Raw genomic sequence first — 230,686 nt, 5'->3', positions numbered from 1 at the left:
TAAAAAAGGATTAACATATGAAATTTCTCAGCAGCAGTAAAACGCTACTGGGTATGGCTATAATCTCATCTTGTATGAGTGCGTCTATAGCTAATGCTTCAGCTATTATAAAATACGGCGATACCTATTTAGGCGTCAATAATGAAGGCCACTTAAACGTGAGGCCTTCTGAAGTAGATGGCTTGCCTGATGAATTCTTGGCAGAATTTGGTACTCAACCCGTTGGTTTATGGAGAGATGGTCTAGGTGATGCAACTTCACCAGGTTGTCTATGCGAAGGGTGGGGCGTAGCGGCTACCACATCCGATAACAGGGTATCTGGCTGGGCTAGTGTCGCCAATGGCGGAATTGGCGGCTTAACTGGAGGCACGTTCGGAGCAACTGATTTTGCGATTACGTCGTCGGTTGACTTAAGCGCTGCAGCCGTCAGTGTGCAGCATGCATATGGCCGTTCTCTTGCGCAAGGCGTATTTCAAGCGTCGGTCACGATTACAAACAATACGGGCAGTGTGTTGAACGATGTGGTATATCGTCGAGCAATGGATTGGGATATACCACCCACTGAATTTAGCGAATACGTTACTCATGTTGGTGTTGAAGCGAATTTAGAATCAAACGGCGGCAACGTGCGGTATGCTAGTGATAATGGCTTTGCAAATGTTAACCCTCTAGTAAGCGCAGGCGCACAGAATTCAAGCACCATAAATGTAGATTTTGAAGACAATGGCCCTTCTGACCACGGTTCCGTATTTGATTTCGCTTTTGGTGAAATTGAAGCGGGTGGGGCACGAACCTTTAATATATTTTATGGAAGTGCGGCCGGCGAAGATGCTGCTATCGCTGCATTAGATCTTTTGAATGCCGATGTATATTCATTGGGCCAACAAGCAGGATCTCCTGGAGATGGCTTACCTGCAACATTTTTATTTGGCTTCGGCGGGGTTGGTGGAATAGAACCAGGCAGTAGTGAGGACAATCCGGTATTACCGTTTGTACCAGCTCCCGGTGAGTTTGTTTTTACTTCTCCAGAACCTGGTCGCTGGTTCGATCCACCGTACGCTTATGGTTTCGAATATGCATTGGCTGGAGGCGCAACGTTTACTAGTCTTCAAGCGCCAAGTGCATCATTGGGGTTTGGTGATATCGAACTTGTAATTGGTGGTAGTGTTGTAGAGGTTTTGAGTCCCGGAGAGTTGTTTGATTTTTCTTCGTTAGGGTTTACTGTTTCTGAATTTAGCCTTGTAGGCTTAGATCGGTTCCTTGATGTTGAAGATCCTGATTTCGCCACTGCGTTTCCACTGTTCTTAGACTGGGACGGTGATGCCACCGAATTACTGATGACCGCATTGACAGTAGACTCTCTGCCACCAACTGGAGTCGATGAACCGCAGGTGTTAGTTTTATTTTTAATATCTGGGTTCTTCTTGGTTCGTAGAAGAGTATTGGCGCGTAAATAAGGCGTTGATTAGGTAGTAATAGCCGTCGATATTTATCGACGGCTTGTTCATGAAAGGGATTTAATATGAAGCGTTGTGCCATAATTTTGTTACTTTTCTCGTTCTCTGCCGGGTCTTTCGCTATAGACAAAAATGGAAAGTTCGCAGTGAAAGGCGTTGGTAATGCCTCTTGTGAAACTTTTCGAAAGGCAATCGAAAATAACGAGTCTCAGAAATATTTGTTCGCTGGTTGGCTCAATGGCTACATCACGGGTCAAAACCAGCATTGGCCAGAAACGTTTGATGTTTCATCATGGGAAACGGTTGAAACACTGTCAAATTACATCTATCACTACTGTGGAAAAAACCAAAAGTTGAGCTATTTCCAAGCATCAACACAAATGCTTAACGAGCTTTTTGAAAATCGCATAAGCGAATTTGTTGGCGCAGAAGAGGTGTACGTAAATGGTGCTGCTGTAAATGTATACAAGCAAGTAGTCATTGATGTTCAAGAAGCCCTTACTGAGTTGGGGTTGTTTAAAGGACCCGTAGATGGAAGTTTATCGGAAGAGCTCTACCAAGCATTAATGACTTTCAACAGAAAAAATAGCATAAGCTCTGAAAGTTACTTCGACCAACGCACCTTACACAAACTTTTACGTCGATAGATTTTTGTAATCATTTTAATCAATAATACCTGACTAATTTACTGGGTCTTATACTTGACCAATTTAGTCGGGTATGTGAAAATTCCCGCACTACAAAACGGCGGGAGAATCCAATGAAACTCACTTCTAAAGGGCGCTATGCGGTAACCGCAATGCTTGATGTCGCTTTGCATTCAAAGCGTGGTCCAGTGCCTCTTGCCGACATTTCAGAACGACAAGAAATTTCTTTATCTTACCTTGAACAGCTTTTTTCTCGATTGCGTAAAGAGCAATTGGTAGACAGCGTCCGCGGGCCTGGCGGCGGCTATTTATTAGGCCGTGAAGCAAGCAAAATTGCGATAGGCGAAGTTATTCGCGCCGTTGACGAGTCCATAGATGCGACACGTTGCCAAGGACAAGCAGACTGCCAAGGAGGCGATCGCTGCCTAACGCACAGCTTGTGGCAAGACCTAAGTGATCGCATTGCGGCGTTTTTAAATTCAATTACGTTGGGCGAGTTAATGGCAAAGCGTGATGTGCAAGAGGTAGCCGACCGTCAAGACGGTAATGCCTCACTTCGTCATATCACCAAAGATATTGAAGTTAGTATCCAACTTTAAATTGGTATTGAGTAACGCATGGCTTTATCAACACCCATTTATTTAGATTACGCAGCAACAACACCAGTAGACCCAAGTGTGGCCGAGGCAATGGCAAAATGCCTAACGCTGGATGGCAACTTTGGTAATCCAGCTTCTCGTAGCTATCGCTTCGGCTGGATGGCAGAAGAAGCGGTTGATGTTGCTAGAAATCAAATCAGCGACGCGCTTAATTGCGACCCTAGGGAAATTGTTTTTACTTCGGGGGCCACTGAATCGAACAATCTTGCTATAAAAGGCGTCGCCAAAGGTTATGCCAATAAAGGCAAACATATCATTACCGTTAACACCGAACATAAAGCGGTGTTGGATACCTGTGAGTACTTGCAAAGCCAAGGCTTTGAGGTTACCTATCTTGAAGTATCACCAAACGGTTTAATTGATTTAAAAGATCTCGAAAACGCGTTGCGCGACGACACTATTTTGGTGTCGGTGATGCATGTGAACAATGAACTCGGCGTTATCCAAGACATTCAAGCTATTGGCCAGCTTTGTCGTGACAAAGGCGTTCTTTTTCATGTTGATGGTGCGCAAAGTGTGGGCAAAATTGCCATTGATTTAGCTGAGCTTCCGGTAGATTTGCTGTCTATTTCGGCGCATAAGATATACGGCCCGAAAGGTATGGGGGCGCTATATGTGCGTCGCCGTCCCAAAATCAATCTGGTGGCACAAATTCATGGCGGTGGCCACGAACGCGGCATGCGGTCGGGTACATTAGCCACCCATCAAATTGTTGGAATGGGTGAAGCCATCGCGCTAGCCTCCTCAAAATTGGAAGAGGACAGTGCGCGCATATTAGCGCTGCGTGAATCGCTTTGGAAGGGCCTTCAACAGCTCGACGATATCTATTTAAACGGCCACGCAACACAGCGTATCCCGGGCATTCTAAATGTAAGTTTTGCTAATGTAGACGGCGAAAGCTTGATGATGGGCTTAAATGACATTGCCGTATCTTCAGGGTCGGCATGTACGTCAGCGAGTTTAGAGCCTTCGTATGTGTTAAAAGCGATTGGCCGCAGCAACGAATTGGCGCATGCAGGGATTAGATTCAGCGTGGGGCGCTTTACGACCCAAGAAGACATCGATTACGTAATACAAAAAGTAGTCGATGTAACCACAAGACTACGCCAAGCGGTTTCAGCATAAACGCCTATACCGTCGTCTAGTTAGGCGACTGGCTGAACGCGCAGAACAGAGAGATTAAGCCATAGTGCTTTATTCATAGCTAAACGTAGTGGCCGAATAAGCATTGTAACAGTGGTTTGAGCGCGCGTTTTTGTATTAGGCAAAGCGTAGGTTGTGTTAGTGCATTCCTTTTATTTTAGTGAATGTGGAAGAAAATTAATGCGCGTTTGAAGGAAATTGACCTTTAAGCAGCGCTTAAAACGCGTAAGTAGCCATAAATTAATGGCTGAATATTTGAGTGAAATAGTCGGGTATTATATACTACGGCACCAAAATTTTAGGCTGTCCGCAATGTAACTGGCAGTTTCGACAATGCTTTTGGGGAATTACCCAAGTAAATTAAGTTGTTGAAGTTGAAAGTCTATATAAATTACCAAGACCGTGGGGTGATTTATTTGCCAGTTAAGTAGAAAGGTTAGTGGCAGCAAATGCAGGCAAACAAGTGAGATCCCAACATGAGTGAACAGATCGAACAGGCGTTAGAAAGAAAGTACGATGCGGGTTTCTATTCAGAAATCGAATCGGAAACGTTTGAAAGCGGCCTGGACGAGTCGGTTATCCGCCGCATATCAGCAATGAAAAACGAGCCTGAATGGATGCTTGAATGGCGTTTGAAGTCTTATCATGCATGGCTAGAAATGGAAGAGCCAGATTGGGCGCATGTCGACTATCCGAAAATCGATTATCAGGCCATTTCTTATTACTCGGCACCAAAGAGTATGAAAGATAAGCCTAAGTCGCTAGATGAAGTTGATCCTGAGCTACTTCGCACCTATGAAAAGCTGGGCATTCCTCTACACGAGCAGGAAATGCTGGCAGGTGTTGCGGTAGATGCGGTATTCGACTCGGTATCGGTTGTTACGACGTTCCGCGATAAGCTTGAAGAAGCGGGCGTGATCTTTTGCCCAATTTCTGAAGCGCTTCAGAAGTACCCAGACCTTGTAAAGAAATACATTGGTTCGGTAGTGCCGCGCACAGATAACTACTTTGCTGCGCTTAACAGCGCTGTATTTACTGACGGTTCATTTGTTTATATTCCAAAAGGCACACGTTGCCCAATGGAGCTTTCTACTTATTTCCGTATTAACGAAATGAACACCGGTCAGTTCGAGCGCACCTTGATTGTTGCTGATGAAGGCAGCTATGTAAGCTACCTTGAAGGTTGTACCGCTCCACAGCGCGATGAAAACCAGCTGCATGCGGCAGTGGTTGAGCTAGTGGCAATGGACGATGCGCAAATTAAATACTCAACGGTACAGAACTGGTACCCAGGTGACGAGAACGGTAAAGGCGGTATCTACAACTTCGTGACAAAACGTGGTGTAGCGCATACTAATGCCAAAATCTCGTGGACGCAGGTTGAAACGGGCTCTGCGGTTACGTGGAAGTACCCAAGCTGTGTACTTAAAGGCGACAATAGTGTAGGTGAATTCTACTCAGTAGCGCTAACTCGCGGTCGCCAGCAGGCTGATACCGGTACTAAGATGATCCATGTGGGTAAAAACACCAAGTCGACCATCATCTCTAAAGGTATCTCAGCGGGTCACAGCAATAACGCCTATCGCGGGCTGGTTCAAATGGGCCCTCGCGCAGACGGTGCACGTAACTTCACCGAGTGTGACTCGCTACTTATCGGTGACAAATGTGGCGCGCACACGTTCCCGTATATCGAAAGCCGCAACCCTTCTGCGATTGTTGAACACGAAGCAACAACATCGAAGGTGAGCGACGAACAATTATTCCTGTGTCAGCAGCGTGGCTTAGACACAGAGAAGGCCGTTTCTATGATTGTTAACGGTTTCTGTAAAGAAGTATTCAAAGAGCTGCCAATGGAATTTGCCGTAGAAGCCGGCAAGCTGCTCGAAATTAGTCTTGAAGGTTCAGTGGGGTAATCAATGCTTAGTATCAAGAATTTACATGCCAGCGTGGAAGAGAAGAACATCATTAAAGGTCTTAACCTTGAAGTTAAACCTGGTGAAGTACACGCTATCATGGGCCCCAACGGTGCCGGTAAAAGTACACTAGGCTACGTCCTATCTGGTCGTGATGGTTACGAAGTAAGCGAAGGCGAAGCAACGCTTAACGGTAAAGATCTACTAGAGCTTGAAGTAGAAGAGCGTGCCCGCGAAGGCCTTTTCCTTGCGTTCCAATACCCCGTTGAGATTCCTGGCGTAAGCAATATGGAATTCATGAAAGAGTCAGTTAACGCTATGCGCGAACAGCGCGGCGAAGCGCCATTAACTGCTGCCGAGTTTTTAAAGAAAGCAAAAGAAGCGTGTAAGCAAGTACAGCTTCCATTAGATTTCTTGAAGCGCGGTGTAAACGAAGGTTTCTCTGGTGGTGAGAAGAAGCGTAACGAAATCATGCAAATGATTTTGCTAGAGCCGAAACTTTGTATTCTTGATGAATCAGACTCTGGCCTTGACGTTGACGCACTTCAGGTTGTTGCCGATGGAGTTAACAGCCAGCGCGACGGTGAGCGTAGCTTCATTGTTGTTACCCACTACCAGCGTCTTCTAGACTACATCAAGCCTGACTTTGTTCACATTCTTGCCGATGGCAAAATCGTGAAAAGCGGTGACGCGTCACTTGCGCTAGAAGTCGAGAAGAGCGGATACGCATTCCTAGGTAAAGCGTACGAGGAGGCTGAAGCATGAGTCAATGGCTAGAACAGGTCATTGATGCGGCGCAAATCTCCGATTACCTAGCGCCCGTGCGTCAGCAGGCCTTAGAAAAGTTAAAAGCCGATGGTTGGCCAGCCCGTAGAAACGAAAGCTGGCGTTTTACGCCGCTAACACCCGTTGAAAAGCGTGAAGCTAAGCAAGCGGTTCAGGCAGACAGTTTACCGGTACCTGCTATCGATAACCTAAATGCTATCGACCTTGTATTTGTAGACGGTGTCTTGGTCACGCAGGTTAACACGCTAAATGTGCCAGCGGGCATGAGCATCACGTCACTTAATAATGATGATACTGCCACGCAGCAAGCAATCAGCAGTGTATACGGTCAGGTTAAACCAACCCGTCATATGTTTGGCCTAGTTAACGATGCGCTGTGCCAACACGGTATATTTATTAATGTTGAAGCAGGCGTGAAAATCGACACGCCAGTGCGCATTGTGAACATGGCGTCGCAAAATGTTGATGCTCATACGCGTGTGGTGGTGAAGGTCGCTGAAGGCGCGAGCGCCACGGTTATCGAGCAAGGTTTTGGCGATACGGAAAGCTTAACCACAGCGTTTGCTGAATATGACCTAGCTGATGATGCACATCTAGAACACTATCGTTTTGCTATGTTTACTGGCAAAGCTAAGCAATTAGGCGGCAGCCACTTCAAACTTCATAACCGCACCACGCTTAACAGCACCATGGTGGGCTATGGAAGTGAGCTTTCCCGTTTAGATGTAGACATTCATCACGCCGGCGAATTTGCCGATGCAAAAATGAACGCCATTTATCTTCTGGCGGAAGGCGAGTTATTTGACCTTCACTCTACCATTGAGCATGCCATGCCTAACGGCACAACAGAAGAAAACGCGCGTGGGATTGTAGGCGATAAAGCACGTGCCGTGTTTAATGGTCGCATTCATATTCATCGTGACGCGCAAAAGACATTGGCTGAACTTAACAACCGCAACTTGTTGCTATCTCGCCGCGGCGTTATCAACACCAAGCCTGAGCTTGAAATTTATGCTGATGACGTAAAATGTGCTCACGGTGCAACGGTTGCTGAAATTGAAGAAGAAGCCTTGTATTACATGCTTACCCGCGGCGTTTCTCGCAGTAAAGCACTGGTAATGCTCAACTTTGGCTTCATTCAAGAGCTTATAAATGACGTGCCTAATGCGGCAATCCGTGAATGGCTAGCACCAATTTTAAGTGAGCGCTTCGCCCAAATGGAGGTGAAATGAGCTTAGACGTTGCAGCACTTCGTGCCCAGTTTCCTATTTTATCTAAAACGGTAGACGGCAAGCCGCTGGTCTACCTAGATAATGCGGCAACAACACAAAAACCTCAGGCCGTTATCGACGCCTTAGTAGATTTTTACACGGGGACGAATGCTAACGTGCACCGCGGTGCGCACCATTTATCGGATGAAGCCACGCGCCGTTACGAAAATGCACGTACCAGCGTTGCAAAGTTCATTAACGCGAAAGCGCGTGAAGAAGTTATCTGGACATCCGGCACCACAGAAGCCATCAATATAGTCGCCAATGGTCTTGGACAGCTACTAAGCGAAGGTGACGAAGTGATGGTGACTGAGCTTGAGCACCACGCAAACTTGGTGACCTGGCAACAAGCGTGTCGCCGTTCTGGTGCAACGCTAAATGTTGTACCTATTTTCGACAGCGGAGAGTTAGACGTAGACGCTTTCGATAGGCTGCTGTCTGAAAACACTAAGCTGGTGGCGTTTCCTCACGTATCGAATGCACTAGGTACGGTGAACCCAATTAAACTGCTTACTGAAAAAGCGAAAGCGGTAGGCGCATGGGTGCTGGTTGATGGCGCACAAGGCATTGCTCACGGCGGTGTTGACGTACAAGACATTGGCTGTGATTTTTACGCATTCTCGGGACACAAGCTATTCGGTCCAACAGGCATTGGCTGTCTGTGGGGCAAAAAAGAGGTGCTAGAAACCTGGCCTGTTTGGCAGGTAGGCGGCGAGATGATTAAAGACGTGACCTACCATGAAGCTACATGGGGTGCATTGCCAAATCGTTTAGAAGCCGGTACGCCAAACATCGCAGGTGCCATTGGTATGGGCGCTGCAGTAGATTGGTTTAGTGCCCTTGATGTCAATGCTTTGCATGAACATGAACAAAAGCTGCTTGCCTATGCTACCGAGCAGGCCGAAGCGTTTGACGGTATGCGGATAATCGGTACAGCACCTGAAAAGGTAGGCGTGCTGAGCTTTCTATTGGAAGGCGCGCACCCGGCGGACGTGGGCTTCATTCTAGATAGACAAGGCGTTGCGATCCGTACCGGTGATAACTGTGCACAGCCGCTAATGAAGCGCTTTGGCATTCCGGGTACTGCCCGAGCGTCGTTCTCAATTTACAATACGCTTGAAGAAGTCGACAGCCTATTTGCTGCGCTTAAAAAAGCAAAAATGATGTTGGCCTAAGGAGGCATTATGAGTGTTGAAACTTTCGTACCTAGTACAAAACTCATTTCGCTAACTGACAGTGCCGTTAAGCATTTCGAAAGTAAGCTTAAAGACAAGCCTGGTCAGTTAATTCGTTTATCGACAAAAGTAAGCGGCTGTACAGGTTACGCCTACGTGCTTGATTTCGCAGATAGCGCGCAAGCCGATGACGAAATTGTTGAAATTTCGCCACTACTTAACGTAGCCGTGGCTGCAGATGCCACCGACCTACTGCGTAATACTGAAATTGATTACGTTACAGAAGGTGTTAACGGCGTCATTAAATACAACAACCCCAATGTGGTTGATGAGTGCGGATGCGGTGAAAGCTTTAACGTAGGCTAATTGCCACGTCAAAGGCCATCAGTGTTAGAACAAAGAGTACTAAGTAGTTTATGAAGCAAAAAATGGTGACCACCGAGCGCGATTGTAAAGCGCGCTTAGTTCCCGCGGGCAATCCAACCGTGATCCCAGAAGGTGAATTTGTGAATATCACCCAAGAGCTCGGTGGTAACTATACGGTAACGTGGCGCGGCAACATGTACCGCATCGACGGTACTGATGCAGGTGCTATTGGCCGTAAGGCGATGACATTAAGCTTTGACGCGCCAGAAGATGGCAACATTAGCGAACAGCAAGTGTGGGATGCGTTAGAAACTATCTTTGACCCTGAGATCCCTATCAACCTTGTATCCCTTGGTCTTATCTACAAAGTTGAAATTGACCAAGGCACAGGCAGCGTTAATATTGATATGACCCTCACCGCACCAGGCTGTGGCATGGGCCCAGTATTGGTTGGTGATGTTGAATACCGCGTTGCCATGGTTCCCCATGTTAAAAACGTTAACGTAGAGCTTGTATTCGACCCTGCATGGTCCCGTGATATGATGAGTGAAGAAGCACAGCTTGAAGCGGGTCTGTTCTTCTAGTCATTCACGCAGTGAAATTTAATCACACAATTTTTCAAACAAATTAAGCGGAAATAGCAATGCAACTACCTAGCAGTGACGAAATTATTGATGATTTAGCGTTCTTCGACGATTGGGAACAGCGTTATCAGTACATCATTGATTTAGGAAAATCTATTCCGGGCTTGCCTGAAGATGCTAAAACCCCCGAGCGTTTGGTCAAAGGGTGTCAGAGCAGCGTTTGGCTGGTGGAGTCTTACGACGGCAACAAAATCAACTTTGACGTAGACAGCGATGCAGTTATCGTTCAAGGACTGCTTGCGTTAGTACTTGCCGCTTATAATGACAAAACGCCAAAAGATATTTTGGCGTTTGATATTGACGGATATTTTGAAGCACTAGACCTAGAGCGTCATATAACGCCAACCCGCGGTAATGGCTTACGCGCCATCGTGGGTAAAATTCAAGAATTAGCAAAAGCCAACGCTTAACTTTTTAAGCGTTGGTTTCTTTAAGCCGTTTTAGGGTTTCATAGTAAAGGCAGTGGGGCAGGTGAGTCCTCGATATTTAGTTCTGTGCAAAATAATCTGTACGCTGTCATCATATTGTCATCGCCAACAGGCTAACCTTTCTCTACATTTGCGCATAAAAACAGTACTTTATATCTGATTTGATAAAGGCTCTGGTCAAGCTGCTATTTATTGCCTATAATTCGCGGCCAAAATTTTAAAGATACACACACTATTTGTTTGGAGAGAGAACATGGCTCTTGAGCGTACTTTTTCGATTATCAAGCCTGATGCGGTAGCTAAAAACGTAATCGGTGCAATTTACAACCGTTTCGAATCTGCAGGTCTTCGCATCGTGGCATCTAAGATGATCCACATGAGCAAAGAGCAAGCAGAAGGCTTCTATGCAGAACACAAAGAGCGTCCTTTCTTCGGCGCACTTGTAGACTTCATGACGTCTGGCCCTGTTATGGTTCAAGTACTAGAAGGCGAAAACGCAGTTCTAGCTAACCGTGAAATCATGGGCGCAACTAACCCAGCTGATGCAGCTGCAGGTACACTACGTTCAGACTACGCTGCGTCAATCGACGAAAACGCAGTTCACGGTTCTGACGCACCTGAGTCAGCAGCACGTGAAATTGCTTACTTCTTCTCTGAAGAAGAAATCTGCCCACGTACTCGCTAAGATTCCGTAGGTAGATAAACGGGGCTATAAGCCCCGTTTTTTGTTTCTGAGCGCCTGAACACGCTTTATGCTGCTTTGCTCGGCGCTCATTTAGGCAAGCTAAACCACGCTTCTCGCGCATTGCCAAACTTAACGTTTCTCTGCGTTAAATCGGCTTTTTCTCAAATCTCATCTGTGGTAAAATCCGCGCAAATTTTAATCAGCCTGAGTTTGTCGCTCAAGACATATTCGAATCGCTGGTTTTTACACCATATTCAGCAGTTAGAGGGGCATCCCTCGAAGGTAAAAGGGTCATCTTATTCATGGCAAAAACTAACTTATTAAACTTAAATCGCGAAGGCTTGCGCAATTTCTTTAAAGAAATGGGCGAGAAACCGTTTCGTGCCGATCAGGTGATGAAATGGATTTACCAGCACGGTATTAGCGATTTCGAGGAAATGAGTAACCTCAATAAAAACCTTCGCGCGATGCTCATTGAAAATTGCGAAATTAAAGCGCCTGAAATTGCATACTTTCAAGAAGCGAGCGACGGCACTATTAAGTTTGCACTTACCCTTGAAGGTGGTCAGGAAGTTGAATCTGTTTGGATCCCAGAAACTGACCGTGCAACGCTATGCGTGTCATCACAGGTAGGTTGCGCCCTAGAGTGTACTTTCTGTTCAACGGCGCAACAGGGTTTTAACCGTAACTTAAGCGTGAGTGAAATTATAGGTCAGGTATGGCGTGTAGCTACTTTCCTTGGTTTGTCAAAAGACTCAAGCAAACGTCCTATCACCAATGTAGTAATGATGGGCATGGGCGAGCCTTTGCTTAACCTTAAAAACGTTGTACCAGCAATGGATATTATGTTGGACGATTTTGGTTTCGGTCTGTCTAAGCGCCGCGTTACGCTAAGTACATCGGGCGTGGTTCCAGCGCTAGATATGTTGGGTGACCAAATAGACGTAGCATTAGCTATTTCATTGCACGCTCCTACCGATGAATTGCGTAACGAGATTGTGCCTATCAATAAGAAATACAATATCGAAGCCTTCTTGGCGGGAGTCCGTCGCTATCTGGCTAAGTCTAAAGCGAACCAAGGCCGTGTGACGGTAGAGTACGTTATGCTTTCAAATATCAACGACAGCACTGAGCAAGCGCACCAGTTGGCAAAGGTATTGAAAGACACACCTAGTAAAATAAACTTAATACCATTTAATCCATACCCGGGTTCGCCTTATACATGTTCAAGCAATTCGCGTATCGATAGATTCGCAAAAGTGCTTATGGAATATGGATTTACCACTGTTGTACGTAAAACACGAGGCGATGATATTGACGCAGCGTGCGGCCAATTAGTGGGTGATGTGGTAGATAGAACGAAAAGAATGTTAAAAAAACAGGTGAAGGGCGAAGCAATTTCAGTAAAAATGGCCCAATAATCATTAAGATATTAGGGTAAGACTATGGTTGCAGGATTGCGAGCCTCACTGAGAATTGGTTTATTAAGTGCGGTTATTTTAACATCGGGCTGTGTGAGTAATAATCAGCCAGGAATGTATGGCGGTAACTTTGATCACGAAGAAGCCGCTAGGACACGCATGTCTCTTGGTCTTACCTATCTTCAAAATAACAATTACACGCAGGCTAAAAAGAACCTCGACAAAGCGCTCGAGTTCAACCCTCGCTCTGCAGATGTTCAGTTCGCGATGGCATATTACTATCAGCTGGTTGGGGATAACCTTCGAGCGGAAGAGTACTATGAAACTGCTATCGACCTTGCGCCTAACAATGGCGATATTGCCAACAGTTATGGCGCGTTTAAGTGCCAGAACGGCGAATATGAAAAAGCTAAAGCGTATTTCTTTGATGCCATTAACAACCGACTTTACGCTAACGCAGCGCAAACCTATGAGAACCTTGCTTTGTGCGCGCAAAGCCAAGGCAAGCTAGATGAAGCCATTGGTTATTTTCAGGACGCCTTGAAACATCAACCTGCCCGCGGAAAGAGCTTATTTCTATTAAGTGAACTATACACGGTTTCAGAGCAGTGGGAGCTAGCTGAGTCTACGTTACGAAAATACGAACGTGTTGCCAAAGTTACGCCAGATTCATTGTGGTTAGCTTATGAAATAGCCAAGGGGAAAGGGGATTTAGAGACTGCAAAGGGTTATGGCGAAATGATGTTGTCATTGTTCCCTGAAAGTGAGCTTACCAATCGTTACTTAGTGCAACGTGAAAGTATGCAAAACAGAGTAGTAAAAACTGTTAAATCATCTAAGACGTTTGAACCTGAAAATCACAATAACGCAAGCAATTCCAATAATAACGAGGTTGCGAAAGGCACATCAACTGGAAATGTAAGCGAGAAATCGGTAAATCAAGATGGCAAGGTTCAAGGTGAGTTGCAGAGCAATAATGTTAACAATACTACTAAGGTTGCATCCAACACGGCAGATAAAAAGCAAAATACTGAATTATCTGAGCAAAGTGCTAAATTCCATGTAGTAAAAGAGGGTGAAAACTTATATCGTATTTCTTTATTGCACAATATCAAAATGGCAACACTGCGAGAGTGGAATAATCTAAGTAATACTGGCGCTATTATTGCTGGTCAGACGCTTTGGTTAGTACCACCGAGTATGCAGGAGGAATAAGGTTTAATGGTGTCGGAAGAAAAAGCGAATCAAGAAGTAACTTCGCAACAACAAGAAAACACGCCAAGTCCAGGGGCAATGCTTAAAGCGCGCCGTGAAACGCTAGGTTTGTCTCAACAAGATATTGCTGATAAATTGTTTTTGAAAGCTAAACAAATCAATGATTTAGAGAATGACATCATTGATGAAAAGTCTTCAGTAACTTTTACAAAAGGATACGTGAGAAATTATGCCAAGCAATTAGGAATGAATTCTCAAGAAGTAATAGAAGCATTTGAGCGTTTTCACAATCAAACTTCAGTACCGTCTTCTGAGAAGCTGCAAAGTTTTTCAAAGCGTGTCGCAAAACAGACACACGATGACAGATGGATGATGGTAACGTACGTTATTTTGCTTTTAATTATCGCTGCGGTTGTTGTGTGGTGGTACCAGCAACCAAGTGACGACACGGTCGCCGAGTTGCCATTAAGCGAAGCAGTTAAGCGAGAGGCGGCAAATACGCCTATCCCATCAGCTAGTAATGGTTCAGACACCTCTGTTACTAATAGTCGCTCAGACGAAGAAGATACAATTGGAAGCAATCAGTCTAGTGAGTTCGAGAACAATAGTACAAGCTCAGTCTCTGCTGGCGAATTCAATGATCAAGACACAGGTTTTAATCAAGATGGCAGCTTGAATGATGGTGCAATCTCAGCACCCGATACAGAGGTAAATGATAGCAATAACCTTACCGCTCTGGTTAATTCTGCGAGTAGTAACGAACCCCAACCCAACCTTAATGTGAATAATCAGTCTGATTCAGCGCCAATTGCTATGGTTTTCACTTTCGACGATGACTGTTGGGTTAACATAAAAGACGCGTCTGGAGAAGCCATTGCTTATGGGGTAAAGCAAAAAGGACGGGTTATGGAAATTCAAGGCGTTCCTCCTGTTGAAGTTACGCTCGGTGCACCGGATAATGTGCGCATATCAGTTAACGGCGAGTCTGTTGATATTTCTTCATTCCAAAACGGTAAAACAGCTCGTTTCGCACTTCCTTTATAGGTAATTAGATGTTTGCAGAAAGCCCTATTAAACGCAGAAAGTCTACGCGTATTAATGTAGGTAACGTCCCCATTGGTGATGGCGCTCCCATTGCTGTTCAATCTATGACGAATACGCGCACCACAGATGTGGCTGCCACTGTCGATCAAATAAACCGTATTGTTGCTGTAGGTGGTGAGATCGTTCGTGTATCTGTACCTACCATGGAAGCGGCTGAAGCATTTAAAGAGATTAAAAAACAGGTGAGTGTGCCACTAGTGGCCGACATTCATTTTGACTACCGCATTGCACTTAAGGTTGCAGAATACGGCGTGGATTGCCTGCGCATCAACCCAGGTAATATCGGTAATATGGAGCGTGTGCGTTCTGTCGTTGATTGTGCAAAAGACAAAAACATTCCTATTCGTATTGGTGTTAACGGCGGGTCGTTAGAAAAAGATTTACAAGAAAAGTACGGTGAGCCAACGCCAGAAGCCCTTGTGGAATCTGCTATGCGCCACGTCGACATTCTTGACAAACTCAACTTTGACCAGTTTAAGGTTAGCGTAAAAGCGTCAGATGTGTTCTTAGCCGTTGGCGCCTATCGTTTATTAGCACAAAAGATAGATCAACCGCTTCACTTAGGTATTACCGAAGCTGGTGGTCAGCGCGCAGGCGCCGTAAAGAGTGCAGTTGGCTTAGGTATGCTATTAGCTGAAGGTATTGGTGATACGTTGCGCGTATCGTTAGCCGCAGACCCAGTGGAAGAAATCAAGGTAGGCTTTGATATTTTGAAGTCACTGCGTATTCGTTCGCGCGGTATAAACTTTATTGCTTGCCCGAGTTGTTCACGACAAGAGTTCGATGTAATCGGCACGGTGAATGCCCTTGAACAGCGATTGGAAGATATACTCACGCCAATGGATGTCTCTATTATCGGTTGCGTGGTTAACGGTCCAGGCGAAGCAGAAGTGTCTGATTTAGGCCTTACTGGCGCACGTAATATGAGTGGTCTATATGAAGATGGCAAACGCGTTAAAGAGCGTCTGCCTAACGATGATCTTGTCGATAAGCTTGAAGCAAAAATTCGCGCCAAAGCATCGCGTATGAGTGAACAAAATAAAATTCAGGTATCAGTTAAAGACTAAGACATTTTTTGTTCATTGTTGTTTACTTCCAAAGCCCCTATAATGCGGGGCTTTTCACTATTTAGCAGTATGAGAATTTCACGTGGCTAAGACTATTCAGGCAATTCGAGGCATGAATGACTGCCTACCGGAGATTTCCGGTACATGGCAAAAGGTAGAATCTGTACTTCGTCAGGTTGTGGCGAGTTATGGTTACCAAGAAATACGTACTCCCATTGTTGAAAGCACAGACTTATTTAAACGCTCTATCGGTGAGGTTACCGATATCGTTGAAAAAGAAATGTATACCTTCGAAGATAGAAATGGCGACAGCCTAACGCTGCGTCCGGAAGGTACGGCAAGTTGTGTGCGTGCGGGTAACGAACACGGTTTATTGTACAACCAGCAACAACGGCTGTGGTACATGGGGCCGATGTTCCGTCATGAACGTCCACAAAAAGGGCGCTATCGTCAGTTCCACCAGTTCGGTGTAGAGACCTACGGTATGGACGGCCCTGACATCGACTTAGAAGTGATTCTCCTTAGTGCACGTTTTTGGAAGGCTTTCGGTATCCAGCAGCACGTAAAACTTCAAATCAACACCTTAGGTTCAAACGAAGCTCGCGCTGCATATCGCGATACGCTAGTTGAATTCTTAAAAGAGCGTGCGGACCAGCTAGACGAAGATTCACTGCGCCGTCTTGAAACAAATCCACTTCGTGTACTCGATTCAAAGAATCCTGATGTACAAGCTGCTATTGCCGATGCGCCAGCCCTTATCGATCACCTTGACGAAGAATCTAAAGTACACTTTGAAACCTTATGCGCACGCTTAACGCAAGCAGGCATTGAGTTTGAAATAAATCCTCGTTTAGTGCGCGGATTAGATTACTACAACCGCACAGTGTTCGAGTGGGTCACAGATAGCCTGGGAGCCCAAGGTACAGTTTGTGCTGGAGGCCGTTACGATGGCTTGGTAGAGCAGCTGGGTGGCAAAGCAACGCCAGCAGTTGGTTTTGCTATGGGCATTGAACGTCTGGTACTGTTGCTAACTACATTAACTGAAGAAGGTCAGGACCTGAGCTTCGCTGACGTATACGTCACAGCGATGGGCGATGAGGCACAGTCTTACGCTATTGAAGTAGCTGAACACCTTCGAAATACGCTTCCTAATACACGCATAATGATGCACTGTGGCGGTGGCAACTTTAAAAAACAACTAAAGCGTGCAGATAAAACAGGTGCACGTTTAGCGCTGCTTTTAGGTAATGACGAAATGCAGTCTCGTGAAGTAGGTGTTAAACCACTACGCGATGGTCAAGAACAAGTTACAGTCAGCTTCGATACCTTATCTGGTAAGGTTGCAGAGATGCTGAGCGCAAAATAAAAAGAGGACATCATGGAACAGTTCGCAACAGAAGAACAACAAGTAGAAGCGATTAAACGTTTTTGGAAAGAGCACGGTACGGCGATCATCGTGGGTGCAGCACTTGGTCTAGGTGGACTTTGGGGCTGGAGAGCGTATTCAGAAGCGCAAATTGAAAGTAAAGAAGCGGCATCTGTTGCTTATCAAAATGCCGTAGAGACTTTTGGTACCGAAGGCAGTGACGCAAAAGTTAAGGCTTTCATCGAAGAAAATAAAGATAGTGGTTATGCAAGCATCGCTAGTCTTCTTGCTGCCAAGCAAGCGGTAGATACGGGTGATTTAGATGCGGCAGCGTCACACCTTAATCACGTTGTTACCTTTGCCGAAAATGATGAATTAAAAGTACTTGCTTCACTTCGTTTGTCTCGTGTGCAAATTGAAATGAACCAGCTGGACGCGGCGTTGTCTACGCTTAGCAACGTAACAAATGACGCATTTTCAGCAGAAGTTTCTGAATTAAAAGGCGATGTGTATCAAAAACAAGGCAAGTTTGACGATGCTCGCTTAGCTTATTCAAATGCGTTAGAAAAAAATGCCAATAATCCGCTTTTACAAATGAAGCTAGATAACCTTTCGGTATCTGCTGCGCAGTAAGCGATGGCCTTTGGGCTGGTATAAATAATAAAGAGGTACGCAATTTGTTTCACAACACGTGTGGCCGTAAAGGTCGATTTGCTCGCACGATAGGTATGGCACTCGCGGTGTCTATCACAATGTCAGGCTGTTCTACTATTTCAGACTGGTTTGCTGATGAAGAAGAGTTGGAAATTCGCCATCTCAAACCAATTGAAGCTAAGTTCTCCCCACAACTTGTGTGGGAACGAGACATTGGTGACGGTGTTAACCATTATTTTTCTCGCCTCCGCCCAGTTTATGCCTATGACAAGCTCTATGCTGCTGACCGCCATGGAGCTGTTGTCGCAATGGATCCTGAAACGGGAAAAGTGTTGTGGGAGAAAGATTTCGCACAGTTTCGTTCAGAGGGCATGCTGAGCTCGGTCACTAATTTATGGCGTAGTGGTGAGACTGCACGTATTGGCGGAATCGCAGTAGCAGACAGACATGTATTTATTGGTACTGAAAACGGTTATGTAGCTGCAATGGACGCGGAAACTGGTGAGCTTGTTTGGGATGCATCTGTTCCAGGTGAGATTTTAGCGGCTCCGGCTGCTGATGAAGGTATCTTAGTGGTTAACACGGGCGCTGGTAGCTTGTTTGGCTTTAGTACACGTACCGGAGAGCAGCTGTGGAGACACGAAGGCGATACACCTCCACTAACACTACGTGGCATCTCTGGCCCAATTGCATCAAACGGTGGTGCTATCATCGGCACACCAACAGGTAAGATTCAGGTTAATCTTATCGAAACGGGCGTACTTGCGTGGGAAACCGTCATCGCCACGCCTTCTGGTGCAACAGAACTTGAACGTATTGTAGATATTGATACCACACCCGTTTTATTTGGTGGAACGGTTTATACAGTTTCTTATAACGGAACACTGGCTGCTGTGGAGCTGCGCTCAGGTCGTGTTATCTGGAAGCGTGAATATGCATCATTTCGCAATTTGAATATCGACGGCAACAAAATTTTTGTTGTAGATAACAACTCCAACGTTTATGCCCTTGATAGACGAAACGGTGTAGAGCTTTGGTCTCAGGGTTCACTTAAGCATCGTTCATTAACAGCGGCAACACCGGTAGGTGAACACGTTGTTGTTGGTGACAATTGGGGCTTTTTGCACTGGATTGAGCAAGAAACAGGTAAAGTCGTTGCTCGCTTAGATGTAGGCGGCGATGATGAAGATGATTCAATCTTTGCTGCGCCATTAAAAGTAGAAGAGAGCATTATTGCGGTAACTCGAAACGGTGTAGTTGCCTCGGTGCGAGTTCCTAAATAGCCACAAGTTGTAGATAACTACTGAATATCAAAGGCATTTCAAGTTTGACTTGAGATGCCTTTTTTACATCAACTAATTTTCGCAGTGCCCGGATACATCCTTTTTCAACAGGCAAAGCCTTCTTCATCCTTGTTATTGAACGCCATTGGTATTAGGTAGTGAACAAGGTATAATGCGCCCATTCTTAAAAGCCTCATAGTAATCCACCAATCGTTAGAGACTACTTCTCCCAAACGTTACTTGTAATGGGTGGCATATGTGGCTTGTGCTTATTAGCTTTCATGACCCTTAGGATCTGAATAAATGTTACCCGTTGTTGCTTTGGTTGGCCGCCCTAATGTTGGTAAATCAACCTTGTTTAATCGCCTTACAAATACCCGTGATGCACTTGTTGCTGACTACCCGGGGTTAACTCGCGACCGTAAGTACGGCCAAGCGAAATTTGAAAAGCGCCAGTTCATCGTAGTGGATACCGGCGGTATTACAGGCGATGAGGAGGGCATTGATGCTGAAATGGCGCAGCAATCTTTGTTGGCTATTGAAGAAGCAGATGTAGTTTTATTCTTGGTTGATGCTCGAGCAGGTATGCTTCCTGCTGACCAAGGGATTGCTGACCACCTTCGACGCATAAACAAAAAAGTGTTTGTTGTGGCGAACAAGGTTGACGGAATCGACGGCGATAGCGAAAGTGCGGAATTCTACTCGTTAGGCTTAGGTGATATTAAGCAAATTGCTGCTGCACACGGTCGCGGTGTAAGCCAATTGTTGCAGGACGCCTTAAAGCCACTTGAATCCGACTTCCCAGACATGGAAATTGTTGATGAAGAGCCTGAAGAAGAAGAGGATGCTGAAACCCAGCGTCAGCGCTTACAAGAGTTGCCTATCAAACTTGCTATCGTAGGTAAGCCCAACGTTGGCAAGTCGACACTGACAAATCGCATCTTAGGTGAAGAGCGCGTAGTAGTATTCGACATGCCTGGCACCACCCGTGATAGTGTGTACATTCCAATGGAAAGGGATGAGCGAGAATACATTCTAATTGACACTGCGGGCGTAAGAAAGCGCAAAAAAATCAGCGAAGCCGTAGAGAAGTTCTCTATTGTAAAAACCCTTCAGGCTATTGAAGAAGCTAACGTAGTGTTATTGGTCATTGATGCCAGAGAAGGTATTACCGACCAAGATCTTAGCTTATTAGGCTTTGTACTTAATTCAGGGCGTTCTTTAGTGGTTGCTGTGAACAAGTGGGACGGTTTAAGCACAGATGTTAAAGATGACATAAAGCGCGAAATGGACCGCCGCCTAGGCTTTATTGATTTCGCGAGAATTCACTTTATCTCTGCACTTCATGGCTCAGGTGTGGGTAACTTATTTGAGTCTGTACAAGAAGCATATATGAGCGCGACCAAGCGTATTAATACCGCGTTGCTTACACAAATTATGGAAATGGCGCAGGATGACCATCAACCTCCACTCGTACGCGGCCGCCGAGTTAAAATGAAGTATGCTCACGCAGGTGGTTACAACCCGCCAGTTATCGTGATTCACGGTAACCAAGTTGATGACTTACCCAGTTCGTATAAGCGCTTTTTGATGAATTACTTTAGAAAAGCGCTAGAAATTATGGGCACGCCCATCAAGATAGAATTCAGAGAGGGTAATAACCCATTTGAAGGTAAGAAAACTAATTTGACCTTGGCGCAGCAGCGCAAGCGCCGTCGGATGATGTCTTATTACAAAGATAAGAAATAGCACACCGAAGACCAGCGCTACGTATAAAAGCGTAGCGTTTTTGTTAATGAGTCAAGCTGGCTAAGCTCAATTGTGCTTCGAAATTACATCTTTTTATTACTGATATTTCAAGCTACCACTTGCCCAATTTCGGAAAGTTTTCTCACAATCTGTTCTTCCTGATTATGTACTGTTGTGGCAAAACGAACACTTCGCAGCATTCATTGCATCGTTTGTTTAGCATCGCTTGTGCCAATAAGTAACGGATCAGTCATAATTACAACTAAAGTGTAATATTTTCCGAGTTTAAAAAAATTTTAATTTTTGCTTAAAAATTAAAAATTCAACCAACCCAGACTGCATGCGGTATTGCGCATAAAACAATCTATGGTTCTGTTCTTGCAAATAACGATTGCCCCTTCGGCCGTTGGGGTAATTCTAACTCTATGATCAGGATGAATTTATGAAGAAGCGAATTATTGCCGCTGCCATCGTTGCAGCGACTACAATGCCAATAAAAGCCGCAATTATTACGCAAGAAGTATCCTTTGGTGAACAAGGAAGTCCTTTCGATGTGGCTGATGTCTCGCCCCTATCTGAAAGCGTGTTTATTGATGCATTCGATCAAACACTGGGTACATTGAATGCTGTTAACATAATGGTCTATGGACAGATAGACAGCGAAGGGCGATCAGTCAATGGAAGTTCAGAGCCAGGGCGAACAGATGTTAATATCTTTCTCGCATCAAATTGGCAAGTTTCCAGTAGCGTAGCTGATACGTTTATATTTGAACCAGCAAACTTTATAAATCCTCTTGTCTCAGCGCAAAGTTCGCCTGAGGGGACATTTACAATGATCCCAGGAGAAGACTCCGCTGAGTTCGAATTCGACGTTACAACAGGCGAACGTTCAGGAATGTTATCTAACGTTGACTTGTCAGCATTTTTGGCAGGAACACCCATTGAGTTTTTATTTTCTACTGATGCTAGAACAAACGTGTTTAACCAAGTTGAAGGTGGCTCAGGTAGTTTTACCAACGAGTTCTCCACAGGTTCTTGGGGTAAAGTGTTCGTAGAATTTGATTACTCGCCGACTGCTACAAGTGTCTCAGAGCCAGCAGCATTTAGCTTGTTCGGTGCAGGTCTATTTTTCCTTCTTTCAAATAGAAGAAAAGCACTGAAGAAGTGAGTGTGACGGTTTTCGTAGCTTAGAAGACGACCGTATTTAATCCACGTTAAGGAAGAGTAATGTCAGTGGAAAAATTGCACTCAGTATCACAACCGCTTCAAAAAGACCAAGTTTATAACTGGTTTGACAGATACAAACCCAAAGAACAGGCGAAAGTTCACTTTCTAAGTAGTAACGTGAAGCGTAAGTCGAACAGTCTTATGAAGCGCTTTATCGAAAAATAAAGTCAGGGACGGTTCGCTCGGTACAGTGGTTCTTAGCTAAGAAAGGGTCTAGACCTTTTCAGCATTAAACCATCAATACTTGCTTTCTAAGAGCAATGAGCGGACCTTTTTCATCATATTCGACTCTTCGGGCACTTCAACATTAACAATTAACTGATTGACGATGTTGTCTGAAAAGTCGGGGGGGAAGGTTGTAGACACTTTCACGATTTTATCTTGCTGTCTGAAAACGTAAGTCGTAGCGTAAATTGTCGGTGAAGTGTCTGACGTCGCGCTTAGTCCCAACTTCCATCCAACCAGTGAGCCATTTACCTCGTAACGGGAAGCTGGACTCACCTGAGACAAGTTTAGATGTTGTAAGTTGGCCGCAGTGTTAGCTTTCTGAAGGTCACTTTCTAACTGCTTCGGTAACAACTCACTCTCTTCTTGCGATAGTTGAGCTAAAAACGGATACACAGTTACGTCAACTAAGGCATCCTCATAATCCGGATGAGTATAACGAGTAATCGAACCGCTAAACGGGTCGGCAAAAAGTTGTGTATCTAATTTAGTAAACTCGCCTACTGTTTCTGGCACGCGTAAACCAATTTCATAATTACTGGCTTCTAGGGCAGTAAACAAAAACTGACTGGTAAATAACCCAGTATGTTTGGCGTATTGGAGCCAGCGATTAATTAGCGATTGAACTTGCTGGTTATCAATACTCGTTTGTTCGGCTTTTTCATCGCTGTTATCTATATCAGAATCAAATGAAGAAGAATCTATTTCTATTCCACGCCACTGAAGAGTGAACTCCGCGAACTGCTTTGAATGGCCTAGATGTATACTTGGCGCTGAACCAACGTTCGCAATCAGTAGCTCGTAATCGTTACCTTCGCCATAAGGAAGCAGGTTACTAAATTCTCCGGATTCACGAAGAACCTTGATGAAGCTATCAGGTGAGATAGCATCTTCAAAGCAGTGTTCGGCGATAGCGGTTGAGTTGATATCTGATTCGTTCAATTTTTGTTGCGCGTCACAAGCCTTGATTAAGGTTTCGCTAGGGTAGGTAGAGAACACTGAGACAGGCTGGTTTACCATAGATGCAAAAGATAAGTTAGGTACAAGCGCCAAAATGCACACACATAAAGGTGACATAATCTTTGCGATTACTAATTGGCGCGATATTAGGCCCCAGATTGCATTGGCCCGCCGGCGAAAACTGAAAATTGAAAATGCGTTTACATGAACGAGCATTATACTAAAGGCTACCTATTGACGCTGAATACCTGTCACTGTACTGGTTATTTCACCGTCAGTCACTCGAGATTTAATCTCATCGCCTACATTTACTTTATTCACACTGTTTATGGCTGTTTGGTCGGTAAATGTGATGCTGTAACCGCGGGCTAACGTTGAAAGAGGACTTACAGACTGTAAGAGGCTGACCTTAGCGCCAAGTTCACTTTTTTTACTTTTAATAAGCGCATTCATACTTGATAAAAGCTTTGTTCTAGCATAGTTCAATTTGTCTTGTGCTCGTGCCACACCTGCCGATGGTGACTGTTGGTTTAGCCTGTACTCAAGAGCATGTAGTTGCTTCTCTGCTTTCGCTAAATCGCTTTGCATCTTATGCGCTAAACGAAGTTGTAGCCTGTCTAATGTTTGCCACTGTGACTGAATGCGACTTTGTGGATGCAATGCATTTAGCCGTTGTTTCTTTAAAACAAGCTGCTGCTTGCTGGTTTGAAGGTACTGATGAATTGCCCTCGCTAAACGCTGTTTTTGTTGACTTAACGTATGGTAAAGGGCTGCAGAATCCTGGCTTAAAATTTCAGCCGCAGCGGATGGGGTGGGGGCGCGAACATCAGCGACGAAGTCACTTATCGTGAAATCCACTTCATGGCCCACGGCGCTAACAATAGGCAGATTACTTGCGGCGATTTCTCTTGCCAAGCTCTCATCATTAAAACACCACAAGTCTTCCAACGAACCCCCGCCTCGCGTAAGTAATAGCACATCCACTTCTGCGCGGCTGTTAGCCGTTTTCAATGCATTAATTAACTGTAAAGGGGCGGTCTCACCTTGAACCATCGACGGATAAACAATGATTTCAGTTTGCGGGCTTCGTCGCTTTAATACACTTAATACATCGTGCAGCGCTGCGCCGCTTGATGAAGTTATTACGCCTATGCGATTAATACGTTCAGGTAAAGGGCGCTTTTTGGTAGCGTCGAAGAAACCTTCGTTATTGAGTTTGAACTTCAGCGCTTCGAATGCTTGCTTAAGCGCACCTTCACCATCACTTTCCATGTGTTCAACGACGAGTTGATAGTCACCGCGCGCTTCATATAGGCCTACTGATGCTCGCACTAAAATTTTATCGCCTTCTTTCGGGCGAATGCGAACATTGCGGTTTGAGCCTTTGAACATAGCCGCGCGCACCTGAGCTTTGTTGTCTTTTAAGGTGAAATACCAATGGCCTGATGCTGCCGCCACAAAGTTAGATATTTCAGCCGATAGCCAAACAAGGCCAATTTCGCCCTCCAACACGGTTCTGGCTAAGCGATTTAGCTTGGTAACTGTTAAAATTTGTCGAGACGTAGATGGCGAATTTGTAAACATAAAAAAAATCACTGGGTTTAATACATTTAGAGTTTACCTGAAAACTAAAAAACACTACAATTGCGCCGCAATTAACCCTCAACTGAATAGGTGTTGTTGCATGCTACGTATCATCCAAGAAGCCCTGACGTTCGACGATGTGTTGCTGGTTCCCGGCCACTCGACCGTCCTCCCTCACACAGCAAACTTACAAACGCGTCTTACCCGTGGTGTAACGTTAAATATTCCAATGGTGTCTGCTGCCATGGACACGGTTTCTGAAGCCCGCCTAGCTATTGCGCTAGCCCAAGAGGGTGGTATTGGTTTCATTCATAAAAACATGAAACCTGAAGAGCAAGCCAAACACGTACGTGAAGTTAAGAAATACGAAAGTGGTGTGGTATCTGACCCAGTAACGGTGGAAGAAAATGCGACCATCGGCGAAGTTATCACGCTGTCTAAACGTCTAGGCTATTCTGGCTTCCCGGTAACTGACAAAGACAATAACCTAATCGGTATTGTGACAGGCCGTGACCTTCGTTTTGAAAAGCGTTTAAACCTTCCTATTAGTAACGTTATGACCGGCAAGGATGATCTGGTAACTGTTAAAGAAGGTGCAAGTTCTGAAGTTGTGTTAGACCTTATGCACGAACACCGCATTGAAAAAATTCTTGTGGTTGACGATGCGTTTAAGCTTACGGGCCTTATCACCGTTAAAGACTTCCAAAAAGCAGAAAATAAGCCAAATGCATGTAAAGACTCGCTTGGTCGTCTTCGCGTTGGTGCAGCGGTAAGCGTCGGTCCAGGTACTGACGAACGTATTGCACTACTTGTAGATGCAGGCGTTGACGTTCTACTTATCGATACCTCTCACGGTCACTCACAGGGCGTTATTGACCGCGTTAAGAAAGTGCGTGCTGACTACCCTGATGTACAAATTATTGCGGGTAATGTTGCGACGGGCGATGGCGCGAAAGCTCTTGCCGAAGCTGGTGTAGATGCTGTTAAAGTAGGTATTGGCCCTGGTTCAATTTGTACTACCCGTATCGTAACCGGTTGCGGTGTGCCTCAAATTACTGCGGTATCAGATGCAGTAGAAGCGCTGAAAGATACTGACATTCCAGTTATCGCTGACGGCGGTATACGTTTCTCGGGTGACATTGCTAAGGCGTTGGCCGCTGGCGCAAGCTGCGTAATGGTTGGCAGCATGTTAGCAGGTACTGAAGAAGCGCCAGGGGAAGTGGAACTTTTCCAAGGCCGTTATTACAAGTCATATCGCGGTATGGGTTCACTAGGCGCTATGGATCAAAGCCACGGTTCGTCAGACCGTTACTTCCAAGATTCTGATAACGCTGAGAAATTAGTACCAGAAGGTATTGAAGGCCGCGTAGCGTACAAAGGTCCAATTGCTAATATTATCCATCAGCAAATGGGCGGCTTGCGCTCAGCCATGGGCTTAACGGGCTGCGCAACGATTGAAGAGCTCAATACCAAGGCACAATTTGTGCGCGTAACTTCAGCCGGAATGGGCGAGAGCCACGTTCACGATGTAAGCATTACCAAAGAAGCGCCAAACTACCGTTTAGGTTAAGGCGACCGACGACTGCGAGGCTGGTACTACACCAGCCTTTGTTCTTTTATTTAACGGGTAAAAATAAAACATGACCACAAATATCCACGACCAACGCATACTTATTTTGGATTTTGGCTCGCAATACACGCAGTTGATAGCACGTCGTGTTCGCGAAATTGGCGTTTACTGTGAGCTTTGGGCTTGGGATGTAACCGAAGAGCAAATTCGCGAATTTAATCCACAAGGGATTATTCTGTCAGGTGGCCCAGAGTCAGTCACCGAAGAAGGCTCGCCACGCGCGCCCGAGTACGTATTTGAAGCTGGCGTGCCAGTGCTAGGCGTATGCTATGGCATGCAAACCATGGCACAACAGCTAGGTGGTGGCGTACTGGGTTCTGACAAGCGTGAATTTGGTTATGCGCAAGTGGAAGTGATAAAGCCAAGTCCGCTGCTAGATAAAATTGAAGATGCCATTGGCGATAACGGCGCGGCGCTGCTTGACGTATGGATGAGCCACGGCGATAAAGTGGCGGCTATTCCTGAAGGTTTTGAAACCATCGCGCAAACCGCTTCATGTCCGCATGCTGCAATGTACAACGCAGAGAAGCAATTCTATGGTGTGCAGTTCCACCCTGAAGTGACTCACACTCGTCAAGGTATGCGTCTATTGACTCACTTTGTAATGGACATCTGTAAATGTGAAAAGCTGTGGACAGCTGGCGCAATTATCGACGATGCCATTGAACGCATAAAAGAAAAAGTGGGCGATGAGGAAGTTATCCTTGGCCTTTCAGGCGGCGTAGACTCGTCAGTAACAGCAATGCTGCTTCACCGCGCAATCGGTGACAAACTTACCTGTGTGTTTGTAGACAATGGCCTGCTTCGTTTAAATGAAGCTGATCAGGTTATGGAAATGTTTGGTGACCACTTTGGCCTAAACATCATCCGTGTAGACGCTGAAGAGCGCTTTCTTGATCGCCTAAAAGGCATTGAAGACCCTGAGCTGAAACGTAAAGCTATTGGTAATGAGTTCGTTCGTGTATTTGACGAAGAAGCGGGCAAGCGTGAAAACGCGAAGTGGTTAGCGCAAGGTACCATTTACCCAGACGTTATCGAATCAGCGGGTTCTGCAACGGGTAAAGCGCACGTGATCAAATCGCATCACAACGTAGGTGGTCTTCCAGAAGATATGGAGCTAGGTCTTGTTGAGCCACTGCGTGAACTCTTTAAAGACGAAGTACGCAAAATCGGCCTTGAGCTAGGTTTACCGTACGACATGCTTTACCGTCACCCGTTCCCTGGTCCAGGTCTAGGTGTTCGTGTACTTGGTGAAATTAAGAAAGAATATTGCGACTTACTACGTCGTGCAGACGCTATCTTTATTGAAGAGCTATATGCAGCTGATTTGTATCAAAAAGTAAGCCAAGCGTTCACCGTATTTCTTCCTGTGCGCTCAGTCGGCGTAATGGGTGATGCGCGTAAATACGACTGGGTTGTAAGCCTTCGTGCAGTAGAGACCATCGACTTCATGACAGCTCACTGGGCACACTTGCCATACGACTTCCTAGGTAAAGTGTCTAATCGCATTATCAATGAAATCGACGGCATTAGCCGTGTAGTTTACGATATTTCTGGTAAGCCGCCTGCTACGATTGAGTGGGAGTAATACTTAGATAACAAAAAAACCGGCAAATTGCCGGTTTTTTGTTTCAAGCCAGCCCCCTTTATCCCGCTTAATATTTTTGTTGAAAAAATGTACATTTCGTAATACTTTGGTTGTTAAATGAGCTGTTCAAGGTGTCAGCTTCAGGATTAGTTCTGGTTATTATCATAACGGGTTGTTTTTAATGCCATAAAACAATTCTCAGAGGAACTATGAAAAATACACATGGAAATGGCTGTACAATCAACTCTCCTTTAGTTATAGGTGGCGTGGGAGGTAGCGGAACCCGCGTTGTAGCTGAAATAATGATGCTGGCTGGTATTCATCTTGGCTATAGCTTGAATCCAGCAAGCGATAATCTCTCTTTCACACTAATTTTCAAACGCAATAAGTGGCTTTTTAAAGTTCTAAAAAACGGACTTCCCCTAGACCGTTACATTGCGTTGCATGAAGCTCTTCTGTTAAATAAACCGCTTTCGCTAAGCGAAAAGACAACGTTATTGAAAGTGTTGTTTTCTTGGGCTCAAAGGGGGGAGACGACGCTAGGTCTTGGTAGACATTGGGCTCGACGTTTTGTAACCGAACAATTAATGGCTCAAACTAAAAAGCCAGAAGTATCTGGGCGATGGGGATGGAAGGAGCCTAACAGCCATATTCTCCTTCACCAGTTGTTCGATTACTACCCAGAGATGAAGTATGTTCACACTATACGACATGGTCTCGACATGTCTTTAAGTGAAAACCAACAACAACTACTAAATTGGGGAGCGATGTGGGGGGTTGAAACAAGGTGCTCACCAAGTGAAATAAGACAACGGTCATTGGAATATTGGTTAATCGCTAATGAAAGGGTGGTGGAATTTCAAAAGCTATATGGCCAAGACAGGGTACTTATAATCAATTACGATGAATTATGTAGTGACCCTGTTGAGCCAATAAAAAACCTTTTAGCGTTCGCGGACGTCGACGTGTCTGATGGCTGCTTCGCATCGATGGTAACGCTACCTAAAGCCCCTTCTTCATTAGGGCGTTACAAAAGTACAGATTTGAGTTCGTATGATAACGATTCGTTGAAACGTGTTCGTCAGCTCGGTTTTCAAATTTGAATTTTATTAGCTAGCGGTTATGTCTTAATTATCCTTGTCTAAAGAGAGCAAGACAATTCTCTTTAGACAAGCCATTCACTACAATTCCAACCGAGTTCTTTTTCTAAACCTTTAATCCCATCAGCATAGACCGCCTGTAAATACGCTCTGTCATCTTCTGAAATCTTGGATTCATATGTTCTTGAGTGCACGTCCCTTTTCTGAACATTATCTAGGTGTGAAACGCCGATAAAATCGCAAACTTTATTCAATGTTTCCTGTGGAAAGTTTTTGAGGTCTTCGTTTTTCAATACAAGTATATTTTCCCGTGGAAATAGGCTCCACAGTCTTTCCAGTTGTTCTAAATAATGTCCTCGGTCTACGTAAGAGTATCGTCTACTATCCTCCGACTTTTTATCTTTACAGCGTGCTTCTTCGCATTCTATAGCTTCTCTAAATGATAGTGGTTCCTGACCTCTATTGCGTGTCATATTCCAATGAGAATAAGCCCTATCGACAGGGTTTCTAAGCACGACGATTAACTTCATCTGGGAGTTGTATTCATGTATGCGTTCAGGAGCATTGTCCCAATACATGTAAATAGGTGTAGCTTCGCCCAAAACCTTGTGGTGCTTCTTTGGAGAAAAAAATGCGTGATAGTGCGAATAATCGGGCAATTCTACCTTGTCAAAAAAGTGGACCTCTTTTCTCTTGGCCATGCAGATTTCATGATGTTCACTTAAATACTCTGCAAGCGCTGTAGTACCTCCCTTCTGGGTACCGCACACTAAAAAGTTTACTTTACGTGAAAAAAACAAGCGATCCCTGATTATATAATAACTATTCTTTAACAAGCTTTTCATTACTCGATTCCGTGTAGACTTAAATTTCAAACTCACCTGAGTAGTTTATTTTCATAGGCATAAGAAGCCCGAAGTAAGTTACTAGACCAGACCAAATTTAACAAGTTTCCCTATCATTAATTGCAGGTAAAGAGTCAATGAGGTCAGCTTAATGGTTTTATAAAACGTCGAATTCACCGTTAAAGAACGCTATTTCCAATCTTCAACATCAGTAAAATAGTGGAAGTTTCAATAAACCAGCTACGACAGTGCCATTGTGTATCTATCAATTTAATTTAAACTCTCCAGACAGAAAAAACATTACGTATTTGCTCAATGTAACCGTAGCGTCATAAAAATATCATTTAATGGCGCCGTCCTTCTTTTTATTTTTACTAAAGGTTAAATCGTGTTCAATTACACAAGCATCAGCCGTTTGGTGATGACGCCTGTTCTAGCCAGCTTTTTAATTCTTGTACTGTTAAACGGTGCGTCAATTTTAAAATCCTTCTCTTTGCTGAATTCATTCGATGAGCTAGAGAACACGCTTGTTCAGTCTGAACGAGACGTTAACAACACGCTTAGTGCGTTTAAAACCCAGGTGCAAGAGTGGAAAAATGTGCTATTGCGCGGTCACAAGAGGGAAGATAGAGAGAAATACTGGGAGCGATTCCAACAGCGAGAAGCGGATATCACTCGTCAGTTTGACCAGATGCTATCAAGTAATGTGATAAGTGAAAGCGTAAAGTCTGATATTAGGCAATTTCAAAAAGCCCACGCGCTAATGGCTGAGAAGTACCGCGAAGGTTACGACGCATTCGTTAAGTCAGGGTTTGACCCAAAGGTTGGGGATAGCTTTGTTCGAGGTATAGATAGAGAGCCTGCTAAGCTCCTTTCAGGAATCGCTTCACAAATCGCAGCGGATTCAGCGAATGCGATTACTGAACTTAAAGCTAATACGCGAACTATGTTGTGGATTATTCTATTAGCAGCGATTTCACTGTCTGTGGCTTCCGTCGTATATGTGATTGCTCGTTTGCGCTCTCAAGTTATTAAACCAACAAAGCAGGTTGCAGCGTGTATAGCAAATCTAGCTAATAGCCGCTACGACTACAATTTGACCTATGCCAGTGACCATGAGCTAGGCATGCTTGCAGATTCCGCACGAGCATTACAGTACAAATTAAAGGACTCGGTTGCACAACTGCAACAAGCAGAGAGAGAAATGGAGAAGGCATTTGGTACCTTAGGTAATGTAAGCCAATCCATTATGGAAGGAGCAAATGGTCAACGAGATGCGTCACGCTCTCTTGATAGCAGCACAGATAAGCTAAAGGAAATTGTACAGAACTTAGTGGCTATTACCGATCAAGTTGCTGTGGCGACCAATAACTCTGAAAAGAACGTAGCGAGTTGCTACGCCACGTTCGAAAGCGCCAATGCAGGTTTTAAGCAGTTAGCTAAAACAGTGACGGAATCAAGTAATATTGTGTCTGAACTGCAAAGCCGAAGTACTAATATTCTGAAAGTGGTAAACGTGATCAATGAGATTGCTGATCAGACTAACCTGCTGGCACTCAATGCAGCAATCGAAGCCGCTAGAGCGGGCGAGCATGGCCGAGGCTTTGCTGTGGTTGCTGATGAGGTTCGGGCACTTGCCGCTAAAACTCAACAGTCTACAAAGGAAATCAACGATATCTTGAGTAGTTTCGAATCTGAAGCAAAAGGTGCAGTAGCAGCAATGTCGTCAGGCAAACAGTTATCAGACACTAATGCGGCCGAAGCGGCGACAGCGCTTGAAACACTTAATAACGTGGTTAGGGATATTCAAGAAACAGCCAGTGTAGTTGTAGCGCTTAACGAAGCTGCAGATGAACAAGAGGCTGTACTACAGCAGGTAGAAGCAATTATTAGCAATGTGGTTACATCTTCTGAAAAATACCATCAGCTTGCACAGCGTGATGATATGTCGCGCTCGATGAAAAGTATGTCAGAAAACGTTGAAAAAGTAGTGAACAGTTTGACCCGCTAACAGTGCTTTGTCAGTATTAGAATGAAGCAGGGGAGGGAGTGTGTGAGTAATATGCAGACTCCTTTTTCTTTTGCTGTTCTAGACGTATATTTCTGATAATTAGTACTGATAAGAATGACAACACCACTCGTATTCCACCCCATTTATAGCCAGTTAGATCTACCTGAGCGGCACCGATTCCCCATTGAAAAGTATGTGGGTATTCGAGATGAGCTTATAAATCGGGGGGTGGAAAAAGCGCGATTTGTTAGCCCGTCAGCGGTTGATTTATCTCTTCTAAGAACCTATTACGACTCGGATTATGTCGAGGCACTTACCACTGGAGCGCTTGATAAAAAAGCCATGCGTCGAATTGGTTTTCCGTGGTCGGAACAATTGATTAAGCGCACGCGTACCGCTGTTGCCGGGACTTGCTTAACCGCCAAGCTTGCATTAGAGCATGGCAAAGCCCTGAATTTAACCGGGGGGTATCATCATGCATTTGCGGATTTTGGTTCAGGCTTTTGCTTGTTTAACGATTTATATCTGGCAGCAAAAACCATGCTTCAAACCTCCTCCATTGAAAATGTGCTTATTGTCGATTTAGACGTGCATCAAGGCGATGGTACAGCCAAACTCGCCGAAAATGACCGCGATATATTTACCTTATCTATTCATGGTGAAAAGAACTTTCCTCACAGGAAGCAGCGTTCCGATATTGATATTGGGCTCGATAAAGGCACTGAAGACGATGAATATTTAACTACGCTTGAGCAAGCGCTAACGATGGTAATGAGGCAGTTTCAGCCCGATGCAATTATCTATGACGCAGGCGTTGATGTGCATGTAAATGACGATTTAGGCCACTTACACATATCTACACAAGGCGTATATGAAAGGGATAAACAAGTGTTTGCTCTAGCTGAGCGTTTAGGCGTTCCAATTGCTGCCGTTATCGGTGGAGGCTATCAAAGAGATATAGCAGCACTGGTAGATGTGCATATTCAGCTTTATCGCGCCGCTGGCGTGATTAACTAATAAGAGAACGGGGATAACGTTAAAGTAGTCCCCGATTTCGTATTGAAATGGCTTGAACCTAAAAACAGGTGCTACAGGGTTATAAGAACAATAGCTGGAAGCCGATACCAATACGTTCCTGTGAACGGTTATAATCGATTAGTGAGTCGCCATAGCCGTTAAAATACTGCAGTAATACTTCATAACGGTCAGAGATAGGGTAGGTGAAGTCCAACTGAATACTGCCTCGGTTCTCATCTAAATCAAGGTTGTTTCGCAAAAGCGCCAACACCTTAAAAGCACCAATTTTTCTGCCATAACCAAATTCCATTCTACCGAAATAGTCTAGTATATCTGGGTTATCGTCACCGGTAGGATCAAGTGGGTTTGTTTTCTCGTCTTCAGGAATACGGTACCAGGTTTTTAGGTAGTAGATATCGTCGTCGTCGCTAAAAACAATCGATGCAAATATGCGGTTCCAGCTTCGAGAGCGTAGTCCACTTTGACCATTGGACATATGATTGAAACCCACCTGAAAGGTATTAAACTTGTAGCCAAGTACAGAGTAATCCGCAGTCTCTTGCCAAAAGACTTCTGGTTCATAGTTGGTTTCGCGAAAAGGTTTAGATGCTTCGTTATTGTAGAGTTGCCAAAAAGAAGTCAGGGTAAAACCAAAATAAATACCATCGAATCCTGTATCTTCCAAATACAGAGGAAGCTTTGCACTCACTTGGAATTTTGCTTCTTTATTATCAACGTTTTCGTTCGTTAATTCCTCACTGGCGACAGTGCTAGGGTTGGAAACGTAGGTAATTGGAAGTAGGTAATTTTGTCTATGCTGAGTGATAGCGAAAACGTTATCTAACGCTTCTTTATCACCTTCTAAGCGATTATCAAGCGCACTTTCGGTGATAGTGTCACGTTTGATGATATCAATAACTTCAATGCCTTCTTCATTTTGTGACGTTTGATTTTCTTCACTTTTAGTCGCGGTTGCTTGTTCGCTACTTTCAACAGTTTGTGATTGTTCGTTTACCACTTCTGACGACTGTTGTGCGCACACAGGCGTGCAGGCAGCAAATAGTGCTGCCAAAAATACAAAAGGCTTTAACACAGACACCTTTAATTCTCCGTAACGTGGGGTTATTGTTATGCTTAACTGAAGTCCAGTGCTTGGCCTTCTGAAGATGCAAATAATTGTAAATTAGACTCTGCCACTGTGACATATTCATTACAATGGTCTACGACATCATCTATATCGCTATCGGTGCGTTCTGGATCATGACTATACAGAGCTAATTTTTTAGCATTACATGCCATAGCTAGTTTTACAGCCTCTTCTGCCACCGAATGCCCCCATCCGTTCTTCGCTGGCATATCAGATAACATGTACTGTGCATCATGAATGAGCAAGTCTGCATTTTGCGCAAATTTTGCGAAGTCGATAAAGTCGGTTTCTTTTTTATAAGGGGGGTAAAGCTCATTGTCAGTGATATAGGCAACTTTTGCACCATCAGCTTCAATGCAATAAGCACTTCCATGGCCAGGATGATTCATCGCTAGACGCGTAATAGTTGCGCTGCCGATTGAAAAGCGGTTTGTGGATTTGGGAATATCAACAAGGGAGATGTTTGCTTTCAGCGCGCTGCGAGGCACTGGAAATAAAGACCCTTCCATTTGCTTTAAAATTTGGTCAGGCTCATCAAGAAGAGTTTGACCAGGATAAATATTAATTTCGCGCGATGCTTGGTAAATCGGAGCGAAAAAAGGAAAACCTTGAATATGATCCCAATGATTATGGCTTAATAGAAGGTGGATTGGCGTGTCTTTCTGAACGAGGCGCTCGCCGAGTAAGCGAATTCCTGTGCCTGAGTCGAGGATGATATCGGTACCATCCTCAAGCTCAATATGAACGCATGCAGTATTGCCACCATAGCGGACGAAAGCTGCTCCCGGGGTAGGGATTGACCCTCTTACGCCATAAAATGTTAACCGCATACGCCCTCTTTTCTTATCTATTAGACGAGTTTAGGCATTAGAGAGCGGCTACAAAATCCTTTGCTGCGCTAAGATCCAACAACTGCTTCTCGCCAGTACGTCTGTTTTTATACTCAACCTGTTGATTATCTAGGTTTCTTTCACCGATGACAATGCTATGAGGTATACCAATTAATTCCATATCATTGAACATGACACCTGGGCGCTCTTTCCTGTCATCAAATAGAACTTCAACGCCAAGCGCTACTAGCTCTTCGTAAAGCGCTTCTGCTGCTTCTTTGATACGATGAGACTTGTGCATATTCATTGGTATTAATGCAATTTTAAACGGTGCAATAGGATCTGGCCACTTTATGCCAAATTTATCGTGGTTTTGCTCGATAGCCGCTGCAACAATACGAGACACCCCGATGCCGTAGCAACCCATAGTAAGGGTTTGGTGTTTGCCTGACTCGCTTAGAACGCCACAATTCATGGCTTCTGAATATTTGCTACCAAGCTGGAAAATATGACCCACTTCGATGCCGCGTTTAATATCTAGCGTGCCTTTCCCGTCAGGAGATGCATCGCCAGCTACTACATTGCGAATATCAACACCGATTGTGCCTTCTGGCCAATTTACGTTGATATTTACCTTACCGCCTGCGCCTGCGCCAGTGGTGAAGTCAGCAAGGGCTGCAGCACTGGCGTCAATAAACACTGGAACAGGTAGGTTGGTTGCGTCAGCAAACAAAGGTGACACACCTAGAATATCTTTTGCTTGTTCAAACGAAGCCTCTACAAGCGGGCTTGCAACACCGTCTAATTTCTCAGCTTTAACATCATTTAGTTCATGATCAGCACGAAGTACAAGGGCTACCCATTTGTCAGCAACCACTTCTTCGCCTTTACTATCTACTTCGTTAGCGGCTTTAACTAATACTACTTTAACGGCGTTTGATGCTTCTGCTTCTACGCTTTTTAGAATGGCATTAAAATCTTTGCCCTTGGCATCTTTAGTTTCTACCGCTGCACCCGAGGCGACAGCCTTTTCAGGAGCCACAGCTTCAGCCATTTCAACGTTTGCTGCGTAATCACTTTCATTTGAGAAAGCGATGTCGTCTTCACCTGATGCTGCAAGTACATGGAATTCGTGAGAATGATTACCACCGATAGAACCTGAATCGGCAATGACTGCTCTGAAATCTAGGTCCATACGCGAGAAAATAGCGCAGTAAGCGTCATACATTTTCTGATACGTTTCTTCTAAACAGCTGTCTTCTAAGTGAAAGCTGTACGCATCTTTCATGGTAAATTCGCGACCACGCATAATGCCAAAACGAGGGCGTACTTCGTCGCGAAACTTAGTCTGAATTTGGTACAGGTTCAGTGGAAGCTGTTTGTAGCTGCTAATTTCGTTACGCACTAGCGCAGTAATCACTTCTTCGTGTGTTGGGCCTAATACGAAATCACGCTGGTGGCGGTCTTTAATGCGAAGCAGCTCTGGTCCATATTCTTCCCAACGTCCAGATTCTTCCCACAAGTCGGCGGGCTGTACAACTGGCATTAGCACTTCAATAGCGCCTGCTTTGTTCATTTCTTCACGAACAATATTGGCTACTTTATTAAGTACACGAAGACCAGAAGGCAACCAAGTGTAAAGACCCGAGGCTAGCTTTCTGATCATACCAGCTCTTAGCATAAGCTGATGGCTGATAACCTCTGCATCGGCAGGTGTTTCTTTCTGCGTGGCAAGCAAATATTGACTAGTGCGCATGTAAAGCAGGTTTCCTGTTATAAATGTATTTATGACTATGGGTGTGATGGCCTCTGATAAGCTGAACGTCACGTTACTCTGACAGGTTCATATACAGTGGCAGGTTGTCACACGCTTTGGCGTATTCTAATTAACTGTGAGGCATTTCGCCACAGACTGTTGACACTATTAGTGTAATTATCCTATTTGAACCAGTTCGGTGACCCGAACAGCGGCGTCTTTTATTTCAAAACCCACATCTATGTCGTAAAGGGTAACGCGATAAGTTTTTTCGTCGTTATCAAGTTGCTGCTTATAAGCAGGGCGGGGGTCTTGCGCTAATACAGCCTTTACCAAGGCAGAAAAGTCGTGATGCCTTTTTTCTATTTCCTCAAGTATAGGCTTGAGCCTGTCTGCAAATAACACTTCACGATTGGGAATAGGACTAATTTCATTAAGCTTATCGGTGGCATTAGTAATGCTGTCTGCATAAGAAATATAGGGCTTAATATCGATAAGTGGTGTGCCGTTTACTAAATCTACACCTTCCACCACTAACTGCGCCTTACCATTTTTGCTGATTATGCCTTTATTTTCTACTACCGACATGCCGATTCCATTTGGCCTGTGCGTGCTGCGGCTTGCCAACACCCCCATAGTAGCGTTTCCACCTAGGCGAGGCGCTTTTACCGTATTTTTCCAACCGCGTTCAATGTTCTGGTGAAAGATAAAAAGTAGCCACAGGTGGCTGTAATTCTCTATCCCTTTAAGCATGTGAATATCGTCGAAACCTTCTTCGAAGGTGATCACTCCTTGCGCTTTAGCTAAATTGGGCTGTCTTGGAATGGCAAACTTTTGTTTGAAGGGCGTAGCGACGGTTGCAATCGCCGAAATAGAAAAAGAATGATGGGTATTCACGCGATAACCTTAACGTATTCGAAAATATCTGAAGTTGTCATATTACTCACATAATCAGCAGGTAAAGTATCAACTCAAGTGAAAGCTTGAGCCAAATTAAACATTCTGTTTGTCGTGAGCAAAATGTTTGTTTGGGTTCCCTGGAGCAATCCATTTCTTGGGGCCCGCCTAATTCATATGTATAATTTTTTCTACTTCAGGTGTTTAAACTTAACAGAAAAAAGAAAATTACATGTGTTTTATCGAGTGGGCTTATCTTTTTTAATCGCTTCCAATGCGTCCTGAAAATAAGGGCAACCAAGGGCCTGTGCTTTTTCTATATTGTGACTGAATATCTTTTCAGCATCTTCTTCATTTTTCATATAACGCGTAATATCAGCTTCACGAATTAGATGTAAAAGCGGGTAGGGTGAGCGATTGGTATAGTTTTCGGCGTCGTCTACGTCGCTGCCGTCAAACACGTAGTCAGGGTGGAAACTCGCTAGCTGATAAGCACCACTAAATCCCCAGTCGTGTAACATACTATCGCTAATAGCCAACACATCAAGATACTCCTCAAAATCAGCGATAGCTGGGTGAGTAAGCGCAATTAGTGTTGTAGCAGTAGAATCATTCTCCTCTAAGTGGCGCAATTCATCATAAAGGGATTGAATGACTTCACCTGCATCGCCTGTAATTACCACACATCTTATTTGGTTGGGCGTTCGGACATAGCGAGCAAATGGGCAAAAGTTGTGTTTTATTACAATGTCGTCAACCCAGTTAAGCGTTGCATCAATAACGTGCTTTTCGCACAACAGGGATTTAGAGTCTGCCATAAAGGTGTTGGTCAATTTGAATCAGCATTTAATGTTGGAGGCAGTATAAAGCAAAAAGGCAGAGTTTTAATTTCTGCCTTTAAAATTAGGTTGGGCTTTGGTGCTTTAAGAGTGATATTTTACGTATGCTTCAAGTGTATTTTCGATCAAGCTTGCTACCGTCATTGGGCCAACCCCACCTGGTACAGGCGTTATCCATCCTGCGCGCTCTTTCGCCTTTTCGAAATCTACATCACCTACTAATGAACCATCGTTCAGACGATTAATGCCAACATCAATGACAATCGCGCCTTTTTTTACCCAGTCGCCAGGGATAAAATTAGGCTTACCCACTGCAACTACCAGTAAATCTGCGCGTTGCACATGGCTTTTAAGATCTTGAGTGAACTTGTGGCAGGTAGTAACAGTGCAGCCTGCTAATAATAGCTCAAGACTCATAGGGCGACCCACAATATTCGACGCACCTACAATAACCGCGTCCAAGCCTTTAACAGGGCGCTTAGTAGACTCGATCATGGTCATAATGCCTTTTGGCGTACAAGGGCGTAGCGCAGGAATACGCTGGGCAAGACGGCCGATGTTATAGGGATGGAATCCATCAACATCTTTATGAGGGTGAATACGCTCAAGCACCTTCTCTGCATTCAAGCCCGCAGGCAAGGGAAGCTGAACCAATATTCCATCTATTTCTTTATCTTCGTTTAGCTCATCTACTAAATTTAACAAGGTTTCTTCTGTGGTATCAGAAGGAAGGTCGAAAGAGCGAGAGACAAAACCAACCTCTTCGCATGCTTTACGCTTATTAGAAACGTAAACTTGAGAGGCTGCGTCGCTGCCGACAAGAACAACGGCAAGACCTGGTTGCCTTTTACCTGCTTGTGTCAGTGATTCAACATAGGATGTTACGTGTTGGCGAACTTGTTTGGCAATTAATTTGCCGTCAATAAGATGAGCGGTCATAGTCTTGTACGATTCTTATATGGTTGGGTGGTCAACAAGTGCCCTATATTGTTTCATAAAATAGGAGTAATACTCTAGCAATTATTAGAGCCTGTTAATCTTTAAGTGATCGAACATTGTTGAAACGCCCTTTGTTCTTAATTTAAGACAATAAACAACGTGTCCCTTTTAGTAACCCAAGCCCATTGATGAATGTTTAGTGAATTATCCTATTGAGGATGTAACTGTTGTTGAATGTTCATAGGGCTAAAGTGTGCAGTTATAAACGTGCTAGATATCTAACTTCGATGCCCAAAAGTATGACTCAAGTCAGGTGAAATCTAACTCAATTGGTTAAAAAAACGTGAGAATGGATGCTTTGTGAGCGGTTGATGATTTTATTTGAAAAAGTGTTTGACGAGGTGGGGGGATGTCAGTAATATTCGCACCCCGTAACGGCACAGAGGCTAACGCTTTTAGGTCGGTACATCAGTCGGTGAGTGGCGCAGCTTGGTAGCGCACTTGTTTTGGGTACAAGGGGTCGCAGGTTCAAATCCTGTCTCACCGACCATTTTTGCAGCGAAGATTCGCCAAGCGCCCGTAGCTCAGCTGGATAGAGCAACGGCCTTCTAAGCCGTGGGTCGCAGGTTCGAATCCTGCCGGGCGCGCCATGCGAGTCAGGTAGGTCCTGATAGCAAGGCTGAATTTTTACATTTACACTGCTAAAATAAAGCGTGTAAATTGCAAACACACCTATGGTGGGCGTAGCTCAGTTGGTAGAGCCCCGGATTGTGATTCCGGTTGTCGTGGGTTCAAGTCCCATCGTCCACCCCACTTTTAGCGGAAGTGGTGGAATTGGTAGACACGCTGGATTTAGGTTCCAGTGCTTCACGGCGTGAGAGTTCAAGTCTCTCCTTCCGCACCATATTTTCAAGCTTTATTAAAAGCTTAGTATAAGCATTCCTGTCGGTGAGTGGCGCAGCTTGGTAGCGCACTTGTTTTGGGTACAAGGGGTCGCAGGTTCAAATCCTGTCTCACCGACCATTTATGCTTTTTTTCGATTTGGCGATTATCCCTAGTTCAGCGATTTAATGTCTTGAACTTGCTGCTCGCGAATTGAAATAAAGAGCACTATCGAGCGTCCCAGTTAGGTCCTGACAGCTCGATATGCGTTTATGTGTTTATCAATTCACACATAAACATATTCAGGACTACAGTGGTGGGCGTAGCTCAGTTGGTAGAGCCCCGGATTGTGATTCCGGTTGTCGTGGGTTCAAGTCCCATCGTCCACCCCACTTTTAGCGGAAGTGGTGGAATTGGTAGACACGCTGGATTTAGGTTCCAGTGCTTCACGGCGTGAGAGTTCAAGTCTCTCCTTCCGCACCATATTTTCAAGCTTAATAAAGCTTATCAAAAAGATATCTCTGTCGGTGAGTGGCGCAGCTTGGTAGCGCACTTGTTTTGGGTACAAGGGGTCGCAGGTTCAAATCCTGTCTCACCGACCATTATCTTTCTTTTCACTTTCTTTTCTCTGTTCGATAAATTCACTAAAAATCCCTCTTTTTCATTATTTAGGCCAATAGTTATGTTATTTGGTCAAAATGCGTTCAAATGGATGTTACAAACTTGTGTTTGCCTCTCGACTCTTGTGGTATGCGGCTGTATACTACCGCGTCTTTTTTTAACCAGTACGTTTGTTTCGGGTTGGCTTTTTGACACAGTTTCGTGTCCTAACTTTGATTTTATAAACGTCGAATAACGACCTCTACCCCGGAGTGAAATGCAACTATTGCATGGCGGGAGAGGGGATTGAGAACAAAACGCCTGTAAAGGCGTATAGTTGAGGTAACATAATGCAAGTTTCAGTCGAGACGACCCAGGGTTTAGAACGCCGTCTTACTATCACCGTTCCAGCTGACACGGTTGATTCAGCAGTTAAGTCACGTCTACAGCAATTGGCGAAAACACAACGCATCAACGGCTTCCGTCCAGGTAAAGTTCCTGTAAACGTAATCAAAAAGCGTTTCGGCCAAGCTGTTCGCCAAGAAGTTGCTGGCGATGTTATGCAGCAAAACTTCTACCAAGCAGTGATTCAAGAAAAAATTCAGCCTGCTGGTATGCCGAAGTTTGAACTGACTAAAGACGAAGATGGTCAGGACCTAGAATTCACAGCATCTTTCGAAGTATACCCAGAAGTAGAAGTGAAAGGTGTTAGCGATATCGAAATCGAAAAGCCAGTAGTTGAAATTACTGACAAAGATCTTGATAACATGATGGAAACGCTTCAGAAGCAGCACGCAACTTGGAAAGAAGTTAAGCGTAAAGCGAAGAAAGACGACAAAGTTATCATTGACTTCGTTGGTTCTATCGACGGTGAAGAGTTCGAAGGCGGTAAAGCAGAAGATTTCGCACTTGAGCTTGGTAAAGAGCGCATGATCCCTGGTTTCGAAAAGCCACTAGTTGGCGCGAAAGCGGGTGAAGAAGTTACTATTGAAGTAACTTTCCCAGAAGATTACCACGCTGAAAACCTAAAAGGTAAAGATGCAGTTTTCCAAACTACAGTTAAGAAAGTAGAAGGCTTAGACCTTCCAAAAGTTGACGACGAGTTTGCTAAGCTATTCGGTGTTGAGGAAGGTGGTGTAGAAGCGCTTAAAGCAGAAGTTCGCAAGAACATGCAGCGTGAACTAAACCAAACGCTTAAAGCACAAGTTAAAGAAGACGTAATTGCTAAGCTAGTTGCTGCTAACGAGATTGATATTCCTCAAGCGCTTATCGATCAAGAAGTAAACGCACTACGCGAGCAAGCTAAACAGCGTTTCAGCCAACAAGGTGGTGGTCAGAACCTTCCAGACCTACCTGCTGAATTGTTTACTGACAACGCTAAACGTCGCGTATCTATTGGTCTTCTTCTAGGTGAAGTGATCAAGCAGAACGAACTTAAAGCAGACGAAGCGAAAGTTAACGAGATGATCGAAACTGCTGCTTCAGCGTATGAAGATCCGCAAGAAGTTATTGATTACTACAACAATAACCAAGAGCTTATGCAGCAAATGCAAAACGTTGCACTAGAAGAACAAGCTATTGAGTGGGTTCTTGAGCAAGCAAAAGTTACAGAAGTAACTAAGGCTTTTGACGAGGTTATGAACAAACAGGCGTAATTTTTTTACTGTCTGATTGACATTACTTGTCAGCAACTGCTTAAATGCTCGGAGCCTTCCGAGCATTTTTGTTTTTAACGCTAGATAATCAAGGTAGCTATGACTAATACCCCGTTTGACCCAATGAATGCACTTGTTCCTATGGTTGTTGAGCAAACCTCTAAAGGTGAGCGCTCATACGACATCTATTCTCGCCTATTGAAAGAAAACGTAATTTTCTTAGTAGGACAAGTTGAAGATCACATGGCCAACCTCATCGTTGCTCAAATGTTGTTCTTAGAAGCTGAAAACCCAGAGAAAGATATTTTCCTATACATAAACTCACCTGGCGGTTCCGTAACTGCTGGAATGGCAATTTACGATACGATGAAGTTTATCAAGCCAGACGTGAGCACAGTATGTATGGGCCAAGCTGCAAGCATGGGCGCATTTTTACTATCTGCAGGAGCAAAAGGTAAGCGTTATTGTCTACCTAACTCGCGCGTAATGATTCACCAACCGCTTGGTGGTTTCCAAGGTCAGGCCTCTGATTTTGAAATACATGCGAAAGAGATTCTGTCTATTAAAGAGAAATTGAATCGTCTTATGGCAGACCATACCGGTCAAGACTATGAAAAAGTCGCGCGTGACACAGACCGTGATAACTTCTTGAGCGCAACTGAGGCAAAAGAATACGGCCTTGTTGACCAAGTTTTAGCAAATCGATCTGACGTAGCCGCAACTAAGTAGTATAGTTATAGTAGACCTGAGCCAGTGCATAGCACGTTTTGGTTTTCGGCTCAGGCAAGGCAGAGGCAAAAGTAATGAGTGATAAGCAAAGCGGTGACGGTGATAATAAGCTACTGTACTGTTCGTTTTGTGGCAAAAGCCAACACGAAGTAAGAAAATTAATAGCAGGCCCGTCGGTATTTATTTGCGACGAGTGTGTTGAGTTATGTAACGATATCATTCGCGAAGAAATTAAGGAAATCGCGCCAAAGCAAAAGCAGGACGCTTTACCTAAACCAAGTGAAATTCATGCTCATTTAGACGATTACGTTATCGGGCAAGAACATGCAAAGAAGGTATTATCTGTAGCGGTATATAACCACTATAAGCGTTTGCGCAATGGCGACGTTCACGAAGGCGTAGAGCTTGGCAAAAGTAATATTCTGCTAATTGGTCCTACAGGTAGTGGTAAAACATTGCTTGCAGAAACACTAGCGCGATTACTTGATGTGCCATTTACCATGGCTGACGCAACCACGCTAACAGAAGCGGGTTATGTAGGTGAAGATGTTGAAAACATCATTCAAAAACTACTGCAGAAGTGTGACTACGACGTTGAGAAAGCGCAGCGCGGAATTGTTTACATAGACGAAATCGATAAGATTTCTCGTAAGTCTGACAATCCATCTATTACTCGAGATGTATCGGGTGAAGGTGTACAGCAGGCGCTTCTAAAATTAATCGAAGGTACGGTTGCGTCTGTTCCTCCGCAGGGTGGACGTAAACATCCACAGCAGGAATTCTTACAGGTTGATACTTCTAAGATTCTATTTATCTGTGGCGGAGCGTTTGCGGGTCTTGATAAAGTTATCGAGCAGCGAGCACAAAAAGATACCGGTATCGGATTTGGTGCTACTGTTAAGTCAAAAGATAACAGCAAGAAAATAAGTGAACTGTTTAAGCAAGTTGAACCTGAAGATTTAGTGAAATATGGTTTGATACCAGAATTCATCGGTCGTCTTCCGGTTGTAACAAGTCTTGAAGAGTTGAACGAAGAAGCACTAATTCAAATTCTACGTGAGCCTAAGAATGCAATCACCAAACAATATGGTGCATTATTCTCGATGGAAGATGTAGAGCTTGAATTCCGCGACGATGCACTTAACGCGATCGCCAAAAAGGCAATGGATCGTAAAACAGGCGCTCGTGGTCTTCGTTCAATTGTAGAAGCGGTTCTACTTGATACTATGTACGACCTTCCTTCAATGGAAAATGTTAGCAAAGTTGTTATTGATGAAACCGTCATTCGCGGTGAATCAAAGCCAATTTTGATTTACGACAGCAACGAAAAAAAAGCTGCGTCTGAATAGACGCTGATTTATAAAAAAGAAAAGGTCCTTCGGGGCCTTTTTTGTTTTTATTCCTCCCAAAAATTTAAGGCGTTATTTGGCTATTCTTACCTACGTATAATTGAGGTGAAGCTCCTGAGAATGAGTGATATTTGAGCAGTTAAAGCAATTCTCGCTATCCTTTCTACTAGATTTTTGAGTTTTGTATTGCCATTCGGAGCAAAATCGATAATGGTTATACTAAGGTCAACAGGCCCTGGAGCAGGGAAGGTAAGGTTAAGGAATTAACGCACTTTAATAAGTTTCGATTGAACTTTGCTCTTGCATCCCCATATAAAAATGACATTTCAAACTAATTGAGAACAAGTATGACAGTTGAGCGTGAAAATCGCATTGAAATTCCTGTGCTTGCCTTGCGGGACGTGGTTGTTTACCCGCATATGGTCATACCCCTATTTGTTGGGCGTGAGAAATCAATTCGTTGCCTTGAAGCGGCAATGGATAATGACAAACAAATTTTCCTAGTAGCACAAAAAGACGCTGGCGTAGATGAGCCTGAAGCGGACGACATTTATAACGTTGGTACCATTGCTACTATTTTACAGCTTCTGAAACTACCTGACGGCACGGTTAAAGTGTTGGTAGAAGGTAGTGTGCGTGGTGAAATTGAAAGCTATAAGCAGTCAGAGCCTTTCTTCGTTGCAAATGTAGACAAACTAACTGACGAAGATATTGATGAGAGCGAACAAGAAGTGCTTATTCGCTCTGCGGTATCTCAGTTTGAAGGTTACGTAAAGCTAAACAAAAAAATTCCACCAGAAGTACTGACTTCACTAAATGGCATTGAAGATGCGGCTCGTTTAGCTGACACCATGGCTGCTCACATGCCTCTTAAGCTTACTGAAAAGCAAAAAGTGCTGGAGATGCAGGGCGTCAATGAGCGTCTTGAATACCTCATGGCGCTGATGGAAGGCGAAATTGATTTGCTGCAGGTCGAAAAGAAAATTCGTACCCGCGTTAAAAAGCAAATGGAAAAGAGCCAGCGCGAGTACTATTTGAATGAGCAGATGAAGGCCATTCAGAAAGAGTTAGGTGAGCTAGATGACGCGCCTGATGAATTTGAAGCACTGTCTAAAAAAATAGCTGACGCTAAAATGCCTAAAGAGGCAGAAGATAAGGCGAAAGCTGAACTTCAAAAGCTTAAGATGATGTCACCAATGTCTGCAGAAGCTACCGTGCTTCGAAGCTACATTGAATGGCTCACTAACGTACCTTGGAATAAGCGCTCGCCGGTTAAGAAAGACCTTTCTCGCGCAGAGAGCGTGCTCAATGAAGACCACTATGGTCTTGAGAAGGTGAAAGAGCGCATTCTTGAATATTTGGCCGTTCAGCAGCGTGTTAAAAAGCTAAAAGGCCCGATACTTTGTCTTGTTGGTCCTCCTGGTGTAGGTAAAACCTCGTTAGGTCAATCTATTGCTAAAGCGACAGGCCGCAAATATGTGCGTATGGCGCTAGGTGGCGTGCGTGACGAAGCAGAAATCCGTGGTCACCGCCGTACTTACATTGGTTCACTGCCAGGTAAGCTAGTGCAAAAAATGGCGAAAGTTGGGGTCAAAAACCCACTGTTCCTGTTAGATGAAATCGATAAGATGTCATCAGACATGCGTGGCGACCCAGCTTCGGCGCTTCTTGAAGTGCTAGACCCAGAGCAAAACAACAGCTTTAGTGATCACTATCTGGAAGTCGACTACGACCTGTCAGACGTTATGTTCGTAGCCACCTCTAATAGCATGAATATTCCAGGCCCGTTACTTGACCGTATGGAAGTGATTCGTCTATCTGGCTACACAGAAGATGAAAAACTCAACATTGCGAAAAACCATTTAATTGGCAAGCAAATGGAACGCAATGGTCTGAAAGCGAAAGAATTGGAAATTACCGATTCTGCCGTGATTGGTATGATTCGTTATTATACCCGTGAAGCGGGCGTGCGAAGCCTAGAGCGTGAGGTTTCTAAGGTATGTCGTAAAGCGGTTAAAGACATCTTGCTTAAGAAGAGCAAAGATAAAGTAGTCGTAACGCAGGATAACCTTAAAGATTATCTTGGCGTTCAACGCTTTGACTACGGTAAAGCCGATAAAGACAATCAAATTGGCCAAGTTACAGGACTTGCTTGGACGCAAGTAGGTGGTGACTTACTGACTATTGAAACCACGTCGGTTCCTGGTAAGGGTAAAATGACGTCGACAGGCTCTTTGGGCGATGTCATGCAGGAGTCGATTAAGGCTGCTATGACAGTGGTAAGAAGTCGTGCTGAAAAGCTTCGTATAAACGATGACTTCTATGAAAAACGTGATATTCACGTGCATGTGCCTGAAGGTGCTACGCCGAAAGATGGTCCGAGTGCAGGTATAGCAATGTGTACCGCGCTAGTTTCTTCACTAACGGGTAATCCTGTAAAGTGTGACGTGGCTATGACCGGTGAAATCACCCTGCGCGGCGAAGTACTCGCTATTGGTGGGCTTAAAGAAAAGCTTCTAGCAGCGCATCGCGGCGGCATTAAAACAGTAGTTATTCCAAAGGATAACGAACGTGATTTGGAAGAAATTCCAGATAATGTGAAGAAAGATTTATCTATCCATCCGGTTAAGTGGATTGATGAAGTCCTTGATATTGCACTGCAGGAACCTGTAGAAAGCTTCAAGGTGGTTAAAAAGTAACTTAATCGATTGGCTACAATCCTTTGTTTTTAAAGGCGTGTAGCCGTTTTATTTCTATAAAATTGCAATAATTGAACAAAAAATGTGCATTGGGCGAAAGAAAAGCTGATTTTTTTAAAAATAGGGCTTTCAAGTCGCAAAAGTTGTGTTACCTTTAAGTGGTATTCGCTTGAAGCCTTGCCACAAAAGGGATTGCAGCGATTCATTAATAAAGTTAATTATTTGTGACTGAAGCTTGATGTTAACAATCAAGCTTGCTATAACGTTCAAGCAAAATCGTTTTGGACAAACAGTATAATAACAATCGAAGGGGATCATAATTGTGAACAAGTCTCAACTTATCGACCAAATCGCTGCTGGTGCAGACATTTCTAAAGCAGCTGCTGGCCGCGCTCTTGACGCATTCACTGACTCAGTAACTGCTGCGCTTAAAGACGGCGACCAAGTTGCACTAGTAGGCTTTGGTACTTTCTCAGTTCGCGAACGTTCAGCTCGCAGTGGCCGTAACCCACAAACTGGTGAGACTATTCAGATTTCAGCAGCGAAAGTTCCATCTTTCAAAGCTGGTAAAGCACTGAAAGACGCTTGTAACTAAGCACAAAAATTATAGAAAAAGGCGATGGCTAGTCCATCGCCTTTTTTATTTCTAAAGAAAAGAAATTAATATTGGGGTCAGAGTAATGACTTTGACCCCAATATTTTAAGAATAGAAATAACCCTTCGAGGCTTGATGAGTTTTATACATGTCCTCGCAACGTTCGAACTTAACGAAAGACGGCACAAATAGTGCGTTTTGGTCGTTTATATTCGGCGGCATTGGGTTATAATCAGCGCTTATTTTACCTCGCACTCACGGATTTGTGATGTTTTGAGGTAACTGTAGTAAGCAACGGAGTTGAAGAACAATCATGCTAGAAAGAATCAGAGAAGGTTCTCAAGGCCCATGGGCGATGGCGATTATCGCGCTAATCGTTTTAAGTTTCGTATTCGCAGGTGTAGGTAGCTACCTAACATCATCAGGTACTACAGCAGTAGCTACTGTAAACGGCGAAGAAATTTCGGCACAAGAACTAGAGCGTGCATACCAAAATCAGCGTGCACAAATGGAGTCACAATACGGCGAAAGCATCGCGCAGCTTTTCTCTAGTGAGGAATACCTCGCAGATTTCAGAAGAAATGTATTGGACAGACTGATTGCTGAAAAACTAATTCAGCAACAAGCTGAAAACATGGGATTGCGCGTAAGTGATAAACAAATTCGCGAAACCATAACACAAATGCCTGAGTTCCAGTTTGGTGGTCAGTTCGACAACGAACGCTTTCAAGCTATTCTTCGTCAAAACGGTTTCCAAGTAGCAGATTTTCGCGATTATCTACGTGTTCAAATGACACAAAATCAGTTGGCTGCGGCGTTAACGAACTCTTCATTTGCATTGGACGGTGAAGTGCAGCAGGCGAACGCGCTACAGCGTCAAACTCGCGATGCGAAATACGTGTTAGTCAGTTCTGACGAGTTTGCTGGTTCTATTGAAGTGACAGACGCTGATGTGGAAGCATTTTATAACAATAATATCGCGTCGTTCGATACTGAAGAGCAGGTTAAGCTTGCATACGTGAAGCTAAGCGTGGACGACTTAAAAGACCGTGTTTCGGTAGATGAAGAAGCGGTTCGCACTTACTACGAAAACAACCTGGGAAGCTACGGAAAAGAGGAAGAGCGCCGTGTTTCTCATATTCTAATCGAAGCGGGTGATGACGCCGATGCTGCGAAAGCAAAAGCAGAATCACTGAAAGCAGAGCTAGATAACGGTGCCGACTTTGCGACTCTTGCAGAGGCAAATTCTGATGATACATTTTCAGCTGAAAATGGTGGTGATCTAGACTTTATTACGCCAGAAATGATGGACCCAGCATTCGACGAAGCCGCATTCGCTTTAGAAAATGTAGGCGACGTGTCTGACGTGGTAGAAACCGAATTCGGTTTCCACATTATCAAGTTGACAGATGTTAAAGAAGCGCAAGTGAAGTCATTTGATGAAGTGGCTAGTGAAATTCGCGATACCCTTCTGTACGACGCAGCAATGGAAAAGTACTTTGAGCTTCAAAATACGTTAGCGGAAATTGCTTTTGAAGTACCAGATACCCTAGTAGATGCAGCGAACGCGGTTGATTTACCAGTACAAGAATCAGTACTATTCAGCCGTAACACAGCGCCTGCTGAGCTAAGCTTTCCTGGTCTTTTAGACGTTGCTTTCTCTTCTGAGCTTGTTGATGAAGGGCTTAATAGCGATATCATCGAAATTGACGACGAAACAGTAGTTGTTGCACGAGTAGTGGAACACCAACCACAACGTACTCAATCACTTGATGAAGTACGCGAAGGCATCGAAGCGTCTGTAAAAGCAGAAAAATCAAGAGAGGCGGCTGAAGCTTGGGCGCGAGATATCGCACAAAAAGTACGTGCGGGAGAAAGTGTTGAAAGTGAGCTTGCGGAAAAGTCTGTGGCTTGGGAAACAGCAGCCGCTGTGCCAAGAGCGGGCGGCGAACTTGCACGCGCTTTAGTTGATACGCTTTTCTCACTTGCTCTTGAAGGCGATGATAAAGTAGACGTTGCAACGACTGTAAACGGCGATGTAGCTGTCGTCATGCTAGAAGGCGTAAATGCAGCTCCAGAGCTTGAAAATGAACTGGGTGAAAGCCTGAAGCAACGTCTTGCTCAAGTTCAAGGTCAGCGCGTTTACCAACAGTATATTGATGCGCTACGCGCAAACGCGGATGTGACAATATCACAATCGCTATAAGCCTTATCGCGGTGAACCTTTCGCCGCGTTAAGCAGTGACATCAGTAAATACTAAAAAGCCAGCATCTATTAATATGCTGGCTTTTTTTATCCTAAAGGGGGTCTTAGTTTTTATTTGACGTGCGTTAATTCGTTAAGAACAACATCAGTGTATAAAATGCCGCAATGACGCCAGACAAAACGAATATATACAGAAACCCTTGTTTGCCTTGTTCTAGTGTGTACTTATTGGCTTGCAAGTAGCCAAACCAGAGTAGCGACAAAATGAGAGGTATTAAAACAATGATTTTTAACACAGTAATGCCTTTCTATAAGTAATGCTCTATTTATAACAACGTGCGCTGTTTTAGACAAATCTTAACGAGCTAGCACGCACTTCTTTCTTCCTTATTCCTATTTTTAGATCAGATATCCTTTCTGTCACGGCTTTGTCGTAAAACTGTTATTAGCCTGTCACGTTGACTCCGTGTAATAGCCCAAAGCTTAATAAGGGGTTATCCGTGTATGTCTATTCAGCCTTTACGCTCAACTATTTCTGCCCGTAGTATTCATTTCGCCGAAGTGCTAATGGCAAGGGCGTCAATTACCCCCATGGACGCAGGTTGCCAAAGCTATTTGATATATAAGCTCGAAAAACTCGGCTTCGCCTGTGAACAGCACACAATAAATGGTGTGAGCAATCTCGTCGCCAAGTGGGGGCTTGGGCCGATTAATATTGCATTTAGCGGTCATACTGATGTCGTGCCTCCAGGTCCACTAGATAAGTGGAAGTCACCGCCTTTTAGCCCAGTAATAAGCCAAAACAAACTGTATGGGCGTGGCGCTGCCGACATGAAAACGGGCATTGCTGCTATGCTAGCTGCTACAGAGCGAACCATTACCTCGTTAGAAAAGGAAAAGGTGTCTTTCTGGTGGCTAATCACCAGTGATGAAGAAGGGGAAGCGGAGTGGGGTTCTAAGTGGATAGCTGAATACTTAGCATCCAAGAATGTACAGCTTGATATGTGCCTAGTTGGCGAACCCTCTGCATCTGCAAAAACCGGCGACACAATAAAGATTGGCCGCAGGGGCTCACTTTCTGGAACTATCTATATCACTGGTAAGCAGGGCCATGTGGCCTATCCAAAAATGGCTGTGAATGCTATTCACAAAGCGAGCACTGTAATTAATGCGCTAACACAGTACCCATTTGATAGAGGAAGCGACGATTTTCCTGGTACTACGCTTCAAATTACACACGTAGATTCAGGAAGTTTTACCGACAACATAGTGCCAGGTTCGGTAAGAATAGAGTTTAATGTGCGATACTCTTGGCACTTTGATCAATGCAGTCTATCTACGTTACTTCGCAATATTATCAATGATGTTGATGCAGAAGCTGAGGTGAGTTTCTCAAGGCCGTGTGAAGCTTATCTTAGTAAACCTAAGAATAATTCTGGTAGTTGCCTAATTGCCTGCGTAGAGAAAGCTATCAAGGGAGCAACGGGGCGTTATCCTGTTGTTAGTACTTCTGGTGGTACGTCAGACGGACGCTTCTTTGCCGGCGAGCACACACAAGTTGTTGAAGTGGGTGTACCAAATACAACGATTCATCAGGTAAACGAACACATTCACTTATCTGATCTCCTAACACTTGAAGATATTTACACCGATATCCTTTTAAGTATTGGGAGTCGATGAGTACTGCTCAATTTGGCTAGGTGGAAGATAAATAAAAGGGAGGGACTAGCAACCCCCTCCCTTTTTGATGAATCACGGGTCAATCTGCTATTGATATCACGGTGAATAAAACGATGGCTCCTGTTACCCATGCTCATCACAAGGCTCCCAGTTGAATTTGAAGCTAAAACTAAAACGAAAACCAAAACTTAACTGGGCCTTATGGATAATTTACGCAGACGCCTTAAGCTGAATATCTGTTAAATAGCGTTTGCGTTTTTTCTCAGTAAGCGTTTGCATATCAACCACGACTAGTCCGTCGATACAATCATTGAAATCGGGATCTACGTTAAAACCTAAAAACGCCACACCGCCGTTTTTAGTTACTTCAGAATACTGTTTATACAGTGTTGGCACGTTTACGCCCATGTTAGCCAGTAAATGCTTCAACTGCGTAAACTCCGCCTTGTAGTCGTTACCCGTGAATTGATGCAAGGTATCTTGCGCCATTTGATAAGGGCGCTTACAGGTCACCTCGCCAAATTTGGCAGGAAAATACGTGGAATAGAATTGTACTAACAGGTCTTTAGCGGGTTCGGGGTAAGCATTACTTAGCGAAACCGCCCCAAAAAGATAGCGATACTTAGGGTAGCGGCTTAAAAATGCGCCTATGCCAAACCACAAATAATCTAAGCTACGCTTTCCCCAGTAGCGAGGCTGGACAAAGCTTCGCCCCAACTCTAAGCCTTCCTTGAAAAGTTTATCGTTGTTCTTGCCGTAGTTAAACAGGGTGGCGGAGTAGAGCCCGGTAGGATGCTCTGGCGCTGTCAAAAGCTCAGCGTCGCCAAAGCGGTAGGCTCCTGCAATTTCCAAATCGTTGTCATCCCAAAGTACAAGGTGATAATAGTGGGAGTCGTACTGATCGATGTCTCTACGCTTATTGGTACCTTCGCCCACAGCGCGAAACGCAACTTCTCGCAGCCGGCCAATCTCTCGCATTATCGGAGAGCAACTTTTGTGTTGGTATAGATAAATTGATTTTCCGTCGCCAGTTTCACCTAAATGTTCGCAGTCTCGCATAGCGCGGGCCAGTTCTTTTCTGTCTTCTGGCATGGCAATAGAAGCCTGTGTTTCAAATACGCCTTTCTTGTTACTGCCAATGCGATACAGATGGCGCTTAAATAACTTTACCTGCTCTTTTAGCGGTATATTGGTTTGCTGGTACGCTTCAAATGGAATAAGTTCGCCAATGCGCATAGGTAAATGCTTCTTACGCTGTTTGAACATCTCTTTCACGAGCAGCGCAGTGGCTAAAGGCTTATATACCATGGACACGCCGTAAAAGAGTGGGCTATTTTTCGCGTCTATATAAACCGGCAATATCGGCGCTTTTGCTTGCTTTGCAATGCGTAAAAAACCTGTGTGCCATCTGGTGTCGCGAACACCTTGCGGGCGCAATCGAGAAACTTCACCGGCAGGAAAAATCAGTATGGCGCCGTCGCTGTTAAGGTGTTTTTGGATTGCCGATAAATGCTGTTTTGGTGTGCCTCCCTGCATATTGTTTACAGGGAGCAGCATATCGTGAAGCGGTTTAATGGCCATAAGCATTTCATTGGCAACCACCTTTAAGTCGTGACGTACTTCACTAACCAATTTTATAAGCGCAAGAGCATCGAGTGAGCCAATCGGATGGTTCGCGATAATCACCACTCTGCCTTCACTTGGAATACGTTCTTTTTCTACATCGCGCGTGGAGTAGCTGATATTGAAATATTCCAGCACTTGCTCTACGAAATCGATATCTTCGTAATGCGGATAGGCTTCACCAAATTCGGTAATTTCACGTTCATGGAGTAGGTGCCTTAAAGCGAAAGACAGCGACTTAAATAGAATGGGGTTGTTCGCTACTTGAGGATAATGCTTGTTCAGTACGTCATTTACAGTAAACATAGAACCTGTTTCTCTTCCGGTTTTGGCGAACAATAGCAGGGCAATGTGACGTTTTTCACACAGTTTCATGGCAGTTATTTGACAGTGTTAAAATGTTGTAATTAGAGCCTGTTGACCTATGATGAGGGGCACAGGACAACAGGCTCTAACCTTGATGGATAGGTTTGGAATTAACTTGTTGCTTGTTGAGTAGCAAAAGTCTGGGGCCGGTAACGCCCCACTTGTCTAATGCAAACTAAGCTGCTTCTGAGCGAGAGGTTTTGGTTGTAATTGGTGTTACTGTGGCTGACTCCAATGAATCAAGGTAATGAATAAGAGATAAGTTACCGTTCACATCTTCTAACAGTGCACTACAGTTTTCTATCCAGTCCCCATCATTAATATAGTGAATGCCGTTTTCAATGCTGCTTTCAGGGTGATGAATATGGCCACACACAACACCGTCGAGCCCCACTTCATCGGCGCGCCTACAGCATGCCTCTCTATAACGAGTAATCGCTTCATTCGCGCCCTTAATGTGCTTTTTAATATAGCCTGCAAGTGACCAGTATTCTCGCTTGCGCCACGCACGTAGGCGATTAAACTCTCTGTTAAGAAAGAGCAATAGGTCGTAACCTTTATCGCCAATCCACGCATGGAATTTGCCCATAGTCACATCACCATCGAACTGGTCGCCATGTAAGACTAAATAACGCTTCCCTTGTGCTGTGGTGTGAACCAACTCTCGCTCTATTTCTATATCACCGAAGGCCATACCCGAATAAGACTGAATTGGCTCATCGTGGTTTCCGGGCAGGTACACCACACGGGTGCCTTCCTGACTCATTTGCATGAATTTATGCATGACTTGATTGTGCGCCTTTGGCCAGCGAAATTGTTTGGACATTTGCCACATATCAACAATATCACCCACCAAATAGAGGGTGTCTACGGTTATGCTATTAAGAAAGGAAAGTAAGTATTCAGCTTTGCAGTCGCGATTCCCTAAATGGATATCTGAAAGCCAAAGCGTACGATAGTGTGTCTTTTTCATAGCGGTTTCCCAAAGCGATGCCTTGGATCGTCACTATAGGTTTGCAAATTGACACTACCGTGACGCTTGCTTGACCATTGTGTTACAGCAACACAAATACGCGCTATAACCCCAACTTATTCGCCACTTCTAAAAGTTTATCCCGCATCCATACATTCACTAAGTCTTCATCGGCGTGTTTGTGCCAGTACATGTGCACGGGGAGTGGGGGGACGTCAAATGGAAGGGGCAGAATTTCGATATCGAATTTATTACTGAATTGTTGGGCGAATCGCGTTGGCATGGTCAGTAAAAGATCGCATTGGCTAACCACGTTAACGGCGGCAAAGTAGTGTTCACACTGCAATGCGATGTTGCGATGTAAATTGTGCTGGGCAAGGGCTAGATCAACCGTATCCAATTTAGAGTCTTTTAAAGATACAAGCGCATGCTGTGCAAGTGAGTAGCTCTTGATACTCGGGTTTTCTACGTAGCTATTGCTAGGCGCGCATACCACGACAAACGTTTCTTCGCAGATAAACTGTGAACGAATGTCACGGCTGGTGGGAACTAACGCGTCAATTACGATATCAAGCTCTTTAGCGGCTAATGCGGGAGCAAGCTCTGGCCAGGTAACTTGTCTGCTATTCACCGTGATATTGGGAGTATGTCTTATAAGCTCAGGAATAAGCACAGGAAAAAATATAGATTCTAAAATATCTCTCAAGCCAAGGTTCACCTGACGGGGGTTATCACTAATATCAAAGCCCACTTTGCCTTTTAACGTGCTTTCAAGGGTCTCTATTGATTTCACAACCGATGTAATAATGCCTTGGCAAAATGGGGTAGGCACGACTTGTCGTCCATGACGAATAAACAGCGGATCATCAAACTTCTCTCGCAGGCGACCTAAGGCGTGACTCACCGCAGGCTGAGTGATATGCAGTGCGTTGGCGGCTTTCGTAATGCTGCCCTGAACGTAGACCGCGCGCAGCACAACAAACAAATTTAGATCTAATTTTCCATGCATATTATTTATGGGTTTCCATAATAAGGCATCATTTTTATTTATTATTAAACAGAGTACACTGGCTTAAATGTTAATAAAAGGTTTCTTTAATAGAGGCTTCTTTTGTAAGGGGCGTGTGCATGCAGGCATCTGTACTTACCGAGGTGTTGTTACCTCTAGCGTTGGCATTTGTTATGTTTGGTATGGGGCTAACGCTGACCCTTTCTGACTTTGCCCGATTACTTAAAGCGCCTAAAGCAGTATTAACAGGTTTTATAGGTCAAATCATTTTGCTGCCTATGATGGCGCTAGGACTGTGCTTTGTTTTTGAACTACCCGATTATATTGCAGTTGGCGTTATGGTTTTAGCGGCATGCCCAGGCGGCACGACCAGTAATTTAATCAGCCACGTCGCAAAAGCAAATTTGGCCCTTTCAGTAAGCTTAACCGCTATCTCTACCATCGCTTGCGTTTTCTCAACGCCATTTATCATTCAATTTGCTCTTGACTACTTTGTAAAAGAAAACACGCCAGACTTTTCTATTATTCAAACAGTGATCGGGCTGGTTGGTATATCAATTGTACCGGTCACTATAGGCATGACCATTCGTCGCTTTAATAGCAGGTTTGCTACTAAAACTGAAAGCTTCTTTCGGCAGTTTTCCATGTACTTTATGTTGCTCATGATTGTGGGCGTGCTGGTTTCAGAGAGAAATAATTTAGCCGCGTCCTTTGAACGCGCGTTTTTGGTTTGCTTAACGTTAAATTTATCATCGGTTTTGTTAGGGCTCGGGCTTGCTAAGCTTTCAAACCTAGCATTTAAAGACTCGTTAACGCTAGCCATTGAAATAGGCGTGCAAAACGCGGCGCTTGCAATGCTGATATGTATTACCTTTTTAGATGCGCATGATTTCGCGATTGCACCTGGTGTATATGGCGTAGCAATGTACATCGGGCCCGCACTATTGGCCCTGTGGGCAAAACGAAAAATGCGTAACGAACAGCCATCAGTGTCACTGCAAAAGACGGAATCAGTTTGATTGGATTGATAAAGCGGTCAATTCGAGAGAATTATGGACTACTGATAAGCGCTTAACACAATAAAGCGCAACTAAACATAAACGCCGATACAAGAATAATGAAACAAGAACAGTTAGGAAACACATCATGCGCATATTGATTACCGGTGGCGCTACCGGTTTAGGTCAGGCCATTGCCCTTAAGTGGGCGGAAAAGTGGGCGGGCAAAGACGAGGGGTTAGACATTTGCATTGCCGACATTAACCAAGAAAGAGGCGATGAAGCGGTAAATATGCTAACTGCCCAAGGTGCCAATGCGTTTTACATCCATTGCGATATAACCTCTGAAAATGAAGTTCAAACGTTAGCGCATACTATGAAAACTCGTTGGGGAGGCGTTGACTTCGTATTTAATAATGCGGGTGTCGCTTCTGGTGGTAGTCTTCTAGATGAAAGCATTGAGCAGTGGCAGTGGGTGTTTGATATTAACGTGTTAGGTATGGTGCGAGTCAGTCGTGCACTCTTACCTTTAATGCGAGAGCAAGGTGGTGGTTATTTCATAAATATTGCATCGCAAGCAGGACTAACGCCTATTCCTTATATGGGAAGTTATAACGCGGTTAAAGCCGCAGTGGTATCGTTTTCTGAAACCATGAAATTGGAATTAGCCCCTGACAATATTGACGTTAGTGTAGTTTGTCCAAGCTTCTTTAAAACGAATTTAGATGAGTCGATGCGCAGCACCAACCCTGCGTCGCACAAAATGCTCAATAAATTCTTCGCTAAGGCAGACATGACGAAAGAAGAAGTGGCCGAGTCTATTTATCAACAAGTCAATAAAAAGCAATTTCTTATTCTTACCCATAAACTGGGCAAACGCGCTTTCCTGTTAAAGAAGCTGCTGCCAACCCAGCGTTATATCAAAAATATGCTTAATCAAACGAAGATGATGAAGCGTGCAATGGAAAAGCAGAGTTAGTCAAAACGGAAACGTGCTCACCTATTTTTGTTGGCAAACTGCTCGAAGCTGATAGTTGAGCTGCACTTGTGCAGTCACAAACCGAGAATAGAAGTATCGTTGAGCCAAAAGTTTTGAGTGGGTATTTTAAGTAGGCAGGTTGAGTAAGTCCCTCGAAACAGATTTAAAAGAAACAAAATTGAAAGAAACAGAATTAAAAGAAGAAAATATATGCAACAACACGTGGTAGATAAAGCCGACAGCGTGCGTGTGGGCGAAGAACTAGACGTCAGCGCAGTACACAATTGGCTTCAGGAAAATATTAGTGGTTCTAGTCCATCAGTGGCAGCCGCTCTACGAAGTGCCGATATTTTGCCTAAAGTCACTCAGTATTCTGGTGGCGCTTCTAATTGGACGTACTGCTTGGACTATCAAAGCAGTGAACAAGACCATAGCGAGCAAACATCCCTAATTTTGCGTCGAGCACCGGCAGGTACTAAAGCCAAAGGGGCCCACGATATGGGGCGGGAGTATCGGTTACAGCATGCGCTAAAGCCTGTTTATCGCTATGTGCCAGAGATGCTCGGGCTTTGTGAGGACGAGAGCGTTATAGGCACAGAGTTTTACGTAATGGAGAAGTTTACCGGCGTGATACCACGTAAGAACTTACCCAAAGGCTTAAACACGTCCGAGCAGCAAACCAAACAGCTCTGCACTAATGTACTTGATAGCATAATCGAGCTTCATAAAGTGGATTATAAGAAAGCGGGGCTTGAGCACTTAGGTAAAGGTGCTGGCTACATAGAACGCCAAATAAGCGGGTGGAGCGAACGCTATAGTAAAGCAAAAACCTGGAATGTCCCCTCGGGTAAAAAAATAATGCGCTGGTTAGAAAACCACATGCCCGCTAATGAACGCATTTGTATTACGCACAATGACTTCCGGTTCGACAACGTGGTGTTAAAGCCAGATAACTATACACAAATTATCGGTGTGTTGGACTGGGAACTGGCCACCTTGGGCGACCCGCTTATGGACTTAGGCAACTCCTTGGCGTATTGGGTACAAGCGGATGATGACTTTTTAGCACAATCTACACGTCGTCAGCCAACTCACTTACCGGGAATGCTTACTCGTAAACAAGTTGTGGCGTATTACTGCAAAGAAATGGAGATTGATGTAGAAGATTTTACTTTTTACGAGGTGTACGGACTTTTTCGTTTAGCCGGTATTGCCCAGCAAATCTACTATCGCTATCACCACAAGCAAACTAATAATCCAGCATTCAAAAATTTTTGGATCTTCATTCATTACTTAATGTGGCGTTGTAATAAGGCCATTAAAGCATCAGGAAAACGATAATGACAACAAGACGCAATATTCTGATAACGGGCGCGAGTTCAGGCCTAGGTAAGGGCATGGCAATTGAGTTTGCTAAACAGGGATGTAACCTAGCCCTCTGCGCAAGGCGCTTTGAGAACTTAGAAAAACTGAAAGAAGAGCTGCATGCCATTAACCCAAACATTGACGTGTATATTCGCTCGCTGGATGTCAATGATCACGATGCGGTGTTTGAAGTGTTTGACGCATTCAAAGATGACATGGGAACCCTTGATAGAGTTATTGTGAACGCAGGAATGGGCAAGGGCGCGTCGATTGGTACGGGGTATTTTCACGCTAACAAGCAAACGGCGGTGACTAACTTTGTGTCGGCGCTAGCACAATGTGAAGCGGCAATGGCTATCTTTAGGGCGCAAAATAGTGGTCATCTGGTAACGATTTCATCTATAAGCGCGGTGCGCGGTTTTAGACGCGCCATGACCGTATACGCAGCAACAAAAGCGGGCCTTACATCTATGACTGAAGGCATTCGAATGGATGTAATGAATACGCCAATTAAAGTCACCTGTATTCACCCCGGTTTTATTCGTAGCGAAATAAACGAAAAAGTAGAGAAGGTGCCGTTTATTGTTGATACAGATGTGGGCTGTCGCGCGATGGTCAATGCAATCAATAAAGAAAAAGCGAATGCGTTTGTACCAAGCTGGCCGTGGGCCATCCTTCACTGGATCATGCGTATTGCACCGGCAAGCTCAATAAGAAAAATGAGCTGATAAGCGGATAGCTGGGGGAGAAACACACCGCAAAGACTTTTTATCTAGTGACAGAGCTCGCCTAGTGGTGGGCTTTATGCCTTTAAGTCTAAATTTGGAATCAGTAACCCATTCTAATTAGTGTCGATTACAGATACAAAAAAAGCGCCGAAGGGCGCTTTTTTAACTACTAATCGTAAAGATTAACCTAGTGCTTTGATTTGTGCAGCTAGACGGCTCTTATGACGAGCAGCTTTGTTCTTGTGAATCAAGCCTTTAGTAGCCATTCTGTCAAGTACTGGAGTAGCAGCAGTAAGTGCAGCTTGTGCCGCTTCTTTGTCACCGCTTGCAATTGCAGCGATAACTTTCTTGATGCTTGTACGAGTCATTGAACGACGGCTAGCGTTGTGCTGACGACGCTTTTCGGCTTGGATTGCACGCTTCTTAGCAGACTTAATGTTAGCCAAGGTGTAACTCCCAAAATAAATTCATGTCAAAAACGAGGGTGCGGATTGTGCCTACCAAACGCCCAAATGTCAAACGATTTAAAACTTAAATCGTTCCGCGTTAAAACGCGCAAGCTATTGAACACAAAGTATGCTCAACACGTTGCACATTCTTTGCGACATTTCTCTGCGACATTTTTTGAAAGAGATTCGTAGTGATATTCTTTCAAGACATTTTAGCGATAGACATGCATAAACGACAGCACCCCATACCGGGCGCGGATTATAACAAGAAAGTTGTTAAAGATGCACAACTATTTTGAAGAAATCGTTTCGCCCGCGATAGCCTTTAGTTATTATGGCTCGCTTGCAACCTAGCGTTGCCGCTTTGCGCTTAGCAGACGCCTTTGACTATCTTTCAAATGGCTGATGCTATTCAGCCTATTCTTTACCTCTTATTGGAAGTGTGACGTGTCACGGAAGTTAATAAAATCTGGTCTTATCGTCAGTATTATGACCTTGGTCTCGCGAGTATTAGGCTTGGTACGTGATGTTGTTGTTGCCAAGCTTATGGGCGATGGGGCAGCCGCTGACGTATTTTTCTTTGCTAACAAAATTCCTAATTTTCTTCGCCGTCTATTCGCCGAAGGTGCATTTGCGCAAGCGTTTATTCCGGTATTAACCGAAGTTCACGAGAACGACGATAAAAAGCAACTCAGAGAGTTCGTTGCAAAAGTCAGCGGTACGTTAGGCGCTATTGTTTTTGTAGTTTCTATCATAGGGGTAATAGCATCTCCTGTTTTGGCGGCGTTATTTGGTACAGGCTGGTTTGTGGCGTGGCTCGAAGGAGACGAGGCCGGAGATAAGTTTGTGCTCGCGTCGACCATGTTGAAAATTACCTTTCCTTATTTAGCGTTTATCTCTCTGACTGGGTTGGCAGGGGCGATACTCAATACGCTCAATAAGTTTGCGGTTGCTGCCTTCACCCCCGTTTTACTTAACGTGTGCATTATTGCATGCGCTATATACTTAGCTCCTACGCTTAATCAACCCGCTTACGCGCTAGCGTGGGGCGTGTTTATCGGTGGTATTGTGCAGTTCTTGTTTCAACTGCCGTTCTTGTTCAGGGCAGGGCTTTTAGTAAAACCAAAGTGGGGCTGGCACGACGAAAATGTGGTGAAAGTGCGCACCTTGATGATCCCCGCATTATTCGGAGTATCAGTAGGTCAGATTAACTTGTTGTTTGACACGTTTATCGCCAGCTTTTTAGTTACCGGCTCAATAAGCTGGTTGTACTATTCTGACAGACTGCTTGAATTTCCCTTAGGGCTGTTCGGTATCGCTATCGCTACGGTCATTTTACCGACGCTTTCCCGGAATCACGTCAGTAACAATCCCAAAGCGTTTGCTGCCAACATTGATTGGGCGTTTCGCATGGTCTGTTTATTGGGTATTCCCGCAGCTGTGGGGCTTGGCGTGATGGCAAGGCCTATTCTGACCGTTATTTTTCAGCGCGGCGCGTTTACCGCTGAAACAGCCATCATGGCGTCTTACTCACTTACTGCATACTCATTTGGCTTAATCAGCTTTATGCTGGTAAAAATTCTCGCGCCGGGGTTTTACTCCCGTCAAGACACTAAGACACCAGTGAAATTTGGTATTTGGTGTATGGTCGCTAACATGGTGTTTAACCTTATATTAGCGATTCCGTTTGGTTATGTAGGGCTTGCTGTTGCTACCAGTATGTCAGCTACGCTTAATGCCGCTTTGCTCTATATAACGCTGCATCGCCAAGGCGTGTTTGCGTTAAGCCGCACATCGGTTTTGTTTATTGCCCGTGTGGTTATTGCAAGTGCTGCCATGGGCGGGCTTATTTATTATCGCGATCAAGGCTTAGCTTTCTTTGATTTGTCTCTTTCCGTCCAAATGTTAGAAGTAGGAATAACCATATCGCTGTCGGTCATACTGTTCATGACCACCATGGTTGTGCTGGGCATGCGACCCAGGCATTTCAAAAGCGGCGGCGAGTAATTTTCAGTATAACTAAAGGCGGCATGTGAGAATGGCGTGTGCGCTTGGTATTGTGCTCGCGGTCGGCTATAATCGCGAGCTTTGATTTTCTAGCAGTTAAAAGGTAGTGGCTAACAGTGGAATTTATCCGCGGGCTAAACAATGTAAAACCGCACCATAAAGGGTGTGTGCTCACTATTGGCAAGTTCGACGGCGTACACCGTGGTCATCAAGCTGTGTTAGCTAATGTGCTTGAAAAAGCGAAATCGCTATCACTTCCTGCCACCGTCATGGTTTTTGAACCACAGCCTGAAGAAGTCTTTATGCCGGATAAGGCGCCAGCGCGTATTAGCCCTCTTCGCGAAAAATATGAATTGCTGAGCCAGCAAGGTGTCGACAGATTGCTTGCTGTGCGATTTAACGCTGAGTTTGCGAAGCAAAGTGCAGACACGTTCGTCCACGATTTACTGGTGGATAAGCTGGGAGTTAAATTTCTTGTCGTAGGCGACGATTTCCGTTTTGGCAATGGCCGTAAAGGGGATTTCGAAATGCTTGAGGCGGCAGGCCGCCAATATGGTTTCGAAGTAGTAAGCACCCACAGTTTTACCATGCATGCCCACCGTATTAGCTCAACGGCTGTGCGAGAGGCGTTAGCAAACAGCGATTTTGGTCTGTCTACCGAAATGCTAGGGCGTCCATTCGCTATTCACGGTAGGGTGGTTCACGGCGAGAAAAAAGGCCGCACCATTGGTTTCCCCACCGCGAATGTCATGTTAAAACGACAAAAGACGCCGATTCACGGTGTGTTCGCGGTTCGTGTTGACGTCGATGGTCAGCACTTTAATGGTGTTGCGAACATTGGTACCCGTCCTACTGTGAACGGGGTAAGAAACCAGCTAGAAGTCCATATTTTCGATCTATCATCTGACCTTTACGGTAAGCCTATTACGGTGTTTCCGATGGCAAAAATAAGAGATGAAATTAAATTTGACTCTTTTGATGCGTTGAAAGATCAAATTCAAGCAGATGCGACAAAAGCGCGTCTGTTATTAGCATAGTTAAACGTGATAAAGTCACGACAAGTTTCTGCGCGTATTTGTTTCACTGAGTTCGACGTTTAAAAATGTGAATTCTTGATTGTGAAACGTGTAAGCAAGTCACTGTGCTAAAACACTTTCAGTCACCCTCGCTGTGGTGAGGATGGCATACTGTTTTATGTTGAATCTTTTATATTCAACAGTTGAAATTGAACATCGCAAAATGAATATCGCCTTCACAATGTTTTAGTGCATTGGGTGAAAATTAAGGTAACCGGATAATACAATTTTATGAGTGATTACAAAGCCACACTGAACCTTCCAGAAACTGCGTTCCCGATGCGCGGTAACCTTGCTCAGCGCGAGCCGAAAATGCTTAAAGACTGGCAGGAAAAAGGGGTATACAGCAAAATTCGTGAAGCGAAAAAAGGCAAAAAGCCATTTATTCTGCACGATGGCCCTCCTTATGCGAATGGCGATATTCACATTGGTCACGCGGTTAACAAAATTCTTAAAGACATTATTGTAAAGTCGAAAAACCTTTCTGACTTTGACTCTCCATACGTTCCTGGTTGGGATTGTCACGGTCTGCCGATTGAATTGATGGTGGAAAAGAAAGTAGGTAAGCCTGGTAAGAAAGTTACGGCGGCTGAATTTCGTCAAAAGTGTCGCGAGTACGCACAAAAGCAAATTGACGGCCAAATGGCTGACTTTAAACGTTTAGGTGTATTTGGTGAATGGGATAACCCATACAAAACCATGGACTTCAAATCTGAAGCCGACATCATTCGTGCATTAAGTAAAATTGTAGACTCTGGCCACTTAGAAAAGGGCTTTAAACCTGTTCACTGGTGTACAGATTGTGGTTCGGCGCTTGCTGAAGCAGAAGTTGAATACAAAGACAAAGTATCGCCTGCTATCGACGTTAAGTTCCCAGTAGCTGATGTGGCTGCTATTGCAGAAGCGTTTGGCGTGTCTGAAGGTGATTTAACCACACACAAAGCAGGTGTAGTTATTTGGACTACCACACCGTGGACACTGCCGGCCAACCGTGCAATCAGCTTACACCCAGAGCTTACCTATGCGATTGTCGAAGTTCAGCCTTCAAATGAATGGCTAGTGGTAGCGCAGGACTTGCTTGAAAGTTGCATGAACCGCTACGGCGTTGAGGATTTCCGTGAAGTGGCAACCTGTACTGGTGCCGCCCTTGATAAGCTGAAGGTTAATCACCCATTCTTAGACCTGGAAGTACCGTTAATTCTAGGCGACCACGTTACGACTGAATCTGGTACAGGTTGTGTACACACAGCGCCAGCCCACGGTGTAGACGATTTCAATGTTGGTAAGCAATACGACATCGAAGTGTACAACCCGGTTGGTAACAACGGGGTGTACCTTGAAAATACACCGCTGTTTGCTGGTCAGTTTGTATTTAAAGCTAATGATGAAATTATCGAAGTCGTAAAAGAAAAGGGTAACCTTGTCTTAAACGTAAAATACGAGCACAGCTACCCGCATTGCTGGCGCCATAAAACGCCAATCATTTTCCGCGCTACGCCTCAATGGTTTGTAAGCATGGATAAGAAAGGTCTTCGCGCTCAATCACTTGAACAAATCAAGCAAACCAAGTGGATCCCAGATTGGGGCCAAAACCGCATTGAGAAAATGGTTGAAGGTCGTCCAGACTGGTGTATCTCACGTCAACGTACGTGGGGCGTACCCATTCCTTTGTATGTGCATAAACTTACCGGTGAAATCCACCCAGAGTCTGCAGCATTAATGGAAAAAGTAGCACTGGAAGTTGAAGCTAAAGGCATTCAAGCGTGGTGGGATCTTGACGATGCTGCTCTACTTGGTAGCGAGTTGGACAACTATGAAAAAGTGACCGATACCCTAGATGTTTGGTTTGACTCAGGTGTAACTCACTACTTCGTCGTAGACCGTCGTGAAGACATTCCCGCATCTGCCGATTTATACCTTGAAGGTTCTGATCAGCATCGCGGTTGGTTTATGTCTTCGCTTATGTCATCAACTGCAATGCACGGTCATGCGCCTTATAAAGAAGTGCTAACCCACGGCTTTACGGTAGATGCCCACGGCAGAAAAATGTCGAAGTCGGTAGGTAACGTTGTGGCGCCTCAGGAAGTCACTAACAAATTAGGCGCAGATATCCTTCGCCTATGGGTGGCATCTACTGATTATCGCGGTGAAATTGCGGTATCAGATGAGATCTTGAAGCGCGCTGCAGATGGCTACCGACGAGTTCGTAACACCGCACGATTCTTGCTTGCTAACCTTAACGGCTTCAACGTTGAAGATGCGGTAGCAGAAGACGATATGGTCGCACTTGACCGCTGGATTGTTGCGCGCGCCAAGGCACTTCAAGAAGAACTTATCGAAGCATACAACAACTACGACCTGTTGGTAGTGTCGCAGAAGCTTACGCATTTCTGCTCAATTGAATTAGGTTCGTTCTATTTAGACGTGATTAAAGACCGTCAGTACACGGCGAAAGCAGATGGCCTTGCCCGTCGCTCATGCCAAACGGCGATGTACCACATCATCGAAGCTTTGGTTCGCTGGATGGCGCCTATTACCAGCTTTACTGCACAAGAAATCTGGGAAACCTTACCTGGCGAGCGCAGTGAGTTTGTATTTACTGAAACCTGGTACGAAGGTTTTAACAACTTCACGCAAAGCGATTCGTTCAACGATGCCCTTTGGCACCAAGTGTTAAGCGTAAAAGACGCGGCCAACCAAGCAATGGAGCAGGCGCGTAAAGATGGCGAGCTAGGTGGCTCACTAGAAGCGAGCATTTCGCTTTATGCTACCGAGTCGTTGTACAACGTACTTGCAAAGCTTGAAGACGAGCTACGATTCGTACTCATTACATCAGGCGTTTCGCTAACTAAGGTTGACAGTGCACCGTCTGAAGCGAAAGCCACAGACGTTGAAGGTCTATGGTTGAGCGTTAATAAAGCAAGTGGTGAAAAGTGCGTACGCTGCTGGCATCACCGTGAAGATGTAGGCTCACATGAAGGTCACGAAGAGCTTTGTGGTCGCTGTGTGACAAACATTGACGGTGATGGAGAAGAACGCCACTATGCTTAAGCTTTTTCACGAAACTGGCTTGCGTTTCTTATGGATAAGCGCGATTGCGTTTATCCTCGACCAATGGAGTAAGTATACGGTTATCGATAGCATGTCACTGTATCAGTCGATACAGGTACTGCCGTTTTTTAACTTTACTTACGTGCACAATTACGGCGCCGCATTTAGCTTTTTAGAAAGCGCAGGTGGCTGGCAGCGCTGGTTCTTTACCGCTATCGCTGTTGTAGTAAGCGCCGTGATTTTGTGGTGGCTCAAGCAGTCGCCACGCTCACAAAAAATGCTGCCGATTGCATTTTCCTTTATTCTAGGCGGCGCATTGGGTAACGTTTACGACCGATTAGTCCACGGTTATGTCATCGACTTTTTAGATTTTTACGTAAACAATTACCACTGGCCTGCGTTTAACATTGCTGACAGCGCAATATTTATCGGCGCGGCTTTGCTGATTTTCGACATGTTTAAAAATGGCGATAAAAAAAGTGAAGGGAACGGTGCAGATGCGAACGCAAGTGCCGCAGGCAATAGCGAAACCATTAAGTAGTATTCGGAAAGGTTATGACAGATTCATTAGTAATTGCCGCTGATAGCGAAGTTATTCTTCATTTTGATTTAAAGCTAGAAGATGGCTCTGCCGCCGACAGCACTCGCGTAAACAATAAGCCTGCTAAAATGGTAATGGGTGACGGTAGCCTAACACCTAACTTTGAAGCGTGTTTACTTGGGCTTAAAAAAGGTGATAAAAAAGCGTTTACGTTAGCGGCGAATGACGCATTCGGTGAGCCTAATCCGAACAATATTCACTATATGGATAGAAGTCGTTTTGGCGCTGATTTAAAGATTGAAGAAGGCATGATTTTAGCGTTTGCTCAACCAGACGGTTCGGAAATTCCGGGTATTATTCGAAGCGCTGCTGGAGACTCTGTAACGGTAGACTTCAACCATCCGCTAGCCGGGCAAACAGTTATTTTTGACGTCGAGATTATTGATGTTAAACCTGGCGTGTCAGCACAAGGTGGAAACTAGTTATGCAAATTCATTTAGCTAACCCTCGTGGCTTTTGCGCGGGCGTTGACAGGGCTATCACCATCGTAGAGCGAGCACTTGAAATGTTCGAGCCGCCAATTTATGTGCGCCACGAAGTGGTACACAATAAATTTGTGGTAGATGGACTACGTGAGCGAGGTGCGCTATTTGTTGATGAGCTTCACGAAGTGCCAGACGATAGCATTGTGATTTTTTCTGCTCATGGCGTATCGCAAGCGGTAAGAAAGGAAGCGGAAAATCGCGGTCTTAAGGTATTCGATGCTACTTGCCCGTTAGTTACGAAAGTACATATGGAAGTAACCCGTGCTAGCAAAACAGGTACTGAATGTATTTTAATTGGTCACGCTGGTCACCCAGAAGTTGAGGGTACCATGGGCCAGTACAGCAGTGCAGAAGGCGGAATTTATCTGGTTGAATCTGAAGCAGATGTGGCGACACTTGAAGTTAAAGACCCAGCGAACCTTTATTATTGCAGTCAGACAACATTATCGGTAGACGATACAGCCGATGTTATCGACGCACTTCGCGCTAAGTTCCCCAAAATCAATGGCCCAAGAAAGGACGATATTTGCTATGCCACGCAGAACCGCCAAGACGCGGTGCGCGACCTAGCGCAAGACTGTCAGGTGCTTCTGGTCGTTGGTGCACAGAATAGCTCAAATTCGAATCGCCTTCGCGAATTGGCGGAAAAAATTGGCGCTAAAGCCTATTTGATTGCCGATGCTAATTGTATCCAAGAGGAATGGCTGGAAGGTGTAGAGCATATTGGCGTTACCGCAGGCGCGTCTGCTCCTGAAGTATTGGTGCAAGGTGTGGTAAATAGGCTCAAAGCATGGGGCGCGGTTTCAGCTTCTGAGCGTGCCGGGCGCGAAGAAAATGTAGAATTTGCCGTTCCCAAAGAGCTTAGGGTTAAGCAGGTCGGTTAGATTAATCGTATTATCAACACTTAAAAACACCGCACATCGTTGCGGTGTTTTTTTATGCTTTTGTCTAACGCAAATTCAATGACTTGCGAATAGATTATGATACCTTTATCAAGTTGCACTTAACGGTGGAAAAGCAATGTAGTGGGAGGGCGAGAGGCTGTTAAATGTACCAAAATAGTCTATTGTAACGCAGTGGTATACACCAATTGCTGTGTCGAGACTGCTACTTCATAGGTGAAACGATTAAATAAGTTGTGACATCGCCGTTTACCACACAAGGGCACAGAAAATTATACGTTTTAATAACTGTTGATACCCAGAGTTATACGCTTTTGTCTTACTATACTACAGTGGTGATAACACCAAATGTAATGTTAGGTATGTGGCGTAAAAAGATGATTGCTGAAAAGGTGATAACGAAGCGAGTGAGGGGAAGTCATATTCGCGCACAACACGGTGCAGGTCTTATTGAGATCTTAATTACCTTATTCATATTAGCAGTAGGTTTACTGGGCGTTGCTGCACTGCAGTTTACAGGCTCCTTTGCCAATAAAGACGCTATCAGCCGCACACAGGCTGAAATGGTTGCTGCTCAGGTTGCGGAACGCTTAAGAGCTGCCGCACGACCAGCTACGGTGGGAGACGGCATGGTAGTCAACAATGACTACTTCTCTAGCGATACCTACAATTTTTCCACGTTAAGTTGTTCGGGCTCCTCACACCCCTATCACTGCTATTGTTTGGCAAGACCAGCAGGGATCCCAAATTGCGAAGGTCAGGCCTGTAGTGAAGCTCAGATGGCTGAGTATGATGGGTGGGCGCTATCCTGTTCGGCGGTACAAACAAACCCACAAACTAGAGTATCGGTATCGTGTGACGACAACAACACAGCTGACATTTACAGTTGTAGTGCAGGGTCTCGCGTAGAGGTACTGCTAACATGGCCTGTCTCATCTTCGGGAAATCAGACCTACACCCTTAACGCTCGATGCAACAAATCTGAAGGCGACAGCAACGCGTGTGTATTCAAGGACATCACATTATGAGCTCTCGTCGCCGACACTCTCAGCAGGGATTTTCTCTTGTAGAGTTGATGATTACTTTGACCTTAGGGCTAGTCATATCGGGCGCCATTATCCAAGTGCTTGTCAGTAGTAGCGTGACGAACAAGCTCAATCAAGCCGTTGCCCAAGTTCAAGAATCAGGACGATTTATAATGGGGCGCTTGTCTGCAGAATTTTATGAGGTGGGTCGCTACGACCAAGTGACAGCTAACGTTGATGCGTCCGTTGATATTGTCGCTGAGGCTGCCTATGTACAAAACCATCCTATCGTTGTACCTGGCGACTTTACGACAAACACTGCGCTGGGAAGTATTCAAGCTACGAGCGGCGGTAGCGACAAGCTCGTGGTTAGCCTGTTAGGTGAAGAAGACTGTACTGGTAGTCAGCATGGTTATGCGCAGGGTAGCGAATTTCATGTGGTAAACCATTACTTTGTTAGCGGCAATACCCTGAAATGTACTGGGTATGACGGACGGGTGCTTAGAGGGTTAAAAACGCAGACCGTTTCTCCAGTAACAGTGACATTGCTTGATAACGTGGAAAGCTTTCAGGTTCAATTTGGTGTTTCTGGCGACATCACTAGTTCGCAAGGACAAGCTGTTACCTATGTAACAGCAGATGAATTAGAAGACTTAAGGGCACTTAATCAACAAGTTGTATCGTTGCGTTGGGCGTTAATGCTGAAAAGCTATCAGAATGAAGTAAGGCAAACGCAAGCACAGAAATATGCTTTGTTAAATGAGGCCGCTAAAACTATGGATACGGCACATTATTATCAGGTGTTTTCAAAAACGCTGGCACTTCGAAATATGAAAAATTTTGTTAGGAGTTCGCAATGAAACAGCAAGGCTTGGTGATGGTATTTGCACTGCTCGTGTTGCTCTCAATCACTGTTTTAGGCGTTAGTGCGGTTACTAGCAGCTTATCTCAATCTAAGATGGCGGTCTCTATGCAACAAAGTGGCCTGGCTTTCGACGCAGCAGAGTCAGCAATTGCTGGCGTATTCTTCGAATCGGAAGATGAGACTCTTCTCACCGATCCAAGCAAAACCGACCCACTTTCAGAAGCAAGGCAGGGTAACGTATTTGACCCCGCTACCGATTCCATGAGTTGTTTTGATGAAGGCGAATGGACCGACAGATATATGACAGAAGGCGGCCTTTCAACAGGCGACAGACACGTAGTCAATGGCACCTATCAAAGTGCGGCTTCTTCAAAAAGTTGGTCACGTACTGCGTTTATTAGAGAGCAGGCTTGCCGAGGCTCGAGTAACGTAATTGGGGGGAGTAACGTCAATTGCCATGTGTTTATCATCAGAGGTTGTGGAAAAGTCGCGGGTAAATCGTCTGTTGTGGCGAATAGCTTAGCTGCCTCAGTGTTTGGTCCAGCGTCTCAATAGGTATCAATATGAAGAAACTCTCTACTTTCTTTGCTTCGATTACGCTTTTTAGCTGCATTGGTTTCTCTGCTTTTGGCGACGACCTCGATATCTATTTAGGTAATGCTAATAACGCTGTTACATATAATCCCAACGTTTTATTCATAATGGATTCTTCGGGAAGTATGGGGGCATATGATAATACTGATCAGTCGCGAATGTTGCGGGTACAAAATGCGCTAAAAGAAGCCCTTGGTTCAGCCACTAATATCAATGCAGGTTTAATGCGTTTTTCTGATTATGGCGGACCCATTTTATACCCAGTTCGGAATATAGATGAGGCGGTTCGTCCTGAGATAATCATATCTACGAATGCAGATGATCACGATGCACATGAAATCGATGGCGTAGTTACAACTAATAGTAATGATTTAATTCTTAGTAGCGGGACGAAAACCGTAACGTCTGGGCTTCGCTTCACTGATTTAAATATACCTCAGGGAGCAACAATAGTTAGCGCAAGCATTAGGTTTACCTCTGAGAAGTTTAATGTTGCAGGCACATCCCTTGTAATATCTGCCGAAGCATCAGCATCAAGCTCCGCATTCACCACATCATCGAATAATTTGAGTGCGCGAGCCAAAACTGCGATGAGTATAGAGTGGGCAACTGACAATAGCTTTCCTGCTTCGGGCGAGGTGATAACTACACCTGATATAAGTGTTGTCATTCAAGAGGTCGTGGATTTATCGGCATGGTGTGGTGGCAAAGACCTTAACATTTTAATAGAAGGCTCAAGCACAGATTCGGCAAGCTCCCGTGAAGTCAGAGCCAGTGACGTAGGCCAAAGCGGTGCACCACAGTTGGTTGTAACTTACGATGACTCTACCGCAACGGGCTGCGTACAGGGTGAAGCAATTTATCAGGTGGCTAGTTCAAGAGATAACTCAGAGGAAAATGTTAACGGATATCCTAATACAGGTAGCGAGCTTACCTTCCACCCCTCATATAATGATTTTATAGGCGTTCGGTTTCGCAATGTGAATATCCCACAAGGCGCTGTTGTAACAGAGGCTTATCTAGAGTTTACTGCCTACAGTACGACCACGTATGGAAATCCGAGCATGCGCATAAGGGGCGTGGCAGAGGATGACGCGGATGACTTTCACCCGGACCGACGCTACCGTTTACGGAACTTAGTTAAAACTTCTGGTATTACGTGGTCCATGCCAGACTTTTACAACAACTATACTTATCGAACGCCCGATGTGAGCAGTATTGTTAAACAAATTGTCGACCGTTCAGGATGGCAATCGGGAAACGACATGGCTTTCATATTTGATGAATTCGTGTCATATCGCGGTGCACACACCTATAACAACTCGCCATCAAAAGCGCCTAAGCTTATTGTAAAATTTAACGGTTCTGCTACACCTAATGCTTCTGCCACCGTGCGCGAACACTTAATGAGTAAAATTGACGAATTAAGTGCCAACGGGTATACGCCTATTGTAGATACCTTACTAGAGGCCGCCAATTATTATGGGGGAAGAGACGTAGACTACGGTCGCAAACGGGGGGAAGGTGATGTGAGTAGCTCAGTAAGAAGGAGCACTCGAGTAAGTCACAGGGCGTCGTATTCAGGTGCCAATTCTATTTTGCCTTCGGGATGTTCAGAAGATAACTTGTCAGACAGTAATTGTATTAATGAGCAGATCCCTACACCAGCCACCTATATTTCTCCGGTTTCAGACCTGCAATGTCAAACTAATAACCATATTGTTTTATTGTCTGATGGCGAAGCGAACAATAATCACAGCGTATCTAAAATTCAGACCTTACTTGGCAAAAGCTGTATAGGCAGCGGGGGAGAAAAATGTGGCTTAGACTTGGTGAGAAATATCAGTGAAGCCTCAACGTCGGTAATCGGCCCTCGTGTAATTACTCACACTATAGGGTTTGCTGCAAACAATACAGCCAACAATTTCTTGAATCAACTGGCACTGCAAAGTGGCGGTGGTTTCTATCAGGCTGATAACAGCACCGACTTACTTGAGGCATTCAATACTATTTTGCGCTCGGTCAAAGACATCAACGCAACATTTGTCTCGCCTGGTGTGGCCGTTAACCAACTTAACCGTCTAACGCATAGAGATGAATTGTATTTCGCGTTATTTAAGCCGAGCGAAGGAGCAATTTGGCCAGGTAACCTTAAGCGTTATCGCTTGAGCGGCGATGAAATCCTCGATAAAAACAGCCTGAATGCGGTTGATAGCGTAACCGGCTTTTTCGCTGAAAATGCGCATAGCTACTGGTCGACGCTAGCTGACGGTAGCGAGGTTAGTGAGGGGGGAGCGGCCAGTCGTTTAGGCGGAAATCGCAATATTTATGTGTTTAACGACACTGGCAGTATTGTAAGAAGCGCTAATGAACTGCACGAAAACAATACAAACATAACGAATGTTGATCTTGCGATCCAAGATGAAACGGATGCGGATGCACTAAGAGACGCCATTTTAAAATGGGCGCGCGGTGTGGACGTTAAAGATAGCAACGGCGATGGAAGCACGACTGACTATCGTTCACAAATGGGCGACCCTATTCACTCTCAGCCGATAATTGTTAACTATGGCGCTGATGACTCTGCTATTTTTGTCGCAACCAATCAGGGCATGCTGCACTCCTTCGATACTACAACGGGGGAAGAGAACTTTGCCATCATGCCCAAGATACTTCTGCAAAATTTACATCATTTTTATAAAGATACGTCGTCGTTAGAGCATAAGTATGGCTTAGATGGCGACATGATTTTAAGAACGGTAGGTGAGAGTAAATATCTCTATGTTGGTATGCGCAGGGGCGGACGCAATTACTACGTTTTCGATGTAACCCAAAAAACCTCCCCCACGCTAAAATTCAAAATTGAGGGCGGCGCTGGCACACTGTCTAAGCTCGGCCAAACATGGTCTAGACCGACCATAACCAAAGTAAATATGGGCGGCCAGGTTAAAAACGTCATGATTGTAGGAGGCGGGTATGACGACGCTCAAGACGATCGCACTGTTCGAGCGAATGACGTTGTTGGAAATGCTGTTTTCATGTTCGATGCGGATACCGGCAGCCTTTTATGGCACGCAAGTAACGAAGACGCAGATTTGAACTTATCAACTATGACGTACAGCGTTCCAGGACGAATTTCCGTCATTGACAGAGACAACGATGGGTTTGCCGATCACATGTACGTAGCAGACATGGGCGGCCAGCTATTTAGACTGGATATCTATAATGGAGAATCGGGTACAAACTTTATCAAAGGGGCGCGCATTGCCGATTTCGGTGGTGACACTGTTGAGTCAAACCGTAAATTCTACTACGGTCCGGATGTCACTGAGATCGCTCTAGGCGACGAGTTGTACTACGGCCTTGCGCTTGGAAGTGGCTGGCGCGCATCTCCGCTAGACACAGTAGTTGAAGATAATTTTTATATGCTCAAAGACAGCGGTGTATTTAATCGTGATTCGAGTGGGAATTACACGTTCATGACCACGGTGTATGAGAGTGACATGTATAACGCCACTAGTCATGCGCTAAACAGTAGCGACGAAAGTGAACGTGAATTGGCCTCGCAGGCATTTGCCAATAAGGCTGGCTGGTATTTGAATCTAACCACCAATGGGGAAAAGGTCCTTTCCTCGCCACTGATTATTGACTACAAAGTGTTTTTCACGACCTACGTACCTGCGGTGAGTAGTACAAGCGCATGTGCTCCGCCTACGGGTAATAGTCGCGCTTATTTAGTCAGTATGTTTAATGGTAATGCCGTCACAGACGTGAATAATGATGGAGAGGTCAACGATGCGGACCGTTCAGCAGAATTAAAGCAAACAGGTATTGCACCAGAGACCAAAATTCTAATTGAAGATATCGTAAGTCCGGTTGTTTGTTTGGGCACGGAGTGCGTTTCAGCGGTAATAGACGTTGACGAAGATGGCAACGACGAAGCATGTACTAACGCATTTGAATGTTTAGCCGAAAATATTTATGGCCGGTTTGAACGCATTCAACGAGGCAGCTGGCACTCGGAAACAGAGAGGGAGTAAATTATGAGCCATACGAAATCGGAACGCGGATTTTCGTTAATCGAGTTAATGATAGTCGTTGCGATAGTGGGCATAATCGCAGCTATCGCATATCCCTCCTATCAAGGTGTTATTGCTGATGGATACCGCGGTACTGGTCAGGCTGACTTGTTAGGTTTCGCATCAGCAATGGAGCGTCACCACAGTGGCTCCTTTAGTTACGAAGGTGCGGCAAGTGGCGGAGCAAATACAGGTGCCCCTGCGATTTTTACACCTTATTCACCCTCATCTGAACCATTAGCGAATAAACGATATACGCTTTCAATTGTGTCGGCCAACGCTACAGGTTATGAGTTAAAAGCTACGCCTGTTAGCGGAACAGGGCAGACATCAGACGGCGCTTTATTTTATTTTAGCGATGGAAGAAAGGGCTGGGACAAGAATAATAATGGAACCCTTGAGGCTGACGAATACTGCTGGTCTTGCTAGTAATTTTCATGGCACACAGGAGCCGTGCCTTCGATTTTCAGCGAAGTTTAGTTAATCTCTTCTCTGTTCATATAGGAATTGATGGGGTTTATTTGGGGGGAGGCTCCCTTACCGTAGGCATGCCGAATACAGCGACATCATTCCAATTCTGATCGACTCCATCATTATTCAAGGCAAGCCGTGCAGAGTTTAATGCGTTATCGTGTTCAGATTGGGTTTTAAGTATCATCTGCCACAGCAAGGCCGAATCTATCGTAGAGGCAAGTAGATAAGTACTGGTACTTGTGAAAATAAATAGCGCTATTAAAACCTCAATCAAAATGCTTCCCGAGCTTGTGTTTTTATTCAATTTTGTAAATCCTTTTAACGTTTAAATTTCATACTCAGTTAAGCGCTAGTCGAATCAAGAGCCTATTCTTCGCTATACCACGAACCAGGAATGGGAATGATTTTAGCAAGCGTGGTGTGTGCCTGTAGGGTATCCAGCACTGTGGTTGATGAATTCAATGACCCGTACACGCTTGTATGCAAACGCTGATTAGAGACAAAGGCCCCTTTAATTGAGGCGCTTGTCGCAACATGCAAAGTGTGTTCATTCCCTGCTGTAGATAGCATGACGATGAGGCCAAAGAAATGTGTATCGGCACTAAGCGATAGGTTGCCATCAACAATTAATAGCAATAATGGGTTGCTTTCATCTGAGTGAGCTACATCTTCATTATCTAGTAGGCAGTTACCTTCTATCCAGTAAATATTAGCCGGCGCTAGGTTCAAGCAGTCGTGTTTGGCAATGCTAGTAGGGAAAAACGCACGGCTGAGGACATTTACATTGCGGTTAAAAAGCCACTCGGTAATTTGATTGTCCCACGAAAATTGCTGAGTCGGAGTAGGAAGCCTAAGTAAAGACGGGTAGCGCAAAAATTTGGCCTTATAGTACGTACTTTCTTCTTCTGAAGAGATAGAAACCTCGAAATGTTGAAGCGGTTGCCGTTGATCACCCTCTAATTCGAGCACCTCAATTGCTGTAGTCACATTGGGTATATCTACCTTATCGACAGTTAGAGGAACGCTGCTAGTTCGTAAGGACTCAGCGATGTCTCTTAATTGTCGTTTGAATAAGACGCGTGCCTGTTCGGCTTTCCGCATTTTATTATCTATTGCATAAAATTGTTGGACTTGTTGAGATGAACTTATCGTTGTGAATGTAATTACACTTAACAGAATAGCGACTATCGCTAATACCGCCATGCCGCGCTGATGGCGAAAAGAGCGAAAGGGAAGTTTAAGTTTATTTCCCTCACTGTAGGCTAAGTCTCTACTTTGCAATTTCTTTTGTTCAAACCATTGCTTATTCGTATGCATTAGTAGCCTCAACAATAAACTTTCTAGAACTTGTAACGGTGGGGTCAACCTTACTGCGAAGTGCTATTTCTATTTCGTAAGTACTGCCCCAGCTAGTAGCGTGCTTCAGATTCACACTAAACTTGGTCGCAACGGTAGTTTGGGTATCGGTTAAATCGAACCAACCACTTTGATCACATGTATTCCCCGCAACACGGTATTCGATGGCTTTATTGTTTAAACGGTATCCAAACCATTCTCCCTGACTAAGTGACACCACACCGTCACTATTCTTATCGTAAGAGAACATAACACAACTATTTTCAGGCTCGCTTTCACGGTGACCCGTCGTAATTTTAAAATGTTCACTTGCACTAATGGTCGTGGAAAATGGCGACAGGGTATTATTAGAGTATATATAACCTGCCTTGCTTAGGTGTTGTGTGATTGTGCTTTGCAGTGCTCGCATATCGTCTTCTACGCTGGTGGCGTGCTGAATCGATGAATGTGCGATGTGGGATTGTGCCGCTTGGGTGGCAACCGCAGCAATTACTAGACTTGCTAAACTACAGGCCACTAGCAGTTCGGTAAGGCTGTATCCATAACAGCGTTTGATAAGATTACACTGCTTATCATGTCTTAACATGGTGCGATTCCTGAAAAGGTCTGTAAGCTACATAGTTTTATCCGCCCCAGCGAATTAATAACTAGTTTTGCGTTAAAACGCTGGCTTGAAAGCGTAAGTGTTGTACTGCTGGCAAAGTTAAGCGTGCCATTTTTATTAAACGCGATAACCTTGTTCCTATTGTTAGTTGTGCTTATTTTTAAATCCCACCGTGCGCTAGGAACTACGAAAGACACGTCATTCAATGTACAACTTTGGCGGTCAGAGCAAGTGCAAGCCTCATCGTCGCTCAACAATACACACTTACCATCTTCAACCTCAGCAATTAGAAACATATTCTTTTTGTGCACCAGCGCGTTCATTCGCGCTTGCTTCGCAAGAGATGCCAAGCTTGTAGCAGCATGTTTAAATGCATGTCGCTCCTGCCACGATTCAAACGAGGGCGCCGCTATTACCGAAAGTAGACCTATCGTTGCTAGAACGACAAGCATTTCTAAAAGTGTAAAACCTGCCAGCGTCCGTTCTGGCGTTTTTATATTGATGTTTGATGTAAAGGATTGAAAAGCCATGCGTAAGTCCAGTTACCGTGCCTCGTTCACATTGATAATCTCAATGTACTGAAATCTGTAAGGAGAGATAGCTGTACCATGGAGGGGATTTATCACGTGTGTACACAAAGACCCGCAGTCAAAGGTTTTTCACTGGTCGAAATAATGGTTGTATTGGCCATTGTAGGCTTAATAGGTGTGGCCACCGTGTCGTCACTAGCTACCAGTATGCAGTTAAACGAACTCAATAAGGCCAAAGCTTACTTACTCACTACTCAAGCATTGCAGTCGAGAAACTGGTTAGAAACAGGTGAGTATTTGGCGCTTAGTGCTTTGCCACAATCTGAACTGCCAAGCATAACTATCTCACAAACAATTGATGATGCTGGAATGTACGAAATTGTTGCTACACTGACATCTAGGCCGTCAACGGACAGTTGCAGAGTTATAAAGATAAGTGAGTACGCACTGACACCTACAGAGTGCTGGTAGAAAAAGCAGTAAAATAAACTTTCACCGGAAAAGTCGATTAACGGTAGCGTGACCCTTAGCTGCAGGTAAGTTCATTGCCCTCTAGGTCTTCTTTCTTACCATTGTTATCGCTGTCAACGGCCACTGATATTCGGCCATAAAGCGACAACAAAAGTGCTGAAGCATAATTAGCATCATTGTCGCTGGGGCATAAAGTAATGGTTGCGGCTTTATCGATTCCACCTTGTTCGTCGAAAGTAAGACTCCCGGTAATGCCAAAAATGGAGTTAGCTTTATTTAATGGATCGCCAGCCACAATTAATGGTTCGTTGCTATCACGGCTACCATTTCCGTTCGCGTCTATGAACACCATTTTTGCATTTCGCCAACTTGACGCACAAGACGTGTAGTTTTCAGTCGGGCAAAGTAACACCGTAGTTTGCTCATCAACGGCGGAAAAACGCGCACGCTGAACAACGGCACTTAAATTATTCAAGTCTGAAGTAATTCTATTTTTTATTAAAATGCTTTGTATACCAGGGGCTACAGTCGTGAGAATAATGGCGAGAATAGCTACAGCGACAAGCATTTCAAGAAGGGTGAGCCCTCGTTGATTCGACATTTTCGTTAGTCCTAATCTTCGCCTAGTACTTGTCATAAACAGTGTTAGTTTCCACGTGTAGATATGCGAATAATGAGGCCGCTCTTAGTTTCGCGTTGCCTTTCGCCATTGTAATCTTGCAGCGCAACAAATTTACGCTACTCCTTCTCATTTTAGGGTAAACTAAAATATGTTGCCAAAGGTATGTTTTACCGTGTAATCGCATATTCGCCCATACGCCTTGTGAGTGATGACTTACAGTATGGCTGCGCTTAAGCTTCAACATATCAAAATAATGAATGGCTGACCGTGAAATGCCGAAGAGAGGCAATACTAGGTCTGCAAATTCAACAGATGCGCGGATACCACTAACATCTGCGGTCAGATTGTCGTAGAATCAAGTTCCAGGACGCCTCAAAAATACGTGGATATTATAATGCAAAAACAAGCAGTTATTGATGAAATGAAAGTGCTGCCTGAAATTGACGTGGAGTATGAAGTTGCACGTCGAGTCTCATTTATTAAAAAGCAGTTGCTTACTTCTGGATTAAATTCTCTGGTATTGGGCATTAGTGGCGGCATTGACTCGTGCACATTGGGCCGATTAGCTCAAATTGCCGTGGATGAACTAAACGCTGAACATCACGAAAACTACCAATTTATCGCGGTTCGCCTACCTTATGATACACAAGCCGATGAAGAAGATGCACAGAAGTCTATCGACTTTATTCAGCCCTCGCATTCGTTAACCGTAAACGTAAAGCCTGGTGCTGATGCTATTCATGCCTCAACTTCACAAGCACTTTCAGGTGCTAATCTTCTTCCTGAAAACGAAGCGAAACAAGACTTTGTTAAAGGAAACGTTAAAGCTCGCACCCGTATGGTTATTCAGTACGAAATTGCGGGGATGGTGGATGGTCTCGTTTTAGGCACCGATCATTCAGCTGAAAATATTACAGGCTTTTACACCAAGTATGGCGATGGAGCATGTGATCTCGCGCCTTTGTTTGGTTTAAGCAAGCGCCAAGTGCGTGCAGTGGCAGCCCATTTAGGTGCACCACATAACGTAATTACTAAAGCGCCTACCGCTGATTTAGAAAGCCTGTCCCCACAGAAAGCCGATGAGCAAGCATTGGGTATGTCTTACGACCAAATCGACGACTTTTTGGAAGGTAAGCCAGTTTCTGCGGAAGTGGAAGAGAAATTGCTCTATATTTATCAGCGTACACAGCATAAACGTGTGCCAATTCCAACAATCTACGATGAGTTGTAGTCATGAAAAAAATTGAAGCTATCATTAAACCGTTCAAAATGGACGATGTTAGGGAAGCGCTAGCTGAAGTCGGTATCGCAGGGATGACTGTGTCAGAAGTAAAAGGTTTCGGCCGTCAAAAAGGCCATACTGAACTTTACCGCGGTGCTGAGTATCAAGTTGACTTCCTTCCTAAGATTAAAATTGAGCTTGTGTTAGACGATGACCGCGTTGAGCAAGCGGTGGAAGCCATACAAACGTCTGCTAAAACGGGCAAAATTGGCGATGGGAAAATATTCGTTTACAACGTTGAGACTGCTGTACGTATTCGTACAGGAGAGCAAAACGAAGACGCGATTTAATAGCTACAGTTCGCGCTTGTTTCAATTGAAAAAGGGAGCCGCCGGCTCCCTTTTTAGTTTACAAATTCCACGTTGTTACCCTAGGGTACAACCCTGAGGCTTAGTGATCGTGGCCGCAACCGCCCGCACCGTGAGCATGACCGTGCTCTAGCTCTTCTTTTGTTGCTTCGCGAACGTCAACAACGGTTACATCGAAAGTTAGCGGAATACCGGCTAATGGGTGGTTACCATCAACAACGACTTCTTCGTCAGTTGTTTCGATGATGATTACCGATTGTTCACCCTGTGGCGTCGTTGCGCGGAAAGACATACCCACTTCAACATCCATACCGTCAAACATTGAACGAGGTACGGTTTGAACAAGTTCGTCAGAACGCTCACCGTAAGCTTTTTCAGGGTTTACAGAAACGTTGAAGCTATCTTCCTTCGATTTACCGATAAGTGCGTCTTCTAGTCCTTCGATTAAAAAACGACGGCCTAGTAACACAACTAGCGGCGATTTCCCTTCTGAAGAATCTAGCGTTGTGCCGTCTTCGGTAGATACGGTGTAGTGTAGCGTTACAACGCTGTCAGAAGTAATTGTCATAACAAATCCTATCTTGGCCCTTTTGTGTAAGAGGGCAATAAATTAATGCAGTAGAAACTGCTTATCGACGTTTTTTCACAATATTGCTAGCTTTCTGCTCAATACTGTACGGCAAGGTATTAGGGTAACAGGTAATGGCATTATTATCAGCCAGTCTGTGTAAATCTTCGCTGGTTGTGTCGTTATTTAAAACTGCAATAAACCAAGTTTCGTTATCGAGAGTCGCAACATTGAGTACCTTACCCGCAATGCGCCAATTTTTGCCAAGTTGTTTCTCTAATGTGTCCCCAGGTTTTATGTTTACGTTTTCTTCTAGCTTAAAGCTATAGGCAGCACGTTTGTTTTTTCCTAAAAAGCGAGTTCGTGCAACTACCTCTTGCCCCATGTAACAACCTTTATCAAAGTCGATACCGTTAAGGGCTTGTACGTTAATCATTTGCGGTACATATTCCGCAACTGCTTCCCCTTGTACTGAAGCATGAACGCTCTCAATTTGAATAGCATCGAATACGACCTGAGAGTAACAAGGTACGCTTTGAGTTTCTATTAACGTATTTATGAGTTGTGAGCCGCTGTCATTCAAAAGCACAACGAGACCCTGGCGGGTGGTATTGGCATAAAAAGCAACGCCACATTCACTCTCGACCTTTTGAAGAGAGCCATTGTCAATTGAATCACTCTCAAGCAGGTTAGTCATTTCACTACCAGGAAAAAGCTGGCTTAAAGCAGTTTTAACTTCGTTAGTTTTTGCAGCTTCAAGTGAAATAAAGTAAGCGTTGTATGATTGAGAATCGTCAATAATATCGACTTTTGAAAACACACCATATTTATTGAGCTGTGCTAATGAATGGCTGCCAGAGTCATCGTTGGTCACCAACAATAGCTTACTCATATGACGAGTCACATATCCCGTTGCCCAAGTTTTACCTTTGTTATCACAGTGAGCAAAATGCCTGGCCGTCTTTTCATCAAGTTTGTTGATGTTAACGGTTATCTGTCCTTGTAAGTAACTGTCGGCTTGCTCGCCTTCTAAAGAAATGATCATGGTATTTGGAAGTTTAACCATAAACTCTTTCGGAAGGTTTTGTAATGATGCGATAGAAGTCATATTCACCACGTGTAAAATTCGCTGTATTTACTCAACGTATGGTAAAACCATCAATATTCAAGGGCAACACACTCAATGCGAAAAGATTAAGTGTGATTTAGTTTGCCTATCCGACCAAAAGAGCAGTGATCCTCACGGGTAGGGCATGGTATTATTGATGGCGAATAAAAAACGGTATTAAAGACATATGTTTGAACCAAAAAGATTAGCCCGATTAAAGTGGGCGTGCCGCAGAGGCATGCTGGAGTTAGACGTACTTTTGCTTCCTTTTGTGGAAGAAGCTTTTGATTCATTGAGTTATGAGGATCAAGAAACATTCGAACGCTTACTTACCAGTGATGATCCCGATTTGTTTGCATGGATCATGGGGCATCAAAAGTGTGATGACCCAGAACTAGCCGCCATGGTGGCGACTATTGTTAATCGTGTCAAAGTATAGAGTTTGTTTAACTCACAATAGATTTAGAACGTTACTAGGGGAAGTGTGCGTCGCTATTTGCTTTGTAGTGGCTTTAAGTAGCCTTCCTCAATATGTCTGGTCTTGGCTGAGCTTCTCAATAGTGTTGTCCGTGGTTACTGTGGTAACAACATTAATGATTGGCTGGCGTATCTATGACGCGTTTAGTAACAATATTTCTGCTATTCAATATGCTCTCTCTTTGACCCACGATGGTATTATTCGTGTCGTTGGTGACAGCAATCTTTCATCGCAGACGCCGAGCCGAAGCCTGTTAGCCAGTGCTCAGGCCGACGGTACATCGATGAAAATTCATCATTCTTCCCAGCTCTTTACTTGGGGGTTGTGTATTAACGTGCTGCGCCAAAAACGCAAATGGTTTGAAAAAGACCATAGCCATTTAACTTGGATCTTAAAAGGCGAGTGCTGTGAAGCAGACTATCGTCGGTTGGCTAGAGCTATTATCCTGGCTCGAAAAGCAACGCCTTAAAGGAAATAAATAGATGTTTCGTGAGTATACCAAAGCGTTATTTAAACGCGTTGACGCCAGGCAGCTTATGCAGTTTAAACCGCCTACGTTGCCTCAACGCATCTACACGAAAACGCTTAATGTCGACAACAAGCATTACGCTGCTTTTTGCCAAGAGGTCGATTGGCCCGCTAGTGAGCACGCTCATCCTCTTTATCTTCAAATGCTCTCGTTACCACTGCAAATGCAATGCTTGCTCGACAAACAGAGCCCATTTCCATTACTGGGCCTTATTCATGCTGCCAACAAAGTATGGGTGTTAGACCACTGTGATTTGAGTGAGCCATTTGAATGTCGCGTGCGCTTTCACGAGGTAAGACCTCACAACCGAGGTTGGGAGGTGGACGTCATGTTGGAAGCATTGCAAGCGGGCAACATTGTTTATAGAGCAGTAAGTAGCTATTTGGTGAAGGTGAAAGCGGTACATGTTGCACCACTTGGCGCTAAAAATGACCTACATGATGATTGTGACTTAGAGAATAGGGCGCTCATAGGCGAAATTAGTGCTGCTTCTAATACAGGCAGGCGCTATGCCAAGCTTTCGGGTGACTATAACCCCATTCATCTATCTGCAATATCCGCCAAGGCGTTCGGATTTAAACGGCCGATAGCGCATGGAATGTGGACGCTATCACGTGCCGTATCTGTATTTGTGAGTCACCAAGAACATGCTCAATCTACTACGTTGAAAGAGATATACTGTCGTTTCAAAAAGCCGGTTTTTTTGCCTGCTGATATCCATATTCAACAACACTGTAAAACAGAGCATAGCGTGTTATTGGATGTAACTGACAGTGACGACAGCATTGTGCATTTAACCGCAAGTCTTTCATTTAACGCGAGTTAACCCAAAATACTTTTACAATAATGTTAGTTGTCAAAAGGTAGAGTAGGGAAGTCTGATAACCAAAGAGATGACGAAGAGAGCATGCTGTTATGCTCTCTTTTTAGATATAAGTTAAATTGACGGTGATACTGCCTAACAAGCGCTAAGTGTGGAGGCAGTACAATTTGCCTCCTCCATTCCTAAGCGCCTACCTTTACTTTAGTCAGCGTCGGTAAAACTGTCCTGGGTGATAAGCGAACCAACGTCAGAACCTGACAGTTGTTTTCTGGGTATAAGAATTGTCGGAACAGGACTATCTAATTGTTCAGGGTGGTCTAAATTGAAATGCAACCCTCTGCTTTCTTTTCGCTCCATGGCGCATCGCACAATAAGCTCCGCCACGGTAACCAGATTTCGAAGCTCTAGCAGGTTGTTACTGACCCTGAAGTGTGAGTAATACTCAGTGATCTCTTGCTCTAATAGTTTAATGCGGCGCATGGCACGTTCAAGACGTTTATCTGTTCGCACAATGCCCACGTAATCCCACATGAACAGCCTAAGTTCGTGCCAGTTATGCTGAATGATTACTTCTTCGTCAGAATTTGACACCTGACTTTCATCCCAGGGCGCAATTGACTCTTCACAATCTGCACTGGGCAGATTTTTAATAATGTCTTCTGCAGCCGCACTCGCGAATACTACACATTCTAGTAGTGAGTTAGACGCCATGCGGTTGGCACCGTGCAGCCCTGTATAGGCCACTTCGCCGATAGCGTATACATTATTCAAATCGGTTTTGGCATTAAAGTCAGTCATTACCCCGCCGCAACTGTAGTGCGCTGCGGGCACAACAGGAATAGGCTCTCGGGTAATATCGATACCAAGAGACCGACATTTGCGATAGATATTAGGGAAGTGCTTAACGATAAAGTCGGCAGGCTTATGACTGATATCTAAATACATACAGTCAGCGCCCAATCGCTTCATTTCATAGTCGATTGCGCGGGCTACTACGTCACGTGGAGCAAGGTCTCCACGTTCATCGAATTTGTGCATAAAGCGGGTGCCATCCGCATGGCATAGGTTCGCGCCTTCACCGCGCAACGCCTCGGTAATTAAAAAGTTGCGCGCTTGCGGGTGGAACAAACAAGTAGGATGAAATTGATTGAACTCCATATTCGCTACGCGACAACCTGCGCGCCACGCCATAGCAATGCCGTCACCACTGGACACATCGGGGTTAGAGGTATACTGATATACTTTGCTACCACCGCCTGTCGCTAGTGCAATAAACGGTGCACGAATTACCTCTACGTGTTCTTGTTGCCTGTTCCACACATAAGCACCAACACAAGTGTTTTTCTTTTCTTTAGAAGGGATTAGGTCAATAGCGTTATAACGCTCAAATACATGAATATTCGGATGCGTCGATACCGCATCATTCAACGTAATCTGAAGCGCTTCGCCTGTTGCATCGGCTGCGTGGAGTATGCGTCGGTGGCTGTGTCCACCCTCGCGGGTTAGATGAAAGCGCTCTTCACCAGATTCACTTTTCTCTGTATCAAACGGTACGCCGTAGCCTATTAGCCATTCAAGCGATGCTTTTGCTCGTTCTGCAGTGAATCTCACAGCAGGCTCCTCGCAAAGCCCAGCGCCTGCGGCAAGCGTGTCTTTTACGTGAGCGTCTATGGAGTCTTGTTCATCGAATACTGCGGCAATACCGCCTTGCGCATAACGGGTAGAGCCTTCATTGCGGTCACTTTTACTAAGCACAATAACCTGACAATGGTCGGCGAGCTTAAGAGCTAAGCTTAATCCTGCCGCGCCACTCCCAATAATCAATACGTCGCAACGGTGTTCTATTGCATTTGATGTGGAAGTTAGTGAAGACGATACAGATTTCATGTATTTTTATATCAATTCAAACGAGCAAAGGTTCGGCAAGTCTAAAGGATGAGTGGCAAAACACAATAATTCTTGGCCCCTGACTTAAGCATTTTTTAAAATATTTAATGCTTTTACAGAACTTTTGTAAAAAGAACGCGTCTACACACATGCTTGTTAGAGCTATTGTGTAGTTGAAGTAGGGAGTAATGGCTCGAATGAGCGAGCAGATAACCGACCAACAACTGGTCGAAAAAGTACAGCGTGGCGATAAAAATGCGTTCAATTTGTTGGTAACCCGTTATCAGCACAAAGTAATGCATCTCGTTTCTCGCTATGTGAAAAATACCGGTGACGTTGCTGATGTAACGCAAGAAGCGTTCATTAAAGCATACCGTGCCTTACCTAATTTTCGTGGCGACAGTGCATTTTATACTTGGCTGTATCGCATTGCGGTAAACAGCGCCAAGAACTATCTTGTATCTCAAGGTCGCAAGCCGCCTGCAAGCGATGTCGATGCTGACGAAGCAGATTTTTACGAAGGTAGCGATGCTTTAAAAGAGCAATCAACACCCGAGCGAAGCCTGTTATCTGAGGAAATTGAAGAAACCCTGTTTAAGGTAGTTGAGAAGCTGCCGGACGATTTGCGCATGGCAATCACATTGCGTGAAATTGAAGGGTTGAGCTACGAAGAAATAGCGAACGTAATGTCGTGCCCCGTGGGTACGGTGAGATCCCGTATTTTTAGGGCCCGAGAGGCGATTGATAAAGTTATTCAACCGCTGTTAGAAAATTAAAAAGAAATAAAATCAAAAAAAGATGAACTTTCTTTTTTCTACGATGACTAACAGCTGTGTTAGGGTAGTTAACGATCACTTTGATCTGGAAATGAATATATGACGCAACAGCAAGAAAAATTGTCCGCATTCATGGATGGTGAGATAGAAGGCAATGACATCATCGATGCAATTAAGCAGGATGAAGCGCTTCAGGCCAAATGGCAACGTTACCATGTGTATCGCGGTGCAATGAGAAAAGAAGCAAGTGTTGCTCCTCAGTTGGACATCACTGCAAGCGTAGCAGCTGCGCTTGAAAATGAGCCAGCTATCGTCGCACCTAAACGCTCGCGTTGGCAGTCACTACCGTTGGTTGGCAATGTTATTCCTTTTGCAAAACAATCAGGGCAGTTTGCAGTCGCTGCATCGGTGGCAGTGGCAGTTATCTTTGGTGTTCAATACACCAACCAGGAAGCGCCTACTGAGCCCTTCATGACAGCGCCAACGATTGCCCCGCAAGGTGGATTGTCTCCGGTTAGTCTTGAGCAGACCAGAACGTTACCACGTAACGACATGAATGAAATGCTTGAGAAAAAGCGTAAAATTAACGCGCTAATCGCTGACCATGAGCAGCAAATTAAGCTTAAGCAAGCGCAGGAAGACGAAGGCGAAAGTGAGACTAGCGGACCGGAGCGTCCATAGTCATTTGCTTAGTCAGCTCAAAAATTAATAGAAGCATACCTACATGATGTGAATTCTGATGTAGGTTCGGTTTCATATTTTACTCATACCAGCATATACTGCTGGTATGTTTGTTTTAAGGCGGGAAAAATGCGCTGTAGATCTATTCTTGCACTTTTTTTCATTTCGGGCTTGGGGGTTCAGCCGGCGGTGGCTCAGACTTCTTCTGTGGAAGAAGCAGAATCTTCTCGCATAGCTGTACTGTCCTCTAGTGAAAATAACACGGAATTAAAAGCTAATTCAGAAGCCTCTATTAAGGTTGACCAGCAAGAACTTTCTGAGCAGAGAGAGGCGGTAGAAGAGCAGGTTCGTGAAGAGCAACGTGCAACTGCGTCTCAGGTGCAACAGCCACAATCGGCTAACCAGTGGCTCGCCGAGCTTCAAAATATTATTACTAACGCCAACTTCCAAGTATCGTTTGTTCAAACTGTCGCAGGCAAAGAAACCATCCCGTACTTGTGGCGTCACGCAATTATGGAAGATGGTTCCGAGCTTGAACAACTGAACCTTCAGAATGGACCCGGACGTGAACTTATTCGCGTAAACGATGTGGTAAGTGTGTTTGAACCAGATGTTCAACCTTACAGTTTGCGTTCTAAGCATATCAATGGGCCTATCCCTAGCGCACTACTCTACCACCCAGAGCAGCTTGCTGAAGCTTACGAGTTCGTAGCAGTAGGGAGAGCTCGTGTGGCAGGACGTTCAGCACAGCAAATTCGAATAGTCAGCCGAGATAACACGCGTTTTGGCTATCAACTGTGGCTGGATGAGTCGTCTGGTATGTTGCTCAAACTGAACATGCTTGATTTGCAAGGAGCGCTATTGGAGCAGATTCAGGTTACCGCATTTGCGATATCGCCTGAGCCTGCTGAATATTTCTCACGAATTAATTCGGCATCGTTACCTGCGCCCATGGCGCTGAGCAATGCGCCAAACCGTCCACACAAATGGGACGTCACCTATCTGCCGGCAGGTATGCGAGAAATCAAGCAAGATACAAGACGACTGGCCTTAACAGGTCAAGTTGTAGAATATAAACTTTTTTCAGATGGGCTTGTGGACGTCTCTGTTTATGTTCAGCCGGCGGAAGATGCTTTAGGTGAAACACTCGCGCTGCGCAATGAAGTGAGTACGTTTTTAACCTTAACTGACGGCAAAGCACAAGTGACAGTGGTGGGAGAAATTCCGTTGCAAACAGCAAACGCTATTGCAACGTCTTTACGGCCTATCAGCAGTATAAATTAATAGATTCGCGTTTGAGTAACAATGATTAGAGAAACTGCCACAGTGGTTGCCGTTGATGGTGATTCAGTTACCGTAGAAGCGGCAATTAAAACGACTTGTAATGCATGTCAGGCGCAAAGTGATTGTGGGACAGGTGTTATTTCTCGCGCTATTGCTCCGAAAACACAGCAATTAACGCTGCGTACTCCAGTTCCAGTGCGGATTGGTCAGCAAGTCACTGTGGGAATTCCTGAAGCTGGTATTTTAAGCGCGTCTGCATGGTTATATTTGTTGCCACTTATCGCGTTCATTGGGTCATATTCTGCGTCGATGTCGGTGCTCAGCACGACAAGCTTTAATCACGAGTTATGGGCAATGCTGCCCAGCGCCTTAGTAACCTTCATTACTTATAAGTTGATTGCTTACAAGTTACATCGTGTAGAGCGAACAAAATATCAACCCGTTTTGTTAAGTCAACAAGAGAGCGGCCAATAGATTTCTGCTTTACCGAAGGGCGTAACGCAACCTTTTAGGTGATTTAAAGCGTCATTGAAGTGCGTTAACCCGATTCATGAAATTAGCTAGGTTTTGATATAGGACGTAAAAGTCACGTCAGGTTGCCACTCCCATTTGCTATGTTTGCTTTAAGTAGTAAATTTTCCGCTACGTCAATTCGCTTTTCGCGCCAGAAATGGGTAAAATCCGCACGCGCTGCGTATAACCCTTGAAGCAAGGCAAGCAGCATTTTTTGTTTAATGAATTTTTCTGCAGGTAATTTCCAGCATTATGCAACAATCGCACATTCGTAACTTCAGTATTATCGCCCACATTGACCACGGTAAGTCTACGCTGTCAGACCGTCTAATCCAGCATTGTGGAGGGCTAACAGACCGCGAAATGGCTGAGCAGGTTCTCGACTCAATGGACCTGGAAAAAGAGCGCGGTATTACTATCAAAGCGCAAAGCGTGACGCTGAACTACGAAGCGCGCAACGGTGAAACTTATCAGCTTAACTTCATCGACACCCCAGGACATGTTGATTTCACATATGAAGTATCTCGTTCACTTGCTGCCTGTGAAGGTGCGCTATTAGTTGTTGATGCAGGTCAGGGCGTAGAAGCACAAACATTGGCAAACTGCTATACCGCTATCGAGATGGATATGGAAGTGGTGCCTGTGCTAAATAAAATCGACCTTCCTCAGGCTGAGCCAGACCGCGTTGCAGAAGAAATTGAAGATATTGTTGGTATAGATGCACTGGACGCTGTGCGCTGCTCAGCAAAAACCGGTATCGGTATTGAAGATGTACTTGAAGTCATTGTAAATAAAATCCCGCCGCCAGAAGGTAACCGCGAAGCGCCACTTAAAGCGCTAATCATCGATTCGTGGTTCGACAACTATCAAGGCGTTGTTTCACTGGTACGTATTGTAGAAGGCCAGCTGACCAAAAAAGACAAGATTCAAATCATGTCGAATGGTCAAACGCATCAGGTTGACAAAATCGGTGTATTTACGCCTAAGCCACTTGATACGGGCACATTAAGAGCTGGTGAAGTAGGCTTTATTATTGCTGGGATCAAAGATATCCAAGGCGCACCAGTGGGCGACACCATTACCTTGGCACGCGAGCCTGCTGACGCAATGCTACCAGGCTTTAAAAAGGTTAAACCTCAGGTTTATGCCGGTATTTTCCCAATAAGCTCTGATGACTACGAAGACTTCCGTGACGCCTTGGCGAAATTAAGCCTGAACGACGCTTCACTATTCTATGAGCCAGAAAGCTCTGCAGCGCTAGGTTTTGGATTCCGTATTGGTTTCCTTGGCATGCTGCACATGGAAATCATTCAAGAGCGTTTAGAACGTGAATATGATTTGGGTCTTATCACTACTGCGCCTACGGTAATTTACGAAGTAGAAACGACCAAGGGCGAAACCCTTACCGTGGATAGCCCAGCTAAGCTACCTCCGGTAAACGATATTGCGGAAATTCGTGAGCCTATGGTTGAAGCTAACATTCTTGTGCCACAAGAATACCTAGGCAACGTAATTACGCTTTGTGTTGAGAAGCGCGGTATGCAAACCAACATGACATACCACGGTAAGCAAGTGGCGGTAACCTACGAACTACCTATGGCAGAAGTGGTGCTCGATTTCTTCGACCGTTTGAAATCTACCAGCCGTGGTTTCGCGTCGCTTGATTACAATTTCAAGCGTTTCCAGACCTCAGACATGGTGCGTGTGGATATTCTTATTAACGGTGAACGTGTAGACGCGTTGGCGGTAATTACGCACAGAGAAAACTCTCAAGGTCGTGGTCGTGAGCTGGTAGAAAAGCTTCGTGAGCTTATTCCACGACAAATGTTCGATATCGCTATTCAGGCGGCTATCGGTAACCATATTGTTGCAAGAAGTACAGTTAAACAGCTACGTAAAAACGTAATCGCGAAGTGTTACGGCGGTGACGTAAGCCGTAAGAAGAAACTACTTCAAAAGCAGAAAGAAGGTAAAAAGCGAATGAAGCAAGTGGGTAATGTTGAATTGCCACAAGATGCGTTCCTTGCAGTATTGAAGGTGGGCAAATAATGGCGAATTACTTCTCCTTGATTTTGGTGGCACTCACCTTAATAACAGGATTAATCTGGCTAGTGGATAGCCTAGTGTTTGCGCCAAAGCGAAAAGCACGTTTACAGGCTGCGGCAACCGCAGAAGGGGCGCGCTATGGAGAAGATCCTCAACTGCCGTACTTAGTTGATACTTCGCAACAGATTTTCCCTGTTATTGCATTCGTTTTGGTATTGCGCTCTTTTTTATATGAGCCTTTTCAAATTCCATCAGGTTCTATGATGCCTACCTTACTGGTTGGTGACTTCATCTTGGTTGAAAAGTTTGCGTACGGCGTGAAAGACCCGGTCTTCAGAACTAAGCTCATTGAAACCGGTGTTCCTGAGCGTGGTGATGTGGTGGTTTTCAAATATCCTGAAGACCCATCAATCGACTACATCAAACGAGTAATCGGTCTGCCGGGCGATACAGTGGTTTATCAAAACAAGCAGGTTTACATCAAACCTAAGTGTGAGTCTGGTAACGACTGTTCTAAATTAAAAGCGGTACCGCTTACATTCCAAGAGCGCGGTGAATTCGTACAGGACATGGCGCAACTTATGCGTTACACCGAAGATTTAGGCACGGTAGAGCATGACATTTTGCGCCACCCAGTGCGCGAGATATCGCCGGTTAATTTTTATACCCAGCCTGGCACACGCAGCAACGAGTGGATTGTTCCAGAAGGCCAGTATTTCGTGTTAGGCGATAACCGTGACAACAGCCGCGACAGCCGTTTTTGGGGTTTTGTGCCAGATGCAAACTTGGTTGGAAAAGCGGTGGCGATTTGGATTTCATTTGAATTTGAGCGCAGCCCGTCAGACTTCCTTCCAACGTGGGTACCAACAGGTGTTCGATTTGAGCGAGCAGGTGGCATTCATTAATGCAGGGAATTGATAAATATCGTCGTCTGTACAAGGCGATAGGCTACACATTTACCAATGAATCTTTATTGGAACAAGCACTTACTCACCGTAGTGCAGCCAAGCAGCACAACGAACGTTTAGAGTTTTTAGGCGACGCTATATTAGGCATGATTGTCGGGGAAACGCTGTTTAAACGTTTTCCAACCGTACCTGAAGGCAAGCTTACCCGAATGCGCTCTACCTTGGTTAAAGGAGACACACTGGCAGAACTTGCAAAGGAAGCCAGTGTGGGTGAACTGCTAAACTTGGGGCCTGGTGAGCTCAAAAGTGGTGGTCATCGCAGAAGTTCGATTCTGGCTGATGCAGTTGAAGCTATTTTAGGTGCCATTTATCTTGATTCAGGTATGGACGAGGTACGAGGCGTTATAGACCGTTTATGGGAAACCCGCATAAACAAATTAGACCCTAACGCCCACCCTAAAGACAGCAAAACACGTCTTCAAGAGTTTTTACAAGGCCGCAAACAAGCGCTGCCGACCTATGAAGTGTTGTCTATCTCAGGAAAAGATCATGCACAAACATTCGAAGTAAGCTGCAAAGTAGAAAGTCTTCCTGAAGCCGTAGTGGCGTCTGGCAATAGCCGCCGAAAAGCAGAACAAGAAGCTGCTCGTTTAACATTGGAGAAGCTTGATGACAACGCATGATGAATCGAACTTGCCAGAAATGCCTGATATTCAAACTCGCTGTGGCCTAGTTGCCATAGTGGGCCGCCCTAATGTGGGTAAATCTACGTTACTTAACCGACTGCTAGGGCAAAAGGTAAGTATTACTTCACGCAAGCCGCAAACCACTCGCCACCGCATTCTAGGTATAGATACCGACGGTGATTATCAAGCAATTTACGTTGATACTCCGGGGCTTCACCAAGACGAGAAGCGCGCGATTAATCGCTACATGAACCGCGCGGCATCAAGCTCGTTGGCGGAAGTTGGTCTTGTGTTATTTGTCGTTGAAGGCGATAGATTCAACGCCGAAGATGAAATGGTGTTAAGTAAGGTTAAGCAAGCAAACCTTCCTTGCTACCTCATCGTAAATAAGATGGATAAGGTTGAAGATAAAGAAAACTTTATGGTTCACCTTAAGAAGCTTGGCGAAAAGCATTCGTTTGAGCACATGATTCCTATCAGTGCCAAGCAAGGCAAAATGGTTGATGAAATTAGAGAGTTGGTAGCCAAGTCGCTGCCAAAAAGTGAGTTTTTCTTCCCGGAAGACTACATCACTGACCGTTCAAGCCGCTTTATGGCTGCCGAAATCATTCGCGAAAAGCTTATGCGCTTTACGGGCGATGAGTTGCCTTACTCTACCACGGTGGAAATTGAGCAGTTTAAAATGGCTGACAATGGTGTTTATCGTATCAGCGGACTGATTTTGGTAGAGCGTGAAACGCAAAAACGCATGATCATCGGTAAAGGCGGTAAGCATTTGAAGACCATTGGCGAACAAGCGCGTAAAGATATGGAAAACTTGTTCGACAACAAAGTGTTTCTAGAGCTTTGGGTTAAAGTGAAGCAAGGCTGGGCAGACGATGAGCGAGCTTTGCGTTCATTGGGTTACGGTGACGACAGTAACTTCTAAACCAAGCTTATATTATCTTTATTACGCTAGTCAGCTGCAACTGGCGTTATATTAGAAAGTACTGTTAGTTGGCGTTTTGCCCAATGTTGTAGCTCGATGGCTTCTGGGCAACTCTCTGAGGTAAATGTGCTTATTCGAGCATTTACTCAGCCATTTACTATTCGGTTTTTCAACAACACCAGCAGCATAACAAACTCTTTTTAGGAGCGGTATATGGCAATTTCAGATATGCGCAGGCAGTACTCAAAGGGCAGTTTGAGCGAGTCAGATATTACTTCAAGCCCATTTACCCTGTTTGATAAATGGTTGAAAGACGCCATTGACGCTGGAATTCCTGATCCTACCGCTATGACGGTTGCTACCGTTGATGCAAGTGGTCAACCCTCACAGCGAATCGTTTTGCTAAAAGATGTGAGCGAAAAAGGTTTTGTGTTTTTCACAAACTTGGGAAGCCGGAAAGCGCAAGAGTTAGCCGTTAACCCTAAAGTGTCGTGTCACTTTCCATGGTTTTTTATGGAACGTCAGGTTCGCGTTTGTGGTAGCGTTGAAAAACTGTCCATTTCTGAAAATGCCGCCTATTTCTTCTCTCGTCCCAAAGATAGTCAACTAGCGGCGTACGCATCAAAGCAAAGCAAGCCAATTGGCAATAAAGAGCTTTTGCTTACGCAGTTTAAGCAGTTAAAAGATAAGTTTGCTAACAAGCAATTGCCTGTGCCAGATTTTTGGGGCGGCTTTCGAATTGTGCCTCATCAAATTGAGTTTTGGCAGGGTGGAGAAGATAGACTTCACGATCGCTTCGAATACAATAAAACCGAAGATGGTGTCTGGGCGACACAGCGCTTGATGCCTTAAAGCTCCGTTTGATCACTTGTTTTCATTTCAATCTGAATTCGGCGCATGTGTTCAGTGAGTCATACAGCTACTTGTGTTTGGCAGCGTATAACTGGCAGATACCATTAGCGTGAGTAGATGCAGGGAGTTAGGAAGCACTTAAGCCATGATCGACAGCCACTGCCACCTTGACCTACTTGCACAGAAAAAGGACCTTCATATAGCGTTGCAGAACGCTAAGGGGGCTTGTGTTACGCGTATCATGGCGCCAAGTATTAATCCGCAGTCGTGGCAAGCGTTACAGGCGCTCAGTGAACAATACAGAAATCTTCTTCCCATCGACACTGCTCTTGGTCTTCACCCTTATTTTCTAACTGGTAGCGGTCGTGACGATGCAGTAAAAGCGCGCGATACAAATGACCAGACCCTAATCCAAAATCTTGAACAGCTTAAAGCTGCTGTTACGAATCTACACCCATCGGTAAAAGCGGTGGGAGAGACAGGTATAGACGGTCATATAAGTGTGCCGTTAGCGCTTCAAAAGGAAGTGTTACAAACTCATTTGAAACTAGCTGATAAAGCATCGCTCCCTGTTATTCTGCATCACAGGAAAAGCCATCATTTACTGCTTGAAGGGCTTAAGCAAGCCAAGTATCAAGGTGTCGGCGTTGTACATGCATTCTCTGGTAGTGTGGAGGCGGCCAAAGGGTACATTGAACGAGGAATGTACTTGGGAATAGGTGGTACCATTACCTACGAACGAGCACAAAAGACGCGAAATACCCTTGGATTTCTGTTAGAGCACCACTTTGATAGATTGCTCTTAGAAACTGATGCCCCAGATATGCCCATGTGCGGTAGACAGGGAGAGGCTAACGAACCGGGTTATTTATCGGATGTTGTCGACGTAATGAGTAATATTTTTAACGTGTCGTGTGAGGAAATAGTTTCCACTACCACAGCTAATTATCATCGACTTTTCAAAATCAATACTGACGGCGAAGCAGAAACCCCTGATTTCCCTCTTTAGCGCTTTTCTTTATTTCTTTTTGACTCAATTACCTGAATAAACCAAGGGCGAGATTTATAAAATGCTCGGGTTAGGTAAATGCCAAGCATAAGGGCTAAGAATATAAGAATGCTGGCAATAAGTGCCAGTTGATAACGCAATGTAAGGGGACTTTCTAATACTGCCTGAGTATTCATATGAATATTCACGTAACCGAGAAGATTATCATCCTCGTCACTAATAACGCCGACATAGGTCAGAGGTGTTACGCTTTGCGATTGGCTCAGTGATACCACACTGTCGATTTGTGGTAGAGGGGCAATGTACCTCCCATCTTTATCAAACACAGATAAGGCTAGAATGTGTGGCTCATTGACTAAAATAGAGGCGACACTTTCAATATATTCCCGTTGAGAAAGCGTATTTGATAGCGTTGCCTCAGCGTCAATTTCAGTTTCTTGGTTAGTAAGTGCATCAGCAATAAAGGCTGGCTGTAGCAATTTTGCGTATTGCCTCGCTATGCTCTCTCCCGAGAAGCGAGTTTGCACAGTGAGCCAGTCATTTTGGTATTGTTGAAAGAGTAAAAGCAATACAACAATCAAGGCAAAAACCGTACTCACTACTATTGTATGGAATAATCGCTTCAAAACTGTGTACAAAGAATGAGAGTCATTATTTGATTGTGAAGTTGCTTTACTAAGCCCGTCTACCAATTCGCATTTCCATAAAGTCACGAGGGTTGCCTAACAGTAGGATAATTCGAAATAATTTAAAAGGAGATATTTTATTAGTTAGTCTAATTGGTTAGCATTAGAGCACCATTTGCCAAACACCGCAGTTTCTGTGTGCGATATGAAAGACACTCTTCTTAGTAATATCAATAATGACGAAATCCACCTAGCTTCATCTTTGTCTTATGTAGTTAACAATAAGCACGACGATAGTACGTACTCGCATACGTTGACTGTAATTGGTCAAGCTGTGACTCCTTATTTACTACAAAGCGTTTTGAATAAGCTTAAAGACGTTTTTACACCTGTGACGATTGCATTCCATCATTTGCATAAACAATTTGGAGATGATGTTATTGAGGTTAGAGGTGACATGCATCGCGCTGAACTAGACCAAATAAAGCCGCTACTCGGTGATGTATCTCAGGCATATAACGTGGACATTGGGCTCCAAGCCACAAGGCCATCATTATCCGAGCCCGGGTTACTGGTCATGGACATGGACAGCACCGTCATCGCTATCGAATGTATTGATGAGATAGCTAAGTTAGCAGGTGTTGGTGAGCAAGTGGCAGAAGTTACCGCTAAAGCCATGCGAGGAGAGATTGCGTTTAACGATAGTTTGACGCACAGGGTGGCATGCTTAGAAGGAGTACCAGTCAGTCACCTTAATCAAATTCGTGACAGCATACCCATTATGCCAGGCATACAAACCTTACTTACTCACTTAAAGCAGCATAATTGGAAGTTGGCGATAGCTTCGGGTGGCTTTACATTTTTCGCTGACCATTTAAAAGCGAGGCTTGGATTAGACTTCGCGGTGTCCAATACTCTCGCTGTGGAAAACGAAAAGTTAACGGGAAAAGTTGAAGGTGAAATTGTCAATGCAGAGGTTAAAGCGCGTACCGTTAAAGCCCTTGCAGAGAAGTGGCAAATTGCGTCCGAACAAACGGTTGCTATGGGGGATGGTGCTAACGATTTAGTTATGATGGCTGAGTCTGCGCTAGGTGTAGCATGTCACGGTAAACCATTAGTTAACGAAAAAGCAGATGTGGCGATAAGAATTGGTAGTTTGCACAGCCTTCTTTACTTTCTGAATAAATAGCCAACCAAAATCTGTAATTGACGCGCTAGTTTGAAGGAGATAAAGCTAGCGTTTCACACTTTATATTTCACCTGTCACCAGACACTAGTTACAGGCCACACGCCACATGTATCTTAATGCTTTCGATTCAAGACTCACCGACTTAAGATAATCTGCAAGCGTGAGCTCATGTTAACTAGTATAACTATATCGAGCATATGTAAACCAGTACAACTAAGCGTTGCGCGCTATGGCTTTAGGTTGAACGGTGCTTTTCAGCGTCTTATTCGCTGTGATGTCTTCCATTGTGAACCCGTACCGTATGAGCACTTCGTCTGTTACATCAATGAGATGCGAGCACGCAGCAATACTCCACATTTTCTTCTCTAGCTCACGGGCTCTATGCATGGCATACATGGTGACGTAATTGATTTCGGTTTGTAGCATGGTCATGTCAGGCTTACCCGTAGTGGTAAGCATTACATGAATGGCCACGAACTGGCCGCGAACCATGGCTTCTCTAATAAAAGCTCTGCGCTGCTCGTTATTCTCAAACTTATCAGAATAGCGTGGAATGATAGCCATTCGCGGCTCTTTTTGAGATGCATCAAACGAGATGAATAACTCTTGTCGCAGAGGCATATTTTCAAGCTTAACTGCCTTAATGCCACTTTGTACAAAAGGTATGTCTTGCTTTCTGTCTCTGAAAAGAAACTCTAGATTCACTTTCCCACGTTCCGCGTATTGAGTGGTCAGTGTGGTAATGCGTTCGTCTTGCTTACCAACAATACAGGCTTGAGGTGTGTAGCGAACTCCTTCCTTACTCATTAAGAAGGAAAGGGAAGTGGCATTTCTCGCATTGATACAACGAAGCGCTTGCCCCATGCCTGGTACTTCTTCTTCGTCAATGTCTACTTTAAGGTTGCCCTTATTCTTTTTAATTAATTCTTCAAAGAAGTTTCGAGCACCTTTACCTTCGTCGCCCGGCATAGTTTTTAGGTGAAGTATGTTCTTGTCGACATTGTGATAAATAATTTCGTATTGTAGATGCATGACATCAAACGAACTGGCAATCTCCTGAAGTCGTGGGAAAGCTACTTCTACTTTACCTTCTAAATTACCTTTATATTCTTTGCTGAGTTCTATTCGAAGACCGAGTCCGTGAACTGATATGTCTTCGCTGATCCCTTTATGCACGACATCTTCATTATTGAATCGAGCTTCAATTTGAGTTCTTAGCTGATAACGACTCTCGATACGCTGTTCTTCATATTTAAACCTAACCACTTGAACATTCGACGGAGCACGATTGCGCGGGTGCCCAAAGTTTCGCAAGTGAGAGAGGTTCTCTCGGTTAAACTTAAATTCGTTGTAGGTCTCTTGCCCTGTTACTGAGGTTACGTCAGTTACGTGTGCTAAAAAACGTAGGTTTTTCAGTTTCGACATTAACCTTGCAGATGGCGGAGTGTTAAGCTTTTTAACCTTATTGCCTACAGAATCTGGAATTGAAAGAGGAATGTGAGCCTGTTCGGGATCCATGTCTGTTAGGGTTATTTTGAATACACGCCAACTCGCTTTCTTCGAGCCAAACCCCAAAAATACACGAGTAAGCACATCCTTCTGCTTAAGCTCTTCATAAGATGCAGAGTAAAAGTAAACCTTGTCATTTTGTAAATGTGTAAAACTAAATACGAAGATTTCTCTTACTTCTTCCGACTTCTGCAACAAGCGCATGAGCCTTTCTTGCGTTAACAAGAAGTTCAATCGGCAGTTATCTTCTTCATCTTGCCAATACTGTACCGTCTCTCTGTTAACTTCGTTAACCATAGCAAACCGGGGGATCATAGTTTTATTGACGACGTCTATGTAAACCGGCAGCGTAGGGCTTCGAGGTGAAAAGTACTGCTCACAAATCTTACTAGTAATTGCCTCGATGGTGTTGCTCATATTCACTTTGTATCGGCGTTTATTGCCGTGAATGAAGCTTTCTAAAAACTTGTCGAAAGCAGGGCTGGGTTTTTCTTTATCGCGCTGCAAGGCAAGGTAGTTAACATCATTTTTAGTAATAACTTTTATAAGCTTATATGCAATGCCATTTTTTTTATCCATGGCAAACTCAGACTCTAGACCCCTAAAGAAGATAAAAAGGGTTTCGTCTTTTTTGAAAAATGAGTCTTTTGAGAGTTTGACTTGCAAGCCTTCAAGGGAAATATCGACACTTAAACCGCGCATAGACTGATTGGCGCTATTTACTATTTCCACTGCAACCGCGAAGTTCATGCGTTCCGTATTGCGCTGTCTATAGTCGAGAAGGTTTACAGTAGGAACTTTGAATTGTTCTAAAACGGCTGAGCGCTTTTTAATTTCTGGGTTTTCTTTATCTGCGCGTTCTTGAGCAAGCTCTTTTTCACGCATTAAACGGAAGTTATTTTCAGTGTTTTGAACAGCCTCATACACACCATAAGTGTATCGACCAAAAACGCGCAGCTGTTCCTCAAACTTATCAACGGCAACGTCATCCATGTAGTGGCTTCGCCCTTCGTGCACGTATTTCTTGCACTTTCCGTCAACATGACCGCGCAAATCTATGGTGCGCATGCAAGGTTTGGCTAAACGCTTGACTTCCATTTTAATTAAAAAGCGTTTTTCCTTTGGCACATCAGAAGCTGTTTGAAGCAATACCTGGTTAAATTCAGGCTCATTAACCATGGGCTTTAGCTGTTCAATTATTTCAGCATATTGCTTTAAATCTTGACTCATGAATGCGCAACTTTGTTGTTTAGTATCATTATTTTAGTTGTTATCGGCAAATCAGCAAAACTCATTAACCCAGAAAGTTGTTAGACTTTTGGGGGGTTTTTTAATCGAAAACTGACCGTAGGTTTGTGCTTAAATCACCGTTGTTAAGTGGTAGAATACTCTTTTTAATCATCGGATAAAACTGGAATATGGCAAAACGTAAAACTGCTTATGTGTGTTCTGACTGCGGGGCAGAGTTTCCTCGTTGGCAGGGGCAATGTTCGGAATGTAAAGCGTGGAACACAATAAGTGAGTTTGTGGTTGCAAGTGCCAAAAGTGTCGCGCGCCAAACCACGTCAGGTTACGCAGGGCAAACCGCTGCCAAAATAGAGACTTTAAATGCAATAGATCTCGAATCACTACCGCGATTCTCGTCAACATTTAAAGAGCTCGATAGAGTGTTAGGGGGCGGAATAGTCCCTGGCGCAGCTATGCTAATTGGTGGGTCGCCAGGTGCAGGTAAAAGTACGCTTTTGCTTCAAGTTATGTGTCAGATGGCAAAAAGTGAAACTGCGCTCTACGTTACAGGGGAAGAGTCGCTGCAGCAGGTTGCTATGCGAGCAAAGCGATTAAACCTTCCCGACGACAAATTGATGATGCTTGCCGAAACTAATGTGGAAACAATCTGCGATTTAGCGCTCACGAAAAAGCCTAAAATCATGGTCATCGATTCAATTCAGGTTATGCATGTGTCAGATGTGCAGTCTGCGCCCGGCAGTGTGTCGCAAGTACGCGAAAGCGCTGCGTATTTAACACGCTTTGCTAAGCAAAACCATATCGCTATGTTTATTGTAGGCCATGTAACCAAAGACGGTAACTTAGCGGGGCCGAAGGTACTTGAACACTGTATCGACAGTTCGATGATGCTGGAAGGGGAAAGTGATGGACGTTACCGTACGCTTCGAAGTCATAAAAACCGTTTTGGTGCAGTAAATGAGCTCGGTGTATTTGCGATGACTGAGAAGGGCCTAAAAGAGGTGAGTAATCCTTCTGCCATTTTCTTAAGTCGAGGAGACAACGAAACGCCGGGGTCGAGCGTGATGGTAATTTGGGAAGGCACACGCCCGCTACTTGTGGAAATACAGGCACTAGTGGATTACTCGCAAATGTCTAACCCAAGACGAATTGCTGTGGGGTTGGATCAGAACCGTTTATCTATGCTGTTAGCAGTACTTCACCGTCATGGCAACGTGCAAATGAACGACCAAGACGTGTTTGTGAACGTAGTGGGCGGTGTACGTGTTTCTGAGACCAGTGCGGACTTGGCTTTGCTCTTAGCGATGATTTCTAGCTTTCGAAATCGCTCCTTGCCTCGTGACTTAATTGTGTTCGGTGAAGTAGGGCTCGCCGGTGAGATTCGTCCAGTTCCCAATGGAACGGAACGCATCATCGAGGCTGCGAAACATGGCTTTAAGCGTGCGATTGTGCCTAAAGCTAATGCACCTAAGCAAGCCATTAATGGCATGAAAGTGGTACCGGTAGCGCGTTTATCCGAAGCGCTAGACGCGCTGGAGTAAGGGGAGGCCCAATATTTAAGTAAAGTGTTGACGGTGCAAGTTAGATTGAAAGGCCTATTGAACGGGCCTTTCTTGCTTTAAACGAGTGAAACGCGTTTTTTAAAGGTTAATGTGGCGCCTGATAAACCGCATTAACTAATGCATTCAAGTCTTTCTCATCAATACTGGCGTCATCGCTGTTTAAGGTAATTAAACGGCGAAGAGCGCTAATGCTGTCTACATCCATTCGCTCTACTTTACAGCCTAATGACACCCTTTCTTTTCTGCTGTCGGCATGTCGATACAATTGCGAAATAGAAAGAGTTATTACTGGGCTGTCTTCATTTGCCTGAAAGGTAGCTGTATAAGGATCATGACTGTCAAACGGTAAGGTCGAAAGCGCATTTTCCGTTGCCTGGAGCTTGATACCTTGCAGTGATACGTCGCTAACTACTACGTCAATACTGATATCATTATGTGCCAGCGTGCCATTTACATTCAGTGACACCCGTTGAAATTGGCGCTTGTCTGTCATTACTCATATACCTAGTGTTCGTCTTCGGTTTCAGTATTGGCTAATTTGCGCTCGTTCGCAATGAAAAGCAGACAAATAAAAAAGCCGCTATCGATGATAGCGGCTCCTGATGTCAGCTTAGAGTTATAACACTCTATATCTCTGCTTTCGTATTATTTAGACATACGCTTATATTTAAGGCGGTGCGGTTCAACCACATCTTGTCCAAATTCTTGCTTCAACCAGCTCTCGTAGTCTGAGTAGTTGCCTTCGAAGAAATTAATCTTTCCTTCATCGCGGTAATCCATGATATGTGTTGCCACACGGTCTAGGAACCAGCGGTCGTGCGAGATAACCATAGCGCAACCAGGGAATTCCAACAATGCGTTTTCCAAGGCTCGAAGTGTTTCTACGTCAAGGTCGTTGGTTGGCTCATCCAGTAGTAATACGTTACCGCCCGCTTTAAGCAGTTTCGCAAGGTGAACACGGTTACGCTCACCACCTGACAAGTCCTTAATAAACTTCTGCTGATCGGTGCCCTTGAAGTTGAATCGGCTGCAGTATGCGCGGCTGTTAATTTCAAAGTTACCAATACGAATAATGTCTTGCTCGTCAGAAATTTCTTTCCAAACGGTGTTGTTTTCGTTCATGTGGTCACGGAACTGTTCTACCGCAGCAATTTGAACGGTTTCACCTAAGTCGATGGTACCTGAATCAGGTTGCTCAGCACCAGTGAGCATTCTGAACAAGGTTGATTTACCCGCGCCGTTTGGACCAACGATACCTACAATGGCACCCTTTGGTACTTTAAACGTCAAGTCATCGATAAGAACGCGATCGCCATAAGACTTTTTAAGGTTGCTTACTTCAATAACCTTGTCACCTAAGCGCTCACCTGGCGGGATGAAAAGTTCGTTAGTTTCGTTACGTTTTTGGTAGTCGCTGGTAGATAGTTCTTCAAAGCGAGCCATACGAGCTTTACTTTTAGCATGACGACCTTTTGGATTAGAGCGAACCCACTCAAGTTCCTGTTTCATGCTCTTCATACGCGCCGTTTCGGTGCGCTCTTCCTGTTCAAGTCGGTTTTCTTTCTGTTCCAACCATGAAGAGTAGTTACCTTCCCATGGAATACCTTCACCACGGTCTAGTTCTAAAATCCAACCCGCTACGTTATCAAGGAAGTATCTATCGTGGGTAATAGCGACCACGGTGCCTTCATAATCGTGAAGGAAGCGCTCTAGCCATGCGACTGATTCTGCGTCCAAGTGGTTAGTTGGTTCGTCTAGAAGCAACATTTCAGGCTTCTCTAGAAGCAGGCGACACAGCGCCACGCGGCGGCGTTCACCACCTGATAGTTTGCTTACATCCGCATCCCACGCTGGAAGGCGAAGTGCATCAGCGGCACGCTCTAAGGCATTTTCTAGGTTGTGACCGTCTTTGGCTTGAATAATGGCTTCAAGCTCACCTTGCTCTTTTGCAAGGGCGTCAAAATCAGCATCCGCTTCTGCATAGGCTGCGTACACTTCATCAAGGCGAGTCAATGCGTGTTTAACGTCAGCTACGGCTTCTTCAATATTGCCGCGAACGTCTTTTGTTTCATCAAGCTGAGGTTCCTGCGGAAGGTAGCCCACTTTTAATCCCGGCTGAGGGCGCGCTTCACCTTCAATATCGGTATCTACGCCAGCCATAATGCGAAGTAGGGTTGATTTACCCGCACCGTTTAGACCTAGCACACCAATTTTGGCACCAGGGAAAAAGCTAAGAGAGATATTTTTTAAAATGTGTCTGTTTGGTGGGACGATTTTGCCCACGCGATGCATACTGTAAACGTATTGAGCCATGCTCTATCCTCGCTGAAAAAGCGGTGAAAAATAATAAAGTCCTAATTGGGCGTATTCTACTCGTAACAGGGTAGTTTATGCTAGAGCCTGTTGACCTTTGATGTACAGAAAAGGTCAATAGGCCCTTGTCACTTACGCTAGGTGTTTCGTGCTTGATGAAAATTTGAGCGCTCATTTTAAAAAGTTTGATTTATGCGTCGGTTGATGAGGCGATTTAAGGTAAACTTGGTTTCATTATAAAGAGTGCACGTGTGCTTTCTGGGGAGTTTGTAGCCACCAGATATAGCCTAAAAGCGTTAGACTCAAAACCAGAGCCTGTAGGATTGTTTCGCGATTAAAAGGGTTTCTAACTAAACCTAAATTTCTACAGTAAAAGTCAACAGGTTCTATCGATATCTCTGAACAGGTAATTTAAATGACTGCTATGAATAAACGCACATACAGTTTGGATGAGCTTGCTAAGCACGTGAATGGGGAAGTGCAGGGTGATGGAAATATCACGATCTCTGCAGTAGGTACGTTATCTGGTGCAGCGTCGCATCAAATTTCCTTCCTAACCAACCCTAAATATAAGCCTCAGCTAAAAGATACTAAGGCCGGTGCGGTAATTCTGCACGAAAGCTTAAAAGGTGACAGCCCAGTTCCTGCATTAATTGTGGCAAACCCTCATGCTGCTTTCGCTCTTATCGCGCAGTTATTTGATACTACCCCAGCGGTAGCTACAGGCATTGCTGAGTCAGCGGTTATTGCTCCATCTGCCCGTATCGGCAGTGATGTGTCGCTAGGACACAACGTGATTATTGAAGAGAACGTAGTATTAGGCGATAGAGTTACGGTTGGCGCCAATACTGTTATTCGCAGAGGTACTCATATTGGTGAAGGCTGTACCATTCACCCTAACGTCACTATTTATCATGACGTAGTGATTGGTAAGCGCGTGACGATTCATAGTCAAACAGTTATTGGTGCGGCTGGCTTTGGTTACGCAAACGATAAGGGCGTATGGATCCCTATTCCGCAAACCGGTTCAGTTCGCATTGGTGACGACAGCCAGATTGGTGCAAGCAGCAGCATTGACCGCGGCGCTATGGAAGATACGGTTTTAGGTACCAACGTTATTATCGATAACCAAGTACAAATTGGCCACAACTGTATTATTGGTGATCATTCTTGTATTTGCGGTGCTACAGGTATTGCCGGTAGCTGCCATATCGGCAAACACGTTATTATCGGTGGTGGAGTTGGCATTAACGGTCACATAAGCATTTGCGACAATGTTCAGGTGACTGGCTACACCATGATTGTACAAGATATCACTGAACCGGGCGTTTATTCTTCTGGCCAGCCAGCACAAACCAACCGTGACTGGCGCAAAAATACGGTTCGCCTTGCCAAAATTGGTAGTTTATTTGACCGTGTTAAAGCCTTAGAAAAACAGGTCTGATCTCGCGCTGGCGCAGGTATTTCGTTAAACCTGCGCCATTTATATTAATTTGGTCATAAAGCGGTATACAAGCACCCGAAAATGACTAGAATATGGCTCGAATTTGAGCAATCAGTGCGTAACGCCATATAAAAACCGCAGTTAAGGAGCCCCCATGTTTTCTCGCGAAATGAATATAGCCGACTTCGATCCTGAATTAGCCGATGCAATGTCTAAAGAGGTTGAGCGTCAAGAACATCACATTGAGCTTATTGCCTCTGAGAACTACTGTAGCCCACGTGTAATGGAAGCACAGGGTTCGCAGCTTACTAATAAGTACGCTGAAGGTTACCCAGGCAAGCGCTATTACGGTGGTTGTGAGCATGTAGACGTTGTTGAACAACTTGCTATTGACCGTGCAAAAGCACTTTTTGGTGCCGACTACGCAAACGTTCAGCCACACGCTGGTTCACAGGCAAACTCTGCCGTATTCATGGCATTACTTGACGCAGGCGACACGGTATTGGGAATGAGCCTTTCTGAAGGTGGTCACCTTACTCACGGTTCACATGTAAACTTCTCTGGAAAGACGTACAACGCTGTACAGTATGGTTTGAACAAAGAAACGGGTGAAATCGATTACGCTCAGGTTGAAGCGCTAGCTAAAGAGCACAAGCCGAAAATGATTATCGGTGGCTTCTCTGCCTACTCAGGCATTGTTGATTGGGCGAAATTTCGCGAAATCGCAGATAGCGTAGGCGCATACTTGCTTGTTGATATGGCGCACGTAGCAGGTCTAGTCGCGGCTGGCGTTTATCCAAACCCGCTACCTCACGCACATGTAGTAACTACGACGACACATAAAACCCTTGCAGGTCCGCGTAGTGGTCTAATCCTATCTTCATGTGGCGACGAAGCAATTTACAAAAAGCTTAACAGCTCGGTATTCCCGGGTAACCAAGGTGGCCCACTTTGTCACGTGATTGCAGCTAAAGCCGTTGCTTTCAAAGAAGCCCTACAGCCAGAGTTTAAAGTGTATCAGCAGCAAGTTGTTGCAAACGCGAAAGCCATGGTTGCTGTAATGCAAGAACGCGGTTATAAAATCGTTTCTGGCGGTACCGATAACCACTTGTTCCTTCTTGACCTTATCGATAAGGACATCACGGGTAAAGATGCTGACGCAGCACTTGGTGCAGCAAACATCACAGTAAACAAAAACTCTGTGCCGAACGACCCGCGTTCACCGTTTGTAACGAGTGGTCTTCGTATTGGTAGCCCAGCAATTACTCGCCGTGGCTTTAAAGAAGAACAAGCTAAGCAAGTTGCAACATGGATTTGCGACATTCTAGATAACATGGGCGATGAGTCAGTTATCAAACGCGTTCAAGACGAAGTGGTCGCACTTTGCGCACAATTCCCTGTTTATAAATAAATAGGTTTGTGTTTTATTGCGTACTTTGGTACTAATGCCGGACTAACTAGTCTAGGTTCGATTTAAATACCTAAGTACGCAATATCTAAGGATTATTCATGTTTTGCCCGTTTTGTTCAGAACAAGAAACAAAAGTTATTGATTCTCGTTTGGTTGCAGAAGGGCAGCAGGTGCGTAGACGCCGGGAATGTATGGTGTGTCACGAACGATTCACGACATTTGAAAGTGCCGAGCTTGTGATGCCTCGTGTCATCAAACGCGATGGTTCACGTGAACCGTTTAACGAAGATAAGCTTCGTGCAGGGTTGCAACGTGCACTCGAAAAGCGCCCCGTAAGCACCGAAAAAGTCGAGCAATGTATCCTCTCTCTTAAGTCACAGTTGCGCGCAACCGGTGAACGTGAAGTGAGCAGTGAACTACTCGGCAACCTAATAATGAAAGCCCTCAAAGAACTCGATAAGGTTGCCTATGTTCGGTTCGCCTCTGTTTATCGATCCTTCGAAGACATTCGTGAATTTGGCGAGGAAATTGCGCGATTGGGGGATTAGGTCCGGCGCATTTCAAGCATCAGGCACTTAGGGCTACAACAGGAATCCAAGTGAACCACGATACGGTTAAAAATGATTATTTCTGGATGGCAAAAGCCATTCAACTTGCCCAACAAGGGCGCTTTACCACTTCTCCTAACCCTCGTGTTGGCTGCGTAATTGTTGACGAAAACAATCAATTACTTGGTCAGGGGTATCACATTCAAGCTGGCACACCCCATGCCGAAGTTCACGCATTAAGACAAGCATCTAACGCACGACCACATGGTGCAAAAGGCGCGACGGCTTACGTTACGCTTGAACCTTGTAGTCATTTTGGACGCACACCGCCATGTGCCAAAGCGCTCGTGGAGGCTGAAGTAGCACGAGTGGTTATAGCCATGACTGACCCGAACCCTAACGTCTGTGGTAACGGTATCGGCTTACTGCAAGATGCAGGTATTGAAGTCGTTAGCGATGTGATGGCGGCAGAGTCCGCGGCGCTAAACCCCGGGTTTATTAAACGAATGCTTACTGGTAAACCCTTTGTTCGCGTAAAGTTGGGCATTAGCCTAGATGGAAAAATAGCCCTTCAAAATGGAGTGAGTCAGTGGATTACTGGTGCGGAGGCAAGACGGGATGTGCAACAGTATCGAGCCCAAAGTTGCGTAGTATTGACGGGGTCGGGTACGGTACAAGCTGATAATCCTAGTCTCTTAGTTCGTGAAAAAGAGGCTCAGTTTGAAAACTATCCGCTAGATCATATCCGCCAGCCAGCCCGTGTGGTTGTAGATAGCAAAAGTAGGCTTAGAAGAGACTACACACTTTTTAACGACGGCAATATCACGTTCACGGCGACGTCACAGGCTCACCCAGACACCGCTACTCAGCACTATCTCCAATTGGACGAAAAGGACGGTAAGCTCGACTTACATGCGCTAATGTCAGCATTGGGTGATAAGCAATACAATGAAGTCTGGGTAGAAGCAGGCCCAGGCCTTGCTGGTGCATTATTGCAAGAAGGGCTGGTGGATGAACTTATTTGCTACCAGGCGCCTAAGCTTTTAGGTGATAAGGGAGTAAGTATGGTTAATTTACCCGCGTTCACGTCGCTAAATGAATGTATTTCGCTTTCGCTTATTGAAAATCGTCAGGTGGGTAACGATATTAAGCTTATCTTCCGTCCTGATGTTAGCAACACCCGTGGTTAACGCGATTAAAGAGGAACTTTATGTTTACTGGAATTATTCAAGCGCTCGGAACTATTAAAAAGCTTGATAACCGAGGCAATGATATTCGACTTACCGTTTCATCGCCTACGCTTGATATGTCTGATGTTGCACTCGGAGACAGTATTGCGACCAATGGTGTTTGCCTAACAGTTACTGATATGGGCCCCGATTATTATTGTGCAGATGTGTCGGCAGAGACAATCAAATTAACTGGCTTTGCACATTACAGCGCAGGTTCAACAGTGAATCTTGAGAAAGCGATGCGTCCAAGCGACCGCTTAGGCGGACATATTGTGTCAGGTCACGTAGACGGCGTGGGCGAAGTTACACAAATTATTAAGCACTCAGACTACGTAGAGTTCTGGGTAAAAGCGCCAGAAGCCTTGGCTAAATATATTGCGCATAAAGGCAGTATCACCGTTGATGGTATCAGCTTGACAGTTAATGAAGTTAACGGCGCTGAATTTATGCTTTGGATCATTCCTCATACGTTGCAAGAAACCATTATGGGAAGCTATAAAGTGGGCACAGCGGTGAACTTAGAGGTTGATGTTATTGCGCGCTATTTAGAGCGATTGATGCTGGGCGATAAAGCCGCCGAGCCAAAAAGCAAAGGCATTGACATGGCATTTCTAGCCGAGAACGGATTTTTAAGAAAATAACCCTACAAGAAGCACACAACATGGCATTTAACACTACACAAGAAATAATTGAAGACATTCGTCAAGGTAAAATGGTTATCTTGATGGATGATGAAGACAGGGAAAATGAAGGTGATTTGATAATGGCGGCAGAGCATGTGACGCCTGAAGCCATTAACTTTATGGTTACCCACGCCCGCGGTTTGGTGTGTTTACCAATGACGCAAGAGCGCTGTCGCACCCTGAATCTTCCGCTAATGGTTGATAAAAACGAAGCACAGTTTTCTACCAACTTCACAGTGTCTATTGAAGCGGCCACCGGCGTGACCACAGGGATTTCAGCGGCAGATCGCGCAACAACCATTAAAGCTGCTGTAGCGAAAGACGCGAAAGCGACAGACATTGTACAACCAGGTCATATTTTTCCGCTAATTGCTAAAGACGGTGGCGTGTTAAATCGCGCAGGTCACACTGAAGCAGGTGTAGATTTGCCGCGTTTGGCAGGGTTAGAGCCTGCAGGCGTTATCGTAGAAATTCTTAATGAAGATGGCACGATGGCTCGTCGCCCAGAGCTAGAAAAGTTTGCTGAAAAACATAATCTTAAAATCGGTACCATTGCTGATTTAATTGAATACCGCAATCTCAACGAAACCACCATTCAAAAGGTTGCTCAGTGCAACATGCCCACTGAGTATGGCGACTTCGAGCTTCACACGTTTAAAGACAGCATAGACAACCAACTTCATTTCGCCCTTAAAAAAGGCGAAATTAAAGAAGATGAGCCGACACTTGTACGTGTACACCTTCACAATACCTTTAGTGATCTTCTTGGTTCAACACGCGGCATTCACCGCTCGATGACACTAGCAGATGGCATGCGCAAAATTTCAGAAGAAGGCGGTGTGTTGGTGTTGTTAGGGAAAGAAGAGCACATTGAAAGCCAGGTGCGTCGTTTTGCTGCAGAAGACAGAGGCGAGCGTCCCACTGGCGCTGACTGGCAAGGGTCGTCACGCACTATCGGTGTAGGTAGTCAAATTCTTGCATCAATGGGCGTTCACAAAATGCGTCTTCTTAGTAAGCCAATTAAATATCACGCACTTTCAGGTTACGGCCTTGAAGTCGTGGAGTACGTGCACGACTAGTACTTAGCTGTAGGGCGGAGCTAAAGTGGAGAGGGAGTGCTCGTCGCAAACACGCGGTGAATATATCCTTGTACGCTCCGCCACCGCATCCATGCGGAGGAGGGTTTGCTACAAGCACTCCCTTCCCACATTGAGTCAAGCTAACGTACCCGTTTACGAATAGTTGAAGTTAAAGAAACAATCGATTTAGTTTGGGCGCAGTTGTGGTATACTTCGCGCCGTTTTTTCTCGAGGAATGAATCCATGCAGGTAATTGAAGGTAATATCAGAGCAACCGGTAAGAAGTTTGCTATCGTTGTATCACGCTTTAATAGCTTTGTTGTTGAAAGCTTACTAGAAGGTGCATTAGACACGCTAGAGCGTCACGGTGAAGTGAGTGATGACGATATCACGCTAGTGCGTGTACCTGGTGCTTACGAGTTACCTGTAGTGGCTAAGAAATTAGCTGAGAAAAAGTCATTTGACGCCATCATAGCACTTGGTGCGGTTATTCGTGGTGGCACGCCACACTTTGATTTTGTAGCAGGGGAATGCAACAAAGGTCTTGCGCAAGTCTCTCTTGAATACGGCGTACCCGTAGCATTTGGCGTAATTACAACAGATTCAATTGAACAGGCTATCGAGCGTTCAGGAACCAAAGCGGGCAACAAAGGTGCAGAAGCTGCACTTGGCGCGCTGGAAATGGTTAACGTTATCGATGCTGTTGAAAAGCTTTAAGGTAAACATTAAGTGAAAGTTTCAGCTCGTCGTAAAGCCCGTGAACTCGCCTTGCAGGGTGTGTATTCATGGCAAATGAGTCACAACGATATTCAGCAGGTTGAACTGGCGCTAGCCACCAGTAACGACATGCAAAAGGTAGATATGGCGTATTTTCAGGCCTTGCTTCGCGGTGTTGCACACAACGCAAGTAAACTTGATGCAACCATTAAGCCTTACCTTGGCCGTTTGCCTGAAGAGTTAGACCCTATTGAAAAAGCAATCTTGCGCATTGCGACGCTGGAACTGACTGAGCGCATTGACGTACCTTACCGCGTAATCATTAATGAAGCGATTGAGCTTGCTAAAGCATTTGGTGCTGAAGAAAGTCATAAGTTCATTAATGGTGCACTGGATAAAGCAGTGCGCACGTTACGCAAAGACGAGCGCGACTAACCTTACCATGGCGGCATGGATTGCCGCTAAAAGGGTTTTAAAATTACCGTGAAAGAATTTGATCTTATCGGCCGCTACTTTTCAAACTGTGGCCACAAACGCAAAGACGTTGTTATTGGTATTGGTGATGACTGTGCTGTAACAACGGTTCCTGAAAATCAACAGCTGGCCGTTACTACTGATACTCTTGTTGCAGGCGTGCACTTTCTAAAAGATGCGCCGGCTAAGTCAGTGGCATACAAAACTGTGGCCGTAAATTTAAGCGACTTAGCTGCAATGGGCGCAGAGCCCGCGTGGATTAGCTTATCTTTGTCATTGCCTGAAGTGGACGAAGCTTGGTTAGATGATTTTGTTTCTGGCCTTTACGAGCTTACACAGTACTACTCTGTACAGCTTATTGGTGGCGATACAGTTAAAGGCCCAATGGCATTTACTATAACGGCGCAAGGCTTTATACCACCTGGATCTGAACTAACGCGTAGCGGCGCTAAGCCGGGTGATTGGCTTTATGTCACCGGAACGCTTGGTGACGCAGGTGCAGGTTTAGACATTCTTCAAAATAAGCTGAGCGTTAGCGGTGAAGCGAAAGACGTCTTGGTAAATCGTCATTATTTCCCAACACCTCGTGTTGCAGTGGGCACTGCAATTCGACGAATTGCGACCTCGTGCATTGATATTTCTGATGGTTTAATTTCAGATTTAGGGCACATCTTGAAAGCCTCTAAGTGTGGGGCGAATGTTCATGTAGAGCGTTTACCACTATCAAGAGCGTTAACAAGCGCGGTTACACCTGAGCAAGCTATCGAATACGCGCTGTCTGCAGGCGATGACTATGAGCTTATTTTCACTGTAAGTGAAGAGCAGCGCGGAAGTCTTGAAACCTCTCTGGCAAGTACAAACGTTAAAGCTACGTGTATAGGACAGTTAACAGGTCACAATGGCACACTTTCATTGCTAAAAGACAATGAAAAGTTCACGCCGGCTAAAGCATCAGGTTATGAGCACGCCTTTTAGGCAAGCTACTCTCCATAAAGTACTAAGAAAGGAATTGTCATGCAGGCTGAGTTTCGCGCCAGAGTGAGTATGAAAAACCCCGTGCATTTTCTCGCACTAGGTTTTGGCAGTGGGCTAATTCCTTTTATGCCAGGTACCTTTGGCTCTCTAGCTGCATTACCACTTCTTATTGCTTGCAGTCATATCTCACTGGCTTCTTTTATCGCAATTACTTTAATATTTTCAGTTGTGGGTATTTACCTTTGTGGTAAGACTGCTGACGATATGCAGGTTCATGATCACGGCTCAATTGTGTGGGATGAAATAGCGGGCATGTTTGTGACCTTTTTATTTGTACCTATTTCAGCGTCCTCTTTGCTTGTAGGTTTTGTCCTATTCAGACTTTTCGATATCTTAAAGCCTTGGCCAATAGGTATTATCGATAAGCGCTTACACGGCGGTACAGGCATCATGCTTGATGATCTAATCGCCGGTGCCATGGCGTGTGGTTGCCTACACTTATTAATGGCGTTTTGGCCAGCAGCACTTAAGTTATTGTAAGTTCCTCTCCCTAAAAATAGCGCTTGTAGCGATTTGTCAGAGAATTCAGCCGGTGTTTTCAGCTTTAGTTCAGCTCTATCGAATTTAGGGTTGTTGTAATCTGAGAAAGGCGGGACGACAACCGTCTTCAACCCTGTGGGTTGGACGGCAATAATACTAGAGACGGTTTAACACCTCTCTCCATCAAATAAAGAATAAATTATAGATGAAGAGAGGGGCCAGTATCGATTACTTTGACGTTATTTGGCGAGCTGCGGCGATGATACCTTCTGCATCTAAACCGTGCTCTTTGTACATTTCTTGCTGTGTGCCCTGCAGTATGAAACTATCAGGCAGCCCTAACATCTTCACCGCTTTTAATACGCCATTTTGCTGCAAGTGTTCTAGTACGGCACTACCAGCACCGCCCATAATACAGCCGTCTTCTAGCGTGATAAGCGCGCTGTGTTCACTGGCCGCTTTTAACACGGCATCGCCGTCTAACGGCTTAATGAAACGCATGTCGATAACCGTGGCGTCAATCGCCTCTGCAGCTTCAAGAGCGTAAGGCAGTAAGCAGCCAAAGTTTAGAATGGCGATACTTTCAGACTTGCCTTTTGACGATTCACGACACGTACGAGATTTACCAATCTCAAGCTCTGTCATGGCTTCGTCTGGGGTAATACCCATACCTGCACCACGAGGGTAGCGAACAGCAGCTGGCTTTTGTAGCTTGTGACCCGTGTAAAGCATTTGGCGACATTCATTTTCATCTGAAGGAGCCATAACCACCATATTTGGAATACAGCGAAGGAAAGCGATATCAAACGCACCTTGGTGAGTAGGACCATCGGCGCCAACGATGCCCGCTCTATCAATGGCGAACAATACGGGCAGATCTTGAATAGCTACATCGTGAATGAGTTGGTCATAGGCACGCTGCAGAAATGAAGAATAAATTGCAACAACCGCGTTCATTCCTTCTTTCGCAAGGCCTGCGCCAAAGGTCACCGCGTGCTGTTCGGCAATTGCAACATCAAAATATTGCTCCGGAAAACGCTGAGAAAACTCAACCATGCCTGAACCTTCACGCATGGCTGGCGTTACCGCCATTAGCTTAGGATCTTGCGCGGCCATATCACATAGCCATTTACCGAAGATTGCAGAGTAGGTAGGGGCTGAAGGCTTAGATTTTGGCAATGCATTGTCAGCCGGATTGAATTTGGGAACCGCGTGGAACTTGATAGGGTCTTCTTCAGCAACCGCGTAGCCTTTACCTTTCTTAGTGACTACATGCAGTAACTGAGGGCCGTCAAACTTACGCATATTGCGAAGGGTGTCAACTACAGCATTAACGTCATGGCCGTCGATAGGGCCAATGTAGTTAAAGCCAAGCTCTTCAAATATCGTGCCCGGGACAACCATGCCTTTAATGTGCTCTTCTGCTCGGCTGGCAAACTCTTTAATTGGAGGCACATTGCTTAGCAGCTTTTTGCCGCCATCGCGTATAGAATTGAAAAAATTACCTGTAAGTAAGCGTGCTAAGTGGCTGTTTAACGCTCCAACGTTTTCAGAGATAGACATCTCGTTGTCGTTAAGTACAACTACCATATCTTTCTTTATATCACCAGCGTGGTTAAGTGCTTCAAACGCCATACCAGCGGTCATTGCACCGTCGCCAATTACCGCTACCACCTTTCTGTTTTTGCCTTCTTTTTCGGCAGCCACAGCCATGCCCAAACCTGCACTAATCGATGTAGATGAGTGACCAACTGCAAAGGTATCGTAGTCGCTCTCAGGCGGCCATGGGAAAGGGTGCAGACCATTCTTTTGGCGAATGGTGCTCATGCGCTCTGCACGACCCGTGAGGATTTTGTGCGGATATGCTTGATGACCTACATCCCAAAGAAGTCGATCGAAGGGAGTGTCGTACACATAGTGCAGAGCGACGGTCAGTTCCACTGTGCCTAAACCTGATGCAAAGTGCCCACTGGTTTGGCTTACGCTATTAAGTAAGTACTCACGCAACTCATCGGCGAGCTCGCGTAATTTGTCTTGGGGCAACTGCCTCAATTTATCGGGTGTTTGCGCAAGCGCAAGCGTTGGGTAATGTTGGAGATCTAAACTCATGTACTTATTATCTTTTTCAACATGGCGCGTGGCTAATGGTCGCGTTTTACCAAAAGCTCGCTAAACGCAATTAAACTGTCAGTATTGTAGGGTAAACGCGCCAATGCTTGAAGTGCATTATTGTGAAGCATTTCTAATTCTTGTTTAGCGCCTGAAATGCCTAGTTTGGCTGGAAATGTATTTTTTCCTAACGCTTCGTCTGACCCCGCGGGCTTACCTAATTTTTCGCTACTGCCTTCAACGTCTAAAATATCGTCTTGAACCTGGAAAGCTAACCCAATATCCGCGGCATAAGCCATTAAGTCAATTTTAGTTTGCGCTAGTAAGCCTTCGCTGACAATAGCGACCATTTCAACACAGGCTTTTAATAACGCGCCGGTTTTCAATCTATGCAGCTGTTTTAGTTCTTCTAGCGAAATGGTTTTACCGGTGCTGGCTAAATCGATAGCTTGCCCGCCGCACATACCTACATATCCAGCACTTTTAGCCAGTACAGACAGTAACTGACTACGTTTTGTTTCAGCATACGTGCTTAATGGCGCATCTGCTAACACCGTAAATGCAAGTGCCTGCAGCGCGTCGCCAGCTAAAATAGCGGTCGCTTCATCAAAAGCGATGTGACAGGTTGGCATACCACGGCGCAAATCGTCGTCGTCCATGGCTGGCAAATCATCGTGCACTAGTGAATAGGCATGCACACACTCAATGGCCATACTAATGGCCATTTGGTCTTTTTTGGGCACGTCTAGCGTATTGCCAACGACCTGAACTAGTAGTGGGCGCATGCGCTTACCGCCAGCCAGCAAGGCGTGGCGCATTGCGTCTTTCAGGCGTGGCGCGTAATCGGGTAATTCGTCAATTAATGTAAGAAGAGATGCATCAGTTTGCTGTTTCACTTGCTGATGCAAAGCAGAAAAATTCATAGATTGCCTGTTAGTTAAAAATGAACGGTTTACGGTTGTTCACTTTCAGGAAGAGGGTGGAGCGTTTCTTCGCCTTGTTCACTTAGCAGTATTTTCACTTTTTGCTCAGCGTTTTCTAGCGATTGTTGGCCTTGGCGGGAAAGTGCTATACCGCGCTCAAATTTTTCTAATGCTTTATTAAGAGGCAGATCACCGTTTTCCATTTCGTTAACGATAGCTTCTAGTTCTGATAAAGTTTCTTCAAAAGACGCTGATGCTTTTTCTGTCTTCATAAAACACTCAATGTAGTGGCCAAAATACGTATACCGCGCACATTAACCGAGGGTTGCACAAGGGTCAAATGGTTTGTCCGTATATCGCCTATATCACAGTGACATAGCTTTTTTTTCATTCAGTTCAAAAAGCAACACAGAAGTAAATTGTGCTATATTCGATGCAAGGCTCGTTAACCTTTCAGAAGTAACCGTGTTATTTGCTGTGAAGGAAAAAGTAAGGCGCTGAAAAAGCGCTAGATATTTTTAGTTTATAAAAACAGACAAAGCAGCGCTTTTACATAGAACCTACTTCATAATAAACAAATAAATGTGATATTTTTCAATAATGTCGTTTTAGTATTTCTATCTTTTGCCGATAGGGTATTTGTACACTAACAGCACTGACTGCGCATAAATGGGGAAGAGTGAGTGGATTTAGCAACCGTCATAGGTATGTTGGGCGCCATTGGTTTCATAGTTATGGCTATGATTCTGGGCGGCAGCTTGGGCATGTTCATCGACGTGCAATCAATACTTATTGTATTCGGGGGAACACTATTTGTTGTCCTATCTCAGTTTACGTTGGGCCAATTCTTCAGTGCGGGCAAAGTTGCTGGCAAAGCATTCATGTTCAAAATCGAAACGCCTGAAGAGCTTATCGAAAAGATTGTTGAAATGGCAGACGCTGCACGAAAAGGCGGATTTCTGGCATTAGAAGAAGCGGAAATTTCAAATGAGTTCATGCAAAAGGGTGTGGACATGCTGGTTGATGGTCACGACATTGAAGTGGTGAGAGAAACGTTAGCTAAAGATATTTCGATGACGACGGAAAGGCATGAGTTCGGCGCTTCTATATTTAAAGGAATGGGCGACGTAGCACCTGCGATGGGTATGATTGGTACTTTGATCGGTCTGGTTGCCATGCTTTCAAACATGGATGACCCTAAAGCTATCGGCCCTGCCATGGCGGTAGCGCTATTAACCACGCTTTATGGTGCCTTTTTTGCCAACGTCGTGTGTTTGCCAATTGCCTTTAAACTGGCGGTAAGAGCCGGTGAAGAGAAGTTAAACCAGAGTCTTGTTCTTGACGGTATTGTGGGTATTGCCGATGGCCAGAATCCACGTGTTATCGAAGGGGTATTAAAGAACTACCTTGCGGCGAGTAAACGCGGAAGCGCAGAGGAAGAGTAATGGCCGAAGAAGAATGCCCAAAATGTCCCCCCGAGGGACTTCCAGCTTGGATGGGAACCTTCGCAGACTTAATGTCGTTGCTTATGTGCTTCTTTGTACTGCTACTTTCGTTTTCGGAAATGGACGTACTGAAGTTTAAACAAATTGCAGGCTCTATGAAGTTTGCCTTTGGTGTTCAGAATAAAATTGAAGTAAAAGATATTCCAAAGGGCACCAGTGTTATTGCTATGGAATTTCGTCCGGGTAAACCGGACCCTACGCCCATTGAGTCCATTCAGCAGCAAACTAACGAAATGACCCAGCAAATGCTGGAATTTCAGGCTGGTAATGAGGACTCTGCCGGAGGAAGGCAGAAGCAGCGCGGCGAGCAGCGTGGCGGACAATCTCAACAAACTGCTACAGAATCGTCTTCATCGGCTGAACAAAGCACCGATCAGTCGCAAATGGCTGAGCTTATGAAAAAAGTGGCTCAGCAGCTCGAAAAGCAAATTCTGGATGGTTCGGTGGAAATGGAATCGTTGGGCCAGCAGTTAACCATTCGAATCCGTGAAAATGGTTCCTTCTCGGCGGGCTCAGCCTTTTTGCAGCCGCAGTTTCAACCAGTGTTAAGAAAAATTGGTACGCTGTTGGCAGATGTGCCTGGAGAAATCGAAATTTCAGGGCATAGCGACGGTCAGCATATCGCGAACGAACTCTATCGTTCTAATTGGGACTTGTCTGCACAGCGCGCCGTGGCGGTTGCCGAAGCCATGCGTACCGCGCCAGGTTTTGACGAGAGTCGCATGTCGGTAGTGGGCAAGGCAGATACCGACCCTATTGTAGAGAATGCTACAACTTCTGCTGATAGAGCTAAGAACCGTCGTGTTGAGATTAATATCAACCAGGGTAAACCAATGCTGTCGAAGCCTATCTCAGTGGTTGACGATTAGCACTTTTACCCAATGTCAGCGTTAAACAAAAAAGCGGCACCGTATGGGCGCCGCTTTTTTGTTTTGTCATTACTATCGATAATTAGAAGTGTTAAACACGAGCCAAATCATGCCTGTAGTGAGGTTTTGAAATAACTAGCTGGACAGTACTAATTGTTCGTTCTAGAAAACCACCTTCACAATACTTGAGATAATAGGTCCACATCCGCATAAAACGCTCGTCATAGCCATCATTTAATAGCTCATCTCTTGCAGAGATAAACGCTTCATACCAATGGTTCAGCGTTTTCGCATAATCTATTCCTATGTCGTGTAAGTCACGAATCATCATATTGGTATATTTTTTCAGATGAGCGTTAAGTTGGTGCTGGGACGGTAAAAAGCCGCCTGGGAAAATATATTTCTGTATAAAATCGACGCTGTTTGAATAGCTGTCGTAACGTCTATCATCAATGGTTATCGACTGAAGCAACATGAGGCCGTCGTCTTTTAAAAGTGACGAACATTTCTCAAAGAAATTCCCTAAAAACTGCTTGCCTACTGCCTCAATCATTTCAATAGAGACCAACTTATCGTACTTTCCTTCCAGTAAACGGTAGTCTTTTTTAAGCAAAGTGATTTTACTTTCAAGACCTTCACGGGCAATCCACTCTTTCGCCCATGCATGCTGCTCTTCAGATATCGTTGTGGTTGTCACACGGCAGCCGTAGTGCTTAGCTGCATACACGGCTAGGCCTCCCCAGCCTGTACCTATCTCAAGAAGGTGGTCACGCTCAGTCAGCTGTAATTTGTCGCATATAGCTTTGAGCTTATAGTTCTGTGCCTCGTTTAGCGTAGAATTTGGGTCTGGATATATTGCCGATGAATACATCATGGTCGGATCTAAAAAGCGTGTATAGAGCTTGTTGCCCAAATCATAATGGGCCTCAATATTCTTTTTCGCCTGATCTTTAGTATTCCGACGGGCGAAATGTTGAAGCTTATTGAAGGGCATAGTGACCCATTTAAACTTATTTTCCCATTCATCAAGGGTGGTCAAATTTCTAGCAAACACTCTTACTACAGCGGTCACATCATCACTGTCCCACAATCCATCCATAAACGCTTCACCAGCGCCTACGCTTCCGCCAAGTAGTAAACGCCGATAGGCTTGCACATCTTTAATATTAACCGTTGCACGCAAATCGCTATCTTCTGTGCCGAAACGTGCAATGACATCGCCGTTTTCTTGAATAGTTAAACTACCAAATGGTAGTTGTTTTAAGCATTGTAAAAAAAGGGTTCTACATGCTTTATCTACAAAGGAGACCTCTGAGGTGGTCAGTAGTACAGATTCACCAAAAGACATTGTTATTGTTCCTGACTCTTTTCTGGGTGTGTATACAGTGGCGTTCGTTTAATAAGTAATTTAAGGGCGTGCCAATAAATTCCAGCCACAGTTTTTATTGTCATACTGGGTATACGTTTAAGTGCCGCAGATAGATTCGCATTATCTAAAGTAAATTTAGTCAAATTAATCCCTGCACTGAACTCTTTGTCGTCTCTTATACAATCCATCGCAAGTGACAGTCTAGACGACGGCTGCGATATCGACCATTTGTAGGTCATATCCATTGGATTAAAAGGGGAGACATGAAAAGCTTTTGGCGTATCGTCTTGAGTGTCTAAATTTACAAGGTAGTGATGGCGCTCATTCCATGGCGTATTACTTACTTCGGCAAGCATATGCGTATACTTACCTTCGGTATTGCGTAGGTAATAGAAGTTAACCGGGCTGAAATAGAGCCCCCACATACGCAGTTGTCCCAGCATAAAAACATCACCTTTAAGTGTTATCCCGTCATTTAACTCAGTCATTCTCTCAAGCACAGCCTGCTTGAGTGAAACAGAGGCATCACCTAAGTAGTCTTCACGCTTGAAACGCACTCTAGCCTTGTCGTATGCAGAGAAGCGTTTTAACGAACTGGACAAGGTTTCGAGTTCGTTGCTCTCAAGTTTTAACCAAAACAGATAGATGTCGTAGTCAAATTTATGCTGGGTAGGCTTAAACCGCTGGTGATACACCTTACCTTTATAGATAGCACTTTCAATCACAGGGCTTCACCGAAACGAGCACATACATCAAGAGCGCTGGTGACACCGTCTTCGTGAAAGCCGTTGTACCAGTAAGCCCCACAGAAATGTAAGTTGTCGACGCCACAGATCTCGTTTCTTCTTGCTTGTGCATTGACCATACTGGCACTGTATTGCGGATGCGCATACCTATAGCTGCGCAAAATGCTGCCTTCATTGATTTCAGGTGTATTGTTTAGGGTTACACAATAGGTGTTCCTTGCCTCAAGTCTTTGAAGAATATTCATGTTGTAAGTGACAGAAGCAGGGCGAGATTCCTCGCTACTGTCTTCTTTCAAGCTGTAGTTCCAGCTTGCCCACGCTAACTTTCTTTTAGGTAGTTGCGAAATATCTTTGTGCATCACTACGTCATTCTCTGCGTAAGGTATCTTCCCTAAGATATCCTGATGGAGCGAATTTGGAGAGTGAAGCATTTTTAATGCTTGGTCGCTGTGACAGGCGAAAATCACATGATCATACATCGCAGCGTTGCCTGATGAATCGGTAACCTGCCATTTATTATCGCTTTTAGCTACAGAAACAACGGCTGTTGATAGTTTGATTTTAGACTTAAACGGCGCGATTAACGGAGCAATATATTGGCTAGAGCCACCTTTAATTGTGTACCACTGAGGTCGGTCGGTTATGTTGAGCAAGCCGTGATTATTAAAAAATTGCAGAAAGAACGTGAGTGGAAACTTTCTCGTTTGCTCTAAGCTGCTAGACCAAATTGCAGCGCACATAGGCAAAATGTAATAACGTGCAAAGTCATCGCTTAGTTTTAATTCATTAATAACATCTTCTAACGTAAGTGAAGATGTATCACGGTTCTCAGCGACCATGGCTTTACACGCTTTATTAAACGTTAATATGTCTTTCACTATACGCCAGAACTTAGGCCTCAGGATATTACGTCGCTGCGCGAACAAGCTGTTTAAGTTATTGCCGTTGTATTCAAGGTTCGCCTTTTTACTCATTACAGAGAAGCTCATCTCTGTTGGTTGATAGTCAACGTTTAGCTGAGTAATAAGCTTTATAAAATTGGGGTAGGTCCAATCGTTAAAAACGATAAAACCGGTGTCGATATGGTGGGTTTCTCCATTATCATCAATTTTCTTTGTTGCAGTATGACCACCTACATAGTCATTTGCTTCGTATACCGTAATATTGTGCTGCCTATTTAAAAGGTGCGCGCAGGTTAACCCTGAAATACCTGTGCCTATAATGGCAATCTCATTTTTCATTATTTTTCTCTTATTGTTCTTCTCGCATCGCTAACGATAAGCGCTTTTGTAGTGGGGTTGGTAATATGTGCATAAAGCGAAGAATAAAACCAAATACTCTAGGAAAGAAAACAGTTTGTTTATTGCTCTCAATCCCCTTGAGCATAGCATCAGCGGCTTCTTCAGCACTGATTTTCATTGGCATTTCGAAATCATTCTTATCGGTGAGAGGTGTTTCTACAAATCCAGGAGACACCGCTTGCACTTTCACTCCTTTGTGATGAAGGTCAACTTCCAGCGATTTAGTAAAATAATGCAGAGCAGCTTTGCTCGCACCGTAGGCTTGAGTTCGTGTGAAAGGAAGTAAACGGGCCATACTGTCCACAATCACAAGTTTGTCGCCACGCTTAAGTCTTGGAAGTAGGGCGTCTACACAATGAACTACACCAAAGAAGTTAGGTTCGAAAACACGCCTAAACATGTCAGGCTCAAAGTCATCAATATCGACATATTCGCAGGTACCAGCGTTGAGGACAGCAATATCGAATTTAACCGTTGCTAGTGCTCGTCGAGTATCGTCAAGACTGGTAACATCAAACTGACAAGCGTTGATGTTGCTATACTTGCTAAGCTCGTCGAGAGTCTCTTTATTTCGACCGCATGCAATAACCTGGTAACCTTTATTCGCAGCGTTTATAGCTAACGCTTTGCCGATACCAGATGTTGCTCCGGTAATTAACATAGTTTTCACTGTGCTAGCTTCCCTTTAATTTTTTTAACTACAAAACCTAAAATGGGTACGTGCTCATAAACCATTTCGCCCAAGTCGTAGTAATCTTTGTGATAGATGATACTGTCTTTCTTGACACCAAGTTGGGTAGTGCCATCTAACGTTATTTCTTTCGAATTACTTTTAAGCGTTAGTTTCATGGTCCAATTGGCAACGTGGGTAACGTCACTGTGTTTTCGCTCTTCTTCCCCGGCGTTCGTAGATGAACACATGTACACATCTGATATATCAAATTTGCAGCTTTGGGCTTGGGTTAATAAATTGGAAAAGTAATGTTTAACCTCTTCGATGCCACGATGTGTAGTGATAGGGTCTATAAACAAAACATCATTGGCGTAGATTTCTTCCAAGTCTTCCGGCGAAATCTGACATATATCTGTGTAAAATTTACAAAAGCGTCCAATGACGTCCATAGGCCTTCCTATCATGATATTTAAATCGCGAGATTGAGTATTGATGAAATACCACTCTGAAAAAATTCGAGGGCACTTTTTCTTATTTGTCGCAAGTCTCTGATTCGAAATCTGTTAATGTTCTTATTCAAAAATTAAGTTACACCAAACAACATTCTTAAGATCATGTTTTTCTGTTTATCTGTGAAAAATTTTCCCATTCGATCCTATTTGTTCTCACTTGCGTAATTATTTTCGTGTTTTCGGAAGTGCTGAGTATGAGTGTAGAACGTTTCCCTTTATTCCCTTTATCTGCGCACCTTCTGCCGGAAGGTAGAATGGCGTTGCGTATTTTTGAGCCTAGATATGTGCGTATGGTTAAGCAGGCATGCGCCGAAAATAAAGGCTTTGTCATGTGCATGCTAAATGCGAATGGCAATAAAGAATTGAATGAACACATTCACAAAATAGGGACGTACGCGAAGGTTGTTGACTTCGATATGCTTGACGATGGGTTGCTTGGCATAAAGGTTGCTGGTTCTCATTTAGTTGAGGTAAGTAGCATTGAAGTTGAAAAAGATGGTCTTCGTACCGGTAGTTGTAAGGTTTTAGAGCCTTGGCAGTGCGATTTGGCCCCTCAACAAATAGCGCCTATGGACGAGCGACTTAAAGAAATATTTGGAAATTACGAAGAACTGGCATCGCTGTATGAATCACCAAAATTTGATTGCCCTCACTGGGTATTAAATCGATGGTTAGAATTGCTGCCAGTTGATGGTTCTCAAAAACAGCACTTTTTAGCGCAAAGAGAATGTACTGGTTTACTTAATTACCTCTCTGCTTTAATTGCTTAAGAGTGAGAACTGAATTGTTATATTACAAATTCGTAATCCAATATTCGCGATTTTCGCAAACGTTTTAAGTCATAACGCCGTAGAATGATACAACCAAAACGGAAAAGCGGACGAATCTTATGTTAGTTGGAATTCCTTTGGAACAAAGTAACAGCACAATCAAACCTAAAGAGTGTGCTACTGAAATGTCTGATTACCTTGTCGCGGTTGCAGATGCCCGGTGCAAACGTTCTTTTGCTCGTGTGTTTAACTACTTCGCGCCTCGTTTACGCTCTTATGCATTAAAACAAATGGGTAATGAGGCACTGGCAATGGAACTGGTGCAAGATACTATGTCGAATGTTTGGCAAAAGGCGCATTTGTTCAATGCAGAAAAGGGTTCTCCTTCAACGTGGATTTTTACCATTGCACGGAATATCCGCTTTGATATGTTGCGCAAATTGCAAAACAGAAAAGAAGACGTGTGTTCTGATGACTTATGGCCGGTTTTATGCGAACAAACTGCGGACGCTAATGAAGCGCCACTTGACGAGCAAGTTACTTTAGAGCAGATTGGTTATTTATTTGAATCACTTCCTGTAAAGCAAAAAGCTGTGGTCGAAGCTATTTATATTGATGGCAAGTCACAACAAGAAGTTGCCGATGAGCTTTCTATTCCATTAGGTACAGTAAAGTCGCGTACGCGCTTGGCGCTTCAACGATTAAAGGTCATGTTAAACGATAATGATTAGGTTTCACCCAAGTGCCCAACAGCTTAGAGATTTCGTTGAGGGCACATTGTCACCTGCTATATCACTGATGGTTTCCGCACATTGTGACATGTGCGAAAAATGTCAGCGTTTTGTAGAGATTGAAACAGAAAGTCTTGCCGCTCAAATGGTATCGAACGCGAGTCTGAGTGCTGGCGACAGAACCGAAATGACACTTCAGTTTGGCGACATGCTGTCCCAAATTACCCAACTTCCGTCTTCTAGACAAAATGGTTCAGCGGCAAAGCAACCGCTAGAATATAGAGAACCGTTGAAACATAAAGCATCTTCCCAAGTAAATAGTGGCGTAAAGACAGTAGAATTAGATGGCCGAGTGTTTACTTTACCCAGAACATTGCATCGCTACATCGACAAAACAGGTAACTGGTCAAGTCTTGTAGGAAAGTTGTGGCAAGCGCCTGTAGATTTAGGTAATCAAGGCGTAGCAAATTTCATATTCATGGGAAGTGGCGGCAGTGTTCCAGAGCATACCCACCGAGGAACAGAATATACCCTAGTTATTGACGGTGAGTTCAGTGATGGACTGAGTCGGTACGATACAGGGGATTTTATTTATATGGACGGCGAGAAAACACATACGCCTAAATCTGAAGGGAAAGATGGGTGTTTAGTTTTCAGTATAGTCGACCAACCACTACATTTTACATCAGGTCTAGCTAGGTTGCTAAACCCCTTTAGCCACTTGTTTTTCCGCTAGTATCCTTTGCAAGGATGCGAGCATAAGTACCTAGAAACCAAACAAAAAACGCACATAAGTGCGTTTTTTAGTTACAGTCGGCTTCTCAGTAAATAACTACCAAGTAAATATACAATAGCCTTAGCTAATGAACTCGCTCTCAGGATAGTTAAGCTTCAATGTTTTCATTGCGTTATCGCGCAATTCATCAAGGCCTAATTGCTCATAACTTGAAACCATGATTTCAAGCGCCTGCTGCACCTGTGTGGTATTTGGAAAATGCTCAATAACATAACGGCCACGGTTTGCAGCAGCCACATACGCTTGGCGTCTCATATAAAAACGTGCGATAGCAATCTCGTAACGAGCTAAGCGGTCTTTAATATGAACCATGCGCTGTTTCGCATCTGCCGCATATTTGCTATCTGGATATTGTTGGATGAGTCTGCGGAAATCTTCAAACGCCGCACGAGATTTCGACGGATCTCGATCCGTACGGTCAATATTCATTAGCTCTTGGAAAAGATTACTATCTGATTCCATGTTACTTAATCCACGCATGTAATATGCGTAATCAACATCCGAATGATTAGGGTTCAGACGAATAAATCTATCGATAGTAGCAAGCGTCTCTTCAGTTTTGCCCGATTTATAATAGCTATAAATAAGGTCTAGCTGTACTTGATGCGATAAAGGGCCAAAAGGATAGCGTGAATCTAGCGCGCTTAGTGTTTGAGCAGCAGCGCTAAAGTTTCCTACTTCCATACTCTGCTTTGCTCTGTCGTATAGTTGCTGCGCACCCATGTTAGCTAAAACGGCTTTCTCTTCATTATCCGAAGAGCTACATCCTGCGACAGATACCATAGCACCCACTAAAACGGGGGCCAGTAGACGAAATGATTTCATAATAATTCTATTTTCCTGCTAAACAGTTTTAATACTTCGCTGTCTAAGCTCATGTGTTAAACAACAACACTTTGATTGCATTCTAACGTACTAACGATGAGAAAAACCATACAAAAACGTAAACAAGGCAGTGTACAGCGTGAATACTTGTTATAATACCCTTTTTTAGACGCAATCAATGGTGTTATGACACAGTCGCCGAACACAATACAATTAGAAGCTTCAACGGAAGCTGCGCATTTTGGTTTACGATTAGATCAGGTTTTGGCTGATTTGTTCCCTGAATATTCTCGTTCTAAGTTAAAAACTTGGATTCAAGAGGGAAATGTCTCTGTCAATGGTGAAGTAATCACCGTACCACGGCACAAAATGCAAATGGATGAACTTGTTACTGTACAGGCCGAAATGGACGTACAGGTAACAAGCGAAGCGCAAGACATCGCGCTAAACATCGTTTATGAAGATGAGCACATCTTAGTAATTAACAAGCCAGCCGATTTGGTTGTGCACCCAGGTGCCGGGAACCCAAGCGGTACGGTGCTGAATGCACTACTTAATCATTGCCCTGATATAGATAAAGTGCCGCGAGCGGGTATTGTCCACCGACTTGATAAAGACACCACTGGTTTAATGGTAGTGGCAAAAACAATTCCCGCGCAAACGCATCTTGTTGACCAACTGCAGCGCAGAGAGATGAGCCGAGAATACGAAGCCATTGCACTAGGTACTATGGTTGCAGGTGGTATTGTTGATGCGCCTATTGGAAGACACGCTACGAAACGAACGCACATGGCAGTTCGTGAAATGGGTAAACCGGCGGTAACGCATTTTCGTGTTATCGAAAAATTCCGCGCATACACACACCTGCGCTTAAAACTTGAAACTGGCCGTACGCACCAAATCCGCGTTCATATGGCCCACATCAAACACCCATTGCTGGGCGATCAGGTTTATGGTGGGCGTCCTCGTTTACCCAAGGGAGCTTCAGAAGAGTTTATTGCAGCGCTTCGCGGGTTCCAACGTCAGGCATTACATGCCGCTCAGCTTTCTTTATTCCATCCAGAAACGGAAGAGTGGATGACGTGGAAAGCTCCGCTACCTCAGGACATGCAGGACCTACTTAAAGCCGTTAAAAAAGATACCACGGACAATCCACAGGATATTCTTTAAGCAGAGGCGCGAGAAAATGACATTTTCAGCTGCAAACTCATCTATTTCGCCAGCGCTGGATTTGATTACGCCAGCGTGGTCTTGTCCTCCTAACATTGTTGCTTATACAACGACAAGAATGGGAGGAGCAAGCGTAGGTGATTTTGCAGGCTTGAACGTTGGCGCCCACGTGGGTGACGACTTAATGTTAGTAAAGGCCAATAGAAGTCTCATCCCGCATAGCGAGAAAATCACGTGGTTAGAACAAGTTCACAGCAACCGCGTCGTGTCGCTTCCAAGTGCAGATACCACTGCCGATGCGGCTTACTCTACTTCTAATTCACATTTTTGTGCGGTGATGACCGCAGACTGTGTACCTATACTTTTATGTGATGAGAGTGGACAAGAAATTGCCGCAGTGCATGCGGGATGGAAGGGTCTTGAGAGTAATATTGTTAAAAATGCTATTTCACGTTTTAAGTGTAAATCTAACAAACTCATTGCTTGGGTTGGACCCGCAATCAGCGGTGGCTGCTACGAAGTTGATGCCGAACAGGCAAATAAATTTCGTCATGTAGAGGGCGCCATTTCTGATAGTGCTAATAAAGGCAAGTTTTTACTAGACTTACCTAGGGTAACGCGGGTGCAATTACAGCAGGCTGGTGTTGAAAATATTACCTTAAGTAATTTGTGTACGTACACTGATGAAAAGCGCTTTTATTCACATCGAAGAGCAACCCACCAAAACAAGCGCACGACAGGGCGTATGGTAAGCGTCATCGGTATTCTGTAACCGTTTCCTCTTAACGAGGGGGCGTGCCCGAAATGTTTGCGCTAAATCAAACTCTCGTCACTATTTCTTATCTTTTTGGCTAACTTTTTAATCTCGTACTTGAATCACAATTGTGCAGCCTACATAACTAGAACATAAATAGTTGTTAATTTTTTTAGGTTGAGATTATGAGACTAGATAGATTTACCAGTAAATTTCAGCTCGCCATTTCCGATGCTCAATCACTCGCATTGGGGCGAGATCACCAATACATTGAACCCGTTCACCTTATGACTGCTATGCTGAACCAGCAAGGTGGTTCAGTACGTCCACTACTTGATCAAGCTAACATTAATGTTAATGCGCTGCGATCAGCACTGAGCCAAGCTATTGAACGCTTGCCTCGTATTGAAGGCATTGGAGGCGATGTTCAATTAAGTAAAGACAGCGGCATTTTACTAAATCTTTGCGACAAGATAGCGCAGCAACGGAAAGACGAATACATCACTTCAGAAATCTTTGTTCTTGCGGCGCTACAAGATAAAGGGCGCTTGGGTGAAATCCTCAAAAGCCTGAATATTACTAAAGAAGCTATAGAAAGTGCGATAGACGACATGCGTGGTGGACAGAAGGTGACAGACCCCAACGCCGAGGACGTTCGTCAGGCGCTCGAAAAGTACACCACAGATTTAACCGAGCGAGCCGAACAAGGTAAGCTAGACCCGGTTATTGGTCGAGACGATGAGATTCGTCGAACCGTCCAAGTTTTACAGCGCAGAACCAAAAACAACCCCGTTCTCATTGGTGAACCGGGTGTGGGTAAAACGGCTATTGTGGAAGGTTTGGCACAGCGCATCATTAATGGCGAAGTTCCAGAAGGGTTAAAGAACAAGCGCGTTCTTGCCTTGGATATGGGCGCATTAGTAGCGGGGGCTAAATATCGCGGTGAGTTTGAAGAGCGCCTTAAAGCAGTGCTTAATGAGCTGGCCAAAGAAGAAGGCCGCGTGATCTTATTCGTTGACGAACTGCACACCATGGTAGGTGCAGGGAAGGGCGATGGAGCGATGGATGCAGGTAATATGCTTAAACCTGCGTTAGCCCGTGGTGAACTTCACTGCGTAGGGGCTACTACACTGGATGAATATCGTCAGTACATTGAAAAAGACGCTGCGCTTGAACGTCGTTTCCAAAAAGTATTAGTTGAAGAGCCAAGTGTAGAAGACACCATTGCCATTCTGCGAGGCCTCAAAGAACGTTATGAGTTGCATCACTCGGTCGACATTACCGACCCGGCAATTGTTGCAGCAGCGAGTTTGTCACATCGCTACATTAGTGACCGTCAATTACCAGACAAGGCAATTGACCTTATTGATGAAGCAGCTTCAAGTATTCGTTTGCAAATAGACTCTAAGCCAGAGGAAATGGATCGTCTGGAGCGTCGTATCATCCAGCTTAAGTTGGAAGAACAAGCGCTTGCCAAAGAAACTGATGACGCGAGTCATAAGCGCCTTGAAATGATTGAGCTAGAGCGTGAGCAAGCGGAAACTAAGTATGCAGAGCTTGAAAAAGTATGGCTGGACGAAAAAGACGCCATGCAGGGCACTCAAACCATCAAAGGGGAGCTTGAACAGGCTAAACTTGATTTGGAAATTGCTCGACGTGCGTCTGACCTAAACCGCATGTCGGAACTGCAATATGGCCGTATTCCCGAGCTAGAAGCAAAGCTAGAGCAAGCGGCTGAAAATGAAACCAGAGAAACTACGTTACTCAAAAACAAAGTTACTGACGTTGAAATTGCCGATGTGCTTTCTCGCTGGACTGGTATTCCCGTAGCGAGAATGCTAGAGGGCGAGCGCGAGAAATTACTGCGCATGGAAGATGTTCTTCACAAACGTGTTGTGGGTCAAGAAGAGGCGGTTCAGGCTGTATCAAATGCCATTAGACGTTCACGTGCAGGGCTTGCAGATCCAAATCGGCCTATCGGCTCATTCTTGTTCTTAGGGCCGACAGGTGTAGGTAAAACAGAACTGTGTAAGGCGCTGGCAGGCTTTATGTTTGATACTGAAGACGCTATGGTGCGTATCGACATGTCTGAGTTTATGGAAAAACATTCAGTAGCACGTTTAGTAGGTGCTCCTCCCGGCTATGTCGGTTATGAAGAGGGAGGGTACTTAACGGAAGCCGTGCGCCGCAAACCGTATTCGGTAATTCTTCTGGACGAAGTTGAAAAGGCGCACCCAGACGTATTTAATATCTTGCTTCAAGTGTTAGATGACGGACGACTTACTGATGGACAAGGGCGCACTGTAGATTTTAAAAATACGGTTGTGATCATGACGTCTAACCTAGGGTCAGACATCATCCAAGATAAGCACAATGAAAGCCAGTATGACGATATGAAAGCGTCGGTAATGAGTGTAGTAGGGCAACACTTCAGGCCTGAATTCATCAACCGCGTAGATGATATAGTGGTATTCCATCCACTAGGGAAAGAGCAGATTAAGTCTATAGCCAAAATTCAGCTTGCCTCACTTCGTGCAAGGCTGGCAGAGAAAGGGTATAAACTTACGCTTACTGCGGCAGCAATGGATAAGTTGGCAGACGCTGGCTTCGACCCTGTGTTTGGCGCAAGACCGCTTAAACGAGCAATTCAAGTGCAAGTGGAAAACCCACTCGCGCATCAATTACTCGCTGGCGAGCTTATCCCTGAATCTACTATTCGTATTGATGCGGATGATAGCGGACTTTTTGTTGTTAGCGGCTAACGATGAAGAATTTTGGTTAGATAAAAGGCACTGAATTTGAAGTGACCCCATTAAGTTGGACTCATTTCTAAGCGGCAACCAAGGCCTGATTTCGATATTGTATCGGACTCAGGCCTTTTAGTTTTAGCTTAATGCGTTCGTTGTTGTAGTAATCAATATATTCTTTGATGTTTTCAATGAGCTCATTCGCATCTTTGAACGTTTCATTGTGATACATCTCAGTTTTTAATATGCCGAAGAAGTTCTCTGCAACGGCATTGTCTAAACAGTTTCCTTTCCTAGACATACTTTGAAGCAACCCATGCTTTTTCAGGTGTTGTTGGTATTGTATGTTTTGATATTGCCAACCTTGGTCTGAGTGTAAGAGTGGCTTCTCGTGCTTCAGTAGCTTTGCTGTGGCAGCTTTGAGCATATCAGTGACTAAGGGTAACGTAACCGATGTTCGAACTTCATAGCTAACCACCTCTTGGTTAAACAGGTCTATTATCGGTGACAGATATACTTTCTGGCCGTTGACCTTAAACTCAGTCACATCAGTTACCCATTTTTGATTCGGTTTCTTTGYCGTAAATTCACGTTTAAGGACATTTTCAGCGACTTTGCCGACTTCACCTTTGTAAGATTTATAGCGTTTAGGCCTGACTTTTGATTTCAAGCCGAGTTCACCCATCAAGCGTTGCACACGCTTGTGATTAACTACCAAGCCCATCATTCTTAGCGCGTAAGTTATTCTACGATAGCCATATCGACCTTTATGCTTGTGATAGATATCACGTATCTTTATGCGTAAGTCAGTATTGGAACAAGGCTGATTCAGGGTATTACGATGGTAGTAATACACACTCTTGGGAAGCCCTGTAACCTTTAATAAATGCTGTAAGCTATATATTGCCTTGAGCTCTTCGACAACTATCGTTTTGTCTTTGCTTTTTTCTTTCTGGCTTGAGCCAAGGCTTCTAACTTTTTTAAGACAGCGTTCTCTGCACGTAGATAATCGAGCTCTTCTCTCAGTTCTTTTTCAGTCATCTCAGATGATGGTTTAGGAGTAGAAGAATGATTAATCACGCGAGGCCTACCTGTTTTCTGTGGTTTAAGACGAGTTATACCCTCGCGAGCATAAAGCTTTTGCCATTGAAATAAAATACCTGGGGATGATAAGTCGAAATAGGCGCTGGTATATGTCAGTGACCAATGATTCGCAGACATAGCATTGAGTACATGCAGTTTAAATTCAAAGGTGTAAGGCAATTGCTTATGGATAAAACTATCAAAGCCGTTGATGCGATAGACTTGAGACCAGTAACGAATAAGGTTAGGTCGTACTTTAAACTTTCTACCTAAGGCTCCTGAACTCTCTTCTTGCGCTAGTCGCGCTAGCTTTAACTTAAATGCTCTGTGATGTTTTGACATAAAAAGACCCCCAGTAATTGGATAGTCCAACTATTGGGGGTCACTTCANATTGAGTACATGCAGTTTAAATTCAAAGGTGTAAGGCAATTGCTTATGGATAAAACTATCAAAGCCGTTGATGCGATAGACTTGAGACCAGTAACGAATAAGGTTAGGTCGTACTTTAAACTTTCTACCTAAGGCTCCTGAACTCTCTTCTTGCGCTAGTCGCGCTAGCTTTAACTTAAATGCTCTGTGATGTTTTGACATAAAAAGACCCCCAGTAATTGGATAGTCCAACTATTGGGGGTCACTTCAGTATTGCACACCGCCTTTTTCATTTTTACACTAGCAAGCTACACTGCTGTGACATAGAGGTGACAATGAAAGAGCTAGCCCAATGGCTACAATCACAAACCGAAAAACACATGGTTTTAGGTTACGGAAGCTTACTAAGTAAAGATAGCCGAGAGCGCTACTCGAACATTTTTATTCAGGGGATCCCCGTTACCGTTTCAGGTTTCGAAAGGGCTTGGGTGACGCGCAGCGTTGAAGAAAAGCAAACCTACGTAGGAGCAGTAGCAAATGCAACGAGTAAGCTAAACGCCCAGCTGGTCCCCACGCAAATTAATCCCGCGCTTCAAGAAAGAGAAAAAGACTATCGCTTTGTTGAAGTCAGCCCTCAAAACCTCGATTTTCATTTACATCACCCTGATAATGCAACGTGGTTAGAAGATACCCTTTCACAATTTTCTTTTTGGATTTGTGAAACCCTTGCCTGTGAACCTGCAAGTGAGGCATACCCCGTCCATCAAACTTACATTGATACCTGTTTGGCTGGTTGTTTGGAGCACGGTGGTCAAGAAGAGGCTAAGCGGTTTATAGCGCAAACCTCGCTTTGGGAACATCCGAGAGTAAACGACAGAGTTGCGCCTAAATACCCTCGAGCTGCACTTGTGGACAGCAAGCAAATTGAACACATAGACACGCTTCTATCAAACAGGTAGTGTGAGCGTCTGTGAATGAATACCTTGCCCATTAAGGTAATACACGCTCACAATTATTTACGATAAGAATAATATCCCGTTAGTTTAACCATACTGGCAAAAGGATTAGTGTGAATACGACCACCTCTTTTTTTACGAACGATAGAATTACATTGCGTCCGCTGACCTATGATGACAAGCATTGGATACTAGCACTTCAGCAAGACGTACTATGGCTTAAATACATTGGAAGTAAAAACGTTAATAACGTAGACGACGCCTGTGACTATATTGGTAAAACTAATGCGCAGCGAGAAGAGTGGGGGTATGGTCTACTAGCTGTTGAACTGAGCGAAACTAAGCAACCGTTAGGTGTGTGTGGGCTGTTCAATCGATTCGCATTTGAATGCCCTGACTTAGGCTTTGCTATGCTGCCTGAGGCGAGAAGAAATGGTGTGTGCTTTGAGGCATGCCAGTGTGTTATCGCCTGGTCTGCCTCACAAGGCTATCGCTTTTTAACAGCGATGACCCACCCAGAAAATATGGCATCACAAAAACTCTTAATGCGATTAGGGTTTGAAAAGCAGGGGCTATACTTTGATAAAGCCTTTCCCGGCCAGCACTTGTATAGATTGGAACTATCAGCCCCTAGCTCAGCTGCCTTTTAATTCCTGCTTTACGACTTCAGTCAAAAATTACAGGGGCGGCAGCACGGTCATTTTCTTAATGATGATAGGCTCAATCGGGACGTTATTCGCATTCAAGCGAATGGAATATTCTGTTTCTACTTCAGACATGGCGTCGACAATGTCTTCGCCTTCTACAATCACGCCAAATACTGCATAACCCCAGTCTCTTCCAGGGTTTAAGCTAGTGTTGTCGTTTACGTTAAAGAAAAACTGGCGGTTTGCCGTATGCGGGTCGCTTTGTCTTGCCATTGCGATGGTGTGCAAGTCGTTAGTCAACCCGTTACCCGATTCGTTAAAGATATCTGGGAAATTTGATTTGCCGTTGAAATCGGCAGTATATCCGCCGCCTTGTACAACAAACCCTGGCACAATGCGATGAAAAATAGTGTCTTCATATGCGCGTTTATCTACGTAGCGAAGAAAGTTGTTCACCGTAATCGGCGCACGTCTTCTATCGAGTTCCACTACAACATCGCCCATTGTGGTTTCAATTTTTACCCTTGGATAGTAGTTATCAGGCTGAACCTGAGAACCATCGTCTTTCTTTGCCATAACCGCAGAACTGCTACCTAGCAGCAAAACGGCGGTGAAAAGTGGTAAAAGTATTTTTCTCATAAAAATGCCTTTAAATGTATTTCAGATTTCGCGGATAACCTATTGGGCACGCTTAGCGTTTCGCAGTGCCTAAGATAACGAACTTTTTGTCACTCGCAAGTACCTTGGCGCCACCAAATAACTTCTTAAGTTTAATGTGATAATCAAGATGGCGGTTACCAACAACAACCAAGTGACCGCTTTTAATCAGCAAATCCCGAGAATCGGTAAACATTTGCCATGCGATATGATCGGTAATCGCGTTTTGTTGGTGAAACGGTGGGTTACAAAGAATTTTAGTAACAGCCGGTTTGTGCTCTCGGTTAAGTAATGTTTCTAGGCAATTGCTTGCTACAAACTCGCACTGCGCAATTTTATCTGGATGGTTGTTAAGTACGTTTAGTCTGGCACTTTCCAGCGCCATATACGATTCGTCGACAAAGATTACTTTGGCGTCAGGAGCGAGTGTCAACGCGTTTACTCCTAGTACGCCGTTGCCGCAACCTAAATCAACTACGACGTCGTTAGCGCTTACTGTCATGTGCTCCAACATGATACGTGCGCCGATATCCAGAGACTGTCGAGAAAACGCATTTGCTAGATTGTCTATGGTTAGTGGTGCTCCCATGGTGCTCTTGCACTGCCAGCGCGTTGGATAGGGCGAGTCTGATAGTTTGAGCGACTCGCGAGGCGTGGCGAACACAAGCCGGGACTTCTTTTTGGCAAGGGACGTGGTAGTGGGGCCGATATAACGCTCAAAAAGATTAAGCACAGATTTAGTAATGGCTTTAACTTTACCCGTTGCCACTATACGGGTGTCGGGCGTCACATACTTTTGTAAGTCGATAAGCTGCTGTTCAAGTAGGGCAAGGGCGCGGGGCACCTTAAGTACAACAAGGCGCGGTGCTTTTTCCGGCTTAAACGTTAAGCTCTGCACACTCGTCAGCGTTTGTACGGGCGCGGTTTGAAGCTCATCTGTGGCAGCAACTTCTGATGTGTTCAGCAACTGGTTGGCTTTCAAATTTTCATGCAATGAGCGCAGCGAGATGTAAGAGTCGGATATCCAGTACGGCGCTAAATGCGAGAACCAGCAACCCAGCACACCGAAATCGTCATTAAAGATCATCATCGGGCCATCATTTTCACCGCCGTCAATCGAAAGTGCTTCATCACTTAGTAACGTCTCAACGTGCTCAATAATAAGCTCGTCGGCGCTATCCCATGCTTGAAGGCTTACGTGCTGGTGCTTTTCAGGATAGCGAATCAGCGAAAATTGTCGGTCGGCAAAAATAAATTCTGTATTCATTGGGGTCTGTTTTCAGGGAAAAGCTCAAGACATTCACCGTTAGCGAATGTGTAATTGGTTACATCTTCTGCCTTTATCTTACCATATCAAGCGGGTGGCTCTACCTAATAACTCGCTATTGTTCGTTATACTACTCCCGCTTTAAGCGTGAGTATTAACCAAGGGGTATAACAATCCACCTTGGCAAAATGTACGTAATTAAAGTGTAATTGGGTTTTCGTCTCGGTGTATCTTAACGCTTTCGAGGCTAAGTACCCGCAGCCAGAATTGAGAACTAACTGAAGCACTATACTTACGCATGCAATTTTCTCTATTTGAGTCCCCGAACGACAACCACGCTCCCTATAAGCTTCCGCTGTCAGAGGGCGATGTTACTTATTTTCCAAATGCACTATCCAAAAAAGCATCAGATACCTTTTTTGAGCAGCTTCAGGCCGAACTACCCTGGCGTCAGGATACTATTCGATTGTTCGGGAAACCCGTAAAAATACCGCGCCTTCAGAGCTGGCACGGCGACGAAGAGTGTACCTATACCTATTCAAATTTAACCATGTCTCCGAACCCGTGGACCGAAAGCCTTTTGGACATTAAAAAATGTTGTGAGGAACTATGCGGGTCAGAGCACAAAACAAAATTCAATAGTGTTTTAGCGAACTGGTATCGCAATGGGCAAGACAGCATGAGCTTCCACTCTGATGATGAACCTGAATTGGGGATAAACCCGGTTATAGCATCTGTTACCTTGGGCGAAGCAAGACCCTTTGTTTTCAAGCATAAAGAAACGAAAGAGAAGCATACGCAAGTGCTTGAGCATGGTAGCGTATTGATAATGGCTGGTTCTACCCAAAGTCATTACGTGCACGGTATAGCGAAGACGGCTAAGCCTATCGGTGGTAGAATTAATCTTACATTTAGACATCTTATTCAAAGAGCAAGGTAAGCTATGCAAGTAAAAGCATTTCTTGAGTCCACTATTGAAACTGCACTTAATCCGCAATACCTCGAAGTTGTGGATGAAAGCTTTATGCACAATGTGCCTGAGGGAGCTCAAAGTCATTTTAAAGTGACGGTAGTAAGCGATACTTTTGAAGGCAAGCGCTTGATAGCGAGACACAGAGAAATTAATGGTCTTGCCGCCGAGGCGCTGCAAGGGCCTGTTCATGCTTTAGCGCTTCATACATATACCCCTGCCGAATGGGAAGCACGAGGCGGACAATCTTTAGTCTCACCTAACTGCTTGGGTGGCAGTAAACACGACAAATAACGTCATTAATCATGGAAAGCGGAAGTCGCGCTACGACTAGTGACGAACTGAAGGCTGTTGTGGGCTGTAGGCTTGTTTCACAAATATTAAGGAATGGATAGGTGACGCAAGCTCGATTTGACGAGAAAGAGAGGGAGTTCGTTCTAAAGCTAAGTGAAATTATTCGTCAGGACCCTTTCAGAATGCGATGCCTTCGCGCGTTACGCGCCCTAAATGTACCGCAAGGGTATATCGGCGCTGGGTTTGTGCGAAATGCCATTTGGGATATGTTGCACAACAAAGCCACGCCCACTCCACTTAACGATATTGATGTGATTTACTTTAGCTCTGATGAGCTCGGGCAAAGCAAAAATGTTGTTAAGACACATACCGCATCATCTTTTCATCAATCACCCTCTCAAGCAGTCGAACAATCGGTACTACTCTCGGCGACAAAAGCACATGAGCTAGTTCTTGAGGGAGAGCTAAGCCGCCTTGTAGCAGACGCTAACTGGCAAGTAAAAAACCAAGCGCGCATGCACCTAGCGCACGATCACGCTCCCTATAAAAATTGTCACGAAGCGATTTCATATTGGATAGAGCAGGAGACCTGTGTAGCAGTTCGACTTACTGAAAGCGGTGATATAGATGTGCTTGCACCGTTTGGCTTGTCGGCCAACTTCGCGGGCACGCTAAGCATTAACCCAAAACATCCAAGACCTGATGTTTTTAAACAAAGAGTTAATGCTAAAAACTGGCTAACTCAATGGCCATCGTTAAAGGTCGTGGACTATCCAGCTAAATAACTTGCGCTACAAATTGCGACCACAAAAAAATGCACTCTACTTTCGTGTGACGCTCTTCGTTGCAATGTTGACGATTTTAGACGCAATGATAGCTATGGTTGTATTTTCACTCATCGCTTGTTTTTGTAATCGCCGATACGCGCTATTCTCACTCAATCCGAATTGTTCCATAATTACGAGCTTGGCGCGTCCAATCAGTTTTTGTTCTTGTATTGCCCGCTTCGCTTCTTCAAGCTCTCGCTCCATATCCTCTATGTGCTGTGCCTGTGAACGCAATAAGTCATAAAAAGAGCGGTGGGCAGATAGGGTCTTTGTCTGCTCGTTGAGTGACAGTGTTTTGATCTCGTCTTCTTTAGTGTCTTCCGCTAAGCCGGGCATGCTTGGGTCAAACAGCAAGGTAAGCGGCGAGCCATCAGTTGTATGTTCATCGTTAAAGCGCGTAAGTAACTGTTGGTGATTGGCCATTTCATTTTTGGCGTTGGCCACTTTTGTATTGGTTTGTTGCGTAAGAGTTTCTGTTAGCGCAACTTCAATATCCTGCATTGCATCGATACGCCGTGTAGCCACATCAAACCATACTTCAGAAATTTCACTGGCAATAGGACTGCCGTCACTGAGTTGTGCAATCATATTTCTGAGCTGTGTGATATCGATTGCCGCCGGACTTTTATTTAAAGATTCCAGTGCGTCTTTTTGTGCTTTGCAGCTAAACTCACAGAATATCCCGAAGTGATGTTCCTGAGCTTGCTGCAAGGCGGCAAGCTTTTCGCAAAGTCGCACATCAAAGTGGGTTTCTGCGAAACCAATAGCTCCCCATGCACGTTCCTGCCCAGCGTATTCTTTAGCTTGCATAAAGTTGAACAGGGCAACCAGTAACCGGGTAATTGTTGGGTCGCTTGCAATATCCGCCGCTTCAAAAATTACCGTAAGTAAACTAGCGACTAGTCGACTATAGGCTCGGGTCGATTCCAGAGGCGTCAGCATTTGCTTGCTGACTTGCCCACGTAGTCGCGGCAAGTAATCTGTTGCCTGCATGGCAAGCGTAATACTGCTCAACAAGCGCGGATTGCCCGAGGTAATTTCATCAGTGAGGTAGAGAGACTTTAAATGACTCTTTAGTATAGATTCGGCTTGCTCACTCGCACTGACATATTGCATTCGCTCAGAACTATAACGCTCTCCTTTCGAAGCTAGAAAAATATTACTGGCACCACGCTCTTTTTGTAATTCATGAATAAGCTCTCGAACCGCAATTACAATGCGACAGTTGCTCGATAGTTGTTCAAGCACGGTAATTTCAGCGTGCTTTGCCGCTAACAAAAAGCGCTTAGTAGCGTCACTACAAAGCGCAATGGTCGGTTCAGGTTCATGAAGCATATTAAGGCCTGCTGCTTATTGGTACACACGTTTCGCCTTTATCTCGATGGATGCGTTTTTATGCGGAAACAATGTTAGAAACTCTTCACTCTTCAAATCGAGCAACAATTAACAAGCAACACTTATGCCCTGTTTATTAGAATTTTCGAAGATAAAGGTCAGAAAGCAGTGAAAACGCAAAGGGGGTAGAGAAATTGAGTGTGGTAGCAAGATTGAGGGGGGGGAGTTTGGAGCTGGATGTGAGGTATTCGCCGGGGACGATGTAATGCCGAATTGGCGAGGCTGCGCCAAAATGGTGCAGCTTCGCAAAAGGTGTGGTTTTGCTATCCAGATTAGTTTCTGACAACGCGGAGAAACCAACCTACAAACAGTGAAATTAAGAAACCAAAGAAGGCAATCATTGTGGTGATGGTAAGCATTTGCCCAGAAAAGTCTGCATTTTCACCCGTATGTTCGCTTACTAACATCCCTGATGCTTTAAAAATAAACAGTGCAGCTACAGAAAACAATAAGATAACGGCGGTCGACATAATAGTGGCTTTCCAATAAGCCTTTGGCGACATCCAGTGAATAGCGCCCGCCACTAGCACGCACAAAATTGTAAGAATATAAGGTACCACTTTAACTCCTCGTTGAATAAGGCTTGTGCCCTATTGCGACGTCTTGTCACGACTCGAATTAGAAATTGAGCGTAGTGAACGACGCGGTTAACCAAAACCCTTATACGATGCCACGTATGAGGCAATTTGTCAGCATCAGCGATTTAATTAAGCCTCAAGCTGGCCTTAAAAAGTTGGCAGGCAAAGATGAGAGGGGTGGATAAGGAGGATTGTCTCTTCACAACTGCATGTAACGGTTCGCGTTCGTAACAATCTATTAAAAGATTTTAAGCTACAATGGTGATAGAATCGCCGAAAAATTCTCCTACCTACTTGGTGTTCTGCTTTAACGCGGTGTACGCCACGGTGGGTTGTTGTGTTTAACATCCTAGCTTCTGAGAGAACATGTTCGATTTAATTACCAGTAAAGACAGCAACGTTAAAAACGACGTGCTATCAGGTATTACCGTGGCGCTAGCCTTGGTCCCTGAAGCCGTAGCATTTGCATTTGTAGCCGGCGTAGAACCAATGATTGGTCTTTATGCGGCTTTCATGATGGGCTTGATCACTTCCGCTATTGGTGGCCGCCCAGGAATGATTTCTGGTGCTACTGGCGCCATGGCCGTTGTAATGGTGGCACTGGTTGCCCAACACGGCGTGCAGTATTTATTTGCCGCGGTTATTTTGGCCGGTTTACTGCAAATAATGTGCGGCATTTTCAAGCTCGGGAAGTTTATTCGACTGGTGCCATATCCGGTAATGCTAGGCTTCGTAAATGGTTTGGCGATTGTTATTTTCCTGGCGCAGTTAGGCCAGTTCAAAGTGACCAACGCAGCCGGTGAGTTGCAGTGGATGGAAGGTACGCTGCTATATTGGATGTTAGGGCTTGTGGCGTTAACTATGGCTATTATCTATTTACTACCAAAGCTAACTAAAGCCGTACCTGCGTCGCTGGTAGCGATTGTTACGGTAACCTTGTTAGTACACGGTCTTGACCTTGAAGCGCGCACTGTAATCGACTTTGTTCGCGATTTGCTACCAGCTGACCAGCGCGATACCGCAACGCTAGCCGGTGAACTTCCTAGCTTTGCTATTCCTATGGTGCCGTTCACCTGGGAAACCTTCATGATCATTCTGCCAACCTCAGTCATTCTTTGCTTGGTCGGCCTCATTGAATCGCTTCTTACCCTTTCATTAATTGATGAAATGACGGACACCCGCGGACGCGGCAACAAAGAGTGCGTTGGCCAAGGCGTTGCAAATACCGTTAACGGTTTCTTTGGCGGTATGGGCGGTTGTGCCATGATTGGTCAAAGTATGATTAACATTAACTCTGGTGGCCGTGGCCGCTTGTCAGGTATCACCGCGGCGGTTGTATTATTAGGCTTTATTCTATTTGCTGCTCCGCTAATTGAAATGATTCCTCTCGCTGCCCTTGTTGGCGTTATGTTCGTGGTGGTTATCGCTACATTTGAGTGGGCGTCATTCAGAATTATTCGCGGCGTAAACAAAGAAGATGCGTTCGTACTTTTCCTAGTAACAGGCGTTACCGTTATCGCTGACCTGGCTATTGCGGTTGTGGTGGGTGTTATCGTTTCAGCACTGGTGTTTGCATGGAAACACGCTCGTCATATTGAATCGAAATCGCATATCGATAACGACGGTTGGAAAGTCTATGAACTAGACGGCCCGCTGTTCTTTGGCTCGGTATCGCATTTCAAAGACCTGTTTGATATCGCCAACGACCCTAACGATGTAGTTATTGACTTTAAAGACTCTCGCATTTGGGATTCATCAGGTATCGATGCGCTAGATACCCTTGCTGACAAATACGAAGAGCAGGGTAAAAAGCTACACATTCGTCATATCAGCGATGAATGTCGTTCATTGCTTCGCAAGGCCGATAAGTTTGTTGAAATTAACGTAGTTGAAGATCCTCGCTACCGCGTAGCGACGGATAAACTGGCCTAAGTTGTTTGAAAGCCTTAATGCACCAAGTAAACACAGTTTTGCGTTTGTTTGGTGCAGTTGTGAAGTCTGAATACTGCTTATTTTGTAGTAAATCAAATAAAAACAATCATTTACGATTTTGGCACTGAATTTGGATAGCTATAAACGTAAAGTGTGTTTTGGTGATTTGTGTCAATCGCTGAAAATTGTGTGATTTATAACACTCCGTAAAATGTGTTAGCCGACCTAAACCGTTGGCAAAATAGGCAACGAAGCCCGCATCAACGAAAGTTGAAGCGGGCTTTTTTTTGTCCCGAAAAAAGGGGAATACCATGACTTCATTGGACTCAAAAACGCAAATTGTCGTCGTAGGCAACGGCATGGTGGGGCATCATTTTGTTGAGCAGCTTCACCAAAGCGATGCCAATGTAGAAATAACCGTTTTATGCGGCGAGTCACGCCTTGCGTACGACCGCGTTTATCTGTCATCTTTTTTTAGCGGCGCGAGTGCTGATGACTTAGCGCTCACTACACCCGCTCAGTACGCCGAGTGGGGCGTAAACGTAGTTACCAATGCCTTAGTTACCGATATAGACCGTGACAATAATAAGGTGACGACTTCAGAAGGGCAGGTGTTTAGCTACGATAAGCTTGTGCTAGCCACGGGCTCATACCCATTTGTGCCACCCATCCCTGGCAACGATCAAGAGCATTGCTTGGTGTACCGCACTATAGACGATCTACTCGCTATTGAAGCTTCAGCAGCGGTGAGCAAAGTAGGGGTTGTTGTTGGTGGTGGGCTGTTGGGTCTAGAAGCTGCTAACGCATTAAAGCAAGCCGGACTCGACACCCACGTGGTTGAGTTTGCCCCGCAGCTTATGGCGGTACAGCTAGACCAAGCAGGTGGTAACGTTCTTAAGGACAAAATTGAAGCCTTGGGCGTGACGGTTCACACTCAGAAGGCAACGCAAACTATTGAGGCCGGTGATACCTGCCGCTATAAAATGGTGTTTGCTGACGGCACTGCACTAGAAACTGACATGATTTTATTCTCTGCCGGTATTCGACCTTCCGACCAGCTCGGCAGAAAGTCAGCGCTAACACTGGGTGAGCGCGGCGGTATTGTCATTGATAACCACTGCGTGACGTCTGACCCAAACATTTACGCTGTGGGTGAATGTGCGCTGTGGGATAACAAAATCTTTGGCCTGGTAGCACCTGGCTATACCATGGCGCGCACGGCCGTAAGTCATATAACCGGCGGCGATGCCGAGTTCGCTGGCGCAGATATGAGTACCAAACTCAAGCTAATGGGTGTAGAAGTGGGCTCAATTGGCGATGCTCATGAACGCACAGCCGGTGCGCTTAGCTACACCTATTTAAATCAGCCAGAAGGCGTGTACAAAAAGCTGGTGGTAGATAGCGAGCAAAAGTATGTGCTTGGTGCTGTACTCGTTGGCGATACCAGCGACTACGACACGCTCTTACAGTATGCGCTTAATAATATTGAATTACCTGAACATCCAGAGAGCCTAATTCTGCCATCATCCGGTGCCGCACCGGCGCTAGGTGCCGATGCACTGCCAGACACCGCCTCTATTTGTTCGTGTCTAAACGTGACTAAGGGCGACATTGTTTCAGCCATTGAAGGAGGCTGTTGTAGCGTTGGCGATGTAAAAGGCGAAACCAAAGCCAGCACAGGGTGTGGAGGTTGTGCTGCCTTGCTTAAAAATGTAGTGGATAGCGAGCTTGAAAAACGCGGTGTGGAAGTATCAAAAGCCATTTGTGAGCACTTCAACTATACCCGACAAGAACTGTTTCACATTGTTAAAGTAAACTGCATTCGCACTTTTGACGAGCTGTTAGAGCAGCATGGTGAGGGGCTTGGTTGTGAAATTTGTAAGCCCGCAGTGGGCTCAATTTTAGCCTCGGTATATAACGACTACATTCTTAAAGCTTCACACCTTCCTCTACAAGACACTAACGATATTTACCTTGGCAACATGCAAAAAGATGGCACGTACTCGGTTGTACCGCGTGTACCTGGTGGCGAAATAACGCCTGAGAAGTTGATTCTGCTCGGCGAAGTGGCAAAAGAATACAACCTGTACACCAAGATCACAGGTGGTCAGCGCATTGATTTATTTGGAGCGCGCGTAGAGCACTTACCTGATATCTGGGAAAAACTGGTCGCTGGTGGTTTTGAAACCGGCCACGCCTACGCGAAGGCACTGCGTACTGTGAAATCGTGTGTGGGCAGCACCTGGTGTCGCTACGGTGTTCAGGATTCTGTTGGCACAGCCATTGACTTAGAGAACCGTTACAAAGGCTTACGTGCGCCGCATAAAATTAAATTTGCTGTCTCGGGGTGTACCCGTGAGTGCGCAGAAGCTCAAAGCAAAGACATCGGCGTTATTGCCACCGAGCAAGGTTGGAACCTTTATGTTTGCGGTAATGGCGGTATGAAGCCGCGACATGCAGACCTGTTTGCCACCGACCTAGATACCAAAACCCTTATTAAGTATATCGACCGCGTGCTGATGTTTTATGTGAAAACGGCTGATCGCCTACAGCGCACATCGGTGTGGATGGACAACTTAGAAGGTGGGTTAGCTTACCTGCAAGACGTTGTGATAAACGATGCTCTTGGCATTAATGGTGAGCTTGAAGCACAGATGGATGCTGTGGTTGATGCTTATCAGTGCGAATGGAAAACCACCATTGAAAACCCTGAGTCGCGCAAGCGTTTCCGTCAATTCGTAAACAGCAATGCTAGCGACACCAATATTCAGTTTGTTTCAGAGCGAGGCCAGGTTCGCCCAGCTACGGAAGCTGAAAAAGTAGCAGGTAAAGATCAGTTCATTCCTGTCTCTATGGTGTAGCCATTGGCTTATCAACCTTGTTAGGAGAATCAAATTATGTCAGCAGCGCAAAATGTAATGGCGTCAGAACCTCAGCAAGTGCAATGGCACTATGTTTGTGAGACGAACGACTTAGTGACAAACAGTGGGGTTTGCGCCCTTGTCGACTTACAGCAAGTGGCAATTTTCAGTTTGAAGATAAACGGCGAAACCCAGGTTTTCGCCATTAGTAACTACGACCCTATTGGTAAAGCAAACGTACTCTATCGCGGGCTTCTAGGGTCGATAGGAGGCGCGCCTGTTGTTGCTTCGCCTTTGTACAAAGAGCATTACTTTTTAGAAACCGGGCTGTGTAAAGAGCACGATGATGTATCCGTCACGGCTTACGCTGTGAAGGTAGAGGGCGAAAAAGTTTTTGTCGGCGTTTAAGCAAACTGCCTTTATTTGAACGCCCACATGAAAAAAGCCTTTTAGCAAAATGCATTCAAAAGCTGTGAAATCGAAAAAGGTAATGAAATGAATATGCCTACACGACAACCCGACATGATGTCTGAACAATTAAGACAAACAACGTGCCCTTACTGCGGCGTAGGGTGTGGTGTAGATATCAGTTGCAACGTAAGCACGCGTGCCATAACCCTGGACACTGTTAAAGGCACGCCAGAGCATCCCGCCAATTATGGAAGATTGTGTGTCAAAGGAACAAACCTGCTTGAAACAAACGACATAAAAGGTCGTTTGCTTCACCCAACCATGGCAGGTCAATCGGTGGATTGGGACACGGCCACCGATGTGATTGCGGATAAGATCACCTCTACCATTGCGCAGTATGGCGCGGATGCCGTTGCTTTTTATGTATCAGGTCAGCTTCTCACCGAAGACTATTACATTGCCAATAAGCTTATGAAAGGTTACATCGGCAGTGCCAATATCGATACAAATTCACGCCTATGTATGTCATCAGCCGTTGCCGCGTACAAGCGTGCGTTCGGTGAAGATGTGGTGCCTTGCGATTACACCGATTTGGAATGTACAGATTTACTGGTGATCACCGGAAGTAATGCGGCGTGGGCGCACCCAGTGCTTTTTCAACGCATTCAGCGAGCAAAGCTGAAAAATCCGAATATGAAGGTCATTGTTGTTGACCCACGCAAAACCGAAACCTGTACCATTGCCGATTTACACCTTCCTATAAAGCCGGGTAGCGACGTAGCGCTATTTAACGGTTTACTCAGCTATGCAAACGCACAAGGTCGGATAGACAAATCCGCCGTTGAGACCTTTGCAGAGGGGCTTGATGAAACGCTCAATAGTGCAAATGCTTTAACGTTAGATGACGCTGCTGAAGTATGCGACCTGGACGTTAACAGTATTAAGGCCTTTTTTGATGCCTTCTGCAAAGCCTCTAGCGCAATTACTTTTTATTCTATGGGCGTAAACCAGTCTTCTGCTGGTGTGGATAAAGCCCAAGCCATTATCAACTGTCATTTAGCAATGGATTTAATTGCTAAAGACGGTTGTGGTCCGTTTTCAATTACTGGCCAGCCCAATGCCATGGGAGGGCGTGAAGTCGGTGGGTTAGCCAATATGCTAGCTGCTCATATGGACCTTGAAAACCCTGAGCATATCAGCGCTGTTAAAACCTATTGGAATGCACCCGTCATGCCTAAAGGGCAGGGGCTTAAAGCAGTTGATTTGTTTAATGCAATTGAGAGTGGAAAGGTAAAGTTCGTTTGGATAATGGGGACTAACCCTGTTGTCAGTATGCCAAATCGCGGTCAAGTTGAGCGCGCACTTTCAAAGTGTGACATGGTGGTGGTGTCTGATATTGTTGAGTCTAACGATACGCTTAACTACGCGAACATTGCCCTTCCTGCCACGGGGTGGTCGGAAAAAGACGGCACGGTAACAAACTCAGAGCGCCGTATATCACGTCAGCGCGGTATATTGCCTCCACCAGGTAGTGCAAAACACGACTGGCAAATACTGTGTGAAGTGGCGGGTAAAATGGGCTTTGGCGAGGCATTTAATTTTACCCATCCGTCACAAATATTCTGCGAATACGCTGGGCTAACCGGCTATCAAAATAACGGTAAGCGACAATTAGACCTGTCACCTTTACAAGCGTTAAGTGAAGCTCAATACAACGGGCTATCGCCTTTGCAGTGGCCCTTTCAAGCAGTTACAAAAGCTGAGAATACGGCCAGTTCTAATTCTCAACCTAGCCTTACCAGTAAACGTCCTTTTGAAGACAAGCAGTTTTCAACACCCAACGCCAAGGCTAGGCTTATTCCCGTAACTTACAAAGCGCCATTGCAGGTGACATCAGACGCTTATCCTTTTGTTGTGAACAGCGGGCGAGCGCGAGATCAGTGGCATACCATGACACGCACGGGTAAAGCGGCAAAGTTACTGGCTCATATGCCAAGTGCTAACGTGTATATCAACCCTAAAGACGCTGCTGAATTGGGCGTTGAAAGCGGAGCTCTTGTTTCTCTTTCAAGTGCAGTATGTAAAGACACTCCTGTTATCTACCCGGTAAAAATGGATACGGATATGCGCAAAGGGGAAGTATTTATTCCCATTCATTGGTCTGCGCAATGGGGTTCGCACAGTAAACTAGGCGCACTCTACGCCAGCGCGGTAGACCCTATTTCAGGGCAGCCAGAGTTAAAACACGCGGCGGTAGCTATCGCGCCTGTTCATTTCGCTACCTACGGCAAGCTCTTTGTTTCATCAGTAAAACAATCAACACTTAATTCAGAATTTAGCCCAAGTTATGAAGACGCGCTAAAGCATGCGTGTGATTACTGGAATACGACACCGCTTGAAAGCACAGAGGGGACTTCACCTGTAAATAACTCGGATGCAGCATTATCAGTATTGAATGTTGCTTCGAACAAAGGTCGTCGAGATTTTACAAAAGCGTTGATACCTCTGCTGCCGCAAAACGCGGTGCTATTGCAGTTTCATCATCATACATACTCAGTATGCCTTGCGCTTGTCGATGATACTCTTTGTTTCGCGGCGTTTTTAGGCGATGAGCCAGAAAAGGCTGAAAGGGCACCAGCAGCTGCACATTCAACAGCGCAGGCAGCGCCACATTCAAAAAGCACATGGTCAGTACCTAACGAATGGCTCGCCAGCCTTCTCAACACATCTGTTTCCACAGACATACAGCGCAATTTATTACGAGGCCAAGTAGACGACGCATTTTTAAACGGTGATGTAGTTTGTAGCTGTTTTGAAGTGCGCGAAAAAACCATCACACAAGCCATCAAAGAAGGCAGTAGTTCGGTGGCAGAGCTTGGTGAATCATTGAAATGCGGTACGAATTGTGGCTCGTGCAAACCCGCCTTGTCTCAGCTGATAGACAAGCATTTAGTCATTGAAATTCAATCTGTTTAGGAGCGTTAAATCATGTCAATTGCAACTAGTTGGTCGTTTCCGTTTTTGCGCACCTTATTCAAACCGCAAAAACCTTTGTTAAACCTCTTTTATCGCGATGCTATTTCTACCACGGTCACGACCGTGACGACACGCCAGCGCCTCGATGATTCGAAAACTTCCGCTAAGCATTCATACTTTGGCAAGTGGTTGAAGTTAGCAAACAGGCAAAATGAAGGTCATAAACAAGGGCAGGTGTTCATCGTCGGTGCTGGCCCTGGTGATGCCGAGTTGCTTACCCTGAAAGCGCTCCGTCTATTACAACAAGCTGATATCGTGCTGTTCGATGCCTTAGTCAGCGAAGATATTCTTGCGCTGATTCCATCTAAGGTGGTGAAAGAGTATGTCGGGAAGCGCTGTAAAAAGCACAGCTTTACCCAAGACGCTATTTGTAAGCGGGTGGTTGAGTTGGCAAGCAACGGTCACACGGTCGTGCGGTTAAAAGGTGGCGACCCAGCCCTATTTGCAAGAACCTGCGAAGAAACCGATGCACTCACAAAAGCCAACATTCCTTTTGCTATTGTTCCTGGTATTACAGCGGCATCGGGGGTGTCTGCCTATACGGGTATCCCTTTAACCGACAGGCGCTGTGCTCAATCAGTGAGTTTTATGACTGCACATTTTAAAAACGCGGAACAATGGCCAGAAATGGCACCTATGGCGCAAAATGTAATGAACCAAACCATGGTGGTTTATATGGGACTAAGCCGGCTTGAAGGTCTATGCAAAGGCTTGGTTCATCACAACGTGCCAAGCACATGGCCAGTAGCGGCAATTGAAAATGCCACTTCGCCTGAACAGCGCGTGATTACTGGCGTGCTTGCCGATATTCATAGCAAGGTAGAAGCAGCAAATTTAACGGGGCCCACGTTACTTATATTTGGAAAGGTGGTAGAGTCTCGTCAACAGGTAAATACTCTTCTACTACATTCATCCAAGTATGCAGCAACCATTTAGTGAATACATAAAAATTATTGGCAAGGGCCAGAAAGGGGGGCGTAGCCTTACCCGTGATGAGGCCTACCATGCCATGAAAATGGTATTGGCCAATGAAGTGACAGGCGATCAACGCGGCGCATTTCTTATGTTACTGCGTACCCGTGAAGAAACACCAGAAGAAGTTATTGGCTTTGTCGATGCATGCAGAGAGCTGATAGAGCCAGAAGTTAAAACTCTCACCCCCACGTTAGATATTGGCTGCTACGCGGGAAAGCGTCGCCAGTTACCGTGGTACTTATTGGCCGTAGCGGTACTAGCCAACAATGGTTACTCGGTCATGCTTCATGGTGCTCATGAACCGGGTTCGGGGCGCCTTTATGCAAGTATAGCGTTACCTCAATTGGGCCTACCTGAAGTTAGCAGTATTGCAGACGCCAAACAGCAGTTAACGGATAAAGGGGTGACTTACCTTGATTTGTCTTATTTGCTGCCTGCGCTCGACACAATTATTAAGCTTCGTGAAGTGTTTGGTCTGCGCTCATGCGCAAACACCCTCGCAAGGTTGTTGAACCCTACTGCCGCACAATATTGTGTACAAGGTGTTTATCATATGCATCTTGACCACAAACACTGCCGCGTTAATGAAAATTATCCATCTATAGATGCGCTTTGCTTTCGTGGTGATGGCGGAGACCCTGAAGTTAATGGTGAACGGGAAACTGAGCTATTTATTACCCGAAATGGTGAGACCGAAGAAGTAATAATGCCGGTGGTTGCTGACAAATGGGCACTTAAAGATAAAGACATGAACGTTAACGACATGCTTGATGTGTGGGCGGGTAACGCGAGTAGCCTTTACGGTGAACAAGCCGTTTTGAGTACACTTGCCAGCTATTTAGTGCTGCTACAAAGTTGTGATGTTGCGGATGCCTTGTCGCAAGCAAGACAGCTTTGGGCACAGCGAGAAAAAACCTCGACGCCGTTTTAATCGTTTGGTGTAATAACCGCTTAACTCAATCAATGATCACGCGTCCTGAGTATTGGTCAGATAGCCTGTGTTAGCTGGCCACTAAATAGAAGCTTAACCGCGGGGCGGTGCATTAAAACCCACTTGATAGGGGAAAAATAGTCAATCGTCGCATTGACTTAATCATTGCTATACTTGTTAATAGTATTAACAAGGGTACCTCAAGTGGTGTTATGCGATTAACGCAGTGGCTCGTATTTTTAGCTGGCCTATCGCTCTTATTTCGAGCAGGCTATGCTGTATCTGAAGGCCGGGAACAGCCAGCTACATCAAGCGCAACCTTTGTCCTTACCGCAGACATGCCGAATATCAGCGACCCTCGCACTGGCCGGTACGCTAATCTTCAAACTCTCGTAAAACAACAGCGGCAAAATAGTGAAACCGTCTTCTTCATTTTCGGCGGTGGTTCTATTGGGCCTAGTGCCTTGTCTTCGTTCGATCGCGGCTCCCATATCATTGATATCTTAAATTCTCTCGAACCGGATGTGATGGGAGTTACAAAGAGAGAATTCAGCTTCTATGAAGATGAGCTCTCACTTCGTTCTTATGAAGCCGCCTTTCCCTTGGTGGCGAGTAATGTGATAGATAATCGAGTAGGTCGCTCACCTGACGGACTGCACACCTCGGTGATTGTTGAAAAAGAAGATTTAACACTAGGCGTTATTTCAGTGCTTCACGAGCGAGTTATCGAAGAGTATCAATTATCTGATATTTCTATTACGCCTCCGCAAAAGGCCATTATGGAAGAGTCCAAGCGTTTGCGCCAACAGGGTGTAGACATCATCTTACTCCACTATTCCTACCCATTTCCTTTTATTAACACCATGCTGAACAATCGCGTAATAGACGTTGCTTTCATAACAGATAGCCGCCTGGACGAGAAAAGTTTACTCGAAGCTACGCGTCATCCAAATAGCATGGTACTCACACAGCAGGGCACAGCGGTAGTTGCGAGTTTTGAAAAAAATGCGGGGTGGAAGCCCATATCCTACGTTGAGCAGCCATTGGATGAGGTTGCAGCTAATGCTGAATTAAATGAGCAACTAGTCGAATATGAAGCACGCCTGAAGCGTTTGCTTAACATTCAAATTGGGGAGTGGAAAATTGACGTATCGACGGTACGCAAAGAGGTGAGAAGTGAAGAAAACCCTTTTGTAAACTTCGTCGCTGACACTATTAGGCGCTATGCCAATACAGATATCGCCCTTATTAACGGAGGTAGTATCCGCGGTAATAAACGATATACAGCAGGTACGCCGATTACCCGACAAGACATCGTGACTGAAATGCCATTTCGTGCGCACGTTGTAGCGTTAGACATTACCGGAGCTCAGCTAATTCAAGTGCTCGAAGAAGGGCTATCACAATACCAGAACTTAAAGGGTGGGTTTCCTCACGTATCTGGCATGTCGTATAGTTTTGACCCTACAGCCAAAGTATTACAAAGGGTTAAGAATGTAACCATTAACGGAAAGCGGATAGATAAATCCAAGACATATTCACTAGCCACAAGTAATTTTCTGGCCAATGGCGGCGACGGTTTCTACACATTGAAAAATACCGAAAAGCTCCCAGCGTTAAGCACTCGCCCACCGCAAATTTCAGACTTGGTTATGCAAGCCATTGTAAAGCAATACGATATTGAGCCATCAACGGATAACCGCATAATAAATATAGTAAAAGGCGGCTGACAAGATGCAGCATAAGAAAAAGACCCTGTATTTATTTATCATTGCACAATGTAGTGTGATGGGGCTCTTTCTGCTCATTTTGGTTTTGTCGCTGTTGCGCCTAAATGACGTACGTGAAGTGCTTGAAGATATTACTTCATCGTCAATCCCTACCTTAAGTCAAGCAACTGAAATAACTAGAGAAGTTCAGCATTTGATTTCGCTTACTGCGAGGCTGACATCGTCTGAGAGTCAGTCGTCACGACGCATTATTAAAACCCAGCTAGACGAAACGATAGCACGCCTTGATGCGTCCAACTTAAAGCTAGAGCAAGGGGATAAATACCTGGAAACCCAATTGAAGGTGCTCACGTTAGAAATAGAGGAGCTAAATGCGTTGGTGCGACAGCGCATCGATGTAGAAAAAGAAGTACGGGTGGAAAGGGAAGTGCTGTTCACCTATCTCAACAATACCTTTGAATACAATAAAGCGCACTACTCGGGCATCCAATCCTCTGAAGCACTAGTTCCCTTGATATTACAAATTGCTCAAATAAATCAGCAGTTCCAACTGCACGAGCTGCGAAAATTAGAAGATAATATCGAGGAAAGCATTGCCTCGTTGCGTGAAGCCGCGACGCTCGATAAGCGCAGCAGTGAACTGGTAAGTGCGCTTGAGGAAGGGGTATTGGGTAAATGGGGAATGGTCGATAAGCAAGCCAACGTAATGCGAATACGCGGGCGTTCCCGAGGTCGAGGCAGCTTTGTAGAGCACCTCGCTGAAGAAGTAGCATCAAATATTGAGTTTAAAGCCTCTTCAATCACTAAAGATACCTCCTCATATGCAATCTCTGCTAACAAGTTAGTATCAAAACAAATCATCCTGTCGCTGGCGCTTTCTCTAGTCGTCATGCTTATCTGCTGTGCCATTATCTTCTACATATACAAACGCATAATTCTACGCTTAATAGCGTTAACTAACTTAGTTGAAAAAAGTAGCGAGGCAGTGGCCACGTTTGAAGGAAGTGATGAAATTTCTCGCCTTGCTAAAACCTTTGCGTTGTACTTCGAAAGAGTGAAGAGTCAGGAAACTGAATTGATTCGTTTGTCACTTAGTGATCCCCTTACTAATATTCCAAATCGAAGGGCGTTCGAAATGGAAATGGAAAAAGCGATAGCTATGTCGAAACGGTATGACTGGCCGTTGACTGTGGTTATTTTGGATGTAGATAGTTTCAAGTTGTACAATGATAACTATGGCCACACAAAAGGGGATGAATGCCTAAAAAGAGTGGCCATTAGTCTTAACGAAGTGATTACCCGCAACACGGATTTCTGTGCGCGTTATGGAGGTGAAGAATTCGTTGCTATTTTGCCTAACACCGACGAAAAAGGGGCAAAAATTAAGGCACAAGAGATTCGGGAAGCTATAGAGTCTTTACAGATACCGCATAGTAAGAGCCCAGTTTCATCAGTCATTACTGCGAGTCTAGGTGTTGCGACAGTTAATTTTGAGCATCATCATAACTGGACGCTAACATCGATTCTTAATACTGCAGATAAAGCCTTGTACGATGCTAAGACTGGAGGCCGTAACCGCTGTGTGTATACGTCGTTACCCTAAGTAACGCTGTGCAACCTATTGTTGCTCATTCGATTTATCCGAACATCAATTCTATTTAACTTGGTTTTTGAACAAAAAAACTTCAAATTTATTTTTGTAATTCACTAATAAACTTCATTTCCTCTGCTATCTTTAATCGAAACCAAGAAAAATTAGCTTATTGTTTCAGACAACTAACCGTATTTCAGAGTGATACGCCAATGCCTATTTTGTCAGGGAGGCTTTGTTATGAGCAAAGCTGGCCGGTAAATAATGCGTGAGACGAAGTTCATTAGGAGCGCAGGATGTTTTTCAAAAATAAAGAGTTGATAGCCGAAAACCAACGTTTAGAGAAGGAACTAGCGGCATATCAAACGGTTCAGGAAGAGCTTCGCGAAGAAATGTTGTATATGGAGTTAAACGCAGAAGGCCGTATACGTGCGATTAACGATCTATATGCTCAAGCAACAGGATTTAAGATTTCTGAACTAGAAGGCAAGTCGCTTGAAAGCCTAATGAACCCACATGCGCTGAAAAAAGCGGACACGCAAGACATGTTAGGCGCGATAAAAACTCATCGCCACTGGCATGGCGCGGTTAGTTTCAACAATGCAAAAGGCCAAGAAATTTGGGTTAGAGGCATCGTACAGCCCATCGACGACGCTTATGGAAACGTAAAATGCATTGCTTTCTATATGGCTGAGCAAACCCGCAATATTTCCTATAGCAACGAACTTAGAGACATGATTGCGGCGCTCCATCGCTCTTCTGCAGTTATAGAATTCAACTTGGACGGTACCATCATCAAAGCCAATGAAAACTTTTTGAAGGGTACGGGCTACAAGTTGGAGCAAATAGTCGGAAAGCATCACCGGATTTTTTGTACGGAACAAGAAGCGAACTCTGAAGAGTACAAGCAGTTTTGGCGTGGACTAGCGCAAGGACAATTAGAGTCGGGGCGTTATAAGCGTATCGACAGTCGAGGAAACGAAGTTTGGCTAGAAGCGTCGTATAACCCCATACGAAATGAAGATGGCAATCTTTATAAAGTGGTTAAGTTTGCAACCGTTATCACCGAGCAAATGAAACGTGAATTCGCCATTTCTGAAGCTGCCAATGTTGCATTTAATATCTCGCAAGAAACAGGTGAGCAAGCACGCAAGGGTAACCAGGTACTTGACTCTACTGTTAAAGCGATGAATGAATTAACCAAACAGATGGGCAATGCGAGTGAAGGAATTAAAGACCTTGATGAGCAATCTCAAAAGGTTGCAGACCTAGTTAAAAGTATTAGTGGAATCGCTGATCAAACCAACCTGCTTGCCCTAAATGCCGCTATTGAAGCTGCCCGTGCGGGCGATCAAGGGCGTGGTTTCGCGGTCGTTGCCGATGAAGTAAGACAGTTAGCATCGCGAACCAGTAGCGCAACAGAAGAAATCGTAAATGTAGTAGTGGAAAACAGAAAGCTTACCGAAAATGCGGTACAGCTGATTGAAGCTGGGCAAGAGAAAGCTCGTGAAGCGCTAGAGTATTCAACGCAATCAGGTGAAGCGATGAGCGAAATACAGCGCGGTGCGAACGAAGTGGTTAACGCTATCGGACAATTTACCAAACGACTCTAGAAGGTCATTAATCGAGTACGCCAGCCTTTAGCGTCTTCAAGTCAATTTGTTCAACCTTGGTGATAACAAACCCGCACCAAGGTTGAACACCCCCACTGTTTTGGTGCACCAAAACGAATTAATTATCACATTACCCTTTTTCTTTTTTCACTAATTTCCTTATATTTTAGATGGTTACATTTCTGGCACGATGGGTGCTAAATAATCCATGCAATAACAACGTTGCTGTATAAAGCAACGGGTGCTAACACAAATGCGATGGCAGAGTGGAATGCACAACACTTACCATAGGGTAAACAAATAGGATTCAGCGGAGAGCGGTAAGGAAGCATCATCATCTCCGGCATTTATGGCAAGTGAATAATAATAAAAACAAAGATGGTTTTATAAGCTAAAGCTTTTAATAAACCTCCCTTAAAGATGAGGTGTGTGAGCGGGAATTCCTGACTTACCATTAACAACTTGATGCGTTTGTAAGAACTCCGATATTACAAACACGGCAACGAAGCCCACCATGCTCGACGGTTATACGTCGTAAGCTGGTGGGTTTTTTTTTGGCTACGAGGAACACGTATGACTGGGTTAAAGACAACATCACTGCTAAAACGCTTTCGAACGGCGAGTGCTGGAGTATGTGCAGCACTTGCCGTCACTGTAACAAGTTTTTCTGCAAGTGTGGCAGCACAGGCTCCAGCGATAGGCTGGCCTGAAAAGGAAGAACTTAAATTTGGCTTTATCAAGCTGACTGATATGGCGCCACTGGCTGTGGCTTATGAAAAAGGCTTTTTTGAAGACGAGGGGCTTTACGTTACGTTAGAAGCACAGGCTAACTGGAAAGTACTGCTTGACCGCGTAATTGACGGCCAATTAGATGGCGCCCACATGTTGGCTGGTCAGCCCCTTGGCGCCACCATTGGTTTCGGTACGGAATCGCATGTGGTAACAGCGTTCAGCATGGATCTCAACGGTAATGGTATTACCGTTTCTAATGAAATTTGGGACAAAATGAAGGCGCATATTCCTCAGGAAAATGGCAAGCCAGTACATCCCATTAAGGCCGATTATTTAAAGCCAGTGGTTGATGAATACCGCAACGCAGGAAAGCCGTTCAACATGGGGATGGTCTTTCCGGTTTCTACGCACAACTACGAGCTACGCTATTGGCTAGCGGCAGGTGGAATTCACCCTGGATATTATGCGCCGCATAAAGGTGACACAGCAGGTCAAATAGACGCTCAGGCACTGTTGTCTGTAACACCTCCACCGCAAATGCCTGCCACGCTGGAAGCCGGCACTATCTATGGCTACTGCGTGGGCGAACCGTGGAACCAACAGGCAGTATTCAAAGGTATTGGTGTACCTGTGATCACCGATTACGAAATTTGGAAAAATAACCCTGAAAAAGTGTTCGGCGTAAGCCAAGGCTGGGCAGAAAAATACCCTAATACTCACATTCGTGTGGTTAAAGCACTCATTCGTGCGGCAATGTGGCTGGATGAGAATGACAATGCTAACCGCCCTGAAGCGGTAAAGATTCTTGCCAAGAGTAACTACGTAGGTGCGGATGAAAACGTACTGGCTAACAGCATGACAGGCACTTTCGAATACGAGAAAGGTGACAAGCGTGACGTGCCTGATTTTAATGTGTTCTTCCGCTACAACGCCACTTACCCATACTACAGTGATGCTATTTGGTACCTCACACAAATGCGCCGCTGGGGCCAGATTTCAGAAGCAAAGTCTGACGATTGGTATAAAGAAACAGCTAAAAAAGTCTACAAACCTGAGGTTTATGCTCAGGCAGCTAAAGCACTAATTGCCGAAGGTAAAGCTAAAGCGTCTGATTTCCCTGAGTTTGGAACGGAAACAGGCTACAAGCCGCCTCAGAGCGAGTTCATTGATGGCGTGACGTTTGATGGAAGCAAACCTAACGCATACTTAGAGCAATTTAAGATAGGACTTAAGGGCGACACTGTACTGTAAGTGTCAGGTTCAATGGCCCCGCCTTCAGTTCTAACTAGGGCGGGGCATAAACCGCGCAATAGCGCACATCATGTGTCAGGAGCAAGCAATGAGCAAGATGACAACCATTCTTCGCCTTCCATCGTCGCCGTCAAACGCCAACTCTGTGTTGAGCCGTTTATATCAATCCACGCCTGCGTTGCTGTTGCCTGTTATCGGCTTGCTAATGTTCTTGGCGATTTGGAATGGTGTTGCAAAAAGTATCGACACGTCGCTGGGGCAGTTCCCAGGGCCAGCACAAGTTTTTGAGCAGGCAGGTGCGTTAATTGACGAGCATATTGCACAGCGTGAAAAGGCGGATGCATTTTATCAACGTCAAGAAGCAAGAAATGCAGCGCGTGTAGCGCAAGACCCCACTTATCAGCCAAAAATCAGAGAGTTCACCGGTGCGCCCACCTTCTTTGACCAAATTTGGACAAGCCTTTACACCGTCATGGTGGGGTTCCTTATTGCATCGATTATAGCGGTTCCTGTGGGAATATTATGTGGTTTAAGTAAATCCGCCTACACTGCAATAAATCCGCTCATCCAGTTGTTCAAGCCAGTTTCACCACTAGCGTGGCTGCCGCTGGTGACTATGGTAGTAAGTGCCCTTTATGTTAGCGATGACCCGGCGTTTTCTAAATCATTTGTCACCTCTGCCTTTACGGTTTCGCTTTGTTGTTTATGGCCAACTCTTATTAACACCGCTGTAGGCGTTTCCAATATTGATAAAGACCTAATCAACGTAAGTAAAGTATTGCGTCTTACGCCCTTTGCGCATCTCACCAAAATAGTACTTCCATCTTCTATTCCCATGATTTTTACGGGACTTAGATTGTCGCTGGGTATTGGCTGGATGGTACTGATTGCAGCAGAAATGCTCGCCCAAAACCCGGGTCTAGGAAAGTTTGTGTGGGATGAATTTCAAAACGGTAGTTCGGAGTCGCTAGCGAGAATCATGGTCGCAGTGCTCACCATTGGCGCTATTGGCTTTGTACTAGACCGCTTAATGTTATCGATTCAGCGCGCTGTAAGCTGGGACAAGTCGAGCGTACTACGCTAATTTTGAGGAGAATTTTATGCACACTAAACACTTAGAGTTAGAGCAGGTGGGTATCGACTTCCCCACACCGAAGGGGCCCTTTACTGCGCTTCAAGATGTGAATCTTAAAATCAGTAAAGGTGAATTTGTGTCGTTAATTGGCCATTCGGGCTGCGGTAAATCAACGGTGCTGAATATCGTCGCAGGTTTGCACCAAGCTACTACCGGCGGCGTAATTTTAGATGGCGCAGAAGTGAAGCAGCCTGGACCTGAACGCGCAGTAGTCTTTCAAAACCATTCTTTATTACCTTGGCTTACGGTATACAAAAATGTTGAGCTAGCCGTAAAATCGACCATGAGAGGCAAGAGTAAAAACGAGATGCGTGACTGGATCATGCACAACCTAGAGCTTGTGCACATGACCCACGCCCTTGATAAATTACCCAGTGAAATATCAGGTGGTATGAAACAGCGAGTGGGCATTGCACGAGCGTTGGCAATGGAGCCAAAAGTGCTGCTAATGGATGAACCGTTCGGTGCGCTAGACGCCCTAACTCGCGCTCACCTTCAAGACTCGCTAATGGAAATTCATGCTGATTTGGGTAACACGGTTATTATGATTACTCATGATGTGGATGAAGCGGTATTGCTATCAGACCGCATTGTTATGATGAATAACGGCCCAGCGGCCACCATTGGCGAAATTCTAAATATTGAGTTGCCGCGTCCACGAGATAGATTAGCACTTGCAGATAACAAGCAGTACAACCACTACAGACATGAAGTCTTAACCTTTCTTTACGACAAACAAAAGAAGATTGAAACCGTTTCGTCACGCGCAAACCAAGCGCCAACTACTAACAAACAATCGCAACAACAAGCAAAACCCAGCGGGGTGTCATCTGAAAAAAAAGACGCTAAGAAATCAGATGCCGCCTAGCTTTATCGGCACCTGACTAAGACGGAAGCCTTTTCCGCCACCAACCAAAACCAGTACTTTTCAACCGGCATTCTAATGCTGGCTGGGTAAGTGTTGACTAATAAAAACCAATACCGATAGGGAATACACATGAACACGTTACAAAACTTTGGCATCAAGATGCTGGCGGCATCTGTTATGACAGTACTAGGCGGCAGCGTAATGGCTGCCGATATTCACGCCGCCCTTAGTGATTCAAAAGCATGGGCGGACCTGAATTTACGTTATGAATCTGTTGATCAAGATAATGCATTAGAAGATGCAAGTGCACTGACTTTGCGCACCCGTTTGGGGTTTAGCTCGGGTAGTGTTAATGGCTTCTCGTTTACAGCCGAGGTTGAAGATAGCCGCATTGTATTGGGGCAAGATGAGTTTACCGTAGGGCCCACGGGCTTTAACGTGGGTGAGTACTCGGTCATTGCCGACCCTGAAACCACCGAAGTTGACCAAGCTTTTATTCAATATAAGACGGATAATTTTACCGCCAGAGTAGGGCGACAAGTGATTACGTTGGATGACCATCGATTTGTTGGCCACGTTGGCTGGCGACAAGACCGCCAGACCTTCGATGCAGTAAGCGCAAAATATGCGGCGACCGACAATCTAGCGCTATTTTATAGCTATCTGTACAAACGCAACCGTATTTTCGCAGAAGCGGCAGATTTAGATTCTAAAGATCATATTCTTCATGCCACCTATACATCTAAAATCGGCAAATTTGTGGCTTATGCTTACCTATTAGAGGTGGACAACGATACAGACAACGCGTTGGATACTTATGGTGTGAGCTATGATGGAAAGATGAAAGGTGACAGCGTTAATTGGGCTTACGGTGCTGAGTTTGCCACACAGTCAAGCGAAGCTGGCGCGGGCGAAGCGGCCACCGACTTTGACGCCTCTTATTTGAATGCGTACGTCGCAGCCACGCTCTCTGGCGTGACGGCTAAGGTTGATTACGAAATATTGGGCTCAGACGACGGGTTGTACGGATTTGCAACGCCGCTAGCCACGCTGCACAAATTCAACGGTTGGACTGATCAGTTTTTGGGCACGCCTGAACAGGGCTTAAAAGATCTTAAGTTTTCATTGTCTGGTGGTTTAGCCGGTGGTAAATGGTTGTTGGCTTACCATGACTTCAGCGCTGACGACAGCAGCAATGGTGCGGACGATTTAGGTAGTGAAATTAACGTGCAATATACGAAGAAGTTTGCGGGAAAGTATGATTTCGGCATCAAGTACGGCACTTACGATGCGGGAGATATAAAAGTGGATACCAATCGCTTCTGGATGTGGATTGGTACACGCTTTTAATTACAACGCCCTATTACACCGTTGTGGTGTGATTGATACCTTAGGTCTGGCTGAGTCGTTATTGACTTAGCCAGCCTTTTTCAACAGCCACATCAAGCTGCTGCATAACGTAGTCCCACAGCGCCGGTGCGCAAGACTTTAAGTGGGCATTACGCTTTTCAATTTTCTCTCTTGCAATACCGTGGCGTTTCCAGCTTCCCCCGTTGTCCTTCATATTTTGAAAAACGGGAAGTACGCGGTCCATTGATTTGGCAAATTCCGCATCAGCGGTTTCTGCAGCTTCAAATTCAAGCCATAGCTCGAGCATTTCATTATCAAGTGGACTCGGCAATAAACCAAAGATGCGCTTTGCAGCGGCCACTTCTTTTTCGGCTTGTGCGTCATGGTCGTTTGGATGATTGAAAGCAAACATATCGCCTGCATCGATCTCCACAATATCGTGAATAAGGATCATGCGAATGACGCGTGTCACATCGATGGGTTTTACCGCGTACTCGCTTAACATATTGGCCATTAGCGCAACATGCCAGCTGTGCTCTGCGGAGTTTTCTTGTCGATAGTTATCACAGGGAAGGGTGATTTGACGTTTTACCGCTTTTAGTTGGTCAAGCTCACAAATAAAGTCAGCGAACTCGCTTACAGCATACATTGGGGATTCTCCAAGGCGTAAAAATGGGCGCCTGAGCGCCCATTTAATTATTCAAAGTATAATGAGTGGCTAAATTATTAACCAAATTATTTCTGTTCAGATAACCACACGATTAGATCTGCGATATCGTCAAAGGTCATGTCAGCGGTAAATGTAGGTTGATATTTACCGTTGATGATGAAGCTTGGCACACCAGTTAAGTGCTCACGATACTCATCAATTTGCTGTTGATTCTTACGTACCATGCTATTTACGCCAAAGCTTTTAGCCATTTTATCAAACTCTTCACCGTCTACACCGTTCACAACGAAGATATTGCGAAGGTCTTTCAAACCTGTGATAGATGCACGTTGCTTGTGGATATAGTTAAAGATTGCTGCATTCATTGCGTCTTCTTGCTTCATCGCGCGAGCAATTAGCATGGCTTTAGTCGCATCGTCCTGAACTTCAGGACCAGTGAAGCGCATAAAATTAACGTGTACTTTATTGAATTTAGTACCGTCGCTTTTCTTTTCTTTAATTTGTGCAACGATTGGCTCGAACTGGAAGCAGTGAGGGCACCAAAATGAGAAATATTCTGTAATTACTGGCTTATCTGTAGCTTCTTTATCAAGCACAGTATAGTGAGTACCTTCTTTCCATTTAGACGCCGGCTCTTGAGCGCAGGCTGTTAGTGGCAAAAGCATTGCCATGACAAACATTACTGCAAACTTTTTCATGGAATATAATCCTATGTTCAAAAAACTATTATCGATAATGAGATTATCACAGGCTTGTTCGCTTAACTAGGACCTGTTCTACTTCAATGCCTTACTACGCGATAAGCTCACTAAAAAAACACGATTCAATGGCAAGGTAACCCATCGTGTAAATGCAGTACTGTAAATACGGCATGATGAACAGAATCTGAATCAACAAACCCTAACAGAAGCCTAACAAAAAGGGCTATACCCATGTATAGCCCTTCATTGTTTGTTGATTGCACGTTGAGTTTTGCCTTTAAGCAACGCTCAACAGAAGGTTCATTAACGTTACATCACTTACATGCTGTAGTTAACAAGAAGCAGAGCTCGGCGCTCTTGACCAGCATAACCCACGATGTCTTCGTAATCGGTATCAAATACATTGTCGACTTTCAACGAAACCTGCCACTGCTTATCTATCTGATAGCCCAAATTAACGGTTGCAAGCGTATAGGCTGATAGCGCCAATGTCTGAGACGGTTCAGGGTAAGGAGGGAAGAAGGTGTCGTAATGGCTTCCTGTGTAAGCTAGCTTGGTATAGAAGCTGAACTTCTGGGTTCCAAAGTCAGTGTTATAGGTTAATGACCCTTGGTGTCGGGCACGACGCAGTTCAGTGGTGGTTATACCATTGTCGGTTTGTTCCGCATCAAGATAACTATAGGCTGCGGTAAAATCGCCGTAGCCACTGTCCCAGCTAAGTTCCACATCAATACCTTCTCGAGAGCTGTCGCCATCAATATTGTCTGCGCTATACGCGCCCAAATCTGACACATAAACAAAGCCATTGATTTCGTCTTCAAGGTCGGTTGTGTAGGCACTGATGTGTGCTGACAGTGACTTCCAGTTTGCTTTAACGCCTACTTCCCACTCTTCACTGGTTTCAGGCTCTAAGTTTGGATTACCGATGAAGCTTGCAGGGAAGTAGCCAAAGCGCTCGGTGAAGGTGGGTGTTTTAACGGCTTTACCATAGCTGGTAAAAACTGCGTAGTAATCGTTAAGCTGCCAAGTAAGGCCGCCGCGATAACTAACGGCATTGTCAAACTCACTGTTATTGTCGAATCGTGCGCTTAGTGTTGCGGTTAGTGATTCGGTTAACTGTCCGTTTGTTTCGGCAAATATGCTATAAGTGTTGTCGTGCTGTTTCTGGTTCGGATCGCCAAACGCAATTGGACCACGTTGGTTAAAAAGGCGTTGAAGATATTCAACACCACCAGCGAGATCCCAGTTGTCGATAGTGTAGAAAGCTGTCCAGTTTAACTCTATACGTTCACCGGTAGTGCCACCTGTGTCTGCACCAGACTCTGTGTTGTCGCTTTCGTCTTTACGATAATGCGCACTTAGCGCAGCGCGATAACCGGTATTTTCTGGGGCAAACTCCCATCTTAATTTAGCACTAAGTTGTGAGCCATCCGTCACGTTGTCTGAATCAGCGGGGAGACCTGTCGTAACAAAGTCAGTGCCGTCGTAGTCATTCTCGTATTGAACAGTGCGAAGGTTAGCAATTAACGTATGTTCAGACGTTGCAGCATAATTAATATTAATGCCAGCGGTCATGTTGTCGTAGCCATCATCTTCGTTACCTACACGAGATACGTTGTCGCCGTCGGTGCGAATGTAGCTGGCGTATGCTGAAACACCCACGTTATCGCTTTGCGAACGCGCGTTCATGCTGCCCTGTAGCGTACCTTGTGTGCCAACGCCTGCAGAGAAGTCTACGTGTGATGCATTATCGGTAAACTGACCAGATTTGGTGGTAATGCTTAATACACCACCGATAGCACCACTGCCCCATCTAGCGCTTTGCGGGCCACGCAAAAGTTCAATGCGCACCACGTTGGCGCTAGTTAGGTGAGCAAGGTCAACAAGGCTTCCTTGACCTACATCGTTGGCGACAACGCCATCAATTAAAACAAGCAGGTGGTTTGTTTCACTGCCGCGCACGCGCAGCTCTGTTAAACCACCAGGGCTGCCTGACTGAGACAAGCTTACGCCAGGTAAGCCGCGAATAAGGTCGGTAAGTTGAAGTGCGCCCGAAGCTTTAATGTCGCTTTCAGTTAGCACCGATACTGAGCCAGGAAGTTTAGTTAACGAAATAGGCAAACGTGTGCCTGTTACCGTTAAAGTTTCAATGTCTTGGTCAGAGTTTTGGGCAAAGGTAGCTGTGCTTATGCACGAGATAACTGCAGCGCTTAGGGCTGCTTTAGTAAAATGTGTACGCATGGTTTTTATGTTGTCTTTGATGCGCTCCACCCGAGCACATGATTAGGGAAAGTGTACGTTTTTTGCTTATTTTCGAAGGGGAGTAAGCAAATGACACCATGAAGTACAGGCCGGTATCCGGGCTTACTCACCATTACCAAGTATGTAATGGCTCTTTTGCCTTCCCATCTATTGGTGTTTAGTTACGCAGGAGCGCGCATAAACATATAAAAGACAGTGGCGTATGAAAAGAAAACGACAATGCGTTGAGTTTACCGTTGCGGGGGCAGCATCAGCTTTTCACTGATTTCCCGTTTAACCCTTGTCACCGTAGTTAATATGGCATTAGACAAGAGCACCTACACGCCATCGATTATATCGAAGTTAAAAAGTGATAGCGAATACGGTTTCTTATACCTTACGCTTTTTCGTAGTTACTAAATGGTTATCGAAATCGGTCATCGATGCCGGTTGTGGAAAAAGCGTAAGGTTTTAGGTGTAGAGGTCGACTCAATAGCCCAATTTCAGTGGAGGCTCTTGAAGTGCAGACAGTTGCTCTTTTAAGGCAAGAATTTGACCTTCCCAGTATTTGTCTTCAGCAAACCAGGGGAATGCACGTGGAAAAGCAGGGTCTTCCCAACGGCGGGAAAGCCACGCCATATAATGCACCATTCTCATTGCGCGAAGGGGTTCAATAAGCGGCAGTTGTGCAGTATCAAACGAGTGAAACTCCTCGTAAGCTTCAACCAGAGTATCGAGCTGCAATAGCTGTTGCTGACGGTCACCGCTTAACATCATCCACAAATCTTGAATGGCGGGCCCCATACGGCAATCATCAAGATCAACGAAGGTCGGACCGTCGCGCCATAGTATATTGCCTGGGTGGCAGTCGCCGTGAAGTCGAATACTCGATGTTGGCTTGTAAGCTTTTTGGGTGGCTTCAATCACAGGATTAAGTATGGCGAAAAATGCTGTTTTTAAATGCTCTGGCAATAGTGTGCTTTGAGCAATAACTTGCTTTGGCTCGATGAGATAACTTTCAATGTCAATCGAAGGGCGGTGCGTAAAACCTTTCGCTGATGCAACTCGATGAATACGGCCAATAAAGCGTCCCATCCATTCAAGTTGATCAAGGTTGTCATTTTCGAATTGTCTGCCGCCGACCGACGGGAACAACGCAAATCGGTAATCAGTCTCAGCTACGGTGTGATGGTGCAGCGTGTTACCGTTTATGACCATAGGGGCAGCCAACGGGATTTCGTTTTCAATTAGCTCGGCGGCAAATTCATGTTCCTCAAGAATTTGAGCATCTGTCCATCGCCCAGGACGATAGAATTTTGCCACATAGCGTTGACCGTCTTCAGCCAAAAATTGGTAAACGCGGTTCTCATAGCTATTCAAGGCAAGCAGACCGCTTTGAAGAAAAATGCCCTGACTTTCCAGGGCATCTAATATGGTGTCTGGACTAAGCCCAGAGAAAGAAAAATCTGTCATCGATAAAGGAACTTGGTTGGTTCATCAACAGTAACCGTTTCTCCATCAATAGTGGTGGTTACGCTGATAAAAATATCGGTAACCGTATCTTCCAGATTATAGGCGTCGGTTGCAACCGAAATTGGTGTGCTGTATACCGCACCGCCTTCAACCGTCACTGTTTGTTCACCAATGTACTTGTAGTCAGGCAGACCTTTTACAGCAATTGTGTAGGTTTGTGCTTGCTGTGTTTTGTTAAGCACTTTTATCGTATAAACGTTCTCAATTAGGCCTTCGTTTGTTTCACGATACAGTGAGTTTCTGTCGCGAATAATGTCCACTTCAGTGGGGCTGCGCATCCAAATATTGGCAAACAGTAAGCCAATCATGACCACTAAAACCACAAAGTAACCAATTAATTTTGGACGTAAAATGTGAGTCTTACCGCCAGCAAGTTCTTCTTCCGAAGTAAAGCTTATCAGGCCTTTAGGGTAACCCATCTTATCCATAACGCCGTTACAAGCATCAACACAGGCACCGCAGTTTATACATTCGTATTGTAAGCCGTTTCGAATGTCGATTCCGGTTGGGCATACCTGAACACATAAATTACAGTCGATGCAGTCGCCCAATCCCTTTTCCTGCACTTGTTCGTGACTAAGTTTACGCGGACGTGGACCGCGTTGTTCACCACGTTTTGCATCGTACGATACAGTAAAGGTGTCTTTGTCGAACATGGCAGACTGAAAGCGAGCATAGGGACAAATGTGCGTACACATGATTTCACGCATGTAGCCAGCGTTTCCGTAGGTACATACGGCAAAGAAAATCACAGAAAATCCTGCCCAGAAGCTGGTGTCGAATGTCACGAAATCAATAAACAGGGCATCAATGGGTGTGAAGTAACCAACAAAGGTTAAAGCGGTGAGCAGTGCTACCAATACCCACGCAGTGTGTTTAGCGGTCTTTCGCAGGAATTTATCTGCATCCATTTTACGTGCGTCTAGCGCTATACGTTTATTTCTGGGGCCTTCGAATTTCTCTTCGAACCACGTATAAATGTATACCCACGTTGTTTGAGGGCACATAAAGCCACACCACACACGACCTGCGAAAGTGGTGACAAAGAACAAAGCAAAGGCAGATACAATAAATATGTAAGCCAGCAGCGTAAGATCTTGAGGCCACAATGTCAGTGAGAAAATGGTGAATCGCTGTTCACCAATATCGAGTAACACCGCCTGATGGCCGTTGTACTGAATCCATGGAATGATGGCAAAGAGGCCCAAAAAGAAAAGGCCAAACATGCGCCTGAACGTCTCTAGAGGACCTTGTACAGCTCTCACATAAATACGGCTACGAGAGTCGTAGCGCTTACCCTCAGGACTGCCTTTGGGTTTATGTACTTTTACCGGCGTAACGGTCTTAACCGGTATTTGTTCATTCATAGCTTAACCTTATGTGACATTTCAAACTGCCTGTGCAGTATAACTGCGTTCAAAACGTCATATTTAATGTAGATCAATAATGCGGCGTATGGTGTATCTTTTTAAAGTTTCAGTCAATACTGAAACTTCAGAATATTAATTGTTTTTTGCTTTTTCCCCTTCATTTTAAGCAAGTCTGTAAATAGTTAAATACAGATTCATGAATAACGAGGATTAGTATGACGGACACTTACTATTCGACGTTCAACAACGGTGATTAAGCTTTATCTACTATACATGAGTATAGTTTGCTGTATTTACAGATAAACTGAAATCACACTACTATCATCGATAATAATGTGGTCAATTGCCGTTTAAATCGTGTACAGTGAGCATTGTGAAAATGTAGATTGGCAACGGTAGTTGAGCACATACGGTAAAAGCGCTTAAACACTTGGCGCTATCTGTTGTAAACGTCTGTCGAAGTTAGCTGAGAAGTCATGTTAAGGTTTTTTATCATCGCTGCTGAAATTATTGTTCTGGTAATTGTGTTGCGATCTCCCTTTGTTCAGTATCTCTTTGAAGATATCCAAAACTCTGTGTCGGAATGGCTAGTTTCAATTGCAACCTTGCCCGAACGAGAAGAACTGAGTAGTTTACAAGATACAATTAATATTCAATTAAGCCCTTTAAAGCCTTACCAGCAGGCGTATGTTCAGCAAATCACCGCTGACAGCGCAAGCGTTAAACGTTTTTATCACACCTATTGTGAAAAGGACGATATAAACCCGAACTTTACGGGAACTAAACGCGCTCAACTATGCCTAATCATTAAGCAGTCGCCAGTTATGCAAGTAGCAAGGCGAGACTAACCGATTCTATCTGATTAGGTTAAAGTTAAACGGTCGGTATTTGCTATACGCAATAGCGTTTCAATGTCTCGCAAAATCCACTGTTAAAACGGCTGTATTTAGGAGCATAAAAGTGAATAAATTACGTACTTTTTCTTGTTTAGGTTGTGCCACTGCGGTAGGACTTCTTGCTGTTTTCGCTCCCACCCACGCGGCAGAGGTAAAGATTACTTGGGAAGAACCTGAAACGTATAGCGATGTTAAGCCAACTAATGAGTCTCGCAAACGCTTTCGCGAACGTACATTAGAAGATCTGGAACAGCACATTGTCGAGTTAGCCAGTGATTTACCTGAATCACAAGTGCTTTCAATGACCGTAACTAATGTGGATTTGGCAGGGCAGGTATGGCCTAGTCAGTTTGTCGGGTTCGGATCAGGTGGTGGAAGTGATGTCCGCATTATCAAGCGCATCGATATTCCTAGAATGACGTTTAGTTACTCTTTGACCAACGCTGATGGACAAGTCATTTTAAGTGGCGAAGATGTAAAACTTAAAGATATGGACTTTATGGATTCGACAATTCGCCGCAACAGAACTGAGTCGCTAACTTATGAAAAGGCGATGTTGAACGATTGGTTTGCTGATACGTTTTCGGCGCAGGTAGCGGTGAACAATTAATGCCATTGTTCATGAAATACTAATAAAAAAGGTCACGTGTAGTGACCTTTTTTGTTTTAGCCCCACTGCTGTGGGCTGCGACGATGAATTACTTACAAGTAATCGAACTCGTTGCCTGATATAGCAAGGGTGCTTTCAGGGCCAGCTTTGTAAGCTGCTTTGTGTGCATCGCGACGCACTAGGATACGTTCGACGTAAAAGTCGCGTGTCTTCATCTTAGACGCTGCAAGTACTGCGTTACCTGAAGTTTGGGCTTTGTCAGCCATGCTATACCACAGTACCCCAATCAGTGAATAGGCGCTGTACGCCAAATAATCACAGGCAGCTGCCGCAGCAGTGGTTGCATCCATACCTAGACAGTCAGCTGAAGAGGCACGCCAGTCATCAAGAATACCCTGCGCCAGGCCTTTAGCCTCACCATCTTGAATGTCGCTAACTAAGGCGTTAAACGCATTGTACGTAGCTTCCATCATTTGTCCGCCATCACGGGTAAGCTTTCGGCCAATAAGGTCCAGCGCCTGAATGCCGTTGGTGCCTTCGTACAGCATGGCAATACGCACATCGCGCATTAGCTGTTCCATGCCCCATTCGCGAATAAAGCCGTGACCGCCAAACACTTGCACGCCTAAGCTGGTGGTTTCAAGGCCCATATCAGTCATAAAGGCTTTGCAGATTGGGGTTAAAAACTGAAGTACCTTGTCGGCATCTTCTTTTTCTTGACCTTCACCTAGCTTCTCTACATCCATAAATTTGGCGTAGAAAAGCGAGAGTGCACGGCAGCCTTCAATCAATGATTTTTGCGTAAGTAACATACGCGCTACGTCAGGTTGAAATACAATTGGGTCTGCTTTGCCTTCAGGGTTTTGAATACCCTGAGGTGCGCGAGACTGAACGCGTTCACGAGCATAGGTCAGCGCGCCTTGGTAAGAGGCTTCTGCCGCTCCTAAACCTTGCAGGCCTACTTGGAAGCGTGCATCGTTCATCATGGTGAACATACATGCCAAGCCTTGATTTTCTTCACCTACGAGGTAACCCGTCGCGCCATCAAAATTCATCACACAAGTCGGGCTCGCTTTGATCCCCATTTTGTGTTCGATGCTTCCCACTGACAGACTGTTTGCCTCGCCAGGCTCATTGTTGGCATCTGGAAGGAACTTAGGCACTAAGAATAAGCTTATTCCCTTCACGCCTTTAGGTGCATCTGGCAAGCGAGCTAGCACAAGGTGAATAACGTTCGAGCTCCAGTCCTGATCACCAGCGGTAATAAATATCTTGTTACCTGTTACTTTGTAGCTACCGTCACCTTGTGGCTCTGCTTTGGTGCTAAGTAAGCTCAAATCGGTTCCCGCATGAGGTTCGGTCAGGTTCATAGTACCTGTCCACTCACCACTAATTAGCTTGGCAAGATAGATATCTTTTAATTCTTTACTGGCGTGCTTAGTAACCGCAAGTGTCGCGCTTTCTGTAAGCATGGTGGTTAAACGCCAGCTTAAGTTTGCCGCGTTTAGCATTTCGTGAACAGGCACAGCCATTGTATACGGCAAGTCTTGCCCATCGTACTCGGCAGTACCTAACATCGCATTCCAGCCGTTTGCCACGTACTCCTGATAGGCATCAGAAAAGCCTTTAGGCGTGGTAATTTTGCCGTCTTTTAGCGTACAGCCTTCTTCATCGCCTTCACGGTTAAGTGGTGCAACCACGTCCAGAGCAAACTTTGCGCCCTGTGCAATAATTTCATTAGCCAGTTCGCTATCAAAGTCGCTGATACCGAGCTTTTCGTAGTGAGCATCAAGTCCAAGCCAGTCTTTTAATAAAAACTGAAAATCAGTTGTAGGGGCGTGGTACAGAGGCATGGATGACTCCTTTTTCAAACAAGTGTTTTAATTTTGCCTATTATAGTCACAAAAAGCGTAGTCCGAATAGTCCGTTAAAGGAAAGTTAATAATAAATTTGGGTGATGTATTCACTGTAACTGGCTGGGAAAGGTGAGTGGGCTATTAGCTAAAAAGCGTGTGAGTGTGAAGCAAGTTCCTTGCAATTCAAATTCTCACTGGCATGCTTAGCCCTAAATGAGTTAACGCATAAACTAACGCTTTTATAGCGCGGTACCTAACAACATGAATTCAGATAGCTTTAATAGTAACGACGGGGTCACAAGTGACAAAGCGCAGCGTCCAGTTTGCATTGTAACGGGCGGAAGCCTGGGCATTGGTTTTGCGGTTTGCAAGCTGTTCAGTCAAAACGGCTACCAAGTGGTTAATCTTGATATCAGAGACTTTGAAGAAACCATTGATAATGCCGTCTGGAAGCCTTGCGATGTGAGTGTGGTAAAAAATATTGAGGCTGCGATTAATGAGGTTGTAGCCTCATATCAAAGAATAGATGCTTTAGTGTGTAACGCGGGCATACACGTTTCAGCGACTATTGAAGATACCGATGAGGCGCTGCTTGATAAGGTTTTAAACCTGAACGTAAAAGGAGCGTATGGCGCAATCAAATCTTGCCTTCCAATCATGAAAGAGCAGGGTAGTGGTGCCATTGTGGTAATGGGCTCAGATCAGTCATTTATCGGTAAGCGTAATTCGTTTGCCTATGGCGTCAGCAAAGGTGCGTTGGCGTCTATGGCGAAAACTACCGCGCTTGATTACGCGCCCTATAATATCCGCGTTAATGCAGTTTGCCCCGGTACCATAGAAACGCCGTTATTTCATAATGCGATTGATAACTACGTTGCTCGCTCTGGGGCAGATAAAAGTGAAGTGGTTGCCGAGGAAGCCGCTGCACAACCTATCGGACGCCTTGGTCAGCCAAAAGACGTAGCTGAACTGACTTATTTCTTGTGCAGCAGCAAAGCGTCGTTCATCACGGGCAGCCTGTATGCGGTTGATGGGGGCTATACAGCGCAATAGAAAGGCAGCCTTAATTGCGCTATTCGCTGGTACATAAGTCAAGGTTCGACAAGTAAAAATGAAAAAATATTCAGGTGCTTGGATAGACTCTCATATTCATTTCTTTGCCTTAAGTGAAGGGCGTTACGATTGGCTAAAACCTGCCAATGCGCCCTTTTGGCCAGACAAAATGGTGATTGCCAAACTCACTACAGAGCACACGCTCTACCGCGCTTCATTAGGCCGGTTAGGTGGGTTTGTTCACATTGAAGCGGGTTTCGATAACGAAAGACCATGGCGTGAAATTGCTTTCTTGGAGCGCCATTGTACGCTGCCATTTCGTTCAATTGGGTGTATCGACTTAACCGGAAATACTGTTGGCAGTCATATCGACAAGCTCAATAATTACCATTCAGTACGCGGGCTTCGTCATATATTAGATGACGAGGCTGAAGCACTTTTACGTACCCCTAAAGTTAAATGGGGGCTTCATCATATGGCGTCGCAAGGCTTATCTTTTGAGGCGCAGTTAAATCTTGCAGATAGCAATGCCGTACGTGCGCTGCTAACGGTATTAGAACAAACGCCTGCGTTAAACGTAGCTATCAACCATGCCGCTATAGCGCCGATTGAGGTAAAGAGTTTTGCGTTTAAAACATGGCGGCAGAATATTCGCGACTTAAATGAAACTGAGCAAGTTGTGTTTAAGTTCTCGGGATTAGAAATGCAAGACCGCTGTTGGCAGTGGCAGCGAGCGTCTTATGTTTTTGAAACCTTGCTGGACACCGTTGGCACAGATCACATGATGTTTGCCAGCAATTACCCGCTGTGTCAGTGGCGAATGCCGTATGCCGCGCTTTGGCACGGGTTCGTTGACATGACAACGCCGCTTTCTGTAACTCAAAAAGCGGCGCTGCTGTATGGTAATGCGAAGCAATGGTACGGCATCGCATAAAACGGGTTTAGCTTAAGTGCAAAGCTAGCGTCGGGTTTATTGTTTTTCAATAAATCCCTTAAGCTTCTACATTATTTTAGTGCAGTGACCGTCATGTGTGGAGAGCGGTAAACCACCTCATCATTTAAATCGATACCAATCCCCGGTGTGTCAGGTGCTTCAATAAAGCCGTTTACCGGCTGAGGGTCTTGGATACAAAGTTCACGGTTCCAGTCTTTAATGGCGTAAGTGTGGTGCTCGTGAATTAAGAAGTTTGGAATGGCCGTTTCTAAATGTAGGCTAGCCGCTGTAGCCACAGGCCCTCCACATACGTGAGCCTGAATGCGAACATCGTAAATGTCAGCATAGTCACACACTTTTTTCGCTTCCGTGAAACCACCACAAAGGCCTACATCAGGTTGAAGTACATCAATTGATTGGTCTTCAAGGTAAGGGCGCACATCCCAGCGATGATACAAGCGCTCACCGCCCGCAATGGGCACGTTCACGTTTTTCGCCACTTTGTCGTGAAGCTTCGAGTTAAGGTAATTCACTGGCTCTTCGTAATACAAGCAGCCGATTTCCTCAACGATGTCGCCCAATTGAATAGCCGTTGATGCACCTAATAAGCTGTGACATTCAAAGATGATGTCGCCGTCTTCGCCCATGGTGTCTCTAATAGCCTGAAGGCGGGCTTTGAAAAGTTTAAGCTCTGGCTTAGTGAAGAGCTTGGTCCTGTCGAAGTGCGTGTTACCGTCTTTATCGTAAACAATGGGGTCAACTTTTACTGCGTCATAACCATCTTTAAGCGCTTTCTCGGTGGCGCGAGCATAGTCAGCGGGGTCGTTAAGCTTGGTTACTTCTTTATCCCAGTCAAACTGAAGCTGGCTGGCGTAGCTACGAAGCTTGCCATTGGTCTTGCCGCCAAGTAATTCGTAAACAGGCAAGCCAAGTGCTTTGCCTTTAATATCCCAAAGTGCAGTATCAATGGCGCTCATCGCTGCATAAATTACAGGGCCGCCGCCTAATCCCCAGAAACCTTCGCGCAGCATTCTGGACCAGAGCAGTTCCGTGTGGAAAGGGTTAAAGCCAATTAGCATGGCTTCGGCGATTTCTTTAATCATGTGAGCTGCAGCGCTATGGCCCCAGTCATAAGCAAGCCCTGCTTCACCTACTCCAGTAATGCCTTCATCGGTGTAAACGCGCACGAAAACAGGGTTCCACTGAGGGCGCTTAGGGCATTCGATATCGAAAATTTCTACTTTGGTGACTTTCATAATGGTTAAACAATTCCTGTTTGAAATGAGTTGGCGTTTAGCTGGCTAAGCTACATTATTCGCAAAAGCCTGGGTCTAGTTTGTAGGCTTTACGCAGCATGGCTGGCCAAGCTTTCTGGCCACCTGTTTCGCCGCTGTGAACAACGCTTGCTTGCGCATATATGCCGTCAATAATACTCTGCGGTATTTCGATAACCTCTTCGTTAGACTGCATTAGGGCGAGCTGAATTTCGCACGCGCGCTGCAAATCGTAAAAGCGCATAAAGGCGTCGCCAACGGTTGGGCCAAGAGTTAGGCCCCCATGGTTAGGTAAAAGCATGTGGTTCGTGTCGCCAAGGTCATCTTGTAAGCGTTTCTTTTCACTATCATCAACGGCTAGACCTTCGTAGCTGTGATATGAAAGTGACGGTAATGAAAACATCGAATACTGGCTCCACGGCTTGAGCCCGCCTTTAACAGACGCGACTGAAATGGTGGCTAGGGTATGCAGGTGAATCACGCATTGGGCATCGTGGCGCACTTCGTGGATAGCACTGTGAATGGTAAAGCCGGCGGGGTTTATGCCGTAAGGCGTGTCATCAAGGATGTTTCCCTCTAAATCGACTTTTACCAGATTAGAGGCGGTAACCTCGTCAAATGTCAGGCCAAAGGCGTTAACCAGATAATGGTCAGTGCCTGGTACTTTGGCAGAAATATGCGTGTAAATAAGATCGCCCCATCGCATGTCTGCGACTAAGCGGTAGCACGCAGCTAAATCGACACGTGTTTGCCATTCTTGTTCAGATACTTTGCCTTTAAGACTTAAGGTTGGCAGTGAAAACAAGCCACTTCTCCTGTTTTTTTATTGGGGACAATTTACCAATACCCGCAACAATGAACAATGCTTTGTCAGGGCTGCTTTATAACGAATTGGGTATAGCCATCGCGCAAGGGAATAAGATCGTCAGCGAAACGCATCGATTCGTGGTCGAGCTTAAATGGGTCTACTTTTACAAGTTTTATGACTTCCAGTTTTGCCCATGGGGGCGCATCAAAAGTGTCTGGCAGGGTCTCAACGCCAGCATCTAGATCACAGCCAAATATAACCAAACCATTGGGCGTGGTGGATAAATACTGCGTGACTTCAACATTAAACCCTGTTTCTTCCCATGTTTCTCTATGCGCAGTACACGCGACCGTTTCATTTTCCTGCAAGCCTCCTCCCGGGAAGTCTAACTTCCCAGAAAGTCGGTGTTTAACTAATAACACCTTATCCTTCGCTTTTATAAGGCAGGAGGCTGCAATGGGAGTGATTTTATCTTCTACATCAGACCCGACCTTTTGAGCTAAAAGCGCATCGGATACACGACACATTGGCGCGCTGGGTGAAGACTGTGAACATGCAAAAAGCGTTAAAACAGCGAATATAGCTGATAAGCGAAATAAGATGACCATCGATTTGGGTAAAATACTCAAGAAGCTGTTTGTGATTGTTGTAAAAATAAACAATATTAAGAGACAGACTCTACGCAAAAATAAAAATAACACAACTAATACCAGTCCGCGTAGATCATTACCCACTCAGCGAGAGTTAAAATGTTCGTAATCGCGGCGTGTTACCGCAGGTGTAGTGGTTCTACATCAAGGTGACACAACAAAGAGTACGGACATTTTAAACTCGCCTTCTGAGAGGGCAATGATCTATACGGATTGGTATAAAAATAATAACGCGGTACACAAACTTAACGTATAGCGGCGCTTGCGAAGAATCGTAAGCGGATTTTGTGTGCTTGGGTATCCTTTTTACGAGTTGATAATGCGCAATGGGATACTTTTTTACCTATAGGAAAGGTTATGTCTTCACGATTATCTTTATCGCCTTTGTTGCTTGGCGTAGTGTTACTCGCGGGCGTTGTAGTATATCTCAATATGCCGCAGGAAGAGAGCGCGAGTAACAGCAGTGTCAGAGCAACGCCGGTAAAAACCGCCCTGGTATCATCACAGGCATTCCCCATTACGATTGAGTCATTAGGTACTGCTATCGCCAATGAGTCGGTAAACATTACCGCACAGGTTACAGATACTGTGAAAGCGATTAATTTTGAAGACGGCGATAAAGTCATAGAGGGTGAACTACTCGTTCAGTTAAATAACACAGAAGAACGTGCCAGAGTAGAAGAACTCAAGGCGAATATCGATGAGGCTAAACGCCAGTTCACGCGCATAGCAGACTTACGCCAGTCTAACGCTACTTCTGAACAACTGCTGGACGAACAGCAAGCACGGGTAAAAGCCTTGCAGGCACAGCTAGATATTGCCCTAGCACAGCTTAATGACTTACAGATTCGCGCGCCATTTAGCGGGTTGTTAGGCAACCGTGAAATCAGTATTGGCTCGCTGGTTCAGCCTGGTGACACTATTACTACCTTAGATGACATTAGCCTAATCAAAGTTGACTTCAGTATTGCTGAAAATCACCTTGCAAGCGTGGCGAAAGGGCAGACATTAAGTGCATCATCAGTGGCTTACCCTGGAGAAGAATTCACAGGGAAAATTACCAACATTGATACGCGCCTTGACCCAATTAGCCGCTCTATTCGTATGCGTGCCACAATTGACAATAAAGACAATCGCCTGCGCCCCGGTATGCTGCTTACTGTGGTGGTAGAAAAGCGCGTGCTTAACACCTTGGTGCTTCCGGAAAAGGCACTGGTTCCTGTACAAGACAAGCAATACGTGTATGTGGTTAATGATAACGTTGCACAGCAAACCGAAGTGGTAATTGGAGAGCGTCGTCCTGGGCTAGTACAAATTGTGAGTGGGCTAAACGAAGGCGACGAAGTCATTACCGAAGGCACACTTCGGGTGCGCGACCAATCTCCGGTTAATGTGTTAAACCGCTAAGGGAGCTTACCGTCATGTTACTGTCAGACGTTTCTGTAAAGCGCCCCGTTTTTGCAACGGTTATCAATTTACTGCTGATCATTTTTGGCGTTGTCGCTTTTACCATGTTGAGTTTGCGAGAATACCCAGATATCGACCCACCTATTGTCTCGGTAAGTACCACCTACACAGGTGCATCTGCGAATATAGTGGAAACCCGAATTACCCAGCTATTAGAAGATAGAATATCCGGTATTGAGGGCATAAAAAACGTAACCTCGACCTCTCGCAATGGTCGTTCCGATATAACCATTGAGTTTAAGCTTTCTCGTGATATTGACGCCGCGGCGAATGACGTACGCGAACGAGTAAGTCGCGCGCTCAATAACTTGCCCGACCAAGCTGATCCACCTGAAGTGTCTAAAGCGAACTCAGATGAAAGCGCCGTGGTGTGGTACAACCTTCGAAGCACTAACCTTAATACTATGGAATTGACCGACTACGCCGAGCGTGTATTAGTGGATAGGCTTTCAATTGTCGATGGTGTTGCCCGAGTCCAAATTGGTGGCGGAAGACGATATGCCATGAAGGTATTCTTAGACCGCAATGCAATGGCGGCAAGAGGCATTACGGTTAACGATGTCGAGCAAGTTATTCGCGCCGAGAATGTGGAATTACCGGCTGGTGAAGTGGAAAGTACTGACCGTAACTTTGAAGTACGCGTTGCGCGAACTTTTCTTACGCCTGATGATTTTGCCGCACTAACAGTCGCGATTGGAGACAACGGCTACCTTGTACGCCTTGGTGAAATCGCTCATGTTGAGTTAACTGCCGAAGATGACGAAACCGAGTTTCGTGGCGATGGCGTGAACATGATTGGACTAGGTATCGTTAAACAGTCCAAAGCTAATACGCTAGACGTTGCCCGTGCTGCAAAAGCGCAAATTGAAAAAATAGAAGCCACCCTTCCTGACAATATCTTTATTGTACCTAGCTACGATTCATCAGTGTTTATCGAAGCGTCGATTGATGAAGTGTATGAAACATTGGGGATCGCCATGCTAATGGTGGTGATCGTTATTTACCTTTTCCTCGGAAATATTCGCGCCACGTTGATTCCGGCAGTTACCGTACCCGTCTCTATTATTGCCGCCTTCATTGTGATGTATGCGCTGGGCTTCTCAATCAACTTACTCACGCTACTCGCTATGGTGTTAGCCATTGGCCTAGTGGTGGACGACGCTATTGTTGTGCTGGAGAACATCTATCGACGCATAGAAATGGGCGAACCGCCTATTTTGGCCGCCTACCGCGGCGCGAAAGAAGTTGGGTTTGCAGTTATTGCAACCACGCTGGTGCTAATTTCTGTATTTGTACCGCTGGTTTTCCTTGAGGGAAACATCGGAAGGTTATTCACTGAATTCGCGCTGGCTATTGCCGCAGCTGTAGCATTCTCAAGCTTCACCGCGTTAACGTTGTCGCCCATGATGGCGTCAAAAATTCTTAAGAAACGCACCCGCTCATCTGGCTTCGGAGGCTGGATGGATAAGCAATTCTCAAAACTGGAAAACGGCTATTTCAATACGCTAGGTAAAACTCTGCACCAGCCTATTCTTATGCTGTTAATGCTTATTATTGCTGTGGTTGCACTGGTGCAGCTTTCTGAGAAAGTACCAAGCGAGTTTGTACCTAAAGAAGACAGAGGTAACTTCTTTATATTGATGAACGCGCAGGAAGGGGCAAGTTTTGAAAGTAATGCGAAGAACCTCGAAAAGATCGAAAGTATCTTAATGCCCTACCGTGAAAGTGGTGAAATCAATCGTCTTCTAGTTCGAACACCTGGTTTCGGAGGCAACGCAGGTATTGCTATCGTGGGCTCCGCTGACTGGGACGAGCGAGATTTCAGCACGTTTTCACTAATGGATGAAATCAGCGCGAAACTAAACAATGTACCTGACGTACGTGCTTTTGCCATTATGCGCAGCGGTATTTCTGGCGGAGGGCTGGGTCGTCCTGTTCAGTTCGTATTACAAGGCGATACTTATGAAAACCTTGTTGAATGGCGTGACATCGTTTTACAAAAAGCGGCGCAGAACCCAAGGTTAATTCGCTTAGATTCAGATTATAAGGAAACCTCGCCACAGTTACTGGTAAATATTAATCGCGACAGGGCGGCAGATCTCGGCGTGTCCATCAGCGATATTGGCGGCACGTTGGAAGTAATGTTAGGACAGCGCAGAGTGTCGACTTTCCTCGATAGGGGCGAAGAATACGATGTCATTATGGAAGGCAAAGAGGAAGACTTTAGAAGTCCTAACAGCATAGAGAATTTATATGTACGCTCGTCTCGTACGGGCGAACTCATTCCGATGGACAACTTACTAACCTTTGAAGAACAAGCCACATCGGCACAGCTTAACCGCTACAACAGAATGCGCGCTGTGACTATTTCTGCCAATTTAGCGGATGGCTATACACTGGGGCAAGCGCTTGAATATTTGGAAAATATTGTTAAAACGGAGCTGCCTGACAACGTATCGATAGACTATAAAGGTGAGTCTCAGCTGTATCAAGAAGCGGGCAACTCATTTGTGTATGTATTTATGCTGGCGCTAGCCGTGACTTACCTAATATTGGCTGCACAATTTGAAAGCTGGGTACACCCGCTTGTGATTATGCTTACCGTGCCGCTGGCTCTCGTTGGTGCTTTTATCGGGCTGTTCTTTAGCGATATGACGATCAATATATACAGTCAAATTGGTCTGGTCATGCTAATTGGGCTTGCTGCTAAAAACGGTATTTTAATTGTTGAGTTTGCCAACCAGTTACGCGATGCCGGTATGGAGTTTGAGTATGCACTTAAACGTGCAGCTGCTCAGCGATTGCGTCCTATCGTAATGACGGGCTTTACTACCGTATTTAGCTCACTGCCACTTGTGTTAGCGTCTGGACCTGGGGCGGAAAGCAGGATGGTCATTGGTATGGTCATTTTCTCTGGCGTACTTGTGTCTGCTTTTATGACGCTTTACGTGGTTCCCACTGCATATAGCTGGCTAGCGAGAAACACTGGCTCTCCACTTCAGCGAACCATGGAAATAGAAAAGCTGGAGCAGGCTATTCCCTACAAAAAAGGCGAATCGTAATATTAAGCGGGGATAACGCCCCGCTAGCCTTTTGTTCCTTTCGTAATAAACCTTTAGGACGCTGTTTGCCTGCGATTTCCATGGCGTTGTCCGCTTTCTATCTAAAAACCTAATAGATTCTCAAACAGAATATTGAGCTTAAATTACACTTAAGCTGCTGTAAAAATGTACAAAAGAGCGTTGAGTATCGGAACGTTTTCGTATGTTTTTATATACGTTAATATTGGCGTTCATTACTAAGTAATATGCTGCGTGATTATTTAACTAATTGAAATATTTGAATTAATATTCATTTTCATGCTTTCATCACATTTTGTTATCGGCAGCTATAAAGTGCAAAGGTATGTATTAGACATTTGTATAGTTGCTTAAGTTATAACTTCATCTACACTTCGCGACAAATTCAAACGCTTGTATAAGTCATTAATTTTTAAACGCTAAATTTTTTACGCTCAAATTGGCGAATATGGTAATTGTGACCAATACTTACCCCGTTGCAATGAGTATGAGCACACAAGCACGTGTTTGTCTCAAACCGTTTAAAAGCTCCACTTACCGTGCCAAACGGGTTAGCAAGAAAGTTAAAAACGAAGAGCAAGCATTCAACAGACTCTAGAGGACATATCATGAAGAAATGGATACTTGCAGCAGGATTGTGCTGTAACGTAGCTTTTGCCGATGTAGCAGTTATTGTTCATCCAAGTAACGCTGACACCCTCGACAAAGAAAGCATTAGCCGTTTGTTTCTTAACAAAGCAAAGGCATTTCCTAGCGGCACACAGGCAGAACCTGTTGCGCTAGCAGAAGGGCAAGCCGCCACCGATGAATTTAACGGAAAAGTATTAAACAAAACTGCAGCACAGCTTACTGCGTTTTGGTCAAAACTCGTATTTACCGGTAAAGGTCAACCACCAAAGGCATTAGGTAGCGACGCAGAAGTGATATCTGCTGTAGCAGGTAATCCTGGCGCTATTGGTTATGTCGACGCAGGCGCTGTTAACGACAGCGTACGAGTAGTCGCTACCTTTTAACTGACCGTTTATACAAAGAATTTAAGGAACACGCATGAAAACCAAACTTGCTATCTTATCTATGGCTGGCCTGTTAGCTACTCCGGCACTGGCTGATATTCAAATTAACGGCTTTGCAAATCTTATTGGTGGTATGACACTAGACGATGACGAGTCAGTATACGACTACGACAGCGACTTTAACTTCGACCCAGCTAGTGTATTTGGACTTCAGGTGCGCGGCGATGTAAGCGACAAGCTTTCTGCTACTGCTCAGCTAGTTGGCCGTGGCAGTGAAGATTACGACGCTGATTTCGAATGGGCGTACATGACCTACGCGTTGAACAATAACATCAACATTAGTGCGGGTCGTCTTCGCATGCCACTATTTAAATACTGGCTAACACCACCAGATGCTGTATACGGCATTGATTTTAACAACATTGACGGTGTGCGCGTTGACTACATGAATTACTCAGGTGACTGGGAATACGGCGCGCAGCTTACAGTAGGTCGTGTAGAGGCTGATACTACCATTTCTGGTACGCCAGCTGCGCTAGAGTTAGAGAACGTTGTTGCTGTTTCTTTCGAAGCAACGCGCGATTGGTTCAGTGCGCGTACTTTATTAGCGCGTGGTAAAACCAGCGCTGCCAACGCTGACTTCGATAACTTCCTAGCTGGCATGGCGCAGTTCGGGCCTATCATTCCAACTGCAGCTTCAGTTGCTGACGATTTTAGTGTAAACGAAGATACAGGTACTTTCTTTGAAGTAGCCGTTGATATCGACAAATATGATTGGTTTGTTGGTGCGGAGTTTACTCAAACAGAAGTAGATGGTTCTGTGATTGCCGATAACAAAGCGTGGTATGTAACTGCTGGTATGCGCTTTGGTAAGTTTACTCCACACATTACTTATGAAGTTGAAGAAGCAGATAACGCCACTCAATTAGGTCTGGTTGCTTCACTACCTTCATCAATCTCTACGGGTGATGCGGTAACGGATGGAACATGGGCTGCAATTTACCAAGGTGCTGCTGGTATCGCGGCGCAGCAGAAGCTAGATGTATCTGCAGTAACTGTTGGCCTTCGCTACGATGTTGAGCCGGGCTTTGCTCTGAAAACAGATGTAACTTGGTACTCAGATGATCTAAATGATCTAAATGATGCAACACTGCTTAAAGTAGGCGTAAACTATACGTTCTAACTACCTGTTATGGCCTCGCACTAGGTGCGAGGCCATAATTTCATTAAAGATTTTCGCTATCAGGTAGATAAATTAGGATATGACGTGTTTTCAGGTAACACTGAAACGTAGTTAAGCGATTATAAAAAACAGTGGGATAGCTGATGAACTTTCTAAAAAAAATGCCAATTGCGACTAAGATTTTCCTTATACCAGGGATCGCAGCGCTAAGTTTTGTTATTTACTTGCTTATCACTGTTTATACCGCACTCAATAACGGTGCAACGCTAGAGAAAGTTCAGAAAGTTCAATTTCCAGCTCTTCAATTATCAGCATCAACGTTAGTTGATATGCAAAAGGTTCGCGATACCCTCGCAAGTGCAGTCACAACGGGCGATCAAGATACCCTGACTATGGCGCAAGAACTTGCTGAAGAAGCAAAAAGCGGCCTAAACCAAATTGCTTCTATTAGCCCGGATTTTCGTGCTGATATTTCTCGTATTTCTTCAGGGTTTGACAGTTACTTTGACGTTGCCTACGACGTTTCACAGTCTATGGTTAACGGCACTGCCGACTTTAGCCGTCTAGGCGAACTCTCTGCCAAAATGAATCAGTCTTATGACGGGGCTATCGCTTCAATGTCTCAATTTCGCGATGCTCAGCAAGCGGCGTTTGAGGAAGCATTCAAAAACACAGACAGTGCTAACACATCGTTAATTAGCACGGGTGTAATTCTAGCCGTAGTTGTGACTATATTGCTGTTTGGAACCGCGGTTCCTATTGTTCGCGGCATTAAACAAAGTATTGATGACGTGGTTCGTTCGCTTAAAGATATTGCCCAAGAAAATGGCGACCTAACGGTTCGTATAGAAACCAAAAGCGAAGATGAAATTGGTGAATTGGTGTATTGGTTCAACCAATTCATGGACAAACTACAAGGCGTAGTGCGTGATGTGGTAGAAGCGAGTTTACCTCTGTCAAACTTGGCGCAGAATTTACGCGGGGTGACGGAAGAAACTCAGCGTACTATAGATGTTCAGCAAAAGTCTGCAACCAACGCAAAGCGTGCAGTAGACACAATGAGTGGTTCTGTTGATGGTGTTGCCCACAGCGCTGCACAAGCGGCAAGCGACGCAAACGAAGCCACTACAGCGGCGAGTGAAGGTCGTCAAATCGTACAGCAAACGGTTACGAGTATTCAGCAGCTTGCTGAGAACGTACGTGAAACCGCTGACGTTATAGCTCGTCTAGAGTCTGACTCTAATAAAGTTGGCTCGGTGCTAGATGTGATTAAAGGCATTGCAGAGCAAACTAACTTATTGGCGCTTAACGCCGCTATCGAGGCAGCTAGGGCGGGTGAACAAGGTCGAGGCTTTGCAGTGGTAGCTGATGAAGTAAGAACGCTAGCGTCGCGGACACAGCAGTCTACGGAAGAAATTCAAAGCACTATCGAACAGCTTCAGAACGCAGCACATTCAGCGGTAGAGGTGATGTCTAGAGGTACTGAACAGGCAACAAACAGTGTGGAAACGGCCAATAAAGCGGGAAGTAGCTTAGAGACCATCACCAGTACTATTGGGCGTATTAATCAAATGAACGAGCAAATTGCTCACAATACCGAAGACCAGCGTACTGTAGCGGTTGATATTGTACGTCACGTTGATGAAATTCATCAGCGCACCGAGCAGACAGCTAGCCGTTCGGGTGAACTAGGTAGCATGTGTAATGAGCTTGCAGACCTTGCACAACACCTAGAATCAATTGCGAAGCAATTTAGAGTGTAAGCGATAGCTTATCAATAAACATGAATTGAAAGCCTCCGTATGGAGGCTTTTTTGTGGGTTTAGCTAACAGATCAAAGGCTGTGTTTTCTGTTACCTAAAGATAAAAGAAAGGCATAAAAAAATCCCCAGCCAAGGCTGGGGATTTTTAGTCAAAGCAATGCTTTTTCTATTCGTCTAAGAAGCTACGTAGCTGCTCAGAGCGGCTAGGGTGGCGAAGTTTGCGAAGTGCTTTCGCTTCAATCTGACGAATACGCTCACGGGTTACGTCAAACTGCTTACCTACTTCTTCAAGCGTGTGGTCAGTATTCATGTCGATACCGAAACGCATGCGAAGTACCTTTGCTTCACGTGCTGTTAGGCCTGCTAATACTTCCTGCGTTGCATCTTTCAAGCTACCGCCAGTTGCTGAATCGAGGGGCTGAATAATCGTGCTGTCCTCGATAAAGTCGCCAAGATGTGAATCTTCATCATCACCGATGGGCGTTTCCATCGAGATTGGCTCTTTAGCAATTTTAAGTACCTTACGAATTTTGTCTTCAGGCATTAACATGCGCTCTGACAACTCTTCAGGTGTAGGCTCACGACCCATTTCCTGAAGCATTTGACGAGAGATACGGTTAAGTTTGTTGATCGTCTCAATCATGTGAACAGGGATACGGATAGTACGCGCCTGGTCAGCAATTGAGCGGGTAATTGCCTGACGAATCCACCACGTTGCATAAGTTGAGAACTTATAACCACGACGGTATTCGAACTTATCCACCGCCTTCATTAGACCAATGTTACCTTCTTGGATAAGGTCAAGGAATTGAAGGCCACGGTTGGTGTACTTCTTAGCAATTGAGATAACAAGACGTAGGTTAGCTTCAACCATTTCTTTCTTCGCACGGCGTGCTTTCGCTTCACCGATTGACATACGACGGTTGATGTCTTTGATATCTGCGATTACCAAGCCAGTTTCCTGTTCAACTTGGTTCATCTTGCTAATACAGCGCTCGATCTCTTCCTGATTTACAGCAAGGTCAGTGGCGTATGGTGCACCTGATTTAACTGCTTCATGTAACCATGCATTAGACGTTTCGTTGCCCGCAAATGCTTTGATGAAGTCTTTCTTCGGCATTTTTGCGTTAACCACGCAGAACTTCATTACAAGGCGCTCTTGAATACGCACTTTATCCATCATCTCGCGCATGTTTTTAACCATGCGATCGAATTGCTTTGGAACCAGGCGGAATTCTTTGAACACATCGCTTAATGCGTTGATTTGTGCGCGAGAGTCAGCATGAGCACGACCTTTCTTCTCGATGACTTCACGAGTTTTTAGGTATTGTTCACGTAGCTCAGTGAAGCGTTCACGGGCGAGCTCTGGGTCTACACCACTATCGTCTTCATCGCTGTCTTCATCATCTTCATCGTCGTCTTCATCATCTAATTCTTCTTCAGATAACTCAGAGCCAACGTGGGTAGCTGTTGGAGCAAGATCTTGGTCATCATTAGGATCAACAAAACCAGAGATGATGTCGCTTAAGCGAATCTCTTCTGCTTCGTAAAGATCCCACTGGTCTAATAGATAAGTGATGGCTTCTGGGTATTCAGCAACTGAACATTGTACCTGGTTGATACCATCTTCAATTCGCTTAGCGATTTCAATTTCGCCTTCACGAGTTAGAAGTTCAACCGTTCCCATTTCACGCATATACATGCGAACCGGGTCAGTCGTACGGCCAATTTCACTTTCTACAGTAGCTAGTGCCTGAGCTGCCGCTTCTGCAGCATCTTCGTCAGCATTCGCTTCTTGCATGAGAAGTTCATCTGCATCAGGAGCTGATTCAGAAACTTGAATTCCCATGTCGTTAATCATGCGGATTATGTCTTCGATTTGATCAGAATCGACAATATCTTGCGGCAGGTGGTCGTTTACTTCTGCAAAGGTTAAGTAACCTTGCTCTTTACCTTTTGCAATCAGGAGTTTAATCTGAGACTGCTTGCTTTGCGCCATATAACCTACACTTCTCACATTCAATTAGTTTGCAATAGAAAAGACAACATACGACTAGGTATGTTCCCTGTTCTGCTGTAGTACTGCTTTTGTATCAAGGCCGTTAATGCTCGATGCCACGCTGGTCTTAACCATTATGTTGCGATGCACATCTGCTCGGGTTTGGATCTGCCCGTTATGTTCGGCTATATCTTTGCTACTCGTGCTGCTGCAATTTTGTTCACTTCAAAGTAAACGAAGCACTTATATCTGTGCCTGCAGCGAATTAGCCAGTATAGCAGATTTCGCGGTGGTTTTACCAGATTCACGGCCGATTTTTTAGCCAGTAATATTTACAAGAGCATTAGCCCCAACCATTGGAGGTTAGCGGTGCTTAATAACTTCAGACCAGGTTAACTCTTCTGTCTTTCCTTCATAAGCAGATTCAGTTCCTGTTTTTCCGCTTGAGTTAGCGGCTGAACCCGCGAGCGTGAAATTAAGGTTTCAATGCGGCTATCGAAATGCCCGTCCAGTAAGCGAGCGAAGCTGTCGTTATAAACCCGTTCAGCATCCTCGTCTTTAACCAAGTGTTCTTGTAACAATAATTTCGCGATAGTAGAAGAGTGGGGATGGTCGCGGAAATTTTCAACAAGCTGAGCGGTTTTTGCTTGAGGGTGACTTACGCAATAGCGATGTACATCGCGTAATAAATCCATGCCAGCAGCGTTGCTACCTGCGAATATATCAATTTGGACATCTTCACAGAGGGTAGCTAGTTCAGGTTTATCTAACAGTAAACGAATTAACATGCGAAGTGGTGACAGCTTAGGCTTATTCACTTGGTTGCGATTCGGCGAGTAAGCCTGCTTCGTACCTTGATTGGCTTTGGTGATATCCTGCTGAAGCTTAAATCGGTCAAACTCACCGGTGTGCTTGGCCAGCTCTTCCAGCAACATTTGTTTTTGATCATCACCAAGCGTACTTTCGATAAGTGGCATTGCCGCTTTTTTAAGGGCAATCTTGCCTTCAGGCGTACCCACGTTGTGAGTTTTTAATAAGTTCTCAAAGAAGAAACGAGAGAGCGGCATAGCGTCATTTAGCATCTCCATAAACGCATCTTTCCCCACCTGACGCACCATAGTGTCAGGGTCTTCGCCATCGGGTAGAAATAAAAACGAAATACGTACGCCGTCTTTTAATGCGGGTAAGGCGTTTTCTAACGCGCGCCATGCGGCCTCACGACCAGCGCGGTCACCGTCGTAACAACACACAATGTGAGAAGTGGCGCGAACTAGCATTTGAATATGTTCAGGCGTGGTGGCCGTACCTAACGCAGCAGTAGCAATATTAATATCGAACTGACTGAGTGCCACTACGTCCATGTAGCCCTCTACAATAACCACCGTATCTAGGCTACGGTTTTTTTGTCTGGCTGAGTAGAAACCGAAAAGCTCACTGCCTTTGTGGAAGATTCGCGTTTCCGGCGAGTTTAAGTATTTAGGGCCGCCGTCATCTAATACTCGGCCACCAAAACCCACCACACGACCTCGTTTGTCCCGGATAGGAAACATAATGCGGTCGCGGAAGAAGTCGTAGGTACGTCCTTGGTCATTCTTATTTACCAGCTTTAAATCGACCAACTGTTTGATGCGCTGTGGATCTTTGCCAAAGGTATTTAGCAGTGCGTCCCAGCTGTCAGGGGCGTAGCCAATTTCCCATTGCTTAACGATATCGCCGCTTAGCCCACGATTTTTCAAATATTCGATGGCCTTTTTGCTGTTGCCGTTTTGACGTAACTGGTGCTGGAAGAAGCGCGCAACTTGCTCCATGACTGCATAATCGTCTTGCTGTTGCTGTTTTTTCTCTTCGCTCATGGCAGGGCGACTGCCTTTTTCACGTGGCACTTCAAGTCCGTGATAGCGTGCTAGCTCTTCAATCGCCTCAACAAATTCTAGGCGGTCAAATTCCATAATAAACGAGATAGCATTACCGTGAGCGCCACAGCCAAAACAGTGGTAAAACTGTTTATCTTGACTGACGGTAAACGAAGGCGACTTTTCGTTATGGAAGGGACAGCACGCTTGGTAGTTTTTACCTGCTTTTTTAAGTTTAACTCGGCTATCTACCACTTCTACCACATCGGTACGTGACAGCAGGTCGTCTATAAAATCGCGAGGTATCTTTCCAGCCATGAGGGTACTTTCAACAAGAGTAAGTTAAAAAAGAATTAGAAAAGTACAAGTCGTAACAGCGTTTGAGACGACAAGTTACAACGTAATAAAAACAGTGAAGTACTGTAACAGGGAAGTGTTAAAATGAGAACAATGAAGGTGTGACAATGCACACCTTCATTGTAATTCACTTTGACAAAAGTGCCGAGTTTAAGCGTTCAAGCGCGCTTTAATTTTTGCACTCAAAGCGCCCATGTCGGTGCGGCCTTGAACCTTGGGTTTCAAGGCGCCCATTACTTTACCCATATCCTGCATGCCCGATGCGCCGGTCGCTGCCATGGTTTCGTCGATAAGTGCATTTAGCTCATCGTCAGTCATAGGCTGGGGTAAGAAATCTTCAATGTAAGTGATTTCTTCACGCTCTTTGCTAGCAAGGTCGTCGCGATTGGCTGCGTCGTATTGCGCGGCGGCGTCTTGGCGCTGCTTAACCATTTTGGTTAGTACCGCTAAGATTGCACTGTCGTCTAACGTAATTTGCTCATCGATTTCTTTTTGCTTAATGGCAGCCATTGCCATACGAATAGTACCAAGACGTACTTTTTCTTTTGCACGCATCGCATCTTTTTGCGCGGCTTTTAAATCATCAATTAGTGCCATGATGTTTCCTGATTTTTTATTAGTAGAGTTCATACCAATCCGCATAGATCATTGCCCACTCAGAAGGCGCTGGCAAGTTTCCTAGCGAAGCGTGGGAATGCAGGAATGGCTGTTCCCTTTCAAATTCCCAGAATGAAGCTAGGAAGCTTGCCAGACCTTCCCGAAGGGCGAGTTTAAAATGTCCGTAATCTTTGTTGTGTCACCTTGATGTAGAACCACTATACCTGCGGTAACACGCCGCGATTACGAACATTTTAAATCTCGCTGAGTGGATAATCATCTATGCGGACTGGTATTATTAAGCCCCAGGTTGAAAATCAAATGCAACCATTTGAAAAGGAAAAAACGGAGTCGTTAAGAATAAGGCCAAAAAATAGAGGCCCAGAAACGCGAAAGGTGCTGCAATTGCAACACCTTTCAGACTCGTTACTTAACCCTATATTAGTAGAGTTTTACGCGACGTGCGTTTTCACGAGCTAGCTTCTTAAGATGACGCTTCTTAGCGGCAGCTTTCTTGCGCTTGCGTTCCCAAGTTGGCTTTTCGAAGAATTCACGACGACGAACTTCAGAAAGAACACCTGCTTTTTCACAAGAACGCTTAAAACGACGCAGCGCCACATCAAACGGCTCGTTTTCTCTAACTTTAACGATAGGCATTAAACACTCACCTCAAAACTTTTACTGTGTAAATCCGGGTAAAATTGTGCGCTAAAAAGGCCACCCGGGTTAAAAATGGTGCGAAATTCTAATCATATCTACAGAGAAAGTAAAGGATGAATTGCCAAAAAATAGCCAATATTGTGCATTTACCGTTCATTTACCTGTTCACTGGCATTCCATGAATGCAGGATTAAAGGTAAACTCTGCGCTCGTTAAGCACCGGGTTGTTTAACTCGGCTCGTAGTAAGCGCCCTTTTCAGAATGTTTTCTTGCTCAATTTCCTTTTGAAAGACGATTGTGATCAAAAGTGTGAAATTGGATGATCCTGACTAGGGTAGTATTATGATCGCGGCGGGATCATAAAGATGATCGCGCCAGATCGCCAGAATTATTTACTCAGTTTTTGGTATTCGCGTTAACAATGTGGTTTGCAACAACGGTACGAAGACCTTTTGTATTAAGCAGACTGTAGCAAATCCAAAAACTAGGCATTGAAGTTAGTAGTAAAAGGGTTACTCCCCATGCGTATTTTAGGAATAGAAACATCTTGTGACGAAACTGGCATCGCGATTTATGACGATGAAAAGGGGTTGCTGTCGCACGAGCTATACAGCCAAGTTAAGCTGCACGCCGACTATGGTGGCGTAGTACCTGAACTTGCCTCACGGGATCACGTGAGAAAGATCATTCCTTTAATTGAAAAGGCTATGGAAGACGCCGACACACAACCGTCAGACATTGACGGTGTTGCTTTTACCCAAGGCCCAGGTTTAGTAGGGGCATTGTTAGTTGGGTCGTCGGTAGGGCGTTCATTGGCCTATGCGTGGAATGTGCCTGCGGTGGGTGTTCATCATATGGAAGGACATTTGTTAGCGCCTATGCTTGAAGACGACGCTCCTGAATTTCCTTTCGTTGCTTTATTGGTTTCAGGTGGCCACTCAATGCTGGTTAAGGTAGAAGGCATTGGTCAATATGAAGTACTTGGTGAGTCTATCGATGACGCTGCTGGTGAAGCCTTTGATAAAACCGCCAAACTACTTGGTCTTGATTATCCCGGTGGTCCTCTTTTAGCAAAATTGGCCGAAAAGGGAGAAGCGGGACACTATAAGTTTCCTCGCCCGATGACCGACAGACCAGGACTAGATTTCAGTTTCAGTGGTTTAAAGACCTTTGCGGCGAACACTATTCGCGATGCTGACCTAACCGGTGAAAATGCTGAGCAGATTAAAGCGAATATTGCGTATGCGTTCCAAGAAGCTGTCGTTGATACGCTTATTATAAAATGTAAGCGAGCATTAAAGCAGACAGGCATGAAACGCTTGGTTATTGCTGGCGGTGTGAGTGCGAATACTATGCTGCGCAGTGAGATGAAAGCCCTTATGAAAGAGCTAAAAGGTGAGGTGTTTTACCCGAGCTTAGCGTATTGTACAGACAATGGCGCTATGATTGCCTATGCGGGTATGCAGCGTTTGAAGGCCGGAGAAACCTTGGCGCTGTCGTCGCAAGCGAAGCCGCGCTGGCCCCTTGATACCTTGTCAGCGATTTAAATCGCTGTTGATTGTAGCAGCAGGTCGTAAAGGCGATATCGGTTATCACTAGGAGCACTGGGCGGTAATTGAACATAGCAAGCCAATCAGACAAACTATAATTAAGAGGCAATGAAAGCGCATTTCATTGCCTTTTGTTTTACTAAGGCGAACATCAAGTAAGGGATAAAGAAAGCATGCGCTTAAAAACAGACGGCATAAACCAAACGACATCGTCACTATACTCTACGTTGCTGTTATTTATTTCCCTTACCTTTGCCGCGCTCTCTGCATTCAACGCAATGGCATCGAGCAAAGCACCTGCAAAACAACCAGCTACAGGGGTGCAGCAAGAGCAGCAAGAACAGTATGTCGTGCTTATTTCTCTTGATGGATTTCGCCACGATTATATTAAGTTACATAACGCCAAACACCTTCGTGCCATTGCAGAGCAAGGAGTTAGGGCGTCGTCTATGACCCCAGTTTATCCGTCGAATACCTTTCCCAATCATATATCACTTATCACTGGGTTATTGCCGAAACACCACGGTATTGTAAACAATCGCTTTTTTGATAAGTCTCGCCCCACTAAAGAAGGCTATGCGCAATACAAACTGGGTTATGGCGGTATGGACAGCACGTGGATTACGGCAACACCATTATGGAATTTAGTGGAATATCACGGTATGAAGGCAGCGACCTTCTTCTGGCCAGAGTCTGACTCACGCATTTCAGGTACCTTACCAAGCTATTTCTACCACTACTCTAAATATTCAGACTACCAGCAGCGCGTAGACCAAATTATAACTTGGTTGAAACTGCCTGAGGTGTCGCGCCCTCGCTTTATTGCGGGTTATTTTTCGCTGACCGATTCAGTTGGACATGATGAAGGACCTTTCTCCGATAAAACCAGTGATGCGGTTGCGAAAGTCGACGCGCTAATCGGCCAACTGTACGAACGAATCAATGCATTAGATTTGCCGGTAAATCTGGTGGTGGTGTCAGACCACGGCATGACGCCAGTGGACGAAAACATGCTTATTGAGGTTGAGTCTTTGTCTATTCCTGAAAATTTCATTTTTGAAAATGAAGGAGCGCAAGTTCATCTGTACGCCAGAGAAGGCGTGTCTGATGAGCACGTTGCTAATGAAATTGAGCGCCTGAACCGCATAGCTTCAAATCGCTACATAGTGTTAAACGATAAGCAGCGCGCAAAGCGACATATGGAGTTGGGCAACAGAACCGGCGATATCATTCTTGAAATTGCACCGCCGGCACGCTTTATAGACGCTAACAGCATGCACATTAGCAAAGGCGGGCATGGTTACGTAAATACGTTGCCTGATATGGGGGCGACGTTTGTTGCGGTGGGACCTGCGTTTAAACCAAATACCGCTTTACCTGTATTTAGCAACTTAGAGGTTTATCCTGCGCTGGCTAAAATACTTGGCATTGCGCCAATCACGCCGATAGACGGTAAATTAAAGGTGTTGGAACAAGCACTTACTCTTTAACTTTTCCTTTATCCCATATTTTACTTTCGTTGCCCGCTAAAAGGCGGGTAATGTTGTCTTTGTGACGTAAGATGATAAGTAGAGAAAGCATTGCCACGGGAATGGTATATAAGGGCTTTATTAAAAATGTGAACAGCGGCGCAAGAGATACCGCAATAAGCGCGCCCAATGAAGAGTAACCTGTGAAAAAGACTACCGCTACCCAACTCAAAATAAGCAAGCCTGCTAAATCGAGCCCAATGGGGAGCATGGCGCCGAAGGCTGTGGCGACCGCTTTACCGCCTTTAAAGCCGAAATAAAGCGGAAAGATATGACCTAAGCAGGCAAAGATCGCGATCACGCCAAGCATTATTGGCTCTATTCCCAAAAAGTAACTGCCGTACACGGGAATAGTGCCTTTTAATATATCCATGACAAGCACAAGTAGCGCTGGAATACGACCGCCCAGTCGATAAACATTAGTGGCGCCGGGGTTTTTAGAACCAGCGGTTCTCGGGTCAGGCAACCCAAACAATTGGCTAATAACCACAGCACTTGAAAGTGAGCCAAATAAGTAGGCAACAGCAATCATTAAAAGAGTTAGCGAAATCATTTTTTCATTCTAATTATTAAAAACGTTTGAAAAGCATTGCCTTCTGTTAGGTCAAATTTCCAGTGGGCAAGCTCAACAAGCGTTAACCGCATTAAATTGTTAAACCTTGGTTGCTCCAAGTTGTCATACAACGGTATAGTTGTGCCACACAAGCGTAAAGCTACTCCATCCAAACGCGATATACCACCGTTTACCAGCAATATGTGGGTGAAAGCGCAGTAGTAAGACCAGTAGTAAGGCCGATAGAAATGCCTATGAACTGGTTAATAACAGTACAAGATGAAAAATTCCATGGGTAAAATTTATATAACAGGGCTTGAAGTAGATACCCTGATTGGTGTTTATGATTGGGAGCGAGTGAAAACCACCCAATTACTTCTTGATGTAACACTTGAGGTCGATTTGCGCGCAGCGATGCAAAGTGACGATGTTGCAGACACAGTAGACTACGCAAAAGTGGCAGAGTGTATTGTAGAAGTAGGCAAAGAAAGCACATTTGAGCTGCTTGAAGCCTTCGGTAGCAAAGTAATGGATGCCGTACTTGCTAATTTTTCGGCTACTTCGATAACCCTGAAAATAGTAAAACCGAACATCCTGCCAAATGCACAAACCGTTGCCGTTGAAATGCGTAAAGAGCGCAATTAATGTCTGAACATACGATTTTAATTAGTATTGGCTCAAACATTGAGCGCGAATACTACACCAAGCAATCTTTAGTCGCGCTGAAGCAGCATTTCTCTGACGTGTCAGTGTCGTCGGTTTACGAGAGCGAAGCGGTGGGCTTCAACGGCAGCCCGTTTTATAACGCGGCAGCACGTGCGACGACGTCGAAAAGCGTAGAAGAAGTATGCGCGATATTAAAGGCGATAGAGAAAGACAACGGCAGGGTGCATACCGACAAAAAATTCTGCGCCAGAACCCTTGATCTCGATTTGCTTACCTATGATAGTAAGGTAACCTCCACCCCCGTGGTTTTACCTCGCGAAGAAATTTGCTACAACGCGTTCGTGCTTTGGCCGTTAGCTGAACTTGTTCCCAACGACATTCACCCTGAAACGCAAGAAACCTATGCCCAAATGTGGCAAAACTTTGATAAACAGAAACAGCAATTATGGCCAATTGACTTTACTTGGAGTTAAGCAAAGGAATGACACTTTTCGAAATCATTATTTTAGCGATTATTCAGGGCGTAACTGAATTCCTTCCTATCAGTAGCTCTGGACACTTGTTGTTACCCGCAGAACTTTTTGGGTGGGTAAGTCAAGGCTTGGCCTTTGACGTTGCCGTTCATGTAGGAAGCCTGCTCGCAGTTATGATCTACTTTCGTCAAGAAATAGCTCAAATGACCGTGGCATGGGTAACACAAGGGTTTAGCAAGCAGCAATCTACCGACAGCAAACTTGCTTGGTACGTTATCGTGGCGACTATACCAGCCGTTATTATTGGCTTTTTAATGAAAGGTTGGATAGAAGAAAACGCACGTACGGCGCTAGTAATAGCGGGCACCACCATTATTTTTGGCTTGCTACTATGGTACGCCGATGCCACTGCAAAACGCGAACAAGAGCTTGAAGGACTGACGCTTAAGCAAGCCATCTATATAGGGTTAGCGCAAGTATTGGCTCTTATCCCGGGCACATCTCGCTCAGGCATTACTATGACTGCAGGTTTGATGTTAGGCCTGAAGCGCGAAGCGTGTGCGCGCTTTTCTTTTCTACTGTCTATTCCGGTTATCTTAGGTGCGGGGCTATTAGCCACTCTAGACCTGCTTAATGCCAACGAAGCGGTAGACTGGTATGCATTGCTTTATGGCGCGGCGTTTTCATTCGTAAGCGCCTACCTTTGTATTTATTTGTTCCTAAGCTGGATATCGCGTATCGGCATGCTGCCTTTCGTTATCTATCGCTTGGCTTTGGGCGCAGTGCTACTGTGGTTTGTTTTCGCCTAAGCAAAGAAAATAGCGCGTACAATGTTGTTTAAAATTGCGCCCTAACAAAGTACGAAAATACTCAAATTTTAACCTTATGATTAGGTTAGCTAGTGAGTTTTTAACTCGCTAATGTAATTGGTAAACACCTCATTGGAAGGGAAGTGAGACATGGCAGAAACAATATTTGATAAAATTATCAGCAAGGAAATTCCTGCGGACATTTTGTACGAAGATGAATTGGCGCTGGCGTTTAAAGATATAAATCCACAGGCACCGACTCACTTTCTGGTTATCCCGAAAAAGCAAATTGCTACGGTAAATGATATTACCGCAGAAGACCGCGAGGTGGTGGGGCACTTGTCACTTGTTGCAGCAAAAATTGCAAAGGAGCAAGGGTTTGCCGACCAAGGCTTTCGTACCGTAATGAACTGTAATGAGTATGGTGGTCAAACGGTGTACCACATTCATCTGCATGTATTAGCGGGTAAACCGTTAGGCTGGCCTCCATATACCGAAAACATGAAGCAGCATGTAGAGTAGCGCGTTTAATTAGCGATACAAAAATGCCGCCCTCGATAGTTATCTCAGGGCGGCATTTTTATTTGATAAGTCCAGTGCTTACTTAGTCAGCAAGTCCCAGCACTTTCTTACCCTGATTGAAGTGAATATCAACCGGAATGCTCGCCGCTTCCAGGCGTGCTAAGTCAGAAGCAAGATCAGGCTTAATTACACCCATAGTTTCTACTAGCTTCGCCACGCCATCGTAATCGCCGTCACCTTGTAGTGTAAGGATTAGTTCAGAAAGTGCTTCTACCGCAGCGCCCATCTTCTCCATATTTACGCGGTACATGCCGTCTTCTGTTTTCTCGAAAGCGCCTTGCTGGGCAAAGAAATTAAAGCGGATCATGTTCGCTTTTCCGTGTGCAGAGCTTGCGCCGAAACGCACAGAACGGAAAATGCCAGCCATAAAGGTAACGTAATAATCTTCTAGTGTACCTTCAGTAATTTCACCTTTTTCAAGAAGACTTTGTACCATGTACAAACCTAGAATATCCGCTTTGCCTTCTTCAAGAGCTGACGCATGCTCTTTAAGTGCTCCGCGCACGGTCCCTGAACCATCTAGGGTGTTCTTAATACCTAAACCGTGTGCCACTTCATGAAACATGGTGTTCGCGAAAAAGGCGTCGAACGTAATGTGTTCACGTTGCTCTGGTACAATTAACGTATCCGCAATAGGCACCAAAATAGTATCGAACTTAGCGCGCATCGCGTTTTTAAGCTGAAGGCGGCGGGTGCCTTTTTCTAGCTGTACACGCTCGTCATTTGGCAAGTTAATCGCAATGGTTTTGCTGCCTGCATTAGAGTGACCGGCGTAGTAAACCACATCATAGGCATTTAGGTCTGCGTCAGACCCTGGCATTTCCGCTTTGTAGGCATCGGCTACAGGAAGGCCTTGCTGTAATTCAGGCAAGAATGCCGCGTACTTAGCTAGCTTTTCACTCCACGCTAAATCTTTAATAAGAACGTAAGCTTCAAACGCTGCACGATAGCCAAACAATTGGTCTTCATAGCTTTCAATCGGACCAATAACCAACTCTACAGGGTTGGTCTTCATATCCATCCACGCCATATCAGAAGCAAGGTAATCGTTCGACAATAGGGCTTCAGAGCGCAGCTGCAAATATTGTTTGAAGCTTTCATCTTCAGCAAGCTCAGACGCTTTTTTAAGTAGGTCAGATGCTTTCATTAACTCACTCTTGTACGCTTCAGAGTAAGGTACTGAATAAAGGTTGCCAGCTTCATCGCGCTTAACTATGGAATAGAGGCCTTGTTTATCGGCAAAATCTGCGGTGGCAAACTCTTCTTTTTCCATATCGTGAGGGTAGAACTCAGCACCCAGCGCTTTATCGTCATAGCCGCTGATAAAAGGCGTGTCGCCGTTGAGGCGATCCCAAGGGCCATAGTTTATTTCTGCAAAGTGACGAACCTTTTCGTCGCTAATAGAAGAAAGAAACGCATCTTTATCATCGAAAAACGCTTGCTTCCAAAACAAGTCATCCATGATTTTCGACGCATCGATTAATAGTGAAAGCATCTTATGTTGATTGTCACTAAGGTGTGACAAATCGCTGGTAAGATCTACACCGTGATAAATAGACAAGCGAGACTCATCAACAAGTAAGGTTTGCTCCGCTGCAGTTTCAGGTTTTGCCGTTTGAGTTTGTGTTGTATCGGCGCTTTTGCTGCATGCAGTTAGCATGAATAAACCCGCTACTGCCGCAGCAATAGGAGAGTAAGTTGAAATTATTTTTTTCATAATGACTTTTTACCGTGTCGTTTTACCGTATTGTTCTACAGTATTTAGGGGCGGTGATTAGGTAGTTCACTATAGCTATGCTTTTGATTTAATACAAAAGTATGAAAATTATTTGTTTAATATCAATAGTGGTTTGCTACCAGTTGTCTATACTTTATAAAAGCTCTGGTGGTTCTGCCGTTATTAATGATTCGTTCCAACGCTTTCTTTTTAGTTGGTCGAAACTAAAGAGCTACTATAGTATGGTGATAGAAATACCATAATAAAACAATAACGGTTTGTATTTTAGCGTGAAACATAGAGGCCTATGTGAGTTAACGCATGGAATGCAACGCACAAACATCCGATCTACTTTTGTCATCAGACGTGCTGATGCTTGAGAGGATTAACTGGTAAAGCAACCTATCGCCTTCACAAGGCTATTTGGAACTTTCTAAGGGTAGAAATATGTCTACACAGAACGCGCTTTCAACCATATTGGTTGAAAAAATAAATAATGACACACTGGTCCTCCCCACGCTTCCTGCTATTGCATTGAAAGTCCGCAAAGCGGCAGATGATCCCGATATTAACTTAAACGCGATGGGTGATGTGATTGGTCAAGACCCATCACTTAGCGCAAGAATGATCAAAATTGCGAACAGTGCTTATATGGGACGTAGCGTAAAAGTTACTTCTATCAGCCAAGCGGTAACACGAATCGGTCTACGCCAAATTAAAAACATCTCAACTGCACTCGCGATGGAGCAATTATTCGTCTCTAAAAACGATGTAGTTGCACGCTATTTACAACAAGAGTGGGCAAACACAGTTAATATTGTGGCTAATTCTATGGCTGTACTTCAGCTGTATATCGCACGTACCAAAAAGCGCGAAATGAGCATGGATACCATGACATTAGCGGCACTGGTTCACAACATTGGTGTACTGCCAATATTAACTGAAGCTGAGCGCCACCCTGAAGTCTTTGCCAACCCTTCGTTCCTAGAAGTGGCTATCGACAAACTAGCGGGTCAAATTGGCGCAAGTATCATGACGGAGTGGGGCTTTGGCGATACGTTTGTTAACGTAGCAAAGAACTGGAAAGACCTAAGCTACATGCCTGAAGAGTTGACCTATATCGACTTTGTTCGTGTGGGTGCTGCTGTCTCAGGAGCGATAGATAGCCAAAAAGATGCAGTATTAAACTTAGCCATTCAGCGTGGCGTGGTTGAAGACATGGGCGAACTTCATTCAGATGAGTTTGAAGAGCTTGCAAACGCAGCGAAGCAAATCTTCTTGTAAGTGTTTTAAGCTACAAAATGCTACAAAGGCCGGTACTGAAGCATAACTTCAGTACCGGCCTTTTCGTTATGAAAAGCTGAAAAATGGAAAGCTAACAATGAAAAAGCACAAAGCAAACAAATGCTGCTACGCGCTAACAGGCTTCTTTTGAACGTAAAGTAGTAATAACCCTAATCCCAACCCCCACACCGCTGAGGTCATGGAAAATAAACTAAACCCTGATGCCGTACACAACATGGTAAGCAGTGCAGGGGCTCTATGGTGCTCCACTTCCATGGCACGAACCACTGCTCCTTGCAGCGTAGCTAGCAGAGCAAGCCCAGCAAGAAGGTGAATGATAATACTGGGCATGCTGACAAATAATGCTACGACCACAGACGCTAATAACCCCATGAATAAATACGCCACACCTGCTGCGATGGCCGCTTTATAGCGTTGTGACTTTTCGCTATCTGCCTGCTCGCCCATGCACAATGCTGCTGTGATTGCCGCCAGGTTGAAGGTGAAACCACCAAACGGCGCTAATAAGGCTTGTACAATGGCAATGCCTGATAAAATTGGCTTGTGGTCAGGCGTGTAGCCATGAGCATGATGAATAGCTATGCCTGGTAAGTTTTGAGAAAGCGTAGTAATAAGAAAAAGGGGAAATGCTAACCCAATGGCGGCGCTTAACGAGAAGCTGGGGGTTACCCAAATGGGAGCGGGGAGTGTAAATATAGAGGTAAATACTGATGACGCCCCTGATGCTGTCTCAGTTGAAAGCATCGATGCATGGCTGGATGAAGCAAAAACGTCATTTGAACTGCTCATGAATAAACTTATGCTTACAGACACAACCAGTAATAAGAGCATAAGGTAGCGAGGAAATAGTCGACTACCTATTAAATATATTGCAATAAATAGCGCGACTAAATGTGGCGCTTCATTAACATCAGTAAAGATAGCAAGGCATATAGGTAAAAGAATACCGGCCAAAAGCGCAGATGAAATTGCTGGTGGAATTCGACTAATTTGACGAAGCAAGCTACGACTTTGGGCGGTTACAAAAGAAAGCAAAGCACATAAAACAAATGCGCCAATGGCTTCGCTTAAAGCGTAGTCTCCAATACTGGTTAACAAAAAAGCCGCTCCAGGCGTAGACCATGCGGTAACAACGGGCAGTTTAGAAAGCCACGAGAACACAATACAGGTAATACCCATACCAAGCCCAAGTGCTAACAACCAGCTTACTACCATGTCGTCGCTGGCGCCGGCTTTGCGCGCCACATCAATGATGATGACAACAGAGCTGCTATAACCTACCGTAACGGCGGTAAGCCCTGCGCTGATATGGCTAACCTTCCATTTACTCATGAAAATACCCGTGCTTAAACATTCGTTTGAACCCCGTCTAACAAAAACACGCTTATAGCGTTTTGCAAATGTGCTACTCTAATTATTTGTGCGCTATAGCGCACGTAAGGTAACTTACCATTTGTGCGTTATAACGTACAAGTGCGTTAGTAGCTTCTGCGACAAAATAATAAGGCATTGATTAAATGACAAAAGCGAATACGCAGCCTTCTGCTATTTCAAAAAGCATTGCTCAACACCTGCAATCAGTTCGTAAAGGGAGGGGTCTTTCACTTGATAAAACAGCCAAATTGACAGGGGTGTCCAAAGCCATGCTTGGGCAAATAGAGCGAGGCGAGTCTAGCCCTACAATCGCGACGCTGTGGAAGATAGCCACAGGTCTTGAGTGCTCTTTTTCTTCTTTCTTGTCTGATGATGAAACAGCACCTTCGTCTCAAGACGCTGATAACAAGTTCGCTAACGACCCAAACGTAACCATTAAAACGCTGTTCCCGTTTAACTCAGTTACCCAGTTTGAAATGTTTGAACTATGCCTATCGGACTTCCATGAACAGCACTCTTCGGCTCACCAAATAGGTGTCACCGAGCATATTCACGTACTGCAAGGAAAGTTAGGGGTCTTGCAAGATGGTCAGTGGAAAACCTATCAGGCGCAAGAGCAATGTATATTGCGCGCAGACCAGCCCCACGGTTATCGCGACGAAGTGGGAGAAACGCGCTTTGTTGTAGTGATTCACTATCCTATCTGAGACGGCTTAAAGAAGGTTGCCACAGCGTAAGTCGGTAACTTAAAAAGTGTATTTCAATAATACTGCAGAAATGCCAATTACCGTTTGGCTAACTAAGGCCTGTTGAGCTTTGCTGTACAGCAAAAATCAACAGGCCATAGGTATCAAAATAGAGGAGGTTTTTCCTTGCGGCTTGCTTATAAGCTATCGTCGTTAAGGTTAAGCGCTCCACGAAGGAAGTTAAGCAGCGTACAAATTTCGGCTGACATTAGCGCAAACTCTGCATCAAGACGCGCTTCTACTTGATCTTTTGGCACATCGTCAGTTTCTTCTTTAATACGGTCGGTAAACTTAATGCGTTTGATGGCACCGTCTTCACAAATGATAGCGGTGAGCGTTTCTGCATATTCGAACGCAACTTTTTGAACCAGCTTACCTGCATCTAAGTGAATACTAATTTCTTCACTGTCTAGCGGCTGGTTTTTACAGCGAATAACGCTGCCCGTGTCATCGGTAGATTTAAGCTCAGCTTCTTCAAGTAAGCCTACGCCTTCTGGGGTTGATTCAGTAACCCAGTGTGTAAGTTCGCTTTGAAGGCTTCTACGCGTAAACGGTACAACTGGAAGCGAGCCTATGGCTTTTCTTACCATAGCCAAAAAGGCTTCGGCTTTGCCATCAGATGATGCGTCAACCACTACCAAATTGTCAGCAAGCGAGATAAAACCGTGAGTGTAAGTGTTTTTCGTAAAAGCCTGAGGCAGCAAGCGAGTTTGAATTTCTTGCTTAAGGTCAGCTTTGGCTTTTTTGCCAACGGGTGAACCCGTTTCCATTTCAATTTTAGCTACCATTTCGTCTAGCTCGGCATTTACCACTGCGCCGGGCAAGATTTTTTCCTGTTTCTTTAGTGTTATCCAAAAACGCTGTTGAACAACATGGAACATGGTGCCTTGCTTACCCGCCTGGGAAAAAGGGGAAGCAAACCCCATCGTGGCCAAATCCTGGCTACCGCAAGGTCTGAACGCATGCTCGTTGAGGGCGCGCTCTAAATCGCCTTCATCTAGCGATAGCGGCTGAGTAATTTGATAGGCTTTTACATTTTTAAACCACATAGTGTAAGCATTCTCTTGATAAAAATAGGGCGCAAGCGTACCAATGTACGACGAGCGGTGCAATTGAATAAAAGGTTGTTAGATACTAGAAAGCGCACTTATTGCGCGCTCCTCAGATAGATAGTGACAAGAAGGTTTAAGCACTCTTTTTCGGAAAGCGAATGGTGTAGTGTAAACCGTTGCCTAAAGTGCTGTCGGCTTCGATATGGCCATGCAGTGACTGCGTCACCAGGTTATACATAATATGCGTGCCTAAACCGCTGCCACCTTCCGCGCGTTTAGTAGTAAAGAATGCATCAAACAACTTGCTAAGCTCTTCTTCGCTTAAGCCTCTGCCGTCATCTTTATAATTGATCACCACGTTATTACCGGCTTCTTTCACATCTAATGTGATTGTGCCCGCTGTCTTGTTTTCAAACCCGTGTGTGATTGAGTTAACAACCATATTGGTGACAATTTGCGCAATAGCGCCAGGGGCACAGGTGACAACCAGGTTATCTGGGCAGGACACGTTTATTTGATGTTCAGTATGCTTAAAACTTGGTTTTAACGACTGAATGATTTCGTTGATGTAGTCACCTAAAACAAACTCGCGTTCGGTTTCGCTGGTTTGGTCAACGGCCACCTGTTTAAAGCTGGCGATAAGGTCAGATGCCCGCTCCAAGTTACTTAAAAGTAACAGTGCGGTTTGTTCCGCTTCGTCGATAAAACTTGCCATGTTTTTACTGGTTAGGCTTTTATCTTCAAAATCGGTTTTTAAGTTGTTAAGTCGCTCTTGTAGAAAACTGGCAGCGGTAACACTCACACCTAATGGCGTGTTCACGTCGTGCGCGATACCGGCTACAAGGCCGCCAAGCGACGCCATACGCTCTGATTCTACTAATTGTTCTTGTGCTTGATGAAGCGTGTCCATTGAACTGGCGAGTTCTTGGTTACGTTTGCGTAGCTCTGCTTCTATATACTGACGGTTTTCGTTTTCCTGACGAAGCTCTCGTTGATGGGCAACAAGCTCGTCCTTTTGCTGCTCCAAGTCGAGCATGATCTGAGACAAAGACGCCGTTTTCTTTGCCACTTCTTGTTCTAAAATCAGGTTTTGGTCGTCTAATTTCTTGTTGGCTAGGGTGAGTTCGTTCTGCGCGTCTTTCAGCTTATTGTTTGAAATAATAAGGTCATCAATAACGTGGTTGTATGATTCTTTAAGTTGTAATAGCTCGTTGTCATCATCAAGCTTTATGCTGAGCTTACTTTCCTCTGGATGTTGAGGGTCAAAATTACCCATTTGCTCAGTAATGGTTTGTAGCGGCTCAGAAAGCATGGTGCGAAATGCGGTCATGAACAAGAAGACCAGAAAGGTAGTTTTTACTAACGCATTACCAATAAGAAAAAATACGCCAACTTCAATACGACTAAAAATAGTATCGAAGCTAGAGTACAAGGTAACATCGCCAACCGTAGATTCGCGACCTGAGAATTTAAATACAAGTGGAAAGCTGTAGCTGAAAACACCGCCGGGATGATCTTCAATTATTTCACGGTCAACCGGGGCAGGGGAGCGCTGAGCACGGATGCCGTACTCGGCAATGTAGTTACCGTTTTCGCCACGAACTTGAAGCCCTTCAACTATTGGAAGCGACATTAACCCTTCAGCGATGGCGCGGACTTGGTCGTGGTTAAGCTCCCACAGCGCGCGGGTCAGACTAGAAGAAAAGGTGTTTTTTAAGGTCTGAAGCTCGCCTTCAACGTGATTTTTGGTACTGAGGTATTCTGTAAAGATCTGTCCTACCGTTACGAGCAATGTAAGTGAAAAATACACTGACAACACTCTGGCTAGAAGTTTCCTTGATAACCCTGTCTTGACCGCAGCCATCGATATACACACCCCTGTTACATCAGACCTTTTGAATTACCAACGGCGCTTACCCGTTGCTCACCTTTGCAACAATAACCGTCGATTTTATGTAATTTCAAGAATATGCGTAATCGTATGAATAAACAAGATTATGTATTTAAACTTTGGAACAAGCCTGTATTAAACTTGACACATAAATGTAATCGTTTTAATAAAACTGTCACAGACCACATTAATAATAACGGCGTTTAAAAATGAGCAGGAATATTACGATGTCTCGTACAGTGTTGGTGGTTGAGGACGAAGCGCCTATCCGTGAAATGCTTAAGTTTGTGCTTGAGCAGTCTGGTTTTAACATTATTGAAGCCGAAGATTTCGACATCGCGCAAGAAAAAATTTGCGAACCTTACCCAGATTTGATCTTATTAGATTGGATGTTGCCGGGGGGAAGCGGTGTACAGCTAGCTAAAAGTTTAAAGCAGCACGAGTTTACTCGTGACATTCCCGTCATCATGCTTACAGCCCGTGGCGAAGAAGAAGACAAAATTCGTGGGTTAGATGCAGGTGCAGATGACTACGTTACTAAACCATTCTCGCCGAAGGAACTTGTGGCAAGAATCAAAGCAGTAATGCGTAGGGTAACGCCTACATCAAGTGAGGAGCCTATTGAATTCAATGGTCTTAAACTAGAGCCAGTATCTCACCGCGTAATGGCAAATGATGAGCCGCTCGAAATGGGGCCTACTGAGTTTAAGTTGTTGCACTTCTTTATGACGCATCCGGAGCGTGTCTACAGTCGAGAATTACTGTTAGACAATGTGTGGGGCACCAATGTCTACGTAGAAGACAGGACGGTAGACGTGCATATTCGACGCTTGCGCAAAGCTATCTCTCGTCACGGACATGATGCTATGATCCAAACTGTACGTGGCGCGGGTTACCGTTTTTCTACCAAACTGTAATAATTAAAAGTATAGGGGGTAACGGGGTTATTCCCTTAACATCTTTGCGCCATCTGAGCATGGCCTATTTCTACCTTTAACAACGCGAGTTATTTCATGTATTACCCGTTCTCTTGGTTGAGAAGTACATTGCGCTTAGTGCTATTCCTTATGGTTTTTGCGCTGGTCGGGTGGTATCTGGAAGACATGTTATTCGCTGTTGCTATCGGTGCAACACTGCTATTGCTGTTTAATTATTGGCACCTTTACAAGCTAAATCGCTGGTTATGGCACAGTCGTAAAATGTCTCCGCCTACCGTACGTGGCGTGTGGGAACATATTTATGAGGGTATTTATTACCTTCAGCGTCGTAATCGCAATAAGCGTAAAGAGCTTGGCGAATTAGTAAAGCGCTTTAGAGAGGGCTCTGAAGCCTTGCCTGATGCAGCGGTGGTGGTTGATGCCAAGGCATGTATCATCTGGTGTAACCGCCTTGCACGGCTGGATTTAGGGCTTAAATGGCCACAAGATTCTGGGCGTAGAATTGACAACTTGTTGCGCCACCCGGAATTTATTCAGTACTTTCACGCAGGGAATTATAAATATCCTATTGAAGTACCGTCGCCTACTAACCCCAACAAAACCTTCGAATACCGGATTATGCCTTATGGCGATGAGCACTTGCTGCTAATTGCCCGTGACATAACGCGAGTGTCTCAGCTTGAAGAGATGCGCAAAGACTTTGTGGCGAACGTGTCTCATGAACTACGTACGCCGCTGACGGTCATTAACGGGTACCTTGAAATTCTTCCTATTGATGAAGACTCCGACCCTTTCATGCAAAAAGCGATGAAAGAAATGACATCGCAAACTCATCGCATGCAAAACCTGATAGAAGATTTGCTGGTACTGTCGCGCATTGAGGCAAGTTCGGAACGCATTTACGAAAATGTTGTGAATATTCCAGTTGTCCTGGCACAAGTGGAAAGAGAAGCGCAGGCGCTTAATAAAGAGAAAAACCACACAATAAACTTCCACATCGACAAAGAACTCTATGTCTTCGGTGTAGAGACCGAACTGCGCAGTGCTTGCTCAAACCTTGTATTCAACGCGGTGCACTACACGCCAGCTGGTGGTGAAATTAATGTGTACTGGCGTCGCAAGCCAAATGGTGCGCACTTTTCTGTGGTCGATAACGGAGATGGTATTGAACCCAATCACCTTAACCGCCTTACCGAGCGCTTTTATCGCGTGGATAAAGCGCGTTCACGTAAGACGGGCGGTTCAGGCTTAGGTCTTTCCATTGTAAAACATGTATTAAGTCATCATAATTCCCGTTTAGACATAACCAGCACGATAGGGGAAGGTAGTAAATTTTCGTTCGTGCTGGACAATGAGTTGATTGCAGAACAGCTGTAACCTTAAGAGGCAAGAAACGTTGGTGAGCAAAAGACATGACAAGGTGAAAGGGCAATACTGTAGTCTTTCAAGCCTACTTTTGGTTGTAAGCTTGTTTTTATCTTTAGCAACATACGCTATCGCCCAAGATACGCAAAGCTCACTCACCGCTTCGAGCGCTTATCAAGTTCCCGCTTATGAGCGCAAGCCTGGGGTTGCAGGAAAAATATCCTCAGTTGGCTCAGACACGTTGGCAAACTTAATGACCTTTTGGTCACAGGAATTTAAAACCCTCTATCCTCAGGTAGGCTTTCAAATACAAGCGTCAGGTTCATCCACCGCACCGCCAGCACTTATTGAAGGTACTGCCACCATAGGCCCTATGAGCCGAGAATTAAAACCCAGTGAAATACGGGACTTCACGCGAACACACGGTTACCCGCCTACGGTATTAAAAGTGGCAATGGATGCCATCGCCATTTTTGTGGATAGACGCAATCCGCTGCCGGGTATGACCCTTGAGCAAGTTGATGCGGTGTTTTCTGAAACCCAGTTTTGTGGTGGCAATACCGCCATTACCAATTGGTCTCAGCTCGGCGTTGACGATATAGGCTATCGTTCTCCTATTAGGTTGTACGGTCGAAATTCAGTATCGGGTACTTACGGCTTGTTTAAAGTGATGGCGCTGTGCGATGGTGACTTTAAGAATACGGTGAATGAGCAACCAGGCTCTGCTTCTGTAGTATTGTCTGTGGCCAGCGGTACGGGTGCGATTGGCTATGCCGCTTATGGCTATAAGACTGCAGGTGTTCGCGCTCTGCCTTTAGGTGAGTCGCTAGACAGCTTAATCCCTCTTTCAATTGATACGGTACGCAACGAAACGTATCCGTTTGCCCGATTTCTTTATTTGGTGATAAATAAAAAGCCCGGTGAGCCTTTACCTACTCTGGAAAGAGAGTTTTTGCGCTATATCTTGTCACAGGAAGGGCAGCAGCAGGTGTTAAGAGACGGATATTTCCCCATTCGTGAAGACGTGCTTGTGCGCCAGCGCCGATTATTGGAATAGAAAAACGAATGTAGAAGTCGCATCACTCGCCGTTAAAAGCAAAGGATAAAACTGTGTCGTATATGCCGCCAGCGTGGAAACAATGGGTAGTCAAATGCCTGCTATCAGGGACAGCTGTGCCAACGATCGTGACAACGCTAGCGGAAAACGGTTTTTCTCCCGACACTATTAAAAAAGTGCTCGGCGCCAATTTACCCACTAATTATCAGTTTTCTCCCTCTTCAAGTTTCTACGAGAAGCTAGCAAAAAGCGCTATTACCCGCGTCGAACAGGCTAAGCCTCTGGCCGAACCCAGTGACATTCAGCTCTTTGCGTACGATGACTTCTTGAGCAGCCAAGAGTGTGACGACATTGTTGCGTTGACCAAAGATAAACTCGCGCCCTCTAAATTGGCGGGAGCCGCTAGCGCTGATGACATTAGAACCTCTTCAACATGTGAATTAGCCTTTCTCGGTAATAAGCTAGTGAAAGACGTTGATAGTCGCATTGTTTCAACACTTAGCTTGGGCGTGGGAGAAGGGGAAGTTATTCAGGCTCAGCACTACAATGTTGGGGAATATTACAAACCTCACTACGACTTCTTTCCTCCAGGAAGCCCGCAGTACAAAACGCATTGTCTATCGCGTGGTCAGCGAACATGGACATGTATGATTTACTTGAATGATGAATGTGACGGCGGTCACACTCGCTTTACCAAGCTAGATATTGCAGTAAGACCGAAAAAGGGAATGGCACTCTTTTGGAACAATTTGCTGCCCTCTGGCGACCCCAACCTTAACAGTATTCATTTTGCAGAACCTGTCACTCGTGGTCACAAAACTGTCATAACCAAATGGTTTAGAACGAAAAACTAAACACCTTGGGGCAAGCTTTTAGTTTTATTTTTAATCAATTTTGTTTTATCTAATTGAAAAGTAATAGCTTTACGCTGGCTTTAGTTCAAAGCTGAAAAAGTTCAAATAAATTCGATAAGTTTTTTAGTTTGTAACAAAAATGTCACCGATCTCCTTTACTCTCTAGCAAACCTTAGAATCCGTATTACAAAAATCTGGAGAATTTAATGGAAATTCGTAACATATTTAAGGTAAGTGCTATCACGACTGCGCTTGTCCTTGCAGGCTGTGGCGGTGACATCAATATTAATGAAGGTGATGAAGTAGTAACAACTCCAACAACGCCAACTACACCTACAACACCAACGACACCGACTACCCCTGATGTAGATACGCCGTTCTCTCTAGGCTTTGCTACTGACGTATCAAGCGAATTCTCAGGAACGATTACAGATAAGCCTGTTTATCGTTTAGATACCGATTTAACTATCACTCAAGATATGACCTTAACGAACGATGCTCACTGGATCATCAAAGGTCGTACGGCGGTTGGTAACGACAACGCTGATGCAGCGGTATTAACTATTCAAGAAGGTACTACAGTAATCGGCGAAGATGGCGATGACTTCTTGGTTGTTCGTCGTGGCTCTCAAATTGACGCATCTGGTACGTCTTCAGCGCCTATCGTGATGACATCGGTACAAGATGTTACTGGTGAAGAAACTTCTATCGGTCAGTGGGGCGGTGTCGTTCTACTAGGTAATGCACCAACTAACCTTTGTAATACGGGTGACGATGCAGATACGTCTGACGAAGAACTTGCAAACTGCGGTGTTTCTGCAGAAGGTGATGCAGGTCTTTACGGCGGTAACAACCCAGAAGATAACTCAGGTACGCTAGAGTACGTTGTAGTTAAGCATGCGGGTAAAGCACTGGCATCAGGTGACGAACTAAACGGTATTTCATTCGCTGGTATCGGTTCAGGCACCACAGTTAACTATATTCAGGTTCACCAAAACCTAGATGACGGTATTGAGTTCTTCGGTGGTACAGTTAACGTAAGTAACGTTGTACTTACTGACATCGGTGACGATTCACTAGATTGGTCATTTGGTTGGACTGGTAGCGCAACTAACGTTTATATCCAACAGTCAGCTGACGGTGGCGACAACGCTATTGAAGCGGATAACAACGAAGACAATCCGTCTTGGTTACCGTTAACTAAGCCAACTATTTCAAATGTGACTATTGTAAGTGCTGATGGCACCAACGGCGTACGTTTACGTAACGGTACGGCAGGCGTACTTTCAAATGTACTTATTACCGGTTCTACCCTGGCTAACAACTGCCTTCGCGTAAACGGTGACGAAGCGATTGCAAATGCTGAGTCGGGCGAGCTTACAATTACTGATTCAATTGTTGCGTGTGAAACACCTGCGAACAACTTTGGTTCTGACACCATTAACGGTGGCACTACTCAAGCATGGTTTGAAGGCCAAGATGGCAACAGCGTATTAGCTGCTTCTGCATTAATGCTTGAAGACAACGGTTACTTCCCAACTGCCTCTTCTCCTGTTGCGCTTGGCGGCGGTCAATATATCGGTGCATTCAACCCTAACGGCACAGACTGGACGGTGGGTTGGACGGTAGGCGTAAATGGCGGTTTCCCAGCTGACGTTCAAAACGCATTTGCACAAGGTTTAGCAACAGACGTATCGGCTGACTTCGACCTAGACAAGCCAGTTTACGAAATCGCTGCAGACACCACATTTACATCTGACGTGACCCTTACCAACGATGCTTACTGGCTAATTAAAGGCCGTACTGCAGTAGGTAACGATAACGAAGACAGCGCAACACTTTACATCGAGCAAGGTACAACTGTATTTGGTGAGCAAGGTGATGACTTCCTAGTAGTACGTCGTGGTTCTAAAATTGAAGCTAACGGTACAGCAAGTGCACCTATCACGTTTACCTCTGTACAAGACCTTATTGGTGACGAAACGGGTATTGGCCAATGGGGTGGTATTGTACTTCTAGGTAACGCTCCAACTAACCTTTGTAATACCGGTGACGATGCAAATACGTCTGACGCTGAACTTGCTGCATGTGGTGTGGCTGCTGAAGGTGACGCGGGTCTTTACGGCGGTAATAACCCAGAAGACAGCACAGGTTCACTTCGCTACGTAGTAGTTAAACACGCAGGTCGCGCTCTTGCAGCCGGTGATGAGCTAAACGGTATCTCATTTGCAGGTATCGGTTCAGGCACTAAAGTTGAGTACATTCAGGTTCACCAAAACCTTGATGACGGTATTGAATTCTTTGGCGGTACCGTTAGCGTACGTAACGTTGTACTTACTGATATCGGTGATGATTCACTGGATTGGTCTTTCGGTTGGACAGGTAACGCGCAAAACGTTTATATCCAACAGTCAGCTGCTGGTGGCGACAATGCTATTGAAGCAGATAACAACGAAGACAACCCAGCGTGGCTTCCACTTACTAAGCCTACTATTTCTAACGTGACTATCGTTGGCGCTGACACAACTAACGGCGTACGTCTACGCAACGGTACTGCGGGTAACATTCGCAATCTGGTTGTTACTGCTGGTGAAGGCTACTCTAACTGCCTACGTGTTAACGGCGACGAGTCAATTGCTAACGCAGTATCTGGCGAGCTTTCTGTAGAACATTCAGTGGTTGCTTGTGAATCAGGCAATAACTTTGGTTCAGACACTATTGGTGGCGGTACTACTCAAGCATGGTTTGAAGGTCAAACGGGTAACAGCGTACTTACCGCTGATGCACTAATGCTTTCTAACGATGGCTTTACACCTCGCTCTGGCTCTCCACTTCTTGGTGCGGGCGTTGATGTATCAGAAGAGAATGATTTCTTCGCAGCAACTGACTATATCGGTGCATTTGACGGTGACAACAACTGGATGGACGGTTGGACTGTTGCGGTAAACGATAGCATTCCGGCTGACGTTACGACTGCACTAGAGCAAGGCTTGGCGACTGACGTGTCTGCTAGCTTCCCTGATATCACTGACAAGCCAGTGTATCAGCTTGCAGCTGACACCGTATTTACTGCTGATGTATCGCTAACTAACGATGCTCACTGGCTAATTAAAGGTCGTACAGCGGTAGGTAACGACAATGCTGACAGCGCGACACTTTACATTCAGCGCGGTACGACAGTATTCGGCGAAGACGGTGATGATTTCCTAGTTGTTCGTCGCGGCTCTAAAATTGAAGCTGCTGGTACAGCAACATTGCCAATTACCTTCACATCTTCTGAAGATATGACTGGTGGCGAGACAGCCATTGGTCAATGGGGCGGTCTAGTTATCTTAGGTAACGCACCAACAAACCTATGTAACACAGGCGACGACGCTGACACTTCTGAAGCAGAGCTTGCTAACTGTGGTGTAGCTGCAGAAGGTGATGCGGGTCTATATGGTGGTGCAGATAGCGAAGATAACTCAGGTACACTACGCTACGTTATAGTGAAGCACGCAGGTAAAGCACTTGCGGCAGGTGATGAGCTAAACGGTATTTCATTTGCGGGTGTAGGTAGCGGTACTGAAGTTGACTTCGTTCAAGTTCATCAAAACCTAGATGATGGCGTTGAGTTCTTCGGCGGTACAGTAAACGTAAGCCACTTAGTGCTAACGGCTATCGGTGACGATTCTCTAGACTGGTCGTTCGGTTGGACAGGTAAGGCGCAGTACGTAGTTATCAAGCAAGACGCAGCGGGTGGTGACAATGCCTTCGAAGCTGACAACAACGAAGATAACCCTGCGTGGACACCACTGACTACACCAACAGTATCTAATGTAACAATCTTAGGTGCAGACAATACAAACGGTGTACGTCTTCGCAACGGTACAGCGGGTACAATCAAAAACCTAGTGGTTACCGGTGGTGCAAACTACAGCAACTGCCTACGAGTGAATGGGGACGAGTCAATTGCTAATGCAGCAGCAGGTTCACTAACTGTTACACACTCAACAGTAGCATGTTCATCTACGAGTGCTTTCGGTTCAGATACAATAGGTACAGACAGCACACAAGCATGGTTTGAAGGTCAAGACGGCAACAGTGTACTTGCTGACACTGCAGCACTTGGCTTTGATTCAACAGGTTTCGTACCTGCAAGCAATTCAGTTTTATTAGGTTCAGGCTTCGACGCTTCTACTTTGGATGCTTTCTTTGATAGCACAGACTTCCAAGGTGCATTCGACGGTGAGTCTGACTGGACACTGGGTTGGGTAACTGTTGGTCTTCAAGACTAATAAGTGAATGCGAGACACAGTAAAGCTAAGGCGTTTTAACGCCTTAGCTTTTGTGTAAGCGCAGCTACCTGATTACAGTTTCTTAGGAGTTACACAATGAAAAACAATCAAACGTCAGCATTTAAAGTCGGTGGACTTTCGCTGGCTATCGCGTCCATTCTTGGCGCAAGTGCGTTACCGTTATCAGCAGTAGCACAGCAATCAGAAGACGAAGTAATTGAAGAAGTCGTTGCTACGGGCACGCGACTTAAAGGAACCGCAACGGCGGTTTTACAAGAACGTCAGAATCAGGCGTTCGTTGCTGATATTCTTGGCGCAGAACAAATTTCTCGTACCGGTGACGGCGATGCCGCTGCTGCACTTCGACGTGTAACAGGTCTTACGCTAGTTGACGGTAAATTTATCTACGTTCGTGGTTTGGGTGAGCGCTATTCAAGCACACAGCTAAATGGCATGACAGTACCAAGTCCGGATCCTACGCGCTCGGTTGTACCGCTTGATTTATTCCCTTCAAGCATTATCGAAAGCCTGAACGTTCAGAAATCTTACTCACCCAATATGCCTGGTCACTTTGGTGGTGGTAATGTAAACATTCGTACTAAATCAATCCCATCTGAATTTGTATTTAACGTAAGTGCAGGTGGCGGTTGGAATACGCAAAACAGCGACACCGGTGTTTTCTATTCTGGTGGCGGCGATGATTGGACAGGTCGTGATGACGGTACCCGTGCACTGCCTGACATTATCAGCTCGGGTCTTGCTGCAAATGGTTCTGCAGGCTTCGAGGGTGACCGTACAAGAACACTGGCTGAAACGCAGGATATCCTAAGTTCATTTAACTGGGACATCGGCCCAGACGAAAAGTCTGTAGACCCGAACTTCAGCTTGGGTACGACCATTGGTAACAATTACGTATTCGACAACGACTCTGTGCTTGGTTTCCTTGCAACGGTTTCTTACAGCAACGAATGGACAGTTGCCGAAGAGATGTTAGGTAACGATATTGGTGGTGGTCAGGAAAATCCACGTTTCACTAAATATCGCGACATGGTGTCTACTGAGCAAAACGTGCGTTGGAGCGGTATGTTCAACGTGGGTTACGAGTACAACAGCAACCACAAAGTAGAACTTGTGAACATGATCCTTCACGACATGCGAGACCGTGTTCGCGATGGATACTACTTCGACGAAAGTGAATCTAACCCTGGCGTGGAAGAATTCCGCCGCATGGATATCATTTTTGAAGAGCGTGAAATGGTTTCTTCACAGCTTAAAGGCACGCACAACTTCCTTAACTTGTTAGATGGTGTGTTTTTCGATTGGTACGTGGGAACTAGCCGTGCGTCTCGTGAAGCGCCAGATATCATGGAAGTAACATTCCAGCAGTTCTACGATGAGTCGGGTGCATTAGAGCTTGAGCGTCTTGATGATACGCCAGGAACTAACTTAAACCGTCAATATCAGGTGCTTTATGATGAGTCTGATACCTATGGCTTCAACGTGTCTACCGCGTTCTTCGGCGATGGCTACGACGTTGAACTTAAAGCCGGTATGGATTACTACGACAAAACCCGTGACGGTAACAATATTGACTTAGCGGTGCGTCACTTTGGTATTTCTTCTGACTTTAAAGAAGGTAGCCGTTTGAATGAAATTTTCTCACAAGAAAATATCTATAACGACGACTTCTACACCAGCTCAACGGGTCGTTCTGTGTTTCAGGACAATACAGGTGCAGGTGATAAGTACTCAGCGGCAACTAAACTTACCGCAGGCTATTTCATGGTTGATGCATTCTTCAACCAGAAGTTCCGCGTAAGTGGCGGTGCTCGTTATGAAGACTTCCAGCAAGTATCGATTCCATTTATCGAGCACTCGGATAAGTTTGCTGACGACACTGATGCCATCATTGACAGCATCTACAATGAATCTGATGTACTACCGTCATTAGCTTTCACTTATATCCCAAGTGAAGAAATGCAGTATCGCTTTAACATCAGCCAAACGCTAATCCGTCCTGACTTACGTGATATCAGCTCAACCTTCTTTATCGACCCGCTAACAGAATTCCTTGTACGTGGTTCTCCTTCATTGGTTGAAACTGAATTGACCAATATCGACTTCCGCTGGGAGTGGTATATGTCACAAGGTAACAACTTGTCTGTTGCACTCTTCTATAAAGATATGGAAAACCCTATCGAGATGGTGCAGTTTGACGGCGGTGAAGGTGTACCTCAGCTATTGACGGCAAACGGTCAGGAAGGTGAGTTGTACGGTATCGAGTTTGAATTCTTGCACGACCTTGGCTTTATTGGTGATAACTTCAGTAACTTCTTTGTATCAGGAAACATGACGCTTTCTGACTCAGAAGTAACCATTGGTAGTGGCGATCAAGAATCACTGTTCTCTCAGCAGGCTCGTGAAGCATACGGCGGTACAATCACAGCGACTATTACTAACGACAAACGTCGTCTAGTGGGTCACTCAGAATGGGTTGCTAACTTTCAACTAGGTTGGGATTCTGATAACGGTGAGCATTCAGCGTCATTAGTTTATAACTCATTTGGTGAGCGTATTATTGCGCCGGGTGTGCGTGGTTTTGAAGATGGTATTGAAAAACCGTTCCATTCTTTGGATGCCGTTTATACCTACTATCCAGACTTCAACACAACGATTAAATTCCGTGTACAAAATATTTTCAACGACGAAAAAGAAATTGAGCAAGAAGGCCTTACGCTGCGTAAGCTAAGTGTAGGTACAGGTATAAACGCTTCAATTACTTATAACTTCTAAGAAAATAATCCTAGTTCTGCTTCTTTAAAAAGAGAGCAGCAACAATCATCTTAAGCCCGGTTTATCTGCCGGGCTTTTCTATTTGTGACAATAGTCTTCGATTTATGACAGTTTCGTAATAAAACTGTCACAGAAAACTCCTATCCTACGCGCAGAAATTTATAGTCGGACAAAACCGATTTCTTTTAACTTTAAAGGTTTGAATGTATGAAGCTTATCAATGCCTTGCTTGTAGCAGGTGCGCTAGCAGCGACACCCGTGCTTGCACAAGACGATGAAGTCTTAAAACCCGTTGTCGATGAGGCAGCGAAAATAAACGAGTCAGCGGCGAAATCGCAAGAAAAGATTAACGGTATTACCGACCAAATCGACAGCAAACTTCAACAGTTCAAAACATTGATGAAAGAAATCGAAGGCCTTGAGGTTTATAACACTCAGCTTCGTAAGCAAATCAATAACCAAGAACAAGAAATGGCAGATCTAAACGCTGCTATCGATGAAGTATCTGTTGTTGAGCGTCAAATCACACCACTTATGATGCGTATGATTGACGGCCTAGAGCAGTTTGTTGCGCTAGACGTACCTTTCCTTCCTGAAGAGCGCGCAAATCGCGTAGCTGACCTTCGCGCCATGATGGATCGTGCCGACGTTGCTGCGTCTGAAAAATTCCGTCGCGTAATGGAAGCGTATCAGGTAGAGATGGACTACGGCCGCACTATGGAAGCGTACAGCGGTATTCACACAATTAACGGTCAAGAGCGTGACGTTGAATTCCTACGCCTTGGTCGTACAGCGCTAATTTATCAAACACGTGATGCAAGCATGCAGGGTGTTTGGAACAAGCAAACTCGTCAGTGGGAAGAGCTTGATAGCAGCTACCGTACACAAATTACAAAAGGTCTGCGCATGGCGAAGAAGCAACTTGCACCAGACTTGCTAATGCTGCCAGTGGCAATTACAGACTAAGAGGTTGATGAGAATGTTTAACACAGTAAAACGTATCGCTGTTGGTCTAGCAGCCCTTAGCATCAGCGTTGGTGCTTTCGCACAAAGCGACCGTGCCATGGACTTAGACGCACTTCTTAAGCAACTAGAAGAAGGTCAGTTCGCACAGTCTCAGCAAAACAAACAGCGCGAGCGTGATTTCCAAGCGCAACGTGCAGAGCAAGATCGCATTCTTCGCGAAACTCGCGAGAAGCGCGACCAGATGCTTGCGCAATCTGAAAAGCTTGAAACTCAGTTCGAAGAAAACGAATTCAAACTAGCAGATCTTAACGGTGCACTAGACACACGTCTTGGTTCACTTAAAGAGCTATTCGGTGTACTTCAGCAAATCGCTGGCGACACCAAAAACAAATTCTATAACTCAGTGGTTTCTGCACAAATCCCTGGCCGTGCTGACTTCCTTGATAAAATGGCACAGGACATGGGTTCAAGCTCAAAGCTAGCATCAATTGAAGAAATTGAGCGCGTTTGGTTTGAAATGCAGCGCGAAATGACTGAAGCCGGCAAAGTAACTACGTTCAAGACAGACGTTGTTGAAGCAGGCGGTGAAAAAGTGAATAAGTCTGTTGTTCGCGTAGGTCCTTTTGCACTTGTTGCTGATGGCAAATACCTAGAGTACAACGGTGTAACAGGTACAGTTTCTGAACTTGTACGTCAGCCTGCTGACCGTTACATGGATTCTGCTGCTGAACTACAAGCATCAAGCGGTGAATTAGTACAGTTCGGTATCGACCCAACGGGTGGTTCAATCCTAGGTCTTCTTGTTCAAGCGCCTAACCTTCAAGAGCGTGTAGAGCAGGGCGGCGTAGTAGGTTACATCATTCTTATCGTTGGTGCGTTCGGTCTTCTACTTGCCCTTGAGCGTCTTGTAACGCTGTCGCTTATTCGCATGAAAGTGAACAAGCAACTTAAGAGCAAAGAAGTTAACACTAACAACCCGCTTGGCCGTGTTCTTAAAGTACGTGACGAGCACCCAGACGCTGACGTTGAAGCGCTTGAACTTCACCTTACAGAAGCGATTTTAGGCGAAGTGCCTAAGTTAGGTCGCAACCTAACTATCATTAAGATTATCTCTGTTGTAGCACCGCTTATGGGTCTACTAGGTACGGTAACCGGTATGATTAACACCTTCCAGGCTATTACCTTGTTTGGTACGGGTGACCCGAAACTGATGGCAGGTGGTATTTCAACTGCACTTGTAACAACAGTACTAGGTCTAGTTGTAGCGATTCCAATGACACTGCTTTATGCAATGCTTAACACACGTTCTAAGAACATTGTGTACATCCTACAAGAACAGGCGTCTGGCGTAATTGCAGAGCGCGCTGAGCGAGGCTAATCATGATCGAGTTTCTAGAAGCAATTCGCGATTTCACAGAAACAGGTGGCCAGGTTCTCCTGGTCATCGGTCTGCTGATATTCGTTATGTGGCTTTTGATCCTCGAGCGTGCGATGTATCTGATGGTTTGGCACAAGCAAGCCAAGAAAGAAGCGATAGCAATGTGGACAGCACGTGCCGATCGCTCTTCTTGGTTCGCAGAGCAGGTTCGTCAGAAAACAATTTCACAGTTAACCATGCGCCTAAACGGCAGCATCCCAATTATCCAGTCACTGGTTGCGCTTTGTCCGCTGCTAGGCTTGATGGGAACGGTTACCGGTATGATTGAAGTGTTCGATGTAATGGCGATTGCGGGCTCAGGTAATGCTCGTTCAATGGCCTCAGGTGTATCGAAAGCCACTATCCCCACAATGGCGGGCATGGTTGGCGCACTTTCAGGCGTATTCGCCGCTACCTGGTTAACTCGTATGGTGAAATCAGAACGCACGCATCTTGAGGATGCATTGATTATTCAACGTTAATGCTAGCTAAGCGTTAAGGTAAGGTATTTATTATGAAGCAGCACTTTCAAAACTTAGTCGATGAAGAAGAAGCAGCCATCGACATGACGCCCATGCTGGACGTTGTATTTATCATGTTGATCTTCTTCATTGTGACTGCGTCATTTGTGAAAGAAGCGGGTATCGATGTTAACCGACCTGAAGCAGCAACTGCTGTGAAAAAGGACCGCGCTAATATCCTTATCGCTATTTCAGATAAAGGCGAAATTTGGATTAACAAACGCCGTATCGACGTTCGCGCAGTACAAGCGAACATTGAGCGTCTTCGCGCAGAAAACCCACAGGGTTCTGTCGTAATTCAGGCTGACAAAAAGGCCACGACAGAAACACTGATTAAGGTTATGGACGCGTCGCGAGCCGCTGGCGTTTACGATGTTTCGATTGCAGCCCAAGAGCAATAAATCATGCCACGATATTTAATCGCATTTGTTATTTCCCTTGCGATCACCTTAGGCCTGTTCTTCTTGATGCAATCGCTTATCAAGATGGGTGGCAGCGCACTAACTGAGCCGCCTAAGGGAAGCGTGCTTGACTTCGTAAGGGTTAAGCAGGATGAACAGGTTGAGAAAAAAGATCGTAAGCCGAAGAAGCCACCTAAGCCTGAAGAGCCGCCACCGCAAATGGAGCAGCCTCAAATGGACTCACCTTCTCCAGATGCAGAAGGAACGTCGATGGACTTTGGTGCTGAAGTCGGAGACGACATCTCGCTAGAAGGCGGGCTGGCCCTTGAATCCGGTGACGGTGAATATCTTCCTATCGTTAAGGTTGCGCCAGTATATCCACGACGTGCACTTCAACGGGGTATTGAAGGTTTCGTTATTGTTGAATTTACAGTAACTAAGCAAGGCGCAGTACGCGACCCAATTGTTGTTGAAGCTAACCCTTCAGGTATTTTTGAACAAGCGGCGATTGATGCGGCAATGAAGTTCAAATATAAGCCTCGGGTAGTAAATGGCGAAGCAACAGAAGTGTCTGGTGTACAAAACCGTATTTCGTTCCAAATAGACGGGTAACAGATCATGATGAGAAAACAGACGAATACATTGCTTAGTGCACTGGCGTTTGCATTTGCATCGGCCACGGTATCTGTACCTACTATGTTCATTGTTTCTAACGCAATAGCGCAAGAGGCTGAGCAGCAAGATGGACAAGAGATAAAAGCTAGCGATAAGCAAACCCGTCGGGTACCAACGCTTCGCGGCAAAGTCTACGAGCAACTAGCCCGTGCACAAACGGCAGCAGATGAAGCTGGCGATGTAGAAGAAGCTATTTCCATTTTGAAAGAAGTGGAAGATAAGTCTCACTCTATGAACGCTTACGAAAAAGCCATGATGTACAACTTTTTCGGTTTCATTTATTACAACAACGAAGACTATGCAAAGGCGTTGGAATCGTTCGCGAAAGTGGTAGAGCAACAGCCTATTCCTGAAAAGTTCGAAATGACTACACTTTTCAGTTTAGCGCAGCTTAACCTTATGCAGGGTAATTACGACGACACCATCACTTATTTGGAACGTTGGGAAAGTCTTAATGCTGGCCCTGTGCCGGTGAAAAACAAAGTCATCAAAGCCCAAGCGTACTACCAGAATAAGCAGTACGAGCAAGCCTCAACGTGGATTTCAGAAGCCGTTGCCGATCACGAAGCGGAAGGCATGATCCCTGACGAAGGCTGGTTAATACTTCAGCGTGCTATTTTCTATGAACTCAAGCAGCCTGAGAAGGTTAAAGACGTTCTGGTTAAAATGGTGAAGCTGTTTGACGAGCCTAAGTATTGGATCCAGCTAGCGGGTATGTACGGTGAGCTAGGCGAAGAGCGCAAGCAGTTGGCTATTATGGAAACCGCCTATCAGCGAGGGTTCGTTAATACATCCGCTGATGTGTTTAACATGGCGCAGCTTTATTACTATCATCGCGTACCTTACAAAGGTGCTAAGTTGATGGAGCAGGCGATGAACGACGGCGTGCTAGAGAAAAACTTGCGCAACCTTAAGTTCTTAGGCCAAAGCTGGTCACTTGCTAAAGAGCAAGACAAAGCCATTCCCGTTATGATGCAAGCGGCTGAACTGTCTGAAGACGGTGAGTTAGATGCACAGTTAGCGCAAATTCTTCTTAATGAAGAGCGCTTTGACGAGGCAATTGCTGCGGCAGACCGTGCGGTTGAAAAGGGCGATTTGAGAAACCCTGGTTTGGTTTACCTGATTAAAGGCATGGCACTTTACAACAAGAAGCAATATGCCCTTGCGCTTAATCAGCTAGCTGAAGCAGAAAAGCATCAGAAAAGTCGTGCTATGGCACAGCAGTGGAAGCAGTTTGTGCAGGGCGAAAAACGTCAGGCAGACGCCATTGCAGCTGAGTTAGGTACGAGTTAAGTACCGTACTTTCGTTAATACTCCATTTAAAAGGGTCGAATAATATTCGACCCTTTTTTATGCGGTAGGGAAAAGTACCTGGGGTAAAAGGTCAGACATTGACGCCATTTTTCCTTCTGCTTCTAGCTGGTTCCAGTAGCGTTTAGTTTTTAATATCTCTTCCTTTATCGATAGAAAGCAGTCGACCATGGTGGGGTCGAAATGCACGCCAGCGCCTCGTTTCAGGTGATCAAAGGCATCATCGTCTTCCCACGCTTTTTTATAAGGTCTCTTCATGGTGAGGGCATCGAAAACATCTGCGATAGACACTATTCGAGCACTTTCGGGAATGGCTTCGCCTTTCAAGCCATTAGGATAGCCAGAGCCATCCCACTTTTCGTGATGACATAGCGCAATTTCAGCGGCAAGGTTAAACAGCGGCGTATCGCTTTGAGACAGAATCCGGTGTCCTATTTCTGCGTGGGAGCGCATAATTTCCATTTCACTTAAGGTTAAACGACGTGGCGCCTTCAGGATTGCGTCGGCAATACCTATTTTTCCTGTGTCGTGCATGGGCGCAGCTTGAGCAAGCAAATATGCTTTTTCGTAAGACCACCCATAGGCGAGGGCCAGACATTGACTGTAAGCAGCCATACGCCAAACGTGGTGGCCTGTATCAGTATCATTGTAGTGACCTGCGGCAGCTAACATGCTGATGGCACTTTGTTGGCTTCTGCTTAACTCTTCGGTGCGCGCCGCTACAAGGTTTTCTGTTACTCGCATCTGATTGGCCAAACTGAGGTGGGTTTTGACGCGAGCTAGAGTAATACTCGGTGAAACGGGCTTAGTAATATAATCAACCGCTCCCAGCTTAAATCCTTTTTCCTCATCTTCTCCCTGTGTCAGCGCAGTAACGAAGATAATGGGAATTCGGCTGAGCGCTTCATCAGTTTTAAGTTTTTTGCACACTTCAAACCCGTCTATACCTGGCATCATAATATCGAGTAGAATTAAGTCGGGAATGAACTGTTGGGTAATTTTTAATGCTATCGCCCCTGAAGAAGCAACTTTAACATCGTAATAAGGGGCTAATATTCCCAGCAGTATGTCAATATTTGCCGGTTCATCATCAACAACCAATATGCTGAATCTGTGTTCTTTACTATGATGATTATTCATCGGTGATATCGCCTATAAGTTGCGTAATAACCTCTTGAGCACTCTCGAAATCATAAACAGTCGCAAGCTGTTTTAGTCGGTTAATTTTATGCGCGTATAAAGACTCGCTGTAGTTAGCTGCTAATGAATTTATGTATTCAACAGCTTTAGCATCATAAGCTTTAAGTGCATCTTCTACGTTACGTAACCTCGATAGCAGTGTTTCTGTATCTAGCTTGTAATCGCTTTGGTCAGTGGCAGCGCTACTCTTATCAATACTGTGAGCAATTAAGCGCAGCGTTGCGTCTAACTGATAAGATAATTGAGTAACCTGCTTAGCGTTAACGGCTTCAGGTCTTTCCCGCGTTTCAATAAGCGGGAGTAAACTTTGCTCAAGTGTTGTAGCACCAATTAGCTGGGCGTCTTTAAGCAACGTACCTAACAGTTGAGAGGAATTGTCTTGGGCATGGAAAATATCAAGTAACTCAGACATAACGCTACGTTGGCTGTAAGTTTTGTAAAATGTAAGCATAGACGAAACAAATTCATCCATTGCATTGGTAGGATTTATTTCTACGTAGCCGGAATGAATATGGCTGTCGATAGTATGAATGATTTCATCAGCAGTAGCGGGCTTTACTAAGTGTTGGCACATCCCTGCGATAAGCGCCTTTTCTGAAGCCTCCGGTGATTCGTCGGCACTCAATGCAATAATTGGCGTAAACCACCCGTCTCTTTGTGTGAGTTGTTCGGCGACTTCATAGCCCGATATGCCTAGTAAGTAGCAATCTAGGAGTATGGCGTCAAATCTCGTTACCTCACACAAGGAAAGGGCCTGTTCACCGGACGAGGCGGTTACTACGTTCATACCCAGGTCAGACAGTATCTGTTGACTTATTTCCACACTGATAGGATCGTCGTCTACTACAAGCACTTGTTTGTTTAGAAGACGCCTTGTTCGCCATTTTTTGCTTTCAAGTCCTTCAGTGGTTCGCTTTCTCAATAATAATTTGTGAGGAGATAGCGCAGAAATGAGCTCGGTATCGGTAAACGGTAGTTCAATGATACTAGTGTTAGATGGAAGTAAGCTTCCCATTCTTTTTTGTACGTCTTGCTTATTAAAGGGGCTGATCAAAATATTAAAATTCAGCGCCTTGTATTCACCAAATTGTAGGTGTTTGATAAAGCTGTTCCAGCTTTGCTCATCGTGTGGCAAAAATACAATGGTTTGAGTAGACTTGGTCGGTAATAGACCCTCCGCTTGGTCGACTATCTGGCAATGGATATTGTATCGGTTCAATGTCGAGGCAAGAATTTCACACCCTTCACGGACGCTTTCGTGTGTTTGAATACACAGCACTTTTTCAGGGACTGATACGGGTAGTGTTGCGTTTGTTCCTTGCTCCTCATCTGCACAAACAGGCAATGAAAATGAAAAGCAACTTCCTTCTCCTACCTTACTTTCAAGTGTTAATTCGCCACCCATGAGTTCGACCAGCCGCTTGCAGATGGCGAGCCCCAGGCCCGTACCGCCATATTCTCTGGAAATTGAGGCATCTGCTTGAACAAAGGCCTTAAATAGCTTCGATTTTACCTCGTCATTAATTCCCATGCCGGTGTCGGACACGCTGAACATTAGTTGATTATTGTGCTTTTCAATTAATAGAATAACGTGTCCAGTGGCGGTAAATTTAATGGCATTACTTAAAAGGTTAAGCAGTACCTGGTAAATCTTCTCACTGTCGCCGTGACATTCGGTGTTGGTATTGCAACGAATATCGAACAGAAGCTGAAGTTGCTTCTGCTGCGCTTTGACCTGAAACACTTGTGCAAGCTTGTCGATGGTTTTTGTTAGTGTGAACGGTTCATCGACAATGTCTATTTTGTTAGCTTCTACTTTGGAAAAGTCGAGAATACTGTTTATCAAGTCCAAAAGCGCTGTTGAGCTGCGCTGAACTTTCTCTAAGTACTGCTGGCGCTGCTCATTGTCTTTAGATTCGAGAGCTAAGTGAGTAAGGCCGATAATGGCGTTCATCGGCGTTCTAATTTCGTGACTCATTGTGGCTAGGAAGTCACTTTTAGCCTTGTTAGCACTTTGAGCTTCGTCATAGGCTTTATGGAGCTTTTGCTCAACGGCTTTTTGGCCACTTATATCGTTGAATACACCAACATGCCCATCTGGGGTTCCATGCTTATCGAGTAAGGGCACGGCAACTATTGATATGGGAAACAGGCGTCCGCGCTTATTAGTGAAGAAATCTTCGTACGATGTGTATGACTGTCCGCTCCTGATGGTGAGATTGACAGGGCATTGCTCTCTTGGAAGAAGAGTGCCATCTCCTTTTTGATAGTGGACCGTATCGTGAAAGCGTCTGCCTTCCAACTCCTCAAGCGTCCAGCCTAACAACTTGGATGCAGCTGGGTTAAGAAACTGTGTTTTGCCTTTCCCATCCACGGCATATACGCCTTCGCCAATACTGTCTGTAATACTTTGATGGAAAGCGCGGTCGTCTTTGAGTTTTCTGGCTAAACGCTTTTGCTCAGAAATATCGGTACAAATAACGACAAGCCTGTTTACCCGTTTATCAAATTCAACGACGGGCACCACAGTGGCGAATACGGTCCATGGCATATTGATTTTTGTGTAACTATTAAGCTCACCTTGCCAAATCTCTCCTTTAACAAGCGACCTTACTATTTCGATTTGTTCCTCAATAGAGATATTGTCTACGCGGAAAATGGACGTATTATTTCCGATAAGCTCATCGCGAGAATAGCCAGACAGTTGGCAGCACTTGTCGTTCGCGGTCAGCAATGTTCCCTTCAGATCGATCGTAGCCACTATCCCATGCTTATCCATTGCCCTGCGTTGCAGGATTAGCTCATTATTTGCTTCTTTCTGCTCGCTAATCAGCTCAAACATTAAAGACGACAAATCGGAGAGGTTAGTGAACTCTTCGTCGATAAGCGGCTTATTTCTTTCATTGAGCAACTGATTGACTGCTAGCCTTAGGGTTTCAACAACCTTCTGCTGGTCGTTGTATTCCTGACGAATCCTTTTGTTTACTTCAATGAGCTCTTCGGAGCTTATCTGTAAGCTTCTATCTCTGAGTTTAATGTCTCTTTCATGGAAGGCGTACGCTTCTTCGATACGAGGTATAAGCTTTGCTAAGCCCTGCTTAATGTTTGTATCACTTAAGTTGTTCGAGCTTTGTTTCTCTGAAGTAAGGCTTTCAAGCCAAAGCTCTATGGGCAGTTTGTCGTCAACATTAAATGCCCGTCTTAGCTGTCGCTCTAACAACAAATTCAAGGTTTTTCCCTTAACAACATAATAGTGAGTGTTTGATTGTGTAATTCACAGTGAGAGGTGTTGGACGATGGGCTAACTTCGCCGTAGGAGTAAAAGCCAGCAATACTGGTATTCTTAGGCAATCTGCGACCGATTTCCTCAATCTCTTCTTCGACTCGGTCGCCCATGACCAGCTTGCGTCCTACGCAGCTAGTAACAAGTGCCAACGATTGAGATTCACCCGACTTGATGGTTTTTGAGAGGGGAGAAATAGCCTCAAGTGCACCGCTTATAAGGTCGTCTGTTGACGCGTGCATCAAACGCAAATATTGGTTTTCATTAACTTCGCCCGCCAATATTAAGCTTTTTGCTTCTTCGTCAATGCCCAGAATAGTTCTTATAATTCCAGTAGGAGTACCGGCCTCGTTAAGCACTTCGAAAGGAAATAGAAGCCCGCTAGCAGGCAAGTCCTTGGCGTATTCACCCAAATAGTTTTTATAGATATCCAAGGCTGGTTTATTGTCTAATGCGAACAGTTCATTCGCCTTAGCGGAGCTCACACTTCTGGCGGGGCCAAAAGAACGCCAACCGCCATGAGCACTATATTCGAATGAAAGCTGGTCTCCATAAAATGCGACTGCCACAACGCTTCTGGTACTTACTCCGTGGTTGTGCATAACGAAAGTTTGCTCGAACGAACCATTGTCACCCGCAAGCCCTCCGCTAATACTTACGCCTTCAGGTAAGTTCTCGGTTAACCCTTCAATGAGGGCTGAGCCATTAATGTCGATGCCCGGGGCAAGTAAGTATATGCCTTTCAGGCCGTTTTTTTCGATTTTGCGTAGCAGCGCAGCGCCTGCACCGTTGGAGTGCTGCATATCGGCAAGGTGTGTTTCGTACACCTTCACCTGAGCGTTAGATTCGAAGCGGATCGCACAAATGGAAATACAAGATTCAAGAACTCTTGTCCCAGATATCTCGCCTGCCGTGCTACACCCAATCACATTAGGACAAACATCTTTAAGGGTAGTGTAGAGTTGTTCTTGTTCAAAAAAGGACGCTGACGCAAACGCAATAAGTAGCGAGGGAGAAAAGGCTTTTAGCGCCGCACTCTCCGACTTTAACGCATCTAAATTGTCAAAAAATAGTGTCTTGGAAATCATGGCAAAAAGAGAATATGTGCGACTTATCTAAGTTATAGTAAGAGCTGCACTTTTTTACAATTCTTAGCCGTCATCCTTTGGTAGCAATAAACTGATTTTTAACGTAAAACGCCGTCGCCAAAGGAGCCCTAGCGACGGCTTAGTGGTTACGCCGAACGAAGCTCTCTGCGCAAAATCTTGCCAACGGTAGATTTTGGAAGTTCTTCTAATATCGTAATCGACTTCGGTATTTTGTAATTGGTGAGGTGCTGCTTACAAAAATCGACAACGTCCTGTGTAGAGACTTCATTTGAAACCGTGATGAAAGCACACACTCGTTCACCGGTTTTTTCATCAGGTTTACCCACCACCGCTGCTTCCATCACGCTTGGGTGTGAAGTAAGTACATCTTCAATCTCGTTAGGATAAACATTAAACCCAGAGACAATAATCATGTCTTTTAATCGGTCTACAATTTTAATAGCGCCAGATTCCGTGCGAATTCCAATGTCTCCGGTTTTAAAGAAGCCGTCGGGAGTCATCACTTTGGCTGTTTCGTCATCTCGGTTCCAGTAACCCAGCATTACCTGTGGGCCACGTACTGCAATCTGCCCTGATTCACCATTTGCAACAGGTTTATCAGAACTATCTAATAACGCCACTTCAGTGCCTTCAAGTTCAAGACCCACGGTTCCAATTTCTTCTTTACCTGGAATATTGAACGAGACAACCGGGGCGGTTTCAGATAATCCATATCCTTCAGTTATGGTGTTGCCAGTGACGTCTCGCCAAATGGAAACTGCAGCTTGTGTAAGGGCGGTGCCACCAGACATGGTGAGATGCAATTTAGAAAAGTCCAGTTTTGCAAATTCAGGGTGTCGACCAAGGCCTACAAAAAGGGTGTTGATACCCATGAATGCTGAAATTTTGTGGGGTTTAAGCGTTTGTATAAAACCGTCTATATCACGAGGATTTGGAATAAGAATAATATGCGTACCTTTCGCAAAAAGTGCCATCATGCCTACGGTGAATGCGTATATATGATAAAGCGGGAGCGGGCATACCAAGACTTCTTCACCATCTTTAAAGCCTTCACCAATGCGGTCAAGCATCTGAATACAGTTAGCCAGCACATTCTTGTTACTTAACGCTGCGCCCTTAGATACGCCTGTTGTACCTCCGGTATACTGGAGCATGGCAAGATCATCTAAATCAATAGTTGGGCGCTCGAATGAAGGAAGGGTATCTCCTATCTCAATCGCTTTTGTGAAAGAGACAGTGCCATCGAGTTGAGGAGCAGCGCTAGGGTCGAGAAGTTCTGTAGCTGAAGTAGTGACAACGGTTTCGATGCTGGTGTCATCTTTTATACTTGTAAACTTGGGAAGCAAATCTCCAAGAATGACCAAGGCTTTTGCTCCGCTATCAGTAAATTGGTGTTTCATTTCGCGCTCGGTATAGAGCGGGTTTGTGTTAACCACTACAAGGCCAGCGCGCAGCGCCGCATACACCACGATAGGATTTTGAATTAAATTAGGAAGCTGTATAGCGACTTTAGTGCCAGGTGAGAGTTTTGCCTCGTGTACAAAGTAGCGTGCTAATGCAGATGACTTACGGTCTATTTCAGCAAACGTAAGAGTTTGCCCAAGTGCCGTATACGCAGGCCTGTCGGAGAACTTTTGCAAAACGCCTTCAATGTAGTCGGCTAAACAGGTCACGTTATCGGGATAAGTTATCATGTTGCTTGTTCCTAGTAAGGCAAAGTGGAGTAGTTGTTTGTACCTTACATTAGCAAACTTAACTTTTCATTTACATCTGTGTTAGGTTATTAAGCATTATAATTTTCACTTATTAATTGTTTGTATAACTATTACTTAAGTAGCTGTATACCCCGCCGGCACAAATACCTGCAAAGCATTGAGCCAAAAGGCCAAGAGTGGAACGTGCGCCTGCGATAAGCGTTACATTTAATATGGGCTGCATGGCCAAGAGCATTAGAAGAAAAGACAATCCTCCTGCGCTCGTGAAAAGCGTAAATCGAATGCTAGACAAACGCTGCTTTGAAATACGAGAACCCGTGCGGTTAACGATAAAGTGAGTTATTAGAAATGCCAGCAACAAGGTGGCAGCAATAATAACGCCATAGGTAGGTAAGAGACCGAGTAGGTCATGCCATATCATGAATAACCAATCGTTAAGGGTTAACTTAACTTCAATGCGCAACAGCCCAATTAAAACAGCACTAGAATGAAACACACTTGCCAGCAAAAAGCCGACAGCCCATGATGGGATAAACTGGAAGATAGCGCGTCGTATTAGGTTGTTCATGCTTTATAGTCCGAGATCTGATGAACAATGCATTACATAACGAGTAACAAAGCTCAGCGGGGTCTATTTATGTTTAGTGAGGCAATAGGGTATACCTTAGTATGATAAATAAAAGAGGACAATCATAATGAAGTCATGGCGTGCATTTTATAGTCTATTGGTGTTGGCTTCATGGGGAGGTGCGCTGTCACCTGCGTTTGCCTCAAACACTACTGCTGCTGTTGTTTCTGAGAATGCCCCCTCTAAAAGCACAAGCACACAGCAAGTTGATGTTGAGAAGTTTGCTCAGCAAGTAGTAACCGAGGATGTTATTGCTTCACTACTGTTTCCAAAGGCCATAGCAACCGTAATAGACAAGTCGCAATCAAAGACCCACATACTGATAGTAACCCGAGACGGTGAACTGGTAATTGTCGATAATAAAGGGGAAAGTAAGCGATTTCCCTTGATGCTCGATAACTTGTATACCAAAGGGCAGGGAGGCGTTCTAGACATTCTCATCCCTTCGCAATTCCCTGATGACAGTAATGTGTTACTGAGCTACTCCAAAGGCAGTGATCGCGCCAATCGCCTTGCTGTAGTGAAAGGTCAGCTTTCCCTTACTTCTGGTATAACCAATCTTCAGCCCGTTTTAGAAGTGGCACAAACCAAAGACACGCCTGTCCACTATGGTGGAAAGCTACTTCAACTTGAGGGGAGCGCCTTAGGCGCAACACACGGGTTTTTGGTCACGACAGGAGATGGCTTTGATTACCGGGAGCAAGCGCAAGTTATAAGTTCGCAGCTTGGGAAAGTGTTGGGATTTACGATAGACGGCGAGCCGTTAGTTAATCATCCTTTTCCTGAAAATCCGTTCATTTTTACCGTTGGACACCGCAACCCTCAAGGGCTTGTACAGGGCAACAATGGCCAGATATTTTTGCATGAGCACGGACCGGATGGTGGCGATGAAGTGAACCTTCTTCAACAGGGCGCCAACTATGGTTGGCCCGTCGTTACGCTTGGGAAAGACTATTCAGGCGCTAGGATCTCGCCTTTTAAAACCTACCCCGGCATGACGGATCCCATTGTAAACTGGACACCGTCCATCGCACCCTCGTCTATGCTTTACTATACCGATTCTCAATACCCCATGTTGACCAACAGCTTACTTGTCACCAGTTTAAAGGCGAAAGCGCTGTATGTAGTTAAAGCAGTGTCGAACGCCTATACTTCTTCAAGGGTTTTCGATGAATTGGGCGAGCGGTTACGAGATATTGCAGTTGACCATAACGGGAACATTCTTCTTTTAACTGACAGCGAGAATGCGAGGGTGATTAAACTGTCGCCAAAAGAAGATTAAGCATTCAAAAGCGCTAAAAATGAAATTTTGTTTCAAAATTGATGGTAATTTGTACTGGTAGCACCATAAATAAAATGAATGTCTGTCATAAGTGCAACACTATTATTTATCTTTATTGGTCAAACCATTCTTATAATTAATGACTATGGTTTTCTCGCACAATAATCATAACCTACTGAAAATTATGGTTTAATTTTTATTTAGATAAAGGGCGCTTTTTTATGCCTTTTGTAACGCCTCCTTTCATTACCATTCTTTAGCGGCGTGATTGCCAGCCTGATTACTTTCAGTCATTACGTAACGGGCAAAAATCGGTTAAAATATCCCTCATTTTTATATGCGTATAGCTAAGACCGACTTAACACTACGCCCAAGTAAAACTAAGACCGAGAGAACTATATGAGTTTGTATTCAGAATATCTGGCAGAGATCGAAACCCGTAAAACGGAACTAGGTCTTAACCCTAAGCCAATTGACAGTGCTGAGCTGCTGTCTGAAATTATTGCTCAAATCAAAGATACAACAAACGAGCATCGCGAAGACTCTCTAAAATTCTTTATCTATAACACGCTACCAGGTACTACACCTGCTGCTGGTGTTAAAGCACAATTCCTAAAAGAAATTGTACTTGGCGAAGAGAAAGTAGAAGAAATTACGCCTGAATTCGCACTAGAGCTGCTTTCACACATGAAAGGTGGCCCGTCTGTAGAAGTGCTATTAGACCTGGCACTTTCTGACAACGAAGCAGTTGCAAAGCCAGCTGCAGAAGTATTGAAGACTCAAGTTTATCTATACGAAGCTGATACTGAACGTCTAGAAACAGCGTTTAAAGCGGGTAACGCCATTGCTAAAGACGTACTAGAAAGCTACGCAAAAGCGGAGTTCTTCACCAAGCTTCCTGATGTTCCAGAGAAAATTGAAGTAGTAACTTACATTGCTGCTGAAGGTGATATTTCAACTGACCTTCTTTCTCCAGGTAACCAAGCGCACTCTCGTGCAGACCGTGAACTTCACGGCCAGTGCATGATTTCTCCTGAAGCACAGCAAGAAATTGTTGAGCTTGGAAAAAAGCACCCTAACGCCAAAGTAATGCTAATTGCTGAAAAAGGCACAATGGGTGTAGGTTCTTCACGTATGTCTGGTGTGAACAACGTTGCACTATGGGCAGGTGAGCCAACAAGTCCTTACATTCCTTTTGTAAACAAAGCGCCAATTGTTGCTGGTACTAACGGTATCGCACCAATCTTCCTTACTACCGTAGATGTAACTGGTGGTATTGGTCTTGACCTTAAAAACTGGGTCAAGAAAACAGACGAGAACGGCGAAGTAGTTCGCGATGCTAACGGCGACC

At 45.0% G+C, this 230,686-nt stretch carries 196 protein-coding genes, 8 tRNA genes, 1 pseudogene and 1 riboswitch (1 of these 206 cut by a window edge); of the genes and pseudogenes, 142 read left to right on the top strand and 63 right to left on the bottom strand.

Going from position 1 to position 230,686, the window contains the following annotated elements; all coding sequences use genetic code 11:
* Nucleotides 1-17 precede the first annotated feature (17 nt).
* From BGK61_RS04420 to BGK61_RS04315, 22 genes are all read left to right on the top strand, one after another.
* Nucleotides 18-1,457 carry a hypothetical protein gene (locus BGK61_RS04420; protein WP_014999062.1) on the top strand — a complete coding sequence of 480 codons (1,440 nt, stop codon included), beginning with the start codon at nucleotides 18-20 and terminating at the stop codon, nucleotides 1,455-1,457.
* Between the two features lie 65 nt (nucleotides 1,458-1,522).
* Nucleotides 1,523-2,104 (top strand): HdeA/HdeB family chaperone, encoded by a 582-nt coding sequence (locus BGK61_RS04415; protein ID WP_076010950.1) that lies wholly within the window; start codon nucleotides 1,523-1,525, stop codon nucleotides 2,102-2,104.
* A 113-nt stretch (nucleotides 2,105-2,217) separates the two neighbouring features.
* On the top strand, nucleotides 2,218-2,703 hold the full coding sequence (iscR, locus tag BGK61_RS04410; RefSeq protein WP_014950178.1) for a Fe-S cluster assembly transcriptional regulator IscR: 486 nt from the start codon (nucleotides 2,218-2,220) through the stop codon (nucleotides 2,701-2,703).
* Nucleotides 2,704-2,721: 18 nt separating this feature from the next.
* On the top strand, nucleotides 2,722-3,888 hold the full coding sequence (locus BGK61_RS04405) for an IscS subfamily cysteine desulfurase (protein WP_014999060.1): 1,167 nt from the start codon (nucleotides 2,722-2,724) through the stop codon (nucleotides 3,886-3,888).
* 494 nt (nucleotides 3,889-4,382) lie between these two features.
* Nucleotides 4,383-5,819, top strand: a complete 1,437-nt coding sequence (gene sufB, locus BGK61_RS04400; protein WP_014999059.1) for a Fe-S cluster assembly protein SufB — start codon at nucleotides 4,383-4,385, stop codon at nucleotides 5,817-5,819.
* A gap of 3 nt (nucleotides 5,820-5,822) precedes the next feature.
* Nucleotides 5,823-6,584 carry a Fe-S cluster assembly ATPase SufC gene (gene sufC / locus BGK61_RS04395; RefSeq protein WP_014979831.1) on the top strand — a complete coding sequence of 254 codons (762 nt, stop codon included), beginning with the start codon at nucleotides 5,823-5,825 and terminating at the stop codon, nucleotides 6,582-6,584.
* Nucleotides 6,581-7,837, top strand: a complete 1,257-nt coding sequence (gene sufD, locus BGK61_RS04390) for a Fe-S cluster assembly protein SufD (protein WP_076012314.1) — start codon at nucleotides 6,581-6,583, stop codon at nucleotides 7,835-7,837. Before sufC ends, sufD begins: the two co-directional genes overlap by 4 nt.
* Nucleotides 7,834-9,051, top strand: coding sequence for an aminotransferase class V-fold PLP-dependent enzyme (locus tag BGK61_RS04385; RefSeq protein ID WP_014999057.1), 1,218 nt, complete (start codon nucleotides 7,834-7,836; stop codon nucleotides 9,049-9,051). Before sufD ends, BGK61_RS04385 begins: the two co-directional genes overlap by 4 nt.
* 9 nt (nucleotides 9,052-9,060) lie before the next feature.
* A complete protein-coding gene (locus tag BGK61_RS04380) occupies nucleotides 9,061-9,417 on the top strand; it encodes a HesB/IscA family protein (RefSeq protein WP_014950172.1) in 357 nt (118 codons plus the stop codon).
* Nucleotides 9,418-9,467: 50 nt separating this feature from the next.
* Nucleotides 9,468-10,001, top strand: coding sequence for a putative Fe-S cluster assembly protein SufT (gene sufT / locus BGK61_RS04375; RefSeq protein ID WP_014999056.1), 534 nt, complete (start codon nucleotides 9,468-9,470; stop codon nucleotides 9,999-10,001).
* Between the two features lie 59 nt (nucleotides 10,002-10,060).
* A complete protein-coding gene (locus BGK61_RS04370; protein WP_014999055.1) occupies nucleotides 10,061-10,471 on the top strand; it encodes a SufE family protein in 411 nt (136 codons plus the stop codon).
* A 271-nt stretch (nucleotides 10,472-10,742) separates the two neighbouring features.
* Nucleotides 10,743-11,174 carry a nucleoside-diphosphate kinase gene (ndk, locus tag BGK61_RS04365; protein ID WP_012519000.1) on the top strand — a complete coding sequence of 144 codons (432 nt, stop codon included), beginning with the start codon at nucleotides 10,743-10,745 and terminating at the stop codon, nucleotides 11,172-11,174.
* 302 nt (nucleotides 11,175-11,476) lie between these two features.
* Nucleotides 11,477-12,595, top strand: coding sequence for a dual-specificity RNA methyltransferase RlmN (gene rlmN, locus BGK61_RS04360; protein ID WP_014977032.1), 1,119 nt, complete (start codon nucleotides 11,477-11,479; stop codon nucleotides 12,593-12,595).
* A 24-nt stretch (nucleotides 12,596-12,619) separates the two neighbouring features.
* Nucleotides 12,620-13,810: a type IV pilus biogenesis/stability protein PilW gene (gene pilW / locus BGK61_RS04355; RefSeq protein ID WP_014999053.1), complete on the top strand. Its 1,191-nt coding sequence runs from the start codon at nucleotides 12,620-12,622 to the stop codon at nucleotides 13,808-13,810.
* Nucleotides 13,811-13,816: 6 nt separating this feature from the next.
* Nucleotides 13,817-14,854: a RodZ domain-containing protein gene (locus BGK61_RS04350; protein ID WP_014999052.1), complete on the top strand. Its 1,038-nt coding sequence runs from the start codon at nucleotides 13,817-13,819 to the stop codon at nucleotides 14,852-14,854.
* An 8-nt stretch (nucleotides 14,855-14,862) separates the two neighbouring features.
* Entirely contained in the window at nucleotides 14,863-15,981 is a 1,119-nt protein-coding gene (gene ispG, locus BGK61_RS04345) for a flavodoxin-dependent (E)-4-hydroxy-3-methylbut-2-enyl-diphosphate synthase (RefSeq protein ID WP_014950167.1), read from the top strand.
* Between the two features lie 82 nt (nucleotides 15,982-16,063).
* Complete coding sequence (gene hisS / locus BGK61_RS04340) at nucleotides 16,064-17,347, top strand: histidine--tRNA ligase (protein WP_014999051.1); 1,284 nt, start codon at nucleotides 16,064-16,066, stop codon at nucleotides 17,345-17,347.
* A 12-nt stretch (nucleotides 17,348-17,359) separates the two neighbouring features.
* Nucleotides 17,360-17,980 carry a YfgM family protein gene (locus tag BGK61_RS04335; RefSeq protein WP_014999050.1) on the top strand — a complete coding sequence of 207 codons (621 nt, stop codon included), beginning with the start codon at nucleotides 17,360-17,362 and terminating at the stop codon, nucleotides 17,978-17,980.
* Nucleotides 17,981-18,024: 44 nt separating this feature from the next.
* Entirely contained in the window at nucleotides 18,025-19,284 is a 1,260-nt protein-coding gene (bamB, locus tag BGK61_RS04330) for an outer membrane protein assembly factor BamB (protein WP_083648708.1), read from the top strand.
* Between the two features lie 303 nt (nucleotides 19,285-19,587).
* The gene (der, locus tag BGK61_RS04325) at nucleotides 19,588-21,033 is read left to right on the top strand and encodes a ribosome biogenesis GTPase Der (RefSeq protein WP_076012315.1); all 1,446 of its coding nucleotides are present in this window, start codon (nucleotides 19,588-19,590) and stop codon (nucleotides 21,031-21,033) included.
* Between the two features lie 442 nt (nucleotides 21,034-21,475).
* On the top strand, nucleotides 21,476-22,201 hold the full coding sequence (locus tag BGK61_RS04320; protein ID WP_014999047.1) for a choice-of-anchor E domain-containing protein: 726 nt from the start codon (nucleotides 21,476-21,478) through the stop codon (nucleotides 22,199-22,201).
* Between the two features lie 59 nt (nucleotides 22,202-22,260).
* Entirely contained in the window at nucleotides 22,261-22,425 is a 165-nt protein-coding gene (locus BGK61_RS04315) for a hypothetical protein (protein WP_014999046.1), read from the top strand.
* 72 nt (nucleotides 22,426-22,497) lie between these two features.
* Here the strand turns inward: BGK61_RS04315 and BGK61_RS04310 are convergent, their stop codons facing one another.
* Together BGK61_RS04310 and xseA are read right to left on the bottom strand one after the other, a co-directional pair.
* Nucleotides 22,498-23,562: a hypothetical protein gene (locus BGK61_RS04310; protein ID WP_234349512.1), complete on the bottom strand. Its 1,065-nt coding sequence runs from the start codon at nucleotides 23,560-23,562 to the stop codon at nucleotides 22,498-22,500.
* A 114-nt stretch (nucleotides 23,563-23,676) separates the two neighbouring features.
* Nucleotides 23,677-25,029: an exodeoxyribonuclease VII large subunit gene (gene xseA, locus BGK61_RS04305; RefSeq protein WP_076012317.1), complete on the bottom strand. Its 1,353-nt coding sequence runs from the start codon at nucleotides 25,027-25,029 to the stop codon at nucleotides 23,677-23,679.
* A 100-nt stretch (nucleotides 25,030-25,129) separates the two neighbouring features.
* Between xseA and guaB the strand changes: the two genes are divergently transcribed.
* From guaB to BGK61_RS04290, 3 genes are all read left to right on the top strand, one after another.
* Entirely contained in the window at nucleotides 25,130-26,599 is a 1,470-nt protein-coding gene (gene guaB, locus BGK61_RS04300; RefSeq protein WP_076012318.1) for an IMP dehydrogenase, read from the top strand.
* 70 nt (nucleotides 26,600-26,669) lie between these two features.
* Nucleotides 26,670-28,247, top strand: coding sequence for a glutamine-hydrolyzing GMP synthase (gene guaA, locus BGK61_RS04295; RefSeq protein WP_014950157.1), 1,578 nt, complete (start codon nucleotides 26,670-26,672; stop codon nucleotides 28,245-28,247).
* A gap of 209 nt (nucleotides 28,248-28,456) precedes the next feature.
* Entirely contained in the window at nucleotides 28,457-29,350 is an 894-nt protein-coding gene (locus BGK61_RS04290; RefSeq protein WP_076012619.1) for a sulfotransferase family protein, read from the top strand.
* A gap of 62 nt (nucleotides 29,351-29,412) precedes the next feature.
* Here the strand turns inward: BGK61_RS04290 and BGK61_RS04285 are convergent, their stop codons facing one another.
* A complete protein-coding gene (locus BGK61_RS04285) occupies nucleotides 29,413-30,192 on the bottom strand; it encodes a sulfotransferase domain-containing protein (protein WP_014999041.1) in 780 nt (259 codons plus the stop codon).
* Nucleotides 30,193-30,580: 388 nt separating this feature from the next.
* Here BGK61_RS04285 and BGK61_RS04280 point away from each other — a divergent pair, with 388 nt between their 5' ends.
* On the top strand, nucleotides 30,581-32,203 hold the full coding sequence (locus tag BGK61_RS04280) for a methyl-accepting chemotaxis protein (protein WP_076012620.1): 1,623 nt from the start codon (nucleotides 30,581-30,583) through the stop codon (nucleotides 32,201-32,203).
* A 114-nt stretch (nucleotides 32,204-32,317) separates the two neighbouring features.
* On the top strand, nucleotides 32,318-33,220 hold the full coding sequence (locus BGK61_RS04275) for a histone deacetylase family protein (protein ID WP_076012621.1): 903 nt from the start codon (nucleotides 32,318-32,320) through the stop codon (nucleotides 33,218-33,220).
* A 79-nt stretch (nucleotides 33,221-33,299) separates the two neighbouring features.
* Here the strand turns inward: BGK61_RS04275 and BGK61_RS04270 are convergent, their stop codons facing one another.
* From BGK61_RS04270 to folD, 6 genes are all read right to left on the bottom strand, one after another.
* Entirely contained in the window at nucleotides 33,300-34,319 is a 1,020-nt protein-coding gene (locus BGK61_RS04270) for a phospholipase A (protein ID WP_076012622.1), read from the bottom strand.
* Nucleotides 34,320-34,354: 35 nt separating this feature from the next.
* A complete protein-coding gene (locus BGK61_RS04265; RefSeq protein WP_076012623.1) occupies nucleotides 34,355-35,197 on the bottom strand; it encodes an MBL fold metallo-hydrolase in 843 nt (280 codons plus the stop codon).
* Nucleotides 35,198-35,234: 37 nt separating this feature from the next.
* Nucleotides 35,235-36,953, bottom strand: a complete 1,719-nt coding sequence (locus BGK61_RS04260) for a proline--tRNA ligase (protein WP_076012624.1) — start codon at nucleotides 36,951-36,953, stop codon at nucleotides 35,235-35,237.
* A gap of 177 nt (nucleotides 36,954-37,130) precedes the next feature.
* Entirely contained in the window at nucleotides 37,131-37,850 is a 720-nt protein-coding gene (gene tsaA, locus BGK61_RS04255; RefSeq protein ID WP_076012625.1) for a tRNA (N6-threonylcarbamoyladenosine(37)-N6)-methyltransferase TrmO, read from the bottom strand.
* A gap of 239 nt (nucleotides 37,851-38,089) precedes the next feature.
* Nucleotides 38,090-38,668 (bottom strand): DUF1415 domain-containing protein, encoded by a 579-nt coding sequence (locus BGK61_RS04250; RefSeq protein ID WP_076012626.1) that lies wholly within the window; start codon nucleotides 38,666-38,668, stop codon nucleotides 38,090-38,092.
* A 105-nt stretch (nucleotides 38,669-38,773) separates the two neighbouring features.
* A complete protein-coding gene (gene folD, locus BGK61_RS04245; RefSeq protein ID WP_014999034.1) occupies nucleotides 38,774-39,628 on the bottom strand; it encodes a bifunctional methylenetetrahydrofolate dehydrogenase/methenyltetrahydrofolate cyclohydrolase FolD in 855 nt (284 codons plus the stop codon).
* Between the two features lie 473 nt (nucleotides 39,629-40,101).
* Here folD and BGK61_RS04240 point away from each other — a divergent pair.
* From BGK61_RS04240 to dapE, 15 genes are all read left to right on the top strand, one after another.
* Nucleotides 40,102-40,178 (top strand) — tRNA-Pro (locus BGK61_RS04240).
* Nucleotides 40,179-40,201: 23 nt separating this feature from the next.
* A tRNA-Arg gene (locus BGK61_RS04235) sits at nucleotides 40,202-40,278 on the top strand.
* Nucleotides 40,279-40,365: 87 nt separating this feature from the next.
* Nucleotides 40,366-40,441 (top strand) — tRNA-His (locus tag BGK61_RS04230).
* 6 nt (nucleotides 40,442-40,447) lie between these two features.
* Nucleotides 40,448-40,532 (top strand) — tRNA-Leu (locus BGK61_RS04225).
* A 42-nt stretch (nucleotides 40,533-40,574) separates the two neighbouring features.
* Nucleotides 40,575-40,651: transfer RNA gene (locus BGK61_RS04220), tRNA-Pro, on the top strand.
* A gap of 175 nt (nucleotides 40,652-40,826) precedes the next feature.
* Nucleotides 40,827-40,902 (top strand) — tRNA-His (locus BGK61_RS04215).
* A gap of 6 nt (nucleotides 40,903-40,908) precedes the next feature.
* Nucleotides 40,909-40,993: transfer RNA gene (locus BGK61_RS04210), tRNA-Leu, on the top strand.
* A gap of 42 nt (nucleotides 40,994-41,035) precedes the next feature.
* Nucleotides 41,036-41,112 (top strand) — tRNA-Pro (locus BGK61_RS04205).
* Between the two features lie 348 nt (nucleotides 41,113-41,460).
* Nucleotides 41,461-42,765 carry a trigger factor gene (gene tig, locus BGK61_RS04200; RefSeq protein ID WP_076011566.1) on the top strand — a complete coding sequence of 435 codons (1,305 nt, stop codon included), beginning with the start codon at nucleotides 41,461-41,463 and terminating at the stop codon, nucleotides 42,763-42,765.
* Between the two features lie 99 nt (nucleotides 42,766-42,864).
* On the top strand, nucleotides 42,865-43,494 hold the full coding sequence (clpP, locus tag BGK61_RS04195; protein ID WP_014950147.1) for an ATP-dependent Clp endopeptidase proteolytic subunit ClpP: 630 nt from the start codon (nucleotides 42,865-42,867) through the stop codon (nucleotides 43,492-43,494).
* Between the two features lie 74 nt (nucleotides 43,495-43,568).
* Nucleotides 43,569-44,843: an ATP-dependent protease ATP-binding subunit ClpX gene (clpX, locus tag BGK61_RS04190; protein WP_014999032.1), complete on the top strand. Its 1,275-nt coding sequence runs from the start codon at nucleotides 43,569-43,571 to the stop codon at nucleotides 44,841-44,843.
* A gap of 347 nt (nucleotides 44,844-45,190) precedes the next feature.
* A complete protein-coding gene (gene lon, locus BGK61_RS04185) occupies nucleotides 45,191-47,542 on the top strand; it encodes an endopeptidase La (protein ID WP_076011567.1) in 2,352 nt (783 codons plus the stop codon).
* Between the two features lie 322 nt (nucleotides 47,543-47,864).
* Nucleotides 47,865-48,137 (top strand): nucleoid-associated protein HU-beta, encoded by a 273-nt coding sequence (hupB, locus tag BGK61_RS04180; RefSeq protein WP_012518978.1) that lies wholly within the window; start codon nucleotides 47,865-47,867, stop codon nucleotides 48,135-48,137.
* Nucleotides 48,138-48,450: 313 nt separating this feature from the next.
* On the top strand, nucleotides 48,451-50,343 hold the full coding sequence (locus tag BGK61_RS04175; protein ID WP_076011568.1) for a SurA N-terminal domain-containing protein: 1,893 nt from the start codon (nucleotides 48,451-48,453) through the stop codon (nucleotides 50,341-50,343).
* Between the two features lie 504 nt (nucleotides 50,344-50,847).
* Entirely contained in the window at nucleotides 50,848-52,023 is a 1,176-nt protein-coding gene (gene dapE / locus BGK61_RS04170; RefSeq protein ID WP_076011569.1) for a succinyl-diaminopimelate desuccinylase, read from the top strand.
* 210 nt (nucleotides 52,024-52,233) lie between these two features.
* Here dapE and olsF read toward each other — a convergent pair whose 3' ends face one another.
* From olsF to BGK61_RS04155, 3 genes are all read right to left on the bottom strand, one after another.
* Nucleotides 52,234-53,952: a bifunctional ornithine lipid synthase OlsF gene (olsF, locus tag BGK61_RS04165; protein WP_076011570.1), complete on the bottom strand. Its 1,719-nt coding sequence runs from the start codon at nucleotides 53,950-53,952 to the stop codon at nucleotides 52,234-52,236.
* A 235-nt stretch (nucleotides 53,953-54,187) separates the two neighbouring features.
* Nucleotides 54,188-54,985: a UDP-2,3-diacylglucosamine diphosphatase gene (locus BGK61_RS04160; RefSeq protein ID WP_076011571.1), complete on the bottom strand. Its 798-nt coding sequence runs from the start codon at nucleotides 54,983-54,985 to the stop codon at nucleotides 54,188-54,190.
* A gap of 103 nt (nucleotides 54,986-55,088) precedes the next feature.
* Nucleotides 55,089-55,994, bottom strand: a complete 906-nt coding sequence (locus tag BGK61_RS04155; protein ID WP_076011572.1) for a LysR family transcriptional regulator — start codon at nucleotides 55,992-55,994, stop codon at nucleotides 55,089-55,091.
* Nucleotides 55,995-56,113: 119 nt separating this feature from the next.
* Here BGK61_RS04155 and BGK61_RS04150 point away from each other — a divergent pair, with 119 nt between their 5' ends.
* The 4 genes from BGK61_RS04150 (at nucleotide 56,114) to BGK61_RS04135 (ending at nucleotide 60,064) form a co-directional block, all read left to right on the top strand.
* Entirely contained in the window at nucleotides 56,114-57,013 is a 900-nt protein-coding gene (locus tag BGK61_RS04150; protein WP_076011573.1) for a bile acid:sodium symporter family protein, read from the top strand.
* Between the two features lie 127 nt (nucleotides 57,014-57,140).
* Nucleotides 57,141-57,971, top strand: coding sequence for an SDR family oxidoreductase (locus BGK61_RS04145; protein WP_076011574.1), 831 nt, complete (start codon nucleotides 57,141-57,143; stop codon nucleotides 57,969-57,971).
* A gap of 210 nt (nucleotides 57,972-58,181) precedes the next feature.
* The gene (locus BGK61_RS04140; protein ID WP_076011575.1) at nucleotides 58,182-59,312 is read left to right on the top strand and encodes a phosphotransferase family protein; all 1,131 of its coding nucleotides are present in this window, start codon (nucleotides 58,182-58,184) and stop codon (nucleotides 59,310-59,312) included.
* The gene (locus BGK61_RS04135) at nucleotides 59,312-60,064 is read left to right on the top strand and encodes an SDR family oxidoreductase (protein ID WP_076011576.1); all 753 of its coding nucleotides are present in this window, start codon (nucleotides 59,312-59,314) and stop codon (nucleotides 60,062-60,064) included. The genes BGK61_RS04140 and BGK61_RS04135 overlap by 1 nt, the downstream gene beginning before the upstream one ends.
* Nucleotides 60,065-60,246: 182 nt before the next feature.
* Here the strand turns inward: BGK61_RS04135 and rpsT are convergent, their stop codons facing one another.
* Entirely contained in the window at nucleotides 60,247-60,510 is a 264-nt protein-coding gene (gene rpsT / locus BGK61_RS04130; RefSeq protein WP_014950134.1) for a 30S ribosomal protein S20, read from the bottom strand.
* 450 nt (nucleotides 60,511-60,960) lie between these two features.
* Here rpsT and murJ point away from each other — a divergent pair, with 450 nt between their 5' ends.
* The 11 genes from murJ to BGK61_RS04075 all read left to right on the top strand — a co-directional run bounded on the left by murJ (nucleotide 60,961) and on the right by BGK61_RS04075 (nucleotide 75,627).
* A complete protein-coding gene (murJ, locus tag BGK61_RS04125) occupies nucleotides 60,961-62,520 on the top strand; it encodes a murein biosynthesis integral membrane protein MurJ (RefSeq protein ID WP_076011577.1) in 1,560 nt (519 codons plus the stop codon).
* 116 nt (nucleotides 62,521-62,636) lie between these two features.
* Nucleotides 62,637-63,557, top strand: a complete 921-nt coding sequence (gene ribF / locus BGK61_RS04120) for a bifunctional riboflavin kinase/FAD synthetase (RefSeq protein WP_076011578.1) — start codon at nucleotides 62,637-62,639, stop codon at nucleotides 63,555-63,557.
* Nucleotides 63,558-63,827: 270 nt separating this feature from the next.
* A complete protein-coding gene (ileS, locus tag BGK61_RS04115; protein ID WP_076011579.1) occupies nucleotides 63,828-66,647 on the top strand; it encodes an isoleucine--tRNA ligase in 2,820 nt (939 codons plus the stop codon).
* Entirely contained in the window at nucleotides 66,640-67,188 is a 549-nt protein-coding gene (gene lspA / locus BGK61_RS04110) for a signal peptidase II (protein WP_076011580.1), read from the top strand. The genes ileS and lspA overlap by 8 nt, the downstream gene beginning before the upstream one ends.
* A gap of 14 nt (nucleotides 67,189-67,202) precedes the next feature.
* Nucleotides 67,203-67,670 (top strand): FKBP-type peptidyl-prolyl cis-trans isomerase, encoded by a 468-nt coding sequence (gene fkpB, locus BGK61_RS04105; RefSeq protein WP_076011581.1) that lies wholly within the window; start codon nucleotides 67,203-67,205, stop codon nucleotides 67,668-67,670.
* A 2-nt stretch (nucleotides 67,671-67,672) separates the two neighbouring features.
* On the top strand, nucleotides 67,673-68,617 hold the full coding sequence (gene ispH / locus BGK61_RS04100) for a 4-hydroxy-3-methylbut-2-enyl diphosphate reductase (protein ID WP_076011582.1): 945 nt from the start codon (nucleotides 67,673-67,675) through the stop codon (nucleotides 68,615-68,617).
* Nucleotides 68,618-69,012: 395 nt separating this feature from the next.
* The gene (locus BGK61_RS04095) at nucleotides 69,013-69,663 is read left to right on the top strand and encodes a PilV family protein (protein ID WP_083648671.1); all 651 of its coding nucleotides are present in this window, start codon (nucleotides 69,013-69,015) and stop codon (nucleotides 69,661-69,663) included.
* The gene (locus BGK61_RS04090) at nucleotides 69,660-70,520 is read left to right on the top strand and encodes a PilW family protein (protein ID WP_014999015.1); all 861 of its coding nucleotides are present in this window, start codon (nucleotides 69,660-69,662) and stop codon (nucleotides 70,518-70,520) included. Before BGK61_RS04095 ends, BGK61_RS04090 begins: the two co-directional genes overlap by 4 nt.
* Entirely contained in the window at nucleotides 70,517-71,080 is a 564-nt protein-coding gene (locus BGK61_RS04085; protein ID WP_014999014.1) for a pilus assembly PilX family protein, read from the top strand. Before BGK61_RS04090 ends, BGK61_RS04085 begins: the two co-directional genes overlap by 4 nt.
* Before the next feature lie 8 nt (nucleotides 71,081-71,088).
* Nucleotides 71,089-75,159 carry a PilC/PilY family type IV pilus protein gene (locus BGK61_RS04080; RefSeq protein WP_076011583.1) on the top strand — a complete coding sequence of 1,357 codons (4,071 nt, stop codon included), beginning with the start codon at nucleotides 71,089-71,091 and terminating at the stop codon, nucleotides 75,157-75,159.
* 3 nt (nucleotides 75,160-75,162) lie between these two features.
* The gene (locus BGK61_RS04075) at nucleotides 75,163-75,627 is read left to right on the top strand and encodes a type IV pilin protein (RefSeq protein WP_076011584.1); all 465 of its coding nucleotides are present in this window, start codon (nucleotides 75,163-75,165) and stop codon (nucleotides 75,625-75,627) included.
* Nucleotides 75,628-75,715: 88 nt separating this feature from the next.
* On the opposite strand, the gene BGK61_RS04070 is transcribed toward BGK61_RS04075, so the two are convergent.
* The 4 genes from BGK61_RS04070 to BGK61_RS04055 all read right to left on the bottom strand — a co-directional run bounded on the left by BGK61_RS04070 (nucleotide 75,716) and on the right by BGK61_RS04055 (nucleotide 78,162).
* On the bottom strand, nucleotides 75,716-75,976 hold the full coding sequence (locus BGK61_RS04070; RefSeq protein ID WP_014999011.1) for a hypothetical protein: 261 nt from the start codon (nucleotides 75,974-75,976) through the stop codon (nucleotides 75,716-75,718).
* Between the two features lie 62 nt (nucleotides 75,977-76,038).
* Nucleotides 76,039-76,989 (bottom strand): hypothetical protein, encoded by a 951-nt coding sequence (locus tag BGK61_RS04065; protein ID WP_076011585.1) that lies wholly within the window; start codon nucleotides 76,987-76,989, stop codon nucleotides 76,039-76,041.
* Entirely contained in the window at nucleotides 76,976-77,614 is a 639-nt protein-coding gene (locus BGK61_RS04060; RefSeq protein WP_076011586.1) for a potassium:proton antiporter, read from the bottom strand. Before BGK61_RS04060 ends, BGK61_RS04065 begins: the two co-directional genes overlap by 14 nt.
* Entirely contained in the window at nucleotides 77,608-78,162 is a 555-nt protein-coding gene (locus tag BGK61_RS04055; protein WP_014999008.1) for a GspH/FimT family pseudopilin, read from the bottom strand. The genes BGK61_RS04060 and BGK61_RS04055 overlap by 7 nt, the downstream gene beginning before the upstream one ends.
* 96 nt (nucleotides 78,163-78,258) lie before the next feature.
* Between BGK61_RS04055 and BGK61_RS04050 the strand changes: the two genes are divergently transcribed.
* Nucleotides 78,259-78,633: a type IV pilin protein gene (locus tag BGK61_RS04050; protein ID WP_232298202.1), complete on the top strand. Its 375-nt coding sequence runs from the start codon at nucleotides 78,259-78,261 to the stop codon at nucleotides 78,631-78,633.
* A 55-nt stretch (nucleotides 78,634-78,688) separates the two neighbouring features.
* Here BGK61_RS04050 and BGK61_RS04045 read toward each other — a convergent pair whose 3' ends face one another.
* Nucleotides 78,689-79,234, bottom strand: a complete 546-nt coding sequence (locus BGK61_RS04045) for a GspH/FimT family pseudopilin (RefSeq protein WP_014999006.1) — start codon at nucleotides 79,232-79,234, stop codon at nucleotides 78,689-78,691.
* Nucleotides 79,235-79,649: 415 nt separating this feature from the next.
* Between BGK61_RS04045 and nadE the strand changes: the two genes are divergently transcribed.
* Together nadE and BGK61_RS04035 are read left to right on the top strand one after the other, a co-directional pair.
* On the top strand, nucleotides 79,650-80,486 hold the full coding sequence (nadE, locus tag BGK61_RS04040) for an ammonia-dependent NAD(+) synthetase (protein ID WP_014999005.1): 837 nt from the start codon (nucleotides 79,650-79,652) through the stop codon (nucleotides 80,484-80,486).
* A 2-nt stretch (nucleotides 80,487-80,488) separates the two neighbouring features.
* On the top strand, nucleotides 80,489-80,827 hold the full coding sequence (locus tag BGK61_RS04035) for a P-II family nitrogen regulator (protein ID WP_014950115.1): 339 nt from the start codon (nucleotides 80,489-80,491) through the stop codon (nucleotides 80,825-80,827).
* A gap of 100 nt (nucleotides 80,828-80,927) precedes the next feature.
* Here the strand turns inward: BGK61_RS04035 and BGK61_RS04030 are convergent, their stop codons facing one another.
* Together BGK61_RS04030 and ygfZ are read right to left on the bottom strand one after the other, a co-directional pair.
* Nucleotides 80,928-81,413 carry an FKBP-type peptidyl-prolyl cis-trans isomerase gene (locus BGK61_RS04030; RefSeq protein ID WP_014999004.1) on the bottom strand — a complete coding sequence of 162 codons (486 nt, stop codon included), beginning with the start codon at nucleotides 81,411-81,413 and terminating at the stop codon, nucleotides 80,928-80,930.
* Between the two features lie 61 nt (nucleotides 81,414-81,474).
* Entirely contained in the window at nucleotides 81,475-82,521 is a 1,047-nt protein-coding gene (gene ygfZ, locus BGK61_RS04025) for a CAF17-like 4Fe-4S cluster assembly/insertion protein YgfZ (RefSeq protein ID WP_076011587.1), read from the bottom strand.
* A 187-nt stretch (nucleotides 82,522-82,708) separates the two neighbouring features.
* Between ygfZ and BGK61_RS04020 the strand changes: the two genes are divergently transcribed.
* The 3 genes from BGK61_RS04020 to BGK61_RS04010 all read left to right on the top strand — a co-directional run bounded on the left by BGK61_RS04020 (nucleotide 82,709) and on the right by BGK61_RS04010 (nucleotide 84,354).
* Entirely contained in the window at nucleotides 82,709-82,960 is a 252-nt protein-coding gene (locus BGK61_RS04020) for an FAD assembly factor SdhE (protein ID WP_014999002.1), read from the top strand.
* Nucleotides 82,961-83,090: 130 nt separating this feature from the next.
* On the top strand, nucleotides 83,091-83,468 hold the full coding sequence (locus BGK61_RS04015) for a hypothetical protein (protein ID WP_232298201.1): 378 nt from the start codon (nucleotides 83,091-83,093) through the stop codon (nucleotides 83,466-83,468).
* Between the two features lie 13 nt (nucleotides 83,469-83,481).
* Nucleotides 83,482-84,354, top strand: coding sequence for a MaoC family dehydratase (locus tag BGK61_RS04010; RefSeq protein ID WP_076011588.1), 873 nt, complete (start codon nucleotides 83,482-83,484; stop codon nucleotides 84,352-84,354).
* Nucleotides 84,355-84,552: 198 nt separating this feature from the next.
* Here BGK61_RS04010 and nadB read toward each other — a convergent pair whose 3' ends face one another.
* On the bottom strand, nucleotides 84,553-86,238 hold the full coding sequence (nadB, locus tag BGK61_RS04005; protein WP_014998999.1) for an L-aspartate oxidase: 1,686 nt from the start codon (nucleotides 86,236-86,238) through the stop codon (nucleotides 84,553-84,555).
* A 197-nt stretch (nucleotides 86,239-86,435) separates the two neighbouring features.
* Here nadB and rpoE point away from each other — a divergent pair, with 197 nt between their 5' ends.
* From rpoE to BGK61_RS03955, 10 genes are all read left to right on the top strand, one after another.
* Nucleotides 86,436-87,014, top strand: coding sequence for an RNA polymerase sigma factor RpoE (rpoE, locus tag BGK61_RS04000; RefSeq protein ID WP_012518957.1), 579 nt, complete (start codon nucleotides 86,436-86,438; stop codon nucleotides 87,012-87,014).
* 99 nt (nucleotides 87,015-87,113) lie between these two features.
* Nucleotides 87,114-87,695 carry a sigma-E factor negative regulatory protein gene (locus tag BGK61_RS03995; protein ID WP_014998998.1) on the top strand — a complete coding sequence of 194 codons (582 nt, stop codon included), beginning with the start codon at nucleotides 87,114-87,116 and terminating at the stop codon, nucleotides 87,693-87,695.
* Between the two features lie 129 nt (nucleotides 87,696-87,824).
* Nucleotides 87,825-88,979, top strand: coding sequence for a MucB/RseB C-terminal domain-containing protein (locus BGK61_RS03990; protein ID WP_076012485.1), 1,155 nt, complete (start codon nucleotides 87,825-87,827; stop codon nucleotides 88,977-88,979).
* A gap of 21 nt (nucleotides 88,980-89,000) precedes the next feature.
* Nucleotides 89,001-89,453: a SoxR reducing system RseC family protein gene (locus BGK61_RS03985; protein ID WP_014998996.1), complete on the top strand. Its 453-nt coding sequence runs from the start codon at nucleotides 89,001-89,003 to the stop codon at nucleotides 89,451-89,453.
* 291 nt (nucleotides 89,454-89,744) lie between these two features.
* Nucleotides 89,745-91,541 (top strand): translation elongation factor 4, encoded by a 1,797-nt coding sequence (lepA, locus tag BGK61_RS03980; protein ID WP_076012484.1) that lies wholly within the window; start codon nucleotides 89,745-89,747, stop codon nucleotides 91,539-91,541.
* Nucleotides 91,541-92,443 (top strand): signal peptidase I, encoded by a 903-nt coding sequence (lepB, locus tag BGK61_RS03975; RefSeq protein WP_076012483.1) that lies wholly within the window; start codon nucleotides 91,541-91,543, stop codon nucleotides 92,441-92,443. The genes lepA and lepB overlap by 1 nt, the downstream gene beginning before the upstream one ends.
* Nucleotides 92,443-93,129, top strand: coding sequence for a ribonuclease III (gene rnc / locus BGK61_RS03970; RefSeq protein WP_014998942.1), 687 nt, complete (start codon nucleotides 92,443-92,445; stop codon nucleotides 93,127-93,129). The genes lepB and rnc overlap by 1 nt, the downstream gene beginning before the upstream one ends.
* 19 nt (nucleotides 93,130-93,148) lie before the next feature.
* Nucleotides 93,149-94,060 (top strand): GTPase Era, encoded by a 912-nt coding sequence (gene era / locus BGK61_RS03965; protein ID WP_076012486.1) that lies wholly within the window; start codon nucleotides 93,149-93,151, stop codon nucleotides 94,058-94,060.
* Between the two features lie 213 nt (nucleotides 94,061-94,273).
* The gene (pdxH, locus tag BGK61_RS03960; RefSeq protein ID WP_076012482.1) at nucleotides 94,274-94,912 is read left to right on the top strand and encodes a pyridoxamine 5'-phosphate oxidase; all 639 of its coding nucleotides are present in this window, start codon (nucleotides 94,274-94,276) and stop codon (nucleotides 94,910-94,912) included.
* A 145-nt stretch (nucleotides 94,913-95,057) separates the two neighbouring features.
* Entirely contained in the window at nucleotides 95,058-95,921 is an 864-nt protein-coding gene (locus tag BGK61_RS03955; protein WP_076012481.1) for a TatD family hydrolase, read from the top strand.
* On the opposite strand, the gene BGK61_RS03950 is transcribed toward BGK61_RS03955, so the two are convergent.
* Nucleotides 95,918-96,634, bottom strand: a complete 717-nt coding sequence (locus BGK61_RS03950) for a hypothetical protein (protein WP_044556819.1) — start codon at nucleotides 96,632-96,634, stop codon at nucleotides 95,918-95,920. The genes BGK61_RS03955 and BGK61_RS03950 overlap by 4 nt on opposite strands.
* 118 nt (nucleotides 96,635-96,752) lie before the next feature.
* On the opposite strand from BGK61_RS03950, the gene serB reads away from it, so the two are divergent.
* The gene (gene serB, locus BGK61_RS03945; protein WP_014998937.1) at nucleotides 96,753-97,736 is read left to right on the top strand and encodes a phosphoserine phosphatase SerB; all 984 of its coding nucleotides are present in this window, start codon (nucleotides 96,753-96,755) and stop codon (nucleotides 97,734-97,736) included.
* Between the two features lie 213 nt (nucleotides 97,737-97,949).
* Here serB and BGK61_RS03940 read toward each other — a convergent pair whose 3' ends face one another.
* Nucleotides 97,950-100,475, bottom strand: a complete 2,526-nt coding sequence (locus BGK61_RS03940; RefSeq protein ID WP_076012480.1) for a PilZ domain-containing protein — start codon at nucleotides 100,473-100,475, stop codon at nucleotides 97,950-97,952.
* Nucleotides 100,476-100,663: 188 nt separating this feature from the next.
* Here BGK61_RS03940 and radA point away from each other — a divergent pair, with 188 nt between their 5' ends.
* Entirely contained in the window at nucleotides 100,664-102,031 is a 1,368-nt protein-coding gene (radA, locus tag BGK61_RS03935; RefSeq protein WP_014950096.1) for a DNA repair protein RadA, read from the top strand.
* A gap of 106 nt (nucleotides 102,032-102,137) precedes the next feature.
* Here radA and BGK61_RS03930 read toward each other — a convergent pair whose 3' ends face one another.
* Both BGK61_RS03930 and ettA read right to left on the bottom strand, forming a co-directional pair.
* Entirely contained in the window at nucleotides 102,138-102,545 is a 408-nt protein-coding gene (locus BGK61_RS03930; RefSeq protein WP_014998935.1) for a PilZ domain-containing protein, read from the bottom strand.
* A 152-nt stretch (nucleotides 102,546-102,697) separates the two neighbouring features.
* Nucleotides 102,698-104,365, bottom strand: coding sequence for an energy-dependent translational throttle protein EttA (gene ettA / locus BGK61_RS03925; protein ID WP_014998934.1), 1,668 nt, complete (start codon nucleotides 104,363-104,365; stop codon nucleotides 102,698-102,700).
* A gap of 415 nt (nucleotides 104,366-104,780) precedes the next feature.
* Here ettA and lpxD point away from each other — a divergent pair, with 415 nt between their 5' ends.
* The 10 genes from lpxD to BGK61_RS03875 all read left to right on the top strand — a co-directional run bounded on the left by lpxD (nucleotide 104,781) and on the right by BGK61_RS03875 (nucleotide 113,468).
* The gene (gene lpxD, locus BGK61_RS03920) at nucleotides 104,781-105,809 is read left to right on the top strand and encodes a UDP-3-O-(3-hydroxymyristoyl)glucosamine N-acyltransferase (RefSeq protein ID WP_014998933.1); all 1,029 of its coding nucleotides are present in this window, start codon (nucleotides 104,781-104,783) and stop codon (nucleotides 105,807-105,809) included.
* Nucleotides 105,810-105,963: 154 nt separating this feature from the next.
* A complete protein-coding gene (gene glyA, locus BGK61_RS03915) occupies nucleotides 105,964-107,220 on the top strand; it encodes a serine hydroxymethyltransferase (protein WP_014998932.1) in 1,257 nt (418 codons plus the stop codon).
* Between the two features lie 98 nt (nucleotides 107,221-107,318).
* Nucleotides 107,319-107,768: a transcriptional regulator NrdR gene (nrdR, locus tag BGK61_RS03910; protein ID WP_012517538.1), complete on the top strand. Its 450-nt coding sequence runs from the start codon at nucleotides 107,319-107,321 to the stop codon at nucleotides 107,766-107,768.
* A gap of 50 nt (nucleotides 107,769-107,818) precedes the next feature.
* Nucleotides 107,819-108,958: a bifunctional diaminohydroxyphosphoribosylaminopyrimidine deaminase/5-amino-6-(5-phosphoribosylamino)uracil reductase RibD gene (gene ribD / locus BGK61_RS03905; RefSeq protein WP_076026017.1), complete on the top strand. Its 1,140-nt coding sequence runs from the start codon at nucleotides 107,819-107,821 to the stop codon at nucleotides 108,956-108,958.
* Between the two features lie 20 nt (nucleotides 108,959-108,978).
* Entirely contained in the window at nucleotides 108,979-109,641 is a 663-nt protein-coding gene (locus BGK61_RS03900) for a riboflavin synthase (RefSeq protein WP_014950090.1), read from the top strand.
* A gap of 20 nt (nucleotides 109,642-109,661) precedes the next feature.
* Nucleotides 109,662-110,762: a bifunctional 3,4-dihydroxy-2-butanone-4-phosphate synthase/GTP cyclohydrolase II gene (ribBA, locus tag BGK61_RS03895; protein WP_014998930.1), complete on the top strand. Its 1,101-nt coding sequence runs from the start codon at nucleotides 109,662-109,664 to the stop codon at nucleotides 110,760-110,762.
* 243 nt (nucleotides 110,763-111,005) lie between these two features.
* The gene (gene ribH / locus BGK61_RS03890; RefSeq protein ID WP_014998929.1) at nucleotides 111,006-111,479 is read left to right on the top strand and encodes a 6,7-dimethyl-8-ribityllumazine synthase; all 474 of its coding nucleotides are present in this window, start codon (nucleotides 111,006-111,008) and stop codon (nucleotides 111,477-111,479) included.
* A 12-nt stretch (nucleotides 111,480-111,491) separates the two neighbouring features.
* Nucleotides 111,492-111,914, top strand: a complete 423-nt coding sequence (gene nusB, locus BGK61_RS03885; protein WP_014998928.1) for a transcription antitermination factor NusB — start codon at nucleotides 111,492-111,494, stop codon at nucleotides 111,912-111,914.
* A gap of 48 nt (nucleotides 111,915-111,962) precedes the next feature.
* Complete coding sequence (thiL, locus tag BGK61_RS03880; RefSeq protein WP_014998927.1) at nucleotides 111,963-112,928, top strand: thiamine-phosphate kinase; 966 nt, start codon at nucleotides 111,963-111,965, stop codon at nucleotides 112,926-112,928.
* Between the two features lie 39 nt (nucleotides 112,929-112,967).
* Nucleotides 112,968-113,468 carry a phosphatidylglycerophosphatase A family protein gene (locus tag BGK61_RS03875; protein WP_014998926.1) on the top strand — a complete coding sequence of 167 codons (501 nt, stop codon included), beginning with the start codon at nucleotides 112,968-112,970 and terminating at the stop codon, nucleotides 113,466-113,468.
* A 228-nt stretch (nucleotides 113,469-113,696) separates the two neighbouring features.
* Here BGK61_RS03875 and dxs read toward each other — a convergent pair whose 3' ends face one another.
* The 3 genes from dxs to xseB are packed head-to-tail and all read right to left on the bottom strand — an operon-like array spanning nucleotide 113,697 to nucleotide 116,772.
* On the bottom strand, nucleotides 113,697-115,577 hold the full coding sequence (gene dxs, locus BGK61_RS03870; protein ID WP_014998925.1) for a 1-deoxy-D-xylulose-5-phosphate synthase: 1,881 nt from the start codon (nucleotides 115,575-115,577) through the stop codon (nucleotides 113,697-113,699).
* A 32-nt stretch (nucleotides 115,578-115,609) separates the two neighbouring features.
* Nucleotides 115,610-116,500 carry a farnesyl diphosphate synthase gene (locus BGK61_RS03865; protein WP_076026016.1) on the bottom strand — a complete coding sequence of 297 codons (891 nt, stop codon included), beginning with the start codon at nucleotides 116,498-116,500 and terminating at the stop codon, nucleotides 115,610-115,612.
* Between the two features lie 29 nt (nucleotides 116,501-116,529).
* Nucleotides 116,530-116,772 (bottom strand): exodeoxyribonuclease VII small subunit, encoded by a 243-nt coding sequence (gene xseB / locus BGK61_RS03860; RefSeq protein WP_076012967.1) that lies wholly within the window; start codon nucleotides 116,770-116,772, stop codon nucleotides 116,530-116,532.
* Nucleotides 116,773-117,183: 411 nt separating this feature from the next.
* Between xseB and pomA the strand changes: the two genes are divergently transcribed.
* Both pomA and BGK61_RS03850 read left to right on the top strand, forming a co-directional pair.
* Complete coding sequence (pomA, locus tag BGK61_RS03855; RefSeq protein WP_014950082.1) at nucleotides 117,184-117,945, top strand: flagellar motor protein PomA; 762 nt, start codon at nucleotides 117,184-117,186, stop codon at nucleotides 117,943-117,945.
* Nucleotides 117,945-118,874 carry a flagellar motor protein MotB gene (locus BGK61_RS03850; protein ID WP_014998922.1) on the top strand — a complete coding sequence of 310 codons (930 nt, stop codon included), beginning with the start codon at nucleotides 117,945-117,947 and terminating at the stop codon, nucleotides 118,872-118,874. The genes pomA and BGK61_RS03850 overlap by 1 nt, the downstream gene beginning before the upstream one ends.
* A 91-nt stretch (nucleotides 118,875-118,965) precedes the next feature.
* On the opposite strand, the gene BGK61_RS03845 is transcribed toward BGK61_RS03850, so the two are convergent.
* Genes BGK61_RS03845 through BGK61_RS03825 form a run of 5 tightly spaced genes read right to left on the bottom strand, consistent with a single transcriptional unit; the run spans nucleotide 118,966 to nucleotide 123,412 of the window.
* Entirely contained in the window at nucleotides 118,966-120,222 is a 1,257-nt protein-coding gene (locus BGK61_RS03845; RefSeq protein ID WP_076012639.1) for an SAM-dependent methyltransferase, read from the bottom strand.
* Nucleotides 120,223-120,224: 2 nt separating this feature from the next.
* On the bottom strand, nucleotides 120,225-120,968 hold the full coding sequence (locus BGK61_RS03840) for a DUF1365 domain-containing protein (RefSeq protein WP_083648718.1): 744 nt from the start codon (nucleotides 120,966-120,968) through the stop codon (nucleotides 120,225-120,227).
* The gene (locus BGK61_RS03835; RefSeq protein ID WP_076012638.1) at nucleotides 120,965-122,230 is read right to left on the bottom strand and encodes an NAD(P)/FAD-dependent oxidoreductase; all 1,266 of its coding nucleotides are present in this window, start codon (nucleotides 122,228-122,230) and stop codon (nucleotides 120,965-120,967) included. The genes BGK61_RS03840 and BGK61_RS03835 overlap by 4 nt, the downstream gene beginning before the upstream one ends.
* Nucleotides 122,231-122,240: 10 nt before the next feature.
* Nucleotides 122,241-122,960: an SDR family NAD(P)-dependent oxidoreductase gene (locus BGK61_RS03830; RefSeq protein ID WP_076012637.1), complete on the bottom strand. Its 720-nt coding sequence runs from the start codon at nucleotides 122,958-122,960 to the stop codon at nucleotides 122,241-122,243.
* Nucleotides 122,957-123,412 carry a nuclear transport factor 2 family protein gene (locus BGK61_RS03825; RefSeq protein WP_076012636.1) on the bottom strand — a complete coding sequence of 152 codons (456 nt, stop codon included), beginning with the start codon at nucleotides 123,410-123,412 and terminating at the stop codon, nucleotides 122,957-122,959. The genes BGK61_RS03830 and BGK61_RS03825 overlap by 4 nt, the downstream gene beginning before the upstream one ends.
* Nucleotides 123,413-123,669: 257 nt before the next feature.
* On the opposite strand from BGK61_RS03825, the gene BGK61_RS03820 reads away from it, so the two are divergent.
* From BGK61_RS03820 to BGK61_RS03810, 3 genes are all read left to right on the top strand, one after another.
* On the top strand, nucleotides 123,670-124,245 hold the full coding sequence (locus BGK61_RS03820; RefSeq protein WP_076012635.1) for an LON peptidase substrate-binding domain-containing protein: 576 nt from the start codon (nucleotides 123,670-123,672) through the stop codon (nucleotides 124,243-124,245).
* Nucleotides 124,246-124,364: 119 nt separating this feature from the next.
* Nucleotides 124,365-124,976 (top strand): sigma-70 family RNA polymerase sigma factor, encoded by a 612-nt coding sequence (locus tag BGK61_RS03815; RefSeq protein WP_014998915.1) that lies wholly within the window; start codon nucleotides 124,365-124,367, stop codon nucleotides 124,974-124,976.
* Entirely contained in the window at nucleotides 124,969-125,712 is a 744-nt protein-coding gene (locus tag BGK61_RS03810; protein WP_076012634.1) for a ChrR family anti-sigma-E factor, read from the top strand. The genes BGK61_RS03815 and BGK61_RS03810 overlap by 8 nt, the downstream gene beginning before the upstream one ends.
* Nucleotides 125,713-125,832: 120 nt before the next feature.
* Here the strand turns inward: BGK61_RS03810 and BGK61_RS03805 are convergent, their stop codons facing one another.
* Nucleotides 125,833-126,597 (bottom strand): outer membrane protein assembly factor BamD, encoded by a 765-nt coding sequence (locus BGK61_RS03805; RefSeq protein WP_076012633.1) that lies wholly within the window; start codon nucleotides 126,595-126,597, stop codon nucleotides 125,833-125,835.
* A gap of 186 nt (nucleotides 126,598-126,783) precedes the next feature.
* Here BGK61_RS03805 and rluD point away from each other — a divergent pair, with 186 nt between their 5' ends.
* From rluD to clpB, 3 genes are all read left to right on the top strand, one after another.
* Nucleotides 126,784-127,767, top strand: coding sequence for a 23S rRNA pseudouridine(1911/1915/1917) synthase RluD (gene rluD, locus BGK61_RS03800; RefSeq protein WP_014998912.1), 984 nt, complete (start codon nucleotides 126,784-126,786; stop codon nucleotides 127,765-127,767).
* A 16-nt stretch (nucleotides 127,768-127,783) separates the two neighbouring features.
* On the top strand, nucleotides 127,784-128,539 hold the full coding sequence (pgeF, locus tag BGK61_RS03795; protein ID WP_076012632.1) for a peptidoglycan editing factor PgeF: 756 nt from the start codon (nucleotides 127,784-127,786) through the stop codon (nucleotides 128,537-128,539).
* Between the two features lie 167 nt (nucleotides 128,540-128,706).
* Entirely contained in the window at nucleotides 128,707-131,283 is a 2,577-nt protein-coding gene (gene clpB / locus BGK61_RS03790) for an ATP-dependent chaperone ClpB (RefSeq protein ID WP_014998910.1), read from the top strand.
* Between the two features lie 67 nt (nucleotides 131,284-131,350).
* On the opposite strand, the pseudogene BGK61_RS03785 reads toward clpB, so the two are convergent.
* Together BGK61_RS03785 and BGK61_RS03780 are read right to left on the bottom strand one after the other, a co-directional pair.
* Nucleotides 131,351-132,235 (bottom strand): annotated as a pseudogene (locus BGK61_RS03785) (IS3 family transposase); the annotation flags it as partial.
* Nucleotides 132,193-132,693, bottom strand: a complete 501-nt coding sequence (locus tag BGK61_RS03780; RefSeq protein WP_014999869.1) for a transposase — start codon at nucleotides 132,691-132,693, stop codon at nucleotides 132,193-132,195. The pseudogene BGK61_RS03785 and the gene BGK61_RS03780, both read right to left, overlap by 43 nt.
* Before the next feature lie 363 nt (nucleotides 132,694-133,056).
* On the opposite strand from BGK61_RS03780, the gene BGK61_RS03770 reads away from it, so the two are divergent.
* Together BGK61_RS03770 and BGK61_RS03765 are read left to right on the top strand one after the other, a co-directional pair.
* Entirely contained in the window at nucleotides 133,057-133,680 is a 624-nt protein-coding gene (locus tag BGK61_RS03770) for a gamma-glutamylcyclotransferase (RefSeq protein WP_076012938.1), read from the top strand.
* Nucleotides 133,681-133,790: 110 nt separating this feature from the next.
* Nucleotides 133,791-134,327: a GNAT family N-acetyltransferase gene (locus BGK61_RS03765; RefSeq protein ID WP_076012939.1), complete on the top strand. Its 537-nt coding sequence runs from the start codon at nucleotides 133,791-133,793 to the stop codon at nucleotides 134,325-134,327.
* A 27-nt stretch (nucleotides 134,328-134,354) separates the two neighbouring features.
* Here the strand turns inward: BGK61_RS03765 and BGK61_RS03760 are convergent, their stop codons facing one another.
* Nucleotides 134,355-134,963, bottom strand: coding sequence for a peptidylprolyl isomerase (locus tag BGK61_RS03760; protein WP_014997276.1), 609 nt, complete (start codon nucleotides 134,961-134,963; stop codon nucleotides 134,355-134,357).
* A 52-nt stretch (nucleotides 134,964-135,015) separates the two neighbouring features.
* The gene (locus tag BGK61_RS03755) at nucleotides 135,016-136,248 is read right to left on the bottom strand and encodes a methyltransferase (RefSeq protein ID WP_076026013.1); all 1,233 of its coding nucleotides are present in this window, start codon (nucleotides 136,246-136,248) and stop codon (nucleotides 135,016-135,018) included.
* Nucleotides 136,249-136,546: 298 nt separating this feature from the next.
* On the opposite strand from BGK61_RS03755, the gene BGK61_RS03750 reads away from it, so the two are divergent.
* From BGK61_RS03750 to BGK61_RS03740, 3 genes are all read left to right on the top strand, one after another.
* Nucleotides 136,547-137,188, top strand: a complete 642-nt coding sequence (locus tag BGK61_RS03750) for an alpha-ketoglutarate-dependent dioxygenase AlkB family protein (protein WP_076012812.1) — start codon at nucleotides 136,547-136,549, stop codon at nucleotides 137,186-137,188.
* 3 nt (nucleotides 137,189-137,191) lie between these two features.
* Nucleotides 137,192-137,512, top strand: a complete 321-nt coding sequence (locus BGK61_RS03745) for a BolA family protein (RefSeq protein WP_014997279.1) — start codon at nucleotides 137,192-137,194, stop codon at nucleotides 137,510-137,512.
* Nucleotides 137,513-137,613: 101 nt separating this feature from the next.
* Nucleotides 137,614-138,297 (top strand): nucleotidyltransferase family protein, encoded by a 684-nt coding sequence (locus BGK61_RS03740; protein WP_083648724.1) that lies wholly within the window; start codon nucleotides 137,614-137,616, stop codon nucleotides 138,295-138,297.
* Nucleotides 138,298-138,333: 36 nt separating this feature from the next.
* Here the strand turns inward: BGK61_RS03740 and BGK61_RS03735 are convergent, their stop codons facing one another.
* Together BGK61_RS03735 and BGK61_RS03730 are read right to left on the bottom strand one after the other, a co-directional pair.
* Nucleotides 138,334-139,674 (bottom strand): nitrate regulatory protein, encoded by a 1,341-nt coding sequence (locus BGK61_RS03735; protein ID WP_076012813.1) that lies wholly within the window; start codon nucleotides 139,672-139,674, stop codon nucleotides 138,334-138,336.
* Between the two features lie 332 nt (nucleotides 139,675-140,006).
* Entirely contained in the window at nucleotides 140,007-140,294 is a 288-nt protein-coding gene (locus BGK61_RS03730) for a hypothetical protein (RefSeq protein WP_014948232.1), read from the bottom strand.
* Between the two features lie 384 nt (nucleotides 140,295-140,678).
* Between BGK61_RS03730 and BGK61_RS03725 the strand changes: the two genes are divergently transcribed.
* The 13 genes from BGK61_RS03725 (at nucleotide 140,679) to BGK61_RS03660 (ending at nucleotide 160,728) form a co-directional block, all read left to right on the top strand.
* Nucleotides 140,679-142,244 carry a SulP family inorganic anion transporter gene (locus BGK61_RS03725; RefSeq protein WP_076012814.1) on the top strand — a complete coding sequence of 522 codons (1,566 nt, stop codon included), beginning with the start codon at nucleotides 140,679-140,681 and terminating at the stop codon, nucleotides 142,242-142,244.
* A gap of 311 nt (nucleotides 142,245-142,555) precedes the next feature.
* A complete protein-coding gene (nirB, locus tag BGK61_RS03715; RefSeq protein ID WP_076026012.1) occupies nucleotides 142,556-145,105 on the top strand; it encodes a nitrite reductase large subunit NirB in 2,550 nt (849 codons plus the stop codon).
* Nucleotides 145,106-145,141: 36 nt separating this feature from the next.
* A complete protein-coding gene (gene nirD / locus BGK61_RS03710; protein ID WP_076012562.1) occupies nucleotides 145,142-145,513 on the top strand; it encodes a nitrite reductase small subunit NirD in 372 nt (123 codons plus the stop codon).
* Between the two features lie 87 nt (nucleotides 145,514-145,600).
* Nucleotides 145,601-148,492, top strand: coding sequence for a nitrate reductase (locus BGK61_RS03705; protein ID WP_076012561.1), 2,892 nt, complete (start codon nucleotides 145,601-145,603; stop codon nucleotides 148,490-148,492).
* A gap of 12 nt (nucleotides 148,493-148,504) precedes the next feature.
* On the top strand, nucleotides 148,505-149,488 hold the full coding sequence (cobA, locus tag BGK61_RS03700; protein WP_076012560.1) for a uroporphyrinogen-III C-methyltransferase: 984 nt from the start codon (nucleotides 148,505-148,507) through the stop codon (nucleotides 149,486-149,488).
* Nucleotides 149,472-150,458 carry a glycosyl transferase family protein gene (locus BGK61_RS03695; protein WP_076012559.1) on the top strand — a complete coding sequence of 329 codons (987 nt, stop codon included), beginning with the start codon at nucleotides 149,472-149,474 and terminating at the stop codon, nucleotides 150,456-150,458. Before cobA ends, BGK61_RS03695 begins: the two co-directional genes overlap by 17 nt.
* A gap of 212 nt (nucleotides 150,459-150,670) precedes the next feature.
* A complete protein-coding gene (locus tag BGK61_RS03690) occupies nucleotides 150,671-152,188 on the top strand; it encodes a bifunctional metallophosphatase/5'-nucleotidase (protein WP_014997286.1) in 1,518 nt (505 codons plus the stop codon).
* Nucleotides 152,189-152,192: 4 nt separating this feature from the next.
* Nucleotides 152,193-153,791, top strand: a complete 1,599-nt coding sequence (locus tag BGK61_RS03685; protein ID WP_076012558.1) for a GGDEF domain-containing protein — start codon at nucleotides 152,193-152,195, stop codon at nucleotides 153,789-153,791.
* A 284-nt stretch (nucleotides 153,792-154,075) separates the two neighbouring features.
* Nucleotides 154,076-155,392 carry a methyl-accepting chemotaxis protein gene (locus tag BGK61_RS03680; RefSeq protein WP_076012557.1) on the top strand — a complete coding sequence of 439 codons (1,317 nt, stop codon included), beginning with the start codon at nucleotides 154,076-154,078 and terminating at the stop codon, nucleotides 155,390-155,392.
* Nucleotides 155,393-155,965: 573 nt separating this feature from the next.
* Complete coding sequence (locus BGK61_RS03675; RefSeq protein ID WP_076012556.1) at nucleotides 155,966-157,375, top strand: CmpA/NrtA family ABC transporter substrate-binding protein; 1,410 nt, start codon at nucleotides 155,966-155,968, stop codon at nucleotides 157,373-157,375.
* A gap of 88 nt (nucleotides 157,376-157,463) precedes the next feature.
* Nucleotides 157,464-158,459 carry an ABC transporter permease gene (locus tag BGK61_RS03670; RefSeq protein WP_076012555.1) on the top strand — a complete coding sequence of 332 codons (996 nt, stop codon included), beginning with the start codon at nucleotides 157,464-157,466 and terminating at the stop codon, nucleotides 158,457-158,459.
* 16 nt (nucleotides 158,460-158,475) lie between these two features.
* Nucleotides 158,476-159,378 carry an ABC transporter ATP-binding protein gene (locus BGK61_RS03665; RefSeq protein ID WP_076012554.1) on the top strand — a complete coding sequence of 301 codons (903 nt, stop codon included), beginning with the start codon at nucleotides 158,476-158,478 and terminating at the stop codon, nucleotides 159,376-159,378.
* 129 nt (nucleotides 159,379-159,507) lie between these two features.
* A complete protein-coding gene (locus tag BGK61_RS03660) occupies nucleotides 159,508-160,728 on the top strand; it encodes an alginate export family protein (protein ID WP_076026011.1) in 1,221 nt (406 codons plus the stop codon).
* 58 nt (nucleotides 160,729-160,786) lie between these two features.
* Here the strand turns inward: BGK61_RS03660 and BGK61_RS03655 are convergent, their stop codons facing one another.
* From BGK61_RS03655 to ccoG, 5 genes are all read right to left on the bottom strand, one after another.
* Nucleotides 160,787-161,377, bottom strand: coding sequence for an HD domain-containing protein (locus BGK61_RS03655; protein ID WP_014997293.1), 591 nt, complete (start codon nucleotides 161,375-161,377; stop codon nucleotides 160,787-160,789).
* Between the two features lie 86 nt (nucleotides 161,378-161,463).
* Entirely contained in the window at nucleotides 161,464-162,096 is a 633-nt protein-coding gene (locus tag BGK61_RS03650) for a thiol:disulfide interchange protein DsbA/DsbL (RefSeq protein ID WP_014997294.1), read from the bottom strand.
* A gap of 321 nt (nucleotides 162,097-162,417) precedes the next feature.
* The gene (locus BGK61_RS03645; RefSeq protein WP_234349515.1) at nucleotides 162,418-164,340 is read right to left on the bottom strand and encodes a TonB-dependent receptor plug domain-containing protein; all 1,923 of its coding nucleotides are present in this window, start codon (nucleotides 164,338-164,340) and stop codon (nucleotides 162,418-162,420) included.
* Nucleotides 164,341-164,431: 91 nt separating this feature from the next.
* Nucleotides 164,432-164,697: riboswitch (cobalamin riboswitch) on the bottom strand.
* Between the two features lie 132 nt (nucleotides 164,698-164,829).
* Nucleotides 164,830-165,813: a serine/threonine protein kinase gene (locus tag BGK61_RS03640; protein ID WP_014997296.1), complete on the bottom strand. Its 984-nt coding sequence runs from the start codon at nucleotides 165,811-165,813 to the stop codon at nucleotides 164,830-164,832.
* Nucleotides 165,810-167,240, bottom strand: a complete 1,431-nt coding sequence (gene ccoG / locus BGK61_RS03635) for a cytochrome c oxidase accessory protein CcoG (protein ID WP_014997297.1) — start codon at nucleotides 167,238-167,240, stop codon at nucleotides 165,810-165,812. Before ccoG ends, BGK61_RS03640 begins: the two co-directional genes overlap by 4 nt.
* Before the next feature lie 479 nt (nucleotides 167,241-167,719).
* On the opposite strand from ccoG, the gene BGK61_RS03630 reads away from it, so the two are divergent.
* Together BGK61_RS03630 and BGK61_RS03625 are read left to right on the top strand one after the other, a co-directional pair.
* Nucleotides 167,720-168,091 (top strand): hypothetical protein, encoded by a 372-nt coding sequence (locus BGK61_RS03630; protein WP_014997298.1) that lies wholly within the window; start codon nucleotides 167,720-167,722, stop codon nucleotides 168,089-168,091.
* Nucleotides 168,092-168,203: 112 nt separating this feature from the next.
* Nucleotides 168,204-168,749 carry a DUF3016 domain-containing protein gene (locus BGK61_RS03625; protein ID WP_014997299.1) on the top strand — a complete coding sequence of 182 codons (546 nt, stop codon included), beginning with the start codon at nucleotides 168,204-168,206 and terminating at the stop codon, nucleotides 168,747-168,749.
* 92 nt (nucleotides 168,750-168,841) lie between these two features.
* Here BGK61_RS03625 and BGK61_RS03620 read toward each other — a convergent pair whose 3' ends face one another.
* Nucleotides 168,842-170,602, bottom strand: a complete 1,761-nt coding sequence (locus tag BGK61_RS03620) for an acyl-CoA dehydrogenase family protein (protein ID WP_076012332.1) — start codon at nucleotides 170,600-170,602, stop codon at nucleotides 168,842-168,844.
* A 264-nt stretch (nucleotides 170,603-170,866) separates the two neighbouring features.
* Between BGK61_RS03620 and BGK61_RS03615 the strand changes: the two genes are divergently transcribed.
* Both BGK61_RS03615 and BGK61_RS03610 read left to right on the top strand, forming a co-directional pair.
* On the top strand, nucleotides 170,867-171,658 hold the full coding sequence (locus tag BGK61_RS03615; protein WP_076012331.1) for an SDR family NAD(P)-dependent oxidoreductase: 792 nt from the start codon (nucleotides 170,867-170,869) through the stop codon (nucleotides 171,656-171,658).
* 58 nt (nucleotides 171,659-171,716) lie between these two features.
* Nucleotides 171,717-172,592 (top strand): amidohydrolase family protein, encoded by an 876-nt coding sequence (locus BGK61_RS03610; protein ID WP_076012330.1) that lies wholly within the window; start codon nucleotides 171,717-171,719, stop codon nucleotides 172,590-172,592.
* A 71-nt stretch (nucleotides 172,593-172,663) separates the two neighbouring features.
* Here BGK61_RS03610 and BGK61_RS03605 read toward each other — a convergent pair whose 3' ends face one another.
* The 3 genes from BGK61_RS03605 to BGK61_RS03595 form a co-directional block, all read right to left on the bottom strand.
* Nucleotides 172,664-173,848 (bottom strand): mandelate racemase/muconate lactonizing enzyme family protein, encoded by a 1,185-nt coding sequence (locus BGK61_RS03605; RefSeq protein WP_014975676.1) that lies wholly within the window; start codon nucleotides 173,846-173,848, stop codon nucleotides 172,664-172,666.
* 55 nt (nucleotides 173,849-173,903) lie between these two features.
* Nucleotides 173,904-174,671 (bottom strand): class II aldolase/adducin family protein, encoded by a 768-nt coding sequence (locus BGK61_RS03600; protein WP_014997304.1) that lies wholly within the window; start codon nucleotides 174,669-174,671, stop codon nucleotides 173,904-173,906.
* Between the two features lie 65 nt (nucleotides 174,672-174,736).
* Nucleotides 174,737-175,201, bottom strand: coding sequence for an NUDIX hydrolase (locus BGK61_RS03595; protein WP_234349514.1), 465 nt, complete (start codon nucleotides 175,199-175,201; stop codon nucleotides 174,737-174,739).
* Nucleotides 175,202-175,681: 480 nt separating this feature from the next.
* On the opposite strand from BGK61_RS03595, the gene BGK61_RS03590 reads away from it, so the two are divergent.
* The 5 genes from BGK61_RS03590 (at nucleotide 175,682) to BGK61_RS03570 (ending at nucleotide 183,830) form a co-directional block, all read left to right on the top strand.
* Entirely contained in the window at nucleotides 175,682-176,731 is a 1,050-nt protein-coding gene (locus BGK61_RS03590; protein ID WP_076012328.1) for an efflux RND transporter periplasmic adaptor subunit, read from the top strand.
* Nucleotides 176,732-176,745: 14 nt separating this feature from the next.
* On the top strand, nucleotides 176,746-179,853 hold the full coding sequence (locus BGK61_RS03585) for an efflux RND transporter permease subunit (RefSeq protein WP_014997308.1): 3,108 nt from the start codon (nucleotides 176,746-176,748) through the stop codon (nucleotides 179,851-179,853).
* A gap of 626 nt (nucleotides 179,854-180,479) precedes the next feature.
* Nucleotides 180,480-180,884, top strand: a complete 405-nt coding sequence (locus BGK61_RS03580) for a type 2 periplasmic-binding domain-containing protein (protein WP_014997309.1) — start codon at nucleotides 180,480-180,482, stop codon at nucleotides 180,882-180,884.
* 34 nt (nucleotides 180,885-180,918) lie between these two features.
* Nucleotides 180,919-182,067, top strand: coding sequence for a topoisomerase IV (locus BGK61_RS03575; RefSeq protein ID WP_076026010.1), 1,149 nt, complete (start codon nucleotides 180,919-180,921; stop codon nucleotides 182,065-182,067).
* 143 nt (nucleotides 182,068-182,210) lie between these two features.
* The gene (locus tag BGK61_RS03570) at nucleotides 182,211-183,830 is read left to right on the top strand and encodes a methyl-accepting chemotaxis protein (RefSeq protein ID WP_014997311.1); all 1,620 of its coding nucleotides are present in this window, start codon (nucleotides 182,211-182,213) and stop codon (nucleotides 183,828-183,830) included.
* Nucleotides 183,831-183,996: 166 nt separating this feature from the next.
* On the opposite strand, the gene rpoD is transcribed toward BGK61_RS03570, so the two are convergent.
* The 4 genes from rpoD to rpsU form a co-directional block, all read right to left on the bottom strand.
* Nucleotides 183,997-185,829: an RNA polymerase sigma factor RpoD gene (rpoD, locus tag BGK61_RS03565; RefSeq protein ID WP_076011231.1), complete on the bottom strand. Its 1,833-nt coding sequence runs from the start codon at nucleotides 185,827-185,829 to the stop codon at nucleotides 183,997-183,999.
* A gap of 392 nt (nucleotides 185,830-186,221) precedes the next feature.
* Nucleotides 186,222-188,000, bottom strand: coding sequence for a DNA primase (gene dnaG / locus BGK61_RS03560; RefSeq protein WP_076011230.1), 1,779 nt, complete (start codon nucleotides 187,998-188,000; stop codon nucleotides 186,222-186,224).
* A gap of 189 nt (nucleotides 188,001-188,189) precedes the next feature.
* Nucleotides 188,190-188,636 carry a GatB/YqeY domain-containing protein gene (locus BGK61_RS03555; RefSeq protein ID WP_076011229.1) on the bottom strand — a complete coding sequence of 149 codons (447 nt, stop codon included), beginning with the start codon at nucleotides 188,634-188,636 and terminating at the stop codon, nucleotides 188,190-188,192.
* Nucleotides 188,637-189,077: 441 nt separating this feature from the next.
* On the bottom strand, nucleotides 189,078-189,293 hold the full coding sequence (gene rpsU / locus BGK61_RS03550) for a 30S ribosomal protein S21 (protein WP_012517258.1): 216 nt from the start codon (nucleotides 189,291-189,293) through the stop codon (nucleotides 189,078-189,080).
* 524 nt (nucleotides 189,294-189,817) lie between these two features.
* On the opposite strand from rpsU, the gene tsaD reads away from it, so the two are divergent.
* Both tsaD and BGK61_RS03540 read left to right on the top strand, forming a co-directional pair.
* On the top strand, nucleotides 189,818-190,843 hold the full coding sequence (gene tsaD, locus BGK61_RS03545; RefSeq protein WP_014997314.1) for a tRNA (adenosine(37)-N6)-threonylcarbamoyltransferase complex transferase subunit TsaD: 1,026 nt from the start codon (nucleotides 189,818-189,820) through the stop codon (nucleotides 190,841-190,843).
* Between the two features lie 176 nt (nucleotides 190,844-191,019).
* Complete coding sequence (locus tag BGK61_RS03540; RefSeq protein WP_076011228.1) at nucleotides 191,020-192,336, top strand: alkaline phosphatase family protein; 1,317 nt, start codon at nucleotides 191,020-191,022, stop codon at nucleotides 192,334-192,336.
* Here the strand turns inward: BGK61_RS03540 and plsY are convergent.
* Nucleotides 192,326-192,928 (bottom strand): glycerol-3-phosphate 1-O-acyltransferase PlsY, encoded by a 603-nt coding sequence (gene plsY, locus BGK61_RS03535; RefSeq protein WP_014997316.1) that lies wholly within the window; start codon nucleotides 192,926-192,928, stop codon nucleotides 192,326-192,328. The two genes, BGK61_RS03540 and plsY, sit on opposite strands and share 11 nt — an antisense overlap.
* A gap of 291 nt (nucleotides 192,929-193,219) precedes the next feature.
* Here plsY and folB point away from each other — a divergent pair, with 291 nt between their 5' ends.
* From folB to BGK61_RS03515, 4 genes are all read left to right on the top strand, one after another.
* Entirely contained in the window at nucleotides 193,220-193,573 is a 354-nt protein-coding gene (gene folB, locus BGK61_RS03530; protein ID WP_076011227.1) for a dihydroneopterin aldolase, read from the top strand.
* On the top strand, nucleotides 193,573-194,067 hold the full coding sequence (folK, locus tag BGK61_RS03525; RefSeq protein ID WP_076011226.1) for a 2-amino-4-hydroxy-6-hydroxymethyldihydropteridine diphosphokinase: 495 nt from the start codon (nucleotides 193,573-193,575) through the stop codon (nucleotides 194,065-194,067). Before folB ends, folK begins: the two co-directional genes overlap by 1 nt.
* Nucleotides 194,068-194,075: 8 nt before the next feature.
* Nucleotides 194,076-194,876: an undecaprenyl-diphosphate phosphatase gene (locus tag BGK61_RS03520; RefSeq protein WP_076011225.1), complete on the top strand. Its 801-nt coding sequence runs from the start codon at nucleotides 194,076-194,078 to the stop codon at nucleotides 194,874-194,876.
* A gap of 150 nt (nucleotides 194,877-195,026) precedes the next feature.
* Nucleotides 195,027-195,398 (top strand): histidine triad nucleotide-binding protein, encoded by a 372-nt coding sequence (locus BGK61_RS03515; RefSeq protein WP_076011224.1) that lies wholly within the window; start codon nucleotides 195,027-195,029, stop codon nucleotides 195,396-195,398.
* Nucleotides 195,399-195,480: 82 nt separating this feature from the next.
* Here the strand turns inward: BGK61_RS03515 and BGK61_RS03510 are convergent, their stop codons facing one another.
* Nucleotides 195,481-197,175 (bottom strand): dipeptidyl-peptidase 3 family protein, encoded by a 1,695-nt coding sequence (locus BGK61_RS03510; RefSeq protein WP_014997321.1) that lies wholly within the window; start codon nucleotides 197,173-197,175, stop codon nucleotides 195,481-195,483.
* A 447-nt stretch (nucleotides 197,176-197,622) separates the two neighbouring features.
* On the opposite strand from BGK61_RS03510, the gene BGK61_RS03505 reads away from it, so the two are divergent.
* The gene (locus BGK61_RS03505) at nucleotides 197,623-198,459 is read left to right on the top strand and encodes an HDOD domain-containing protein (RefSeq protein WP_014997322.1); all 837 of its coding nucleotides are present in this window, start codon (nucleotides 197,623-197,625) and stop codon (nucleotides 198,457-198,459) included.
* 126 nt (nucleotides 198,460-198,585) lie between these two features.
* Here the strand turns inward: BGK61_RS03505 and BGK61_RS03500 are convergent, their stop codons facing one another.
* Nucleotides 198,586-199,812 carry a benzoate/H(+) symporter BenE family transporter gene (locus BGK61_RS03500; protein WP_076011223.1) on the bottom strand — a complete coding sequence of 409 codons (1,227 nt, stop codon included), beginning with the start codon at nucleotides 199,810-199,812 and terminating at the stop codon, nucleotides 198,586-198,588.
* Between the two features lie 185 nt (nucleotides 199,813-199,997).
* On the opposite strand from BGK61_RS03500, the gene BGK61_RS03495 reads away from it, so the two are divergent.
* On the top strand, nucleotides 199,998-200,561 hold the full coding sequence (locus BGK61_RS03495) for a helix-turn-helix domain-containing protein (RefSeq protein WP_014997324.1): 564 nt from the start codon (nucleotides 199,998-200,000) through the stop codon (nucleotides 200,559-200,561).
* Nucleotides 200,562-200,737: 176 nt separating this feature from the next.
* Here BGK61_RS03495 and rdgC read toward each other — a convergent pair whose 3' ends face one another.
* Nucleotides 200,738-201,649, bottom strand: coding sequence for a recombination-associated protein RdgC (gene rdgC / locus BGK61_RS03490; protein WP_014997325.1), 912 nt, complete (start codon nucleotides 201,647-201,649; stop codon nucleotides 200,738-200,740).
* A gap of 136 nt (nucleotides 201,650-201,785) precedes the next feature.
* Nucleotides 201,786-203,516, bottom strand: coding sequence for a sensor histidine kinase (locus BGK61_RS03485; RefSeq protein WP_076011222.1), 1,731 nt, complete (start codon nucleotides 203,514-203,516; stop codon nucleotides 201,786-201,788).
* Nucleotides 203,517-203,770: 254 nt separating this feature from the next.
* On the opposite strand from BGK61_RS03485, the gene phoB reads away from it, so the two are divergent.
* From phoB to BGK61_RS03425, 12 genes are all read left to right on the top strand, one after another.
* Nucleotides 203,771-204,460, top strand: a complete 690-nt coding sequence (phoB, locus tag BGK61_RS03480; RefSeq protein ID WP_076011221.1) for a phosphate regulon transcriptional regulator PhoB — start codon at nucleotides 203,771-203,773, stop codon at nucleotides 204,458-204,460.
* Nucleotides 204,461-204,556: 96 nt separating this feature from the next.
* Complete coding sequence (gene phoR / locus BGK61_RS03475) at nucleotides 204,557-205,858, top strand: phosphate regulon sensor histidine kinase PhoR (RefSeq protein WP_076011220.1); 1,302 nt, start codon at nucleotides 204,557-204,559, stop codon at nucleotides 205,856-205,858.
* 79 nt (nucleotides 205,859-205,937) lie between these two features.
* Nucleotides 205,938-206,903, top strand: coding sequence for a PstS family phosphate ABC transporter substrate-binding protein (locus BGK61_RS03470; protein ID WP_076011232.1), 966 nt, complete (start codon nucleotides 205,938-205,940; stop codon nucleotides 206,901-206,903).
* 62 nt (nucleotides 206,904-206,965) lie between these two features.
* Nucleotides 206,966-207,757, top strand: a complete 792-nt coding sequence (locus BGK61_RS03465; RefSeq protein ID WP_014997330.1) for a prolyl hydroxylase family protein — start codon at nucleotides 206,966-206,968, stop codon at nucleotides 207,755-207,757.
* A 206-nt stretch (nucleotides 207,758-207,963) separates the two neighbouring features.
* Nucleotides 207,964-212,034 (top strand): beta strand repeat-containing protein, encoded by a 4,071-nt coding sequence (locus tag BGK61_RS03460; RefSeq protein ID WP_076011219.1) that lies wholly within the window; start codon nucleotides 207,964-207,966, stop codon nucleotides 212,032-212,034.
* A 96-nt stretch (nucleotides 212,035-212,130) separates the two neighbouring features.
* Complete coding sequence (locus tag BGK61_RS03455) at nucleotides 212,131-214,827, top strand: TonB-dependent receptor domain-containing protein (protein ID WP_076011218.1); 2,697 nt, start codon at nucleotides 212,131-212,133, stop codon at nucleotides 214,825-214,827.
* 207 nt (nucleotides 214,828-215,034) lie between these two features.
* Nucleotides 215,035-215,793 (top strand): DUF3450 domain-containing protein, encoded by a 759-nt coding sequence (locus BGK61_RS03450; RefSeq protein WP_014997333.1) that lies wholly within the window; start codon nucleotides 215,035-215,037, stop codon nucleotides 215,791-215,793.
* 13 nt (nucleotides 215,794-215,806) lie between these two features.
* Complete coding sequence (locus BGK61_RS03445) at nucleotides 215,807-217,171, top strand: MotA/TolQ/ExbB proton channel family protein (RefSeq protein ID WP_076011217.1); 1,365 nt, start codon at nucleotides 215,807-215,809, stop codon at nucleotides 217,169-217,171.
* A gap of 2 nt (nucleotides 217,172-217,173) precedes the next feature.
* A complete protein-coding gene (locus tag BGK61_RS03440; RefSeq protein WP_012517279.1) occupies nucleotides 217,174-217,692 on the top strand; it encodes a MotA/TolQ/ExbB proton channel family protein in 519 nt (172 codons plus the stop codon).
* Between the two features lie 32 nt (nucleotides 217,693-217,724).
* Complete coding sequence (locus tag BGK61_RS03435; protein WP_014948289.1) at nucleotides 217,725-218,132, top strand: ExbD/TolR family protein; 408 nt, start codon at nucleotides 217,725-217,727, stop codon at nucleotides 218,130-218,132.
* Nucleotides 218,133-218,135: 3 nt separating this feature from the next.
* Nucleotides 218,136-218,744 (top strand): energy transducer TonB, encoded by a 609-nt coding sequence (locus BGK61_RS03430; protein ID WP_039234966.1) that lies wholly within the window; start codon nucleotides 218,136-218,138, stop codon nucleotides 218,742-218,744.
* 6 nt (nucleotides 218,745-218,750) lie between these two features.
* A complete protein-coding gene (locus tag BGK61_RS03425; protein WP_076011216.1) occupies nucleotides 218,751-220,100 on the top strand; it encodes a tetratricopeptide repeat protein in 1,350 nt (449 codons plus the stop codon).
* Nucleotides 220,101-220,157: 57 nt separating this feature from the next.
* Here BGK61_RS03425 and BGK61_RS03420 read toward each other — a convergent pair whose 3' ends face one another.
* The 5 genes from BGK61_RS03420 to BGK61_RS03400 all read right to left on the bottom strand — a co-directional run bounded on the left by BGK61_RS03420 (nucleotide 220,158) and on the right by BGK61_RS03400 (nucleotide 227,993).
* Nucleotides 220,158-221,258, bottom strand: a complete 1,101-nt coding sequence (locus BGK61_RS03420) for a response regulator (protein ID WP_076011215.1) — start codon at nucleotides 221,256-221,258, stop codon at nucleotides 220,158-220,160.
* Nucleotides 221,251-224,547: a PAS domain-containing hybrid sensor histidine kinase/response regulator gene (locus BGK61_RS03415; RefSeq protein ID WP_076011214.1), complete on the bottom strand. Its 3,297-nt coding sequence runs from the start codon at nucleotides 224,545-224,547 to the stop codon at nucleotides 221,251-221,253. Before BGK61_RS03415 ends, BGK61_RS03420 begins: the two co-directional genes overlap by 8 nt.
* Nucleotides 224,544-225,689 (bottom strand): FIST signal transduction protein, encoded by a 1,146-nt coding sequence (locus tag BGK61_RS03410; RefSeq protein WP_076011213.1) that lies wholly within the window; start codon nucleotides 225,687-225,689, stop codon nucleotides 224,544-224,546. Before BGK61_RS03410 ends, BGK61_RS03415 begins: the two co-directional genes overlap by 4 nt.
* Nucleotides 225,690-225,835: 146 nt before the next feature.
* On the bottom strand, nucleotides 225,836-227,404 hold the full coding sequence (locus tag BGK61_RS03405; RefSeq protein ID WP_076011212.1) for an AMP-binding protein: 1,569 nt from the start codon (nucleotides 227,402-227,404) through the stop codon (nucleotides 225,836-225,838).
* A gap of 112 nt (nucleotides 227,405-227,516) precedes the next feature.
* Complete coding sequence (locus tag BGK61_RS03400; protein WP_076011211.1) at nucleotides 227,517-227,993, bottom strand: hypothetical protein; 477 nt, start codon at nucleotides 227,991-227,993, stop codon at nucleotides 227,517-227,519.
* A 127-nt stretch (nucleotides 227,994-228,120) separates the two neighbouring features.
* Here BGK61_RS03400 and BGK61_RS03395 point away from each other — a divergent pair, with 127 nt between their 5' ends.
* Both BGK61_RS03395 and BGK61_RS03390 read left to right on the top strand, forming a co-directional pair.
* Nucleotides 228,121-229,335: a PQQ-dependent sugar dehydrogenase gene (locus BGK61_RS03395; protein WP_076011210.1), complete on the top strand. Its 1,215-nt coding sequence runs from the start codon at nucleotides 228,121-228,123 to the stop codon at nucleotides 229,333-229,335.
* A 399-nt stretch (nucleotides 229,336-229,734) separates the two neighbouring features.
* On the top strand, nucleotides 229,735-230,686 hold the 5' portion of the coding sequence (locus BGK61_RS03390) for a bifunctional aconitate hydratase 2/2-methylisocitrate dehydratase (protein ID WP_076011209.1). It continues 1,859 nt past the right edge of the window; only the first 952 of its 2,811 coding nucleotides appear in the window; the start codon lies at nucleotides 229,735-229,737; the stop codon falls past the right edge of the window.

Source organism: Alteromonas abrolhosensis (assembly GCF_001953635.1).
GTDB classification, from domain to species: domain Bacteria; phylum Pseudomonadota; class Gammaproteobacteria; order Enterobacterales; family Alteromonadaceae; genus Alteromonas; species Alteromonas abrolhosensis.
The sequence above is the reverse complement of the archived record's forward strand: the minus strand, read 5'-3'. Positions and strand labels throughout refer to the sequence as shown.

Bases quoted from the DNA above. Each gene is read 5' to 3' on its own strand.
- xseB (WP_076012967.1), bottom strand. From the start codon at position 116,772: ATGAAGACAGAAAAAGCATCAGCGTCTTTTGAAGAAACTTTATCAGAA.
- era (WP_076012486.1), top strand. From the start codon at position 93,149: ATGCCTGATATTCAAACTCGCTGTGGCCTAGTTGCCATAGTGGGCCGC.
- BGK61_RS03645 (WP_234349515.1), bottom strand. From the start codon at position 164,340: ATGCGTACACATTTTACTAAAGCAGCCCTAAGCGCTGCAGTTATCTCG.
- BGK61_RS04335 (WP_014999050.1), top strand. From the start codon at position 17,360: ATGGAACAGTTCGCAACAGAAGAACAACAAGTAGAAGCGATTAAACGT.
- sufB (WP_014999059.1), top strand. From the start codon at position 4,383: ATGAGTGAACAGATCGAACAGGCGTTAGAAAGAAAGTACGATGCGGGT.
- BGK61_RS04320 (WP_014999047.1), top strand. From the start codon at position 21,476: ATGAAGAAGCGAATTATTGCCGCTGCCATCGTTGCAGCGACTACAATG.
- BGK61_RS03580 (WP_014997309.1), top strand. From the start codon at position 180,480: ATGAAGAAATGGATACTTGCAGCAGGATTGTGCTGTAACGTAGCTTTT.
- iscR (WP_014950178.1), top strand. From the start codon at position 2,218: ATGAAACTCACTTCTAAAGGGCGCTATGCGGTAACCGCAATGCTTGAT.
- fkpB (WP_076011581.1), top strand. From the start codon at position 67,203: ATGACAGATTCATTAGTAATTGCCGCTGATAGCGAAGTTATTCTTCAT.
- BGK61_RS03425 (WP_076011216.1), top strand. From the start codon at position 218,751: ATGATGAGAAAACAGACGAATACATTGCTTAGTGCACTGGCGTTTGCA.
- BGK61_RS03495 (WP_014997324.1), top strand. From the start codon at position 199,998: ATGACAAAAGCGAATACGCAGCCTTCTGCTATTTCAAAAAGCATTGCT.
- BGK61_RS04140 (WP_076011575.1), top strand. From the start codon at position 58,182: ATGCAACAACACGTGGTAGATAAAGCCGACAGCGTGCGTGTGGGCGAA.
- BGK61_RS03435 (WP_014948289.1), top strand. From the start codon at position 217,725: ATGAAGCAGCACTTTCAAAACTTAGTCGATGAAGAAGAAGCAGCCATC.
- lpxD (WP_014998933.1), top strand. From the start codon at position 104,781: ATGACTGCTATGAATAAACGCACATACAGTTTGGATGAGCTTGCTAAG.
- BGK61_RS04080 (WP_076011583.1), top strand. From the start codon at position 71,089: ATGAAGAAACTCTCTACTTTCTTTGCTTCGATTACGCTTTTTAGCTGC.
- BGK61_RS03450 (WP_014997333.1), top strand. From the start codon at position 215,035: ATGAAGCTTATCAATGCCTTGCTTGTAGCAGGTGCGCTAGCAGCGACA.
- BGK61_RS04385 (WP_014999057.1), top strand. From the start codon at position 7,834: ATGAGCTTAGACGTTGCAGCACTTCGTGCCCAGTTTCCTATTTTATCT.
- BGK61_RS04315 (WP_014999046.1), top strand. From the start codon at position 22,261: ATGTCAGTGGAAAAATTGCACTCAGTATCACAACCGCTTCAAAAAGAC.
- BGK61_RS03825 (WP_076012636.1), bottom strand. From the start codon at position 123,412: ATGGACGTCATTGGACGCTTTTGTAAATTTTACACAGATATATGTCAG.
- BGK61_RS03850 (WP_014998922.1), top strand. From the start codon at position 117,945: ATGGCCGAAGAAGAATGCCCAAAATGTCCCCCCGAGGGACTTCCAGCT.
- BGK61_RS03520 (WP_076011225.1), top strand. From the start codon at position 194,076: ATGACACTTTTCGAAATCATTATTTTAGCGATTATTCAGGGCGTAACT.
- BGK61_RS04075 (WP_076011584.1), top strand. From the start codon at position 75,163: ATGAGCCATACGAAATCGGAACGCGGATTTTCGTTAATCGAGTTAATG.
- BGK61_RS03410 (WP_076011213.1), bottom strand. From the start codon at position 225,689: ATGATTTCCAAGACACTATTTTTTGACAATTTAGATGCGTTAAAGTCG.
- rpoD (WP_076011231.1), bottom strand. From the start codon at position 185,829: ATGGCGCAAAGCAAGCAGTCTCAGATTAAACTCCTGATTGCAAAAGGT.
- BGK61_RS04175 (WP_076011568.1), top strand. From the start codon at position 48,451: ATGCTAGAAAGAATCAGAGAAGGTTCTCAAGGCCCATGGGCGATGGCG.
- BGK61_RS03575 (WP_076026010.1), top strand. From the start codon at position 180,919: ATGAAAACCAAACTTGCTATCTTATCTATGGCTGGCCTGTTAGCTACT.
- BGK61_RS04290 (WP_076012619.1), top strand. From the start codon at position 28,457: ATGAAAAATACACATGGAAATGGCTGTACAATCAACTCTCCTTTAGTT.
- BGK61_RS04350 (WP_014999052.1), top strand. From the start codon at position 13,817: ATGGTGTCGGAAGAAAAAGCGAATCAAGAAGTAACTTCGCAACAACAA.
- ribH (WP_014998929.1), top strand. From the start codon at position 111,006: ATGCAGGTAATTGAAGGTAATATCAGAGCAACCGGTAAGAAGTTTGCT.
- nadB (WP_014998999.1), bottom strand. From the start codon at position 86,238: ATGAAATCTGTATCGTCTTCACTAACTTCCACATCAAATGCAATAGAA.
- BGK61_RS04035 (WP_014950115.1), top strand. From the start codon at position 80,489: ATGAAAAAAATTGAAGCTATCATTAAACCGTTCAAAATGGACGATGTT.
- BGK61_RS03615 (WP_076012331.1), top strand. From the start codon at position 170,867: ATGAATTCAGATAGCTTTAATAGTAACGACGGGGTCACAAGTGACAAA.
- ccoG (WP_014997297.1), bottom strand. From the start codon at position 167,240: ATGAATGAACAAATACCGGTTAAGACCGTTACGCCGGTAAAAGTACAT.
- cobA (WP_076012560.1), top strand. From the start codon at position 148,505: ATGTCAATTGCAACTAGTTGGTCGTTTCCGTTTTTGCGCACCTTATTC.
- BGK61_RS03805 (WP_076012633.1), bottom strand. From the start codon at position 126,597: ATGAAATCATTTCGTCTACTGGCCCCCGTTTTAGTGGGTGCTATGGTA.
- BGK61_RS03820 (WP_076012635.1), top strand. From the start codon at position 123,670: ATGAGTGTAGAACGTTTCCCTTTATTCCCTTTATCTGCGCACCTTCTG.
- phoR (WP_076011220.1), top strand. From the start codon at position 204,557: ATGTATTACCCGTTCTCTTGGTTGAGAAGTACATTGCGCTTAGTGCTA.
- BGK61_RS03610 (WP_076012330.1), top strand. From the start codon at position 171,717: ATGAAAAAATATTCAGGTGCTTGGATAGACTCTCATATTCATTTCTTT.
- BGK61_RS03695 (WP_076012559.1), top strand. From the start codon at position 149,472: ATGCAGCAACCATTTAGTGAATACATAAAAATTATTGGCAAGGGCCAG.
- BGK61_RS03500 (WP_076011223.1), bottom strand. From the start codon at position 199,812: ATGAGTAAATGGAAGGTTAGCCATATCAGCGCAGGGCTTACCGCCGTT.
- BGK61_RS03875 (WP_014998926.1), top strand. From the start codon at position 112,968: ATGCAGGCTGAGTTTCGCGCCAGAGTGAGTATGAAAAACCCCGTGCAT.
- plsY (WP_014997316.1), bottom strand. From the start codon at position 192,928: ATGATTTCGCTAACTCTTTTAATGATTGCTGTTGCCTACTTATTTGGC.
- BGK61_RS04150 (WP_076011573.1), top strand. From the start codon at position 56,114: ATGCAGGCATCTGTACTTACCGAGGTGTTGTTACCTCTAGCGTTGGCA.
- BGK61_RS03510 (WP_014997321.1), bottom strand. From the start codon at position 197,175: ATGAAAAAAATAATTTCAACTTACTCTCCTATTGCTGCGGCAGTAGCG.
- guaA (WP_014950157.1), top strand. From the start codon at position 26,670: ATGACCACAAATATCCACGACCAACGCATACTTATTTTGGATTTTGGC.
- serB (WP_014998937.1), top strand. From the start codon at position 96,753: ATGAAAGACACTCTTCTTAGTAATATCAATAATGACGAAATCCACCTA.
- BGK61_RS03900 (WP_014950090.1), top strand. From the start codon at position 108,979: ATGTTTACTGGAATTATTCAAGCGCTCGGAACTATTAAAAAGCTTGAT.
- lepB (WP_076012483.1), top strand. From the start codon at position 91,541: ATGGCGAATTACTTCTCCTTGATTTTGGTGGCACTCACCTTAATAACA.
- ispG (WP_014950167.1), top strand. From the start codon at position 14,863: ATGTTTGCAGAAAGCCCTATTAAACGCAGAAAGTCTACGCGTATTAAT.
- BGK61_RS03595 (WP_234349514.1), bottom strand. From the start codon at position 175,201: ATGTGTCGTGTATCCGATGCGCTTTTAGCTCAAAAGGTCGGGTCTGAT.
- BGK61_RS03670 (WP_076012555.1), top strand. From the start codon at position 157,464: ATGAGCAAGATGACAACCATTCTTCGCCTTCCATCGTCGCCGTCAAAC.
- BGK61_RS04010 (WP_076011588.1), top strand. From the start codon at position 83,482: ATGTTTCGTGAGTATACCAAAGCGTTATTTAAACGCGTTGACGCCAGG.
- BGK61_RS03770 (WP_076012938.1), top strand. From the start codon at position 133,057: ATGAAAGAGCTAGCCCAATGGCTACAATCACAAACCGAAAAACACATG.
- BGK61_RS03940 (WP_076012480.1), bottom strand. From the start codon at position 100,475: ATGAGTCAAGATTTAAAGCAATATGCTGAAATAATTGAACAGCTAAAG.
- lon (WP_076011567.1), top strand. From the start codon at position 45,191: ATGACAGTTGAGCGTGAAAATCGCATTGAAATTCCTGTGCTTGCCTTG.
- BGK61_RS04405 (WP_014999060.1), top strand. From the start codon at position 2,722: ATGGCTTTATCAACACCCATTTATTTAGATTACGCAGCAACAACACCA.
- phoB (WP_076011221.1), top strand. From the start codon at position 203,771: ATGTCTCGTACAGTGTTGGTGGTTGAGGACGAAGCGCCTATCCGTGAA.
- dxs (WP_014998925.1), bottom strand. From the start codon at position 115,577: ATGAGTTTAGATCTCCAACATTACCCAACGCTTGCGCTTGCGCAAACA.
- BGK61_RS04310 (WP_234349512.1), bottom strand. From the start codon at position 23,562: ATGTCACCTTTATGTGTGTGCATTTTGGCGCTTGTACCTAACTTATCT.
- BGK61_RS04415 (WP_076010950.1), top strand. From the start codon at position 1,523: ATGAAGCGTTGTGCCATAATTTTGTTACTTTTCTCGTTCTCTGCCGGG.
- BGK61_RS03590 (WP_076012328.1), top strand. From the start codon at position 175,682: ATGTCTTCACGATTATCTTTATCGCCTTTGTTGCTTGGCGTAGTGTTA.
- olsF (WP_076011570.1), bottom strand. From the start codon at position 53,952: ATGTTTACTGTAAATGACGTACTGAACAAGCATTATCCTCAAGTAGCG.
- BGK61_RS04065 (WP_076011585.1), bottom strand. From the start codon at position 76,989: ATGCATACGAATAAGCAATGGTTTGAACAAAAGAAATTGCAAAGTAGA.
- BGK61_RS04055 (WP_014999008.1), bottom strand. From the start codon at position 78,162: ATGGCTTTTCAATCCTTTACATCAAACATCAATATAAAAACGCCAGAA.
- BGK61_RS04155 (WP_076011572.1), bottom strand. From the start codon at position 55,994: ATGCATGGAAAATTAGATCTAAATTTGTTTGTTGTGCTGCGCGCGGTC.
- BGK61_RS03420 (WP_076011215.1), bottom strand. From the start codon at position 221,258: ATGAATAATCATCATAGTAAAGAACACAGATTCAGCATATTGGTTGTT.
- BGK61_RS03810 (WP_076012634.1), top strand. From the start codon at position 124,969: ATGATTAGGTTTCACCCAAGTGCCCAACAGCTTAGAGATTTCGTTGAG.
- BGK61_RS03845 (WP_076012639.1), bottom strand. From the start codon at position 120,222: ATGTCTTTTGGTGAATCTGTACTACTGACCACCTCAGAGGTCTCCTTT.
- rpoE (WP_012518957.1), top strand. From the start codon at position 86,436: ATGAGCGAGCAGATAACCGACCAACAACTGGTCGAAAAAGTACAGCGT.
- rnc (WP_014998942.1), top strand. From the start codon at position 92,443: ATGCAGGGAATTGATAAATATCGTCGTCTGTACAAGGCGATAGGCTAC.
- lspA (WP_076011580.1), top strand. From the start codon at position 66,640: ATGCTTAAGCTTTTTCACGAAACTGGCTTGCGTTTCTTATGGATAAGC.
- BGK61_RS03990 (WP_076012485.1), top strand. From the start codon at position 87,825: ATGCGCTGTAGATCTATTCTTGCACTTTTTTTCATTTCGGGCTTGGGG.
- BGK61_RS03660 (WP_076026011.1), top strand. From the start codon at position 159,508: ATGAACACGTTACAAAACTTTGGCATCAAGATGCTGGCGGCATCTGTT.
- BGK61_RS03640 (WP_014997296.1), bottom strand. From the start codon at position 165,813: ATGACAGATTTTTCTTTCTCTGGGCTTAGTCCAGACACCATATTAGAT.
- BGK61_RS03835 (WP_076012638.1), bottom strand. From the start codon at position 122,230: ATGAAAAATGAGATTGCCATTATAGGCACAGGTATTTCAGGGTTAACC.
- BGK61_RS04285 (WP_014999041.1), bottom strand. From the start codon at position 30,192: ATGAAAAGCTTGTTAAAGAATAGTTATTATATAATCAGGGATCGCTTG.
- BGK61_RS04135 (WP_076011576.1), top strand. From the start codon at position 59,312: ATGACAACAAGACGCAATATTCTGATAACGGGCGCGAGTTCAGGCCTA.
- BGK61_RS03505 (WP_014997322.1), top strand. From the start codon at position 197,623: ATGTCTACACAGAACGCGCTTTCAACCATATTGGTTGAAAAAATAAAT.
- BGK61_RS03735 (WP_076012813.1), bottom strand. From the start codon at position 139,674: ATGCTTCATGAACCTGAACCGACCATTGCGCTTTGTAGTGACGCTACT.
- ileS (WP_076011579.1), top strand. From the start codon at position 63,828: ATGAGTGATTACAAAGCCACACTGAACCTTCCAGAAACTGCGTTCCCG.
- BGK61_RS04370 (WP_014999055.1), top strand. From the start codon at position 10,061: ATGCAACTACCTAGCAGTGACGAAATTATTGATGATTTAGCGTTCTTC.
- tsaD (WP_014997314.1), top strand. From the start codon at position 189,818: ATGCGTATTTTAGGAATAGAAACATCTTGTGACGAAACTGGCATCGCG.
- BGK61_RS04275 (WP_076012621.1), top strand. From the start codon at position 32,318: ATGACAACACCACTCGTATTCCACCCCATTTATAGCCAGTTAGATCTA.
- nirB (WP_076026012.1), top strand. From the start codon at position 142,556: ATGACTTCATTGGACTCAAAAACGCAAATTGTCGTCGTAGGCAACGGC.
- rdgC (WP_014997325.1), bottom strand. From the start codon at position 201,649: ATGTGGTTTAAAAATGTAAAAGCCTATCAAATTACTCAGCCGCTATCG.
- BGK61_RS03750 (WP_076012812.1), top strand. From the start codon at position 136,547: ATGCAATTTTCTCTATTTGAGTCCCCGAACGACAACCACGCTCCCTAT.
- folD (WP_014999034.1), bottom strand. From the start codon at position 39,628: ATGACCGCTCATCTTATTGACGGCAAATTAATTGCCAAACAAGTTCGC.
- ettA (WP_014998934.1), bottom strand. From the start codon at position 104,365: ATGGCTCAATACGTTTACAGTATGCATCGCGTGGGCAAAATCGTCCCA.
- BGK61_RS03655 (WP_014997293.1), bottom strand. From the start codon at position 161,377: ATGTATGCTGTAAGCGAGTTCGCTGACTTTATTTGTGAGCTTGACCAA.
- BGK61_RS03650 (WP_014997294.1), bottom strand. From the start codon at position 162,096: ATGAAAAAGTTTGCAGTAATGTTTGTCATGGCAATGCTTTTGCCACTA.
- sufD (WP_076012314.1), top strand. From the start codon at position 6,581: ATGAGTCAATGGCTAGAACAGGTCATTGATGCGGCGCAAATCTCCGAT.
- clpB (WP_014998910.1), top strand. From the start codon at position 128,707: ATGAGACTAGATAGATTTACCAGTAAATTTCAGCTCGCCATTTCCGAT.
- BGK61_RS03460 (WP_076011219.1), top strand. From the start codon at position 207,964: ATGGAAATTCGTAACATATTTAAGGTAAGTGCTATCACGACTGCGCTT.
- sufT (WP_014999056.1), top strand. From the start codon at position 9,468: ATGAAGCAAAAAATGGTGACCACCGAGCGCGATTGTAAAGCGCGCTTA.
- BGK61_RS03585 (WP_014997308.1), top strand. From the start codon at position 176,746: ATGTTACTGTCAGACGTTTCTGTAAAGCGCCCCGTTTTTGCAACGGTT.
- ispH (WP_076011582.1), top strand. From the start codon at position 67,673: ATGCAAATTCATTTAGCTAACCCTCGTGGCTTTTGCGCGGGCGTTGAC.
- lepA (WP_076012484.1), top strand. From the start codon at position 89,745: ATGCAACAATCGCACATTCGTAACTTCAGTATTATCGCCCACATTGAC.
- BGK61_RS03930 (WP_014998935.1), bottom strand. From the start codon at position 102,545: ATGACAGACAAGCGCCAATTTCAACGGGTGTCACTGAATGTAAATGGC.
- nrdR (WP_012517538.1), top strand. From the start codon at position 107,319: ATGTTTTGCCCGTTTTGTTCAGAACAAGAAACAAAAGTTATTGATTCT.
- BGK61_RS03755 (WP_076026013.1), bottom strand. From the start codon at position 136,248: ATGAATACAGAATTTATTTTTGCCGACCGACAATTTTCGCTGATTCGC.
- BGK61_RS03400 (WP_076011211.1), bottom strand. From the start codon at position 227,993: ATGAACAACCTAATACGACGCGCTATCTTCCAGTTTATCCCATCATGG.
- folB (WP_076011227.1), top strand. From the start codon at position 193,220: ATGGGTAAAATTTATATAACAGGGCTTGAAGTAGATACCCTGATTGGT.
- BGK61_RS04030 (WP_014999004.1), bottom strand. From the start codon at position 81,413: ATGACAATTACTTCTGACAGCGTTGTAACGCTACACTACACCGTATCT.
- BGK61_RS03675 (WP_076012556.1), top strand. From the start codon at position 155,966: ATGACTGGGTTAAAGACAACATCACTGCTAAAACGCTTTCGAACGGCG.
- der (WP_076012315.1), top strand. From the start codon at position 19,588: ATGTTACCCGTTGTTGCTTTGGTTGGCCGCCCTAATGTTGGTAAATCA.
- glyA (WP_014998932.1), top strand. From the start codon at position 105,964: ATGTTTTCTCGCGAAATGAATATAGCCGACTTCGATCCTGAATTAGCC.
- BGK61_RS03555 (WP_076011229.1), bottom strand. From the start codon at position 188,636: ATGGCACTAATTGATGATTTAAAAGCCGCGCAAAAAGATGCGATGCGT.
- BGK61_RS04090 (WP_014999015.1), top strand. From the start codon at position 69,660: ATGAGCTCTCGTCGCCGACACTCTCAGCAGGGATTTTCTCTTGTAGAG.
- BGK61_RS03430 (WP_039234966.1), top strand. From the start codon at position 218,136: ATGCCACGATATTTAATCGCATTTGTTATTTCCCTTGCGATCACCTTA.
- pilW (WP_014999053.1), top strand. From the start codon at position 12,620: ATGGTTGCAGGATTGCGAGCCTCACTGAGAATTGGTTTATTAAGTGCG.
- BGK61_RS04095 (WP_083648671.1), top strand. From the start codon at position 69,013: ATGATTGCTGAAAAGGTGATAACGAAGCGAGTGAGGGGAAGTCATATT.
- BGK61_RS03680 (WP_076012557.1), top strand. From the start codon at position 154,076: ATGTTTTTCAAAAATAAAGAGTTGATAGCCGAAAACCAACGTTTAGAG.
- nadE (WP_014999005.1), top strand. From the start codon at position 79,650: ATGCAAAAACAAGCAGTTATTGATGAAATGAAAGTGCTGCCTGAAATT.
- pdxH (WP_076012482.1), top strand. From the start codon at position 94,274: ATGGCAATTTCAGATATGCGCAGGCAGTACTCAAAGGGCAGTTTGAGC.
- pgeF (WP_076012632.1), top strand. From the start codon at position 127,784: ATGACATTTTCAGCTGCAAACTCATCTATTTCGCCAGCGCTGGATTTG.
- rlmN (WP_014977032.1), top strand. From the start codon at position 11,477: ATGGCAAAAACTAACTTATTAAACTTAAATCGCGAAGGCTTGCGCAAT.
- BGK61_RS03445 (WP_076011217.1), top strand. From the start codon at position 215,807: ATGTTTAACACAGTAAAACGTATCGCTGTTGGTCTAGCAGCCCTTAGC.
- BGK61_RS03995 (WP_014998998.1), top strand. From the start codon at position 87,114: ATGACGCAACAGCAAGAAAAATTGTCCGCATTCATGGATGGTGAGATA.
- BGK61_RS03440 (WP_012517279.1), top strand. From the start codon at position 217,174: ATGATCGAGTTTCTAGAAGCAATTCGCGATTTCACAGAAACAGGTGGC.
- BGK61_RS03485 (WP_076011222.1), bottom strand. From the start codon at position 203,516: ATGGCTGCGGTCAAGACAGGGTTATCAAGGAAACTTCTAGCCAGAGTG.
- BGK61_RS04260 (WP_076012624.1), bottom strand. From the start codon at position 36,953: ATGCGCACTAGTCAATATTTGCTTGCCACGCAGAAAGAAACACCTGCC.
- BGK61_RS03955 (WP_076012481.1), top strand. From the start codon at position 95,058: ATGATCGACAGCCACTGCCACCTTGACCTACTTGCACAGAAAAAGGAC.
- rluD (WP_014998912.1), top strand. From the start codon at position 126,784: ATGACACAGTCGCCGAACACAATACAATTAGAAGCTTCAACGGAAGCT.
- BGK61_RS03745 (WP_014997279.1), top strand. From the start codon at position 137,192: ATGCAAGTAAAAGCATTTCTTGAGTCCACTATTGAAACTGCACTTAAT.
- BGK61_RS04045 (WP_014999006.1), bottom strand. From the start codon at position 79,234: ATGTCGAATCAACGAGGGCTCACCCTTCTTGAAATGCTTGTCGCTGTA.
- BGK61_RS04380 (WP_014950172.1), top strand. From the start codon at position 9,061: ATGAGTGTTGAAACTTTCGTACCTAGTACAAAACTCATTTCGCTAACT.
- BGK61_RS03865 (WP_076026016.1), bottom strand. From the start codon at position 116,500: ATGAATTTTTCTGCTTTGCATCAGCAAGTGAAACAGCAAACTGATGCA.
- tig (WP_076011566.1), top strand. From the start codon at position 41,461: ATGCAAGTTTCAGTCGAGACGACCCAGGGTTTAGAACGCCGTCTTACT.
- BGK61_RS03985 (WP_014998996.1), top strand. From the start codon at position 89,001: ATGATTAGAGAAACTGCCACAGTGGTTGCCGTTGATGGTGATTCAGTT.
- BGK61_RS03620 (WP_076012332.1), bottom strand. From the start codon at position 170,602: ATGCCTCTGTACCACGCCCCTACAACTGATTTTCAGTTTTTATTAAAA.
- BGK61_RS03725 (WP_076012814.1), top strand. From the start codon at position 140,679: ATGTTCGATTTAATTACCAGTAAAGACAGCAACGTTAAAAACGACGTG.
- nirD (WP_076012562.1), top strand. From the start codon at position 145,142: ATGTCAGCAGCGCAAAATGTAATGGCGTCAGAACCTCAGCAAGTGCAA.
- BGK61_RS03540 (WP_076011228.1), top strand. From the start codon at position 191,020: ATGCGCTTAAAAACAGACGGCATAAACCAAACGACATCGTCACTATAC.
- BGK61_RS04265 (WP_076012623.1), bottom strand. From the start codon at position 35,197: ATGCGGTTAACATTTTATGGCGTAAGAGGGTCAATCCCTACCCCGGGA.
- ndk (WP_012519000.1), top strand. From the start codon at position 10,743: ATGGCTCTTGAGCGTACTTTTTCGATTATCAAGCCTGATGCGGTAGCT.
- dnaG (WP_076011230.1), bottom strand. From the start codon at position 188,000: ATGGCTGGAAAGATACCTCGCGATTTTATAGACGACCTGCTGTCACGT.
- BGK61_RS04020 (WP_014999002.1), top strand. From the start codon at position 82,709: ATGTTTGAACCAAAAAGATTAGCCCGATTAAAGTGGGCGTGCCGCAGA.
- BGK61_RS03665 (WP_076012554.1), top strand. From the start codon at position 158,476: ATGCACACTAAACACTTAGAGTTAGAGCAGGTGGGTATCGACTTCCCC.
- dapE (WP_076011569.1), top strand. From the start codon at position 50,848: ATGTCTATTCAGCCTTTACGCTCAACTATTTCTGCCCGTAGTATTCAT.
- BGK61_RS03815 (WP_014998915.1), top strand. From the start codon at position 124,365: ATGTTAGTTGGAATTCCTTTGGAACAAAGTAACAGCACAATCAAACCT.
- BGK61_RS04250 (WP_076012626.1), bottom strand. From the start codon at position 38,668: ATGGCAGACTCTAAATCCCTGTTGTGCGAAAAGCACGTTATTGATGCA.
- BGK61_RS04160 (WP_076011571.1), bottom strand. From the start codon at position 54,985: ATGAAAAAGACACACTATCGTACGCTTTGGCTTTCAGATATCCATTTA.
- BGK61_RS03705 (WP_076012561.1), top strand. From the start codon at position 145,601: ATGAATATGCCTACACGACAACCCGACATGATGTCTGAACAATTAAGA.
- clpX (WP_014999032.1), top strand. From the start codon at position 43,569: ATGAGTGATAAGCAAAGCGGTGACGGTGATAATAAGCTACTGTACTGT.
- xseA (WP_076012317.1), bottom strand. From the start codon at position 25,029: ATGTTTACAAATTCGCCATCTACGTCTCGACAAATTTTAACAGTTACC.
- ribBA (WP_014998930.1), top strand. From the start codon at position 109,662: ATGGCATTTAACACTACACAAGAAATAATTGAAGACATTCGTCAAGGT.
- BGK61_RS03465 (WP_014997330.1), top strand. From the start codon at position 206,966: ATGCCGCCAGCGTGGAAACAATGGGTAGTCAAATGCCTGCTATCAGGG.
- BGK61_RS04420 (WP_014999062.1), top strand. From the start codon at position 18: ATGAAATTTCTCAGCAGCAGTAAAACGCTACTGGGTATGGCTATAATC.
- BGK61_RS03395 (WP_076011210.1), top strand. From the start codon at position 228,121: ATGAAGTCATGGCGTGCATTTTATAGTCTATTGGTGTTGGCTTCATGG.
- BGK61_RS03570 (WP_014997311.1), top strand. From the start codon at position 182,211: ATGAACTTTCTAAAAAAAATGCCAATTGCGACTAAGATTTTCCTTATA.
- radA (WP_014950096.1), top strand. From the start codon at position 100,664: ATGGCAAAACGTAAAACTGCTTATGTGTGTTCTGACTGCGGGGCAGAG.
- BGK61_RS03690 (WP_014997286.1), top strand. From the start codon at position 150,671: ATGCGATTAACGCAGTGGCTCGTATTTTTAGCTGGCCTATCGCTCTTA.
- sufC (WP_014979831.1), top strand. From the start codon at position 5,823: ATGCTTAGTATCAAGAATTTACATGCCAGCGTGGAAGAGAAGAACATC.
- BGK61_RS04060 (WP_076011586.1), bottom strand. From the start codon at position 77,614: ATGTTAAGACATGATAAGCAGTGTAATCTTATCAAACGCTGTTATGGA.
- BGK61_RS03760 (WP_014997276.1), bottom strand. From the start codon at position 134,963: ATGAGAAAAATACTTTTACCACTTTTCACCGCCGTTTTGCTGCTAGGT.
- BGK61_RS03605 (WP_014975676.1), bottom strand. From the start codon at position 173,848: ATGAAAGTCACCAAAGTAGAAATTTTCGATATCGAATGCCCTAAGCGC.
- BGK61_RS03515 (WP_076011224.1), top strand. From the start codon at position 195,027: ATGGCAGAAACAATATTTGATAAAATTATCAGCAAGGAAATTCCTGCG.
- clpP (WP_014950147.1), top strand. From the start codon at position 42,865: ATGACTAATACCCCGTTTGACCCAATGAATGCACTTGTTCCTATGGTT.
- guaB (WP_076012318.1), top strand. From the start codon at position 25,130: ATGCTACGTATCATCCAAGAAGCCCTGACGTTCGACGATGTGTTGCTG.
- BGK61_RS04145 (WP_076011574.1), top strand. From the start codon at position 57,141: ATGCGCATATTGATTACCGGTGGCGCTACCGGTTTAGGTCAGGCCATT.
- BGK61_RS03455 (WP_076011218.1), top strand. From the start codon at position 212,131: ATGAAAAACAATCAAACGTCAGCATTTAAAGTCGGTGGACTTTCGCTG.
- folK (WP_076011226.1), top strand. From the start codon at position 193,573: ATGTCTGAACATACGATTTTAATTAGTATTGGCTCAAACATTGAGCGC.
- BGK61_RS03685 (WP_076012558.1), top strand. From the start codon at position 152,193: ATGCAGCATAAGAAAAAGACCCTGTATTTATTTATCATTGCACAATGT.
- BGK61_RS03405 (WP_076011212.1), bottom strand. From the start codon at position 227,404: ATGATAACTTATCCCGATAACGTGACCTGTTTAGCCGACTACATTGAA.
- BGK61_RS04085 (WP_014999014.1), top strand. From the start codon at position 70,517: ATGAAACAGCAAGGCTTGGTGATGGTATTTGCACTGCTCGTGTTGCTC.
- BGK61_RS03630 (WP_014997298.1), top strand. From the start codon at position 167,720: ATGTTAAGGTTTTTTATCATCGCTGCTGAAATTATTGTTCTGGTAATT.
- ygfZ (WP_076011587.1), bottom strand. From the start codon at position 82,521: ATGACTTCTATCGCATCATTACAAAACCTTCCGAAAGAGTTTATGGTT.
- BGK61_RS03780 (WP_014999869.1), bottom strand. From the start codon at position 132,693: ATGTCAAAACATCACAGAGCATTTAAGTTAAAGCTAGCGCGACTAGCG.
- rpsU (WP_012517258.1), bottom strand. From the start codon at position 189,293: ATGCCTATCGTTAAAGTTAGAGAAAACGAGCCGTTTGATGTGGCGCTG.